Origin of the sequence: Corynebacterium halotolerans, from assembly GCF_050107895.1 — a bacterium.
GTDB lineage: Bacteria > Actinomycetota > Actinomycetes > Mycobacteriales > Mycobacteriaceae > Corynebacterium > Corynebacterium halotolerans_B.
Window position 1 is genome coordinate 171,392 of sequence record NZ_JBNILW010000001.1, and the last position, 230,686, is coordinate 402,077.

The window sequence follows — 230,686 nt, forward strand, 5'->3', positions numbered from 1 at the left end:
CGTCCCCAGCCTGCGCGGCAAGGAGGTGGACCGCCGGCCGGGCGACATCCTCGCCGAGGTCCAGGCACTGGTGGAGCAGGGGGTTACCGAGGTCACCCTACTGGGGCAGAATGTCAACGCCTACGGGGTGAACTTCGCGGACCCGGACCTGGAGCGCGACCGTTCCGCCTTCTCCAGGCTGCTGCGCGCCTGTGGCGACATCGAGGGGCTGGAGCGCGTGCGCTTCACCAGCCCCCACCCGGCGGAGTTCACCTCCGACGTCATCGATGCGATGGCTGAGACCCCGAATGTCTGCCCGCAGCTGCACATGCCCCTGCAGTCCGGTTCCGACAAGGTCCTCAAGGACATGCGCCGGTCCTACCGGTCGAAGAAGTTCCTGGGCATTCTCGATGAGGTCCGGGCCAAGATTCCCCACGCCTCGATCACCACGGACATCATCGTCGGCTTCCCCGGCGAGACGGAGGAGGACTTCCAGGCCACCCTCGATGTCGTGGAGAAGGCTCGGTTCACCAGCGCGTTCACCTTCCAGTACAGCCCCCGGCCGGGTACCCCGGCGGCGGAGTACGAGAATCAGGTACCCAAGGAGGTCGTGCAGGAACGCTATGAGCGGCTCATAGCTCTCCAGGACCGGGTCTGCGCGGAGGAGAACCGGAAACTGGTGGGGCAGGAAGTTGAACTTCTGGTCCAGGCCGACGGGGGCCGCAAGAACCACCGCACGCATCGGCTCAGCGGACGTGCCCGCGACGGCCGGTTGGTCCACTTCACCCCGGCCGGGGTGACCCCGGGCGTCATCGACGGTACGGTCCGGCCCGGAGACGTGGTCACCGTGACCGTCACGGATTCCGCCCCGTACTTCCTGATCGCCGACGGCGGAGTGCTCACGCACCGGCGGACCAGGGCCGGCGACATGTCGGAGGCGGGGCGCGTGCCGACGACCGCGCCGATCGGCGTCGGTCTCGGCCTCCCGGGCATCGGGGCGCCTGCGCAGGAGACCCCCGAGGCCACCGGCGACGCCTGCGGCTGCCACTGACCCCGGGAGTGGGGGACTAGGATGGATCCAGCGGATCCGATACTTCCTCGCGGATCCGAGCCCGGTAAAAGGAGAGACTGCAACAGTGACCAAGACCCCCGGTGAGAAACCGGACCCGAGCAATTCCGCCCCGGACGGCAGCAACCCGGAGGAGCTGGCCCGGGTGGAGAAGAAGGCGGCCCGGCGGATCAGCCTCGGCAACCACGCCGGTCTGCTCATCGGCGCTCTGGCGCTCTGGCTGGTGTCCCTGGCCCTGCCGGTGACCTCGGAGGCCCGCGGCTTCGAGGTTCTCGTACTGACGCTGCCCGGCGAAACCGGTGCGACGCTGGCGGAGTTCATCCACTCAGTCCTGGTGTTTCTGGGGGTGGGCCTGTTCAACCTCCTGCTGCTGATCACCCGTCGCACGATCTTTTCCTGGTTGGCCTGGTTGTTCACCGGCATCGGACTGTTCTACTCGCTTTTCGCGCTGTGGATGCGGCAGACGCAGTCCAACGAGAACATGGTGGGCATCGGCCTCTACGTCAGTATCCTCGCGGTGCTCCTGGCCACCTACGCGTTGAGCAGTGTCATCCTGCGGCGGGATCCGGATCAGGTGTCTATCGCTGAGGAACGCGCTAGCAGTGACAATCTCGATGCGGTGGGCCGTGCCCAGCGTGCGGCGACCTCCGCCCGGGCGGAGGCCGATGAGGTAAACCCGCTGCTGGTCGATGACCGACGTTCCCGGGCCGCCGAACGCTACCGCAACCGCCGACCGGGACCGGACGACGAGCAGAGCTAGGCGGGTGTTCCGCACCTGTGCAGACCCCGCGAAATCAGCGGGGGTCTACACCGTCGGAAGGATCCGCTGCCAGGCGGTAGCGTGACTGACCGGGCGCATCCCCAGGCCCCGGTTGACGGCAAGCATGCCGGTGTTGCCCAGGGCATTCGAGGTGAACACCCGCTCCACCGAGGGCCACCGCCCTGCGGTCTCCCGCAGGGCCTGGATCTTGACGGCGCGTCCCAGCCCGGTGCCGCGCCGCCGCGGGTGGACAATGGTCACACCCTGCTCGGCGGTGCCCGGCTCGGAGGCCGGATGACGGTGCAGTTCGCAGAGTGCGACCGGACCCGCCGCGTCGACCAGCAGGACCGACACCACCTCCAGCCCGGTATCCAGGCGCCTGGCCTCAGCCTCTGCCAGCCGCTGCGGGCTCCACTCCTGGGGCTCGGACCGCAGCTCGCCGTGTGGCACGTCCACCGAGGCCAGATGCAGCAGCTCCAACAGGCCGGGCAGCAGCGCCGGGACAGGGTTCCGGTCATGCAGTACCGCCACCGACACGTCGTCTGGCAGCTCTGGCCCGGTCTCCGCTGCCGCAGCCACCTCGATCACGCCCTGGATCTCCGCCAGTCCGGGACGGAATCCCGCCGTCCGCAGCTGTGCCAGGAAGGGAAATTCTGCTTCCGGCCGGTGGGTCTCCCACAGCTGCAGCACGTGGCGGCCCAGTTGCCGGGCAACCGGTGAGACCTCCGCGAGCAGGAGCTGGTAGACCTGTCGGGCGGTGTCCCCGGGGCTCTGTCCGGGAACCGGTTGATGTGCGGCATCGAGCACGATCTCCAGCTCAACCGCATCCAGATCCTCGTGCTGGGGAATGCTGAGGTGGACGAAGCCGTGAAATTCCAGCTCCGGTTGCTCCCCGTCGGCGCCCGCTTCCGTCGTCGAGGACAACAACGGATACCCGAGTTCAGAGCGGGGGAGGTCCGGCAGCTGCCCCAGGGGTTCAGCCAGCACGAGCATCAATGAGTCGGACTCAGTGGAACCTGCCAGGCGCTGCACGGCCCGGGCGACGGAGACCGAAGTCCCGGTCTCCCCGCTGACCTCCTGGGCCGCGAGATTGGCCAGGAACACGAAGTTGCGGACCACGTCGGTGGGTTGACCACCGTGGTCCAGCCGGTGGGCGGGCCGGTCGACCTGAAAGAAACAGAGTTTGTCCACTGCGGTGCTGTCAGCGGTCCTCGACGGCGTTGGCCGCCGTGTCGGCCCACTCACGCCACTGCTCCGCCTGAGCGCGCAGTTTCTCCGCCTGCCCGGTCCGGCCCTTCGCCTCGGCGGCCTCCGCCTGGGCGGTGAACTCCTCGACGCGGGCGCTGAACTGTGCGGCACGCGCCTGTGCGGCCGGGTCAGTACGGCGCCACTGGGCGTCGGCGGCATCCACCACGCGCTGCTCGAGATCGCCGATCTTGTTCTCGTACTCGCTGATGCGGGCACGGGGCACGAAACCGATCTCCTCCCACTTCTCCTGCAGTTCCGCCAGCTTGGCCCGGGACTTGTCCAGATCCTTGGCAGGGTCGATCTGCGGATCGTATTCGGCGATCAGCGCGTCCTTGGCCGCAGCATTGTCGGCGAATTCCTTGTCGCGTTCCTCGTTGACCGCGTTGCGGGCGGCGAAGAAATGGTCCTGGGCGGCCCGGAACCTCGCCCACAGCTTGTCGTTGACCTCGCGGGGCGCCCGACCGACGGCCTTCCACTCCTGCATCAGGTCCCGGTAGGCGCGGGCAGTGTCATTCCAGTCGGTGGAGTCCTGCAGCGCCTCGGCCTTGTCCACCAGCTCCTCCTTGGTGCGCCGCGCGACCGCCCGGTTCCGGTCCAGCTCGGCGAAGTGGGCACCGCGTCGACGATTGAAGGCGTCCCGGGCCCGGGAGTAGCGCTTCCACAGCGAATCATCGGTGCGCCGGTCGATGCCGCGGATGGACTTCCACTCCTCCAGGATCGCGGCCAGCCGGTCACCCGCGTTCTTCCAGTGGGTGGCGTTCTCTGCGAGATCCTCCGCCTCCGCGGCCAACTCCTCCTTGCGGGCGACGGACTGCTCCCGGCGGCGGGCCTTCTCCTCCTTGACCTGCTCGTTGGCGACCTCGGAGTGGTTGATGATGTCTCCCAGACGCTTTTCGAGGGTGCCGAGGTCACCGATCACGGCAGCGGTGGGTAGCTCCTCCCGCAGAGACTTGGCGGTGTCCTTGATGCCCGGGGCCTCGCCGGGGTTGGCGCGTAAGCGGGACTCCAGCAACTCCACCTGGGTGGCCAGATCATCAAAGCGGGCGCCGTAGTGCGCCAGTCCCTCCGCCGTGGTGCCGGCCTGCCAGGAGCCGATCTCCCGTTCCCCTTCGGCAGTACGGACGAACACGGTGCCGTCTTCCGCGACCCGGCCCCACTTCGCCGGATCATTGGCCGGCCGCTGGGGGAGGGGGGCCGGGGTCCGCCGAGTGGTGGCCACCTGGGCCGGGTTCGGGACGGCGCCGGGGCGCGGACCTGGCTTGGGACCGGGTTTCGGGCCAGGCTTCGGGCCGGGCCGGGCCGCGCCGGCCGCGCCCGGCTTGGGCACCGGGGTCGTCTTCGCCGGGGTGGTCTCTCCGGGACTCCCGGACCCGGGCCGCGGAGTGGGGTTCGGAGTCGACGACTGGGAGGTGCTCATGTTCGTTGGTCCTTCTATCGGGGAGTTTCGCCGCGCTACACGGCTGCCGGAGGATCCACCATCTATCGGGCGGACCACTGATCGTCCATTGCTCACCTGCACGCCAGAGCCCGGGGCAGGGCGACAGTCGTCGCCATGTCCGGTCCTGCCCGTACGGGAGACGCACCTTAACTTACCCCGCGACAATTCCCCCTGTCACCAGTACCGGGCGACAGCTGCCGACATACCCGCCAGTACTACCGGAACGGGGGTACTGGCTAGGGTGGAAAGAGTGAATATGAATCTGGTGGTGATGCCGGGCAGCCCGGCGCTGGTGCGCGAACTGGCACCCGGTGACCAGGCGGGTGCCCGGCTTCTCACGGCCCTGCGCGAGGTGTTCGCCGAGATCCTGGCGAAACCGCGGCGGATCGAGCTGGTGGGTTCCCGGAACCGGCGCTGGCACACGGGGCTCGCGGGCAGCTTCCGTGCCTGGGGTGCCCCGCAGGTCACCGTCGGTGCCGGTCATCATCTCCCGGAACTGGTGCAGCGGTATGCGCTGGGGGACCAGGCCCGGGCGGTAACCACTACGCGGGACGACCTGGGGCAGCCGGATCCCGACGTGCTGACCATTGTCGCCGTCGACGGCTCAGCCGGCCTGGACGCCCGCGCCCCCCTGGCGGAACTGCCGGGGGCTGCGGCCACGGACCGGTGGTGCCGGGCCATGCTGGCCGGGACACCCGGACGCGGTGAATGCACCATCGAGCAGCTCACGGCCGCCGGGGTCCTGGAACCAGAACTCTGGGCCCAGCTGGCTGCCCTGACCCCGGTCACTGCTGAGCTGGTCGACGCGGACACCACCCTCGGGATCGGCCGCTATGTCGCCGGGTGGGAGATCTAGATGGGAAGCAGTGCGCTCCAGCCGAACACCACCTCCGCGCGTCGAACCCCGATCGCGGTGGTCGGCCCCACCGCCTCCGGAAAGTCCGCGCTGGGTCTGGCCCTGGCCCACGAGCTGGACGGCGAGGTGGTCAACGTCGACTCCATGCAGCTCTACCGCGGGATGGACATCGGCACCGCGAAACTCTCCGTCGCGGAACGGGAGGGGATCCCGCACCACCAACTCGACGTCCTCGAGGTGACGGAGACCGCCTCGGTCGCCCGCTACCAGGAGGAGGCGGTGGCTGACGTCGAGGACATCATGAACCGGGGCAAGACCCCGATCCTGGTCGGTGGATCGATGCTTTATGTGCAGTCCCTGATCGATGACTGGCGTTTTCCACCCACTGACCCACAGGTCCGCGCCCGCTGGGAGCAGCGCCTGGCAGAGATCGGCATCGACCGTCTGCACGCCGAGCTTGGCGAGCGGGACCCGGCCGCCGCGGCGAAGATCGAGGACAAGGATCCGCGTCGGACTGTCCGGGCCCTCGAGGTCATCGAATTGACGGGACAGCCCTTCCAGGCCAGCCAGCCGCCGATCAACGGGCCGGCCCGCTGGGGAACCCGGATTCTCGGTCTGCGTACCGTGGCCGACTGGCTCAACCCCCGCATTGAGCTCCGCACGCGGCTGATGTTCGAGCAGGGCCTGGTGGCTGAGGTGGAGGAGCTGATCGGTCGGGGGCTGACCGCCGATTCCACAGCCGGCCGGGCGATCGGCTATGCCCAGGTGCTGGCGATGATGGCCGGCGAACTCACCGAGACGGAAGCCCTGGAGCGCACGATCAGCGGTACCCGGCGATATGTGCGCCGGCAGCGCAGCTGGTTCAACCGGGATCCGCGCATCCACTGGTTGGACGCGTCCCGGGAGACCCGTACGCAGGCGCTCGCACACCTGGATTGAGAACTGCCACCGGAGCGGTGGTGGGACAACTGCGGACGGCGTGCCGTCAGTGGCCCGGGCCCAGCCGCTTGGCCGAGCGACGGGCCAGAAACCAGGACTCCTTGAGCTCGGTCGCCCGCTGATCGGTGATGCTGAGCAGCTGTTCCAGCTCCGCCACGCTCAGCTCCCCCGCCAGGCGGGCCTGGAGCCGGTGGAGGAAGCGGCGGTTGGTCTGGCACTGGAAGTGGAACCGTTCAATGTCCGGGTCCGCGCAGTCCGCATCCAGCAGGGCAGGACGGTGCAGCGTGCGGTCGGCGATGGCGTCGGTGTCCGGGGAGGAGACGAAGTGGTCGTAGTCCGCGATGACATCGCTGATGTCCTCGGCGGACAACTCGATCGAGGAGCGCAGGGCCGTGGTTTCCGGGGCGTCGTGCCGGTTGCGCACCAGGAGCAGGGTCATGAAGATGATCGGGGCGGCCAGCAGCAGACCGTAGAATTTCAGCCAGACCACCAGAATCAGGCACAGCAGGGCGATGGCCGTCAACCACAGATTGCGGTTACCGGACCCGGAGTCGGTGCTTCGAGACATCGCAGGCTTAGGCCTCCGGCAGACTGGGAGCTGGGTGGGATGGGAGGGATCGACCTAATGGCCGCCACAGGCGCAGTTGCTGCCGCAACCCCCGCACCCACCGAAATCGGCGGCCAGCACATTGCCGGACAGGACCGCAGTGCCGGCGACGACACTGTTCCGCGCCGGCAGTTCCGGGCTATCCGCCAGACAGACATCGAAGGGGAAGGTGCCGTCCACGGTGGCGTGGATGAAACGTTGGCCGGTCAGCTGGTTGTGGCGGTACTCCGCCTCAAGGACCCGGGCAGAGAACTCTGCGGCGGCATCAGGTACCGCGGCCCCGGAGCCGGACGCGAGGATCTGGGCACCCTCGGACATCAGCATGCCGACGACGCCGCCGGTGGCCGCGGTGTAGGCCTCGGCGCTGTCGTAGATGCTGTGCTCGAGAACCAGGGCGGTGACGCCGAGCTGCTGCCACTGCTGGACCGGCTGGTCCACCAGGAGCGGGCCCTGCGAGAGGTTCAGGGTCACGGAACTGAGCACGTTGCCGAAGGTGTCGATGATCTCACAGAAAGCGAGGACGTCATTGACCATGGAGATGTGGGCGAAGGTCTGGGTGATCGAGTCGAACCCGGCATAGGTGGCGAAGGGTTCGACGGCGAGGATGTTGATCTGGGCGCCGGACTTGTCCGTGAACTGGACGAGCTGGCCGCCCCGGATCTCACCGATAACCTCAAGCTGGTTCGTGGCGATAGCCGCCTCGACGGCCTCCTGCCAGCGTTCAAAGCCCAGGCCGATGCTCTTGAGATCAGTAGTCATGTCGGACAGTCTAATCCGTCGCCCAGTTAATAGAAACCACGCATTCAGCTCTTGTCCGGCCCCGGGGAACGGACGGTGGTGGGGTCAGCTGGTGGCACCGCCCCGGCCGCCCGGGCACGGCATCTCGAACATTGCTTCGGGAAGGAACTTCCCTTGGAGGCCCTGAAGTGCAAGAATAGGGGGTAATGACCCAATCGAACAATGATGATCTGTTGGCCCGGGCCTTCCGGGACCACCACCCCACGACCCAGCCGGAACCGGACACCGGTGAGGATCAGTCTGGCCTGCTGCGCAGCGGGGCACAAGAAGAAACCGGTGGAACCACTCCCACCACCGGTGACCTGGATCTGGAGGAGCGCAACTCCCTGCGCCGCCTGCCCCGCGGCACCGAGGTCCGCAGTGATGACGTCGAGACGATCACCGAGGTGGAGTACCGCAAGGTCCGCCTCGAGCAGGTGATCCTGGTGGGCATGTGGACCGAGGGCACGCTCGCCGAGATCGAGGCCTCCATGGCGGAGCTTTCTGCCCTGGCGGAAACCGCCGGAGCGGAAGTCGTCGACATGCTCTACCAGAAGCGGGACAAGCCCGATCCCGGCACCTACATCGGCTCGGGCAAGGTGCTCGAGCTGCGTGACACCGTCGCCGCGACCGGAGCCGATACCGTGGTCTGCGACGGCGAACTGAGCCCCGGCCAGCTGGTGGCGCTGGAAAACGCGTTGAACACCAAGGTCATCGACCGCACCATGCTGATCCTGGACATCTTCGCCCAGCACGCGAAGTCACGGGAGGGCAAGGCCCAGGTCTCGTTGGCACAGATGGAGTATCTCATCACCCGTGTGCGCGGTTGGGGCGGCAACCTCTCGCGGCAGGGGGGCGGACGGGCCGGTTCCAACGGTGGCGTGGGCCTGCGTGGCCCCGGTGAGACCAAGATCGAGGCGGACCGTCGCCGACTGCGTCAGGAGATGGCCAAGCTGCGCCGTGAACTGGCCGGGATGAAGACCTCCCGTGAGGTCAAGCGCTCGCGCCGACGGGCGTCGACGATCCCGCAGATCGCCATCGCCGGCTACACCAACGCCGGCAAGTCCTCGCTCATCAACGCCATGACGGGTGCCGGCGTGCTGGTGGAGGACGCCTTGTTCGCCACCCTTGACCCGACCACCCGGCGGGCGAGCCTGGCCGACGGCCGCTCCGTGGTGTTCACGGACACCGTCGGGTTCGTCCGGCACCTTCCCACCCAGCTGGTGGAGGCCTTCAAGTCCACTCTCGAGGAGGTGCTGCAGGCCGACCTGATCCTGCACGTGGTGGACGGCTCCGATGCCTTCCCGCTGAAGCAGATCGAGGCGGTCAACGCCGTGATCCTCGACATCCTCCGGGAAACCGGGGAGGAGGTGCCGCCGGAGATCATCGTGGTCAACAAGACTGATGCCGCTGACCCCCTGACCCTGGTGGAGCTGCGCCACGTGCTCGACGACGTGGTGTTCGTCTCCGCGAAGACGGGGGAGGGGATCCCGGAACTGGAGGCCCGGGTCGAGCTCTTCCTCAACACCCTGGATGCCCACATTACCGTGCTCATCCCGTTCACCCGCGGCGATCTGGTCTCCCGGATCCACGAGTACGGCACCGTGCGCAGCGAGGACTACACGGCCGAGGGCACATTGATTGATGTCCGTCTGCCCCGCTCATTGGCCGGTGAACTCGAGGAGTTCATTGTCGATGAGGATCCGGAGGACAGTGCCGGGGCCGAAACTGAGTAGACCCTCGGATTTCCCATAGCCGTTCCGGCGGCGGATAATTCAGGGTCGTGAAGACTTCCTTTGGCTGGACCGTCCACGGCGACGGCAAGAAAATCCTCCCTGGCGCCGTCGTGGCGCCAGAAGAACGGCTGAGCTGGCCACGCACCATCGGCATCGGTATGCAACACGTGGTGGCCATGTTCGGCGCCACCCTGCTGGTGCCCACGCTCACCGGGTTCCCCGTCAACACCACGCTGTTGTTCTCGGGGTTGGGCACCATCATCTTCCTCCTGCTCACCCGCAATCGCCTGCCCTCCTACCTGGGCAGCTCCTTCGCCTTCATCGCTCCCCTGAGCGCCAGTCAGTCCCAGGGCATCGGTGCCCAGATCGGTGGAGTCCTGGTCACCGGACTGGTCCTGATGGTGGTGGGCTTCGTGGTGCGGGCGCTGGGGCGCCGGGTGATCGACGCGGTGATGCCGCCAGCGGTCACCGGTGCCATCGTCGCGCTGATCGGCCTGAATCTGGCACCGACGGCCACCGCGAACTTCGTGACGCAGCCGTTGGTGGCGGCGGTGACTCTTATGGTGATCCTCGTGCTCACCGTCGCCGGCCGAGGCATGGTCTCCCGCCTGGCGATTCTGATCGGCGTGGTCGTCGGCTGGGTGTTCGCCGCGCTGACGGGCAACCTCGCTGAAGGAACCGCGGAAGCCATCCGGGAGGCGGCGTGGATCGGGTTACCGCAATTCCACCGCCCGGAGTTTCAACTCTCCGCCATCCTGGTGACCCTGCCGGTGTTGGTCGTCCTGATCGCGGAGAACGTCGGTCATGTCAAGGCAGTCAGCGCCATGACCGGCCGTAACCTGGATGACCTGGCCGGTAACGCACTCATCGGCGACGGCCTGGCGACCACTCTGGCCGGTGGCTTCGGCGGTTCCGGTACCACCACCTACGCGGAGAACATCGGGGTGATGGCCGCGACCAAGGTGTACTCGACCGCCGCCTACTGGGTGGCGGCGGTGACCGCGATCGCCCTGGCGTTCATCCCGAAGTTCGGGGCCCTGATCTTCACGATTCCCACGGGCGTGCTGGGCGGGGCGACCCTGGTGCTCTACGGGCTGATCGGCATGCTCGGCGTGCGCATCTGGCTGGACAACAAGGTCAACTTCAACAATCCCGTCAACCTCACGGCGGCCGCGGTGGCTCTGATCGCGGGCATCGGCAACCTGACGTTGAGCCTCGGCGGGGTGACCCTGGAGGGTATCGCCTGGGGTTCGATCGGGGTGATCATCGGGTACCCGATCCTCAAGTGGCTCTACATCAACGTCGGGGAGGGGCGGAGTGCCAGCTTCTGACGAGGGCGCGCCGCGGAGGGGAGTGCCTACGCGTCGAGGTCGGCGGCGATCAGCGCGGCGATCTCCGCCACGGCCGTGGCGTTGGCCGAGCTGATCCGGACCCGGTCCCCGTGGGCGGCACCCAGCGCCATGATCATCAGGGAAGAATCCGCCTGGCTCGGCTCCGGCCCCGGGGCATCAGCCAGTTCGAGCAGGATCTCATCCTCGTACTGCGCGGCCGCCTGGGAGATCCGGGCGGCCGGCCGCGCGTGCAGACCGACGCTGGAGCCGACGGGAACAATCGTTGAGGCCACTGTGGGACTCCCTTTCTGACGCGGAGACCACCCCGGCGCGGGGCGTGGCGGGGCGAGATGTCTCCTCTGAGCTGACTCACATCCTAGGGCGGCGATAGCGGGTGCCGCCAGCGGTTCCACACCGGACGGGGCCGGCCCGTCCTTGCCCCGGGGAATTCAGGCCGTGGCGAAGCCCTGATGGGGCAGCCGCGGTGCCGAGGGCAGCGGGGGCCGGCGCCAGACCGCCTTGATCGTCAGGACGGCCGCCACGGCGGTCAGGGTGCCGGCTGCGACCGCCAGCAGGAGGCCCCACCAGGGGTCGATCGCGAAGACCACCAGCAGACCGCCGTGCGGCGCTGGAGAGGCCACCTGCAGCCCCATGGCCACCGCGCCGGCCGTGGCCCCGCCCGTCATGACGGCGGGGATCACGCGCAGCGGATCGGCCGCGGCGAACGGGATCGCCCCCTCCGTGACAAAGGTCAGCCCCAGTAGCCAGGCGGATTTGCCGTTCTCCCGCTCGGCCCAGGTGAACCCACCAGGACGCAGCAGCGTGGCCAGCGACATGGCCAGGGGAGGAACCATGCCGGCCGCCATCACGGCCGCCATCACCTGCAGGGACGCCGCGTCCCCCGTGGACAGACCCGCCGTGGCGAAGAGATAGGCCGTCTTGTTCAACGGCCCGCCCAGATCAAGACACATCATCATCCCGAGCACCGCCCCCAACAACATGGCGGAGGTTCCCGACATGGTCGCCAGCCAGGCCGTCAGTGCGGACATCAGGTTCCCCAGTGGCCGACCCAGCAGCCAGAACATCGCCAGGCCCACGACCAATGTGCTGAGCAGCGGGATCAGTACCACCGGCAGCAGGGAGCGCAGGACACGTGGGGCCTGCCACCGGCCCACCCACTGGGCGATCAACCCGCCCAGGACACCGGTGACCAGGGCACCGATGAAGCCCGCCCCGAGAAACAGCGATACCGCGCCACCGATGAAACCGGGAGCAATCCCCGGTCGACCGGCCAGACCGAAGGCGATGAAGCCGGACAACGCGGGCACGATCAGGTTCATGGCCAGCTGGCCGGTGCCGTAGAGCGCGGCCCCGAGATAGACCAGCCACCCGGAACGCTCCGCCAGGAGGACGGCGTGCGCGCTCTCCCCGCCCTGCCCGGGGAGCTGGGCCAGTGAGTATCCGGTGATGATCTCGGACCAGACCGCCGCGATGTTCGGCCCGCCGGCCAGCAGCCCCAGTGCGGTCAGGAGGCCGCCGGCGGCGACGAAGGGGATCATGTAGCCCACGCCGGTCATCACCGCCTGGCGGAACTTCAGCAGCCAGTGGCCCCACTCCCGGGGAGCGGGGGCGGGGCCGCCCGGGGTTTCGGTGGCGTCACCGTCCGCCTGTCCGGCCCGCCGGACCGCTAGGTCCAGCAGGGCCGCGGGGTGTTCGAGGGCGCGGCGCACCCCTGTCTCGACGACGCGTTTCCCCGCGAAGCGCTCACGGCCGATGACCTCGATGTCGGCGGCCAGGATGATGACGTCGGCGGCCTCGATCAGGGCCGGATCCACCCGCGTGCGGGAGGCGGAACCCTGGGTCTCCACGATCAACCGGATGTCGCCGCGCTTGGCGGCCGTCTGCTGCAGGGCGTCGGCGGCCATGTAGGTGTGCGCGATGCCCGTCGGGCAGGCGGTGACCGCGACGATGCGGGTGGTACCGGGATCACCGCCCTCGCTCGCGACGCTCTCCGCCGCCCGTTCCCGGCGTCGCTGGTCGATGTCCGCTCCCGTCGCCGTTGGCCCCAGCACCTCCGCGACGGCGGCGATGACCTCGGTGGGGGAGGTGGCGCTGCGCAGCGTGGTGAGGAAGTCCGCCTTCAGCAGGCCGCGGGCCAACCGGGAGAGGATCTGCAGGTGGGCCTGGTCGGCGTCGGTGGGGGCGACGATGAGAAAGATCAGGTCCGCGGGTCCGTCGGGGGCGCCGAAGTGGACCGGCCGGGTCAGTCTGGCGAAGACCAGGGTGGGTTCCCGGATCACCGCGGAACGGCAGTGGGGGATCGCGACACCCCCGGGCACTCCCGTGGGCGAGGTTGCCTCGCGGTCCTTGACCGCCCGGGCGAGGAGCTCGTCGGAACCGGCCCGGCCGACGGCGGCCACCAGACCGGTGAGCGCATCGATCACGGCGTCGGTGTGCTCACCCAGGTCGACATCCAGGGCCACCAGCGATGGCGTGAGCAGGTTCCGTGACATGACGATCCCTCCTTTGGCCGCTCATTTCCCGGAATCAGTAAAGCACCCCGGCGGGAAATTCCGGGTGGAAGTGGAGATCAGGGGGATCCCGGGGGTGATTTCGGCGAGAGGAACGGGGGTTAAGCTAGGCCGTCGACGGTGACCGCGGCGAGATCGATCCGACTGCGGTCCGGCATGGTGGTGCCCGGTAGGGTGACGGCCGCTCGACCGTAGGCGACCGCGGAACGCAGGCAGTCGGGAGCGGTGCCACCGGCGACCCGGGCCAGGAGGTAACCGGCCATGGTGGCGTCGCCCGCCCCCACGGTGGAGACCGCGGCGACCGGCGCGCCATTGGCCCGCCAGGCCCCGTGTTGGGTCACCAGCAGGGCACCGGCGGATCCGAGTGTGACGAGCACCTCCGCGACCCCGGCGGTATTGAGGATCCGGGCGGCGTCGAGCACCTGGGTGTAGCACCCGGCCGCCAAGTCGCCGTCCATCTCCGCCACTGACATCGTGGACAGCTGGCTCAGCTCCAGGGCATTGGGGGTGAGCAGATCGGGAGCGACGGTCGGGAAGTGATCCACCAGTGAGCGCATGGCGGCGTCGGAGGTGTCGCAGGCGACCCGGGTGCCCGGCGCGACGTCCCGGATCTCGCGCAGCAGGGTCCGGTACCAGTCGTCGGGGACCCCGGGTGGCAGGGAGCCGGCCAGAACGACCCAGGAGGACTGCGGGGCATAGTGCCGTAGCTGCCTGATCAGTTCCTCCTGTGCCCCTTCTCCCAGTGGGGCACCGGGGCCGTTGAGCTTGGTCGTGGTGCCATCTGGTTCTGTCACGGTTGTGTTGGTGCGCACCGAACCGGGAATGGCCACGCGGGTGTGCGGCACGCCAGTGTCCACCAGCAGCGTCACGAACGGATCGAGGTCACCGGCGGGGAGAATCGCCCTGGTGTCGTATCCGCCCAGGTGCAGGGTGCGTGAGACGTTCACGCCTTTACCACCGGCCACCCGGTCCGCGCTCCGGAGCCGGTGCACGCCGCCGCGTTCCAGCAGTTCCGCCAGCGCCAGGGAGTTGTCGATGCTGGGATTCGCGGTGAACGTCAGAATCATGCCGGCCTCCCCCGAGCAGGCCGGGCGCCACCGGGCGGCAGTACCGGCACGTCAGGCACAGGGCAGTGGTTGCTCATCCTCAACTCCCTGCTCCTTTCCGTTGCCCAGGGGTCAACGCTGGTGCACCTCGGGTCCCCGGGACGGATCCAGAGGGCCTGTGGCAGCCACCGTGAGGCACTAGGATTCTGGAGGTATGGAATCCCATTCCGCCAGTGATGCGAGCGACCGTCACGAGGGCATCACGCTTCAGGGTACTCCCATTGTGGCTGGCATCGCTTTCGGCCCCGCAGTATGGATGCAACCACGTCCCGACCTGCCCGGCCCGGGGCCCGTTGTGCCAGAGGGTGAGCGACAGGGGGAGTTCGACCGGTTCCTCCGCGCCGGGGAAGCCGTCTCGGCCAGACTCATCGCGCGGGCTGACGGAGTGGAGGGGGTGGCTGCCGATCTGCTGCGCACCAGCGCGGTGCTGGTGATGGACCCTGCGTGGCACCGGGCGGTACGCCGCCACATCCACGAGGGGCACGCAGCAGGGTATGCGCTGGTGCAGGCCACCGAGGAACTGGCCGCGCTGCTCGTGGCGGCCGGTGGGGTCATGGGCGAACGGGCGGCTGACTTGACGGATCTGCGCGACCGGGTGTTGGCCGAATTGGCTGGACTGCCGGAACCCGGGCTGCCTGTTCCTGCGGAGCCCGTGGTGCTGCTGGCGGAGGATCTCGCCCCCGCCGATGCCGCGGAGCTGGATCCGGATCGGGTGCTGGCACTGGTCACCTCCCGTGGCGGCCGGACCGGACACACCGCGATCATCGCCCGGCAGTTGAACTTGACCTGCGTGATCGGCACAGGGGACGGGCTCAGTCAGGTCCCCGAGGGCGCTCTGGTGCTGGTGGACGGCGGGACCGGGACGGTGCGCACCGCGGTTTCCCCGGAGACCGGCGATAGGCTGGCGGCGGGGCAGCGGAAGGCCCCCGCCGGACACTGGCAGGGGCCTGGGCGGACCAGGGACGGCGAACCGGTGCGGCTCCTGGCGAGCGTGACCGGTGTGACGACCGCGCAGCTGGCCGCCCGGGGGCCCGCCGAGGGGATTGGTCTGTACCGCACGGAGCTGAGTTTCCTACGGGCCGGCAGCGAGCCCCCGGTCGCGGTCCAGGCCCAGGTGTACGCCCAGGTTCTGGCGGCATTTCCTGCAAAACCAGTGGTGATCCGGACCTTCGACGCGGGGGCCGACAAGCCGCTGGCCTTCGCCGCCCGGTCCGGAGAGGAGAACCCGGCGTTGGGGATGCGTGGCTTGCGGGCCGCCCGCGACCGCGAAGGGCTGCTGTTGCGGCAGCTCGACGCCGTGGCCGAGGCGGCACGGCAACTGCGGGATCGCGGCGTGGCCACTGAACCGAAGGTGATGGCACCGATGGTGTCCACGGTGGCCGAGGCGGAGTGGTTCTCGGCCCGCTGCAGGGAGCGGGGGCTGGTGCCCGGGGCGATGATCGAGGTGCCGGCTGCCGCACTGATGGCCGAGCTGTTGCTGCCGGTCCTGGGCTTCGTGTCGATCGGCACCAATGATCTGACGCAGTACACGATGGCGGCCGACCGTCTGTCCCCGGATCTGGTCGATCTCACCGATCCCTGGCAGCCGGCCGTGCTGCGCCTGGTGGCGCACGTGTGCCGGGTGGGACAGGAGACGGGCACCAGCGTCGGGGTCTGTGGGGAATCCGCCGCTGACCCGCTGCTGGCGGCCGTTTTGGTGGGGCTGGGGGCCCGGTCACTGTCGCCGGCCGCGACAGCGCTGCCGGCGGTCGGTCAGGCGCTCTCCCGGGTGGACCTGGAAACGTGCCGGCGGGCGGCCGAAGCGGCCGTGGCGGCGACGGATCCGGTGACGGGACGGAACCTGGCCCGCCGGATCCTCGCCGACGGGTAGGCGGTCAGAATCGCGGTGCGGATCAGTCGGCGATGACGACGTCGACTTCGCGCTCGCGGAGGGATTCCACGAAGGATTCCGGTGCTCCGTCATCGGTGATGACCACGTCGATGTCAGTGATCCCGGCGAAGCTGACCAGGTAGTCGTTACCGAGCTTGGTGGAATCGCACAGGACGACCACCTTGCGGGCGTTGGTGACCATCGCCGACTTGATCGCCGCTTCCTGGGGGTCGGCGGTGGACAGACCGTGATCCAGCGTCAGGGCATTGGTGCCGATGAACGCGACGTCAGCGCGCAGTAGCGCGAGGCTGCGCAGTGCTGTGTCGCCGACCACGGCCTGGGTGATGGCGCGCACGCTGCCACCGAGCAGCTGCACCTCGGCCAGCCCGGAATTTGCCAGGTTGAGGGCGGTCACCAGGCTGTTGGTCACGATCGACCAATCCCGCGCCCGAGGTTGTTCGACAATGAGGTTGGCCAGGGCGGTCACCGAGGTACCGGCGTCCAGGAACATGCTGCCCCGGGGCTCCGGCAGGTAGGCCAGGGCCGCCTTCGCAATGTCCGACTTGGCGACCGAGGCCGACCGGAAACGGGTGTCCAGGCTGAACTCCGTGGTCTGGAAGGTCTGACTGGCCACGGCCCCGCCGTGCACCCGGTGCACGATGCCCTCCCGGTCCAGCACCGCGAGGTCACGGCGGATGGTCTCCGCAGTGACATCGAAACGATCGGCGAGTTCGGTGACGTTGACGCGCCCCTCAACAGCGGTCAGCGAAGCTATTTGACGGCGTCGTTCTTCGGCGTACATCCAACTCCCTCAGCTCGGCGGTGGTGGCGGTTAACGGGGTGGCCAGTCAGCTCTGGACAGAAGAGGCAGTACGGACAGGGCATTTCCCATCCTGCCAGTGTGGCTTCCTCTGCCTAAAGAGTAGGGCATTTTCGCCCAGCGGCACGCGAACCGGGTGGGGCCGGGGGAGGGAAGTCAGAGCTTGCGCATTACCGAGACAACCTTGCCCATGATCTGGGCGTTATCGCCCGGAATGGGGGAGAAGGCATCGTTGTGCGGCAGCAGCCACACACCAGAGGAGTCCTTGTGGAACTCCTTGACGGTAGCTTCGCCCTCGATCATCGCGGCGACGAATTCGCCCTGCTCCGCCACCGGCTGGGAGCGGACGACGACCCAGTCACCGTCGAGGATGCCGGCGTCCCGCATGGACTCACCGACGACCTGGAGCATGTACAGCTCGCCGTCACCGACGATCTCCGCGGGCAGCGGGAAGTGGTCGGAGACATTCTGTTCGGCAAGGATCGGCGAGCCGGCGGCGATGGAACCGACGACCGGGATGTAGTTGGGGGCACTGGCCTCGGACGGTACCTCGGCAGCGGTTACGGCGGCGACGGGTTGGCCGGACGCCGGTTCCGGGGTCCCATCGGCCCCCGGGAGGTGCCGTACGTCCACGGCCCGGGGTTTGTTGGGATCGCGGCGCAGGAAACCCTTCTTCTCCAGTTCCTTGAGCTGGTAGGCCACCGAGGAGGTGGACTGGAGCCCGGTGGCGTCACCGATCTCCCGGATGCTCGGCGGGTACCCGCGCAGCACCACCGCATCTCGGATCACCTCCAGGATCCGGCGCTGCCGGTCGGAGAGGTCCGACAGCTGCAGCTTGCCGGCCGACTCCTTCTTGATCGCGGTACTTGCTTTGGTTTTGGGGCGGGCCATGTCGGTGACTCCTTCGGGTCGTGACCTGGGCGGGTTCTTGGAACAGGTGGTTCGGCCGGTGACAGGTGCCGTACCGGATGGCGGAACGGGGAGGGTTGTTCGAACGGCGGCGCGTGCAATGCGTTCAACCTTACCTAATCACCTTCGAACGTAACACGGATGTTCGACAAATGGGAGCTTTATCTGGACAGGTGTTCGATGGCGTGTTATAAATCGAACACAGCAACGTATTCGAACATATGGGCGGATGGCTGTTCGATGGGTTCCGGTCGGGGCCTAACCTGGTCCGCAGACGAAAGGAAACTTCGATGACTCTTTCCCTCCACCGCCGCCAACCAGCTGTTTACCCGCCGCGCTGCAATCCGCGTGTCGTCCCTGCCGCGGCTGTCTGGGATTCCGCAGGCGAGCCTGCGGGACCTGGCCGGAGCGTGGAAATTCGGCGCCTTGCCCCGGAAATTCGAACAGATAAACGATCAATCAGGCCGGAGCTGGACGCAGGGGTGCGTTCCGCTGGTGGAGGTGGGCACCGGTTCTTCGGGGAGACGGCCCAGGCCTATCTGGTCGGCGGGATCTTCGGTCTGAGTCTGGTCGTCGGTGCCGTGTTGGCCGGAGCAGACGAGGAGCCGGGGGCGGTTCCGCCTACCCCGGCGGAGCAGTCGGTGGAATCGCTGCGCTGACCATCGGGGCAGGTAACCTATGAGTCGCATGGATGTTGTGGGCCTGCCCCGCATCCCGTTCGAAAAGGAAGGTGTCCGTCCCGCGTGTACTGTCCATTTTGTCATCATGACCACTCCCGGGTGATTGACTCCCGCATCGTCGAGGCCGGGACCTCCATCCGCCGCCGCCGGGAGTGCACCAACTGCCACGGCCGATTCACCACGATCGAAAAGGCCGTGCTGCTCGTGGTCAAACGAAATGGCGTGACGGAGCCCTTCAGCCGGGAGAAGGTGATCACGGGAGTGCGTCGCGCGTGCCAGGGACGGGACGTCACCGATGACGCCCTCAAGCGCCTGGCTCAGGAGGTCGAGGAGACGGTTCGCGGTCACGGCAGCTCCCAGGTCAACGCCAATGAGATCGGGCTGGCCATTCTTGATCCGCTCCGGGAACTCGACGAAGTCGCGTACCTGCGTTTCGCATCGGTGTACAAGTCCTTTGAATCGGCGGAGGATTTCGAGTCGGAGATCCGGCTGATGCGGCGCCGGGCACGATCAGGGGAATAGGTCTCGGAGCCACCGGAGCCCCGGGCCGGACCGGGGACGGGCAAGGCGCGGCGGAGCTGCTCCGCATCGCGGAGGACACCCTCCAGGTGGCACCCGGCAGCCTCTGCCACCTGTCGGGAGACGACGTTGTCGGTCCGGCTCCTCACCGCGGGGCCCGGCTCATCAATGAGACGTGCCTCGATAGTGCCGCAGTAGCGCTCCCCGAACTCCGCCCACTGCAACGCGAATACAGTGTGTCCGTGCTGCCCACTGTGAAGTCCCGGGCCATCTCCCGGGAGTAGTCGACCGGTACCGTGGTGTAGCGTTTCATCCGCTCATCGATGGAGCAGAGATAGACATCCTCGGCGTCCTCCGCCCGCATCGTCCTTAAGACGAGTCGACCGTCGGAGAGTTCAGCGGCGGGCAAGGGCCAGGTGAAGATCTCGGTCACCGTGCCGATGGTAGTGGGTGGGGGCCTGCGCGACGGCGCGCCGGCAATGGGAGGGCCCGCAACCCTCTGGCGGGGTGGCGGAACCGGGACGGAGCCTGCCTCAGCGCAGCTTGTCCACGGCTTTTTCAATCCGGCGTTCGGAGACGGACCCGGCGGTACCGAGGCGCTGGGCAAATAGACTCACCCGCAGTTCCTCGATCATCCAGTAGACGTCCTTGACCTCGCGGGTCTTCTCCTTGCCCTTCGGCAATTTCTTCAGCTTCTGGTTCAGGTAGTCATGGACGTGGTCGATGATGTCCTGACGGTCGGCGTCCTTGTCCGGGTCCCGGGACATCTCCTCGAGCCGGATCCGCATCGCCTGCAGATAACGGGGGAGATGCCGCAGGTGGCTCATCCCGTGGACGCTGATGGCGTGCGGTGGCAGGAGGAACTCCAACTGGGACTTCATGTCATCGATGGTGTCGCCGGTCCATCCCTTGAGTTCGGCCGCCACGTTGGCGTATTCCACCAGTGCCGGTGCCAGTGCCACGACGGTGCGGCGAACCTCCCCCGGGATCTCGGGGGCCACGGCCGCCTTGAGCTCCTGGAACTTCTCGGGGTCCCGCACCGGGCCACCGTGGCGGAGCATGGCGTCCCGGATGGCGGCGATGCGGGCGTCGGCGACCAGACCCTCCGGCCCACCGTGGGGATAGTTGTCCACCGCCACCCGCTGCTGGAGCGGGAGGCCCTTGACCATGTGCGCGGGGTTGACGGTGATCTCCCGCATGAGCAGTGTCAGCGTGGCCGTCATGAGAGAGGCGTCCGCCTGCGCCTTGGTCGGCAGCACCTTCACGGCCACCCCGTCCGCGGTCGCCACCAGCGTGGGGTAGGCGGTGACGTTGTGCCCGTCCACCTTCGTCACGACCTCCTCCGACAGCGTGCCCAGCGAGTCCGGGGTCCACTCCGTGGCGGTTGCAGTCTCCGACTGCCGCCCGGCCCGGGACACCGAGGACCTGATCTGGCCGGCCCGGCGTTCCCGTAACGCAGCGAGGCTTTTGTCTGTGTCCGTGATCTTGCCCCGCTTGTCGACGGCCGCGTAGGTCATCCGCAGGTGCGGGGGCAGGACGCCCGGACGGAAGTCATCGGCGTTGATGCCGCTGCCGCCCAGGGCGCGCAGGGCCTCCGCCAGCTGCTCGGTGACCGGACTGAGGTAGGGGGTGATCTTCGTCAGCGCCCGCGCGGCGAAATCCGGGGCGGGCACGACGGTGCGCCGCAACGCCTTGGGGAGGGTGCGGATCAGTTCGGTCAGCAATTCCTCGCGCAGACCGGGCACGAGCCAGTCGAAACCTTCGGTGTCCACACCGGCGAGCATGGGAAGCGGGATCTTGACGGTCACGCCATCCTGCCGGTGACCTGGCTCAAACCGGTACTCCAGCTCATAGTCGATGTCCCCCTTACGCCAGGTGTCGGGGAAGGCTTCTTCAGTGGCGCCTGCGGCGGCTTCGTTGAGCAGTGCCTCGGGATCGAAGTCGAGCAGGTGGGGATTCTCGCGGGACTCCTTCTTCCACCAGTTGTCGAAGTTGCGTCCCGTGGTCGCCTCCGCCGGCAGCTTGGCATCGTAGAAGTCGAAGAGGGTGTCCTCGTCGGCGACGATGCCTCGGCGACGCAGGCGTTCCTCCACCTCGGCGGCCTCGTGCAGCTTCGCCACGTTCTCGTGGAAGAACTTGTGATGGGTGTTCCAGTCACCTTCGATCAGGGCGTGCCGGATGAACATGTCCCGGGCGGCCTCGGGATCGATCCGGTGATAGGACACCACGCGGTCCGCGATGATCGTGACGCCGTAGAGGGTGGACTTCTGGTGTGCCATGGCCGCCTGCCGCTTACTGGACCAGAACGGTTCGGAGTACTGGTGCCGCAGCAGATCGCCGGCGAGCTTCTCCACCCAGGCCGGTTCGATCCGCGCCACGTCCCGTGCCCAGAGCCGGGAGGTCTCCACCAGCTCTGCAGCCATGAGGAACTGCGGGGGCTTCTTGGCCAGGGAGGAACCGGGAAACACCTTGAAGCGAGTGCCACGGGCGCCCTGGAATTCCTTGGAGTCGCCGTCGCGGGCTCCGATACGGGAGAGCAGACCGGACAGCAGAGCGCGGTGGATGGCATCCGCGTCACGGTCACCGAGCACCTTGTCCTTCGTGGACCAGCCCAGCTGCTTCGCTACATCACGCAACTGACGGACCAGGTCCCGCCACTCACGGATCCGCATGTAGTGGAGGAACTCCTTTTTCATCCGCCGGCGGAAGGCGTTGCCGGTCAGATCATCGCGGGTCTCGTGGAGATAGTCCCAGAGCTTGAGGTAGCTGAGGAAGTCACTGTCGGTGTCCTTGAAGCGGGCGTGGGCCTGGTCCGCCTGCGCCTGGTGCTCCAGCGGGCGTTCCCGCACGTCCTGGATGGTCATCGCTGCGACGATCACCAGGACGTCGTGCAGCGATCCCATCCGGTTGCCTTCCACCAGCATCCGGGCCATCCGCGGATCAACCGGGATGCGGGCCAGGTCACGGCCGACGGGAGTCAGCACCGGCTGGCCGTCGTGTTCGCGTTGTTCGATCGCGCCGAGCTCATGGAGCAGCAACAACCCGTCACGGATGGCACGCTGGTCCGGAGCCTCGACGAAGGGAAACTCGTTGATGTCGCCGAGCTTCAGCGAGGCCATCTGGAGGATCACGCTGGCCAGGTTCGTGCGCAGGATTTCCGGATCGGTGAACTCGGGCCGGGAGTTGAAGTCCTCTTCCGAGTACAGCCGGATGGCGATGCCGTCGGCGACACGCCCCGAACGCCCCGAGCGTTGGTTGGCACTGGCCTGGGAGATCGGTTCGATGGGCAGGCGCTGCACCTTGGTGCGCACCGAATACCTGGAGATGCGAGCCGTGCCGGTGTCCACCACATAATGGATGCCCGGCACGGTCAGCGAGGTCTCCGCGATGTTCGTGGCCAACACGATGCGCCGCCCGGAGTGCGGGGAGAACACCCGGTGCTGCTCCTGGTTGGACAGTCGGCCGAAGAGGGGGGTGACCTCCACCCTCCGCCACTTCCGGCCCTCGATCGCCTCCATGGCGTCACGGATATCCCGCTCGCCGGGGAAGAAGCAGAGGATGTCCCCCTTGCCCTCGGCCATGAGCTCCTCGATCGCGTCGCACAGCCCATCCAGCGGATCCTGGTCCACCAGCTTGCCGCCGGCCTCGAACTGCAGCGGCCGGTAGCGGATCTCCACCGGGTAGGTACGCCCGGACACCTCGACGATGGGAGCGGGATTGCCCTCGGCATCCGCGAAATGCTCTGCGAAGCGCTCGGGGTCGATCGTCGCGGAGGTGATGATCACCTTCAGATCGGGCCGCCTGGGCAGCAGTCGACGGAGGTAGCCCAGCAAAAAGTCGATGTTCAGGGAACGCTCGTGGGCCTCATCGATGATGATCGTGTCATAGGCGTTGAGGAAGCGGTCCCGTTGCATCTCCGCGAGGAGGATACCGTCGGTCATCAGCTTGACGGCCGTGGTCTGGGAGACGCGGTCGTCGAAGCGGATGGCGTAACCCACCGAGTCACCGATCTCCTGGCCCAGCTCCGAGGCGATGCGCTCGGCGACGGTCCGCGCCGCCAGGCGGCGCGGTTGGGTGTGGCCGATGAAGCCACGTCGGCCGCGGCCGAGTTCCAGGCAGATCTTCGGGATCTGGGTGGTCTTTCCGGAGCCGGTCTCACCGGCGATCACCACCACCTGGTTGTCACGGATCGCCTCGGCCAGGTCATCGCGCCGGGCACTGACCGGGAGGGATTCCGGGTAGGTGATCTCCGGGATGGCGGCGTCGCGGCGCTCCACCTTGAGTCGGGCCTGATCGATCTCGGCGCCGATGTCCTGCAGCGCCTTCGGGGCGCGGGCCTTTTTCAGTCGCCGGGAGAAGTTGCGGGCGTCGGCGAGCGTGACGCCGTCAAGCAGATCGTACAGCTCGTTCTTGGACCGGGGTTCGGACGAAGTAGTCATGTCAAGTTCCAGAGTCTAGCTTCTGGGCTCCGTCGAGCTGGTACGCCGGTCGGGTGGGTAGGCAGCGGCGTCGGGGGCCGCCGGGTAGTTTTGATAGGGAAGGACATGCCCGCCCAACGACTAGTGGATGGTTTCACATTTATGACCCAACCTCCGAACAATCAGAATCCCTACGGCTCCCCGGGGCCCAATGACGGGGAGGAACCTGCCGACGACAACCGCCACAACGACGGCCAGGGTGGTGGACGGCAGGAGAACGGGCCCGGGCCATCCTTCCCGTCCTATCCCTCCTACCCGTCGACCCCGCACCCGGAGGACAACCCCGGTGGTTTCGGTCCGCAGCCGGGTTATGGCAGCGGCGGCGCAGGTTACGGCGGTTACGGCTACGGCCAACCGGGGCAGGGGTACGGCTACCAGGGCTACGGGGACCAGGGGTACGGACAGACCGCCGGCGGACCACCGATGACCAGCGGTAACGGCCGTGTGGATGTGATGATGGCCGTGCGCTACGCCTTCAAGGCGGTGTTCTCCAACGCCCTGATCTGGATTCTGGGCACCTTCCTTCTGTTCGTCATCATCTTTGGAATTTCCTTCATCGTGGCCTTCGCCAGCATGCCGGCCTCGGGGGAGGTCCCTGCCACCACCAGCCTGTCCCTCATCCCGAACATCATCATCGGGCTGCTGTCCCTGCTGTTTTCGGTGCTGGTCTACACCGGTGCCCTGGCACAGCTGGACCGGGCGAAGATCGGGCTGGGGGATTTCGTCCGCGACATCCGCTTCTGGCCGACCTTCGCGGTGCTGTTGATCACCAACGTGGCGACCTCCCTCGTGTTCGCCCTGGTCAACCTGCTCTTCCTGCCGGACATCCCGACTTCTCCGACAGCGACGGTGGATGGTGCCACGGTGGCCGGGATCCTGTTCGGTTCCCTGGGGCTGGCTCTGCTCATGGTGTTGCTCTCGCCGCTCTACTCCTTCATGCCCTGGTACGCAGCCGACGGCCGGGAGGGCATCGGGGGCGCCATCTCCCACGGTTTCCGGGATGGCGCACGGAACTACCTGCGGCTGCTGGCGTATTTCATTGTGGGCGGCATCCTGCTGGGACTCGCAGCGATGATCACGCTGGGCCTGGCGCTGATCGTTCTGGCGCCGGCCTGGATGCTCAGCTTCGGGCATCTCTACCGCCAGATGGCCCGGGAGCCCTATCCCACCGCCTAAGCGGTGCTGTCCACAAAACGGGGCACCCTCCCCACTGCCACGAGGCGGTGGGGAGGGTGCCCCGTTTCCGTGGGGTCAGGAAGGTCAGGAGGCCGCGGCGGCCGTGACGGCGCCATCCGCGACATTGACGACGCCGCCGGCGATGTCGGTGCCCGCAGCTGTCGCGGACTTGTAGGCGCTCTTGATCAGCTCACCCAGCGCCTTGAAGTCCTCCGCCCGGGAGCTGGAGCTCCGGAAGACCAGACCGATCTCCCGTTCGGCGGTGACCCCGTGGTTGAAGGTGGCGGTGCCCAGGCCGGCGCGGCGGCACTCGCTGTCGACGGCGCTGCGGGGTACCAGGGTGGAACCCAGGCCGCCGATCACCAGCTGCATGACGGTGGTGAGACTGGCCGCCCGGGTGACCGCGGTGGCTGCCTCAGACGGGTTCACGTTCGCCCGGCGGCACAGGTCCATGATCTGATCGTGGAGACAGTGGCCGTCATCCAGGAGCAGCAGGTCCAGGTTGTCGAGGACATCCAGTCCCAGATCGGTCCGACCGGCCAGCTCATGCCCCTCAGGCACCACGACGATGAATTCCTCGTTGTAGAGGGGGAGATCCACCATGCCGTTGGCCTCGGACGGCAGCGCCATCAGAGCGGTGTCGAGTTGTCCGTCCCGGAGCATCTGGATCAGGTGCCTGGTCTGGTCCTCCACGATGCGGGGTTCCAGGTCCGGGTATTGTATCTGGATGTTTTTCAGCAGGTCCGGCAACACATAGGGCGCTACCGTGGGGATGATGCCGATCGTCAGGGGGCCGGCCAGCGTCCCGTTGGCGCCCCGGGAATGGGCCAGAAACGCATCTGCAGCCTCGAGGGTCTTCTTGGCGTAGGGGAGCAGCTCCTCGCCCGCACTGGTGACGATGACCTTCCGGGTGGAGCGTTCAATCAGCTGGACGCCGAGCCCGGTCTCCAGCGCCACGAGGGCCTGGGACAGCGAAGGCTGGGAAATACTCAATTTGCCAGCTGCGGTGCCGAAATGCTTGTTCTCCGCGATGGTTACGAAGGTGCGCAATTGGGAGAGGGTCGGACGGTACTCCTTATTGTTCATGCCTATCACTATATACACAACTAAGTTGTGATTGCTATTGACGTAGGTGAAATTTTTGGGCATAATGGGTGCCGGCGCCGAGAGGCAGGGCAGTCCCTCATCACTGATCCTGAATCTGCCCTTCGGCATGCCCTGTATGCCCCGGGGAACGCTGTTATTCCTGGCGTTCACTTTCAATCGACTTTTAGGAGATGCACTATGGCGATTTTGACTGTTGGAGAAAAGTTCCCTGAGTTTAAACTCACGGCTCTGAAGGGCGGCGACCTGCACCAGGCCAACGCCCAGCAGCCGGAGGACTACTTCGAGGAAGTTTCCCTGGACAAGTACGAGGGCAAGTGGAAGATCGTCTTCTTCTACCCGAAGGACTTCACCTTCGTCTGCCCGACCGAGATCGCCGCATTCGGCAAGATCAACGAGGAGTTCGAGGACCGCGACACCCAGGTGCTCGGCGGCTCCGGCGACAACGAGTTCGCCCACTTCAACTGGCGTGCCACCCACCCCGAGCTGAAGGAAGTTCCCTTCCCGATGTTCGCTGACGTCCGCCACGACCTGATGCGTGCCCTCGGTGTCGAGAACGCTGATGGTGTCGCTGACCGCGCCACCTTCATCATCGACCCGGACAACGTCATCCAGTTCGTCTCCGTCACCCCGGATGCCGTCGGCCGCAGCGTCGACGAGGTGCTGCGTGTCCTCGACGCGCTGCAGTCCGAAGAGGTCTGCGCCTGCGACTGGCAGGCCAATGACCCGACCAAGAACATCGACAAGATGGATGTCGTCCAGGGGGCGCTCAAGTAATGTCGATCGAGAACCTCCGTTCCGGCCTGCCGGAGTACGCCAAGGACCAGAAGCTCAACCTCGGTACGCTGACCCGCTCCACCGAGCTTTCGGAGCAGCAGCTGTGGGGCACTCTCCTGGCTTCGGCGGCCGCCACCCGCAATGACACCGTATTCTCCGAAATCTCCGAGGAGGCCAAGGAGCACCTGTCGGACGAGGCTTTCGAGGCAGCACTTGGTGCCGCCACCGTGATGGCGATGAACAACGTCGCCTACCGCGCGAAGGGCTGGCTCGGGGATGACTACGCACAGGTCAAGTTTGGCCTGCGCATGAACATCATCTCCAAGCCCGGTGTCGAGAAGGCCGACTTCGAGCTGTGGCAGATGGCAGTGTCCACCATGAACGGTTGCGAACACTGCACCATCGCCCACGAGAAGGTCCTGCGCGAAGCTGACCTGACCAAGGAGCAGGTCTGGGAGGCGATCAAGGCCGCCGCCGTCGTTCAGGCTATCGCCCAGGTCGTTCAGATCGAGGCTGCCCGCTAGGGTTACTCGCCTGCAGCCGTCACCGGCTCTGCAAGGCGCACCGCCACCGGAAAATTCCGGTGGCGGTGTTTTTTGCGTCTGAGGGGACAACTAGAGTCCCGAACAGGGTGTGAACGCCCGCTCTGCCCGGCTGGGGAGGTGTGCTGAGTGATGCCAGCCACGGAGTCCACGGAACGTTCATGTCGCCCTCCGTCCGCGCGGAGAAAGCTCCAGTTCCGGGAATTCGGAAGCTTTTCGTCCTCAGCTCGACGCCATACGGTGATAGAGTTCACCTTTGTAGGCGTTTCGTGACCCAGGCTTTATTGTTCGCCCGGCTCTCGGGATGGTCGACACCCGAATACTTGCCAGGCTCGACCGGGGAAGGCCGAGCCACCGACGACACCCGGCCCGCGGGGGCCGCGAAGGGGGATACCACGTGGATCTCTTTGAGTACCAGGCACGCGACCTATTCGAGGCCCATGATGTTCCGGTCCTGCCGGGGCTGGTGGCCAACACTCCGGAGGAGGCCCGCGACGCCGCGGCCCGCATCGGCGGGACCACGGTGATCAAGGCGCAGGTCAAGATCGGCGGCCGGGGCAAACTCGGCGGCATCAAGATCGTCGACACCCCGGCCGAGGCCTTCGCGGCCGCCACCGGGATGCTGGGCATGGATATCAAGGGATATCCGGTGGACAGGGTCATGGTCGTCCAGGCCGCAAAGGTTGATCGGGAGTACTACTTCTCCGTGCTGCTGGACCGTGCCAACCGCTCTTATCTGGCGATGTGCTCTGTGGAGGGCGGCATGGAGATCGAGCAGCTCGCCGAGGAGAAGCCGGAGGCCCTGGCGAAGGTGGCGGTGGATCCGCTCACCGGGATCGATGAGGCCAAAGCCCGGGAGATCGTGACCGCTGCCGGCTTTGACTCGGAGATCGGGGACAAGGTCGTTCCGGTCCTGCAGCGCCTGTACGGGGTCTACCGGGACGAGGACGCCACGCTCGTGGAGGTCAACCCGCTGGTGCTCACGGAGTCCGGAGAGGTCCTCGCCCTGGACGGGAAGATCACGCTCGATGACAACGCGGACTTCCGCCACGACAACCGCGAGGACCTGGCGGTCTCCGCCCATGATCTGGATCCCCTGGAACTCAAGGCGAAGAAGAACGGCCTCAACTACGTCAAGCTCGACGGTTCCGTGGGCATCATCGGCAACGGCGCCGGTCTGGTCATGTCCACGATTGACGTGGTGGCCAATGCCGGCAGGCGTCACGGCGGGCAGAAACCCGCTAACTTCCTGGATATCGGGGGCGGCGCCTCGGCGGAGGTAATGGCTGCAGGACTGGACGTCATCCTGGGAGATGGTCAGGTCAAGAGCGTGTTCGTCAACGTCTTCGGCGGGATCACGGCCTGTGACGCCGTGGCGCGCGGCATTGTGGGGGCCCTGGACTCCCTGGGCGACGCCGCCACGAAGCCGATCGTCGTGCGTCTGGATGGCAACAATGTAGACGCGGGGCGCCGCATTCTCGCAGAGCACGGCCACCCGCTGGTCACCGTCGTCCCCAGCATGGATGAGGCCGCGGACAAGGCCACCGAACTGGCCGCCCGGTCCGAGCTGGCCGCGCTGGGCAACTGACCCCTCGCCACCATTCCCACACCGAGAGAACACGCAGGAGACACACATGTCGATCTTTCTCGACGAGAACTCGAAGATCATCGTCCAGGGCATCACGGGCTCCGAGGGACGTGAACACGCCACCCGCATGCTGGCGGCAGGCGCGAACGTCGTCGGTGGCACCAACCCCCGCAAGGCCGGGCAGACCATCACGCTGCATGGCACCGAGCTGCCCGTCTTCGGGACCGTGGCTGATGCGATGGCGGAAACCGGAGCCAACGTCTCGGTCATCTTCGTGCCTCCGGCCTTCGCCAAAGCGGCGATCATCGAGGCCGTGGACGCCCGCCTGCCCCTGGCGGTGGTGATCACCGAGGGTATCCCCGTCAAGGACACCTCCGAGGCCTGGGCCCACGCCCGCCAGGTCGGTGGAACCCGGATCATCGGCCCGAACTGTCCCGGCATCATCACCCCCGAGGTGTCGCTCGCGGGCATCATCCCAGCGAATATCTCAGGCTCCGGCCCCATCGGGCTGATCTCCAAGTCCGGCACGCTGACCTACCAGATGATGTACGAGCTCTCGGACATCGGTTTCTCCACCGCGCTCGGTATCGGCGGGGACCCGGTCATCGGCACCACCTACATCGATGCGCTCGAGGCGTTCGAGGCGGACCTGGATACCGCTGCGATCGTGATGATCGGTGAGATCGGCGGCGACGCCGAGGAGCGCGCCGCCGAGTACATCCGGGAACACGTGTCCAAACCGGTCGTCGGCTACGTGGCCGGCTTCAACGCGCCGGAGGGCAAGACCATGGGGCACGCCGGTGCGATCGTCACCGGTTCGGAGGGAACCGCCCAGGCCAAGAAGGAGGCCCTCGAGGCCGCCGGCGTGCGGGTGGGCACCACCCCGACAGAGACCGCCAATCTGATGCGGAAGCTGGTCGCGGCGCGCTAGCTCCTGATGCATGACGACGCCGCGGGTTCCGCGGCCAGCTGCTCCCTCGGCGCGGTGGGGCGCCTCGCCCTCCCCGAGAGTGTGGTGCCGATACTGGCGCTGATCACCAGGGCGATGGCCGCCAGCTGCCAGGCGTTCAGATCCTGGCTGAGCAGCAACCAACCGAAGAGGGCCGCGAACACCGGCTCGAGGCTGAGCAGGATCCCGAACACCCCGGGCGGTAGCCGACGCAGGGCCATCAGTTCCAGCGAGTAGGGAACCAGGGAGCCAAGGAGGGCTGTGCCCAGTGCCAGGAGCAGGAGGTGGGGATCACCGACGATGACGAGTGCGCCCTGGAAGCCTGCGGGCACCGCCGCGAGGCCGCCGATGAGGAAGACGACCGCCAGCCCGCCCTGGCCGGGGATCACCTCACCCACCTTGGCACTGGCCAGGATGTAGCAGACCCAGAACACCCCCGCGATCAGGGCCAGGGCGATGCCGATCGGGGCGAGCTGGGACTCACCGCCGAGCGCGTCCCAGCCGAGCAGGCCGAGCCCGATGGCGGCTGCCAGCACGCAGGCCAGGTCGACCGGCCGTCGCGAGAGCACCGCGGCAAGCAACAGGGGCCCGAGGAACTCGATGGTCACCGCCACTCCCAGGGGGATGTGGGCGATCGAGGCGTAGAAGAAGCTGTTCATCAACCCCAGTGAGAGTCCGAAGACGATCACCCGGCGCCACTGCATGGCGTTCCATTGCCGGATGCGGGGGCGGGTGAACAGGCACAGGATCAGGCCTGCGATCAACAGCCTTAAAGCGCTGACGCCCCAGGCGCCGGCGTGCGGGAAGATCTGCACCGCGAGAGAAGCGGCGAACTGGAGGGACATGCAGGAACCGATGACCAGGAAGACCGCGGAATCCATACCGCGATTGGAGGGGACGTTGTTCATGCCTCTCAGTCTCGGCTGGATTCACCTGACGGTCTAGCGGTTGTTTCCGTAGAGTACTTGTCGGAAACACCGACAGAATGGGGGAGGGGCGATGTATAACCTGCACCGGCTTCGGATGCTGCATGAGCTGCGTCGCCTGGGAACGGTCACGGCCGTGGCCCAGAGCCTGCACTTCACCCACTCCTCTGTCTCCGAGCAGCTGCGCCAGCTGGAGGTCGAGGTCGGTTACCCCCTGTTGGAGAAGGTCGGCCGCAGGCTGCAGCTGACGGAGCAGGGCGAGATCATCGCGGACTACGCCGCCCGCATGCTGGGGTTGGCGGACCAGGCACTCACCGACGTCGCCGCCGCCACCGGGGAAGTCACTGACACTGCTGGCCGAAAGGCATCCCGGGCTGAAGGTACGCATCATCCACCAGGATGTGCACGGTTCACTCAAGGCGCTGCACGCCCGGGATGTGGATCTGGTGATCGGGGAACGTTACCCGGATTCCAGCCTGGCGGAGCTGGGCCAGGGAATCGACCTGGAGGTGATGTTCGAGGATCCCATGGTCCTGCTGTTGCCTGCGGAGAGACCGATGTCGATTGAGCCGGCTGATCTCTCCGGGCTGGCCGAGAGTCCCTGGGTGATGGATCCGCCCGGTGTGATGGCCGGACGATGGCAGCGCGCCTACTGCCGCAGCCACGGTTTCGATCCGATCGTCCTGGTGGAGACCCCGGATCCGTTTCTCCAGTCGCACCTGGTGGGCGCCGGCCACGCAGTAGGTCTGCTCTACTCGTTGCTGGCCACGCCGTTACTGGGGAAAGTCAAGGTACTGCCCTTGCCGGGGCGGCCCCACCGCACGTTGTTCACTGCGGTGCACAAGGCCCGGCGCAACCATCCGGCGCTGCGCGCGGTCCGCCAGGCACTTGCTGACGCCGCCCACGACGAGGCGCCGCTGTCCTGAGCCACCGGGGGCCGGGGAGTTCCCTCGGCGGGAAAGAGCTTGCCCGTTCCGGGAACCGGGGCTATCCGCGCTAGGCTGCATCCATGACGTTGAATGAAGAACCGGACGTGCCCGGGGCGGCCACCGGTGCCGACGGGGCCGGGGCACGATCACCTGGGGCGGAGAAGAAGGAAGAGCCGGAACTGCCGAAGTTCCTCGCCGAGCCGGAACGCATGGACATCGTCCTGTTCGTGGCGTTGCTGGCCATGGGGTTGTTCTCCCTGGCGATGATCCCGCTGCGCGCCTGGCTGCTGACCGAGCCGCTGGCCTACACGTTGCTGGTGGGCGGCTACACCAGTGCCGTGGTCTCCGGGGCAAACGCCTCGGTGGGCAACGGCGTCTTCGTGGTGTACCTGCTGTGCACCGTCGTCGGCGCGGTGAAGTTCATGCCCGTCTACTGGCTGATGGGCAGGCGCTGGGGCACGGAGTTCATCGACATGTCATTGCAGTACATGCCCCGGGCGCACCGGATCTTCCGCCGGGCCGTGGACTCGGGATCCCCGCGGACCAAGGCGTGGACGTTGTTCTTCGTGCCGCTGGGCTATATGCCCGGGCCTGTCCCGGGCACCGTGGTCAACGCGGTGGGCGGCCTGCTCAAGATGCGCTTCCTGCTGATGCTCGCGGTCAACGTGGTGAGCATCCTCGTGATCAACGGCCTGATGATGTGGCTGGGCTACCGCTTCGGCGAACCCGTCCTGGACGTGGTCGACGTGATCAACCGGTACATGCTCTGGATCACGCTGGGGCTGCTGGCCCTGATGTTCTTCCAGGCGTGGCGGCGGTCGAAGAATAAGTAGCCAGGCAATCAGTCAAGGTCCGGCTACTGACAATTGGAAACTGTCCAGCTGCCCGATGGTCAGCACTTAGCCCACGCCCAACTCGCCCACCAACGTCCGCACCCGGGCGTCGATGTCGTCGCGGACCAGGCTCATCCGTTCCGGGCCTTCGATGCCGCGTTCGGCGGGCTCATCGGCCGCCCAGCGTTCCAGCGTGGCGCGGGCCCCTCAGGTAGCTCCAGCTGGGCGTGGGCCCGAGGATGATCGCGCGGTCCACCTCACGCAGCAGCTGCGGATCCACCCCCTCGGCACGGCCCGTGGGGCATGTCGGCCAGGGCAGTAGCCATCTGTGCCTTGCCGCCGGTGCCGACGCAGACGAACAGGATTTTCGGCGCAGTGGTCATGATGCGATGGACTCCCTGGTGCTGGAGTCGGTGACGCGGGAGGCAGGCAGGGTGGGGTCCGCGGGGAAAAGTTTCGGGCCCAGCCACAGCATGACGTAGACCAGGCCGACGAGCACAGGCACCTCGATCAGCGGGCCGATGGTGCCGGCGAGGGCCTGTCCGGAGGTGGCGCCGAAGGTCCCGATCGCCACGGCGATGGCCAGCTCAAAGTTGTTGCCGGCGGCCGTGAACGACACCGAGGCGGACTGGGCGTAATTCATTCCGGAAGCCTTCGAGGCGAGTAGGGCAATGGCGAACATGCCGACGAAGTAGATCAGCAGCGGCGCGGCCAGGCGGGCAACGGCCCAGGGGTTGGTGGTGATTTGCTCGCCCTGCAGGGAAAACAGCAGCACGATGGTGTAGAGCAGACCGATCAGGGCCAGCGGGGAGATCCTCGGCAGGAAGGTGTTCTCGTACCAGCCGCGCCCCTTGGTCTTCTCACCGATGATCCGGGAGAGCACTCCGGCCAGCAACGGGATGCCGAGGAAGATGAGGACGGAGGTGACGATCGCCCAGAAGGAGAACACGGCGGACGTGGCTTCCAGCCCCAGCCAGGAGGGTAGGATCTGCAGGTAGAACCAGCCGAGCGCGCCGAACATGATTACCTGGAACACCGAGTTGATGGCCACCAGCACGGCGGTGGCCTCCCTGTCGCCGCAAGAGAGATCGGACCACACCAGGACCATGGCGATGCAGCGGGCCAGGCCCACGATGATCAGGCCGGTGCGCAGCTCCGGCTGGTCGGGCAGGAAGATCCAGGCCAGGGTGAACATGAGTGCCGGACCGACCAACCAGTTGAGAACCACGGAGACCGTCAGCAGTCGTTTATCGGCGGCGATCTCGCCGGCCTTGTCGTAGCGGACCTTGGCCAGCGGCGGGTACATCATCACCAACAGGCCAACAGCGATCGGGATGGAGATCCCGCCGACCTCCAGGGAACCGAGACCCCCACTGAGCCCGGGGATGGCCCGGCCGAGCAGCAGGCCTGCCGCCATGGCCAGAATGATCCACACCGGCAGGTAGCGGTCCAGGAAGGACATGCGGGCCGGGTGCGGGGCAGAGGAAGCGGGCCGATCAACTGCGGGCATGTGGCAACTTTCGTGAGGCATTGATGTCCATCGATATCAAAAGTAGAACTGATATAGATGCCTGTCAATATAGAATGGTGGCCATGATGACGCCCGAGATCCTTCCCCTGACCGACCTGTCGGCCTGCTGCTCCCTCGGGGCCGGCCCCCTGAACACTAGTGAGGCGACGCGTTACGCCACCCTGTTCAAGGTGCTGGCTGATCCCACGCGCCTGCGTCTGCTGTCCCAGCTGGCCGCCGACGGCTGCGGTCCGGTCAGCGTCAATGAGCTCACCGAGACGTCGGGACTGAGTCAACCCACGGTGTCCCACCACCTGAAGAAGCTCACCGAATCGGGGCTGCTGGAAAAGACCAGGGTGGGCCGGAGCGTGACTCATCAGGTGCGTCCCGAGCTCTTTGCCGAGCTACGCACGGTGCTGCAGATGGACTGACCGTTCCGGGGCAGCACCGCCGGGTCCGGGGACGGGGAACCGGCCCGCCGCGGCATTGTTAAGCGGGCCGCGAAAGCAGCTACACCTGCTTCATCTCCAGGTGGGACAGGCGCACCTCGCCGACCTCGTCGGAGGCGTCCAGGTCCACCACACCGTGCAGCTGGAAGGCGTTGTCTCCCTCGGGGTCCTTGATGATCTGGCGGACCTGCCAGGAGCGGCCGTTCTCGGTGACCTGGAAGTACTCGTGCCCGCGGGCGGCGGAGCCGGTGTCCAGGTCCGCGTAATTGTCGAAGTAGTCGTCCATCGCCGTGCTCCAGTCCGGCTTGTCGGCACGGTCCAGATACTCGAGCAGCTCGGCCAGGCGGTCCTCCTTCTCGAAGGCGAAGAGCTCCACCATACGGAAGAAGAAGTTGCGCACCATGATCTTGAAGGCCCGGTGGTTGGCCGTGAGCGCAGTGGGGTCCTCGACACCGAAGGCCAACTCGCGTTCCAGGTCCGCCTTGGAGATCGGGGTGTCCTCATCGCCCATCTGGGCCCACTCGTCGATCAGGGAGGAGTCGACCTGGCGGATCAGCTCACCCAGCCAGGTGACCACATCCGCCAGCTCCTCATTCATCGCGGATTCCGGAACCGACTGCTTCAGGGTGCGCCAGGCGTCGGTGAGGTAGCGCAGTACCACGCCCTCGGAGCGGGCCAGTCCGTACGTGGCCACCAGATCCGAGAAGGTCATGGCGTGCTCGATCATGTCGCGGACCACGGACTTGGGCGAGAGCTCGAATTCCTTGGCCCAGGGGGCACCCTGGACGAAGGTCTCGTAGGCGTCCTCGAGCTCCTCCTCCAGGGGCTTGGGCCAGGTGACGTCCTCAATGATCGCCATACGCTCGGTATAGTCCACGCCCTCGGCCTTCAGCGCCGCGATCTCCTCGCCACGGGCCTGCTTCTGCTGGGCCTGCAACACCTGGCGGGGATCGTCGAGGATCGCCTCGAAGGTGGAGATCACGTCCACGGTGTAGGTCTCGGACTCCTGGTCCAGCAGGGTCAGTGCCGCCAAGGCGAAGGGGGAGAGCGGCTGGTTGAGGGCGAAGTCGCGCTGCAGCTCCTGCGTCAGATGGTAAGGGCGTCCCTCGGAGTCCTTTCCGCCCTCGGACTTGACCACGATCTCGGCGTTGAGCAGACCGCGGAACAGCTCCAGCGCGGTCAGGATGTCCTTGTTCTGCTGCGCCCGGGTGTCGTGGTTGTCGCGCAGCAGGTGTTTCATGTGCTCGTAGGTGTCCCCCGGCCGGGCGATGACATTGAGCAGCATGGAGTTGGTGACCCGGAACTGGGAGGTCAACTGCTCCGGTTCCGCGGTGGTCAGCCGCTCATAGGTCTTCTCGGACCAGGTGACCTCGCCCTCCCGGGCGTGCTTGAGACGCAGCTTCTTCAACTTCTTCGGGTCAGTTCCGGCGCGCTGGCGCAGTCGCCAGTTCTCGATTTCGTGCTCCGGTGCCTCGACGACGACGGTGCCCTCGGTGTCATAGCCGGCACGGCCCGCCCGACCGGCGATCTGGTGGAACTCCCGGGACTTCAGGATTCGCTGGCGGGTGCCGTCGAACTTCGCGAGACCGGTCAGCAGCACGGTACGGATCGGCACGTTGATGCCCACGCCCAGGGTGTCGGTGCCACAGATGACCTTGAGCAGGCCGGTCTGGGAGAGCTTCTCCACGAGCCGACGGTACTTGGGCAGCATGCCCGCGTGGTGCACGCCGATGCCGCGGCGCAGCAGCTTGGACAGTTGTTTGCCGTAGGTGGTGGTGAAGCGGAAAGCACCGATCTCCGCGACGATCTTCTCCTTCGTCTCCTCGTCGATGATCTTCAGGCTCGTCAGCGCCTGGGCCCGCTCGGTGGCCTCACGCTGGGAGAAGTGCACCACATAGATCGGGGCCTTGCCGCCTTCCAGCAGTTCCTCGATCGTCTCGTGGACCGGGGTGTACACATAGGAAAAATTCAGCGGCACCGGACGGGAGGAACCGGCCACCAGGTCGGTGTCCCGGCCCGTACGTCGGGTCAGATCGTCCTGCAGCCACTGCGTGTCGCCCAGGGTGGCGGACATCAGCAGGAACTGGGCCTTGGGCAGTTCCAGCAGCGGCACCTGCCACGCCCAACCGCGGTCCGGCTCGGAATAGTAGTGGAACTCGTCCATGACCACCTGGTCGATGGCGGCGCCCGCGCCGTCGCGCAGCGCGATATTGGCCACAATCTCCGCGGTGGCCGCGATGATGGGGGCATTGCCGTTGACGGTGGCGTCACCGGTCATCATACCGACGTTCTCGGGACCGAAGATCTCGCACAACGCGAAGAACTTCTCACTGACCAGGGCCTTGATCGGCGCGGTGTAGAAGGAGCGCTGTCCGCGCGCCATGGCGATGAAGTGTGCGGCGTTGGCCACCATGGACTTGCCGGACCCGGTGGGGGTGGCGAGGATGACGTTGTCACCGGCGAGGATGCCCAGGGAAGCCTCTTCCTGGGCGGGATAGAGGGTGATGCCGCGTTGTCGGGTCCACGAGAGGAAGGACTCGAAGATCGACTCATCCAGGAGTGATTCCGGGACTTCCGTCAGGTCAGGCAGCATCTGGGAGAGATTCACATCTACCAACGTAGTCGGTGGGTGGGACACCGGGTGGAAAACCCCCGCTGGAGTGGCGGAGTAGATGGCAGGGAAACGACAACGGCCGGAGCACCTGCCTGGGGTGCTCCGGCCGGAGTCAGCATCGGGGGAGAGAACCGGGCCGGATGCTACTCGTCATCGTCTGGGGAATCAGGGTCCTGGGGGTCATCGGACGATGAGCCGGTTTCCGGCCCCGCTGCCCCGGGGCCGGTCCCATCCTGGGGATCCTCCTCAGGATGGGCAGTTCCGGTGCCGTCGGCGCCTTCCGAGGGGGCGTCGTCCGCGGAGGTCCCGGGAGTTGTGGACTCCTGATCCCAGATCTGCGCGGTGCCGGACTTGTCCCCGCCCTGATCGTCGAGGTGGGCCAGGAACTCCTCGAACTTCTCGCCCAATTCGTCACCGCTCGGCAGATCCTGCTCACCGGGAAGTGCCGTCTGGGGATGGCTCTTCCGGTACCGCTCGACCTCTTCGTCGTACTGCACCTCCAGGGCTCGGACGACCTGCTGGATCTCGCCGCTCTCCTCCACCTGCTCCACCAGTTGGTGGGACACCCGGCGGGCGTCGTTTTCCAGTGCGAGCAGCGGCAACTCCAGACCTGCGGCGTCGGCGACGGCCTCCAGCAGACGCAGGGTGGCCTCCGGGTAGGGCGAAGCGGACAGGTAGTGGGGCACATGCGCGGTATAGCCCGCGACATTGCGGCCCCGCCGGTGCATCTCGCGTTCAATGTGCAGTGAGGCAGAACCGGGCACGACCAGGCGGGAATCGAAGTTGAAGAGCTTGCCCACCAGGTCCTTGTCGTTGCCGTGCGCGGACACCACCATCGGGCGGGTATGGGGCACGGTCATCGGGGCAGCGTAGAGGCAGATGGTCTGCTCCACACTGAATTTATCCGCGAGATCTGCGACGGCGCGGGTGAACGCCTCCCAGCGCAGATCCGGCTCGGGGCCGGACAACAGCAGGAACGCCTTACCCGCGGAATCGCGCAGGACGCTCATGTTCAGATTCAGGTGCTCGGCCGCGGAGATGTGATCGCGGTCGATCGTCACCGAGGGGCGGCGGGAACGGTAGTCGATCAGCTCATCGTTGTTGAACGACGCGATGGGACGGTTATCCAAGGCGGCGAGCAGGTGCTTGGCACCGGCCTCCACCGCGTGGCCGGCATCGGCGTAACCCTGCAGGGCGATCACCAGGGTAGGACCGGACTGGCCCTGACTGGTCACCTCTGGAGACGGATACTCCAGCTCATACATGCGGCGCGTGTTCTCCGACATGATCTCCTCCTCATTCTGCGGTGCTTCTCGAGCGGGGCAGGGTACCGGTTGGTCACCGGGCTGGCGCCGGATTCCCCTCCGGCTGACCCCGGAAACAAGTTGAGCCCCCTGTTATCAAGAACAACGAACATACGGTGAAGAATATTTCCGCTTTCTTCACCCGGCTCCTGTGGCGGCACCGCCTGCTGTCACGTTCCCCACATTCTAGCCGAACCAGTACAGCGCTTTAGCCGGTTGCCCGCATGTCGACCTGTCGGTCGCCTGTGAATAACTCGAGTAGTCCACAGGTTCCGCAGTCACCGCGGCCGACCACGGGACAAACCCGCCCCCGGGGACCATGCTCGCAATCATGACTACTCCAAGCACCTGCACTCCCGCGGAACTACTCGCCAACCTGCCCGGAATCCTCGGTTTCTACCCGCGGGAATCCGTCGTCTTCGCCGCCTTCGAGGCCACCGCCACCCCGCACCGCTTCCTCCTCGGCCCCGTCCTCCGGATCGACGTGGACGACATGTCCCTCCTGCCGGAGGTCGCCGGCTCCCTGGGACACATCGGCCATGACCTGCTGCTCGCGTTCCTCATCACCGACGGGCCAAAAACCGCCACCGAGTCTGTGGTGGATCAGCTGTTCAGCGCTGCCGAGGAAGGCATCATCGACATCGACGCCTGCTGGCTGACCCGGGAGATCCTGACCGGCGAGCCCTTCCGGCTGGCGTTCGGGCCCGCCCCGGCGGAACTGACGCACCTCAAGGCCACCTCCGGCGCCTGGGAACACGGGCACATCGCCTCCATCACGGATTCCGCGGCCATCAAGCCGCTGCTGCGTACCGGCAACCTGCCGGAACTCCACCGCTCCGAGGCCTTCGACCACTACAACCGGTTCAACCCGCACTTCGACAACCGGGAGATCACCGCCCTGGAGGACTTCGCCGCCCGTCATGCCGCGGACCTGGTCCGGCGCATCAACCGGGAAGCGGCGCAGGGCAGCGGGGAAACCATGAGTACCGTCATCACGGACTTCCATCATCTCCTCTCGGAGATCCGCGATACCGCCGGCACCGTGGCCGAGGTGATGAATGACGAGGGGGTGCTGGTGACCACCGCGGTGTACCTCTCTGACAGCCTGCTGCGGGACGCAGTAATGGGAGCGGCTCCCGATCACCACCAGGCCGCCATGGACCTGTCCCTGGCGGTGGCCCGGACCTTCAGCGGCACCATCCGGGCCAACGCCCTGTGCGTCCACGCGATTGCCGCGGTGGCCGCCGACCTGTCCATGCGGGTGATCCCGGCCCTCAGTGCGGCCCGGCGGGCGGTCCCCGCCCACACTCTCAGCTCCCTGCTCCTCGATGGGGCCCGGCACGGCGTATTCCAGCCGATGCTCGAGGCTACCGTCCGCGGCAGCGAGATCGTCGCGGAGAAATACCATGCGCTCGCCCCGGGAAGCGTTCTCGGAGGACCAGGGGGACTGCCCGCCGCGGAGGCGGCCTGACCCCTGCCTGGGAATGACCTCGGAGTGGCCGCAGCGGTTCCGGCTGGCACCGGCGGAGGTCCTCAGCCGCGCCGGGCCGAGTGGGCGCGATCACCGAGCCCGCGGCTGAAGTTCCACGCGTCGGTGACCACGGTGCGGAGCTCGGTCCGCGTCGGATTCCATCCGAGCTCGTCCTTGATCTTGGCCGAGGAGGCGATGAGGACGGCGGGGTCACCGGCGCGGCGGGGCGCCACCTCCGCCGGGATCGGATGGCCGGTCACTTCCCGGCACGTGTCGATGACCTCGCGGACGCTGTAGCCGTCACCGGAGCCGAGGTTGTAGATCCGGTGGGCGCCGGGCTGGTTGGTTTCCAGGGCCTTTACGTGGGCGTCCGCGAGATCCCGGATATGGATGTAATCGCGGACCGGCGTGCCGTCGGGGGTCGGCCAGTCCTGGCCGAAGATGAAGATCTTGTCGCGGTGGCCGAGGGCGACCTGGAGCACCAGCGGAATCAGGTGGGTCTCGATCTCCCGGTTCTCACCGATCCCACCGTAGGCCCCGGCGACGTTGAAGTAGCGCAGGCTGGTCGCTCCGATCCGGTGCGCGTGGGCGTAGGAGGTGATCGCGTGGTCGATCGCCAGCTTGGTCGCCCCGTAGGGATTGGTCGGGGCGGTGGGGAAGTCCTCGGTGATCGGTACCGTCTCCGGCTCGCCGTAGGTGGCGGCGGTCGAGGAGAACACCAGGTTCTCCACCCCGTGGGTGCGCATGGCGTCCAGCAGGGTCAGGGTGCCCACGACGTTGTCTTGCCAGTAGATCTCGGGCTTCTCCACGGACTCGCCCACCAGAGAACGGGCGGCGAAGTGGACCACCCCGTCAAAATCCCCCTCGGCGAGGACCGGCTCGGCCTTCTCCCGCAGTTCTCCCTCGACGAACGTGGCGGCGGCAGGGACGGCCTCCCGGTTGCCGGTGCTCAGGTTGTCGATGATGGTGACGTCATGGCCGTGTTCCACCAGCACGTGCGCGCAGACGCTGCCCACATAGCCGGCGCCGCCGGTGACCAGAAGTTTCATTGTCGGGTGTCTCCTCCATCGTCGTGCCCTCAAAAGAAGCAGACGACGGCTGCCCCGGCTCAAGCGGCCGGGGCAGCCGTCGTGGTTCTCGGTCGACCTTAGAGTCTAGAGGACTTCGACGCGTACTGCGTGGCACAGGTCGTCGATCAGCTCGACCTCGTGGCCGTCCCTGCTCAGTCGCACCCGACCGTGATCGTTGATGATCTCGACGGTGGCGCCGATGGTGATGCCGGCGGCCCGCAGGGCCTCGAACTGTTCGGTGTCCACCTGCAGGATTTCGTTGAGCTGGACGATCTTGGCCTCGAGCTTTTCGCCGTTGGGCAGATCTACCGCACGAACCCCGGAATCAGGGGTGTCCTTGACCTCCAGGCCCAGGTGTCCCAGGCCCGGAATCGGGTTGCCGAAGGGGGAGCGGGTGGAGTCGCTGAGTACCGCCACCATCCGTTTTTCCACCTCGTCGCTCATGACATGCTCCCACCGGCACGCCTCGTCGTGCACGTGGCGGATGTCCAGGCCGAGAATGTCCGTGAGCAGGCGCTCGGCCAGACGGTGCTTGCGCATGACGGCGGTCGCCAGTTCTCGTCCCTCCTCGGTCATCTCCAGGCTGCGGTCCGGGCGGACGACGACCAGCCCGTCCCGCTCCATGCGCGCGACGGTCTGGCTCACGGTGGGGCCGGACTGCTCCAGGCGTTCCGCGATGCGTGCGCGCAGCGGGACAATGCCCTCCTCTTCTAGCTCGTAGATGGTGCGCAGGTACATCTCGGTGGTATCGACCAAGTCCTTCACGTCGCGAGAACCTTTCTTCAGAATTCCGGGGACGGCCGTCAGTGGCACGTCAAGTGTAGATGAGATCCGGTTCATCGGGCCTGATCGCGGGAGGCCGGGGCAGCGCCCGGACCAGCGTAGTTAAGCCCCATGGGTTATGAATCAATAATACCTGATAAATACAACCAATCAGTAGTCGGGGATATTCCCCGTGGGGACAATGAAAGCCCCGCAGCTTCCGTACCCGCGTGTTTCTCCGCGACTCGTCACATGATCCCACACGGCGATAGGTGGCCGCACATGGATTCGTTGCGGCATGAGAACGCCCCGGCCTGCTTGGCCGGGGCGGGGGAGCCGATCGTGCTTGCCGCGTCCGGGATCTCCCGGGCACGGGGTGAGGAGGTGGCTACAGGGCGTAGTCGCGGAGCCGGTTCGCGCGGTCACCGTCGCGGAGCTTGCTCATGACTTCCCGTTCGATCTGCCGGACCCGCTCACGGGACAGTCCGAAGCGTCGCCCGATCTGGTCGAGGGTGCGGGGCACGCCGTCGTTGAGTCCGTAGCGCAGCTGGATCACGTCCTGCTCCCGTTCCTCCAGGGTGGACAGGACATAACGGATGTCAGAGTGTCGCAGGGAAGCGACGACGGCGGTCTCCGCGTCGGTGGCCTCGGCGTCCTCGATGAAGTCACCCAGCGGGGCTTCCTCGTCCGCACCCACCGGCATGTCCAGGCTCACGGGGTCCCGGGACTGGCGCAGCAGCATCTCGATCTTGGATTCATCGATGCCCGACTCCTCCGCCAGTTCCTCGTTGGTGGCCTCGCGGCCGAGGTGCTGGTAAAGCTCCCGCTTGATGCGTGAGAGCTTGTTGACCTGCTCCACCAGGTGGACTGGCAGGCGGATGGTGCGGGACTGGTCGGCCATGCCCCGGGTGATCGCCTGGCGGATCCACCAGGTGGCGTAGGTGGAGAACTTGAAACCCTTGGCGTAGTCGAACTTCTCCATTGCGCGGATCAGTCCGAGGTTGCCCTCCTGGATCAGGTCGAGCAGCGGCATGCCACGGCCGGTGTAGCGCTTGGCCAGGGACACCACCAGGCGCAGGTTGGCCTCGAGAATATGGGACCGGGCCTTGCGGCCTTCCTTCGCCAGCACCTTCAGATCCCGCTTCATGGCGCGGGTGTGTTTGCGCTCGGGGTCATCGAGCAGGTGCTTGGCATAGAGGCCGACCTCGATCTGCTGGGCGAGTTCCACCTCGTCCTCGGCGGAGAGCAGGGCGGTCTTGCCGATTCCGTTCAGATACACACGGACCAGGTCCGCCGAAGGGTTGTCATTCGTCTGACCGCGACGGCTGCCGCGGTCCTGTTCCTCAACATCGATGTCCGCTCTGGACGACTGTGTCATACGGGCCTCCTCGGTATCGCCGGTTCTAAGTGACCAACGGCGGCACGGTCGCAAAAGTTCCCGCTCCGGCCTCGGGCGCGCCCCGTGCCGGAAACAACGTTGGTGTGACCTGGGATAACCTGGCGCCCCGCCGCCGCGTCCATCACCCCCTATAAGTACCCCCGCGTTGCCCGTTCGGTCACCGCTTCCGCCTGCTCGACACGCCGACGAAACGGACCCGGATCCGAACCGTCCGACACTCCCGGTGTCGTTCAGGCATCCACCAGCACGGTGAAGGGACCGTCGTTGACGGACGCCACCTGCATCATCGCCCCGAACCTGCCCTGCTCCACGGAGATCCCGCGTTCGCGCAGCGCCGCGGCGATCTGTTCGATCACGGGCTCCGCCTGCGCACCCGGCGCGGCGTCCGACCAGGAGGGACGGCGTCCCTTCGCGGTCCTGCCGTGGAGCGTGAATTGGCTGACCAGCAGAACCGGGGCGCCCACGTCGGTGACCGAGCGTTCACCGTCCAGGATCCGCAGTTCCGCGATCTTGCGCACCATCGTCTCCCAGGCGTCCGGGGCGTCGTCCCGCCCGACGCCGACCAGGGCGAGCAGCCCACCGGTCTCGGGGCAGTCGATGGCCCCGACCACCTCGCCGTCCACCGTCACCGACGCGGAACTGACGCGGGTCAACACTGCCTTCATGTATTTGTCTCCCTGTAACTCTTGATGGATGCGGCCGACACCCTGGAACGCCCGAAAACACGGCCGCCGGGCACCCCACGGCACCCCGCGCTGTCACCCGGCCAGTCAGGCCACCAGCTCGGCCGGCAGCACCAGACCGTGTCGGATCAGGTCGGTCACCGCCGCTATGGCCTCCGCCAGCAGTTCATCGGTGTCCAGGTCCCGGGACATGCTGTACAGGCCGATAGTCTCACCCAGACTGAGGCCGTGGGGGTGCAGGCCCGCGACGATGGCGGCCAGGTGTTCGTCCACCTCATGGCTCCACCGCGGTCCGTCCGTGCGGGTCAGGCGCAGCGCCGCCGGGACGAAGCCGACCCCGGCCTCGGTGTCGGGCACGCTGACCTCCTCCCGGGCCACGCCCGGACGCACCATGAGCCGGGCGTCGGCGATCTCCTGCACCGACTTGTCGCGCAGCCAGGCCATCCGGGTGAAGTACTCCTCAATTTCCGGGGCAAGCGGGTCGCTGAAGGCTTGCGGCATGTCCTCGGCCAGGAGCTCACTGGGATGGTCCCCGATGTCGCGCAGGGCGATGAAGCCGAAGCCGACGCCGGTGACCCCGGCGGCGTCGAAGTGCTCCAACCAGGCGGCGGTGCGCGCGTCGGACTCCGCGGAACGGGGGTCCAGCGACTCATCACGCAGCCAGGTCCCCACGTAATGCGGTGGGTCGGCGACGTCGCGCTGGATCACCCACGCGGCCACGCCCCGGTCCGGCAGCCAGGACGCCACCCGCTGCTCCCAGCTGGAGTCGGTGGTGTGCACCCAGGCGCCCAGCAGATAGGCGCTGCCGTCCTCGGCCAGGTGCCGCGGAGCCTGCTCGACGACGAGCCGGGTCGCCCCGTCCAGGTCCATGCCGGAGTCCCGGTAGATGTGACCCACCTCCGGAAGCCCCACCACGAACGGCGGGTTCGCGATGATCCGGTCGAAGTGCCGGCCCGCCACCGGTTCGAACCACGGTCCCTCCAACAGCTCTACGGAAGCGGGAGTCGCGGCCACGTCCGCGGCCCGGGCTGCCGTGAGGGTCGCCTCGGCCAGGTCCAGGGCACGGGGGTGTAGGTCGGTGGCGGTGATTGCCCCGGCGCAGTCGAGCTGACCGAGGGCCTGCACACCGGATCCGGTGCCCAGGTCCAGGACGGAACCCGTCGGGGTGGCCGGAGTGGCCTGCAACAGGGACAGGCTGGCGGCGCCGACACCGAGCACGTGTTCCGGGCCCGGGATGTGGGCGGTCATGGCGGCGTCGGCGTCGGAGAGCACCAGTCGGTCCCGGCCCATGATGACGTGGGGGCGGACATCGAGGACCGCACGCACCTGCCCGTGGCTCCCGGTGGGGGAGAACACCGCGGCGTCGACCAGCGCGGTGGCCAGCGCCGGGGTGAGCAGCTCGGCCAGCTCCGCCGGGGTGAGCGGATCGCGCAGGATGAACGTCCGGATCAGCCGGTCCAGCTCACCGCCGCCCCGGGTGGCGTGGCGCACCGCGGCGGGTTCCCCGCGGTGCAGCGCCTCGGTGATCTGCGGCCCGAGGTGGGCGGCGATGCCGTCGGCGGTGAAACCGGCCCGGGTCAGTCGGGGTTCCAGCTCAAGGGCCAGGTCGGTCAGGGGGCTGCGCATCAGTTCGGCTCCATCGGCAGGTCAGTCATCGGGCATCGGGGCGGGGATCCCTCCGGTCATCGGGGTCCTCCTCGGCGTCAATGGTCTCAGGTTCGCCTTCCGGTTCGTCCTTCGCCCGGCCACTGGCCTGTTCGAGTTGCGCCTGCCGGGCGTTGTCCAGCTCTTCCTGGGCCGCCAGTTCCCGCAGCAGGGCCGGCTTGTACACGTTCGCGGTGCGTTTGTCGCGTTTCTCGCCCTTCTCGTTGGCGAGGATGACCGCGACCGCCGGCAGGGGGATGGAGACGGCGAACAGGAGCACTGCGACGGGCCAGTTCTGCCACCAGAACAGGGCCAGTCCGGACAGGACCAGCAGGGGGACACGCGCGATCTGGATGGCGAAGTAGACCTTTTCGCGGTGCCTGCGGTTTTCCGCCGGGCTCCGGCGGGCGCTGGTGATCAGCAGCGCCCGCCGCCGCAGCGGCCACAGTCGACGCCGACGCCGGTGCACCTCTGCGGTGTCCTCCGGCTCGTCGTCGTAGATGCCCTCAGTCATGGCCTTCACGATAGACCCGTTGTTCCCGAAATCGGGGAAGTGGGGCATGATGGGAGCCGTGAGAACGACAACGAAGACCATCGAACGTCCCGATGTGCGGGATCAGGAAAGCACCGACGACGACACCCCCAAGTTCTTCCACTACGTGAAGAAGGACAAGATCGTCCAGTCCGCGGTGCAGGGCAGCATGGTCGTCGCCCTCTGCGGTGAGACCTTCCCGGTGACCAAGCAGGCCAAGCCGGGGTCCCCGGTCTGTCCCGACTGCGAACGGATTTACAAGGGTCTGCGCAAGAAGTGAGCAAGGGACAACTCCGTGTATGGCAGCGCCAGGCACTGACGAAGTTCCTGGCGACGAAACCGAAGGACTTCCTGGCCGTCGCTACCCCGGGTGCCGGTAAGACCACCTTCGCCCTGCGCGTGGCCACCGAACTGGTGGAGGACCGCACGGTGGACCGCATCATCGTCGTGGTGCCCACCGAGCACCTGAAGATGCAGTGGTCCCAGGCGGCCGCCCGGGTCGGCCTGTCGCTGGATCCGAACTTCACCAACTCCGACGCGGTCAACCCCGCGTTCCACGGGGTGGTGGTCACCTACGCCCAGGTGTCGATGCACCCGTTCAAGCACCACGCGATCTCCTCGGCCCGACGCACCCTGGTGGTCCTCGATGAGATCCACCACGGCGGTGACGCCAAGAGCTGGGGCGACGGTATCCGCGAGGCCTACAACGACGTCGAGCACCGGCTGTCGCTGACCGGTACGCCGTTTCGTTCCGACGACTCGGCGATCCCCTTCGTCCGGTATGAGGAGGACGGGGAGGGGCACCTGGTCAGCAGCGCCGACCACACCTACGGGTACTCGGACGCGCTCGCCGACGGGGTGGTCCGGCCGGTGGTCTTCCTCGCCTACTCGGGCGAGGCCCGGTGGCGCACTAGCGCGGGCGAGGAGTACGCCGCCCGGCTCGGCGAACCGCTCAACGCCGAGCAGACCGCGCGGGCCTGGAAGACCGCCCTGGACCCGAAGGGCGACTGGATCCCGGCCGTGCTGCAGGGGGCGCACACCCGTCTGTTGCAGCTGCGCCGCAACATGCCGGACGCCGGTGGCCTGGTCATCGCCACCGACACGACCACCGCGCGCGCCTACGCCAGGATCCTGGAGAAGCTGTCCACCACTCCGGTGTCGGTGATCCTCTCCGACGAGCCCGGTTCCTCCGAGCGCATCCAGGAGTTCTCCGAGTCCACGGACGAGTGGATGGTCGCGGTCCGCATGGTCTCCGAGGGCGTGGACGTGCCGCGGCTGGCCGTGGGGGTGTACGCCACCTCCGCCTCGACGCCGCTGTTCTTCGCCCAGGCGATCGGACGTTTCGTGCGTTCCCGGATGCCGGGTGAGACTGCCTCGGTCTTCCTGCCCTCGGTACCGGTCCTGCTGGACCTGGCCGCGAAGTTGGAGACCTCCCGTGACCATGTCCTGGGCAAACCTGACCGGCCCTCGGATGGTCTGGATGATGAGCTGCTCGCCCAGGCCAACCGGGAGGAGAACGAACCAGATGAGCTGGACCGTGGCTATGAGTCACTGGGCGCGGACGCCGAACTGGACTCGCTGATCTACGACGGCTCCACTTACGGCACCGCGACGATCGCCGGGTCCCAGGAGGAGCAGGACTATCTGGGTCTGCCGGGTCTGCTCGACGCCGAGCAGATGCGTGCGCTGCTGCGCAAACGCCAGGCCGAGCAACTCGACGCCCGGGAAGAAGAGGAGAAGGCCCGCAGAGAGGCCGAGGCGAAGGCCCGCAAGGAAGCCGAGAACCGGGGTAACCGGGCGGCGGCCGACCGGGTGGCCAGCGAGGAGATCCCGAAGCTGCGCAAGGAGCTCAACGCGATCGTCTCCATCACTGCCGGACGGACCAAACGCCCGCACGGCGCGATCCACACCGAGGCGCGCAAGGCCTGCGGGGGGCCGCCGACGGCGATGTGCACCGCCGAGCAGCTCCGCGACCGGATCGCCTACCTGCGGCGCTGGTAGAAACCGGCGCCACGGTCGGAGGGTGTGCCACCGGCGGTCGGGTCGGGGTCGTGGTCCGGCCGGGGGTGTTCCTTCGTACCGCAGTCCGGCATGACGGGGCCGCAGTCTCTAAACTCGAAAGACATCACCTATCGAGTACGTGTCACGGCGTTACGCCGTGGTCGAGAGATTGAGAGGCCCGCATGACCAATCCCCAGGACCCCTACAACACCGGTGACGGCGCCTCCGGGCAGGGCTACCCGGGTTATCCCGGGGGACACCAGAATGACGGGACGGGGCAGCCGGGGTACCCCGGCTATCCGGGGCAGGGCGGCTACCAGTCCTACCCGGGCGGGGCGGGACAGGAGCCTTATGCGGGCCAGCCCGGCTACGGCGGCTACCAGGGCGACGCCTGGGGCCAGCCGCTGGCGAAGAACGGGGTCGCTCCCTGGGCGCTGGGTGTCTCGATCCTGGCCCTGGTGCTCGCCATCTCCATCTTCCTGTCCTTCTTCGCCCCGCTGGTCGGCCTGGTGGGGCTGATCCTCGGCATCGTGGGCGTGGTCAAGGCCCGGAAGCTGCAGGGGGCGGGTCGCCGGATGGGCATGAGCATCGTCTCGATCGTGCTCTCCGTGATCGCGGTCATCGTGCCGCTGGTCATCATGGGACTCGGCCTCGCACTCTTCGCGGACAGTGAGATGGCGGATTGTCTCCAGCTGCCTGCTGACCAGCAGGAGGCCTGCGTGAATTCCGTGGTGGAGGACATGACCACCAATTAGTCCCCGGTCCGGCCGGCGGCACCCCACCAGGTGACGCCGGCCGCTTGCGTGCCGCCGTCCGCTGAGAGAGGAACCACTCCGATGACCCGGAGTTCAACAACCGTCACCCGCACCGCCGCCCGTCACCGCATCATCGCCCCGGATCTCGCCCGGGGACTGACCCTCCTGGGTATCGCCCTCGCCAATGTGGGCACCGCCTGGGTGGGCAATGACGCCGCAGACCTCGCCGCCGGGTACGGCGGGGTCTATGACAACAGCGTGCTGGACAAGATCAGCGTGGTACTGGGCACCATGTTCGTCCACGTGCGGGGGCTGCCGATGTTCGCCACCCTGGTCGGACTCGGCGTCGGAATGATCACGATGAGCCTGTGGCGCCGCGGCTACCCGCCGGGCAGCGCGCGTGGCGTCCTGGCCCGCCGCTACGGCTTCCTGGCACTGTTCGGTCTGATCCACATGGTGTTCATCTTCTTCGGCGACATCATGGTCTTCTACGGTCTGGCCGGCATCGTGCTGGGACTGCTGATCAGCCTCCGCGACAAGATCCTGCTCTGGATCGCCGGGGTCCTCCTGGCCCTGCAGGCGGTGGTTTTCACTGCGCTGGGAGTGTTCACCGCGCTCAACCCCGATATCTCCAACGCCTTCAGTGGCAGCGCCGGATTCGGAACACCAAACACCTACGGGGAGAATCTCCTGCTGGGGCTGCTGGCGGTGATGAACAACACGATAGGTTTCCCGCTGCAGGCGTTGATCTACATGCCACTGCTCCTGCTGGGTTTCGTCGCTGCCAGGAGGGGAGTGTTCACCGATGTCGCCTCCCACCGCCGACTGCTGTTGACCTGGACCGGGGTGGGAGCGGCTGTGGTCGTGCTCATCGGATTGCCCTGGGGACTGGCGGAGATCGGGGTGCTGCCGGTGACTCTGGCACCGCTGTTCCAGATGATGAACCTCGGGTTCGGACAGCTGACCGGACCGGCGATCATTGCGGCGGTCGCCCTGCTGTCCAGGCCGTTGCAGGAACGAGTCGACCGCGCGCGTGCGGCAGGGGATCCGGTGGTTCTCCCGCTGCCGGTCTGGGCGTTGCTTGCCCTGGGAAAGCGCTCGATGACCGGTTATGTGCTGCAGTCGGTGTTCTTCCTGATCGCGGTCAAACCCTTCGCTCTGGGCCTCGGTGAGGGACAGGGCGCCTTCGAGCTCTCCCTGATCGCCTTCGTGGTCTGGCTGCTGACCCTGCTGATCGCGCTGGGGTTGGAGTATGCCGGAAAGCCCGGACCGCTGGAGCACCTCCACCGGCTGCTGTCCTACGGGCGCAACGGCCTGCAGCAGCGGTGGATGCCCCGGGAACACCGGTTGGCCAATGCCGTCCCGGCGGGACCGGCCGGCGGGCAGACGGTTCCCGCTGACGGATTGTCGGGAGCCGAGCGGGCGGATGCCGCCGGCGCCGAGACGGAACATCTGCCCGGAGCCGGCCGACCTCCGGTGCCGCATAATACCGGCCCCGCGGCGCACCGGTACGCCCAGGCCAACCGGGGCAGTACCGAAGAACGCCGGGACTGACCCGGGGCGGACACCGCTGCGGTGTCCGGAGCGATCCGTCCTCCCGGCGTGCCTCTCCCGGGTGCTAAACCGAAGAGCCGGGCCCCGCCAGTTGTGGCGGCGCCCGGCTCTTCGGTTCATCGGATAGTTGCTGCCGAGGACTAATCCAGGTAGTCGCGCAGCACCTGTGAACGAGAGGGGTGACGCAGCTTGGACATCGTCTTCGACTCGATCTGACGGATCCGCTCGCGCGTGACGCCGTAGACCTGGCCGATCTCATCCAGGGTGCGTGGCATACCGTCGGTCAGACCGAAACGCAGCCGGACCACGCCGGCCTCACGCTCGGACAGGGTCTGCAGGACGTCCTGCAGCTGATCCTGCAGGAGCGTGAAGGACACGGCGTCGACAGCCACGACGGCCTCGGAGTCCTCGATGAAGTCACCCAGCTGGCTGTCGCCTTCATCGCCGATGGTCTGGTCCAGGGAAATCGGCTCGCGGGCGTACTGCTGGATCTCGAGGACCTTCTCCTCGGTGATGTCCATTTCCTTGGCCAGCTCCTGCGGAGTGGGTTCGCGGCCCAGATCCTGCAGCAGCTCGCGCTGGATGCGGCCCAGCTTGTTGATGACCTCCACCATGTGCACCGGAATGCGGATGGTGCGTGCCTGGTCTGCCATGGCGCGGGTGATCGCCTGACGGATCCACCAGGTGGCGTAGGTGGAGAACTTGTAGCCCTTGGTGTAGTCGAACTTCTCCACCGCGCGGATCAGGCCGAGGTTACCTTCCTGGATCAGGTCCAGGAAGGCCATGCCACGACCGGTGTAGCGCTTGGCCAGGGAGACGACCAGGCGGAGGTTGGCCTCCAACAGGTGGTTCTTGGCCTTGCGGCCGTCGCGGGCGATGGCCCGCAGATCCCGCTTCACGGCGGGGGTCAGCTTGGCCTCCTTGTCTCCTTCCGCGAAAGCCTTCTCCATCTCGTCCATGCGGTGCTGGGAGTAGAGGCCGGCCTCGATGCGCTTGGCCAGGGAGACTTCCTGTTCAGCGTTGAGCAGGGCGACCTTGCCGATCTGTTTGAGATAGGCGCGGACCGAGTCGGCCGAAGCGGTCAGCTCGGCGTCCTTGCGGGCCTGCCGCAGCGCGGCAGACTCATCCTCGTCCCAGACGGAGGAGCCGTCGGCTTCCTCTTCCTCAGCTTCCTCCTCTTCGTCGTCCTCGAGGGGCTCGGCTTCGTCGAACTCCTCGTCGGCCTCCTCGAGGGTGGGATCGAAGTCCGGATCCTCATCGTCCTCGAGTTCGTCGTCCTTGAGCTCCTCCACGTCCTCGGCCACCGCTGGCTTGGTCTGCTTCTGGGCGGTCTTGGTCGCGGTCTTCTTGGCGGCGGTCTTCTTCGCCGGAGCCTTCTTGGCCGTCTGCTTCGTGGTTTTCTTGGCGGTCTTCTTCGCCGTCTTCTTGGCGGCCTTCTTCGCTGGAGCCGCGGCCGGGGTTTCCTCTGCGTCACCGTCGGTGGCTGGGATAGCCGGGGTGGCGGAGGCCGGGGTTGCGGTCCGCGTCGCCGGGGTGGCCGGCTCGGCGGGGGGCGTCGAGGCGGCAGCCCGCGGGGCGGCCTTTCGTGCGGTTTTCTTGGCGGTCTTCTTCGCCGCGCTCTTACGCGCGACCGAACCGACGGCGGGATCCGCAGTATTGTCCTCGCCGTGTGCGAGTGCCTTGTCTGAGGAATCAGTGGCTGCCACGTACGCCCTTTCGCCTTGCTTGAATATCCGGTGTCAGTCGGGGAAACCCGAAGGGGAACGTCCCCCGAGGTTGCGGTACTGCACACAATAGTGTTTTCGCCGGGACATCGGCACCGCCCCCGCCGGATGAACACTCATGAAATGTTCAGGAAGGGGGAGAAATGGTGCAGAAGGCCCGGCCCGTCATGATCAGCACCCCAGTATAGATGATGTGTCGACCACATGCTGCAGCGCCTTCGGTCTGGCCACCCTACCTGCTGCGGTGCAAACGTGCCGGAGGTCAGGGGGCGACGCGCTGGGTGACCGCCATGGCGGCACCCACGATGCCGGCACGGTTGCGCAGCTGTGCAGGAATGACCGTCACATCATTGGTCAACAGCGGCACCCACCTCTCGTATTCCCGCGAGATGCCCCCGCCGACCAGGAACACCTGGGGGCTGAACAGCCGTTCATACTCGAGCAGGACCTTCGACACGCGCTTCGCCCACTTCTTGTAGCTGAGCTCCTCGCGTTCCTTGACCGCGGAGGAGGCCCGGTGCTCAGCCTCCTTCCCGTCCACCTCCAGGTGGCCCAGCTCGGTGTTGGGGAAGAGCTCGCCGTTGATGAGGAAGGCGGAGCCGATGCCGGTGCCGAAGGTCAGGAAGATCACGGCGCCCTGCCGGGCCCGTGGGTCGCCGAAGGCGGCCTCGGCCAGACCGGCGGCATCGGCGTCGTTGAGCACGCTGATCTCCCGGCCACCCAGGTGGTTGTGGAACAGCTCATCGACGTTGGTGCCGATCCAGGACTTGTCGATGTTGGCCGCCGACAGCGCGACCTGGTCCTTGACCACCGAGGGCAGCGTGATGCCCACGTCACCGTCCCATTCCGCCTGGCGGAGGATCTCCGCCACCGTTTCCGCCACCGCGTCAGGCGTGGCGGGGGACGGCGTGGCGATCTTGAGCCGGTCACCGATGAACTCACCGGTGTCCAGGTCCACTCTGGCGCCCTTGATGCCGGACCCGCCGATGTCAATTCCGAAAGCAGTGTTCGTCATGGATCTGAGTCTACAAATCTCCGCACCCGCGCGAGACCTGAATCTCCACGGCACAATGGATTCCATGACTGACTTGGACAACACCCCCCGAACCGGCGCAACCGGCCAGCAGGGCAATGATCCGCTGCTGCTGCGCGATACCGCCGTGGACACCGCCGTGCTGGCGGCCCGCCGCATCACCGACAAACGGGTGGAGCTGGGGGACATCCGCCAGTTCGCCACCACCAAATCCTCGGCGGTGGACCCGGTGACCGTCGTGGACACCATGGCGGAGGACTTCATCGCCGACCGGCTGGAGACGCAGCGTCCCGGCGACGGTCTGATCGGTGAGGAGGGCACGGCCCGGGAGTCGGTGACCGGCGTGTCCTGGATCATTGACCCGATCGACGGCACCGTGAACTTCCTCTACGGGCTACCCCAGTACGCGGTGTCCATCGGCGCGGCCATCGACGGCGAGGTGGTCGCCGGGGCCGTGGTCAACGTGGCGTCGGGGGCCGTGTACGCCGCCGCCCGGGGAGCGGGGGCCACCCGGACGCTGGCGGGGGAGACCGTCTCCCTGCAGGTCAATCGGCTCAGCGACGTCTCCCAGGCGCTGTTGGCCACCGGCTTCGCCTACTCGGGGACCCGCCGTCGGGCCCAGGCGGCGGCGCTTGGCCGGGTCCTGCCGATAGTGCGCGACATCCGCCGGATGGGCAGTGCCGCACTCGACCTGTGCGCCCTGGCGGAAGGCTCCGTGGATGCCTACTACGAACACGGCATCAACTGCTGGGACTATGCCGCCGGAGCACTCATTGCCGCGGAAGCCGGGGCCGTGGTCAAGGCCCCTACGTTGTCCACGCCCGGCGTGGCGGGGGAGATCACCCTGGCGGCGGCCGGCGACGTGTACCCGGCGTTGCGACAGCTGCTCGAGGAGCAGGGGATCATGGCGGCCCTGCCGCGGTGAACCGGCACCGGTGATACACCCGATTCCACCGTGCTGACCTGCGGGTATGACAAGCGGCCAATTGTCATTTAATATGCGCCACGACAGAGCAGAATTTCAGCAGAAACTGTCTGGAATGATGGACCACCCGAGTTGAAGGAATCAACGTTATGGCCACCGATTACGATGCGCCCCGCCGCCGCGTCGACGACGAACTGGAAACCGACTCCTTGGAAGGCCTGAAGGCCGCAGAGAACACCGGCTCGCCGATGGACGACGACGGCGAGATCGTCGAACCTTTCGAGCCGCCGACCCCGGACCTCTCCGGTGAGGAGCTCAACGTCACGGTTGTCCCGCGCCAGTCCAACGAGTTCACCTGCGCCAGCTGCTTCCTGGTTCAGCGCAACAACCGCATCTCCCACACCGAGGAAGATGGTTCGGTCATCTGCCTCGACTGTGCCTGATCTCCGGTGGTTCCGCACCGCCGGGCAGTGAGCGGCGGTCGGGCCACCACCTGATCGCCGGCACCGTCCTGTGCCACAACGGACCGGAACAGCCCTTCCGGTCCGTTTCCGTATGGGTGGACACACTGCGGGACGCAGGGAACTGACCGGCCGAGGAAACCACCGCGGGCCCCAGAGACGTCTGGTCTCTGGGGCCCGCGGTGCGGTGTAACCGGGAAGCCGGGAATCTAGCCCTTCAGGTTGGCTAGCGCACCCGGGGCCTGGTCCGGTACAAAGGCCGTGAGCAGAGCCTCCGGATTCTTCGTGCCGATCAGCCAATAAGGGGTCGGATCCTCGGGGTCGTCGAGCACGAGCATCACCATCTCGTGCACCCAACCGTGCGACACCACGAAGGCGGCCGGGTCGAGCTGCCGGCCCATGGCGTTGCGCTTGGCCGTGGCCGGAACCGCGAGGGATCGGGAGACCACGTCATCGGGCAGCACGGCCTTTTCAGCCAGCAGCCAGCGGGTGCCGTCCGCGTCCTCTTCGACACTCAGGACAGTCTTGGACAGGGAAACCAGGATCCAACCGGCAATCACGGACAACACCACGGCGGGCACGATGAGCCAGAAGACGTTGCGGTTGAGCGAGAGCTGCGCGGACGTCAACGCCACCAGCAGCCCGGCGAGCACCCACCAGTAAGCCGGCACCCATTGCCTTTCGCGGTAGATGGTCTTCGGGGCCCCAGATCCTGAATCAGTCACAAACGCTGATTGTACTTGACCCCCGTAAGCGCCCGAAGTACCCCGACAGTACCGGGGCACACGACCCCGACCCCGTGTGTTGCGCACCTCGGCCCCGACGGTTCCCGGCAGGTCGACCTCCGGTGGTGATGTCTTCGCCTTCCCCGGGTTCCCCTGCCGTAGGGTGGGAAGCCGTGACTACGCCCCAGAACCCAGAAGCACAGCCCGTTTCCCCGGCCCCGGCCGGGGACCTCGGGCCGATCCGCATTCGGCGGCTCGACCAGGATCTGCCCCTGCCCCGTCGGGCGCATCCCGGGGACGCCGGAGCCGATCTCTACGCCGCCGAGAACCTCATCCTGTCCCCGGGGGAACGCGGCCTGGTGGGCACCGGCATCGCCCTGGCGCTGCCGGTGGGGACCGTCGGACTGGTCCACCCGCGTTCCGGGCTGGCGGCCCGGCAGGGTCTGTCGATCGTCAACGCCCCGGGCACCATCGATGCCGGGTACCGCGGCGAAGTCAAGGTCTGCCTGATCAACCTCGATCCGACCACTCCGATCGAGATCACCCGCGGCATGCGGATCGCTCAGCTGCTGATCCAGCGTGTGGAACTGGTGGAGTTCGCCGAGGTGGCGGACCTGGAGGAAACCGCCCGCGGCGTCGGAGGTCATGGCTCCACCGGCGTCCACTGACACATTCCACCCCGCCAGTACAGTGGGGCGGGGACTGGCAAGGGACCGGGTTGTGCCCCGGCCCGCCACTTCGAGACAGAGCGGCCGCGCCGGCTGCCAAGGCCTGAGAAAGGACGTGTGGACCCATGGCACTGTGGCCATTCGGAAAGAAGAAGGACAACCAGCGAAATGAGGTGTCCGACAACGCCCCGGTCACCGAGGCGCCGGAGGTGACGCCGACCGAGACTACCGAGGAACCCACCGCCACACCGGTGACGGAGCCGGCCGACGCGGCGCCCGCCGCAGCGGAGCTGCAGGTGCCGGCCCACGATGCCGTCAACGGCGGCACCGGACCCTTCGACGGCGACGCGGTGGACATCGAGGACTTCGACTTCTCCGATTTCTCCACCGGCACCTTGAACCTCGGCAGCATGAAGATCGCCCTGCCCAAGGACTCCCAGGTGCAGGTCGAGATGGGGGAGCAGGGCCCGAAGATGTTGCACGTGGTGACCACCGCGGGACGCATCACCCCGGTCGCCTTCGCCGCACCCCGCTCCGGCTCCCAATGGCAGGAGGCAGCCAAGGAGATCTCCGCCGGCATGCGCAAGGAAGGCCTCGACGTTGCCGTCGAAACCGGCCCGTGGGGCCCGGAGATCGTGGGAAAGAGCCCCAACGGCGTGATCCGGGTCATCGGTGTCGACGGCCCGCGCTGGATGCTCCGGATGACGCTCGCCGCACCGGCGGACAAGGCCGAGGAACTGGCGGAACTCGGCCGCGAGGTCACCGCCCGCACCTTCGTCTACCGCGGTGATGAGCCCGTGCTGGCCGGCAGTTCCCTGCCGGTGGCGCTGCCCGCGCAGCTGGCGCAGCAGGTCCAGCAGGCACTTGCGAAGCGGGGCCAACAGCAGACGCAGGCGCAGGGCCAGGAACGGCAGGCACCGCAGCCCGCCCAGGCGGACCAGCCGGGTTCCGCCCCGCTGTCCGCCGAGGAGGAGCAGCAGCTCCAGGCGGCCCGGGAAGCCCTGCACGGTCAGGGTGACGACACCACAGGCCGCTCCTGACCCGGCCCACCTGATCCACCGGGAGATCACTCCCCACCGCCGGGTCACCCCGGCAGCCCCTCACCCCTCGACCATGAACAGGGAAACGACACACCATGACCACACCCACCACCGGTGAACAGCACGAGCTGGAGATCACGCGCATGGCGCACGGCGGGGAGGGGATCGCGACCCTGGACGGCCGCGTCGTCTTCGTCCGGGGCGCCTATCCCGGCGACCGCATCCGGGCCACCGTCACCGAGGTCAAGAAGAACTTCGCCCGCGCCGGGTTCGACGCGGTGCTCCAGGCGTCGCCACTGCGGGTGGAACAGCGCTGTCCGGCGGCCGCACAAGGTGCCGGATGCTGTGATTTCGGGGACCTGGCCCCCGAGCGGGAACTGGAGCTGAAACACGAGATCCTGCAGAGCCAGCTGCAGCGCATCGCCAAACTCACGGAACTCCCGCCGACGGACCTGGTCAACCTGGCCCCGCGCACCGGCTGGCGCACCCGGATGCGGCTCGGCGTCGATGCGGACGGCCGGGCTGGATTGCGGGCGGCCCGCTCCAATGACCTGATCACCTCCGTGGGCTGCAGCCAGGCGGTGCCCGGCCTCCTGGACGGCGTCATCGGGGAGGGGGCGCGCACGTTCACCCCCGGCGCCGAAGTCATCGTGGTCCTGGACAGCGAGGGCAACCGGCACGTCGTCGAAAGCCGCCGGGCGGCGCGCGGCCGCCGCACCGAGCAGATCGTCTCCGTGGTGGAGGGCAACGGGGACGTCGTGCAGGAGGCGGACGGCCACCGGTTCACCTTCCCGGCCACCGCCTTCTGGCAGGCACACGTCGACGCCCCCGACGCCTACACCACGCTGGTGCGAAACTGGCTGGGCGACCTGTCACTGGACACCGGCGGACAGCCGGTCGCCTGGGACCTCTACGGCGGCGTCGGGTTGTTCGTGCCGGCGTTGGCGGATTCGCTGGGTGCCGACGCCGCGGTCCACTCGGTGGAGCTCTCACCCGCGGCTGCGCGGGCGGGGCAGGAGACGCTGGCGGACTACGACGTGACCTTCCACAATGCCCGCGTGGAGCAGCAGGTCACGCAGCTGCCGCAACCGGCGGTGGTGTTGCTCGACCCGCCGCGCACCGGTGCCGGCGCTAAGGTGATCGAGACTCTGGTCGCCGCTAGGCCGCAGGCTGTCGTCCACATCGGCTGTGATCCGGCGACGTTCTCCCGGGATGTGGCCGCGTGGGCCGCCGGCGGATACGCGCTGGAGAAGATGACAGTGTTCAATGCTTTTCCGGGCACTCACCACTTCGAAGTGATCGGCTTGCTGCGCCCGGCGGAGTGAGCGGCAGCGGGGGCCAGCGGCGGTAAGAGGAGCCGGAATCGGTGAACCACCACGCGTCCGAGTAGACTGGGCACTCAACCAGCGGCGCGGGGGACCTGTTCGGGTTCCGCGGGCCCACCAGGTCACCCTTCCAGCCCAGCCCGCACCGGAACGGCTCAGTGTGGCCCGCAGCCCGGACATCCTCCGGGGTACCTCCACAATTCAGGTAAAGGAGTCAGACTCACCTCCATGGGAATCCTGCACCGCATCTCATCACCCGAGGACCTCAACGGCCTCAGCGAAGCTCAGCTGAGCGGCCTGGCAGGCGAGATCCGTGACTTCCTGGTCGCCAAGGTATCCGCCACCGGCGGTCACCTCGGTCCGAACCTGGGCGTCGTGGAGCTGACGCTGGCGTTGCACCGGGTGTTCCGGTCCCCGGCGGACCCGATCCTCTTCGACACCAGCCACCAGTCCTATGTGCACAAGATCCTGACCGGGCGCTCCGGCGACTTCGACAGCCTGCGGCAGAAGGACGGACTGTCCGGTTACACCTCCCGAGCGGAGAGCGAGCACGACTGGACCGAATCCTCGCACGCCTCGGCGGCCCTGTCCTACGCGGACGGCCTGTCCAAGGCGATGTCGCTGACGGGCCGCGGGGACCACAGTGTCGTCGCGGTAGTCGGCGACGGCGCCCTGACCGGCGGTATGTGCTGGGAGGCGCTGAACAACCTCGCGGCCGGCAAGGACCGTAGCGTGGTCATCGTGGTCAACGACAACGGCCGCAGCTACTCGCCGACGATCGGCGGCTTCGCCGAGAACCTCGCCGAACTGCGGATGCAGCCCTTCTATGACCGGGTGATGGAGCGCGGCAAGGAATCACTGAAGTCCATGGGCTGGGTCGGGGAGCGCACCTTCGAGGCCCTGCACGCCTTCAAGGAGGGTGTGAAGTCCTCGGTGATCCCCACCGAGATGTTCCCGGAGCTGGGCATGAAGTACGTCGGCCCCGTCGACGGGCACGACCAACAGGCCCTGGAGAACGCGCTGAGCTACGCCCGTGACTACGGCGGGCCGATCATCGTCCACGTGGTCACCGAGAAGGGCCGCGGCTTCGCGCCGGCGGAGAACGACACCGCCGAGCTCATGCACTCCACGGGCATCATCGATCCGGTCACCGGCGCCCCGAAGTCCGCCGTGAAGCCCGGTTGGACCGGGGTCTTCTCCGAGGAGCTGGTCAAGGCGGGCGAGCAGCGCCCCGACATCGTGGCGATCACCGCGGCGATGGCCGGCCCCACCGGATTGGTTGCCTTCGGGGAGCGCTTCCCCGAGCGCTTCTTTGATGTCGGCATCGCCGAGCAGCACGCCCTGACCTCCGCCGCGGGACTCGCCCTCGGCGGCCTGCATCCGGTGGTGGCGCTCTACTCGACCTTCCTCAACCGGGCGATCGACCAGCTGATCATGGATGTCGGGCTGTTGCAGCAGCCGGTCACCCTCGTGCTGGACCGGTCCGGGGTGACCGGTTCGGACGGTGCCAGCCACAATGGCGTCTGGGACCTGTCGCTGGCGTCGATCGTGCCGGGCATCCGGATCGCCGCCCCGCGTGACGCGCAGCAGCTGCGCGAACTGTTCCATGAGGCCATAGAGACCGACGACGGTCCGACGGTGGTCCGTTTCCCGAAGGGTTCCCTGCCACCCGAGATCGCGGCCGTGGACATGCTCGAGGACGGGCTGGAGATCCTGCGCTACAGCGATGCCGCGGATGACGCCGACACCGTCAGCGTCCTGCTGGTCACCGTGGGGGAGCTGGCAGCTGAGACGATGACCGCCGCTGAGCGTCTGACGGAACTGGGTGTCTCTGTCACCGTGGTCGATCCCCGCTGGGTCGTCCCCGTCGCCCCCTCCCTGATCGCCCTGGCAGACAGCCATGACCTGGTGGTCACCGTCGAGGACGGCATGCTCCGAGGCGGGGTGGGATCCATGCTCGGTGAGGCGCTCAACGCCGCCGGGGTGGACGTCCCACTGCGTCAGCTCGGCTTCCCCGGGATCTATCCGCAGCATGCCTCCCGTGGCGAGCTGCTGGCTGAGATCGGGCTCGATGAGGCCGGTGTCACCGCTTCCGTGGTGGGATGGACCGATGAACTGTTCGGCGGGACGGAAGAGCAGGACGCTGCTGCAGGGGATGATGCTGAGCCGGTGCAGGCCGCCCAGGTCGCCGGGCAGATCGTCTCGTCGCCCTCAGACCGCGTGAAGTAGCGGGCCTCGGCCGGGCGGGCTGAGCCGCGGAGTTTCCCCGGCCGCGGTCATTCCGCCGGCCGGGCGGCCTCGAGCTGGTCCGCAACCACCGCCCGGAGCAGAAGAACCGCTCATCTTCCGAAGAGCTCACCACAGATCAGCGGAGAGATGAGTTCGATCTGCCAGTCGCGGGACTCGTGGTGGCGCATCGCGGCGACGACATCGTCGGGGGAATGCAGCTGACTGCCCGCAGTGGCATCCCAGACCACCTGACGCAGCACAGCCGGACGCAGGAGATTCTCCGGCGGAATGCCCAGGTCCCTGCCGAGCCCGTCGACGTCCTCCCGCACCCGACTGAAGGAGGCGAAGGATTCCGGGTGGTCACTGGCCCAGATTTTGCGGGCCGGGATGCCGCGTGGGGAGCGGATCCGGACGGGCCAGGTTTTCCGGGGGGACTTCCGGGCGCGCCGGATCACCTCGAACCACCACTTGGTGGCACCGGGCCGGCGGGCGGGGAACCCGCGGATCGCAGACAACTCCCGCATGGTGCGGGGAACGGTGCGGGCGATCTCCACCAGCACGCGGTTGGGCAGTAGCCGACTGACCGCCAGGTCTTCAGCTGCCGCGATGCTGTCCCGCTCCAGCCACAGTTCGCGGGCCACCACCAGTTGTTCCGGGGTGGTGAGGGTGCCCACGCCCTTCGTGTCGCGCCACTGCGGTTCCAGTGGGGCCGCGATGTCGGCGTGGGTCGCGCGGATGTACTCGAATTCCTCCTCCGCCCACGCCAATTTTCCCTGACCGTCGAGTACTTCGGTGACTGCCTCGGCCAGCTCCAGCAGCAGCTCCACGTCCAGGGCGGCGTAATTCAGCCAGTCCGCGGGCAGGGGACGGGTTGACCAGTCCTCGGCCCCGTGCCCTTTCGCCAGGGAGCGGTCGAGGAATTCCTCGATCATGCTCGCCAGGTTGACGTGGTCCAGGCCCGCCAGCCGCCCTGCCAGCTCGGTGTCGAAGAGACGGCCCGGATACAGTCCCAGCCACGCCAGGGAGGGCAGATCGGAGGGGGCGGCGTGCAGCACCCAGTCCCGTTCGTTCAGGGCGGGGGCGAGAATTTCCCCGATGAGTTCGCGGTGGGGTTCCGGATCGATCAGGAGGGTGCCGGTCCCGCGGCGGCGGATCTGGAGGAGGAAGGCCCGGTCGTCATAGCGGAAGCCCGAGGCCCGTTCGGTGTCGAGGGCGACGGGGCCGCGGCCGGCGGCGATGCGTCGCGCGGCGTCGGCAAGTTCTTCGGGAGTGGCCGCCAGTTCCGGCAGGCCGTCAGCGGGGTGTGTGAGGGGAGTGGACATCGCAGACCAGCTTAGTCAGCTAGCCACGGCCCAGTTCGGTCACACCCTCCGGTGGCAGTCCGGCCACGTTGGCGAGCACCTTCGCGAAGGCGGCGACGTGCGGGGCGAGATTATCGTCCGTGGCGGTCCACGAGGCCCGCAGCTCCAGCTGGTAGGCGTGGGGCGGGCCGCCGATGTCCCCGAAACGCACGGAGGAGGTTGAGGTGACGGTGCCGCCGAGGTTGGTGAAGTCCGCCCCGCCGTCCGCCAGCCCTTCATTCAGCCACTGCCAGGCGACCTCCGGGAGCAGCGGGTCGGAGGCGACGGCGTGATCCATGTCGGCCTGGATATAGGCCACCAGACGCATCGAACCGTCCCAGGCGTCATCGGCCTGCGGATCGTGCAGCAGGATCAGCCGGCCGAAGGCATCGCCCTCAGTGTCCGTGCTCACCTCGGCGTATTCGTCGTGGACGACCTCCAGACCGATGGCGTGGCTGAAGGGTGCCAGACGCTGCGGCGGGCGGATGGTCCCGAGCGTGATCTCCGGGCGCAGTTCGGCCGAGTGCATCGACTCGACGGCAGCGGAAAACGCCTTCGGGGTGCCCTCGTCTTCGGCCGTCGGATCTGCGGCTCGCGAGGTCGATTGCAGCTTCGAGGTGGCATCGGGATTGATCACAAAGGCCAAACTAGTGGCGCGGCTAACTATGACGGTGGAGGCGCGCCGTGCCACACGCCGCGGCTGCCACGGTAGTTCTGGCCAGGGGTGACACACCCCTGCGCCCGGTATCCAACTTATGATGGACTAAGCAGAGACGGCCAGTTGCCGTTCATGTCCGAAAATATCGCGGTCGGCGGGCGCCGGCCGCAGTGGAAAGGATGTCTCCGACGTGGGCAAGATCAATTTCGAGGAACTCAACAAGGTCCAGCGCTACACCCAGTGGGCGACCTTCCGGATCATCCCCGGGGCACTGGGCGGGGAGCGCGGTGGAATCATCGATGAAGCCAGGAAGTTCTTCGCCGACCTGGAGGAGCAAGGGGACGTCACCGTCCGCGGCGTCTACGACATCTCCGGGCTGCGCGCCGAGGCCGATGTCATGATCTGGTGGCATGCGGAGGAATTCAATGAGATCCAGGCGGCCTACAACGCCTTCCGTCGTGAGACCGTGTTCGGCCAGGCGCTCGAGCCGTTCTGGATCGGCAACGCGCTGCACCGGCCGGCGGAGTTCAACAAGTCCCACCTGCCGTCTTTCATCATGGGAGAAGAGCCGCAGGAGTGGATCACGGTCTACCCCTTCGTCCGCTCCTATGACTGGTACCTGATGGAGCCGACCGACCGCCGCCGCATCCTCGCGGAGCACGGCAAGGCGGCCCGGGACTACGTGGAGGTCCGGGCGAACACCGTCCCCGCCTTCGCCCTGGGGGACTATGAGTGGCTGCTGGCCTTCGAGGGGCCGGAGCTGGACCGCATCGTGGACCTGATGTACAAGATGCGTTACACGGAGGCCCGTCTGCATGTGCGTGAGGAAACCCCCTTCTTCACCGGCCGCCGCGTCAGCGACGTCGCCGAGCTGATCGAGATCCTCCCCTAGACAGCGGGAGACGGCGGCACCGTCGCCGGACGAGGAAAAGGTCCCCGGCCACCACCTGCTGCGGTGGCCGGGGACCTTTTGCGTGCGTTCGGCGAGAGGACGGTCAGGACTCGGTGGAGACCGGCTTTTCCTCGAGCTTCAGGCCGATGGAGTTGATGCAGTAACGCAGGTCCGTCGGGGTGTCGTAGCCCTCGCCCTCGAAGACGTGGCCCATGTGGGAGCCACAGTTGGCGCACAGCACCTCCACCCGGCGCATGCCGAGGCTGTTGTCCTCGCGCTCGATGATCTTGTCCCCGGCGAGCGGGGAGAAGAAGGAGGGCCACCCGCAGTGCGAGGCGAACTTCTCGCTGGAGCGGAACAGCTCCTCACCGCAGGCCTTGCAGGAGTAGACGCCCTCCGTGGTGGTGTTGGTGTACTCACCGACGTGCGGCGGCTCGGTCCCAGCCTCACGCAGCACGTGGAACTCCTCGGGGCTGAGTCGCTCGCGCCACTGATCGTCGGAGATCAGCTTGAAATCAGTCATGGGGTTAAGACCTCCCGGAGTCTAAGTTGATGCGGTGTCTGGAATTCTAGTTCCTGCCCGGTGCAACAGCATCGGCACCGGAATTCTTCCCGGCCACCGCTTGCCGACGCCCCGGGCCCGGCCCGTCGGCCCCGCCGCGACGCTGCGCGAGGAACCAGGAGACCGCCACCACCGCGGCGACCAGGACCAGCAGGGCCCAGCCGACGGTGGGGTTGAAGAAACTGGCCCACCGGCCGTAATCCACCCAGCGCTGCGAGAACCACTCGTCGGGGGAGAGGAAGAGATACACCGCCACCCAGGCGGGCCAGGCGTGGAAGACGCTGCGGCGCAGCAGGACCGTGAACAACCAGGGGAAGAGCATCATCGAGTAGTACATCTGTCCCAGCGACGACAGCAGGAACACGCCGGTCAGCAGCAGACCGGCGGTGGAGGTCGCCCACAATAGGGGATCGGTGTAGCGCCACCGCAACAACGTCAGCCCCCCGACCACCCCGAAGGCGACGAAGACCAGGAACCAGAAGGTCTCCAGCGCCGCCGGCATCCCGAAGTAGACGGCCATGCCCGCCAGCGAACTGTTGGCGTAGTCGCGGACCTCGCCGAGATAGGGGACGAGGCGGGTCAGGTAATCATTCGCTCCGGGCACGAGAGGCCAGGCCACCACGTTGAAGATGACGGGCACCGCCAGGCCTCCGAGCACGGCCCGCCACTGCAGCTTGACCAGGGGGAGAAACAGCAGCGGCAGAAACATCGGCTTGACCAGGATGGCCAAGCCGAGGACCAGTCCGGCCGCCCAGAGCCGGTCCCGTAACAGCAGCCAGAGGAAGCCGACCAGGGCGAGCAGCAGGACGCCGTTGATATTCGAGAAGACCAGGGTGTTGCGGACCGACTCCGTCAAGAAAGCCAGGGTGATCGCCGCGGGCCAGACCAGACTGCGGAGGGAGAAGGAGAACAGCCGTGTCAGCAGGGCCAGCGCGGCGATGATGGCGGCGCCATTGACCAGCACGAACCCCATCCGGGCCAGTTCGAATCCGGGAACCATCCCCAGCGGTGCCAGGAGCAGTGTGGCCCCCGGAGTGTACAGGTAGTGCGGATCCACGTGGTGGTAGATCTCGTTGTACACGGGCACACCGTCGAGGAAGCGCCGCACGGCGGCGTGCACGGTCGAGAAATCGTCCGTGGTGTCACCGTTGACGGCCAGGATGAAGATCCGGTGGAACACCAGCAGCACGGCCAGCGGCCACAGGATCGCGTTTCCCACCCGGTCGAAGCTGAGCCGCCGGGGTGCCGTGACCGCGGGGGCGGTGGTCAGCGGTGCGGGGGCGACCCAGATCCTCTCGAGCCTGTCGGCTGCTGCTTTAATCACGATCCAACAGTATCGAAGCAGTCTCGGGCGGTGTGGAGCAACACCCTTCCCACCCGGTCAGCGCTCCCGCCGGTACCGCAGAAAGAGGGTGCCGTCATCGGTGGCCACGGCGTGCTCCAGAGACAGATCGCGGTGGAAGTCCACCTCACCGTCGGCGTCCGAGAGGAGTGGTATGCGGACTGGCATGGTCACTGTGGGATCCACGGTCAGGTGGAGGACGTCAACGAGGTCGGCCGCGAAGAGTTTCGCGAAGATCTGGGGCCCGCCTTCCGCTGCGATGCGGGCGAATCCCATGCTGTGCAGAACCCGGACGCATTCGGCCAGGGTGCCGTCGCCGGTGGAGACCAGTACACCACCGGCGGCCTCGAGATCGCGGCGTCGCTGCGCCAGAACAGGATCACGGTGGGAGCGCTCCGGCGACAGGATGAGCGGGGCGACGGAGGTGTCGGTGAAGAACTGGGCAGTCGGTGACAGGTTGAAACGTTCCGTCAGCACCGCGATGGGCGGGACCTTCTGCTGGCCGTGTTCAGTTCTCCGCCGATCCAGCTCCGGTGAAGTCCGCACGCCGAAATAGTTTTCGCTGCGGACCGTGGCGGCACCGACGAGCACGACATCGGACCACTGCCGGACCCGGTTGAACAGCTCCTGGTCCAGGTGGTTGCCGAGTTCACGGGAGGAACCGTCAATCGTCGTGGCCCCGGAGAGCGTCACCGCAGCAATGGCTCGCAGTTCCTCGGCTCCCGGCGGGCGCAGCGTTCCCAGGAGAGTGTCCACGTTCCAGTTTTCGGCCCTTCCCAGCATGTGGCCGAGCCTACCCCGGGGCGGGCTACTCCGGGATTCGGCGACGGACACCGCAGCAGGCACGGGCCGGGGCCGGGAAGTGCCCGGCTGTTGGTGCCGGGGAGAGCGCAGCTAGACCGGTAGGCTGGCGGGATGACCGGCAGAAACGAGGAAGGTTCGGCAGTGGGTGCGATGACGGCGGTAGGCTGCGAATATGTGGCGGATGAACGCGATCTGTCCGTTCCCGGCGTCTACGACGTGACCGATGAGGACATCGGTGTGGCCCTCATCCTGGAGTATCTGCGGGAGAGACTGCGTGCCGTGTTCGACGCCTGGCAGCGTCCGCCGATTCTGATGCTCTCAGGCGGCATCGATTCCATCCTCATCGCCGCAGTAGCGGCTTCGCTGCGTGAGGATGCGGTGGCCTTTACCTTTCAGCAGGCGAACCTGGCGGATTCCGTCGAGGAGAGCGACATTGCCGCCCGGGTGGCGGAGGAGCTCGGCCTCGAACACCGGGTCGTGGACCCGGGGTTACCGGATTTCCGGCGGCTGGTGCTCGACGTCCTCAAGCAGTTGGACACCAGTGAGCCGTGGGAGGTGCTCGCCGGCACCGTGTTGCTGGCCATCGACCGGGCGGCGCGGGACCGGGGACTCGAGGGGCCGATCATTTCGGGTGGCGGTGCCGATGCGCTGTTCCTGGGTGGGGAGCAGTTGATCTCCGGCGGGGATGAGGCCGCAGTGCTCGGGGAGTGGGACCAGCGGATCCGGAGCAAGGTGCGGCGGAACTTCATCCGGGAACGGTTCATCCCGGACTTCTATGAGCGTCTGATCGGCGACGCGAACCGGCACATCCAGGTCTGGCAGACTCACGCGGCCACGGACCTGGCGCTCTCACTCCACCCGAAGGTGGTGCGGGGTGGGGACCTCGGCCGGGACAAGGGCATCCTTCGTCGGGCGGCGCGCCAGCTGGGCCTCCCGGAGCAGGTGGTGAGTCTGAAGAAGAACCCGATGCAGGTGTCCGCCGGAGGTGTCGATTCCATCGTCGCCATTGCCCGGCAGGAGCTGCTGGAGGCCTACGGGGAGCAGACCTACAGCAGTCCCGGGACCGAACCATTGGAGTTCGTGGTCGCGAGAATGTGGTTGCGCTCCCAGGCGGGGTAGTTGCCCGGTACCGGTCTTCCAGACGATCACCCCGGATGAAACTCCGGGGCTCCGGCTCGGGGATCTGCTGGGCTGGCTTAGCCCGCGCAAGCCTTTTAGCTTGTGCAGCGGGCGAGGGAACGCGAAAAGACCCGTTTCCCCTGCCGGAGAACGGATCTGAAATGTGGTGGTCCTAGCTGGGTTCGAACCAGCGACCTTTCCGGTGTGAACGGAACGCTCTTCCACTGAGCCATAGGACCGCGGGGGCTGCCATTGACCGCCCCTGTTGCGATAGAAAATCTAACACGGGGGCTGCTGCGAGACCTAATCCGCTGGTAGTGCGCGGTTCCGGGCGGCCGCTACCGAATGCATCCGGCAATGGACCGGCGGGAGCGCGGCCCGGGATGCTTGGGGGAGACGTCGTCGAGTCAGTGAAGACCGAGGGGTGTCGCACACGGGCCCGGAAACCATTGATGCCCAGCACCGGGCGATCGTCAGGTGGCCACGCACCTCTCCCAGGCGGCACTGGCGTTCTGCGACCCTTCGGGATGCCGTCGCCGGAAAGCAATGGTCCCGACGTTGTTGCGCCGCGCCCGGTCTCCCCACCCCTATCCCTCTTTTGTCTTCCTCAACGCCCCTGGACAGCAATGGGGAACGCCATGGGGTGTTGTCGGTAGCAGGGCCCGGCAACGAGGCACACTTTTCACTGTCGTCCCGCCCTTCCCCTTTTGGAGATCCCGGGCGCATCGTGCCGTCCACTACGGCGGGCAGGATCGGGAAGCGCCGCGAATTACATCGCTGTAGTTCAAAACTCTGCCACTTAGGGGGCAGGTGCTTCCCGGGAACCGCCTGCGAACTGGGAATTTGTATTCGACGGACACTTCAGGATAAAGTTTGTTCTCGCAGCACACAGCAGGTCACACCGACAAGCTGGTTCACATGTGGTGCATGCGGATGTAGCGCAGTTGGTAGCGCATAACCTTGCCAAGGTTAGGGTCGCGAGTTCGAGTCTCGTCATCCGCTCTGGTATCTTTCAGGTACCTGAGGCGGGATCAACCGCCACGGTGGAATGGCCGAGTGGTGAGGCAACGGTCTGCAAAACCGTGTACACGGGTTCGATTCCCGTTTCCACCTCGCAGTTCAAGCGCGTTTAGCTCAGCGGGAGAGCGCTTCCCTGACACGGAAGAGGTCACTGGTTCAATCCCAGTATCGCGCACCAAGAGGATGAATCCCCTCTCTAAACCGGGTTCGATGCGGATGTAGCGCAGTTGGTAGCGCATAACCTTGCCAAGGTTAGGGTCGCGAGTTCGAGTCTCGTCATCCGCTCTCCAATAACCGGTCAGCCTTCTGGGGCTGGCCGGTATTTTCGTTGCCGGATCTCGATGGGCGGCTCCCGCGCGCCCGCACTGCAGGCGCTGTGCCCCCAGTCATAACCCCGGCATCTTCACGGCGAGTAGCATAATCGACCGACTCGGATCCACTGGCGAATCTGCGGTGAATTCCCGATGACGGGAACTTATCCGGTTCGGTGTCCGACTATCTCTCATAGCGCGGCGGGATCGCCGTGCTCCACCGTCAACGAGGAGGAAACATCTCCGTGAGCCACACCCGCGTTCGTCCCACTAGCCGAGCCCCCATCGCAGCGATCGCGGCCGCCGGTGTGGCCCTGGCCGCCGGGGCCCTCGGCTTCGGCCTGCCCCAGGCGCAGGCGCATGACTCAGTCATCGGGGGCACCCCGGAACCGGGCAGCGTTGTCGAGGAGTTCCCTGAGGAGATCGTCCTCGAGTTCTCCGGCATCCCCCAGGACACCTTCAACACCATGGCCGTGAGCGACACGGACAGTGGGGAGGTGCTGTTCTCCGGCGAACCGGAGCTCGATGAGCGTCTGGTCTCCCTCGATGTGCCCGATGACGTCGAGGCCGGTGCCGGCAACTACACCGTCGGTTTCCAGATCACCTCCTCAGACGGGCACGCCACCCGCGGTTCCATCAACTTCGAGGTGGCTGGCGGGTCTGCCGCCGGGACCGACGCAACCGCGGAGACTCCCGCCGACGACGGTGCGCAACAGGGCGCCGACACCTCCGATCCGGAGGACCAGCTGCTGGCTGGGCCGCTGGGATGGGTATTCGGCGGTGTCGGTGTCATCGTCATTCTCGGTGTCCTCGTGATGATGATCGCGAAGAACCGGAACAACAGTGAGGAATAGTCTTGATGTCTCGTACCCGAATTCTCGGTGTCTCCCTGCTCGCCTCCGCTGCACTGGTGCTGGCCGGCTGCTCCAACGGTGGTGACTCCACCGATCCCACCCAGGCTGGGACGGAAGAGCAGACCGCCCAGGACACGGCGGCGGATGAGACCGCCGCGGAGGCCACGGCCGATCTCACCCTGTCGGACGGCGTGGTCCGCGCCACCGTCGAGGACAATCCGATGACCTCGGTCTTCGGCACCCTGCAGAACAGCTCCGACGAGGAGCTCACCATCGTCGGTCTCACCGCGAGCGTGGACGCCGAAAGCTATGAGATCCACGAGGTCGTCGACGGAGTCATGCAGGAGAAGGAGGGCGGCATCACGATTCCCGCCGGTGAGTCGCATGAGCTGGGCCCGGGCGGCGATCACTTCATGTTCATGGAGTTGAGTGAGCCGATCGAGGCCGGCGATGCCGTGAGTATGACTCTGGAGCTCGCTGACGGTTCAACGGTCGAGCTGGCGGATGTCCCGGTGCGCACCATGGGTGCCGGCGACGAGGACTACGGCGACCTCGGCGGCATGGATCACGGTGGTATGGAAGACGGATCGGAGCATGAGCACTAACAACCTGAATGGGCGGTGGCCGCGGCTCACCCGGCGTGGCTTCCTGTCCGGCCTGTCGGTCACGGCCGGCGGCGCCGCCCTCGCGGCGTGCGGTACCGGTGCCGGCGGGGCGTCGTCAAGCAGCAGTGAGGGCAACGCCGGCGGCGCGGGTGTGACGGAACTGGGGGCCCAGACCGTCACGTTTGACGGCCTCCATCAGGCGGGCATCGCCACCCCGGAGCAGTCCAACCTCAACCTCGTCGCCTTCAACCTGCGCGACGGCGCCGACAAGGGGGCGGTGCGCCGGCTGATGCGCGTGTGGACCGATGACGCCCGGCGGCTGACACAGGGGGGGACCCCGCTGGGCAGTCTCGAGCCGGAGCTCGCGGACACTCCCGCGAACCTGACCATCACCTGTGGTTTCGGGCCGCGTCTCTTCGAGCTGATCGGTGCCCCGGAGCAGCGTCCGGAGTGGCTCGCGCCGCTGCCGGAGTTCAGCCGGGACCGCCTGGATGAGAGGTGGGGACAGTCGGATCTGGTTCTGCAGATCTGCGCTGATGACCCGCTGACGGTCGCCCACGCCACCCGCCACATGATCCGCGCGGGCGTCGACTACGCCGCCACCGATTGGATCCAGCAGGGCTTTCTCGATGCCCGTGGGGTACAGACCAAGGGGGAGACCCCGCGGAACCTCTTCGGGCAGAAGGACGGGACCGAGAACCTCTCCTCGGGGGCGGAGCTGGAGGATCATGTGTGGATCACCGAAGGGCCGGAGTGGCTGCGCGGCGGGTCCGCGATGGTGGTGCGCCGGATCTTCATGAACGTGGACACCTGGGAGATCCTCGACCGCGCCTCACGGGAGGTCTCCACTGGCCGAGACCTGGCGGAAGGCGCACCCCTGTCCGGTTCGGAGGAGTTCGAGGAACCGGACTTCGAGGCGGTGGATCACACCGGTCTGCCGATGATCGACCCCGCCAGCCACATCGCCCGTGCCCGTGCTCCCGAAGGCCATCCCGAACAGGTGATCCGGCGGCGGCCCTACAACTATGACCTGCCGCCGGACCCGCAGGTGTCCCTCGAGATGGAGAGCGAAGGGGTGCCGGTGCTGTCGAATTCCGGGCAGATCTTCATCTGCTTCCAGCGGGACCCCACCCGGCAGTTCGTCCCCATCCAGGCCCGCCTGGACGAGGCGGACCGACTGAACCAGTGGATCACCCACATCGGTTCCGCCGTCTACGCGCTGCCGCCGGGGGTATCCGCCGAGGGCGGCTCCGGAGACAGCTATTGGGGTGCCGCGCTCCTGGCGGAGTAGGTGCTGCGGGTAGGATGATCGGCGAACAGTTGCGTCCCCCGGACCACTCGGACCGGGGGACGGCGGCTGTACCAGATCCCAGTGGGAGGCGGCCAGGTATGCCGCCGCCCACGTGAGCGTGAAAAGGAACGCAACCTATGGTCAACGCCACCGAGTCCGCCCAGGTGACCCTCGCCCCCTTCCCGGTTCCCGCCGGAACCGCCGTCGGGGCGGCGATGCGTGAGCTTGAGCTCCCGAACAAGGGCCCTGACGCCATCGTCTGCGTCAAGGACACCGAGGGGAACCTGAAGGATCTGTCCCACACCCCGGAAACCGACGCTGAGTTCACTCCGGTTCCCGCCAACAGCGAGGATGGCCGCTCCGTCATCCGCCACTCCTGCGCCCACGTGCTGGCCCAAGCCGTGCAGGCCGAGTTCCCGGGCACCAAGCTCGGCATCGGTCCGGCCATCGAGAACGGCTTCTACTACGATTTCGACGTCGCCGAGCCGTTCACCCCGGAGGATCTCAAGCGCATCGAGAAGCGCATGAAGAAGATCATCAAGTCGGGACAGCGTTTCGAACGCCGCGTCTACGCCTCCGCTGAGGCGGCCGCGGAAGAGCTCAAGGACGAGCCCTACAAGCTGGAGCTGGTCCAGGACAAGGGCAACGTGGACCCCGACTCAGACGAGGCCACCGAGGTGGGCGCCGGTGATCTGACCGCCTACGACAACGTGAACCCGCGCACCAATGACGTCGAGTGGTCCGACCTGTGCCGCGGCCCGCACATCCCGACCACCCGCTACATCCCGGCGTTCGCGCTGACCCGTTCCTCGGCCGCGTACTGGCGCGGTGACCAGGACAACGCCGATCTGCAGCGCATCTACGGCACCGCGTGGGAGGACAAGGAGTCGCTGGAGGCCTACCAGCACATGCTGGCCGAGGCCGAAAAGCGCGACCACCGCCGCCTGGGCAATGAACTGGACATGTTCTCCTTCCCGGACGAAATCGGCTCCGGCCTACCGGTGTTCCATCCGAACGGCGCGACCGTCCGCATGGAGATGGAGGAGCACTCCCGCCGACGCCATGTCGCGGCCGGCTACTCCTTCGTCACCACGCCGCACGTGACCAAGTCGGACCTCTTCGAGAAGTCGGGCCACCTCGGCTTCTACAAGGACGGCATGTTCCCGCCGCTGCAACTGGACGCGGAATACGACGCCGAGGGCAACGAGACCAAGCCGGGTCAGGACTACTACCTGAAGCCGATGAACTGCCCGATGCACAACCTGATCTTCGATTCCCGTGGTCGTTCCTACCGCGAACTCCCGTTGCGCCTGTTCGAGTTCGGCACGGTCTACCGCTACGAGAAGTCCGGGGTGGTGCACGGCCTGACGCGCGCCCGCGGTTTCACCCAGGACGACGCCCACATCTACTGCACCGACGAGCAGCTTGAGGAAGAGCTGACCAGCGTGCTCGACTTCATCATCTCCCTGCTGAAGGACTACGGGCTGGATGACTTCTACCTGGAGCTGTCCACCAAGGACCCGAAGAAATACGTCGGCGACGACGAGGTCTGGGAGCGCTCCACCGAGATTCTGCGCCGGGTGGCCACCGAGTCCGGTCTGGAACTGGTGCCGGACCCGGAGGGTGCCGCCTTCTACGGCCCGAAGATCTCCGTGCAGGCCCGCGACGCCATCGGACGCACCTGGCAGATGTCCACCGTGCAGCTGGACTTCAACATGCCGGAGCGCTTCAACCTGGAGTACACCTCCTCGGACGGTTCCAAGAAGCAGCCGATCATGATCCACCGTGCCCTGTTCGGTTCCATCGAACGCTTCTTCGCGGTGCTGCTGGAGCACTACGCCGGCGCCTTCCCTGCCTGGCTGGCACCGCACCAGGTCATGGGCATCCCGGTGGCGGATGAGTTCATTCCGCACCTGGAACAGATCACCGCGCAGCTGCGGGAGAAGGGGATCCGCGCCACCGTGGACACCTCAGATGACCGGATGCAGAAGAAGATCCGCAACCACACCACCGGCAAGGTTCCGTTCATGCTGTTGGCGGGGGCCCGCGACGTCGAGGCCGGAGCCGTCAGCTTCCGCTTCCTGGACGGTAGCCAGGTCAACGGCGTACCCGTCGATGAGGCCGTGAACCTGATCAGCACCTGGATCACTGAGCGCAACAACACGCAACCGAGCGAGGAAGTCATTGCCGCACGACGCTGAGCAGGCAGGGGGAGAAAGAGTCTGGGTAGACCGCGGGGTAGGCGAGCCGGACCGGCTGACCCGCCTCTGGGCTCCCTACCGGATGTCCTACATCAACCGGGGCGTCGGCTCTGGTGACCCCGAGGCACCCGCCGCCCGGAAAGCCGACCCCTTCGTGGAGGCCCCCAAGCAGTCGGACGAGGAGAGCCTGATCGTCGCGCGTGGTGAACACGTCTACGCGATCCTGAACCTCTACCCGTACAACAGCGGTCACCTGATGGTGATCCCGTACCGCAAGGTCGCGGAGCTGGAGGCGCTGACGGATCAGGAGTCGACGGAGATGATGCGCTTCGCCCAGCTGGCGATCCGCACCATCAAGGCGGTCTCCCAGCCGGAGGGCGTCAACGTGGGTTTCAACCTGGGCAAGGCCTCGGGCGGCTCGGTCCGCGAGCACCTGCACATGCACGTGGTGCCGCGCTGGGCTGGGGACGCGAACTTCATGACGGTACTGTCCGGGACGAAGGTGCTGCCCCAGCTGCTGCGGGACACCCGCGAACTGCTCGCGGAGGAATGGGCGCGCATTGTCGCCGGGGACGCCCGTGCGGCGGGAAGGGACGCCGATGCTTAGCACCCGCGGCCGTCGGCCGGCGGCGATCTTCGTGGAGCCCGTCGCGAAGTTCTTCAACCGGGCCGGGATCTCGCCCAACGCAGTGACGCTCCTCGGCGCGGTGATCACCATCCTGATTGCGGTCGTGCTCATCCCGGCCGGCTACCTGGCCTGGGCGGCGGTGCTCTCCGGGATCTTCGCGGCCTTCGACATGGTCGACGGCACCATGGCCCGGCTGCGCGGCGGGGGCACTAAATTCGGTGCCACCCTGGACGCCACCTGCGACCGGATCACCGACGGCGCCCTGTTCGGCGCCGTGACATGGTGGCTGGTCTACAGCTATGACGCCCACCCGAGCCTGGTCGCCGCCTCCCTGGTGGTCCTGGTGGCCTCCCAGGTGATCTCCTATGTCAAGGCCCGGGGTGAAGCCAGCGGCTTCCGCATGGTCGGCGGCCTCGTCGAACGGCCCGAGCGGCTCATCGTCGGTCTCGTCGGCGTCGGTCTCCAGGGCTTCGGCGTGCCTTATGCCGTCGACGTCGCCATCTGGGCGCTCGCCGTAGGCTCGGTGTACACCGTGGTCCAGCGGCTGGTCATGGCGCACAATGCGCCGCAGGCCGAGGAACCGGCGGAAGCCCCGGCCGGAACGAAGGAAGCTACCGCATGAGTGTCCTCCGCGCGCTGTGGCAGGACCGGGACCCGGTTGCCGCCGGCTATCTGCTCGGTTGGAAGGTGGTGGGCCAGCTGCCGGAGGCGCTGGCCCGCTCGCTCTTCAATCTCGGCGCGGACCTGACCAGTGACCGGGGCCGGGGAATGGAGCAGCTGCGCCGCAACCTCGCGCGCATCGTCGGCGAGGAAAATGTCACGCGGGACCTCGTCCGGGCGTCGGTGCGCTCCTACGCCCGCTACTGGCGTGAGGCCTTCCGTCTGCCGCGGTTGTCCGGGGACCCGGCCCTCGGCGCCACGTTGCGCGACGCCGTAGTGGGCAAACAGCTGGTGGCCGAATCCGTGGCCTCCGGACGCGGCGTCATTCTCACCCTGCCGCATTCCGGGAACTGGGACATGGCCGGACTCTACCTCGTGCAGCAGTACGGGCAGTTCAGCACAGTGGCGGAGCGGCTGCAGCCGGAGGTGCTCTATGAGGCCTTCGTGGAATACCGCGAGTCATTGGGTTTCCAGGTACTGCCGTTGACAGGTGGTACCCCGTCCTATCCGAAGCTGAAGCAGGTGCTCGAGGAAGGTGGGATCGTCTGCCTGATGGGCGAGCGGGATCTGAAGCAGCGTGGCGTGGCCTGCGAGATGTTCGGTGAAGCCACTTCGCTGCCCGCCGGGCCCGCGCAACTGGCACTGGAGACCGGAGCGGCCCTGCACGTGGTCCATTGCTGGTACCCGGCTGAAGGAGAGTGGGGCTTCAGTGTCTCCGATGAGGTGGAGGTCAGCGACCTTCCGGAAACCGTGCAGCGCATCGCCGATCTGTTCGCGGCGAATATCGCGGCACACCCGGAGGACTGGCACATGCTCCAGCCCCAGTGGACCGCCGACATCGAGGCCCGGAACCGGAGACGGCAGCAGGCCGCGGCGGGGGAGGGCAGCGTATGAGGATCGGCATCGTCTGTCCCTATAGCTTCGACGAACCCGGCGGAGTTCAAGCTCATATCCTTGATCTCGCTCGGGTTCTGATCGCCGCCGGACATACTGTCCGGGTCCTGGGGCCCTGCTCCCCCAACACCGAGGTCCCTGATTTCGTGGTCAAGGGCGGGCGCTCGATCCCGATCCGCTACAACGGCTCGGTCGCCCGTCTGGCCATCGGTCCGCAGGTCCTGCGGCGGGTCCGGAAGTTCCTCCGGGAGGGGGAATTCGACGTGCTCCACCTCCACGAGCCGAACTCACCGAGCTACTCCATGGCCGCCCTATGGGCCGCGGAGGGGCCGATCGTGGCCACCTACCATGCCTCCAGCTCCGGATCGACCGTGCTGAAGACCTTCCAGGCGGTGCTCCGTCCCTACCTGGAGAAGATCCGGGGCGGCATCGCGGTTTCCGAGATGGCGCGGCGTTGGCAGGTCGAACAGCTCGGCGGGGATCCGGTGCTCATCCCCAACGGTGTGGACACCGGCATCTACCGCGCCGCATACCAGCGACACCTGGCACAGGTGGCGGGGCAGGAGCCGCCGGCACCGGTGGAGATCGTCTTCCTGGGCCGGCTGGATGAATCCCGGAAGGGGCTGGACATCCTCCTGCGGGCGCTCAGCCGCATCGAGCGCGACATCCGGGTGACCGTGATGGGCGGGGGTCGGCCGCGCGCCATGGAAGGCGTCGACTTCGTCGGCCGGGTCACCGATGAAGAGAAGGCGGCGATCCTCGGCCGGGCCGACATCTACGTGGCACCGAACACCGGGGGCGAAAGCTTCGGCATCGTCCTGGTGGAGGCGATGGCCGCCGGCTGCGCGGTCGTCGCCAGTGATCTCGAGGCGTTTTCTCTGGTGTGCGACGCCGGATCCCCGGAACCCGCCGGCGTTCTGTTCCGCACCGGCTCAGACCGGGAGCTCGCACAGGCCCTCTGCACGCTCATCGACGACCGGGCGGCCCGGGACCGGCTGGTCCGCGCCGGCCAAGAGCGGGCCAGACTCTATGACTGGTCCAGTGTGGGCCGGGACGTTCTGGCGGTCTATGAGACGGTCACCGACGGCACGACGGTGGGAGTGCGCTGATGATCTGGTGGGTTCTGCTCGCGGTGATCGTCACCGCAGTCCTGCTGTGGGCCTATTTCACCGCGCAGCGCCTGAACCGGCTGCACATCCGTACCGATTCCGCGCTGCAGAACCTCCAGGCGGCGCTGGACCTGCGGGCCTCACTGGTGGAGGCGCTGATACCGGAATTGACCGCGGCGGCCCGCTCTGCAGCGGCACTTCCCCTGGTCCACAATGGTTTCGATCAGCGGGCCGCCCGGGAACGTCACCTCGTCGAGGCCCTGACGCATCGCGTGGGAACCGCCTCGGCCCTGCCCCCGCAGTTGATCGACGCCACCGCCCGGGTGGAGTTGGCCCACCGGTTCTACAACGACGCCGTGACCACCACCCGGGCTCTCCGGACCCGCCCTCTGGTGCGGTTTTTCCGCCTGGGTGGCACGGCGCCGCTGCCGGACTATTTTGAGCTGTCACAGGTGGAGATGAGCGAATAGTGAACTCCCGGTAGCGCCGGTACCGCCCAGTTTCGGGGCGGCACACCACGGCCGGGTCGCAGGAACTGGGGCAGTCTCCTGTCATGGACGCTCACCAGCTCCACCTGCCGGCATTCATCTCGGCGACGGCGACGGTCGTGGTGGTGCCCACGCTGAGAGACGCCGCGCTGATCTGGCGGGTCAAGGCTTCGGTGGAGGCGGCCCCGCAGCCGTATTCGCCGCCAGGTGCGCCCGCAGTCCCGTCGTGGGAACATTTTCCTCGGCCTTGGGCACAGCCGCCAGCTTCGGCACCGCTATGGCCGCTGCATGAGCCACTTCCGTCACCAGTCAGGAGGGCACCGGGCTGTTCTTTTCCATGTTCGGCTGGACGTTGGGGCAGGAAGTGCTGTTCTCCTTTATCTTGGCGTTTCGCCTCTGGTGGGCGAAGCGGTCGGCGGCACAATAGAAGCCACCCCGTGCCACTCCGGCATTCCTCGTTGCTGCTCCCGGTATTTTTCCGGCTGAATGGAAACCACCCCAACGAGCGCGCCCGGTTCACATCCTGCGGATAGTGCGGACTATCATGAAAACTGATAACTCGAAGTTCTCAAACGCAGGAGGCGTGACCTACACGTGAGCAGCAACACTTCTTCCACCGGTACCGGAACCGGCCGAGTCAAGCGCGGTCTCGCCGAGATGCTCAAGGGCGGTGTCATCATGGACGTGGTGACCCCGGAGCAGGCGAAGATCGCCGAGGACGCCGGAGCCACCGCGGTGATGGCCCTGGAGCGCGTTCCGGCCGATATCCGGGCGCAGGGTGGCGTCTCCCGCATGTCGGATCCGGACATGATTGACGGCATCATCGAAGCCGTGTCCATTCCGGTGATGGCGAAGGCCCGCATCGGCCACTTCGTGGAGGCGCAGGTCCTGCAGGCCCTCGGCGTCGATTTCATCGACGAGTCCGAGGTGCTCACCCCGGCCGATTACACCAACCACATCGACAAGTTCGACTTCAAGGTTCCGTTCGTCTGTGGTGCGACCAACCTGGGTGAGGCGCTGCGGCGTATCAACGAGGGTGCCGCGATGATCCGCTCCAAGGGCGAGGCCGGTACCGGTGACGTCTCCAACGCCGTGACCCACATGCGCACCATCCGCGCCGAGATCAACCGCCTGAAGTCCATGGCTGAGGACGAGCTCTACGTCGCGGCCAAGGAACTGCAGGCCCCCTATGAACTGGTCCGCGAGGTCGCCGAGAAGGGCGAACTCCCGGTCGTGCTGTTCACCGCCGGTGGTATCGCCACTCCGGCCGACGCCGCGATGATGATGCAGCTGGGTGCCGACGGCGTGTTCGTCGGTTCCGGCATCTTCAAGTCCGGCAACCCCGAGCAGCGTGCCCGGGCCATCGTCCAGGCCACCCAGAACTACGACGACCCGACGACGGTGGCCGACGTCTCCCGCGGCCTGGGTGACGCCATGGTCGGCATCAATGTCGACGACATCCCGGTGCCGCACCGTCTGGCCGAGCGCGGCTGGTAGCTCCTGCCCACCGCTTCCGCGTGCGGAGCGTGGCTGACACTGACGCCCACCTCCGGGGATGTCCCGGGAAGGTGGGCGTCTGCTCGTGGTCGGGACCGGTCAGTTGACGGAGTCCACGATGGCGTCCGGATCGTAGGGCTGACCCATGTTCAGCAGCAGGGTGAAGATGACAGCGATGATCACCAGCACGATGAGGATGGTGCGGACCGGGTGGCGCACCATCTGGGCCAGTCCCCAGTCCGCCGCGTTTGCAGGCTTATCGTCGGTGCCCAGGTAGCGCCAGCCCTCGTCCAGATAACCTTTGCGGTCCGCCCACATCATGAACGGCAGCGCCGCCCAGGGGATCACGGACACCACCAGGCCAACAATGCCCAGCCAGAACGGCCAACGGTTGTTGACCCAGATCAAGATGGTCATGGCGGCAAAACAAAGGAAGCCGAAGCCGTGGATGGGACCGGCAATCGGGACCAGGGCGTCGGTGACGCCGGTGTATTTGAGGATCATGCCGAGGATGAGCAGCGTCCAGGTGACCATCTCCAGGCCCGCGGCGGTCCGGTGCAGTAAACGGGGTGTCATAACCGTCAGGCTAACTCACCGCGATCCACTGGAATTAACTCGTGTCCGCAGGCGGTAGACTGTGTGAGGTACTTCACCGAGGGTGCTGGTGGGGGGACAGACCCGGACCACCGGCGCACCGACGACCCACATGAGGAGCAGGACAGCATTGAGCGGTATCGCACACATTCTGGGCATTGAACAGATCGACCGGGACATCTACCGGGGACCGGTGGTGGCGTCGGAGCTGCCACGCACCTTCGGCGGTCAGGTGGCCGCACAGACACTCGTCGCCGCCACGAGGACGGTCCCGGAAGGCTATGATGTGCACTCCTTGCACGGCTACTTCCTCGCCGGGGGTGATGCCGCGGCGCCGACCATCTTCCTGGTTGACCGCATGCGTGACGGCCGGAGCTTCCAGGTGCGGCAGGTCAAGGCGGTGCAGGATGGCCAGACCATCTTCTCCATGCAGGCCAGCTTCCACCGCCGGGGAGACTCTGGACCGGAGCATGCGGACCGGATGCGGGACGTCCCGGGACCCGAGGAGTTCGCGGTCGACGGCAAGGCGATCGCACACTCCCGTGCTCACCTGGAGGAATGGGCGGACTGGGACATCCGCGTGGTGCCCGGCGACCTCTACGAGAAGAACCCCCACACCGCCACGGAACAGGTGGTCTGGTTCCGGTCGAAGGAGAAACTGCCGGATGACCACACCTTCCACGTGTGCACGCTGGCGTACATGTCCGACATGACGCTGCTGCACTCTGCCACGGTGCCGCATCCCAACCACAAACTGCAGATGGCCTCCCTGGACCACGCCATGTGGTTTCTGCGTCCCTTCCGGGCTGATGAGTGGCTGCTCTATGACCAGCGTTCGCCCTCGGCAGCCAATGGCAGGGCCCTGACCCACGGCCGGATCTTCAACGAGGCGGGGGACCTGGTGGCGATCGTCAACCAGGAGGGGCTGACCCGCACCCACCGTGACCAGACCGGACAGTGACCAGACACCAGCAACAGAAAAGAGCACAGACCATGACGGAACCACGTATCGGCATTCTGGCGGTGCAGGGCGGTGTCCGCGAGCACGAGCGCACCCTGGATCAGCTGGGGGTGGCCCATCGGCAGGTCCGGCGCCTCGAGCACCTGAAGGGCATCGACGGCCTGATCCTTCCAGGGGGCGAGTCCACCACGATGTCCCGCCTGCTGGAGCTGGGCGGTCTGCTGGAGCCACTGCGCGAGGTGATCGCCGGGAACCTGCCCGTCTACGGCACCTGTGCCGGAATGATCCTGCTGGCCAACCAGGTACTCGACACCCGGCCGGACGCTCATCAGCTCAACGGGCTGGACATCACCGTGCGGCGCAACGCCTTCGGCCGCCAGGTCGACTCCTTCGAGGCAGAGCTCGACGTCACCGGGATCGAGGAACCCGTTCCGGCGGTCTTCATCCGGGCTCCGTGGGTGGAACGGGTGGGGCCGGACGTGCAGCAGCTCGCGACCGTACCGGACGGTCCCGCCGCCGGCGCCGTGGTCGCTGTGCAGCAGGGCAATGTCCTGGCCACCAGTTTTCACCCCGAGGTCACCGGTGACACCCGCATTCACCGCTACTTCCTCTCGCTTGTCGCGCGCAACACCCCGCGCCTGTAGCTGTCCGACGGCAGATTTTCCCGGCAGTCACTACCGGCCGGTTTGTCCCGCTGCGTATAATCGACGAAGCAACATTGAATCACCGGTGAGGCGCTCCCCGCAGGCCGCAGAGCCTGACGGGTGGAGCGACACCGGTACCGCCGAAGGAAAGGACTGGTATGGCCGGCCACTCAAAGTGGGCAACCACCAAACACAAGAAGGCGGCGAACGATGCCAAGCGTGGCAAGGAGTTCGCGAAGCTGGTCAAGAACATCGAGGTTGCGGCGCGTACCGGTGGCGGCGATCCCTCGGCGAACCCGACGCTCGATGACATGATCAAGAAGGCCAAGAAGTCCTCCGTTCCCAACGACAACATCGAGCGCGCCCGCAAGCGCGGTTCCGGCGAGGAAGCCGGCGGTGCCGACTGGGAATCGATCATGTACGAGGGTTACGGCCCCAACGGTGTGGCCATGCTCATCGAATGTCTGACGGATAACCGCAACCGCGCCGCCACCGAGGTGCGGACCGCCATGACCAAGAATGGCGGCAACCTCGGTGAATCCGGCTCCGTGGCGTACATGTTCACCCGCCAGGGAGTCGTCCTGGTGGAAAAGGGCGAGTTGACCGAGGATGACATCCTCATGGCCGTGCTCGAGGCCGGCGCAGAAGAGGTCAATGCCATCGGGGAGCGGTTCGAGATTCTCTGCGCCCCGACCGATATCCCGGCCGTCAAGGAGGCCCTGACGGAGTCCGAGATCGTGATCGACGACTCCGAGCAGGACTTCCGGGCGTCGGTCGAGGTTCCGCTGGGTGCGGATGACGCGCGGAAGATCTTCCGGCTCATCGACGCCCTCGAGGAATCCGATGACGTCCAGAACGTGTGGACCAACATGGACCTGTCTGAAGAGGTGCTCGCCGCACTCGCCGAGTGATCCGGCATTCCCGACGCCCCGATCTCCACCCGGTCCTGCCGGTGGCGGAGGTCGGGGCGCTGATCTTCGCAAGAGTGTGCTAATAATCAAGGTGGCGGAAACGTCGGCAGGCAGCCGCGCGTCCGTGGCAGAGCGGCCGGGAAGTCGAAAGGCGGTTGACAGGCGTGAACCTTGAGGGGCTTCGGGTCATGGGCATTGATCCCGGGCTGACCCGGTGCGGGCTATCCGTGGTCCAGGCGGGCCGGGGGAGGGCGGTGCTGCCCGTCTCCGTCGGCGTAGTGCGCACGCCCTCCGACTCCGAGCTCACCGAACGGCTACTCCGGATCTCGCGCGCGGTGGGCGAGTGGATGGATGAGTACCAGCCGGATGTGGTGGCCATTGAGCGGCTGTTCGAACGCGGTAACGTCTCCACCGTCATCCACACCGCGCACGCGGTCGGAGTTCTCATGCTGGCGGCGGCGGAACGTCACGTCCCGGTCCACATGTACACGCCCAGCGAGGTCAAGAAGGCCATCTCCGGAAACGGTCGCGCCGACAAGAAGCAGATGACCGTCATGATCACTCGCATCCTGGGGCTGGCGGAGCCGCCCAAGCCCGCCGACGCCGCCGACGCCCTCGCTCTGGCGGTCTGTCACTGCTGGCGCGCCCCGCTGCTCGAGCGGGAGAAACAGGCGCTGCAGCGCCGTGACGCCGAACTCGCCGCCCGGCACTCCAATCATCCGGTTGCCTCCGGCCGCAACCCTGTCCCAGGAGCCAGATCATGATCGCGTCACTGCGCGGCACTGTCACCACCATCGGTCTCGACCACGCCGTCATCGAATGTTCGGGCGTCGGCTACCTGTTTACCGCCACCCCCCGCACGCTAGCTGAGCTGCGCCGCGGGGAGGAGAGCAGTGTGTTGACCACCCTGGTGGTCCGGGAAGATTCGATGCAGCTCTACGGATTCACCGACAGTGAGAGCCGGGAGATGTTCCACCTGCTGCAGACGGTCAGTGGACTCGGCCCTCGTCTGGCGGTGGCTTCCCAGTCTGTCCTCGACCCGGGTGAGATTGCGCGGGCGGTACGTGACTCCGACTCCAAGACTCTCCAGCGGATTCCCGGGGTGGGGAAGCGGGTCGCTGAGCGGATGATCCTGGAGCTGAAGGAGAAGGTGTCCCACTTCGCGGAGCCGGTCCCCGAGGGGCCCGTTCCCGCCGCGCAACTACCGGTCGGTGCGGACCATGTGGCCGATGAGGTCACCCAGGCCCTGTTGGGGCTGGGATTCGCAGAAAAGGAAATCAGCAAGGTGGTCGCCGAAGTCCTCGCTCAGCAGCCGGAACTGGATACCGCAGTGGCCTTGCGGGCATCGTTGACCGCCCTGGGTAAGAAGTAGGCGGGCGGCAGCACTCATGTCAGACGTGGAGAAGACCGAATTCCAGTTGCCGCCCCAGTCCGATGGCCCGGGTCGGGATCCGGACACCCCGCTCGATCCGTATTCCCAGCCGCAGGAGCAGGACGGGGAACGTACGCTCCGGCCCCGTAGCCTGGAGGAGTTCATTGGGCAGCCGAAGGTCCGTGGTCAGCTCGACCTTGTGCTGACGGGGGCGAAGAACCGTGGGGTCACCCCGGACCACGTGCTGCTGTCCGGGCCGCCCGGGCTGGGGAAGACGACGATGGCGATGATCATCGCCCAGGAGCTCGGCACCAGTCTCCGGATGACATCCGGGCCCGCTCTGGAACGGGCCGGGGATCTGGCGGCGATGCTGTCGAACCTGATGGAGGGGGATGTCCTGTTCATCGACGAGATCCACCGCATCGCCCGCCCGGCGGAGGAGATGCTCTACATGGCGATGGAGGATTTCCGCATCGACGTCATCGTGGGCAAGGGCCCGGGCGCCACGTCCATTCCCCTGGAACTGCCGCCCTTCACCCTGGTGGGGGCAACCACCCGCGCGGGCATGCTCACCGGTCCGCTGCGTGATCGCTTCGGATTCACCGCCCAGATGGAGTTCTACGATGCCACGGACCTCACCAAGGTGGTGACCCGCGCCGCCCGCATCCTCGACGTCGGCATCGACGCTGATGCAGCCGTCGAGATCGCGTCGCGTTCGCGGGGTACCCCGCGTATCGCCAACCGCCTGCTGCGGCGCGTGCGTGACTACGCCGAGGTCCATGGCGACGGGCATGTGGATCTCCCGGCCGCCCGGGAGGCGCTGCAGATCTTCGATGTTGACGGCCAGGGCCTCGACCGGCTCGATCGGCAGGTGCTCAACGCCCTGGTGCGCGGGCATGGCGGCGGTCCCGTCGGCGTGAACACTCTGGCGGTCGCGGTGGGCGAGGAATCTAGCACTGTGGAAGAGGTGTGCGAGCCCTACCTCGTCCGCGCCGGCCTGGTGGCGCGGACCGGCCGGGGGCGCGTGGCCACCGCCGCGGCGTGGGCGCATCTGGGGCTGACGCCGCCGGAGGGAACGATCGGGGCGTGGTCCGAGGACTGACCCTCCCGGCACTGTCGCCGGGGACGCCTTGCACCAAGCTTGATGATATCTGTGGATTTCCTGTGTTTGTCAGCGCTGGATCGTGAAAAAGCTGCTGGTTCTGGCAGACTGGGGCTATTATGGAAATTCTTCTGCTAGTAATTCTGCTCCTGGTCTTCCTGTTGCCCTCCTTCCTGATGATGCGCAAGCAGAAGCGCAACCAGGCGGAGATCCAGACCTTCCAGAACTCGTTGCGGCCGGGGGACAAGGTGGTCACCGTGTCCGGCCTGCACGGCACCGTCACCGCCATCGCCGAAACCAGCGTGGTCCTCGAGGTCGCCCCCGGGATCGACATCACCATGGAGAAGATGTCGGTCGTCCGCTACCAGCACACCGGCATGGTGGGCACCGCGGACTCGGCCGGCGCGGTGGGTTACACCCACCCGGAGGACACCCCGGAGGCCCCTCTCGACGACCAGCGTGGCCAGAGCCCCTCAGAACCGCCCTTCCAGGCCGGCGGAGACACCGGATCCGTGGACAACGCCCCCGAGGACCCGGAGAACCGGGACACCGACGGTGATCACCCGGAGAACCGGCCTTAAACCACCACCACCGCACCCTGAAACCCAGGGGCGGTGGTTTTGTTGTGGTGGACGATTCGACCCGTGGAGCATGCGGGTTGGGTCGCGTACTGGCCGGGGTCATAACGTACGATGATCCGTTGTGCCCACGGGCGCGGGTTTCCGCATCCGTGCCAGTAGATACATCTTGTCCGTGAATTTTTGAGTCACGCCCGCCTCCGTCGGAGTTCCCGGCGGTCAGGACCGCCGAGTTCCCCATGGTGGCAACCGTTCCAGGCGGGGCGTCGGCCACTTCGTCCCAGAGGGGAGACGTCCTTGTCCGCAGCATCCCGTCGAGGTAGAGCCGGGGGCCGGTCCGGCTCCGGAACTGCCCGACGCTCCTGGCCCAGCCGGGCGATCGCGCTATTCGTGCTCATCGTCCTGGCAGTGTTCGCTCTGATCTTCTTCACCGGTGACCGCTCCGCGACCCCGAAGCTCGGCATCGACCTGCAGGGCGGCACCCGGGTGACCCTGGTCCCGCAGGGCCAGGAACCCACTCCGGATCAGCTGGCGCAGGCCCGCCAGATCCTGCAGAACCGCGTCAACGGCATGGGCGTGTCCGACGCCTCTGTGGTCGCTGACGGCAACACGCTGGTAATCACCGTCCCCGGCGAGGACACCTCGCAAGCCCGCGCGGTCGGCCAGACCTCCCAGCTGTACTTCCGCCCCGTCACCCAGGGCGGCATGCCTGACCCGCTCCAGGTTCCCGAGCTGACCGGCGAGATGGCCAATGAATGGGTCGCAGCCGGGGTCCTCACCCCGGAGGAGGCCGAGGAATCGGTGTCCACCATCATCGGCGCGATCAACGACGCCAATGAGCAGCAGGCCCAGGCGGCCGGGGAAGAAGGCACCGACATCGAGGTGGAGCCGGTGGCGGAGCCGGAGATCACGGCTACCCCGGCACCCGAACCGGAGAACTCGATCGAGGCCGGTGAGCGTCGCGCCGAGGTCACGGACATGCTCCGCGAGCACCGCCAGTCCACCGACCCATCGGTCCAGTTCGTCACCCAGGCACTGATGCAGTGCGGCCCGGAGGAGGAGACGGACCCGCTGCAGGGCACCGACGACCCGACGCTGCCGCTGTTGGCCTGCGAGCCGTCAACCGGTCAGATCATGCTGCTCGGCCCGGTGCCACTGCTCTCCGGGGAGACGGATGAGGAGAACGGTGAACGGCTGACCGGAAACCAGATCGACACGGATCGCCCGATCAACGGCGGATTCAACCAGCAGACCGGACAGATGGAGGTCTCCTTCTCCTTCGAGTCCGACGGCGGTGAGCGGGGCGCCCAGACCTGGTCGGAGCTGACCACCGAGTACCTGCAGCAGCAGGTCGCGATCACCCTGGACTCCCAGGTGATCTCGGCTCCGGTGATCCAGTCGCCCACGCCGGTGGGGTCGGCGACCTCCATCACGGGCCAGTTCACCCAGGAGGAGGCACAGAACCTGGCGAACAACCTCCGCTACGGCGCTCTGCCGTTGTCCTTCGCCGGTGAGAACGGCGAGTCCGGCGGCACCGCGGAAACCGTGCCCCCGTCGCTGGGTGCCGCTGCCATGCAGGCCGCGCTCATCGCCGGGCTGGTGGGACTGGTCCTGGTGGCGCTGTTCGTCTTCTTCTACTACCGGATGTTCGGGTTCGTCTCGCTGCTCACCCTGGCCGCCGCCGGCGTCCTGCTCTACGGCACCCTCGTGCTGCTCGGGCGGTGGATCGGCTACTCCCTGGATCTGTCCGGCATGGCCGGCATCATCATCGGTATCGGCACCACGGCCGACTCCTTCGTCGTTCTCTACGAACGCATCAAGGACGAGGTACGGGAGGGTAGAACCTTCCGCTCGGCGGTTCCCCGTGGTTGGGAGCGTGCGCGGCAGACCATCGTCACCGGCAACATCGTGACGCTGCTGGCTTCCGTCATCATCTACGTCCTGGCCGTGGGCGAGGTCAAGGGCTTCGCCTTCACCCTGGGACTGACCACCGTCTTCGACCTGCTGGTCACCTTCATGATCACCGCGCCGCTGATGCTGTTGGCCGCCCGCCGCCCCTTCTTCGCCAAGCCCTCGGTCAACGGCATGGGTGCGGCCTTCGCCTTCGCCGAGAATGTCCGTGCCGAGGCGACGGCAGCCGCCGAGCAGCGCGAGGCCAGGGCGGAACCGCTGGTATCCGCCACCGGTGGTGCCACCGCCGTGGCTGACAGCAGCGAGGCATCCCCGTCAGCTGAACACCCCGGGAACCGGGACGAGGAGAAGTAGCATGAGCACCCTTTCCACCAAGAAGCGTCCCAGGGCCGGTCTGTACTCGGCATCCGGTGGCATCGACTTCATCGGCCGCTCCAAACTCTGGTACTGGATCACCGCGGCCCTGCTGGTGATCTCCCTGCTGGCGATCGTGATCCGCGGCTTCTCCCTGAGCATCGATTTCGAGGGCGGCACCAAGATCTCGCTGCCGGCCGCCGACCACCAGATCGAACAGGTCGAGGAGACATTCGTCGAGGCGACAGGCGTGGAACCCGAGCTGACCCAGGTGGTCGGCGCGGGTGACTCCCGGACCCTGGAAATCACCGCCGAACGGCTCAGCGAGGACCAGATCATGGACGCCCGCATGGCCCTCTATGAGGAGCACCAGCCGCTGGACTCCTCCGGCGAGCCCTCTCCGGACGCGGTGGGCGACTCGACCGTCTCCGAGTCCTGGGGTTCGACGATCACCCAGCGGATGTTGATCTCCCTGGTCGTCTTCCTCCTGGCGGCCTTCGCGTACATCGCGTTTCGCCTGCAGCGGGAGATGGCGGCCGCCGCGATGATCGCCCTGGCCGTCGACGCCGTCGTGATCGCCGGTATCTACGCCGTCTTCGGCTTCGAGGTTTCCCCGGCCACCGTCATCGGTCTGCTGACCGTCCTGTCATTTTCCATCTATGACACCGTGATCGTGTTCGACAAGGTCCGGGAGAACACCGTCGGCCTGTACGACTCCACCAGAAGTACCTATGGGGAACAGGCGAACCTGGCGGTCAACCAGACCGTGGTGCGCTCCATCTCCACCTCGGTGATCTCCGCCCTGCCGATCATTGCCCTGATGGTCGTGGCCGTCTGGATGATGGGTGTGGGAACCCTGCGTGACCTGGCCCTGATCCAGCTGATCGGCGTCATCGAGGGTGTGTTCTCCTCGTTGTTCCTGGCTACGCCACTGTTGGTGACCCTCCAGAACCGCCGCAAGCAGACCCGGGAGCACAATGCCCAGGTCAAGGCCGCCCGGGAGGGCACGGGCACCGGTGCCGCGCTGCCGACCACCGGGGAGGCCGGCGAGATCGGCGACCTGACGGAGACCGCCGGGGAGGCCGGAGCCGGTGGATTGGAGACCGCGCCGAACGGCCGCCGCACCATCGTCTCGCCGAACCAGCAGGAGCCCGGTGACGGCGGCGTCGGAGCCTCCTGGCGCCCCGGCCGCTGACCCGTCGGCGGCCGCGGAAGCGCGGCGTCGTCACGCGGCTGAGCCCCGTCCCGGGCAGGAAAGCGATCTGTCACGATCGCGGTGCGGGGCGGGGTTTCCCCGTTGCGGGGAGCACGTATAATTCAACCCGGTATCTGGGCGCGGATCATCCGCGCGGCAGTTGTGGGAAGGACTGGGTGAACCCGAAAGTGAAGCTTGAGGCGGCGACGCGACAGCGGCCGCGGACGCTGTTGGCGGCGCTGGGGCTGGGAGCGGCCCTGACGCTCGGTGCCTGCGCCCCACCGCCGGAGGAACCGTCGGAATCCACCAGCCTGGACAGCTTCGGCTACGCCGTGCCATCGGTGCTGGAGACCAGCAACACCGGCACTCTGGAGGGGGCCTCGAATGGTGCCCTCCTCCTGTCCACCCGGCTGTACCCGGGGGTCTACATCCCGGGGCCCTCAGGGCAGATGATCCCGAACTCGGATCTGATGCAGCACCAGGTCTTGCCCGGCGCCAACCGCCAGGTGATCTACACCATCGCAGATGACGCCACCTACTCCGACGGCACTCCGGTCACCTGCACGGACTACCTCCTCAGCTACAAGGCCGGGGTGCTCGAAGCCCTGTTCGGCTCCCATCTGCCGCTGACCCAGCAGGTCGAGCGGATGGACTGCAACCCCGGCTCCAAACGCTTCACGGTGGTGTTCCAGGAGGGCAAGGGAGACCGCTGGCGCCAGCTCTTCGGCCCAGGATCCGTCCTGCCGGCGCATGCCATCGCCGGGAAGGCGGGCATGAGCACCGGGGAACTCCACACCGCCCTGATGGACGAGAACTGGGAGGCACTGGCCGAACCGGCCCGCATCTGGCGGGAAGGCTTCCGGTTGAGTGAGTTCGATCCGGAGCTGCAGGTCTCCTCCGGACCGTTCAAGATCGAATCCGTGGGGGAGCGCGGGGAAGTCACCCTGGTGGCCAACGACACCTTCTACGGCGATCCACCCGCGCTGGACCGCCTGGTGGTCTGGCCCGAGGACGTGGCCAAGACCGAGCTGGTGGAGCAGGGGGCCCTGCGGGTGGCTGAGGCGGACACCTATGACTGGGTGGACCGGGACGACCCGATGAACCCCTATGAGATCGAGCAGAGCGTCGGGCAGCTGACCGAGACCCTCACGTTGGGCAACGCCGGGGTGTTCTACAGCTGGGACGCCCGGCAGGCCTTCGCCGCGTGCGTGGACCAGCGGGCGGTGGCCGCCGCCTCCTCGGCGGTCTCCGGTATCGAGGTGCCGCCGGTGGCGACCCACGTGGTCAGCCACGATGATCCCGTCGCCCGGCAGCTGACGGAGGTGACTGAGCCGCACCTGGAGACCAACCCGACAGTGGCCGCACCCTACGCGGGCATGACGGTGCGGATCGGCTACCAGGGGCCCGACGAACGGAAGGCCGCCATGGTCGAGGCGATCCGGGACTCCTGCGAGCCCATGGGGATCACCGTTCTCGACGCCGCCGCTGAAGGCTCGACGCTGGCCGACCTCAACCGCACCCTGACGGGACAGTGGGGTGAGGAAATCCACCGGGAGGGTGCCATCGACGCTGTGCTGCGTGAGGTCGACCCGCAGATGGAATACGCCGAGGTCGCCCCTGACGTCGGGGACGTCCCGGGGCTGCGGGAGGCCGAGGAGCAGCTGTGGGAGCAGGTCCCGGCCATTCCGCTGGCGGCCCAACCCCGAACATTCGTCATTGATGGTGATGTGGGTAACGTGGTGGTGTACACAGGTCTTTCCGGGATCGGCTGGAACATGGACCGGTGGCGCTACGACGGCCCCGAGCGACAGGAAGAAGAATAAGTGTCCGAGAACAGATACCGTGACGCCGGGGAGGCGCTCGCGGACAAGATTCGGCTGGTGGAGGATTTTCCCACGAACGGGGTGCTCTTCGAGGATCTCACCCCCGTGCTGGCCGATGCGGACGCGTTCCAGATCGTCGTCGACGAGCTCGCCGCCGCCTGTCAACGGCAGGGCGCGGACCTGATCGGTGGGTTGGACGCCCGCGGTTTCCTGCTCGGCTCGGCGGTCGCCTACAAGCTGGGGCTGGGCATCCTGGCGATCCGGAAGAAGGGCAAGCTGCCGCCGCCGGTGCACTCTCAGGAGTACGCCCTGGAGTACGGCACCGCGGCCCTGGAGATCCCGGCCGACGGGACCGAACTCGCGGGCAAACAGGTGGTGCTGGTCGACGACGTGCTGGCCACCGGTGGCACGCTCGTGGCGGCCCGGAACCTGATTGAAAAGTGTGGCGGCGAGGTGGCCGGCAATGTCGTGGTGCTCGAGGTCGATGGCCTCGGGGGCCGGGAGCGGCTGGCCGGTTCGCCGCTGGTAGTCATCAACGAACCTGCTGCGCAGGAGTAAGCGAGGGCCAGGGTCATGAGCTCGGACCGGAATAAACAGCGCACCTCGGTGGGCGTGCGGAGCATGTCTGCCCGCCTCGCACGCAGCCTGACCGGTGCCCGGATCAAGACCAATCCCGTACTCGATCCGCTGCTGTCGATCCACCGGCAGTTCCACTCCAAGGCGGACGCCGAGCTGCTGGAACGCGCCTATGCCACGGCGGAGCGCCTGCACACCGGGGTGTTCCGCAAGTCGGGCGACCCCTACATCACGCACCCGCTGGCCGTGGCCACCATCGCCGCGGAGATCGGCATGGACACCACCACCCTGGTGGCGGCGCTGCTGCACGATACGGTGGAGGACACCGACTACTCGCTGGAGGATCTGACCGCCGACTTCGGTGAGGAGGTCGCCCGCCTGGTGGACGGGGTGACCAAGCTGGACAAGGTGGCCCTGGGCGCCGCCGCGGAAGCGGAGACCATCCGCAAGATGATCGTGGCGATGAGCCAGGATCCGCGGGTGCTGGTCATCAAGGTAGCCGACCGGCTGCACAACATGCGCACCATGCGCTTCCTCCCGCCGGAGAAACAGGCCAAGAAAGCCCGGCAGACCCTGGAGGTCATCGCCCCGCTGGCACACCGGCTGGGGATGGCCAGCATCAAGTGGGAGTTGGAGGACCTCTCCTTCGCGATCCTGTACCCGAAGAAGTACGAGGAGATCGTGCGGCTGGTGGCGGACCGGGCCCCGTCCCGGGACCGCTACCTCAAGGACATCATCGACCAGGTGCAGGGCGCGCTGAAGGAGAACGCGATCACCGCCGAGGTGATGGGCCGGCCCAAGCACTACTGGTCGATCTACCAGAAGATGATCGTCCGGGGCCGCGACTTCGACGAGATCTTCGATCTGGTGGGCATCCGCATCCTGGTGGAGAACATCAACAACTGTTACGCCGCGATCGGCGTGGTGCACGCGCTGTTCTCGGCCATGCCCGGCCGTTTCAAGGACTACATCTCCGCGCCCCGCTTCGGTGTCTACCAGTCCCTGCACACCACGGTGATGATCCCCGGCGGCAAACCGCTGGAGGTGCAGGTGCGCACCCAGGAGATGCACTACAACGCCGAGTTCGGCATCGCCGCGCACTGGCGCTACAAGGAGACCAAGGGCTCGCACTCCGGTGACAAGGCCGAGGTGGACCAGATGTCCTGGATGCGCCAGCTGCTGGACTGGCAGAAGGAGGCCGCGGACCCCAACGAGTTCCTGGACAGCCTCCGTTATGACCTGACCGCCAAGCAGATCTTCGTGTTCACCCCGAAGGGGGACGTGGTCAACCTCCCGGTGGACTCCACGCCGGTGGACTTCGCCTACGCGGTGCACACTGAAGTGGGCCACCGTTGCATCGGCGCGAAGATCAACGGCAAGCTCGTCGCCCTGGAGACCAAGCTGAAGTCCGGCGACCGGGTGGAGATCTTCACCTCCAAGGACGCCAATGCCGGTCCCAGCCGGGACTGGCAGGACTTCGTGGTCTCCCCGCGCGCCAAGGCCAAGATCCGGCAGTGGTTCGCTAAGGAACGCCGCGAGGAGCACCTGGAGGCCGGCCGCGACGCCCTGGCCGCAGAGGTCCAGCGCGGGGGACTGCCGATGCACCGGCTCTTCACCGCCCAGTCCATGAAGACCGTGGCCAGCGAGCTGCACTACCCGGACGTCGACGCCCTGTACACGGCGATCGGCTCCGGTTCCGTGGCGGCAGGCCACGTGGCCCACCGGCTGATGGCCGCCTTCGGTGACCAGGATGACGCCGAGGACGCCCTGGTGGACCGCACCCCGTTCTCGGAGATCGTCAGCTCCCGGTCCAAGACCGTGGACGGTTCCGCCGGGGTGCTGGTCGAGGGCAGTCCGGACGTCATGGCGAAGTTGGCCAGGTGCTGCCAGCCGGTGCCCGGGGACGAGATCTTCGGCTTCGTCACCCGCGGCGGCGGGGTCTCGGTGCACCGTACCGACTGCACCAATGCCGAGAAGCTCCGCCAGGAGCCGGCGCGGCTGATCGACGTCTCATGGGAGTCCGAGAGCTCGCGGTCCACGGCTTTCGCCGCGACCGTGCAGGTCGAGGCCCTGGACCGCGCGGGGCTGCTCGCGGAACTGACCCGACTCATCAGTGAGCTGAAGCTCTCCGTGATGGCGATGAACTCGAAGGCCTCCGATGACCGGATCGCCGTCATCCGCTTCACCTTCTCGGTGTCCGACACCAAGCAGTTGGGCACCCTCATGACGGCCCTGCGCAACACCGAAGGGGTCTTCGACGTCTACCGGGTGACCAACTGAGCCCTCTGGCCGACCCGGCGGACCGGGGCGCGGGACGTTCCGCGCCCCGGTCCGCGGTGTCATAGACTGAGGACCCATGCGTCAGTCATATGGATCGGCCCTCGCCCCCGACGGATCCGCCATCGCCTATATCGTCCGTGACGGTGGCTACCCCTACGCGGTCCGGGCCCGGCTGACGGAGGACGGCATCGGGGAGGAGGAGACCGTTCCGTTGCCGATCGAGGGTCGCGGAGCGGTCACCCGGGTACTCTACTCACCCGACGGACGCTGGATCGCGTGCGAGGCCTCACCCAAGGGCAGTGAACGGCTGGTCACCTGGATCGTCCCCGCCGAGGGCTCCGGCGGTAAACGCCACGACGACGAGGCGATCATCCTGCACACCCAGGAGGACGTGCTGACCACCCTCGTCGAATGGGACGGCGACCGACTGGCCATGAACGCCCTGACGAGCAATGGGGTGACCGAGGCCCGCCTGGTCGATCCGGAGTCCAACACCTTCGAGGTACTGGACCGGCGCACCGACAGCCTCCTGGTGGCGGCGGAACAGGGCCATGCCCTGATGCGCGTCGGCCCCCGCGGCGGCCGGGAGCTGCTCCTGGTCACCCCGGACGGCACCTGGCTGCCGTTGTTACCGCCGGATCCCGGCTCGACCACGGAGACCGGCGGTTTCCTGCCGGACGCCGGGGAGGATGAGCTGGCCGTCATCATCTGCACCGACCACGCCGGCGAGCGGCGCCGGGTGGTCCGACTGGGCGTCACCGGCGGCCTGGTCACCGAAACCGGACTCATCACCAACGGGGACGCGGAGGTCGACGAGTTCGTGATCAGCGAGGACCAGACCACGGCCGCGGTGCTCTGGAACGTCGCGGGCATCTCCTCGCTCGAGCTGCTGGCCCTGGGCCAGACGCAGACGATCACCATGCGCCGCACCGTGGAGCTGGACGGCATGGTGGCCACCGGCATGTCCCTCACCGACGACGGTTCCCTGCTCTCGCTGACGGTGGAGGGCCCGAATCTGGCGCCCACCGTCGAGGTGATCGCCACGGATCTGGGGCAGCAGGAACACTTCCGCCCGGCAGTGGACAGGCAGGCGGCCCGGGCCGGGCGCGAGGAACTCGTACCCGAACTGGTCCACTACATCGCCCGTGACGGACTGGAATTGTCCGGCTGGCTCTACCAGTCCTCGCCGGCCACTGCCGCAGGGGAGGAACAGGGCACGCCCCAGCCCACCTATATCCACCTCCACGGCGGGCCGGAGGGACAGTCCCGCCCGATCAACCACGACGTCCTGACCGCGCTGACCGATTCCGGGGTCACCGTGTTCACGCCCAATATCCGCGGCTCCAAGGGCTCAGGAAGGTTCTTCCAGCACGCCGATGACCGTTACGGCCGCTTCGCCGCCATCACTGACGTGGCCGACACCGCCCACTTTCTGATCGACGCCGGGGTGGCGAACCCGTCGCTCCTGGCTCTGGGAGGTCGCAGCTACGGCGGTTATCTCTCACTCATGGCGGCCGCCCACCACCCCGAACTGTTCACCGCGATCGTCGACGCCTGCGGCATGACCAGCTTCCGCACCTACTTCCGCAGCACGGAACCCTGGCTGGCGAGCGCGGCGTACCCCAAGTACGGCTATCCCATGCATGACGCCGAACTACTGGTGGAGATCTCACCGCTCCACAAGGCCGGGCAGGTCCGGTCCCCGGTGCTTTTTCTGCACGGCGAATGGGACAGTAATGTACCGCCGGAGGAGTCCGAGCAGATGCGGGCGGCCCTGGCGCGCCAGGGCGTCGACACCCGTCTGGTGGTGGTTCCGGGGGAGGGGCACCAGTTCGTCAAGCCCCGCAGTCGACGTCTGATCGCGGAGACCATGCTGGATTTTCTGGCCGTCCACGGCATGGTGCGCGTGCCGGACCTCTCGCGTTTCGACGCCCCGGGCGTCCCGGCGGACCGCGGGCCGTCCGGAGCTGAGACCCCTGCGGGTTCGGAGAGGGACGCGGGAAGTCGGGTGGTGATCCGCCGGGGCCGGGGCTTCCAGTGGTTGGAGAGCCGCTGAGGCGGCAGGTTAAACGGGCGTCGCCCGGGCCCTACCCGGAGATGAAACCTTGATGGCCGGAGGGTGAACCTGCAGGACATTCTCAGGGTGATCTCACCCTCGCCCTGCGGAATGAGGAAAACTTCATTAGAAACTTACCGGTAGACAAGATTTTCCATCCCGGTATTTTCAGGAGTTTCACGTGTCCCACTCACGCCGCCGCGGTCAGTTCCGCAGCGCCCTCACCGCCGCAGCCACCGCCAGTGCCCTGGTGGTCTGCCTGGCCCCCAGCGCGGCAGCGCAGGACCACAGCACCGACACCACCGTCAATTTCTCGGTGTCCAATATCACTGACTTCCACGGCCACATCGAGCAGGTCGTCGACACCGGAGATGATGGGGTGCCGGGCACCGCGGATGACACGGTGACCGAGGCCGGCGCCGCCACCATCGCGGGCATGGTTGACCGGCTCCGCGCCGCCGAGGGCATTGACGGACACATCCACACCACCTCCGGTGACAATGTCGGCGGCTCGGCCTTTACCTCCGCGCTGCTCGATGATGAGCCGACCCTCGAGGTACTCAATGAGATGGGCGTCGATGTCTCCGCGGTGGGCAACCACGAGTTCGACCAGGGATACGAGGACCTGATCGGCCGCATCTCGGAGAACTCCGACTACCCGATTCTGGGCGCCAATGTCACCGTTGAGGACGGCCGTGAGGAACTGGATGCCTACGATATCCAGACCATCACCGACGAGGCCGGTAACTCCGTGGATGTCGCCTTCATCGGCACCGTCACGCAGAGCACCGCCGACAAGGTCTCCCCGTCGGCGGTGGAGGGCATCACCTTCGCAAACCCCTGGGAGGTGACCAACCGCATCGCGGCTGAGCTCTCCGATGACGATGAGGGCAACGGCGAAGCTGACGTGGTCATCGCGTTGCTGCATGAGGGCACCGAGCCGGGCCAGTTCACCGAGGATGTGGACGTCGTGTTCGCCGGTGACACCCACGTGCAGGACTCCGAGTGGGAGGGGGAGCAGCCCATCGTGCTGCAGAACCTCGAGTACGGCAAGCTGATGTCCAACGTCAGGTTCAGCTTCGACACCGAAACCGAAGAGGTGTCCATGGAACCGGCTGTCTACACCGCTGATGAGATGGCCACCCTGGCCGAGCCGCATGCTGAGGTCCAGGCCACCGTCGATGCGGCTGTGGTGAAGGCAGAGTCGGCCGGTGCCGAGGTGGTCGCCGAGCTCGAGCACTCCTTCACCCGCGGGGCACGGGGAGAGGAGGGCCCCGGTTCCAACCGGGGGGTCGAGTCCACGCTGAACAACCTCATCGCCGAGGCTCAGCGTTCCTACCTGGAAGACTTCACCGGGGTGGAAATGGACCTGGGACTGATGAACGCCGGTGGCGTCCGCGCCGACCTGGCAGCGGGTGACGTCACCTACAAGGAGGCGTTCGATGTCCAGCCCTTCGGCAATGACCTGATGTACGGCACGTTGACCGGGGCGGATATCCTCACGGCACTGGAGCAGCAGTGGCAGGACCCGGCGGCCGGGCGCCCACGTCTGGCACTCGGGGTGTCCGACAACTTCTCCTACAGCTATGACCCTACCGCCCCCGACGGGGAGCGCGTCATCCAGGCCACCATCGACGGTGTGCCGCTCGACCCGAATGCGGACTACCAGGTTGCGGCCTCCACCTTCCTCTTTGAGAGCGGCGACGGCTTCACCGCCCTGCAGAACGCCAGGAACTCCCAGAATGTGGGTGTCGTCGACGTGACCGCCTTCATTGACTACCTCAGTTCCACTGAGAACGTCGAGCCGCGCTGGGGACAGAGCGATGTGGGTGTTTCGATCGACGGCGACGTCGTCGCCGGAGAAACCGTCACCGTGGACCTGGAGTCCCTGATCTACACCATCGATCCAACGGCTACTCAGGTCACCGTCAGAATTGGCGACGCGGAAGCTTCCGCCCCGATCGATGTCACGGTTCTCGATGACGAATACGGAACATCGGGCAGAGCCAGCGTCGACATCACCGTCCCGGAAGACTTCTCCGGAGCCGGCGAGATGACGGTCACCACTGACGCCGGCACCGAGGTCGGCGTGCCGCTCGTCGAGTCTGAAGCCCCGTCCGACAACTCCGGCAGCACCCCGGGTTCCTCTGCAGAAGCTGGCCCGATCGGCGCTGTCGTTGCCGCTATCGCTGCGCTGGCCGGCGCTCTCGGATTGGCCAACGTCTTCTCCGGAGGGCAGCTGCTGGCTGATTTCCAGGACACCGTCCAGCGCGAGATCAACCGGTTGCTGAGCTGAGGAGACGGCAGAAAAAACTGACGGTCCGATCGTCCTGACGCATAGCCGGCCACGCCGGTGACACTGGTCCCCATGGCTTTTCCCGGTCATGGGGACCAGTCATGCACGATGCGGGCAGGACGTCAGATCAGCTCCCGGGAAGAGCACCGCAACAATGCCATGAGCTGACGATCACCGATCCGAGGAGTTCCCTCTCCGGTCCTGGCCCGGCAGCTGTCCGAAAGGCCATGACCAGACGCGCGTGACCCGCCAGTGGGAGGTTCAACAAGGGCATCACCGCACGAAAGCGACGACGACAACAGCCGCCTTCCCTCGTAGATCGAGGGAAGGCGGCTGTATTAGTGCTTCAGAGCAGTCCGTGCATCTCCCGCAGGGTGCAGCTCATGCGTGAAGACTTAGTTGAAGTTGCGCTCCATGAAGACGAAGACAGTGGACAGAGCACCGATGATGGCGGTGAACACAGCGACCCAGTCGCGGATTTGGCCCGGATCGACTTTGCCATCATCGTCAGAGGAACCGCCAAAGAATCCCTCGGAGGAGCCTTCCTCCGGCTCCGGGGTGTTGTCGTCACTATCGTCGTTGGTTTCACCGTCAGTGTCGTCACCATCGCCGACGTTTTCGCCACCGGTGTTGTCCTCACCTTCACCGGTGTTGCTTTCCTCGTTGGAGCTATCGTCCTCAGTGGCCTCCTGGGTGGCATTCACGTCAGCCTGGGAGGGGGTCTGGGTTTCAGCGTTTGCCGGGGCAACCAGGACGCCGGAGACGAGGGCAGCGGAGGTGACGGCAGCGACGAGGCTCTTGCGGGAGAACAGCTTCATGGAAATCTTTCCTTTTCGACAGATCAACGGAGACGAGACAAACGTTAATCTTTATAGAAGTGTTGCGCAACCCATTCAAGGGATATTCTTAAGTACAACTTTGGGCATTCACCAGCAGAAATCCGAAAAACTCCCCGAGTGGGAAAGTCACCCTAAGGTCACATTGCCCCAACAGTCACTCCAGGCACACTTCGGCGAAATTCAGGGAGACTCAGGTGGGGCGGGAGCCGCAATAAGAAACCCCGCTCTCACCAACCCGTTCGGGGGCGAGAGCGGGGTAAGGGGGAGTGGTGGGGCGACCTGAAACCGGCTGCTCCACTCACAACTAGGCGATATCCGCGCTTTCGATGCGGACCTCTTCGGCAGGGGCGCCATCAGCGGCGCCACCTTCCACGCCCGCCTCGGCGACGCCGTCGAGCGTGGCCAGACCCTCCTCTGTGATCTGTCCGAAGTAGGTGTACTGCGGAGGCAGGGGAGAGTCTTCGTAGTTGAGGAAGAACTGGGAACCGTTGGTGTCCGCGCCGGCGTTGGCCATGGCGATCGAGCCACGGGGGTAGATGACCGGGGTGTCGGCGTCCTCGGCCTCATCGGTCGGGTATTCGTTGGCGAACTGGAAGCCCGGGCCACCGGAACCGGTGCCGGTCGGGTCGCCGCACTGCAGGACGAAGATGCCGGAGGTGGTCAGGCGGTGGCACACGGTGTCGTCGTAATAGTCGGTCTCCACCAGGTGCTCGATGGCGTTGACGGTGCACGGCGCGGTTGAGCGGTCCAGTTCCATGCCGATGGGACCCTGGTTGGTGTTCAGGTCCACGTTGAGCGTGCCGGTCGCGGGTACGTCCTCGGTCTGCTCGGGCGGGGTGGCGTCGTTCGCGGCCTCACCGGCGGCCTCGTAGGTGCAGGAGACGGTATCGGGCAGCGGCTCGGTGCGCTCCATCGCCAGCAGCTCGTAGTCCGGGGTCTCGGGGGTGGACGGGGCGGTGCTGGATTCCTCGGCGGTGACCTGCTCGTCCTCACCGGTCTGCGTCGTGGCGAACCAGATGCCGCCGACAACCACCACGATCGCCGCTGCGGCAGCGACCACAGTCTTCAACGGGCCGGTCTTTTCCTTCCGGTCCCGGCTGCGCAGTTCCTTCTCCAGCTTGCCGAGCGCCTGCTCACCGCGCTCCTTGTTTGTGCTCAACGTGTCATTCCCTTGTCTGCCGTGGGCGGTGGACTGTGTCACGATCCCCCGTGGCGTAGTCGGTACGGGTATCGGCTCCGCCACATTGTACCGGTCAAGCATCCGGAACCCGGAGGTGGCGGCCGTCCCTGGCGATCGGGCTCCGTTTCACCCCCGACTCCTGCTTGTGGCGGGGTCACAGAAACACACATATTCTCGGGGCATGGCAACAACCAATTTCCAGCAAGACCCTGTCCAGACCTCCGGCGAGCTACCCGCAGTGGGAGACACCCTCCCGGACTTCACCCTCGTGGGTACCGATCTCGCGGAATTTTCCGCCGCTGACTTCTCGGGCCAGCGCATTGTGCTGAACGTGTTCCCGTCGGTGGACACCGGCGTCTGTGCGGCTTCCGTGCGTCGCTTCAACGAGCTGGCCGCGGGCCTGGAGAACACCGCCGTCATCTGCGCCTCCCACGATCTGCCGATGGCACTGGGCCGTTTCTGCGGTGCCGAGGGCCTCGAGAACGTCATCTCCGGCTCCGGCTTCCGCACCTCCTTCGGGGAGGATTACGGCCTGGTTCTCAAGGGCAGTCCGCTCAAGGGGCTGCTGGCCCGGGCCGTGATCGTGGTTGACGAGGCCGGCAAGGTCGCCCACGTCGAGCTCGTCGACGAGATCACCACCGAGCCGGATTACGACGCCGCGCTCGCCGCCCTGCAGTAACCCTCACCGTCTCCGGGTGCCGCACGGGCCGTCGCCAAGCGGGCCCCCAGTCCCCGGTTAGACTGTGCGCATGCAGATTTCGGGTTTCGCCGCAGGTCCCTACAAGACGAACTGTTACCTTCTGGCCCATGAGGGCCGGGCGGTGGTCATTGACCCCGGCATGCACACCCACGACCGGGTCGTCGATTTTCTCGCCCAGGATTCACTGAGCCTGGACAAGATCGTGCTCACTCACGGCCACATCGACCACACCCGTGACGCCGGGCAACTTGCCCGGCGTTTCAACGTTCCCGTCCACCTGCACGCGGCGGATCATTTCATGCTGGAAAGCGGCGGCGTCTCTGAGAAGGCCGCCGTGCTCTTCGACATGGCCGGCATGACCCCGATCCCGGATCTGCGCGAGCTTGTGCCCGGGGAGAACCTTGACCTGGTGGGAGAGAGCTTCGCCGTGTCCCACGCGCCGGGGCATTCCCCGGGTTCCGTGCTGCTGCACACCGATCAGCTGTGCTTCTCCGGGGATGTCCTGTTCCAGGGCGCCATCGGGCGCACCGATCTCATGGGGTCCGATCCGGACGCGATGATCACCAGCCTGCGCACCCGGGTCCTCACCCTGGCAGATCAGGTGCGCGTGCTCCCCGGGCACGGTGGGCTGACGACGATGCGGGCCGAACGCGCCGAGAACCCCTTCCTGAAGGGACTGACTCCGGCATGACCGGCTGGTCACGCTAAAGTTGTCCAGGTGAGCAAAGAACAGAAGTTCAAGGCCCTGTCCGCCCCCAAGGGAGTACCGGACTATGTTCCGCCGGTCTCGCCGAAATTCCTCGCCGTCCGTGAGGAATTCATCAACCAGGCGCACCTGGCGGGCTACCAGCACATCGAGCTGCCGATCTTCGAGGACACTGCGCTGTTCGCCCGGGGAGTCGGTGAGTCCACGGATGTGGTCAGCAAGGAGATGTACACCTTTGCCGACCGTGGTGACCGCTCCGTCACCCTCCGCCCCGAAGGCACCGCCGGTGTCGTGCGGTCCGTGATCGAGCACAGCCTGGATCGCGGCCAGCTGCCCGTCAAGCTCAACTACGCCGGCCCCTTCTTCCGCTATGAGCGGCCCCAGGCCGGTCGTTACCGGCAGCTGCAGCAGGTCGGGGTGGAGGCGATCGGCATCGACGACCCGGCCCTCGACGCCGAGGTCATCGCCCTGGCCGACCGCAGCTACCGCAGCCTGGGGCTGCGGCAGTTCCGCCTGGAGCTGACCAGCCTCGGCGACCACAACTGCCGCCCCGGCTACCGGGACAAGCTCCAGGAGTTCCTCTTCGCCCTGGCGTTGGACGAGGACACCCGCCGCCGCGCGGCGATCAACCCGCTGCGGGTGCTCGACGACAAGCGCCCGGAGGTCCGCGAGCTGACCGCTGACGCCCCGCTCATGCTCGACCACCTCTGCGACGAATGCCGCGAACACTTTGAAACGGTCACCGGACTGCTCCAGGATCTCGGTGTCCCGTACGAGATCAACCCGCGGATGGTGCGCGGCCTGGACTACTACACCAAGACCACCTTCGAGTTCGTCCACGACGGGCTGGGCGCTCAGTCCGGTATCGGCGGCGGCGGCCGTTACGACGGACTGATGGCGGTGCTGGGTGGCCAGGATCTGTCCGGCATCGGCTACGGGCTCGGCGTGGACCGTACTCTGCTGGCCCTGGAGGCGGAAGGCGTGGATCTGTCCGAGCGCGGCGTGGACCGCCGGGTCGACGTCTTCGGCGTGGCTCTGGGCGGGGATGCGAAGAAGGCCATGGCCAAGCTGGTCAATGATCTGCGCGTGGCCGGGGTCTCCACCGACATGTCCTACGGCGACCGCGGCCTGAAGGGTGCCATGAAGGGGGCCGACCGCGCTCACGCCCGCTTCGCACTCGTACTCGGCGACCAGGAGCTCGCCGGTGGCACCGTGGCCGTCAAGAACCTGGGGGAGCACACCCAGGAAGAGGTCGCGTTGAACGAGGTCCTCAGGTACCTCACGGCCGCGCTCGGCTGACCCCGCTACCACCGCTTCGCGGCACACCCCGTAAAACCTCGGCATCGCCCGGTGCCCCGAGGGGCGGAGAAGCGGACGGTGAGCCAGAACCACCCCATTCCCGCGGACAGCGGGTGGGGTGGTTCTGGTGTGTGGGGAGACTTGCGGCCCAGCGGTGGCCAGTAGCGCCGCCGACGCAAAACTTGACACCACATCGTCAGCCGCACCCGGTTGTCTCCTTCGCCATAGGCCAGATGGAGAGCAGGTCACCGGAGAGGCTCAGCTAACCGAGTCGATGGCTTTCTTCGCGGTGAGCAGATTCGCACCAGTACGTTCACGGTAGGCTTTGATGGCCTTGATCGGTTGCCCTTCGGTAACGAGTGCGCGTTCCTGATCCGCCACGCCGTATTCATTGATATCGGCAGCGTCATCCCCCAGTCGTTCTTTAAGCTGGGTGATGAGTGTTTGTTGGCGCTGGACTTCCTGCTGGAGACGTTCGATTTCTCTGGCTTGATTAAACCACTTTCCCATTGCGGTCTCCTCAGATTGCGGTCTCATCAATACGTAAACGTAGATGTCAGCCTACCTCTGCCAGGCGTGGCGGTCAGGGGGCGCCGCCGTGCGGTGGACGCCCCAGGAGAATCCTATTTGCAACAGCATCGTTAGCGGGTCGGTAGTCGCCCTCGCGTATTTAGTCATCAGGAGCTGGCTGAACAAACGCCTTCTGACATCGAGAGTGTCGCACGGGGGGTATACGTAGGGTTTCAATCATCGGCCTCCGTTTTAGTAATCGGCGGATTTGGCATCAACGAACAGGAATTTATGTGAATAAGCGCCCTCGGTGGATCACCCGGACAGAAAGGCCGACTGATGTTACGGCCATCCGCGATGTCAACACTGCAGCTTTCGAGACTTCCGACGAAGCTGATCTTGTAGATACCCTGCGGCAAGACCCTGCATGGATTGACGGATTGTCCATGGTCACTACAAGCGAGGCTGGGACAGTGGTGGGACATGCTCTGCTCACACGCTGTTATATCGGTGACATCGCTGCCCTATGCCTGGCCCCCTGTGCGGTCCTCCCGGAGTATCAGCGAACCGGCGCTGGATCGGCAGTTATCCGGGCGGTGATACAAGCGGCTAGGGATTGCGGTGAGGATTTCATCGTGGTGCTGGGACATCCCGAGTATTACCCACGGTTCGGTTTCGAGCGAGCTTCGATCCACGGCATCGAGTTGACCATTGACGTTCCTGATGACGCACTGCTTGCATTGTCGCTAAACAAGGAAAAGCGTCTTCCGGCTGGTGTTGTCCGATATGCGGCACCATTCGGCATTTAGCTTGAGATCTTGGATGGATCATAGTGTCACTCCGGGACATGCCCTACTACGCTCTCGAAGTGCCGGAGTCACTTTCCTTAACGCTCAATCCTGCAAGTACTGAGCTACCCTCATCGGAATGAGACCCGACCGGTACCACCTGATTCCGGACCTCCTACTGATCCTGGTGGGTCTGGTGGGATGGTTCCTCTTTGCCTACTTCTCGGCGGAGAACCTTTTTTCGCGGATGGAACAGATACTGCCTCCCTGGGCGGATAATTTTCTCGTCCTGTTCATGATGGGCGGAGTTTTTATCGGGATGGCGGCCCTGATCCTCTCGGCACTGTTTGACGCCGGGAAATGGTGGGTCCAGGCCCTGCTGATCGCCACAGGAGTCGGCTTCTATGGAGTGGCGTGGTGGTGGTTCTGGCTGGATCGGGGCAAGCCGATCTTCTTCCATCCCGGATATCTTCTGATCATCCTGGCGGCGGGGGCCGTATTCTCCGGGCTGGTTTCGCTGGTCCCGGGCAACGGTTCCGGTTCTTCGGGACGTGGTTGCGCCGGTTCTGGCCCTTGCTGGCGATCCTGGCCCTGGTGATGGCGATTTGGGTGGGGGTGTCCAACTGGTGGGAGTCGCGTTCGGATCCGCTGCTGCGCAGCATCAGCGGACGAGACTCGGCGGCCACCGATCTCTCCTCCCTCTACGAAGGACAGTGGAACACCTGGGAGATAGCGTGTCCCAGCGAGTACCCGCAGTTCTCCCCGGAGGAGATGGGGATCCTGCTCGTCGGCCCCGGTGATCTGCATACGCTCCACCTCTACCCTCGGGAGCGCCTGGATGGCTGCACCCAGGATGTCGATCCCGGTCCCCACCCCATAAACCAGCCCCTGCTCACCGAGGGCACACAACCGGCGGTCATCGTGAATGAGCTGCCCGCCCGCCCCTAGCCTCGAATCACGTTGGTGGATCCAGGCTTAAGGACCGCGGCGTGGCCCGAGTGGGTGATAGTGTGACTTGAAGCACTTCGGCGAGCAGGGCCAACCAATGCCTGGGTCAACCGCTCCAGGCACCGTGGTCCACCTGACATCACGAGGGAGCGAGCGCATGAAAAACAGCACCGCCACGGAGGCCCGGATCACCAGTCTGCGGCGCCCCCGGGACACCGGACCGGCGCAGTTCGGTGATCGCGCGCTCGGGCCTCCGGTGCACGGCCACTATGACGTGGTGGTCATCGGCGGGGGCATCTCCGGGGTGCAGGTCGCCCGGCACGCCATCGGCCGGGGCCTGCGGACCGTCCTCTTTGAGGCGGGGGACTACTCCTGCGGGACCTCGGCCGCGACGTCGAAAATGATTCACGGCGGCCTGCGGTACCTGGAACAGCACGATTTCCTGCAGGTGCAGGAGGCCGTGAATGAGCGCCGCTATCTGGGGATCGCGGCACCGCACCTGGTGGTACCGCGCAGTTTCCTGCTCGCCGCCTATGACTGGTCCGAGCCGAAGGCCCCGACCCTGGGTGCCGGGGTGGCGTTGTACGAGGCCATGGCCCTCAAACGCAATGCTGGACTGCCGCGGGACAACCGCTCCCCGCGCCTGCGGTGGGTGGGGAAGCGGAACCTGCTCAAGCAGGTCCCCTGGTTGAACCCGGAGGGTCTCCGGGGCGCCTGGCGCCACGATGACGCCCTCAACCTGCACGCGGAACGGCTGTTGCTCGGGATACTGAAGTCTGTCGTCGCAGATGGGGGCACGGCCGTCAATCATGCGAAAGTCACCAGGATTCTCCGGGACCCCGCGCGGGCGCGGGTCACCGGCGTGGCGGTCACCGATCAGCTGACGGGGCACGTGGTGGAGGTGGCTGCATCGGTGGTCATCAATGCGGCGGGACCGTGGGCGCAGGAGGCACTGGGAGATGTTGCCGGCCAGGCGCAGATGCGCGTCCGGCAGTCCAAGGGGGTGCATCTGGTCACCGACGACCTGGGTGCCACGGCCGGAGTCTTCGTCCGGGGCAGGAACGGACACCACATCATCGTCAACCCGTGGGAGGGTCGGACCATTATCGGACCCACCGATACCCCGGTCTACGGTCCCCCGGAGCGGGCGCAGGCCACCGGGGAAGACGTCGGCCAGCTGCTCGAGACGTTTGACTCGGTCCGAGCCACCCCGCTCGACCGGGGACAGATCCGCACCACGCTGGTCGGTGTGCGGCCACTGGTGGATGACGGCAGCACCACGTACACCGCCTCGCGGCGTTTCAGCGTCAGCACTCACGCCGCGCAGGGACTGTGCGGGTTGTATTCCGTGACCGGCGGCAAGTGGACCACCGCCCGGCTGATGGGGCAGAAGGTGATGGATCAGGTAATCCGCGAACAGCGTGAACTGCTGCCGCCGGTGCGCTCCTTTGATTCCCGCTTCCTGTCCTTGAGCACGTCCTTCGGGGACTACGGCACGGTGGCTGATGCGCTCCGGGCCGCCCTGCACCGCGGCCCGGACACCGGATTGCCGGAGGCCACGCGGGTTCATCTCGCCAGGCTCTACGGGACCGAGCACGTCTCCGTGCTGGAGCTGGTTCTCGGTCAGCCGGACTTGGCGGAGCCCCTTGACCCGACCGGGCAGAGCCGGGACATCGCCGCGCAGGCGGTGTATGCGGTGACCGGTGAGGCGGCACGCACGCTTGCCGACGTCCTGGACCGCCGCCTGGTGCTCGGCACGCTCGGGGTGGTGCCGTCGCGGCGGTGCGACGCACCGCCGCGACGGTCGGCCCCCTGCTCGGCTGGGACGGGGAACGGGCCGGGGCAGAGGTGGCCGCCTACCTCACACACCAGCAGCGTGTGCAGGATGTGCTGGATGACTACCGGGGTACACCCGACCGGGTTGGCTGACGGTGGGGCACCGCGGTGCGGCGGATTCGTCGGGGCCCGGTCGTAGCCCCGCCGGCCCGGGAGGGGCGGGACCTACCGTGCCGCCCTCGCGCCGCTGGTGACGGTGCCGCGCACGACCTCGCGTGCCTCGTCGTGTTCCGGCATGGACAGGTAGCGCTCCATGCTGTCGTCGAGCTCGTTGATCCACTCGGTGTGGTGGGTCGCGGCCAACGTACCGGTCATGACCGAGTGGTACACGGCATTGCGGTAGCCCATGATGTCGTTCTTCTTGTCCTGGACCCAGCCCTTCTGGATCCTGGCCACCTCGTCCAGGTCGAACATGGGGTAGTCGGTCTGCTCGATCAGGTCCCGGACGTAGTCCACCTGGAAGTCGATCTCCTCCTCCGTGGTGGCCAGGTCGTGGAAGCGCTCACGCCATTCGCCGATGTGTTCGCGCTGCTCCTCGGGCGAGGGCAGGACAAAGCGGCCGAGGATGATGTCCCGGACAAACCAGGCCTGCGCGTCGAACATGTTGAAGGTCAGCCACTGGTCCTGGGCACCGATGTAGAACAGCCGGTTGTTCGCCTCGGCGACCACACCCCGGTAGAGGTGGTCCGGGTAGACGTTGTTCGGGGAATCCAGCGCCAGGTCGGTGGGCAGGAACGGGTAGTGGTGGAGGTAGCCGGTGCACAACACGATGGCGTCGAAGTGTTTGTTCACCCCGTTGCTGAAATAGACGGTGGAGCCGTCGATCCGGTCGATCACGGGCTGCTCTTCCATGCCCTCGGGCCAGTCATAGCCCATCGGCCTGGAGCGGTAGCTCATGGTCACCGAGCGGGCCCCCATCTTGTAGGCCTGGGAGCCGATGTCCTCGGCGGAGTAACTGCCGCCGACCATCAGGACGTCCTTGTTGGCGAAGTGTTCCGCGCCCCGGAAGCTGTGGGCGTGGACGATTTCACCGGGGAAGGACTCGATTCCCGCGAAGGTGGGGAAGTTCGGGAAGGTGAAGTGTCCCGAGCCGACCACCAGGTAGTCGAACTTATTGGTTTCGGTCCGGTTTTCCCGGAGGTCGTGGACGGTGACCGAGAAGGTCCGGGTGACATCGTCATACTCGACCCAGCGCACGGCTGTGGCGAAGCGGACCTTGTCCTTGACGTCTGAGTTTTTCAGGCGGCCGTCGATGTAGTCCCACAGGACCTCGCGCGGCGGATAGGAGGAGATCGGCTTGCCGAAGTGTTCGTCGAAGGTGTAGTCCGCGAACTCCAGGATCTCCTTGGGCCCGTTGGACCACAGGTTGCGGTACATGGAGGAGTGCACCGGCTCGCCGTAGCGGTCGGTGCCGGTGCGCCAGCTGTAGTTCCACTGGCCGCCCCAGTCGTCCTGCTTCTCATAGCAGACGATCTCCGGGATCTCGGCTCCCGCCTTCTCCGCGGACTCGAAGGCGCGCAGTAGCGCCATTCCGCTCGGTCCTGCTCCGATGATTGCGATGCGGTCAGTCAAAAATGCCTCTCCGGCCACCGTGGGCCTCATTCCTCAAGCCGCAGGATGTCCCCGAGAGTGCGAATAGAGACTTCACGCACCTTCCCGGACACCGTGCGACTGTCTCCAGTGGCCCACACCGCGGGCCACGTTCCAACTTCACTCATAACTCATGGCCCACGAAGAACCGGGGGCCTACGTGCGCGGATCAACGTTTCCTCCGGCGGCGACGGCCTTTCAGTGCGTCTGCGTCTACCGGGGTGCATCGGAACTGACTCCCCCTGGCCCGGAAGCGCCCGAAACTGGGAAAAATATGAGTATGGGCGACGACGGTCAGGCGGGGAGACAGAGGATCAGCGCGGGGGTCGGAGTCTCCGAAACCCGCCGCTGGCTCGGCCGATGGTTATCCGCAACAAATATGTACTATATCATACACATAACAGGTTGGCACAGGTGAGAGGCGGGAATGTCCGGAGAATCGTCTCTCAATCTGAGCACAGGATCGGGGGCAGCTGCTCTCGGGCAGGCCGGGGAACCCGCGGCAGGGCCTGCTGCGGTGTGAGCGACACCGTCGGCGGTCAACCGACGGTAGTGGGCCCGGCCCGGACTGTCGCGGAAACTCCTGGGTGGCGGTCAGCATTCAGTGAAGCTGACCGGGAGACCGATGTTGACGGCCAGCCCGCCGGTGGAGGTCTCCTTGTACTTGGTCAGCATGTCCCGGCCGGTTTCTGCCATGGTGCGGATGACGTCGTCGAGGGTGACGCGGTTGGTACCGTCGCCCAGGCAGGCGAGGCGAGCGGCGTTGATCGACTTGACCGCACCGATGGCGTTTCGCTCGATGCACGGGATCTGGACCAGGCCACCGACGGGGTCGCAGGTCAGGCCGAGGTTGTGCTCGAGGGCGATCTCGGCGGCGTTTTCCACCTGAGCGGGTGTCCCTCCGAGCAGCTCACACAGGCCGGCGGCTGCCATCGCCGAGGCAGATCCCACCTCACCCTGGCAGCCCACCTCGGCACCGGAGATGGAGGCGTTCTGCTTGATGATGATGCCCACGGCACCGGCGGCGAGGAGGAAGGTCCGGGCCTTGTCCTCGGTGAAGTCGAGGGTGAAGTCCCGGGCGTAGTGCAGGACGGCGGGAATGATGCCCGCCGCCCCATTGGTGGGGGCGGTGACCACGCGACCGCCTGCGGCATTTTCCTCGTTGACGGCCAGGGCGTAGAGGTTGACCCACTCCATGGCGTCCAGGCCCTCACCACGGATCGGCTGGTTGGAGGCCTGCTCCATCAGCTGGTCAAAGAGCAGCGGGGCCCGACGGGTCACGTTCAACCCGCCCGGCAGGGTGCCGGAGGCGGCGATGCCGGCGGTGACGCAGGAGCGCATGGCCCGCCAGACCTCGTCCAGGTGCTCGAGCACCGGCGTCTCACCATCATCCTGCCCCTGCATGGCCTGCTCATTGCGCAGGACGATCCCGGAAAAGCTCAGTCCGGTCCGCTCACAGTGCGCCAGGAGCTCGGCGGCGTTGTCGAAGGGGAAGGGGATGGTGTCATCGCGTTCGGCTGCGGCCGCCCCGGTCTTCATGCCACGTTCCGCCAGCTGGGTGGCCAACTCCTCACCGGAGAGGATGAATCCGCCGCCGACGGAGAAGTACTCCACCGGCTCACCCAGCCGCCCGCCGGCCGCGTTGTAGGCGGTGAAGACCAGACCGTTGGGGTGCTGGGGCAGCGCCTCGTTGTTGAACTCGATGCGGTAGTCGAGGGTCCCGCCCGGACCGCTGATGGATCCGCTGGCCGGGATGTCCGCGCCCGCCGCCGGTTCCACCTCAGCCGGCAGGGTGGCCGGATCATATCCCGCGAGCCCGAGGATCACCGCCCGGTCCGTGCCGTGGCCGCGACCGGTGGCGGAGAGGGAGCCGTGGAGGATGCCATCCACCCGCGCGGGGAACTCGCCGAGTCCGGAGACGAACGCGAGTGCCGCCCGCATGGGGCCGACGGTGTGGGATGAAGAAGGGCCGATTCCCACGCTGTAGAGGTCGGACACACTGATCATCATGCTGAGGTCCTCCTGCTGGTCCGGGAAACCCTTCCGGCTTCCGTACCCCACTGATTCTAGCGTTTAGGACTCTCCGTCGTAGCCCGCCAGCAGTTGGGAGAACGGGGTGAAGTTCTCCGTCGGGTCGGTGCCGGTCTTCCGGGGACGATGCTCCTGGTCGAGCGGTCCCGCCAACCCGTCGACTCCGGTGGTGTCCGCGACGATCAACGCGGCCAACTCGGCCGCCGCCCGGTTGCTGCGCGTCACCAGGCCGGCGCCTTCCTCGCTGCCGAAGTCATCGGTCGCGGCGAAGATGCCGGTCGGCACCACCACGGCGCGCATGTAGGTCAAAAGGGGGCGCAGGGCATAGTCCAGCACCAGCGAGTGGCGGGCCGTCCCGGCGGTGGCCGCGATGATGGTCGGCATGCCGTTCAGGGCATCCGTGTCCAGGACGTCGAAGAACAGCTTCAGTAGGCCGGTGTAGCTGGCCTTGAATACCGGGGTGACCACGATCAGGCCGTCGGCCTGGCTGACCTGACGCTTGGCCTCGTCCAGTGCCTCGGAGGAGAGACCCCCGTTGGTCATGGCGTGGGCGAGGTCAACGGCCAGGTTCTTGACCTCGATGACCTCGATCTGCAGGGTCTCGCCCCGCGCGGTCACCGCGGTGGATACCGCGTCGGCGAGCTGGTCCGCGATCGAGCGGGTGGTGGATGGGGTGGACAGGCCCGCGGAGATGACGGTCAACCTGCGCATGTGCTGCCTCCTTGAAGGTCGGGGTGGTGGGTGATGGCTCAGGCCTCGGCGTCCTCGCCGGGCCGGACCTTGAAGTGCGGGTGTTCCCGGTTGTCCTTCAGGGACTGGAAGGTCGGCGGGTCGGAGGGCACGTGCGCGGGTCGGCGGGCCTCCATCCGGCGACGCACCTCGGGCACGACCTGCGTGCCCAGGATCTCGATCTGGTTGAACACCACCTCCAACGGCAGGCCGGCATGGTCCATGAGGAAGAGCTGTCGCTGGTAGTCGCCCACCCAGTCGGCGAACTCCATGGTGCGCTCGATGACCTGCTCCACGGTACCCACGGTCAGCGGGGTCAGGGAGGTGAACTCCTCCAGCGAGGGGCCGTGGCCGTAGACGGGCGCGTTGTCGAAGTAGGGGCGGAACTCCTTCTTGGCCGCCTCCTCGGACTCGCCGATGTACACCTGGCCGCCCAGCCCCACGATCGCCTGGTCCGCCTGACCGTGACCGTACTTCTCGAAGCGGCGGCGGTAGATGTCGACCATCTTCGCGGTGTGCTCCTTGTTCCAGAAGATGTTGTTGTGGAAGAAGCCGTCACCGTAGAAGGCGGCCTGTTCGGCGATCTGGACCGAGCGGATGGAGCCGTGCCAGACGAAGGGCGGGACGTCCTCGAGCGGGAACGGCGTGGTGGTGAAGCCCTGCAGCGGGGTGCGGAACTGGCCCTGCCAGTTGACGGACTTCTCGCGCCACAGGCGGCGCAGCAGGTGGTAGTTCTCGATGGCCAGCGGGATGCCCTGCCGGATGTCCTTGCCGAACCAGGGGTAGACCGGGCCGGTGTTGCCGCGGCCCATCATCAGGTCGACCCGGCCACCGGACAGGTGCTGCAGGAAGGAGTAGTCCTCGGCGATGCGCACCGGATCAGTGGTGGTGATCAGGGTTGTGGCGGTGGACAGCTGGAGGTGTTTGGTCTGGGCCGCGATATAGGCCAGGTGGGTGGTCGGTGCCGAGGGGACGAACGGTGGGTTGTGGTGCTCGCCGGTGGCGAAGACGTCCAGGCCCACCTCCTCAGCCTTGAGCGCGATCTGGGTCATCGCGTTGATGCGCTCGTGTTCTGTGGGGGTCTGCCCCGTGATGGGGTCCTGGGTGACGTCACCGATGGTGAAGATGCCGAACTGCATGGTGCGGGCTCCTGATTCTCGTGGGGAGGTTCGTGGAAGAACTGCCTTTGTTGTTATGTCAACAACATTAGCGTCCTTCTATTCCCCGGGCCAGTCACCGCCCCGGCGGGGATGCTGCGACGAGAGGTCGGAACATGGCCCCGTAGCAGCTCACACGGCGTCCAGAGCCTCCAGGAGGGCGGCCATATCCGATCCGCCGACCACGCGCAGCGGCTGCTGGTCCATCCGCCCGTGCTCGGTCAGCAGCGCCGCGCGCGGCAGGGAGCCGTCCCGGGCCGGCATGGTCAGTTCGTCCACCACCTCCTGGACGGTGGCAGTGCGGGGCAGGAAGACCGCAAAGTCGTTGTCCTCGGCGAACTCGAGCACCTCCCGGACCGTGCGGCCGTCCAGGTGGTCATTGTCGTCCAGGTCGGCCGCCACCCACCGGGCGATCGTGTTCGTGGTCAGCAGCGCCCGGAACACGCCCGACTCATACACCGGAAACTGCGAGATCCGGGTGGTCCGGATGATCTGCAATGCCTCCCGGACGTCATCGTCCGGGGCGAAGGAGCGCACGCGGTGCGGGCCGAGCACGCTGAGCGCCAGCGGGGGATCCAGCAGCAGGTCCCGGATCCGGGTGATCTCCCCGACGGTCTCCGGCAGTGGCTCAGCGATGGGCCGGTGGTTCCGGTAGGTGCCGTGACTGATGGCGTTGCGCAGGTCAGCGAAAACCTGGAGGGCTTCGGCATGGCCGTCCCGGACCAGATGCTTGCGCTGGGCCAGTCGCACCATCCACGAGAAGCCGTCCGACTTCTTCGCGTCCAGTTCCTGCCGGAGGAACTGCTCAATCTCATTGAAGGCCGCCAGAAAGGGGATGGCCCGGTTTACGGCGGGATCGGCGGGAGACTGGTGGTCCGGGAGGTTCTGGCTCACCAGCCCGAGGGTAGCCGCCCGCCCGGGGCCATGCTGGGCAGACTACTCCGGGTCTCCCGGCGTGCCCGGTCCATGGCGCAGGCCGGACAGGTACAACTGCACCAGGGCCTCGGTCAGGTCCGGGGCGAGTTCCGCCACCGCCGAGACCTGCGGCCGCGAGACCGTGATCAGGCCGATGATGAAGGTGCTCGGCATGACCGTGGGGTGGACCAGTCCCGCATCCTGGGCGGCCGTGACAATCTCATGCCCGCGCTGCTCCACCGCCTCGCGCCGGGACTGCAGGTCCGCCGGCAGATCGGCGAGCCGGGCCGGTGCCAGGAGTGGGACCACCGCGCCCAGTCCCAGGCCCACCAGGCCCCGGACATAGCGCCCCCACGTGTCCGCCGGGGCACCGGGAAACTCCCGCAGTGTCTCATCCTGGAGTGCGATCACCTGGTCGAAGAGGTGGGTGGCGCAGGCGTGCAGCAGCTCCCGCCGGTCGGCGAAATTTCGGTACAAGGTGGCGATGCCGACCCCGGCGGCGCCGGCCACCTCCTCCAGCGTCAGGCTGGCCTCGTGCCTGCTGCGTAGCAGGTCACAAGCGGCGACGATGATGCGGTGGCGTCGTTCCCGGGCGTCGGCACGCATGGCACGGTCCTTTCAGGTGCAGAGAGTTGACGGGTGCTATTTGACAGGCAACCTCAGTGGGGAGCACCATACATGAGCATAACTGATAGTTCTTCCTCCGGTTAGCCGAGGTGTTGGCCAGGGGGAGCAATCCACGAGGTAACGCATGACTTCCGCTTCCCCCCACGGCCACCGGCTGGTGGCCCAGCACCTGGAGCTCGGGGACGACCAACCCTTCGACCTGTCCCTTCCGGCGACCGGCCTGACCCTGGTGCAGACCCGACGCGAATCCCGGTCCACCACGCTCGCACTGACCCTGGCTGGGCGGATGCGCGTCAAGGGCGGCACCGTCACGCTTCACGACGCCGCCGGGACCACGGTGGCGGACACGCCCCGGCGCCGCGCCCGCCGTGTGGCCCTGGCGGGCGTGCCGGAGATCGACGGCCTGGAACGTCTGGTTCCGGTCCGCACGGTGGTCCGCGAACAGCTGGCGTGGACCGGTTCCTGGTTCGCCCGTACTCCCCGGGACATGGGGGACACGGACTTCTCGGCCTGGGCCGGGCTGCTGGGACTGACGGTGGAACCGGGGGACAAGGTCGGGGACCTGCCGCCTGCCCAACGGTTGCGGCTGCGCATCGTGCTGGCCCTGCTCGCCCGGCCGCGGGCGGGCCTGCTACTCATCGATGACATCGACCAGCTCCGCAGCCTGGCGGACCGCCGGGACCTGCTGCGTGATCTTCGGCAGGTGGCCCAGCGCCTACCGGTGACGGTGTTCAGCTCCAATCCGGACCTGGACGGACTGGCGGACACCGTCGTGGATCTCACCGGCCCAACGCCGGAACAGCCCGGCCGGGAAACCGGCGCCCACCACGCTCATGTCAAGGAAGGGGAGTAGACCATGAACCTCACCCACCTGGGATCCGAGCTGCGCCGCTTCGGCCACGGCACGCTCCCGCCGCTCGGACTGGCTGTCATCGTCTTGTTGCCCCTGATCTTCGGTGGCCTGTTCGTCTGGTCCTACTTCGACCCGATCGGTGGGATGAGCCGGCTACCGGTCGCTCTGGTCAACTCCGATCAAGGCGCGGAACTGGACGGCGAGGAGTTCTCCGCCGGCGAGCAGGTGACCGGACAACTCCTGGACAACGAGCAGGTTCACTTCGTCGAAGTCACGGCGGACCAGGCCCGGCAGGGTGTGGCGGACGGCACCTACTACTTCGCTCTGGAACTGCCCCGTGACTTCAGTGAGGCGGCCGTCAGCGCGGGCACCGGACAGCCGCACCCGGCCACGATCAACGCCACCTACAACAACACCAACGGTTTCATCGGCACCACGCTGGGCAACCAGGTGACCACCCAGGTGGTGCGCACGGTGGATGCCGCCCTCGGGGAAAAGGTCACCGACACCCTGCTGGTCGGCTTCAACACCATCGGCGCCGGCCTGGACGAGGCGTCTTCCGGGGCCGCGACCCTTGCCGAGGGAACCGGATCCGCCCGGGAGGGCGCCGGCGAGCTCGCGGACGGCGCCAGCGCATTGGACGACGGGGCGCGGGAACTCAATGACGGCGCGGTACAGCTGCGCGATGGCGCCACCGAGCTGGATACCGGCCTGGGCACCGCCGCGCAGGGGGCGGATCAGCTCTCCGGCGGGCTGGATGAACTGGCTGCCGCCACTGACTCCCTCGGCGAGGGGGCCGGCGCCATCGCCGGTGGCGTGGACCAGATCGCCGGGTTGGGGGAGCAGGCGGGTGGCGCCCAGGACCAGCTCGCCGCGCAATTGACCGGCATTTCCGCCCAGTTGCGCTCAACCGGGCTGCCCGGCGCGGCAGAACTGTCCGATCGGATCGACGCGGCCGTCGCGGAACTCAACGCCAGTGGGCTGGGGGTAGACAGCCCGGCCCGCGGCCAACTGGCCGAGCTCCAGGAGGGTGCGGCAGAGCTGCAACGACAACTCAGCGATTCAGACGCACCCTATCGCAGTGGTATGGACAGTGCCGTCCGGGCGGCTGCGGAACTGGCCACTGGTCTCCACATGCTCTCCGACGGCTCGGCCCAGCTCGTGGTGGGCACCAACCGGTTGGCGGACGGCACCAGCGAACTGGTCGGCGGCACCCAGCAGCTGACGGTCGGGGCCGCTCAGCTGCGCGACGGCCTGGTGGACCTGGACGAGGGGGCGGGGCAACTCAGTCTCCGTCTCAATGAGGGGGCGGGCCAGGTGCCGCGCTACCCCGACGGCAACCGGGCCGATACCGCGGCGACGGTGGCCACCCCGGTGACGGAGAAACTGACCGGGGACCAGCTGACCCGGTTCGGCGTGGGATTGGCGCCGTTCTTCATCTCCCTGGGTCTGTTCATGGGCGGGACCGTGATGTTCATGGTGCTGCGCGCGCTGCAGCGTCGCGCGATCGACTCCGGGATGCCGGCGTTCCGGGCCGTGCTGGCCACGTTCCTCCCGGCGGTCCTGGTCGGCTGGGCCCAGGCCACGATGATGTGGGCGGTGCTGGTGGGGCTGATCGGCCTGGCACCGGCGCATCCACTGGGACTGTTGCTGGCGATGGGCGGGATCTCCACCTGCTTTGTGGCCATCACCCAGGCCATCAACGCCTTCTTCGGCTCCGCGGTGGGCCGGGTGCTGTGTCTGATCATCATGGCCCTGTCCCTGGTCTCCTCCGGTGGGCTGTACCCACCGGAGACCCAACCGGCGTTCCAGCGGGCGGTCCACGTGGTGGATCCGATCACCTACTCGGTGAACCTGCTGCGCCAGGCCATCATCGGCACCAGTGAGCTGGATCCCCGGCTGTGGCAGTCCGTGGCGGTGCTGGGGGTCTTCCTCGTGGGGTTCCTGGCGGTCTCCACCTTCGCGGCCTGGCGGGGGCGGATCCTGCGGCAGAAGGATCTGCACCCGGAGCTGGCGTTGTAGCTGACGAGGGGAGCGGCCCTCGGGAGCTGCCCTCGGGAGCTGCCTGGGCAAGGCAGACGTAAGTTAAGCGGGGTTTTCGGCGGAATCCGCGCCTTTCGGGCCTCAACTTACGTATGCCTTGGGGTGCAGGACAGGGGGCCTGCCGGGGGAGTCAAAAGAGTTCCTCTCCCAAAGATATTCTCATTCAGCGCCCCTCGTCACCTAGCTTCTATTAAGCTCCTGCTCATGAAAAACTTCTTGCGTGGCGCGATCAGCGCCGTCATCGTGGCGGCCGGCCTGATGGCCGTCCCCCAGGCAGCCGCCCTGACGCCTGAGGAACAGGATCAGTTCCGTACCGACCCCGTGGGTGCGGTCGCCTGGCAGGGCATCAAGGGTTCCATGGACCTTCTCACCACCGATCAGGGCGCGTACATGGCCGTGTCCATCTACGCGCATGGGGATCCGCGCATGACGTATCCAGGCCCCTACGGCGAGATGGACCGCTGCGCGAAGTCATTGACCTCGTCCAGCCCCACCGGAGCTCTCCGTTTCCTCGGGGCGGCGGCCTGCCTACTGACGAACCCGCCACTCAAGAGCGCGATCAGCGCGCAAGTGATGCCCTGACATGGGGCAGTGGGGCACACGCTCTCCTTGAGGTTCGCTGCCCCGCGTAACGCCCCGTCTCTCCCTCCCCGGCATCCGGGGGAGATGTCCCCGGTCTCTGGCACAATCATCGGACGTGAGCACAGTGGACAAGACGGAACTGGCAGGCCTGCTGGCCGAGGCGGACCGGGCCAGCCAGATCGCCGCGGACGCCCGACAGATGATGGGCGACCTCGCCGCTCCCGAAGCCCGGGCGGCGGGACAGGTGCTGGCCGGCACCCGCCTGCATGACCCGGAATTCACCGCCGACATCATCACCCACGGCGGCCTTCGGTGGCCGACCGCTTTTTACGTCCTCCACGAGCTGGAGCACATCCAGAGCGGCGCGGACATTCTGAGCCGGACGGTAGACAGCTGCCGGGAGATTCCGGCACTGCGGGAGACCGCCCGGCACGCCGACGCCGGTTTCCTCGGCCGGCTCTTCCGCGGTGACCGGGTCCGCCGTGGGGAGGAGGCTGCGGGACAGCTGCGCCGCATGCTGGCCGACCCGCAGCGGCAGAGCCTGCTGGGTGACACCACCTCGATCCTGGCCAGAATCCGGCACGCCGCCCAGTTGCAGCAGGGCGGAGTCCGGCTCTTCCCCGGCGCCCACGGCACCCCCCAACACCTGATCGACGCCGCCCGCAGTGCCCTGGCGACCGGCCTCGGCCACGATCACCCCAGCTTCACCCAACTGGAGCAGAAGGACGTACAGCCCGTGCTCCGCGCGGTCCGGAAACTGACGGCGGATCCGAACAGTGAACCGCGGCTGCGGCAGCAGGCCCAGACCCAGCTGGACGCCCTCCACCACGAACGCGCGGAGATCCTGCTGCGCCAACTACCCGTGGAGGCTCTGAAGACGGCCACCGATGAACGACTGCGGTTCAGTGGCCTGGAGCAGATCGACATCTCCACCGTCGCCGATGTCCTGCGCGCGGACCTCGGGCTGCTCACCCGGGTCAACGGCATCGGGGAGGTCACCGCCCGGCGGATGAAGGCCGCCGCGCAGACCCTGCAGCGTGAGGCCCTGGACGGCACGGCCACCGCCATCGGGGACACCCCCACGGCGGCGGCCCTGGCCCTGCTCGGCGTCCTGCGCCGGTTCGACGCCGTCAACACACTCGACGAGGTGGAACGCGAACGCCGCAACCGGCTGCTCGACGACCTCCAGCACCTCCCGGTCACCGACTCCCTCGAACCCTGGACCGTCGTACTCAGCGATCCACCGCACCGGCACCGGCTGTGGCAGCGCTTCCTGGACGACCTGGCGTGGGCCCGTGCCCACCCGGAATCCCTGCGCCCGGCCGGGGACCTCGGCCCGGAAGCCCCCGGCGGTTCGGTCTGGGAGGACTACCTGGGCCGCCCGGCCCACTACCAGGGTCTGCTGGTCACCCTCCTGCGGCTGGAGGTCGAAGGGTCCGGCGACCTGGCCGGCGACACCGTCGAGCAGATCCGCGCCCTCAAACTCGACCGGACCCACCTCAAGGACCTGCACCTGCGCGGCTACCAGTCCTTCGGCGCCCGGTTCACCCTGGTCCAGCGCAAGGTCGTCCTAGGCGATGACATGGGCCTGGGCAAGACCGTCCAGGCGCTGGCGGCCGCCGCCCACGTGGCCGCACACCGAGACAACGCCCGGATCCTGGTGGTCTGCCCGGCATCGGTGCTCAGCAACTGGGTCCGGGAGACCGGACGCTTCACCGATCTTGCCGTGTACCGTGCCCACGGCACCGCCAAGGCGGATGCGGTGCGCTCCTGGCGCAGCAGCGGCGGAGTCTGCGTCTGCACCTACGACGGCGCCCGCTCCCTGGAGCTGGGGGAGCCGGACATGGTCGTCGTCGATGAGGCCCACATGATCAAGAACCCGCAGACCCAACGCTCCCAGGCGCTGGCCCGCCTGATCGACGCCGCCGACTACGCCCTCCTGATGACCGGCACCCCGCTGGAAAACAAGGTCGCCGAATTCAGCAACCTCATCGCCTACGTCCAACCAGAGCTGGTCACCGAGGCCATGTCCACCATGGCGGCCGTCGATTTCCGCCGCCACATCGCGCCGGGCTATCTGCGCCGCAACCAGGCCGAGGTACTGGACGAGCTGCCGGAGAAACTCGACCAGATCGACTGGGTGGAGCTCACCGACACCGATCAGCGGCACTATGCCCGCACCGTGGCAGAAGGTGACTGGATGGGCATCCGCCGGGCGGCACTGACCACGCCGGACACTGAGCCGGCGAAACTCACCCGCATCCGCGAGATTCTCGCCGACGCCCGGGAAACCGGTCGGCGGGCGGTCATCTTCACCTACTTCCGCGACGTCCTCAGCCGGCTGGAACACGAGCTGGGCGCCGCCGTCACCGGCACCATCTCCGGCTCGGTGCCGCCGGCCCGGCGCCAGGAACTCGTGGACGCCCTGACCACCGCCCCCGGCGGCTCCGTTCTGCTCATCCAGATCACCGCCGGCGGAGTGGGACTGAACATCCAGGCCGCCAGTGTGGCCATCATCGCCGAACCCCAGGTCAAACCAAGCATCGAGGCCCAGGCCATCGCCCGGGTCCACCGCATGGGGCAGGTCTCCACCGTCCAGGTCCACCGGTTGATCGCCGATGACACCGCCGAGGAACGGATGCTCGAGATGCTGGCGGACAAGCGTCAGCTCTTCGACACCTTTGCGCGGCCCAGTGAATCCGCCCGGGTCCACGACGCCGTCGACGTCAGCGAAACCGCCCTGGCGGCGGACATCATCGCACAGGAACGCCGCCGCCTGGGATACTCCACCGAAGCCGCGACCGCCCTGAGCGGACCAGCCCACTGATCACAACGGCCAGAGCGAGCGGGCCATCAGGGACACAACAGCACCTTCCCGCGGGAGGAGTGCTCCACCGCAAGCCAGAGGCCCGCCCGGAACTCCGCCAGGGGCAACCGCTCCTGCACCCTGGTGCGCACAACTCCGGTCCGCACCAGCTCGAAGACACCGTCGAAGGCGGCGAGCAGCTCCGCCCGTCCCACCGTGTGCACCCAGCCCCGCAGCCGGAACAGGTCAATGACCAGGTCCGGACGATGGTGCCACAGGGAGGGCGGGAGCGGGCGCCCGGACAGTAGGCCGTAGTGCACCAACGTCCCACCGTGCCGCAGCAATCCGGCCAGGGCGGCACCCTCGGCGCCACCGACGCAGTCGAACGCCAGATCCACCGGCCCCAGCCGGGCAAGCCGCGCCTCCCAGCCGCCTCCGGCGGTGGGGATCAGGGCGTCGAAAAGCGAGGCATCCGCCACCGAGCCCGGCTGCCGGCACAGCCCAATGGTGCGGATACCCCGGCCGCGCAACAGTCGCACCAGCACCTGGGCGATGGCAGAGCCGCCCGCATTGACCACGGCAGTGCGGACATGTGGGGCGACGGCATGGATCTCGACCATCCGGAGCGCGGTCAGGGGATTGATGTAGGCGGTCGCCGCCTGTTCCTCGCTCACCTCCTCCGGCACGGGGATGCACCAGTCCACGGGACACTCTTTCACGGTTTGCCAGCCGCCCGCCGACCCCACCGGCAGTACCCGCCGCCCGATCAGAGTGGCGTCCTCACCCGGATGGACCGCAGAGATGACCCCGACCCCCTCGAACCCCGGGACAACGGGCAGGGCTGTCCGTGACCGGTAGGCCCCGGTGACCGGGATCAGATCAGAAGGGTTGATCGGGGAGGCGAGCATCCGCACGGCCACGTGACCGGCGGCGGGCACGCTCGGGGCGACGGTCTCCAGATTCAGGACCTCCAGCGGTGGGCCGAATTCCCGGGCGAGGACCGCCCGGCGGGAATGGGACATCTATTTCCGGTACCCGCCGCGGTCCAGGGTGTCGCAGGCCGACATGGCGCCCGACTCATAGCCCGCCAGGAACGCCTGCTGCCGCTGCTCGGACGAACCGTGCGTCCAGGTCTCCGGGGTGACCTCGCCGCCGGAGCGGTTCTGGATGTTGTCGTCACCGACCGCCCCGGCCGTCGCGATGGCGTCAGCGACCTGGTCGGGGGTGATCGTCTCCAGCAGTGCGTCCGCCCCGTCATCGGCGTAATGCGCCCACACCCCGCCGTAGCAGTCCGCCTGCACCTCGATCTTGACGGCGTTGGAGTCCGCGCCGGGGTTGTTGTAGTCGCTCATCCCCAGGGTGCCCTCCAGGTGCTGGAGGTGGTGGCCGAACTCGTGGGCCACGATGTATTCCTGCGCCAGGGGAGCGTTTTCCCCGCCGAGCTGTTCGAGCTGCTCGAAGAAGGAGACGTCGAAATAGGCGGTCTGGTCGGTGGGGCAGTAGAACGGCCCCGTCGCCGCGGAGGCGGCACCGCACCCGGAGGACGTGGACTGCTCGAAGATCATCAGGCCCGGCTCGGTGTACTCCAGTCCCGCCTGGGCAGGCAGCTGCTCGCCCCAGACCTGGTCGAGGGAGAGCGCGGTGGCCGCCACCCGGCAGTCCGCGTAGGTGTTGGCGTCCTCGGCGGTCTGGCAGTGCTCCAGGCCACCGGTGCCGGCCCCGGGATCGAGTTGCTGCTGGTCCCCGCCGCCGAGCAGGTTTCCGACGTCGCCGGGACTACCGCCGAGCAGCAGGAACAACCCCACCAGGACCAGGGTGCCGACGCCGCCGCCACCGACGATCAGCCCGCCACGGCGGCCCCCGGTGCGGGCCCGGCCACTGGATCTACTCACATCACCACGGAAGGTCATGGGAAAATCATGCCACGGAAGCCGGTGGGTAGGCCGCGGCGCGTCCGGGAGTTCGACCGGTTGCCGGCGGACGGCGGCGGTGAGCCAGGGCCGATCCCTGAGGGTGTCCGGCCAAGAAGGTAAAGTGATCGGCTGACAGAACCTGACGTTGTTACTGGAAGGACGTAGACGCCTTGCTGCGTACTCATCTCGCGGGGGAGCTCCGCAAAGAATCCGCTGGACAGACCGTAACCCTGACCGGTTGGGTGTCCCGTCGTCGCGACCACGGTGGCGTGATCTTCATCGATCTGCGCGACCGGTCCGGCCTCGCGCAGGTGGTGTTCCGTGAGTCCCAGGTCGCCGAGCGGGCACATGACCTGCGGAGCGAGTACGTGCTGCAGGTCACCGGCGTGGTCGAGGCCCGGCCCGAGGGGTCGGAGAACCCGAACCTGCCCTCCGGTGACATCGAGGTCAACGTCACCGAGCTCACCGTCCTCAATGAGTCGGCGGCCCTGCCCTTCCAGCTGGACGACGTCTCCTCGGCCGGTGAGGTCGGCGAGGAAACCCGTCTGAAGTACCGCTACCTCGATCTGCGTCGCCCGGTCCAGGGTGATGCCCTGCGGCTGCGGTCCAAGGCGAACCAGGCCGCCCGCCGGGTGCTCGACACCCACGACTTCACCGAGATCGAGACCCCGACGCTCACCCGCTCCACCCCGGAGGGCGCCCGGGACTTTCTGGTGCCGGCACGGCTGAAGCCGGGTTCCTTCTACGCTCTGCCGCAGTCGCCGCAGCTGTTCAAGCAGCTGCTGATGGTCGCCGGCATGGAGCGCTACTACCAGATCGCCCGCTGCTACCGTGACGAGGACTTCCGCGCCGACCGGCAGCCGGAGTTCACCCAGCTCGATGTCGAGCTCAGCTTCGTCGACCAGGATGACGTCATCGCCCTGGCCGAGGAGATCCTCGTCGCACTCTGGAAGCTGATCGGGTACGAGGTGCAGACCCCGATCCCGCGCATCACCTATGCCGAGGCCATGCGCCGCTACGGCTCCGACAAGCCGGACCTGCGTTTCGACATCGAGATCACCGAATGCACCGAGTTCTTCGCCGACACCACCTTCCGGGTGTTCAAGAACGAGTACGTCGGGGCCGTCGTCATGAAGGGCGGCGCCTCCCAGCCGCGCCGCCAGCTCGACGCCTGGCAGGAGTGGGCCAAGCAGCGCGGGGCCAAGGGACTGGCCTACATCCTCGTCAACGAGGACGGCGAACTGTCCGGGCCGGTGGCCAAGAACATCACCGACACCGAGCGGGCCGGCATCGCCGCCCACGTCAGCGCGGAGCCGGGGGACTGCATCTTCTTCGCCGCCGGCGACACCAAGTCCTCCCGCGCGCTACTGGGCGCCGCCCGCGGGGCGATCGCCGAGAAGCTCGGCCTGATCAAGGACGGCGACTGGGCCTTCACCTGGGTCGTCGACGCCCCGATGTTCGAACCCGCTGCGGACGCGGTCGCCTCCGGTGACGTCGCCGTGGGCAACTCGAAGTGGACCGCCGTCCATCACGCCTTCACCTCCCCGAAGCCGGAGTTCTTGGACACCTTCGACCAGAACCCCGGCGAGGCCACCGCCTACGCCTACGACATCGTCTGCAACGGCAACGAGATCGGCGGCGGTTCGATCCGTATCCACCAGCGCGACGTCCAGGAGCGCGTCTTCGAGGTCATGGGCATCACCCAGGAGGAGGCCCGGGAGAAGTTCGGCTTCCTGCTCGACGCCTTCGCCTTCGGTGCCCCGCCCCACGGCGGCATCGCCTTCGGTTGGGACCGCATCGTCTCCCTGCTCGGCGGCTTCGACTCCATCCGTGACGTCATCGCCTTCCCGAAGTCGGGCGGCGGCGTGGATCCGCTCACCGACGCCCCGGCGCCGATCACCCCGCAGCAGCGGAAGGAATCCGGCATCGACGCCAAGCCGAAGAAGTCCGCGGACGACAAGGCCGCAAAGGCTGAGGCGGCCGCGGACAAGGCCGAACCGATCAAGAAGTAGCCTGAGAGGTTCGCCCTCGTTTCCACCCCCGGATATGCCGCCTGAGACCAGGAGCCGCATGTTCGGGGGTGCTTCATGGGCGGGCAGGCATAATTGCAGATAAACGCATTCTTGTGTCCACAGTCCCAATTCACTGGTGAAATGGACACAGATCACAGGTACGTTAAAGGAGAACCCGGTGCTGACACAGGAAGAGATTGTCGAGATCGCCGAGGACCTGCTGTCCAACCGCTTCGGCGGACAGCAGGAGATCACGGAAACTGATCGCCTCAGCGGCTCAGGCAGCGCAACCGTCCTGCGGGCACGCGTGGCGCCCTCCCACTTCCTGCAACAGCGCAGCGTCATCCTGAAGTACATCCCGGACACCGGTGACCCCCTCGATCACGCGGCCCTGGTCCGGGAGGTGGTGGCCTACCAGTTCACCACCTCGCTCCCGGAGGACGTCCGGCCCGGCCCCGTCCTGCTGGCCCACGACATCTCCCGGCGCATCCTGGTCATCACGGACTCCGGCGACGGAGACACCTTCGCAGACCTGTTGACCACCACCGGTGGGGAACAGCGGATCCAGATCCTGCGCAACCTCGGTCAGGCACTCGGCCGGATGCACGCCGGTACCAGCGACCGGGAGGAGGACTTCGACATCCTCATGGCGCGGATGCTGCGCTCCCACCCGGAGTCCTCGGACATCAACCGGCTCCGGGACCGGGCGCTGGTGTTCTCGATCCAGGCCGGCATGGAGCTGCTCAGCCGCGCAGGATTCGAGATCCCCCAGCTCGTCCACGACCTGGCCAAGGACGCCGAGCGGCGGATGCTGACCGGCCGCCACCGGGCCTTCACCCCCTTCGATCTGTCCCCGGACAACATCATCGTCGCCGAACGCACCCACTTCCTGGATTATGAGTGGGCCGGATTCCGGGACGTCTCCTTCGACATCGCCAGCGTCGTCGCCGGCTTCCCGCAGTTCCTCTTCGCCCGCCCCGTCTCGGACGATGAAGCCGACGTGTTCATCGACTCCTGGATGCGGGAGGTCGGCGACCGCTGGCCCAACGCCAAGATCGAGGAGGAGACGCACCTGCGGGTCACGGCCGCGCTGATCGGCTGGCTCCTGGAGTCGATCTCACTGATGCACTTCGGCTCGTTGACCAATACCGTGGTCGCGCTCCGGGACCTGGAGAACGCCCCCGAACTCCCCAAGAGCCTCGGCATTCCCGATACTCCCGTCATCTCCGACATGGACAGCCTCGGAGAGATCCTGCGGCCGCGTTCAGAGGGGCCGTTCACCGAGGATGAACTCCTGGTCCGCCAGGATCTCTACGAGACGGCCGAGGCCCTCTCCCGCTTCGCCTCCCGCAACAAGGACCCCCGGCTCGGCAGCGTGGGCTCCTTCGCCAGCGAGATCGCCGACCGTGTCGCCGAGGATCAGGGGTAGACTGCCCGGCAATGAGTCAGGATTCGCTCTTCGGCACCGCAGACCCCCTTTCCGGCGATCACTCCGATCCGTCCGGGAACGCCGGGGAATTCTTCAAGGTCACCCCCGGCGCCCCGCTGGCCGCCCGGATGCGCCCCCGCACCCTGGATGAGGTGGTCGGTCAGCAGCATCTGCTCGGCGCGGGGCGCCCGTTGCGGCGGCTGGTGGAGGGATCCGGAGAAGCCTCCGTGATCCTCTACGGACCGCCGGGTACCGGCAAGACCACCATCGCCTCGTTGATCTCGGCGACCACCGGCCAGCGCTTCGTGGGACTGTCGGCCCTGAACTCCGGGGTCAAGCAGGTCCGGGAGGTCATTGACCGGGCCCGTCGGGATCTCATCGACGGCCACCGCACCGTCCTGTTCATCGATGAGGTGCACCGCTTCTCCAAGACCCAGCAGGACGCCCTGCTGGCCGCCGTGGAAAACCGCACCGTGCTGCTGGTGGCCGCCACCACCGAAAACCCCTCCTTCTCCGTCGTCGCGCCCCTGCTGTCCCGCTCGCTGCTGCTGCAGCTGGAGTCCCTGGACGACGACGACATCCGTAACCTGCTGGGACGCGCCCTGCATGACGAGCGTGGGCTGGCCGAGCGCGTCACGATCGACGAGGAGGCCCTTGATCAGCTGGTGCTGCTGGCGGGCGGGGACGCCCGGCGGGCGTTGACCTACCTGGAGGCCGCCGCCGAGGCCGTCGAGGACGGCGCGGAGATCAGCATCGAGACGGTGCGCGAGAACATCAACCGCGCGGTTCTACGCTACGACCGCGACGGAGATCAGCATTATGACGTGACCAGCGCCTTCATCAAGTCGATCCGGGGCTCGGACGTGGATGCCGCCCTGCACTACCTGGCGCGCATGATCGAGGCGGGGGAGGACCCGCGCTTCATCGCCCGCCGCCTGGTCGTCCACGCCAGCGAGGACATCGGCATGGCGGACCCTACCGCGTTGCAGACCGCGGTCGCCGCGGCCCACGCCGTCCAGTTCATCGGGATGCCGGAGGGACGGCTGGCGTTGAGCCAGGCCACCATCCATCTGGCCACCGCCCCGAAGTCGCCGGCCGTGATCAACGCCATCGGGGCGGCCACGGCGGACGTCCAGGCGGGCAAGGCAGGGCCGGTGCCCGCGCACCTGCGTGACGGCCACTACGAGGGGGCGAAGAAGATGGGCAATGCCGTCGGCTATAAATTCCCGCACGACGACCCACGGGGTGTGGTCACGCAGCGCTATATTCCGGAGGGCCTGGATGACGCCGTGTACTACCGGCCCACCGAGCATGGCGGGGAGAAGCGCATCGCCTCCTACCTGGGTCGGCTGCGCCGCATCGTCCGTGGGCGGGGCTGACACCCCGGAATCCGGTACCGGCGGGTAAAGTAGGGCGTCGTTCAACTTTAGATGTTCAACTCAACTGAGCAGCTTCAGAGAAGCAGTCGAACAGCCTTAACACCTACCGGAACAAGGAGCACGTCGTGCAGACCCATGAGATCAGGGAGCGGTTCACCGCTCACTTCGCCAACGCCGGCCACACCGAGGTCCCGAGTGCGTCGCTGATCCTCGACGACCCCAACCTGCTGTTCGTCAACGCCGGTATGGTGCCGTTCAAGCCCTACTTCCTGGGACAGCAGACTCCGCCCTTCGAGAACCGCACCGCCACCTCCATCCAGAAGTGCGTGCGCACCCTGGACATCGACGAGGTCGGTATCACCACCCGCCACAACACCTTCTTCCAGATGGCGGGCAATTTCTCCTTCGGGGCGTACTTCAAGGAAGGGGCCATCACCCAGGCCTGGAACCTGCTGACCAGTCCCGTGGCGGACGGTGGCTACGGGATCGACCCGGAACGGCTGTGGGTCACCGTCTACCTCGACGATGACGAGGCTGCCGAGATCTGGGAGAAGAAGGTCGGCGTTCCGGCCGAGCGGATCCAGCGACTGGGCATGGCCGACAACTACTGGCACATGGGCGTGCCCGGCCCCTGCGGCCCCTGCTCCGAGATCTACTACGACCGTGGTTCCGCCTACGGCAGCGAAGGCGGCCCGGCTGTCGACGACAGCCGTTACCTGGAGATCTGGAACCTGGTCTTCATGGAGTTCGAGCGCGGCGAGGGCGTCGGCGATGACTTCGAGATCGTCGGCGAACTACCGAACAAGAACATCGACACCGGCATGGGCGTGGAGCGTGTGGCCCTGCTCCTGCAGGACGTGGAGAATGTCTACGAGACCGACCTGCTGCGCCCGGTCATCGACATCGCCGAGCAGGTCACCGGCACCAGGTACGGCGTCTCCTACGAGGCCGACGTGCGGTTCCGGGTCGTCGCCGACCACTCCCGCACCGGCATGATGCTCATCCTGGACGGAGTCACCCCGGGCAACGAGGGGCGGGGCTACATCCTGCGCCGCCTGCTGCGCCGCATCATCCGCTCCGCCCGGCTGCTGGGCGCGGAGGGGGAGACCATGGAGCAGTTCATGAACACCGTCATGGACACGATGACGCCGTCCTACCCGGAGATCGCGGACAACCGCGAACGCATCCTGAACGTGGCGACCAACGAGGAAAAGGCCTTCCTGCGCACCCTGGAGTCCGGCACGCAGCTCTTCGAGCAGGCCGCCACCAGCGTCAAGCAGTCCGGTTCCACGACCGTCCAGGGTGCCCAGGCCTTCGCCCTGCACGACACCTACGGCTTCCCGATCGACCTGACCCTGGAGATGGCCGCCGAGGCCGGGCTGGAGGTGGACACCGAGGGTTTCGAGGCGCTCATGGCCGAGCAGAAGGCCCGCGCCAAGGCCGACAGCCAGGCCAAGAAGCACGGCCACACCGACCTGTCCGTGTACCGGGAATGGGTCGACGAGCACCCCACCGAATTCACCGGCTATGACCAGCTCACCGCGGAGTCGAAGGTGCTCGGCCTGGTCTCCGGTGGCCGGTCGATCACCCAGGCCCTCGAAGGCCAGGAGGTCGAGGTCATCCTCGACCACACCCCGATGTACGCCGAAGCCGGCGGCCAGCTGGGTGACCGGGGCCAGCTCATCGCGGGCGACACCCTGCTCGAAGTCAACGACGTCCAGAAGATCGGCAAGACCCTCTGGATCCACAAGGCCACCGTCGCCTCCGGTGGGCTCGACCTGGGCAGCGCTGTGACCGTCAAGGTGGACGAGGCCTGGCGCCACGGCGCCCGCCAGGCGCACACCGCCACCCACCTGATCCACGCCGCCCTGCGGCAGGTGCTCGGGCCCACGGCCGTGCAGGCCGGGTCCCTGAACCGTCCGGGCTACCTGCGCTTCGACTTCAACTACACGGAGGGTCTGACCCCCGAGCAGATGGAGCAGATCGAACTCATCACCAACCAGGCCGTGGACACCGACTGGGCCGTCAACACCATCGAGACCTCCCTGGAGGAGGCCCGGAAGATGGGGGCCATGGCGCTGTTCAGCGAGAACTACGGTGACGAGGTGCGGGTCGTGGAGATCGGTGGTCCGTTCTCCATCGAGCTGTGCGGCGGTACCCACGTGAACCACTCCTCCCAGATCGGCCCGGTCTCCGTGCTCGGTGAATCCTCCGTCGGTTCCGGCGTGCGCCGCATCGAGGCCTACTCCGGCCTGGATTCCTTCCGCTACCTGTCCAGGGAGGCCGCCCTGGCCAGCGGCGTGGCGGCGTCGCTGAAGGCGCCGTCCGAGGAACTGCCGGACCGGATCCAGCAGCTGACGGACAAACTCAAGGCAGCCGAGAAGGAGATCGCGAACCTCCACAAGGCGCAGCTGGCGGCCAACACCGGCAAGCTCCTGGACCAGGCCACCGAGGTCAACGGTTTCACTGTCCTCGCCGTCCAGCTGCCGAAGGGCACCGCTGCCGGGGACCTGCGTACCGTGGCCGCCGATCTGCGGGGCCGGCTCGGGGAACGCGACGGCGTCGTCGTCCTCGGTGCCGAGGACGACAAGGGCAAGGCCCCCTTCATCGTCGGGGCCACCAAGTCGGCCGTGGCCCGGGGTGTCAAGTCCGGTGACCTGGTCAAGCTGCTGGGCGGTTATGTCGACGGCCGCGGCGGCGGCAAGCCCGACATGGCGCAGGGCTCGGGAGCCGATCCGGCGGGCTTCACCGCCGGTTTCGAAGCTGTGAAGGACGAGCTGGCCACCCTCTAGCTGAAGAGGTGGTCAACGACCCGCCGGTCACCCCCGTCCGACGGTGGTGACCGAGGGGAGCAGTCTCTCAACAGCGGTTTGATGACACGCACCCGGAAATCTGGCACCAAACGTTGCTTAACCGTTACCTTAGAGACAGCCTGTGACGTGACCGGTTTCACCGGTGTTCCGCTGTTGCGCGCTCCCGTACCCGAAAACCTGAAAGGTGACGAGAAGGCAGATGAAGGTCAGTCCCGACACTCCCGGTGTCGACGATCCCGGCCCCGGTCGGCGCATCGGCATCGATGTCGGCACCGTGCGCATCGGTGTCGCCTCCTCCAACCGCGACGCGACACTGGCCACCCCGGTCGAAACCGTCCCCCGTGTGACAGGTTTCAAGAGCCGGGACGGCGCGGACATTGACCGGCTGCTGGAGATCATCGCGGAGTATCAGGCGGTGGAGGTCGTGGTCGGTCTGCCGCGCGATCTCCAGGGCAACGGCTCCCGGAGCGTGAAACACGCGAAGGAGATAGCCTTCCGGATCCGGCGCCGATTGCGGGGTTCCGGCAGCGCCGTTCCGGTCCGGCTCGGCGATGAACGGTTGACCACCGTGGCAGCCACTCAGGCGTTGCGTGCGTCCGGGGTCAGCGAGAAGGCGGGCCGACGGGTCATCGACCAGGCCGCGGCCGTGGAGATCCTGCAGACCTGGCTGGACGCCCGCACCAACCACCGGAACGCGGTGCCGGAATCCCCCGAGAACGAGAACGGAATTCTATGACCAAGAGATCTTCCCGGGCAGCGAACGGGATGCGCATGGAGCCCAAGTACGTGAAACGACGACAGCGGGGGCTGGCCGTGATGATCGCCGCCCTGGTCCTGATCATCGGAGGGGTGATCTACATCGGAGTCAGCGTATCCAATGGTGACCGGAAGGCCGGGGCACAGGATTACGAGGGCACCGGTAACGGGGAGACCGTCCTGGTCGAGATCCCGGAGGGGTCCTCCGTGTCGCAGTTGGGCCCGGAGCTGGTGGACAAGGGCGTCGTCAAGACCGACTCCGCCTTCCAGGCCGCGGCGGCCGCCAACCCGGACGCCGCTGCCGTGCAGCCCGGATTCTACCGGCTGGAGGAGGAGATGAGCGCCACCGAGGCGGTTAAGGCGCTGCTCAATCCCGAGAACCGGACTGACCTGCTGGACATCCACGGTGGTGCGACACTGATGGACGTGAATGTCCTGGGTGGGGAAACCCGCCCCGGCATCTACACTCAGATATCGGAGCTGACCTGCGGGGACAACGGCGAGGACTGCGTGCCCGCCGAGGAACTGCAGCACGTGGCGGCGACCACGGCACCGGAACAGCTCGGTGTGCCGGAGTGGGCGCTCGAACCGGTTAAGGGACGCGGCGACGACCCCAAACGACTGGAGGGCCTGATCGTGCCCGGCCAGTACGTGATCAACCCGGACCTGACGGCCACAGAGATCCTGACGGACCTGATCACTCGCTCGGCGGACCAGTACAACGCCACCGGGATCGTGGAGCGGGCGGAGGCCCTGGGTCTGGCCCCCTATGAGCTGCTCACCGCGGCGTCCCTGGTGGAGCGCGAGGCACCGGCCGGCGAATTCGACAAGGTCGCCCGCGTGATCCTCAACCGCCTTGCGGAGCCGATGCGGCTGGAGTTCGACTCCACGGTCAACTACGGCCTCAACGAGGTGGAGCTGGCCACCACCGACGAGGACCGTGCCGCGGAAACCCCGTGGAACACCTACGCCAAGGACGGCCTGCCCGAAACCCCGATCGCCTCCGCGTCGATCGAGGCGATCGAGGCGATGGAGCACCCGGCTGAAGGAAACTGGCTGTTCTTCGTCACGATCGATGAAGAGGGCACGACGGTGTTCAACGACACCTTCGAACAGCACCAGGAGGACGTGCAACGCGCCCTGGACTCCGGCATCCTGGACCACCAGCGATGAGCCCCGTCACTCACCGCGCGGCGGTGCTGGGCCAGCCCATCGAACACTCCCTGTCCCCGGTTCTCCACAATGCGGGTTACCGGGCGCTGGGCCTGGACGACTGGGGGTACGGCCGTTTCGACTGCTCCGCCGAACAGCTCCCGGGCCTGGTGAGCGGGGCAGATGAGAACTACGCCGGCTTCTCGGTGACCATGCCCGGCAAGTTCGCGGCCCTGGAATTTGCCACGGAATCCACCGAACGGGCCCGCGACATCGGCTCGGCCAACACCCTGGTCCGGATCCCCGGCGGTTGGCGGGCGGACAACACCGATTGTGACGGCATTGCCGGGGCCCTGACGGAATTGGTCGGCGGCGATCTCGACGGCATCGGCCACGTGCTGCTCATCGGCGGTGGCGGCACCGCTCGACCGGCGCTGTGGACCCTGGCCGCGGCCGGCGTCGGTGAGGTGACCGTGCTCAACCGCTCCGACCGCACCGAGGAGCTCCGACCCCTGGCGACGCGGCGGGGTGCGCAGTTCCGGATGGTCGATTTCAGTGCTGACCTGGCGGCCATTGCCGCTGAGGTGGATCTGATCGTCTCCACCGTGCCAGCCGCGAGCGTCGCCGGCCATGAACGCGACCTCGCCCACGCGCCGGTGTTCGACGTCATCTACGACCCCTGGCCCACACCGTTGACGGTGCAGGCGGCCGCGAACGGCTACCGGACCGTCGGGGGACACGTCATGCTCGCACACCAGGCTTACGGGCAATTCGAGCAGTTCACCGGGCGGGCCGCGCCGCGGGAAGCGATGTGGCAGGCCCTGCAGACGGCGCTGCAGGAGTAGCCGGGCCGCCCGTTCCGGGTTAATCTGCCCGTTGTGACCGGGGTGTCCGCGGGGGCGGGCGAAATTGGATGGGCCGTGGTGATCGCCGGATGGGCGGTGGCCCTGTGCGTCAGCGATCTCCGACGGCGCCGGCTACCGGATCTGCTGACTCTGCCCGCCATCCCCATCGTCTGGGGCGCGGCCGCGGGGCAGGCACCCATGGCGCTGCTCGGGGGAGTCGCGTGGGCGCTGCTCTATCTGATGCTGGCCGTGGGGGTCGGCGGCGTGGGCGGGGGAGACATCAAGCTGGCCGCCAGCCTCGGGGTGCTGGTTGTCTGGGGCGGGGGAGTTGTCGGTTGGCTGCTGGCTCTGTCCGGTGCCTCCCTGCTGTCGTTGACTACCGCCGTGCTCAGCCGTCGGTCGGCGGTCCCGCATGGGCCGGCGATGTTCGCGGGCAGTCTCTTCGGCGCAGTGCTCGGCGGACTGCCGTGACCCTGTGACACGGTGACCGTCGCTGGTGATCCCAGTCATGCCCGTCCCTGCCGCGGGGTTAGCGACTCCTGAGGATAAACGCAGGTAACGCACCATATCGGGTGTACTGCTCTCCGGTGTCCACCCCGCATGAGACAATGACTTCCATGCTTCGATGGACAACTGCAGGGGAATCTCACGGGCAGGCGCTGATCGCCATGCTCGAACACATGCCGGCCGGGGTGCCGGTCTCCCGGGAGGAGATCTCGGATCAGCTGGCCCGCCGCCGGCTGGGGTACGGCCGTGGCGCCCGCATGAAGTTCGAGGCCGATGAGCTCACGTTGCTGACCGGCATCCGTCATGGCAGGACACTCGGCAGCCCGATCTCGATCATGATCGGCAACACCGAGTGGCCGAAGTGGACCACCATCATGTCTCCGGAGGCCGTGGACCTGGCGGACGAGCAGGTGGCCAAGGAGATGAGTTCCGGTCGGGGCGCGAAGCTGACGCGGCCGCGGCCGGGCCACGCTGACTTCGCCGGCATGCTCAAGTATGACTTCGACGAGGCCCGCCCGGTCCTGGAACGTTCCTCGGCGCGGGAAACCGCGGCCCGCGTGGCCGCTGCCACGGTCGCCCGGTCCTTCCTGCGGGAGGTCCTGGGCGTGGAGGTCATCTCCCACGTGGTGTCCATCGGTCGCTCCGAGCCCTACTCCGGCCCGGCCCCGACCTTCGCGGACCAGGCCGGCATCGACGAATCCCCGGTCCGTGCCTTCGACCGGAACGCGGAGGAGTCAATGGTCGCGGAGATCGACGCCGCCAAGAAGTCCGGGGACACCCTCGGCGGCATCGTCGAGGTCGTGGTGGCGGGTCTGCCCATCGGCCTGGGTTCCCACATCTCGGGCCAGGACCGGTTGGACGGCCAGCTGGCCGCCGCCCTGATGAGCATTCAGTCCGTCAAGGGCGTGGAGGTCGGCGACGGTTTCGAGGAAGCCCGCCGCCGCGGCTCGGAGGCCCATGACGAGATGGTGCGTACCGAGGACGGGGTGACCCGAACCAGTAACCGGGCCGGTGGTCTGGAGGGCGGCATGACCAACGGGCAGATCCTGCGGGTGCGGGCCGGTTTCAAGCCGATCTCGACCGTGCCACGAGCGCTGAAGACCGTGGACATGGCGGACGGTACCGCCGCCACCGGTATCCACCAGCGCTCCGACGTGTGTGCGGTACCGGCTGGCGGTGTCGTCGCGGAGGCCATGGTCGCCCTGGTGCTCGCCCGGGCGGTGCTGGAGAAGTTCGGCGGCGATTCGCTGGCGGAGACCCGCCGGAACGTCAGCGGATACCTGGAACGAGTTGCGCAACGATTGGATTTCCATGACAACGTCGGCCCTGACGCCTGACCCGGAGGGAAGCACCCTGCCGCGGCCCCGGGTCGTTCTGGTGGGCCCTCCGGGAGCGGGGAAGACCACCATCGCCCGTCGCCTGGCGCGGGCATTGAACACCACCGTCGTGGACTCCGACGTCCTGATAGAGGACGCCACCGGGCGCACCTGCGGGGAGACCTTCGCGGAACTCGGGGAGACTACTTTCCGGGAGCTGGAGGCCGAACACGTCGCGGCGGCACTGCGCAACGGCGGTGTGGTCAGTCTCGGCGGGGGAGCCGTACTCACCGAATCCACCCGCCACCTGTTGGCGGACCACGTCGTCGTGTGGATCGACGTCTCCGTGGAGGAGGGGTACCGCCGCACCTCCGGGGACACCAGCCGCCCGATACTGGCGGCCGCGGATCCCCGGGCGCACTACCGCACCCTGCTGGAGACCCGCGCACCGCTGTACCAGGAGGTGGCGGATTTCCGGGTCCGCACCGACCGGCGTTCTCCCCAACAGGTGGTCGCCGAAGTCCTGGGACACCTGGACACCCTCACCTGAGCCGACCCTCATCCATATTGCTTTCCTGTCCCAGCCACATCAAACCAGGAGGAACCTGCCGCCATGACCATCATTGACGTCGCCGGTCCGAGCCCGTACCGGGTGCAGATCGACCACGATCTCAACCAGGCGATCGCCGATCGCGCCCTGACCACGGGAGCGAGCCAGGTGGCGGTCATCCATCAGCCCACGCTCGCCGCACCGGTGCGGGAGTTGACGGCGGTGCTGCAGGAGCGCGGGCTGAGGGTGGTCCTGATCGACGTCCCCGATGCCGAGGACGGCAAGTCCCTGGAGGTCGCCGGGCAGTGCTGGGACGCCCTGGGGCAGGTGGCCTTCGGACGCCGTGACGTCGTCATCGGTTTCGGCGGCGGCGCCGTCACCGACCTCGCTGGTTTCGTCGCCGCCGCCTGGATGCGGGGAGTGCAGATCATCCAGGTGCCCACCACTTTGTTGGCGATGGTGGACGCCGCCGTGGGCGGCAAGACCGGGATCAACACCGCGGCCGGCAAGAACCTGGTGGGCGCCTTCCACGAGCCGGACTCGGTGTTCATCGACCTCGACCGGCTGGCCACCTTGCCGGAGGATGAGATCATCGCGGGTTCCACGGAGATCATCAAGACCGGGTTCATCGCCGATCCCGTGATCCTGGAACGGTACGAGGACGACCCCGCAGCCTGCCTCCGGGCCGACGGGCACCTGCCCGAACTGATCGCCCGCTCGGTTCAGGTCAAGGCGGATGTGGTGGGGCAGGACCTCAAGGAGTCCGGACTGCGGGAGATCCTCAACTACGGTCACACCTTCGGTCATGCGGTGGAGCTGCGGGAGAACTACCGGTGGCGGCACGGCCGGGCAGTGGCGGTCGGCCTGATGTTCGTTGCCGAGCTCGCGGAGATCGCCGGGCTCATCGACCGGGAGCTGGTGGACCGCCACCGCCGCATCCTCAGCTCAGTGGGGCTGCCCACCACCTACGAGGCCGGGGTCTTCGAGGAACTGTTCGCGGGCATGACCCGGGACAAGAAGAACCGTGACGGCCGGATCAGGTTCGTGGTCCTCACGGGGGTGGGGGAGACGACCCGTCTCGAAGCCCCGGAACTGCACCAGTTGCAGACCGCCTACCAGCACATCAGCGAAGGAGAATAAGCACCGATGAAAGTACTCGTCATCAACGGACCCAACCTCAATCGCCTGGGCAAACGGCAGCCCGAGGTCTATGGATCGACCTCGCTGGCAGATGTCACCGGCATGATCGAGGACCACGCCACCCGGGTCGGCCTGACGGTGGAGTGCCGGCAGTCCAACGCGGAAGCCGATCTGCTCGACTGGGCCCACGAGGCCGCCGACGAAGACTGGGCCGTCATCGTCAACCCGGGCGGCTTCACCCACACCTCTGTGGCGTTGCGGGACGCCCTGGCGGAGGTGGCCGAGAAGCGCGGTTTCGTGGAGGTCCACATCTCCAACGTCCACGCCCGTGAGGAGTTCCGGCAGCACAGCTATCTCTCACCGCTCGCGAAGGGCGTGGTCGCCGGGCTCGGTATCCAGGGCTATATCGCCGCTCTGGACTACTTCGCGGCCAGCTGAGCATTCCGGAAGGTGGGGGTCAGAAGCCGCCACATTCAGCCGCAGCCACATCTAAGCTGGGGCTATCAATGGACACCGATATTCTCCGGACCTTGCGACGTGACGCTACTTCGAGTGGAACGCCGGCCGGATATTGAACCAAGTGGAGGATCATTCCGATGGCTCTCGCGGACACCCGTTTCGCTACCCGACGCCGTGCCCTGGCGGCCAAGCTTGCTGGTCAGCGCATCGACATGATGCTCGTGACGCAGCTGATCCACGTGCGGTACCTCTCCGGGTTCTCCGGTTCCAACGGTGCGCTGCTGCTCTCCAAGGATCTGAGCGCACGCATCTCCACCGACGGCCGGTACACCACCCAGATCGCGGAGGAGGTGCCGGACATTGAGGCGTTGATCGCCCGGCCCTGCCCGGAAGCTCTGCTGGGCAAGGTCGAGGGGCCGCGGCGCGTCGGCTTCGAGGCTGACTACGTCAGCGTCGCCCAACTCGCGGCCCTGGAGGAAGCCTGCGGTGACGATGTGCAGCTCATCCCCGTCTCCGGTGTCATCGAGGAGATCCGTCTGACCAAGGACAACATTGAGAAGGAACGCCTGCGTCAGGCCGCCGACGTCGCGGTGCAGGCCTTCGAAGGTCTGCTCGCCGCCGGCGAGCTCGCGGTGGGACGCACCGAACGCGACGTCGCCGCCGACCTGGAGTACCGGATGCGGCTCGGCGGAGCGGAACGCCCCTCCTTCGACACCATCGTGGCCTCGGGCCCGAACTCGGCAAAGCCACACCACGGCGCCGGCGACCGCGTCCTGGAAAGGGGGGACCTGGTCACCATCGACTTCGGCGCGCACTATCTCGGCTTCAACTCCGACATGACGCGGACGCTGGTGCTGGGACAGGCCGATGAGTTCGCGCGGGAGATCTATGATCTGGTCCTGCGTGCCCAGCTCGCGGGAGTGGCGGCCGCCACTCCCGGCACCGCACTGGTGGACGTGGACCGCGCCTGCCGGGACATCATCGAGGAAGCCGGCTACGGCGAGTACTTCGTGCACTCCACGGGGCATGGCGTGGGACTGGAGGTTCATGAGAAACCCGCCGCCTCCCGGTCCGGATCGGGCGAACTCGCCGAGGACATGACCCTGACCATTGAGCCGGGTATCTACGTCCCCGGTAAGGGCGGGGTGCGCATCGAGGACACCCTGATCATCACCCGCGGCGCACCCGAGATCATCACCGGTATCAGCAAGGACCTCCGCGTGTTGTAAGATAGCTAGGCTATTCGCACCAGGTCTTCGACCGCGTCAACAATCAAGCTTCAAGGGAGACTCTCAGTGGCTACCACCGCCGACTTCAAGAACGGTCTTGTCCTCAAGATCGATGGCAAGCTGCAGCAGATCGTCGAGTTCCAGCACGTCAAGCCGGGCAAGGGTCCTGCGTTCGTCCGCACCAAGCTCAAGGACGTCCTCACCGGCAAGTCCCTCGACAAGACGTGGAACGCCGGCGTCAAGGTCGAGACCGCGACCGTCGACCGCCGCGACATGACCTACCTGTACCACGACGGCTCCGCCTACGTGGTCATGGACGACAAGAACTACGAGCAGGTCGAGCTGGGCCCGGAGAAGTTCGGCGATTCCGCCGCTTTCCTGCTCGAGAACATGCCCGTCCAGGTGTCCTTCCACGAGGGTGAGCCGCTGTTCGCCGAGCTGCCGGTGTCCGTCGACCTCAAGATCGAGCACACCGACCCGGGCCTGCAGGGTGACCGCTCCACCGGTGGCAGCAAGCCCGCTCAGCTGGAGACCGGGGCAGAGATCCAGGTTCCCCTGTTCATCGAGACCGGCAACGTGGTGAAGGTGGACACCCGCAGCGGTGAGTACCTTTCACGGGTCAGCAACTAGATCCGGCGGTAGAGTATTTCCGTGAGTGATCAACCCAAGAACTGGCGCCGGCACGGCAAGCGTTACCGCGCCCGCCGCCGCGCCGTGGACATTCTCTTCGAGGCGGAGGCCCGGGACATCGACCCGGTCTCCATCGTCGAGGATCGCGTTGAACTGTCCTCCCGCCCGGAGCCGCAGGTAGCCCCGATCGCCGACTACACCCGCGATCTTGTCACCGGTGCCGCCACCGAGCTGGACCGCATCGACGAGACCATCGAGCGTTACCTCTCCGAGGACTGGGAACTGGACCGGCTGCCGGCAGTCGACCGCGCGATCCTGCGCATGTCCACCTGGGAACTGCTCTACAACCCGGGCGTGCCCAAGGGCACCGCCGTGGTGGAGGGGGTGGAGCTGGCCAGCGAGTACTCCAACGATGTTGCCTCGCCGTATATTCATGCGGTCCTGGACGACGTCGCAGAGGTCGTCGAGCAGCTGCGCGAGGAGATCGCGGGCGAGACTGCGCCCGTGGACACCGATGAGGCCCAGGATCCCGAGTCCAGCGACACCGACGTCCCGGTCGCGGATCCGGCGGAGGACGAAAAACCGGTGCCGGAAGACACGGCCGACGCCGTGGCCACTGGCCAGCCGGAGACCGGCGACGAGACTCCGGAGCACCGCGAAGACTGATCCCCACCGGATCACGAGACTTCGTCCGGTACCCGCCCGAGTGCTGCATCCGCAGCCGGGGCGGGTTCTTCCGTGGGGTGCCCCGGGCCGAAGTACAGTCCCGTCGTTGCCGGAAGAGCCATGGATGTCCGGGCCGGGGTGGCTGGGAGCAGTCGGGATCAGCTGACGGTCTTCTTCCGTCGGAACCACCACCGGCGCGGTTTGTTCTCTGTCAGGTGCTTACCCAGCACCTGCTCACCGCGGCGGAACGTAAACGTCATCACCGCTCCTTCCCGGGAGGGGTCGGCCACGAGCTCGTGCCCGGCTGCAGTGGCGTCGTCGGGCACGTTCCGGTACGCCTGCGGGCAGTCTGTCTGCACCTTCAGGAGTTCCCCCGGCTGCAGGCCGTGCAGTGCCTCCAGGGTGTGGATGACCGGATATGGGCAGGATTCCCCGCGCAGGTCCAGGGCGTAGTAGTCAGGGGTGCTCATCTGACAAGCTCCATTCTCGTGCTCTCGTGCACACGGTCTTTCCGGCTCCGGCGAAGTGGCGTGGCCGCCAGCCACCATACTCCGAGGAGAGCCAGGGAGAAGAGCAGAGCCGGCCAGGGTCCCCACGCTTCGAAGAAGTTGAAGGTCGGCGAAGCGGCCACCAGCGTGTCATGGATGCTCCAGTGATCCCAGCCGTACGCCAGTACCGTCGCGCCGACGATGTTGCCGATGAACGCGACGACGGCGACGATCTGTCCTTCCATCGCCCGGTACATCATGCCGGTTTCACACGCACCGGCCATAATGATCCCGATACCGAACATCAGCCCGCCGATGACGGTGCCGATGCCCGCCGGTTTGGAGATCGGCGGCATGCCGCCGATCTGGAGGACCAGCCACGTGGTGATCACGGCTGCCGCCAGTCCGATGATCAGGGCATCGTTCAACTTGGTTTTGCGCGTCACCCACAGGTCGCGGAATGCCGCGGTGAAACAGATCTGCCCGCGCTGGATCAAGATCCCGAAGACGGTGCCGAACAGGATCGCGGTGGAGAGCATCCCATGTCCGGTGGACAGGTACATGATCACTGCCACCAGTAGAGTTGCAACGACGATGGCGGCGATCGTGCGGTGCGTCATCTTCTTCTTACCCGCATCAGCCGGGGCGGCGGACTTTCCCGGGGTCACCGGCACCGGGCGGGTGGGGCCACGCCACCACCGTTGCCGGATGACCTTCACTCCCACGAGTGTGCCCAGCGCAGTGGCGGCAGTGAAGATCCACGCGTGCAGGGAGAACTGCGGTACGCCGGTGAACAGGGCTGCCAGGTTGCAGCCGTACGCGAGACGGGCACCGAACCCGGCGATGATTCCTCCTGCCAGGGCTTGGGCGAAGCGACGCTTCAGCGGTGGCATCCGGAACCGGAAGTCACCCGAGTACAGGGCCGCGATCAGCGAGCCCGTGAGCATCGCGATCACGATCCAACCATCCGTGCGGTCGAGGGGAGAGCCGTCCAGCGTGGTGACTTCCCGGTAATACTGCCAGCTCTGGGCATCTGCCCCGAACCACTGCACGACGTGCCCGCCGAGACGGGTGAACTCGCCGGTCACCGCCCACACAGTACCGGTAATGGCGAAGTAGATGGCGGACAGGATACCCAGGACAGCGAAAACCGGGCCCGGGGCAAGTCCGACGCGGGCGCGGTACATCGCGTCATGAGACTGAAAGTGTGACACGTATTCTGACGGTAGCAGTGAGCGGTGGCACCCGGCTTTCGGCCCGGGTCCGTTCCCGTAGGTGCGGATGCCGCCGGACCCAGGATCTGCGGCGCCAGTCATTCACCCGGGACCGGAAACGCACGGTACAGTCGTCGCCCAGCTTGTCGTGGTGGATGGTTGTAGTGGCGTCACCCGATACCGGGCGCTGCACCCGGATCCGAATAGCTTTCTCTGTCCCAGCTCCGTCGGGTCGGCCCGCAATCCTGCACCCTGAAATCCTTTAGACTCTCGGCATGGTGGATTTCAGCATTGCAGACGCACAAGGAAACCTCGTCGGCCCGAACTTCCGGTTAGCCGGGGTGCACCCCGGCACCACACCGGGCTTCTCCGGCGATGACGAGGATCTCGAGGAGGCCTTCACCGCACCTGACGAAGAGCTGCTGGATCTGCAGAAGAAGCTGCACGCCAACGCCACCGTCGGTGTGGAGGACACCGGATCGCTGCTGGTGATCCTGCAGGGGACCGACACCTCAGGCAAGGGTGGGGTGGTCCGGCACGTGTTCGGTCTGTTCCCGCCGGTGGGACTCGACCTGGCGAATTTCGGCCGACCCACCGACGAAGAACTTGAGCATGACTTTCTGTGGCGGATCCGACCGCACGCCCCGGAGCCGGGCCGCATCGCGGTCTGGGACCGCTCGCATTATGAGGACGTGCTGGTGCAACGGGTCCACGAGATGGTCTCCGCCGAGGAGATCGAGCGCCGCTACGGCGCGATCACGGAGTTTGAGTGGGAGCTGGCGCAACGCGGCACCCGGATCATCAAGGTGATGCTGCACATCTCCAAGGAGTTCCAGGAGGAGAACCTCCGGGAACGGCTGGAGAAGAAGAGCAAGCGCTGGAAATACGATCCCAATGACGTGACGGACAGGGCGTACTGGGATGAGTACCAGGAGGCCTTCGAGCTCGCGCTGCGTCGGACCTCCACGGCTTATGCGCCGTGGTACTGCGTCCCCAGCGATGACAAGGACTATGCCCGCATGGTGGTCAAGTACCTGGTGCTTGACGCCCTGCGGGAGATGAAGCTGGAGTGGCCGGAGGTCGAATTCGACCCGGAAACGGAACTGGAACGCCTGCGGGACTCCTGAATTCCCCCGGCCCTGCAGCAGGGCCGGCACCAGCCTGGTGCGCAGCCCGGGGGTTACTGTCCCTCGGTTTGGTTCCGGATGACTTCAGCGGCCTCCGTCACGGCCCCTTGGCCGGCCAACACGGTGTCCACGGCTTCCTGCACCGCCGTGCGGAGCTGCCGGTCGGTCATCCCGGCAGCCACTAGAATCTCGCGTTCGGTCCGGATGATCAGGGTGTCCGTTCGGTCCACCACCGTGGACTTGCAGGCGAAACTGTAGCTGTTGACGTGATTGCAGGCCAGGTGGAGCATCGGGTTGCCTTCGGCGGTGGCCTGCTCAGTGGGCACATCCGCGCGGACAATCAGCACCGAGTTCAGCAGGGCGAAGGTGACCTGCGTGCCGTTGAGGTTGGCGCTGGCCACGTTGCCCTGCTCGGCGGGGAAGAGTTCGATCCCGAAGTCCGTCATCACCTGGGTGAGGCGTTCGAAGGACACCGCGGTCAGGGGCTGATCGTTGTAGTCGATGGCGGTCTCGCCGGCCGTGTCGGGGTTGTCAGTGCTCATGGTGTGGCTCCTCCCACGTGACCAGTTCAGGGAATTCGCTTTCCACCCACTGGAAACAGCTGTTGACGGCGTCCAGCGTGGACATGACGAAAGCGCCGATCTGATTGCGACTCATGCCGTAGGTGGTGTTGATCTGCCGCTGCGCGGACAGGGCCAGTTTCCCCGTGGTGGCTTCGAAGAAACGCAGCGTCGGGGTGAACTGCGACAGATTCCACTCATTCACGGCGGCCAGCAGCTTCGGAGCCTGCTCTGCGACGGGGGTGCCACGCCACATCGAGTCGAAGGTGAGGTGCTCCTCGTCCACGGCGAAGGAGATGGCCACGTTGACGAACCCGGTGCGGACCATCACCTGGGACTGCCGACCATCGGGTGCAGGGACATCCTCCAGGCGGTACTGGAGGTTTTCGGACTCAAGGATCTCGGCCACCCGTTCAGGTGTCACGGCCGCGATCGGCGTATCAGGCTCTCTCGCCGGTTCGGTGTCAGTCACGCCGGGTTCGTTTCCTTTGGGCGTCGGGGACGGGGGTACCGGGCCAAGTCTAGCCATCGGTCCCGGCCCCGGTCCCGGCGGCTTCATCTCTGCCGTCCGGCCCGGGATCCTCCCCGGCTCCGGCGTCTTCCGACGCATTCGTCTGATTCATCTGGTCCCCGGTGCCCCACAGTTCCTCATAACCGAGCTCGTGGGCTAAGGCGGGGGAGACGGTGGGGTAGCGGAAATGGTGCTGCAGCTGCTGCAGCAGCTTGGGCTGCACGTGCTGGTTGGCCATGGCCAGTTCAGCGGCGCCCTCCCTGCCCAGTAGCATCTTCGGCCCCAGGGCGGGAATCTGGATGAAGGCGGGGCGGTGCAGCTCCCGGGACAGGGCGGTGACCATGTCCCGGTTGATCACGGCGTTCGGGGCCACCGCGTTGACGGGCCCGGTCAGGGCGTCGTCCAGGATGGCGCGGACGTAGATGTCGGTGAGATCGTCCAGGGCGATCCAGGACATCCAGAAGTTGCCGTCGCCGAAATTTCCGCCCAGTCCGGCGGAGAACAGGGTGCGCAGCGGTGGCAGGAGACCTCCCCGGCCGCTGAGAACCAGGCCGGTGCGTAGCTGGGCCACCCGGGCACCCGATTCGGCGGCTGCCCCGGTGGCGCTCTCCCAGTCCCGGACGGTGTCGGCCAGAAATCCCTCGCCGGGTTCGGAATCTTCGGACAGGAGTTCCTCACCTCGGTCGGCGCCGTAATAGCCGATCGCTGAAGCGGAGACCATCCGCCGGCAGGTGGGGGAGTCGGCCACCAGTTGCGCGAGGCGCCGGGTGGGCTCGATCCGACTGTCCCGGATGGCGGCCTTGTGGGCCTCGTTGAAACGTCCGGAAATAGGCTCGCCCGCGAGGTGGACCAGCACGTCCACCCCCGTCAGGAGGTCCCGATCCGGGTAGTGCGGGTCCCAGTGGCGCTGCCCGGGTTTGGGTTCCCTGCGCACCAGTTGGATGACCTGGTGGCCCATCGTGGTCAGTTGCGCGGTCAGGGCCCGGCCGACCAGTCCGCGGGAGCCGGTCATCGCCACCACCAGTGGACGCTGGCGTGCGGGGTCCGTCTCATCGGCCGCGTAGCCGCGGCTGCGGTGGATTGCCCGGATGTCCTCGATCAACTGGTGCTGCCGGAAGGCGAACATGGCGTTGAGGGTGCCCGCGGGCAACCGGGTGGTGACGTTGTCGGTGATCAGGGTGCCGTCCGGGTGGTCCGCGAACTCGTGGCTGTGCCGCCAGTTCGCCACCGCTTTGAACGGGGCGCTGGTGCACACGTCGGTGAACCGGTGTCCCCGGTGATAGGCGGAGAGATCGTGCTGGGAGACCCATTTCAGCCCGGCGGGCAGGGAGAAGACGGTCTTGCCGTCGGCCAGCCGTTCCGCCTGCCTGATCGGCACCATGGGGATGAACGGTGGCGCCAACCTGGCGAGGGCGCCGGGGCGGGTGTGCCACTCCCACACGAACTCGCGGTCGGCCGGGACTACGTGGCTGGCGGTCAGGCTCATCGGCTGGCCCTCCCTCTGGTGGCATTACGGGGGTGTACTGGCATGACGGCATGCTAGGATGTGGACTGTCTTCAAGCATAGACAAAGTCTTTCGACCCATTTTCGACATCCTTTAACGGACCGCCCAGAGAGGCGGGGAAGGAGGTCACGATGAGCGAATCCGACGACACAGCGAACACCGTCGAGCTACTCAGCTCCGACGAGGTCCGTCGTACCGTCGCGCGCATCGCGCACCAGATCATTGAACAGACGGCATTGGACTCCGAGGACGCCCCCAGGGTCATCCTGCTGGGCATACCCTCCGGCGGAGTGCCGCTCGCCAGGCGGCTGGCGGCCAAGATCGGGGAGTTCACGGGGGTGACGGTGCCCACCGGTGCCCTCGATATCACCCTCTACCGCGACGACCTGCGCACCAAGCCCCACCGCGCCCTGCGCCCCACCAGCATTCCCGCCGGCGGCATCGATGACGCGGTGGTCATCCTCGTCGACGATGTGCTCTACACCGGCCGCACGGTCCGGGCGGCCTTCGACGCGCTCGGTGACCTCGGTTCCTACCGGGCGATCCAGCTGGCGGTTCTGATCGACCGGGGCCACCGGCAGCTGCCGATCCGGGCGAACTACGTGGGCAAGAACATCCCCACCGCCCGCAGCGAGGACGTCGATGTGCTCCTGTCGGAGATCGACGAGCGCGACGCCGTGCTGCTGACGCGGCCGGTCGAGGATACCCGGGAGGTGCGCCCGTGAAGCACCTGCTGTCCATCGCGGATCTGAACAAGGATGAACTGACCGGACTGCTGGATGAGGCCGACCGCTTCCGGGAGGCCCTGGCGGGCCGGGAGATCAAGAAGCTGCCGACCCTGCGGGGCCGGACGATCTTCACGATGTTCTACGAGAACTCCACCCGTACCCGCGCCTCCTTCGAGACCGCCGGCAAGTGGATGAGCGCGGACGTCATCAACATCTCCGCCTCCTCGTCCTCGGTGAAGAAGGGCGAGTCCCTGAAGGACACCGGCGCAACGCTGGCGGCCATCGGGGCGGACGCGATCATCGTGCGCCACCCCGCCTCGGGGGCGGCGCAGCAGCTGGCCGGCTGGCTGGCCCCCGAGGGCGTGGGCCCCAGCATCATCAACGCCGGTGACGGCTCCCACCAGCACCCCACGCAGGCGTTGCTCGACGCCGCGACGATCCGGCAGCGCCTCGGCGGCGTCGACGGACGTAAGGTCGTCATCGTCGGGGACAGCCTGCACTCCCGGGTGGTCCGCTCCAACGTCGACCTGCTGAGCACCCTCGGCGCGGAGGTCGTGCTGGTCGCCCCGCCGACCCTGTTGCCCTTCGGCGTCGAGAACTGGCCGGTGCGCACCACCTTCGACCTCGACGCGGAGATCCCCGACGCCGACGTCGTGATGATGCTGCGGGTGCAGGCCGAGCGCATGCACGGCGGGTTCTTCCCGTCTCACCGCGAGTACGCCACATTGTTCGGGCTGTCCAGACAGCGTTCGGCAGCCATGAAGGAGGGGGCGATCGTCATGCACCCGGGACCGATGCTGCGCGGCATGGAAATCAACCACGATGTCGCCGACGCCCCGCACACCGCGGTGCTGCAGCAGGTCGCCAATGGCGTGCACGTTCGTATGGCGGTGCTGTTCACCCTGCTCGTGGGTGCCGGCGCCTCCGGGTTCTAGTCCGGTCACCGGAAAGAAAGACGAGAGACAATCATGACTGACACCACCACCGACCGCGCCTACCCGGCCACCGGCGCGCTCGCCACCGCGGAAAACGCGACCCTGCTGCTCACCAACGTCCGCCCCTACGGCGAAGGCGAGCCGGTCAACGTACTCATCCGCGACGGGCGGATCGCCGATCTCGACGCCGCCGACGACACGCCCGCCGACGACACCGTCGACGGCCACGGCGGAGTGCTCCTGCCGGGCCTGGTGGACATGCACGTCCACCTGCGGGAACCCGGCCGCGAGGACACCGAGACCATCGCCACCGGCTCAGCCGCGGCAGCCAAGGGCGGGTTCACCGCCGTGTTCACCATGGCCAACACCTCACCGGTGATGGACCAGCCCGTCATCGCCGAGGGCGTCTGGCACAAGGGCCAGCACACCAACCTCTGTGACGTACACCCGGTCGGCTCCATCACCAAGGGACTCGCCGGTGAGGAACTGACCGAGTTCGGCATGATGGCCGCCTCCGACGCCAAGGTGCGGATGTTCTCCGACGACGGCAAGTGCGTCGCGGACCCGTTGCTGATGCGCCGGGCCATCGAGTACGCCAAGGGACTCGACGTCCTGCTGGCGCAGCACTGTGAGGAACCCCGGCTCACCGAGGGCGCCGTGGCCCACGAGGGGGAAACCGCGGCCCGTCTCGGGCTGCGCGGCTGGCCCCGGGTGGCCGAGGAGTCCATCGTGGCCCGCGACGCTTTGCTGGCCCGGGACTACGGCAACCGTGTGCACATCTGCCACGCCTCCACCGAGGGCACCGTCGAACTGCTCAAGTGGGCCAAGGCCCAGGACATCCCGTTGTCCGCCGAGGTGACGCCGCACCACCTGATCCTCACCGATGAGCGCCTGCACACCTACGACGGCGTCAACCGCGTCAACCCGCCGCTGCGCGAGGAGCGCGACACCTTAGCCCTGCGCCAGGCACTGCTGGACGGGACCATCGACTGCGTGGCCACCGACCACGCCCCGCACGGTTCCGAGGACAAGTGCGTGGAATTCGAGCACGCCAAACCGGGGATGCTCGGCCTGGAGACCTCGTTGGCGATCATCGCGGAGACCTTCGTACGATCCGGTCTGGCCGACTGGCGCTGGGTGGCCAAGGTGATGAGTGAGCGCCCCGCGGAACTGACCCGCCTGCCCGGCCACGGTCGCCCCATCGCGGTCGGGGAGCCGGCCAACCTCTGCGTGGTGGATCCGGACGCCGCCTGGACCGCCCACGGCGCCGACATGGCCTCCAAGGCGGAAAACACCCCGTATGAGGGGATGGGCTTCGGCGCGCGCGTGCGAACCACCGTCCTGCGCGGCCGTGTCACCTGCCGCGACGGTGAGCCGGCGGCCCCCGCCCCCGATCTCGCATAAAATACAAAGCAGTGAATCCTATACAATTCGTGGAGCAACACCCCCAGTCGAAAGGTGACGCCTTGACGTCTACTACTGACCATGCCCTGCTGGTTCTCGCCGACGGCCGCGTCTTCCGCGGTCGCGGTTTCGGAGCTACCGGCACCACCCTCGGAGAGGCCGTCTTCACCACCGGCATGTCCGGATACCAGGAGACCATGACGGACCCCTCCTTCCACCGTCAGCTGGTCACGCTGACCGCCCCCCAGATCGGTAACACCGGCTGGAATGACGAGGACAGCGAATCCCGGGACGGCTGCATCTGGGCCGCGGGCCTCATCATCCGTGACCTCGCGGTCCGGGTGTCGAATTTCCGTGCCACCCGCAGTCTCGAGGACGAGATGAAGGCCCAGGGGATCATCGGTATCCGGGGCATCGACACCCGCGCGCTGACCCGCCACCTGCGTGACCACGGTTCCATCGCCGCCGGCATCTTCTCCGGTGAGGCCGCCGCCCGCGACGTCGACGAGCTGCTCGCCGAGGTCAAGGCCCAGCCGCCGATGTCCGGCGCCGACCTGGCGGCCGAGGTCACCACCGACGCGCTCTACACCCTCGAGCCCGAGGGGGAGGCGAAGTACACCGTGGTCGCCTATGACATGGGCATCAAGACCGCGACCCCGCGCAGCCTCGTGCAGCGCGGCGTGCGCACCGTCGTCGTGCCGGCCGACACCCCCTTCGCCGAGATCCAGCAGCACAAGCCGGACGGCGTGTTCATCTCCAACGGCCCCGGCGACCCCGCCACCGCCGACACCATGGTCGGCATCGTCCGCGAGATCCTGGCGGCGGACCTGCCACTGTTCGGCATCTGCTTCGGCAACCAGATCCTCGGTCGCGCCTTCGGCATGGACACCTACAAGCTGAAGTTCGGGCACCGCGGCATCAACGTGCCGGTGATCAACCACCAGACCGGCCGGATCGACATCACCTCGCAGAACCACGGCTTCGCCCTGCAGGGCAAGCCCGGCGAGACCTTCGACACCGATTTCGGTCCCGCCCAGGTCACCCACACCTGCCTCAACGACGACTGCGTCGAGGGGGTGGCCCTGGAAAGCGGCCGCGCCTTCGCCGTGCAGTACCACCCGGAGTCCGCGGCCGGCCCGCACGACGCCAACCCACTGTTCGACCAGTTCCTCGAGCTCATGTCCGCCCAGCAGAAGACCACCCAGGAGGGTTAAGAACACATGCCCAAGCGCAACGACATCAACCACGTCCTGGTCATCGGATCGGGCCCGATCGTCATCGGTCAGGCCTGCGAGTTCGACTACTCCGGCACCCAGGCGTGCCGGGTGCTGAAGGAGGAGGGCCTGCGGGTCACCCTCATCAACTCCAACCCGGCCACCATCATGACCGACCCGGAGTTCGCCGACCACACCTACGTCGAGCCCATCGAGCCCGACTACATCGACAAGATCTTCGCCAAGGAGGCCGAGCAGGGTCACCCGATCGACGCCGTCCTGGCCACCCTGGGCGGGCAGACCGCCCTGAACGCCGCCATCCAGCTGGACCGCCTGGGCATCCTCGACAAGCACGGCGTGGAGCTGATCGGCGCGGACATCGACGCCATCGAGCGCGGCGAGGACCGGCAGAAGTTCAAGGACATCGTCGCTTCCATCGGCGGTGCGTCCGCCCGCTCCCGGGTCTGCCACAACATGGACGAGGTCCATGAGACCGTCGCCGAGCTCGGTCTGCCCGTCGTGGTCCGCCCCTCCTTCACCATGGGCGGACTCGGTTCCGGCCTGGCCTACAACAACGAGGACCTGGACCGCATCGCCGGCGGTGGCCTGGCCGCCTCGCCCGAGGCCAACGTCCTGATCGAGGAGTCCATCCTCGGCTGGAAGGAGTTCGAGCTGGAGCTCATGCGCGACGCCGACGACAACGTCGTGGTCATCTGCTCCATCGAGAATGTCGACGCCATGGGCGTGCACACCGGTGACTCCGTGACCGTGGCGCCGTCCATGACCCTGACCGACCGCGAGTTCCAGACCATGCGGGACCAGGGCATCGCGATCATCCGCGAGGTCGGCGTGGACACCGGCGGCTGCAACATCCAGTTCGCCATCAACCCCGCCGACGGCCGCCTGGTCACCATCGAGATGAACCCGCGTGTGTCGCGCTCCTCGGCCCTGGCGTCGAAGGCCACCGGTTTCCCGATCGCCAAGATCGCCGCGAAGCTGGCCATCGGCTACACCCTGGACGAGATCACCAACGACATCACCGGCTCCACCCCGGCCGCCTTCGAACCGACCCTGGACTACGTGATCGTCAAGGCCCCGCGCTTCGCCTTCGAGAAGTTCCCCGGCGCCGACGACACCCTGACCACCACCATGAAATCCGTGGGGGAGGCCATGGGCATCGGCCGCAACTACGTCTCCGCGCTGAACAAGACCATGCGTTCGCTGGAGACCAAGGCCACCGGCTTCTGGACCGTCTCCGACGAGGCCGTCGCCGGTGAGCGCGCCACCGACGTGGCCGCCGTGCTCGAGGACCTCCAGCGCCCCACCGAGGGACGCATGTACGACGTCGAGCTGGCCCTGCGGCTCGGCGCCACCATCGAGCAGGTCCACGAGGCCTCCGGCATCGACCCCTGGTTCCTGGCCGAGCTGCAGACCGTCGTCGACTTCCGCCGCACGCTGATCGACGCCCCGGTCCTCGACGCGGACCTGCTGCGCGAGGCCAAGTATCACGGCCTGTCCGACGCCCAGATCGCGGCCCTGCGCCCCGAGTTCGCCGGTGAGGACGGCGTGCGCAGCCTGCGCTGGTCCCTGGGCATCCGCCCGGTGTTCAAGACGGTGGACACCTGCGCCGCCGAGTTCGAGGCCCGGACCCCGTACCACTACTCGGCCTACGAGCTCGATCCGGGCGCCGAGTCCGAGGTCGAGCCCCAGACCGAGAAGGACAAGGTCATCATCCTGGGCTCCGGTCCGAACCGCATCGGCCAGGGCATCGAGTTCGACTACTCCTGCGTCCACGCCGCCCTGGAACTGTCCCGCGTCGGGTACGAGACCGTCATGGTCAACTGCAACCCGGAGACCGTCTCCACCGACTACGACACGGCCGACCGCCTCTACTTCGAGCCGCTGACCTTCGAGGACGTCATGGAGGTCTACCACGCGGAGTCCCAGTCCGGCACCGTCGCCGGCGTGATCGTCCAGCTCGGCGGACAGACCCCGCTGGGCCTGGCCCAGCGCCTGCAGGACGCCGGGGTGCCCGTGGTGGGCACTTCCCCGGAGGCCATCAACCTGGCAGAGGACCGCGGCGAGTTCGGTGAGGTCCTGCACCGCGCCAGCCTGCCCGCGCCCGCCTTCGGCACCGCCACCTCCTTCCCGGAGGCGAAGGCCGTGGCCGGCGAGATCGGTTACCCCGTCCTGGTGCGCCCCTCCTACGTGCTGGGCGGCCGCGGCATGGAGATCGTCTACGACGAGACCTCGCTCGAGGACTACATCAACCGGGCGACGGAACTCAACACCGATCACCCGGTGCTGGTCGACCGCTTCCTGGACTCGGCCATCGAGATCGACGTCGACGCCCTCTGCGACGGCGAGAACGTCTACCTGGCCGGCGTCATGGAGCACATCGAGGAGGCCGGCGTACACTCCGGTGACTCCGCCTGCGCCCTGCCGCCGATGACCCTGGGCGCCGAGGACATCGAGAAGGTCCGTCGGTCCACCGCCGCGCTGGCCCACGGCATCGGCGTCAAGGGCCTGATGAACGTCCAGTTCGCCCTGAAGGACGACATCCTCTACGTCATCGAGGCCAACCCGCGTGCCTCGCGCACCGTGCCGTTCGTGTCCAAGGCCACCGGCGTGCACCTGGCCAAGGCCGCCTCCCGCATCATGCTGGGCGCCACCCTGCCGGAGCTGCAGGCCGAGGGCATGATCCCGACCTCCTACGACGGTGGCTCGCTGCCGCTGGACGCCCCGATCGCCGTCAAGGAGGCCGTGCTGCCGTTCAACCGCTTCCGCCGCGAGGACGGCACCATGCTGGACACCCTGCTGAGCCCGGAGATGAAGTCCACCGGTGAGGTCATGGGGCTGGCCGGCAACTTCGGCGCCGCCTACGCCAAGGCCGAGGCCGGTGCCTTCGGCGCGCTGCCGACGGAGGGCACGGTGTTCGTCTCCGTGGCCAACCGCGACAAGCGCACCGTGATCCTGCCGATCCAGCAGCTGGCCGCCCGCGGTTTCCACATCCTGGCCACCGCCGGCACCGCCGCGATGCTGCAGCGCAACGGTATCGAGTGCGAGACCGTGCTCAAGCAGAACGAGGTCAAGGCAGGGGCCCAGGGCCAGTCCATCGTCGATCTCATCAAGGACGGTCGGGTGGACCTGATCCTGAACACCCCGGCCGGTTCCGCCGGGGCCCGCCACGACGGCTACGACATCCGCGGTGCCGCCGTGTCCCAGGGCGTGCCGCTGGTGACCACCGTCCAGGGCATCACCGCCGCCGTCCAGGGCATCGAGGCGCTGCGCAACAGCGAGCTGAGTGTGCGCGCCCTGCAGGAGCTCGAGCACACCGTGGTGGGGCAGCAGTAGTGGCCGGTGACCAGGTGGTGACCTTCGGCGAGCGGCTGCGCGACCTGGCCGCCGAACGAGGCCGGCTGTGCGTGGGTATCGACCCGCACCCGGAGCTACTGGAGTCCTGGGGACTGCGTGACGACGCCGCGGGGCTGGCGGAGTTCAGCCGGATCTGCGTGGCCGCGTTCGGCGGCACCGCCGCGCTGGTCAAGCCCCAGGTGGCGTTCTACGAGCGCTTCGGCTCGGCCGGCTTCGCCGTGCTGGAGGAGACGATCGCCGCACTGCGCACGGCAGGCTGCCTGGTGGTGGCCGACGCCAAGCGCGGTGACATCGGTTCCACCATGGCCGGCTATGCCCGGGCGTGGCTCGCCGACGGCTCCCCGCTGCTCTCCGACGCCGTGACCGTCTCGCCGTACCTGGGGGTGGGCGCACTGCGTCCGGTCCTGGAGCTGGCGGAGGAGACCGGTCGGGGAGTGTTCGTCCTGGCCGCGACCTCCAATCCGGAGGCGGTGGAACTGCAGTCGATCACCGGCGCGGACGGCCGCACGCTGGCCCAGCGGGTGGTCGACGAGCTCGCCGGATACAACGCCGCGCACGGTAGCCAGGGCCGGGCCGGCAACCTGGGCGTCGTCGTCGGGGCGACCCTGGGGGCGCCGCCGAGCCTGGCGGAGCTCAACGGCCCGGTGCTGCTGCCCGGCGTGGGCGCCCAGGGTGCCACCGCCGTGGACGTCGACCGGGTTGCCGCCGGCGTGGCGGGTCTGGCGTTCCCGAACATCTCCCGGGCGATCCTCACGGCCGGGCCGGAGGTTGCTGACCTGCGGAAAGCCGTGGCCGACGCGGCCGTGGATTTCCCTGGTTTGCCCAGGTGAGTGCCTCAGGTGCACGACCTGCTAGTTTGTGAAATGCAACGCGTTGACGTGCTCAAACACGCACGAAATGCGGGTTGTAATTCGCTCTAGTGCTAGACTGATCGAAACTCGGCGGGGACGGTTACTCGTGTCCCAGCGGTTCCGTCCCGTCGATGTCTGGTACACCATGTACTGGTAGAACATCCCATTAATCTGAATCGGAGGAACCCGTGGCCCTTCCCAAGTTGACCGATGAGCAGCGCAAGGAAGCCCTCGCAAAGGCTGCTGAGGCCCGCAAGGCTCGTGCGGAGCTGAAGGAGAACCTCAAGCGAGGCGACACCAACCTCAAGGCCGTGCTGGACAAGGCACAGACCGACGAGATCATCGGCAAGACCAAGGTTTCCGCCCTGCTCGAGGCCCTGCCGAAGGTGGGCAAGGTGAAGGCCAAGGAGATCATGGAGGAGCTGGAGATCGCCCAGACCCGTCGTCTGCGCGGCCTCGGTGAGCGCCAGCGTCGTGCCCTGCTGGAGCGCTTCGGATTCTCCGAGGACTAGGAGCATGATCGGCGATAACCCCCAGGCTCAGCTGGTCGTTCTGGCCGGCCCCTCGGCCGTGGGTAAATCCACGGTGGTTAATCGCCTTCGCAGTGATGTCGCGAACCTGTACTTCAGCGTCTCCATGACCACCCGGGCACCGCGTCCCGGGGAGGTTGAGGGGCGCGATTACTACTACGTCAGCCCCGAGGTGTTCCAGGCGACGATCGACTGTGGTGACATGCTCGAGTGGGCGGAGATCCACGGTGGGCTGCAGCGGTCCGGCACCCCGGCGGCACCGGTCAAGAAGGCCCTCGCTGAGGGGCGCCCGGTGCTGGTCGAGGTGGACCTCGAGGGCGCGCGAAACGTCGCCCAGATGCTGCCGGCGGCCCGGACCGTGTTTCTGGCCCCGCCGAACTGGGAGACCCTCGTGGAACGGTTGACCGGCCGGGGAACGGAACCGGAGGACGTGATCGCACGCCGTCTGGAGACCGCCCGCGCTGAGCTGGCCGCACAGGATGAGTTCGATTACGTGGTGGTCAACGACAACGTCGATGACGCTGTTTCGGCCATCAGTGATATCCTGCAGGGCAGATGACCTTAGCACCTGTCAAGGTGGGTGTGCCCGGCGCCGGGTGGCGGCGGGTGAGAAGAAGTGTTTTCAAGTGAAAAGGTGTACGTGACCAACGTGAGCAACGAGATCCCGAAGGCCGAGGCCGTGTACGACACGCCGATTGGCATCACCGCCCCGCCGATCGACGAACTGCTGGAGAAGGTCTCCTCCAAGTACGCTCTGGCGATCTTCGCGGCGAAGCGCGCGCGTCAGATCAACAGCTACTACCAGCAGGCGGACGAGGGAGTCTTCGAGTTCGTCGGTCCGCTGGTGACCCCGGAGCCGGGGGAGAAGCCGCTGTCGATCGCCCTGCGCGAGATCGACGCTGACCTCCTCGACCACGAGGAAGGCCAGTAGGCCCACCGCGTCGCCCGGCGATGCGGCCCGACCGCTCGCTGACGGCCCCGGTACCGTGCTTCCTGCAAAAAAGGGAGTGCGGTACCGGGGCCGTCGTCGTATTCTGGGTAGGCTCGAGGCGGACAGAATTTCCTCCCGGCAGCAGTCGGCAACCCAGGTGAGGTGCGAGAGCAAGTGAGTCAGCCCAGCGGCCAGCAGGCAAGGAAAATCGTGGTGGGGGTCGCCGGTGGCATCGCCGCCTACAAGGCCTGCCATGTGGTGCGCGACCTCAAGGAACACGGCGACGACGTCCGGGTGGTGCCCACCGAGTCCGCCTTGAACTTCGTCGGTGCCGCCACCTTCGAGGCCCTCTCGGGCCATCCCGTGGCCACCACGGTCTTCGATGCCGTCGACCAGGTCCAGCACGTCCGCGTGGGGCAGGAGGCGGACGCCATCGTCATCGCCCCGGCCACCGCGGATCTGATCGCCCGGCTGGCGATCGGACGCGCGGATGACCTGCTCACGGCCACCGTGCTCGTGGCCACCTGCCCGGTGATCGTGGTCCCGGCCATGCACACCGAGATGTGGTACAACGCCGCCACCCGGGAGAACGTGTCCACCCTGCGTAGACGGGGGATCACCGTGATGGAGCCCGCCCACGGGCGGCTGACGGGCAGGGACACCGGGCCCGGCCGGCTGCCGGACCCGGAGCAGATCGCGGAACTGACACGGACGGTGCTGGATGACCAGCCGATTCCGCACGACTGGGCAGGCAGGAAGGTGCTGATCAGCGCCGGGGGCACGCAGGAGAACATCGATCCGGTGCGCTACATCGGAAACCGTTCCTCCGGGCGGCAGGGGTATGCGCTGGCGGAGATCGCCGCGCAGCGCGGGGCCCAGGTCACCCTGGTCGTCGGCAACGTGGTCGAGCTGCCCACCCCGGCCGGCGCCGAGATCGTCCGGGTGGTCAGCACCGCCGAAATGGCGGAGGAGATGGCCCGCCGGGCCCCGGAGATGGATGTGGTCATCATGGCCGCGGCCGTGGCCGACTTCCGCCCGGACCAGGTTGCGGGCGCGAAGATGAAGAAGGGCAGCCGGGACGAGACCGGTCTGCAGACCCTCCACCTGGTGGAGAATCCGGACATCCTGCGCACCCTGGTCGAGGCCCGTGCTGCAGGGGAGGTGCCGGCGGACACGGTGATCGTCGGTTTCGCCGCGGAGACCGGCGATGACACGCATTCCGCCCTCGACTACGCCACCGCGAAGCTGGCGCGCAAGGGCTGTGACCTGTTGATGTGCAACGAGGTCGGGGTGGGCAAGGTATTCGGGGAAAAGCGCAACCGCGGCTGGTTGCTCGCCCGTACCGCGGACGAGGACAGTCCCGGGGTGACCGAGGTCGTCGACGGGTCGAAGGCGGTGGTGGCCGCCCAGATCCTGCGCGGCGTCGCCGATCTCCTGACCGGCGACGGCCGCTGAGTCCGTCGGGCCCGGCCCGGTCCGAGCCGTATGCACATCCGTTGCGAAGCTTAGACCGCTTAGTCTAACCTGGTCGGGTACCGAAAATTTGTGTTGATTGAAGTCAAGTAAGGAAAGCATCCGTGGCAAATTCCGCCGTGCGCCTGTTCACCAGTGAATCCGTGACCGAGGGCCACCCCGACAAGATCTGCGACGCGATCTCCGACACCATCCTGGACGCCCTGCTGGACAGGGATCCGCATTCCCGCGTGGCCGTCGAGACCCTGGTGACCACCGGGCAGGTCCACGTGGTGGGCGAGGTCCGCACCGAGGCCTACGTCGAGATCCCGAACCTGGTCCGCCAGAAGCTCAAGGAGATCGGCTTCACCAGCTCCGAGGTCGGCTTCGACGGCAGCACCTGTGGCGTCAACATCGCCATCGGGGAGCAGTCCCCGGAGATCGGGCACGGCGTAGACAACTCCCACGAGGTGCGCTCCGGCGACGAGTACGAGGACGATGACCGTGCCGGCGCCGGTGACCAGGGTCTGATGTTCGGCTACGCCAGCAACGAGACCGAGGAGTTCATGCCCCTGCCGATCGCGCTGGCGCATCGTCTGGCCCGGCGCCTGACCCAGGTCCGCAAGGAGGGCATCGTGCCCAACCTGCGCCCCGACGGCAAGACCCAGGTCACCTTCGCCTACGACGGTGACACCCCCTCCCACCTGGACACCGTGGTCATCTCCACCCAGCATGACCCGAATGTCTCCCAGGAGTGGCTGACCACGCAGCTGCGCGAACACGTGCTGAACTGGGTGCTCGAGGACGCCGGCCTGGCGCACTTCGCCACCGATCAGCTGAATCTGCTGATCAACCCCTCCGGCTCCTTCATCCTGGGTGGCCCGATGGGGGATGCCGGTCTGACCGGCCGCAAGATCATCGTGGACACCTACGGCGGCATGGCCCGCCACGGTGGCGGCGCCTTCTCCGGCAAGGATCCGAGCAAGGTGGACCGCTCCGCCGCCTACGCCATGCGCTGGGTGGCCAAGAACATCGTCGCCGCCGGCCTGGCCGACCGCGCCGAGGTCCAGGTGGCCTACGCCATCGGCCGCGCCAAGCCCGTTGGCCTGTACGTGGAGACCTTCGGCACCGCCAAGGGGGGCCTGAACGACGAGGCCATCCAGGCCGCCGTGGAGGCCGTCTTCGACCTGCGCCCGGCGGCCCTGACCCGCGAGCTGGACCTGCTGCGCCCGATCTACGCGCAGACCGCCGCCTACGGTCATTTCGGCCGCACCGACATCGAGCTGCCCTGGGAGAACACCGACCGCGCCGCTCAGCTGCGCGAGGCCGCGGGCCTGTAGAATAAACCCTCATGGCTTCACCCCGCGTCCCCGCTTCCACGAAGTCGGTGGCGCGGGTTCTTCCCCTTCTGGGCCTGGCCCACCTCGACCGGCTCTTTGACTACCGCATCGACTCCGAACAGGACCCGCAGGTCCAGGCCGGCGTGCGCGTGCGCATCCGCTTCGCCGGACGCCTGGTGGACGCCCTGGTCATCGAGCGCACCACCGAGACGGGACACCGCGGCAACCTGAGCTGGCTGGAACGGGTCATCTCCCCGGTGGTGGTCTTCCCGGAGCAGACCCGCACGCTGGTGGAGGCGCTGGCTGAGCGCTACGGCGGCGTGCGCTCCGATATCATCCGCTCCGCCATCCCCAGCCGGCACGCCCAGGCGGAAAACTCCGACACCGCCACCCCCTGGGAGGAGCTGGGCACCACCCAGGAGCCGGACCTGTCCGCGTGGGCGGTGTACCGACACGGGCAGTCCTTCGTCGACGCCGTGCTCGCGGGCACCACCGCCCGGGCCGCCTGGCAGATCGCCCCCGGCGGCGACTGGGCCTCGGCGGTGGCGGCCCTGGCGGCCAAGGTGGTCATCGACGGCGGTGGGGCCCTAGTGGTGGTGCCCGACCAGCGCGACCTCGACCAGCTGGAGGAGGCGCTGCGGGAGATCGTGGCGGCTAAGCAGATCACCGTGCTCAACGCCGGGTTGGGGCCGCAGGGCCGCTACCGCCGCTACCTGTCGGTGCTCAGCGGCCAGGGACGACTGGTGATCGGTACCCGCAGCGCGGCCTTCGCCCCGGTTCATGATTTGCGGCTGGCGGTTCTGCTGCACGACGGCGACGACAACCTGGTGGATCCGCGCGCGCCCTACCCGCACGCCCGGGAGGTGCTGACCACCCGCTCGGTGCAGGAGGGCTGTTCCCTGATCCTGGCCGGGCATTCCCGGACCGCGGAGACCCAGCTGCTGGTGGAGTCGGGCTGGGCCCACGATCTGGTGGCCCCGCGGGACACGCTGCGCAACCGGATGCCGTGGATCCGGGCCGTGGGGGAGACGGACTTTGAACTGGCTCGGGATCCGATGGCGCGCTCGGCCCGGTTGCCGAGGATCGCGTTCGACGCGGTGCGCAAGTCCCTGGAGCACAAGGACCCGGTGCTGGTCCAGGTGCCCCGCAAGGGCTACGTGCCCACCCTGGCGTGCGGGAATTGCCGGGCCCCAGCCCGCTGCCGGAACTGCAACGGACCGCTCGGTCTTCCAGCGGGACAACCCGGAGACGCCGGTGTACCGACCTGTCGGTGGTGCGGTCGGCCCGACCCGCGCCACCGCTGCGGCGAGTGCGGCTCGCCGAAGCTGCGCGCCGTGGTGCTGGGCACCCAACGCACCGCTGAGGAACTGGGGCGGGCCTTTCCCGGGGTGCCGGTGAGCACCTCGGGCGGCAACCGGGTCATCGACACCCTGGAACACGGACCCCGGCTGGTGATCGCCACTCCCGGGGCCGAACCCCGGATCACCGGCGGGGTGTACGGCGCCGCTCTGCTGCTGGACACCTGGGCGCTGCTGGGTCGGCAGGATCTGCGGGCCACCGAGGAGACCCTGGCGAAGTGGTCGGCGGTGGCCACCCGCGTCAAGGCCCGCAACTTCGGTGGGGAAGTGGTGGTGGTCGCCGACTCCACCCTGCCCGTGGTGCAGGCACTGGTCCGCTGGGACATGGTCGGCGCCGCCGCCACCGAGCTGGCCCAGCGCCGCGAGGTCGGCTTCCCACCGGCGGTCCACATGGCGGCCGTCGACGGGGCGAGTGCCTCCCTGGAGCATTTCATGGAGATCATCGAGCTGCCCGCCGGAACCCAGGTGCTGGGACCCGTGGACCTGCCACCGGGGGTGAGCCTGCCGGGGGAGTACGACGAGCGGAAGTATGGCCCGCCGCAGCGGTTGATGCTGCGCACCCCGCTGGGGCCCCGGTCCGAACTCGGCCAGGCGCTGCGGAGCGCGATGGTGGCCCGGGCCGCCCGCAAGGATGACCTGCCGCTGCGGATTCAGGTGGATCCGGTGCACGTGGGGTAGGTGTCCGCGGTCACAATTTCTCTCTAACATGGGGCCATGGCTGAGACCATCTTCCCCCTGGGCAACTCTCGCCCATTCCCGGGTCATGTCCGCAACGACGAATCCGCCGGGGACATGCTCCCCACGCCCTTTCATCTGGGCCACCAGCTCTCCGGCCCGTTCCGGGTGGAGGGCGCAAAACCTGGGGACCTGCTCGTGGTCGACATCAGCGACGCCTGTGCGGCCCTGTACCTGCCCACCGCCATCTCCGACATCCGGCCCAGCACCTCTCGTCTCCATCAGGTGTCCTCCGGCCTGCAGCCGCTACGGGTCGGTGGTGAGCAGTTGTCCGGCGACGACATTCTCCGGACGGTGCCCAAAGACAAGACCGCTCTGCTACCCGCCACCCGTCGGCTCGGTGAGCAGGTGGCCCAGCCGGCCGGCTCCGTCTTCGGCAAACTCCGGGAATTGCTGGGGAGGTGTTGACCATGAGCATGAGAGCAGTCCGCAGGATGTCCACCGGCCGGAAAGTCCTGACCTTTGTGGCGGGAGCCACCGCGGTGGGCGGCTTCCTGGCGGACTGGAACCGGACCCATCTGTTCAACCCTTCCTGGCCGCCCCACGCACGGTTTCACGACGCCCAGACCATTTCCCTGGGCGCGCTGCTGGGCACGGCCGGGCTGGTGGCGTTGCACCTGCGGCAGGAGAGTAAGCCGAGCGGAACTGCGGCCGGTGCGCTGCTGCCGGCCTTCTTCTGGGGATCGATGGGCACCGCCTTCCTCTTTCCCGGCGCGCAAGGCCTGCAGTCGGAGTTTCCGGAACGGATTCCGCCTATCGGCGGGGTATGGATCGACGAGCGTTTCGCCGCTGGCGGCATGCTTGGGCTCGTGGCGCTCGGTTATCTGTTGGAGGTACGTGGCGTTCATTCGCGTGGGCGATCCGGATAAGGCTGCGGTGAAACGTGGTCTGATGTCGGGTGCGGAGGAGAGCGCAACCCGTGGTGGTGACGTAGACCTTAAAGGCTGAGAGGTATTCGCTGTCATCGGCAAGACCGGCGGGAAAGTCGGCAGCTCTGGCCGTTTGACCAGGTACACTGCCTCATGTGTTACCTGACCCAGGTGCGGTGAACGTTAGCCTGATGCTCGAGACGGGCTGGGCATCTGGGCCGTGGAAGATGGCCAGCCAGTTAGAGATCGCGTCTCATCGACTCTTCACTCCACTTTGCAGCAGCACCCGCTCGAGCGCATCGTGAATCGAACGGCCTACCGGCCACCACCTAGGGACAGTGAGATGTTCCGTGCGGCAACGCGGCTGCATTCCGGGATGTGCCGCATCGCTCGCCATGCTGTGGTCACGGAGGTGACGTCCGGAAGCAGAAGTGCTAACGCCCAAACCGCCTTCCCGGTTTGTATGTTTGCGCTCAGTGCCGCGAGGCGGCGGAACTTGAGGTAACTATCCGGACTGCGGCAGGGCCTTAGTCGCGGCAATCGCGCAAACTGCGCCAATAGGCAAGAGAAGAAAGGCAAGATTGATTATCGGGAGTGCTGAACCCGCTTGGTATTCCTCAAACCAACCAGCGACGCTTGTGCCCCAAGCGGCAATAAGGCAGAGGGAACCAATCACGAATAAAAATGGGTTTCCTCTTTCTTCGCTATGTCCGACCGAGCGGCGGGCACGCCAAAAAGCAATCAAACAACCCACTGATGAGATCACCGCCAAACATCCGATTATCACGCTCGACAGCACGGAGGCCTTAAACGATACGGCGGATAAGGCCAATGCAAATGCAATCCATGCGATAATGAATGCGATGGAAAGACCCGCATGGGCTCGGATAATACGTAATCTAGACATTCCGCCGATAATAACCCAGGGTCAACAATCATCCTTGGCTGCTTCCATCGGCTAGTAAAACGGTCCGCGCCAGGACCGTACAATCCGTGCGTGTTTCATCAGGGTATTACTGCCAAAAGAGTGCAGAATTTCCGGCCTTTTCAGTAGATAAGCCGGCGATTTGAGCTCGTCAAGAAAGCAGCGATCGTTTGGCTGAATGATTGTTCCGGACGATGTGCTCGTGGCAGTCGGATAGCTCGCTTCACTGGTCCTGTGGAGCTGCCCAGGCAGGACTGATTGGCATGGTGAGCGGCTCTATCGCTCTTCTGGCAACTAGGGCACCCACCCTTGTGAGCACGGGGCTCAGGGAGACCGTCTTCCCGATCCCGCGTGTGTTGGAATGGGAAATCCATCGCGCTCTTTTGGTCGGGAATCCGATGAGTATTGGCTTTATCGCCGTGCTCAACTGGCAGGGAGAAAAATGCCGCAACACACCGTGGCTGAAGCACTGCAAATGCGGCGGAAGGAGACGCAAATAAGGAGCCTGCGGTTGTCGACGCCACAGTGGCTAACTATAGCCAGCGTCCGCGAGCTCGTCGACGGTGCTCCGAGCGCGTCACGATTCAGGGGACGCCCCGATTGCATCTCTAGCAGCATGCTTTGGATACTTAGAGGACTCCGCGGAGATCTCCGGGCGCAACTGGCCGGCGACGTATAGAACTCTGGGTAAGCTTTCACCGGCACAACAGGCTGAGAATCGCGGTCACAGGAAAAGGAACTTCTGGCGACCAGACCTACCCCGTAGGAAACGGTTTCAAGTACCGACCTTAGAGAGAAGATGAACTCAACTTTATCACCAACTAAGGAGCCCACCCCATGGATCTCAATCTCATCCCGTCGGATATCTACTCCGCCCTAGTAGAAGGGATCGCAAGTTTATCCGCTGTGCCGATCGGTCTTTCTCTTATCACCATGCTGATTGGCGGAATGGGCAACAATGCGTTGACTGGCCCCGCGCAGCTGAGTTCCGACATATTCACTCCGCTCATGCCCTTTATCGATCACTATCTTCAGATCAACGGTGGCCAGTAACACTGCGCTCCACTGTGAGAACCAACGCCTCGACGCCGTCGGTATTGACGTGTCGGGCAGCTCGATCAGCTCCCGAGTGCAGACCCTGTTGGTACTGAGAACGCATCCTCCAATCGCAGCAGTAAAACCCTGCCCCCATCCCGTTTGTCTGGGCCTGAAAGCGCACCTCATCTGTGTAAACAGCCCTCAATAATTAAGCGGATAAGCCATGGCAGAACGCCTTCTCGCGAATCCGGCATGCTGGCCAAGCGGCGGTGCACACAGGCGACACCATGCAGTCAGTCATGTCGGGAGCAACCGGTCTGGTCGGAGAACACGAGGTCAGGCGAGCCTGTGTAGGCGCCTTCTGACATCTATGCAAAGGTCTTCTGACCCTGACAACAAACCGCCAAACGAAGCTGCGCGCCACAGTCATTTAACCCGTCACTTACTCTCTGTATCGAAAGAGGTAGCGGCACACTGTCGGGTACGGCATCGCGGATACGTACCTCCTCGCCCAGCACTGAGCGTGCCGGCCAGAAATTGAGCGAGCATGGCGGAACGCAACAACGCCGACCCATCTCACCATCAGAAAAGCCCATCGGAAACAGAATTCGGCGATCCCATCACAGCGCCGAATACCACCACTATCCCGGCGCGGCAGCTGCCCGCCCACCGACGCTGTCAGCCAACAGTGCTAACCCACACCCTCCTCGTCTCAGCCTCCTGCACTATAGGCTCGTCACCATCCATGCCATCGTGACGCAGGAGGCCATCGACCAGGCAGTGGAGCAGGTTCCTCTCACCCTGCCGGAGGGGAAGCAGCTGTACGGCTGGATCGTGAATCAGGACCTGGCCACCAGGATCGGGGACTTCGGTCCGCTGCGTGATGGGATCCACTCAATGGCGGCCCGCGCCATCGCTGATCTGACTGAGGCGATGATCGATAGCCCGCTGCGGGGCAGCCAGAGCCCCCGGATCCTGCTGCTGGTTGGGCAGGGTGGCAATGGTGCGGACGGTTTGCGCGCCGGGGTACTGCTGGCGCAGCGCGGGCGGCCGGTGGACGTGATGATTCTGGGCTCCCCGCATGCTGCCTACGCACAGGAGTATCCGGAAGACCACCCGAACCGGCAGCTGCTTACCGAGCTACTCGCTGCGGGTGGGACGGTGATCACTGGAGCCCACGTGATCGAGGAAGACATCGGCCACAGCCACGGAATCATCCTTGAGGCGATTGTCGGCAGCGGCTTCCGGGGCACCTTGACGGGTCTATTGGCCAGCTGGGCGGAGGCCAGTGGACGGTTTCCCTCGATCGCCGTGGATGTTCCAGCGGGAGTGGTCGCGGACACCGGGGCTGTACCGCCGTTGCGTTCGAACTTCCCGGACAGCGAACTACGCCAGCCGCCCACCCTGACCCTCGCGCTGGGCGGGCTGCGCCGGGCCCACACCGGCGAGCACTGCGGGATGGTGTTCCTGGCCAGCTGTGGTCTCGAGCTCGGGCGCGAGTGGCCGGAGAGCTTCGGCCGCCTGATCTCTCCGGCCGCGGGATTCGAAGTGCCGTGCAGCGTGGACGCGATGACCCCGGCTTATGCACGACCGCCCGAGGAGGAATGGCGGGAGGTCCGCCCCGCCGCGGTGAACGTGGTGGTGGGGGAGTCGGACTGCCTCGGTTTCGGGCTGCTTGTCCTACAGACGCTCCGCGGCGCCGGCACCTGGCACCGACTGGGTCTGCTGGCGGAGCAGAGCAGTCTCACACCGGTCATCACCCGGCACCCGGACGTCGATGTCCACCTCGACCTCGATTCCGCTGCCGCCCAGCCACCGGACTCCTGGATCGTCGAAACCCGCGATGCTGCTCTGCTCCGGGAAGTACTGCTCCAGGAGCAGACCATCATCCTCGGACCCCGGGCCGCGGACACGGTGGCCGGAACGGATCTGGTGGACCTGCTGCAGCACCGGGAGGCCAAAACCATCCTGATCACGCGGGACGCCGGGCACGACGCCCTCTCCTCAGCGGCCGACGTCATCCGGTTGGGGGAGCGGAACATCCACACCAGCTCACCGCACCGGATTTTTCGGGGGAGGGCCCGTCGCCGACATGAGGACCCTGTGGTGCCGCTGACCCGCGTGCAGGGGATCGAGGCAGTGGTTGCCGGCCTGCGCGCCGTGGCGTACTCCTATACCCTGATCTTCCTGGCGGATCGGATGCAGCGGCTGGCACCGCACTGGCCGGTCTCCGCCGTCCAACTCGCTGCTGCCTCGAAACGGGGATGAGCCGCCGCGCGTAGTCATTCCGCCCACCTCCCCGCGCTCCCTTTCCTCGCACCGGGCAACGCGTGTCAGGTCCGCCTCCGGCCCGGCAGTAGACTACGTGCAGCGAGAACAAGAAAGCACGAAGGAGCCCCGCCAACCAATGACCATCCGCGACGTCCGCATCTTCGGCGACCCGGTACTGACCACCCCGGCCGAGAAAGTCACCGAATTCGACGAGAGTCTGGCCATCCTGGTCCAGGACATGCTCCACACCATGGACGCCCATGACGGCGTGGGCCTGGCCGCGAACCAGGTGGGCGTGACGCGCCGGGTGTTCGTCTACGACTGCTCCCACGTCGAGGGCGGCCAGCGCGGCCACATCATCAACCCTGTCTGGACACCGGTGGGTGAGCAGACCCAGACCGGCAAGGAGGGTTGCTTGTCCATCCCGGACGTCTCCGTGCCCGCCACCCGCTACAACACGGTGCAGCTCAGTGGCCGGGATCTGAACGGTAACCCGGTTTCCCTGCTCGCCTCCGGGCTGATGGCCCGCTGTATCCAGCACGAAACCGACCACCTGGACGGCGTGCTCTTCCTCAAGCGGCTCGACCCGGAGACCCGCAAGTCCGCCATGCGCGAGATCCGCAACTCCACCTGGTTCAACTCCTAAGACAGGACACAGCACAACTATGCGACTCATCTTCGCCGGCACCCCCGAACCCGCCGTCGTGGCCCTGCAGCGGCTACTGGACTCCGAGCACGAGATCCTGGCCGTCATCACCCGCCCCGACGCGCGCCGGGGCCGCGGCCGCACCCTGCACCCCTCACCGGTGTCCGCCCTCGCCCGGGAACACGGCATCGAGGTGCTCACCCCGACCACCCTCAAGCCGGACACCGAGGACGGCGACGCCCTGCGCGCCCGCCTGCGAGAGCTGGCCCCGGACTGCCTGCCGGTGGTGGCCTACGGCAACCTCATCACTGAGGACCTGCTGGACATCGCCCCGCACGGCTGGGTGAACCTGCACTTTTCCCTGCTGCCGGCCTGGCGGGGTGCGGCCCCGGTGCAGGCCGCCATCGGCGCCGGCGATGACATCACCGGCGCCTCCACCTTCCGCATCGAAAAGGGCCTGGACACCGGTCCGGTGTTGGGCACCGTCACCGAAACCATCCGCGATACCGACACCGCGGACGACCTGCTGACCCGCCTGGCCCACTCCGGGGCGGACCTGCTGGCGGCCACCATGGACGGCCTGGCCAGCGGGGAGATCGTCCCGCAGCCGCAGCAGGGCGAGGCCAGCTACGCCGCCAAGATCACCACCGAGGACGCCCGGATCGACTGGTCCGCCCCGGCCTTCGCGGTGGACCGGCACATCCGGGCCCACACCCCGGGCCCCGGTGCCTGGAGCCTGCTGGGGCAGGACCGGGTCAAGGTCGGGCCCGTGACTCCGGTGGAGACGACGGCGCTGAGCCCCGAGGTCACCAACCTCGCACCCGGCCAGCTGCACATCGCCAAGGACGCGATCCACGTGGGCACGGGGACCACCCCGGTGCGGCTGGACCGGATCCAACCGCCGGGGAAGAAGATGATGAACGCACTCGACTGGTCGCGTGGTCTGCAGGAGACCACCGGATTGGAGTTGGCATGAGCCCGAACAACAACGGCGGGGGATTCCGCGCCCGGACGAAGAAGGCCGCCGAGAAGCCCGCCCGGCAGAAGACCCACCAGGGCCAGCGCCCCGCCGGCAAGAGCGGCGGGAAGCCCACAGGCGGCAGGAAGGGCGTCGACAAGCAGCGCAACGCCCCGCGGGCCCGCAGCCTCGGGGTGGACGCGGCCCGCACCGCGGCCTTCGAGGTGCTCGGTCGGGTACGCGCCGACGAGGCCTACGCCAACCTGCTGCTGCCCAAGCTCCTGCGTCAGCGCAAGATCAGCGGGCGCGACGCCGCCTTCGCCACCGAACTCACCTACGGCACCCTGCGCACCCTGGGTGTGTTGGACGCGGTGATCGCCGACTGCTCCAGCCGGCAGCTCCCCCAGATCCACCCGGAGGTGCTCGACGCCCTGCGGCTGGGCGCCTACCAGCTGCTTTACACCCGGGTGGAGGCGCACGCCGCCGTGGACACCACCGTGCGCATCGTCGAGGGTGTCGGTCAGGTCAAGGCCAAGGGCTTTGCCAACGGTATCCTGCGCACCATCTCCCGCAGCACGCCGCAGCAGTGGCTGGACAAGCTCGCCCCGAAAGACGAGATCGCGGGACTGGCCTTCCGGCACGCGCACCCGACCTGGATCGCCGAATCCTTCGCCCGTGTCCTCGGCAGCGAGGAGCTTCCGGATGCCCTCGCGGCGGACTCGGAGCGGCCCACCGTGCACCTGGTCGCCCGCCCCGGCGAAATCAGCGCCGAGGAACTGGCGCTGTCCATCGGCGCGGAGGAGGGGAAGTACTCGCCCTATGCCGTCTACCTGGACGCCGGTGATCCCGGGGAGCTGGAACCGGTGCGCTCCGGGCTGGCCGCCGTCCAGGACGAGGGCAGCCAGCTGATCGCCCGGGCCGTGGCGGAGGCGGAGATTGACGGCCCTGATCAAGGCCGGTGGCTGGACCTCTGCGCGGGACCGGGCGGCAAGGCCGCACTGCTCGGCGCCCTGGCGCGGATCGACGCCGCGAAGGTCGACGCCGTCGAGATCTCCGAGCACCGCGCGGAACTGATCCGCAAGACTGTGGGGGATCTGCCCGTCACGGTCCGCGTCGGCGACGGCCGCGATCCCGGCCTGGAGCCCGGCTATGACCGCGTGCTCCTCGACGCCCCCTGCTCCGGTCTGGGCGCGCTGCGGCGCCGCCCCGAGGCCCGCTGGCGCAAGGCGGACGAGGACATCGCAGAACTCAACGTCCTCCAGGCCGAGCTGCTGGCCTCAGCCGTCGACCTGGTCCGGCCGGGCGGAGTCATCGTGTACTCCACCTGTTCCCCGGACCTCAGGGAGACGCGCGGTGTCGTGGACAAGATCCTCGCGGATGGTCAAGTGGAGGAACTGGACGCGCACGGGCTGGTGCCCGGCATGACCGGGACCGGGGGACGGAAGTCGGTCCAGATGTGGCCGCACCGGCACGGCACGGACGCGATGTTCTTCGCGGTGCTCCGCAAACCCGGAAAGTAGCCGCCGAGCCATCCGGATGCAGTGACCTGGGGCGGTGGCGGGGACGGGTATGATCAGCGCCATGGCTAACCCGATCATCGCGCCCTCGATTCTCGCCGCTGACTTCACCCGGCTCGACCGGGAGATCGCGGCTGTCCCCGACGCGGACTGGATCCACGTTGACGTCATGGACGGCCACTTCGTGCCCAACCTCTCCTTCGGGGCCGGCATCACGGCCGCCGTCAACCGGGTCACGGACAAGCCCCTGGACGTCCATCTGATGATCGAGAACCCGGAGAAGTGGGTCGATGACCACATCTCCGCGGGCGCCGACTGCATCATCTTCCACGTCGAGGCCGTCGACGGCGTGGCCGGTGCGGTGGCACTGGCGGATTCGCTGCGGGAGAAGGGGGTGCGCTCGGGATTCTCCCTGCGCCCCGGCACCCCGATCGAGCCCTACCTGCCCGAGCTGCGGCACTTCGACGAGGTGCTGGTGATGAGCGTGGAGCCCGGCTTCGGCGGTCAGTCCTTCATGCCCGACCAGCTGGACAAGGTCCGCTCGCTGCGCCGGGAGATCGACGCGCAGGGCCTGGACACCCTGATCGAGATCGACGGCGGCATCTCGGCGGAAACCATCGAGCAGGCGGCGGCTGCGGGCTGTGACGCCTACGTCGCCGGTTCCGCGGTCTACGGTGCCGCGGACCCCAACACGGCCGTGACTGAGCTGCGCCGTCTGGCCGCGGGGGCCCGTTGAGCCATGGCCGCAGACTTCTCCGCCATGGCCGGTGACCCCGCACTGACCGCTGCGCTGACCGCCGCCTTCGACGCCGCTGAGCAGGTGCGCGGGACCACCAGCCCGAACCCCCCGGTGGGCGCGGCGATCCTGAATGCCGCCGGGGAACTCGTCGGCGTAGGTGCCACGCAACCGCCCGGCGGGCCCCACGCTGAGGTGATGGCCCTGCGGGAGGCCGGGGAGGCCGCCCGCGGGGGCACCGCCGTGGTGACCCTGGAGCCCTGCAACCACACCGGCCGCACGGGGCCCTGCAGCCACGCCCTGGCGGACGCCGGGGTGGCACGGGTGTACTACGTCCACGGGGACCCGGACGCGAACGCCCGCGGCGGGGCCGCCCATCTGCGGGACCGCGGCGTCGAGGTGACCCAGCTCAGCATCGAGGCACCGACTCTGCGTCCCTGGCTGACCGCCACCCGGTTCGGCCGGCCCCATGTGACGCTCAAGTTCGCGCAGACCCTCGACGGATTCACCGCCGCCAGGGACGGCAGCAGCCAGTGGATCACCGGCCCCGTGGCCCGCCGGCACGTCCACGAGGACCGGCGACGCCGGGACGCCATCATCATCGGCACCGGCACGGCCCTCGTGGACAACCCAGCGCTGACCGCCCGCCGGATCGACGGCTCTCTGCAGGACCACCAGCCCCGCCGGGTGGTCATCGGCCACCGGGAAATCACCGCGGAGGCGGCCCCGAAACTGCACGAACTCGGCTTCGAGCAGTACCCGGAAATTTCCGCCGCGCTGCGGGAGTTGTTCCAGGCAGGAGCCCGCGACGTGCTGGTCGAGGGTGGCGCTACCCTGGCGGCGGGATTCCTCGCCGCCGGGCTGGTCGACGCCATCCAGGCCTATGTGGCCCCGACCTTGCTGGGGCAGGGCCATGCGGTGCTGGCACAGGCGGTGTCGGAGACCCTGAGCGGGGCCGCCCGCTTCGACCTGGACCGGGTCACCCGCCTGGACCAGGATGTCCTGCTGGAAATGACGAGAAAGGCATAGGTAGCCCAGGAACATGTTCACTGGAATCGTGGAGGAGATCGGCACCGTCCGCTCTGTGACGGACCTTGGAGACTCGGTCCGGATGACCATCGCGGCCCCCCGCGTGCTCGAGGACGCCCGACTGGGTGATTCGATCGCGGTCAACGGTGTGTGTCTGACCGTGGCGGAACGAACGGCGGACACCTTCGACGCCGACCTGATGAAGATCACCCTCGACAACAGCAACCTCGGGGCCCTGAACACCGGCTCCCGGGTCAACCTGGAACGGGCCCTGGCCGCCGGCGAACGCCTCGGCGGCCACATCATGCAGGGTCATGTCGACGGCACCGCGGGGCTGCGCAGCCGCACCCCGTCGGAACACTGGGATGTGCTGCGTTTCGATCTGCCCGCGGATCTGTCCCCCTACCTGGTCACCCGGGGCTCCATCGCCCTCAACGGCACCTCGCTGACCATCGCGGGGCTGGGGGAGGACTGGTTCGAGGTCTCCCTGATCCCCACCACCCTGGCGGAGACCACCCACGGTGATCTCGAGGTGGGTGAGACCGTCAACCTGGAGGTGGATGTGCTGGGCAAATACGTCGAGCGCATGCTCCGGCACGGGGTCGCCCCAGGCGTGGCGGACGGCGCCGGTGGAGGCGCTGTGGCGACCGGTGGGCCGGTGCCCGGAACAGCCGGAACGGCGGGCTAAGGTGAAGAACGTGACTGAGGAAGATACGAGCAGAGTTCGACTGGACACCGTCGACCAGGCCATCGCCGACATCGCCGCCGGAAAGGCGGTCGTCGTCGTCGACGATGAAGACCGCGAAAATGAGGGTGACCTGATCTTCGCGGCGGAACTAGCCACCCCGGAGCTGGTGGCCTTCATGGTCCGCTACAGCTCGGGTTATATCTGTACTGCTCTGACCGAGGCCGACGCCGACCGGCTCAACCTTCCCCCGATGGTCGCCCGCAACCAGGACACCCGGCAGACCGCCTACACCGTCACCGTGGACGCCAACACCGGCACCACCGGCATTTCGGCGAGCTCCCGGGCGGAAACCATCCAACGGCTGGCCGACCCGGGCACCGTGCCGGGCGACCTGACCCGGCCGGGACACGTGGTGCCGCTGCGCGCCCGCGACGGCGGGGTGCTGGCCCGCGACGGCCACACCGAGGCCTCGGTGGATCTCGCGGTGGCCGCCGGTCTGCGGCCGGCCGGCGTGCTCTGTGAGGTGGTCAGCGAAGAGGACCCCACGGACATGGCCCGCGGTCCCGAGCTGCGCCGCTTCGCCGACCACCACGGCCTGAAGATGATCTCCATCGAGCAGCTGATCGAGTGGCGCCGCCACCATGAAACCCAGGTCGAGCGGGTCGTGGAAACCGTGCTGCCCACCGAATTCGGGCCCTTCCGGGCCTTCGGTTACCGCAACCGGATCACCGACGTGGAGCACATCGCCCTGGTCGCCGGCGAGCCGGAGGCCGACGGGGGAGAAGACGTGCTGGTCCGCGTCCACTCCGAATGCCTCACCGGGGACGTGTTCCACTCCCGCCGCTGTGACTGCGGACCGCAGCTGAACGAGTCCATGCGCCTGATCCAGGAGGCCGGGCGCGGCATCGTGGTCTACATGCGCGGCCACGAGGGCCGCGGCATCGGGCTGCTCGCGAAGCTGCAGGCCTACCACCTGCAGGACCGGGGGATCGACACCGTCGACGCCAACCTGCGGCTCGGCCTGCCCGCCGACGCCCGCGAGTACTCCACCGCCGCGCAGATCATCCGGGATCTGGGTGTGAAGTCCCTGAGCCTGCTGAGCAACAACCCCTACAAGGCTGCGGCGCTGACCGACCACGGCATCAAGATCGGGCCGCGCACCGCCGTGCCCGTCCATCCCAACGCCGACAACATCCGTTATCTGCGCACCAAGCGCGACCGCATGGGCCATGACCTGCCCTCCGTCGCCGCCTGGGACGCCATCCACCCCGAGGAGGAGTAGAGCGTGAGCAAGGAAGGCCTACCTGAGATCGACCACGGCGACGCCACCGGCGTGAAGGTCGCCGTGGTGACCGCCACCTGGAACGCCGACATCTGCGACCAGCTGCACTCCCGCGCCGTCGAGACCGCGCGGGAGTGGGGCGCGGAGGTCAGCGAATACCGCGTCGTCGGCGCGCTGGAACTGCCGGTGGTGGTCCAGGCCGCCGCGGAGCACCACGACGCCGTCGTGGCGCTGGGGTGCGTGGTCAAGGGCGGTACCCCGCACTTCGACTACGTCTGCGACTCCGTCACTCAGGGGCTGACCCGCATCGCCCTGGACACCGGCAAGCCGATCGGCAACGGGGTGCTGACCACGAACACGAGGGAACAGGCCGTCGAACGCTCGGGACTGCCCGGTTCCGTCGAGGACAAGGGCGCCGAGGCGATGGCCGCGGCCCTGGACACCGCCCGGGTGCTTTCGGAGATTCACCAGCGGGGTGACTCGACTCGTGCTCGAGACAAACTGAGTTATACAGGGAAGAATGGGAAGCTACACGGTGGACGCACACAAGGACTCCGGCGCGGAGGGCAACGGCGATGCGGCTGAGAAGAAGCTGGCGAACCGGCAGATCCACGCCTACACCGCCGCCGACACCTCGGCGCTGACCACCGGCAAGCCCTGGGAACTGACGGTCACGTCGAAGCGTCTGCGCCAGTTCGCCTGGCTGGTGGTCGTGGTCGTGATGGCGGTGCACATCTTCATGGGCGTCACCGTGGGAATCGGCTACACCGGCGCAGCCATCACCCCCATCGACCAGTTCGCCTTCATCGGTGTGGGCATCGTGCTCTCGATCGTCGGGTACATCGCCTTCACCCGCCCCCGGGTACAGGTCAACGAGGACGGTGTCGAGGTACGCAATCTCATCGGCACCCGGTTCTACCCGTGGACGGTGGTCTACGGCCTGAGCTTCCCGAAGAACGCCCGCATCGCCCGCCTGGAACTGCCGGAGTTCGAGTACGTTCCCATGTGGGCCTTCCAGGCCGCCGACGGGGAGCGCGTGGTCCAGGCCGTCACCAAGTTCCGGGCCCTCGAGGGCCGCTACATGCCGGAGGACTAGGCTCCGCTGATAATCCATGGCTGATCCAACCACCTACCGCCCGGCCCCGGGGAGCATCCCCACCCAGCCGGGCGTGTACAAGTTCCGGGACGACACCGGGCGCGTCATCTACGTCGGCAAGGCGAAGAACCTGCGTTCGCGGCTGTCCAATTACTTTCAGGACCCCACACAGCTGCACCCGCGCACCCGCCAGATGGTGTTCAACGCGGCCTCGGTGGAGTGGACCGTGGTGGCCACCGAGGTGGAGTCGCTCCAGCTCGAGTACACCTGGATCAAGAAATTCGATCCGCGCTACAACGTCAAGTACCGCGACGACAAAACCTATCCCATGCTCGCTGTGTCCACCGGGGAGCAGATCCCGCGCGCCTTCTTCTACCGCGGTCCGCGGCGGAAGGGGGTCCGTTACTTCGGGCCCTACTCGCACGCCTGGGCGGTGCGCGAGACCCTGGACCTGCTGCTGCGGGTCTTTCCGGTGCGCACCTGCTCCAAGGGCGTCTACAACCGCCATGAGCGGCTGGGGCGGCCCTGCCTGCTCGGCTACATCGACAAGTGCTCCGCGCCCTGCGTGGGCCGGGTGAGTGCGGAGGAGCACCGTGAGATAGTGGACGGTTTCTGCTCCTTCCTGGGCGGCAACACCGACAAGGTGACCCGGCAGCTGGAATCCGAGATGACCACGGCCGCCGAGGAACTCAACTTCGAACGGGCCGCCCGGTTGCGCGATGACCTGGCCGCCGTGCACAAGGTCATGGAGAAGCAGTCCGTGGTGCTCGGCGACGGCACCGACGCCGACCTGATCGGGGTGGTCTCCGATGAACTGGAGGCCGCGGTCCAGCTCTTCCACGTCCGGGGTGGACGCATCCGCGGCCAGCGGGGCTGGGTCGTGGAGACTGCCGGGGATCAGGCCACCGACCGGCCGGCGGAGGCGGCGGACGCGGGGGAGGACCCGGCGGCGGCCGCCCTGCCCTTCCTGCTGCAGAACTTCCTCATCCAGTTCTACGGCGACGCCGTGGAACGTGCCCGCCAGGAGGACGCGGAGGACGCCGAGCAGATCGAACGGCGCGGCGTCGACCAGTTCTCCCATGCCCAGCCGCGCAAACAGCACGTGGTGCCCAAGGAGATCCTGGTGCCGGTGCTGCCGAATGAACCTGCGGAGACCGAGACGTTCCTGAGCGCCCTGCGCGGCTCCCGCGTGGAGATCCGGGTGCCGCAGCGCGGTGACAAGCGCGCGTTGGCGGAGACCGTGGAGCGCAACGCCAAGGATGCCCTACGCCAGCACAAGCTCAAGCGCATCGGGGATCTGACCGCGCGTTCGGCCGCCCTGCAGGAGCTGCAGGAAGCCCTCGACATGGATGAGGCGCCGCTGCGCATCGAGTGCACCGACATCTCCCACATCCAGGGCACCGACGTCGTGGCGTCGCTGGTCGTCTTCGAGGACGGCCTGCCGCGCAAGGCCGACTACCGGCGCTACCGGATCAAGGAGGCCGCCGGTGAGGGGCGCTCCGACGACGTCGGCTCCATCGCCGAGGTGACCCGGCGGCGGTTCCTGCGCCACAACCAGGACAAGCTCACCGTGCCCGAGGCCGAGGAGTTCGACGGCTCCACCTTCTCCGATGAGAAGGACGCGAAGGTCGAGGAGATGAGCACGGACAACCGGCGGTTCGCCTACCCACCGCAGTTGTTCATCGTGGACGGCGGCGCGCCCCAGGTGGCGGCTGCGCAGGCGGTCTTCGACGAACTCGGCATCGTCGACGTCACCCTGGTCGGCCTGGCCAAGCGACTGGAGGAGGTCTGGGTGCCCGGCGAGGAGGACCCGGTGATTCTCCCGCGCAACTCGCAGGCGCTGTTCCTGCTGCAGCAGATCCGGGACGAGGCACACCGCTTCGCCATCACCTACCACCGGCAGCAGCGCAGCAGGCGGATGCGCAACTCCGAGCTGGACTCCATTCCCGGGCTCGGTCAGGTGCGCCGCACGGACCTGGTCAAGCACTTCGGTTCGGTGAAGAAGCTCAAGGCGGCCACCGCCGAGGAGATCGCGGCGGTCAGGGGCTTCGGCCCGAAGCTGGCGGAGACGGTCCACCGGGCGCTGCATCCGGACGATGGGGCAGCCGAGTCCGGCCCCTGACCGGGTTCCCCCGCTGTCACCCGTGCGGGAACCTGCTGCACAGGGCCCCGCAGAGGGGGACGTGCTGCGGGTGGATCCCCCGTGGTCGGGCAGGCAAATCTTGTTATGATGGCGGTCATGATCTTCACGTCCTCGGCGCACAAGCCGCAGCGGTTCACCACTCCTCCCGTCCTCATCACCGGCATGTCCGGGGCAGGACTCAGCAGTGCCGCGAAGGTGTTCGAGGACAAGGGCTGGTACGTCGCCCAGAACCTGCCGCCGGAGCTCATCATTGATCTGCTGGAGCTGTGCTCGGAACCGGATTCCCCGGTGGACCGGGTCGCGGTGGTCTGTGACGTGCGTGCCCGGATGTTCCGCGGCAGTCTGCAGCAGACGCTGGCGGAGCTCCATGACCGCGGGATGGCCCCGACCATCGTGTTCATGGAGGCCCGCGACGAGGTGCTGATCAGCCGCTTCGACAATGTCCGCCGCACGCACCCGCTGCAGGGGGAGGACACGCTGCAGCACGGCATCACCCGCGAGCGGCGGGCCCTCCTGCCGATCAAGGAGGAGGCCGACGTGGTCATCCACACCTCCGATCTCTCCGTGCACGATCTGCGCCGGGCCATCGAGGCCAGCTTCGACACCGCCGGCAACCCCCGCCAGCACGTGACCATCCAGTCCTTCGGTTTCAAGCACGGTGCGCCGAAGGACTCCGACATCGCCCTGGACGTGCGCTTTTTGCCGAACCCCTTCTGGGTTCCGGAGCTGCGGCCGTACCGGGGGACGGATGTGCCGGTCTCGGACTATGTCCTGGGGCAGGAGGGGGCGGCACCCTTCATCGACAACTTCGTGCAAATGTTCTCCTCGATGCTGGCGGGGTATCGTCATGAAGGCAAGAACTTCATCACGGTCTCGATCGGCTGCACGGGAGGCCACCATCGTTCGGTGGCGGTCTCCGAGGAGATTGGCCGCCGGCTCCGCGACTTCGACGGACTGGACGTCAACGTGCTGCACCGGGACCTCGACCGATAGGAAGGTCCACCCACCTGTGACCAGCGATTCCACCGCATCGGGGCAGACAGCCGGGGCGACGTCGCCCGATTCCCCCCGGTCCATCGTCAGTCTGGGCGGCGGCCACGGCCTCTACCAGACCCTGCTCGCGGACCGCGCCTGCGGGCCCGAGGAGATCCACGCCGTGGTCACCGTCGCCGATGACGGTGGCTCCTCCGGCCGGATCCGCCGGGAGCTGGGGATCATCCCGCCCGGCGATCTGCGCATGGCGTTGGCCGCCCTGGCCAGCGAGGACGAACACGGCCGGATGTGGGGCAAGACCCTGCAGCACCGCTTCGGCGGCACGGGGGCCCTCGCGGGGCACGCGGTGGGCAATCTGCTCATCGCCGGACTCACGGAAGTCCTGGGCAGCGAGCTGCAGGCCCTGGACGCGGTGGCCGCCCTCACCAGGTCCCACGGCCGCGTGCTCCCCGTGTGCAGCCAACCCCTGGAAATTGAAGCGGACGTCTCGGGTCTGGACGATGATCCCCGGGTCATGCTGCCCGTCCGGGGTCAGGTGGCGGTGGCCACCACGCCCGGTTCCGTCCGCCGCGTCCGCATCATTCCGGGGGACCCGATGGCCAACCCGGCAGCCATCAGCGCGATCCGCCAGGCGGACATGATCACCCTCGGACCCGGCTCCTGGTTCAGCAGCGTGATCCCGCACCTGCTGGTGCCCGCGGTGGTCGAGGCGATCACCACCTCCGACGCCTTCCGCGTGGTGGTGCTCAACCTCAACGCCGAAGTGGGGGAGACCAGCGGCTTCTCCCTGGAACGCCACATCCACATGCTCTGCCAGCACGCCCCGGCCCTCAAGGTGGATCTCATCCTGGTGGACGGCGCGCACAACCCGACCACCAGCGACAGGCGCCACATGACCCGGGCCGCCGATGCGTTGGGGGCCAAGGTGGTGTTCCACGACCTGCGGGAAGTCGGTCCCGGCGGGCAGCGCACCGACCGGCATGATCCCGCGAAACTGGCGGCGGCGATGCTGCACAATTACCGGGATCGCTAGAATCAACAGGTGACCCGCCCGCCCCCTGACCGCGGTTGACCGGGGTTCCCGTGAGAACGTGCCCCGGGGTCCGCCGTCCCATCACGGGCTGATCGGACGAGCGCGCGATGACGGCGGGCCCGAAAATCCAGAAAGGCAGCTGCACTGTGGCGTTGACGCCGAAAGTCAAGGAAGAACTCGTGCGGGTGAAGGTGACCCGCCAGTCGGCCCGCGCGGCCGAGGTAGCGGCTCTGCTGCGGTTCTCGGGTGGTCTCCACATCGTCGCCGGCCGCATCGTCGTCGAGGCGGAGCTGGACTCCCAACCGGTCGCCGAGCGACTGGCCACCGCGCTGGGGGAGCTCTACGGCGTCGATGTCCACCTGCACACGATCTCGCCGGGCGGGGTGCGCAAGAGCCCGCGGTTTGTCCTGCGCGTGACCGAAGGTGCCGACGACCTGGTCCGCCGTTCCGGCCTGGTGACCCGCTCGGGGCATCCCGTGCGGGGGTTGCCGCCCCAGGTGATCTCCGGAACCGTGGCCGACAACGAGGCGGCCTGGCGTGGGGCCTTCCTCGCGCACGGCTCCCTGACTGAGCCCGGGCGTTCCTCCACGCTGGAGGTGACCTGCCCCTGCCAGGAGGCGGCGCTCGCCCTGGTCGGTTGCGCCCGGCGGCTCGGGATCACCGCGAAGACGAAGGAGACCCGTGGCACTGATCGGGTGGTGGTCCGGGACGGGGACGCCATCGGCGCTCTGCTGACCCGCATGGGGGCCCAGCGCGTCCGCCTGGAATGGGAGGAGAAGCGCCTGCACCGCGAGGTCCGTGCCACCGCCAACCGGCTGGCCAACTTCGACGACGCGAACCTCCGGCGTTCCGCCCGCGCTGCGGTGGCGGCCGCAGCGCGGGTGGAACGGGCCATGGCCATCCTCGGCGACGACGTCCCGGAACACCTGGCAGAGGCCGGCCAGCTCCGCGTCCAGCACCGCCAGGCCTCCCTGGAGGAGCTCGGTCGGCTCGCTGACCCGCAGATGACCAAGGACGCGGTGGCCGGACGGATCCGCCGGCTGCTCTCGATGGCCGACAAACGGGCGGAGGAACTGGACATCCCCGACACCAACGCGGCCGTCACCGACGATCTGCTCGAAGAGTCCTGACCGCAGGTCGGGACCGCAGCTACGACAGGCCACCGGGTGAGCGGCGGGAACAGATCCCCGCTCCCGCCCGGTGGTCTTCCCCATGTCCGCCCGGAGCCGGAGGCAGTCGGTCCCGCTGGACGGGTGTGAAACTGACCACATGGCGGGTCGTCCCTGTCTTCCACTGTGTCAGCGGACCGGGGCCGGGGGAGGAGCCGCCCCGGCGATTCTGACCTCCGTTCGGGGGCGAAGTGCGTTTCGGAGACGAAGCGCAGCGGGAAATTTCACCGACTTCCTTCCCGCCGCCCGCCGCGATGTGCTATCGCGGTAGTGCTGGAAGAGCCGTCATGTGATGGCCGTGGTGTCCGAAATACTGACTGCGCGAGGGACACACCGCCGCTAGACTCGGCGGCGAGGGCGAGTGAAGGGGAGATCCACTACAGGTTCCCGGTCACTGGCGGACACACATCCAACCAAAAGGAGCTTTTCGTGACCATTCGCGTAGGCATCAACGGCTTCGGCCGCATCGGTCGTAACTTCTTCCGCGCCGCGCTGGAGCGCAGCGAAGATCTGCAGGTCGTGGCAGTCAATGACCTGACCGACAACAAGACGCTGTCGACCCTGCTGAAGTACGATTCCATCATGGGCAAGCTGGGCCAGGACGTCGAATTCGACGAGGACTCCATCACCGTCGGCGGAAACCGTCTGGCTGTCTCCGCCGAGCGGGACCCGAAGAACCTGGACTGGGCCGCCCACGACGTGGACATCGTGATCGAGTCCACCGGTTTCTTCACCGACGCCGAGGCAGCCAAGGCCCACATCGAGGCCGGTGCCAAGAAGGTCATCATCTCCGCTCCGGCGAAGAACGAGGACGCCACCTTCGTCTACGGCGTCAACCACGACCAGTACGACCCGGCCAACCACAACGTCATCTCGGCGGCGTCCTGCACCACCAACTGCCTCGCCCCGGTGGCCAAGGTGCTCAACGACAAGTTCGGCATCACCAACGGCCTGATGACCACCGTCCACGCATACACCGGTGACCAGCGTCTCCACGACGCCCCGCACAAGGACCTGCGACGCGCCCGCGCCGCGGCCGTCAACATCGTGCCCACCTCCACCGGTGCCGCGAAGGCCGTCGCCCTGGTCCTGCCCGAGCTCAAGGGCAAGCTGGACGGCTACGCCCTGCGTGTCCCGGTCATCACCGGTTCCGCCACGGACCTGACCTTCAACACCGAGTCCGAGGTCAGCGTGGAATCGGTCAACGCCGCCATCAAGGAGGCCGCCACCGGTGAGTTCGGCGAGACCCTGGCCTACAGCGAGGAACCGCTGGTCTCCACCGACATCATCAGCGATTCCCACGGCTCGATCTTCGACGCCGGCCTGACCAAGGTCTCCGGCAAGACCGTGAAGGTCGTGTCCTGGTACGACAACGAGTGGGGTTACACCTGCCAGCTGCTGCGCCTGACCGAGCTGGTCGGCGACAAGCTCTAGTTCCCCGCCGCGTCGTCCGGATGTCTCGCGTGCGGTAGGCGCGGCACCGGGCCCCATGCGCCGCCCGGGGTGTTCCCAGACACACCCCGGGCGCTTTGCGGTGTCAGTACCATACACATTGTCTGCATAACCGAGTTAGAAACCAGCTAGGAGAACCGATGTCCCTGAAGACCCTCCAGGACCTGCTCGACGAAGGCGTCGACGGCCGCCACGTACTCGTCCGTTCCGATTTCAACGTGCCGCTGAACGACGCCGGTGAAATCACGGACCCCGGCCGCATCACCGCCTCGCTGCCGACCATCCAGGCCCTGGTCGACGGTGGCGCGAAGGTCATCCTGAGCGCTCACCTGGGACGTCCGAAGGGGGAGGCGAACCCGAAGTACTCCCTGGCCCCGGTCGCCGAGGCCCTGTCCGACGCCCTGGGGCAGTGGGTCGCCCTGGCCGGCGACGTCACCGGCGAGGACGCCCATGAACGCGCCAACGGGTTGACCGAGGGCGATGTCATGCTGGTGGAAAACGTCCGCTTCGATCCGCGGGAGACCGCCAAGGATGAGGCCGAACGGGGGGCCTTCGCCGATGAGCTCGCGGCCCTGGCCGCCGATGACGGCGCCTTCGTCTCCGACGGCTTCGGCGTGGTCCACCGCGAGCAGGCCTCCGTCTACGACGTGGCGAAGCGCCTGCCGGCCTACGCGGGCAAGCTCGTGGAGAAGGAGGTCACCGTCCTGGAGAAGACCGCCACCGATCCGGAGCACCCCTACGTGGTCGTCCTCGGCGGCTCCAAGGTCTCCGACAAACTGGGGGTGATCGAGGCACTGGCTGGCAAGGCCGACAAGCTCATCATCGGTGGCGGCATGTGCTACACCTTCCTGGCCGCGCAGGGCTACAACACCCAGAAGTCGCTGCTGCAGGAGGAGATGATCGACACCTGCAAGGATCTGCTGGACCGCTTCGGCGACAAGTTGGTGCTGCCGGTCGACCTGCTCGCCGCCGCGGAGTTCTCCGCCGACGCGGAGAACCGGGTCGTCGCCCTCGCCGGCATTCCGGAGGGCTGGCTGTCGCCGGACATCGGCCCGGAATCCGTCCGTGAGTTCGCCGAGGTGCTCAGCACCGCCAAGACCATCTTCTGGAACGGCCCGATGGGCGTGTTCGAGATGGCGCCCTTCGCCAAGGGCACCGAGGGTGTTGCCCAGGCGATCATCGACGCCACCGCGGACAACGGCGCCTTCTCCGTAGTCGGCGGAGGAGACTCCGCGGCGTCGGTACGCGCGCTCGGCCTGGACGAGGACGGCTTCTCCCACATCTCCACCGGCGGTGGCGCGTCGCTGGAGTTCCTCGAGGGCAAGGAGCTGCCCGGCGTCGCCGTGCTGAACCAGTAGTCCCACCCGGCTGGATCTGCAGCACCAGGCGGGTCCGGCCACTCAACACCCGCCGGAAGCATCCCTGCGCAATGAAAGGAAGGCCACCATGGCCCGCAAGCCCCTGATCGCCGGTAACTGGAAGATGAACCTCAACCACCTCGAGGCCATCAACAACGTCCAGAAGCTGGCGTTTTCCCTGCCCAAGGAGTACTATGAGAAGGTCGATGTGGCGCTGACCGTGCCGTACACCGACATCCGTGGCGTGCAGACCCTGATCGAGGCGGACAAGCTCCCGATCACCTACGGCGCGCAGGACGTCTCCGAGCACGAGAACGGCGCCTACACCGGCGACATCTCCGCGGACATGCTCGCGAAGCTCGGCTGCACCTGGGTCGTTGTCGGCCACTCCGAACGCCGCGAGTACCACCACGAGACCGATGAGCAGGTGGCCGCCAAGGCCCGGGCCACCGTGGCCGCGGGCATGAAGCCGATCGTGTGTGTCGGCGAACCGCTGGAGATCCGGGAGGCCGGAACCCACGTCGAGCACGTGGTGCGCCAGACCCGGCAGTCCCTCGCGGGGCTGTCCGCAGCGGATCTGGCCAACACCGTCATCGCCTATGAGCCGGTGTGGGCCATCGGCACCGGCAAGGTGGCCTCCGCCGCCGACGCCCAGGAGGTCTGCGCCGCCATCCGTGAACTGGTCCGTGCGCTGGCCGGCGACGAAGTCTCCGCCGGCATGCGGATCCTCTACGGCGGTTCCGTCAAGACCGAGACCGTGGGGGAGATCGTCTCCCAGCCGGACGTCGACGGTGGCCTCGTCGGCGGTGCCTCCCTCAAGGGCGAGGAATTCGCCAAGCTGGCGGCCTCCGCAGCCACCGCGGTCTAACGGCCCGAAGACCAAGGAGACAAGCCCCGTGGACGCCCCCGATCATCTCCAGGAAGACATCCGCTATCTGGGCCGCGTGCTCGGCCACGTCATTGCCGAGCAGGAGGGCCAGGAGGTTTTCGACCTGGTCGAGGGCGCGCGCCAAACGGCCTTCGAGATCGCCCGCGGAGAGGCGGGCATGGACTCCCTGATCTCGATGTTCCGCAACATCGACCCGAAGCGGGCGACCCCGGTGATCCGGGCGTTCTCCCATTTCGCCCTGATGTCCAACCTCGCGGAGGACCTCCACGACGAAGCCACCCGCGAACACGCGCTGGACCGCGGGGCGCCGGCCTGGGACTCCACGCTGGCGGCCACCTGGCGTAAACTCGCCGCCGCCGATGTCGGGGCCGCGGAGATCGCCGCGGTCCTGGAGCAGGCCCAGGTTTCCCCGGTGCTGACCGCGCACCCGACGGAGACCCGGCGGCGCACTGTCTTTGACGCCCAGCGCGACATCTCCGAGCTGATGACCCGACGCCGCGAGCTCCTCGGGGCGGTGGAGACGGCACGGACCCGCAGCCGGTTGGCCGAGCTGGACACCGCGATCCACCGCCGGATGACCATCCTCTGGCAGACCGCACTGATCCGGGTCTCGCGCCCCCGCATCGAAGATGAGATCGAGCTGGGGCTGCGCTATTACCACCTCAGTCTGCTGGACGAGATCCCCGCCCTCAATCAGTTGGTGATGAAGCAGCTGCGGGAGGTCTACGGCCCCGACCTGCCGGATACGGCGGTGCTGCGCCCGGGATCCTGGATCGGCGGCGACCACGACGGCAACCCCTACGTCACCGACCAGACCTTGACCTACGCCGCCACCCGGGCCGCAGCCACAGCCCTGCGCTACTACGCCGGACAGCTGCATCAGCTGGAGCACGAACTCAGTCTCTCGGACCGGCTCTCCGGAGTTACGGTGGAACTGGTCGCGCTGGCGGCCCGCGGCCGCAATGACGTCCCCAGCCGGGTCGACGAACCTTACCGCCGCGCCTGCCACGGTATGCGCGGGAGAATGCTGGCGACCATCGCGACCCTGATCGGCCCCGACGAGGTGGAGGGCACCTGGTACCGGGAGCATGAACCCTATGCCGGCCCCGCGGCGTTCAGCGCGGACCTCGACGTGCTGGACGCCTCGCTGCGGTTCTCACACGACGGCATCATCGCCGATGACCGGCTGGCCACCATCCGTGCGGCGGTGGACAGCTTCGGCTTCCACCTCTATTCCCTGGATCTGCGGCAGAACTCCGAGAGCTTCGAACAGGTCCTCACCGAGGTGTTCCGCGTGGCCCGAGTGCACCATGACTACCGCGATCTCGACGAAGCCGCCCGGATCGAACTGCTGACCCGGGAACTGCAGACGCCGCGACCGCTCGTGCCGCGCGGCCACCATAGTTTCAGTGAGGCAGTCCAGCGGGAGCTGGACATCTTCACCGCCGCGGCTGCGGCCACCGAGAAATTCGGGGCTGAAATGATCCCGCACTGCATCGTCTCCATGGCGGAATCCGTCAGCGACATCCTGGAGCCGATGATCCTGCTCAAGGAGGTCGGTCTGATCCGCGCGTCCGACGACCAGCCGCGGGGAAGCGTGGATGTCATCCCGCTGTTCGAGACGATCGATGATCTGGCCGCGGGAGCCGGCATTCTGGACCAGCTCTGGCAGCTGCCGCTGTACCGTTCCTATCTCCGCCAGCGCGGAGACATCCAGGAGGTCATGCTCGGCTACTCCGACTCCAACAAGGACGGCGGCTACTTCGCGGCCAACTGGGCGCTGTACGACGCCGAGGTGGCCCTGGTGGAGGTGGGCCGGGAGCACCAGGTGAAACTCCGGCTCTTCCACGGCCGCGGCGGGACCGTGGGCAGGGGAGGAGGGCCTTCCTATGAGGCGATCCTCGCCCAGCCGAAGGGCGCGGTGGACGGCGCCCTGCGGATCACCGAACAGGGTGAGATCATCTCCGCCAAATACGGTTCCCGGGACACCGCCCGCCGCAACCTGGAGGCTCTGGTCTCCGCGACGCTGGAGGCCAGCCTGCTGGAGGTGGACGGCCTGGAGCATCCGGAACGCGCCTTTGACGTGATGCGGGAACTAGCTGCCCTGAGCCGGGAGACCTACGCCAGCCTGGTCCACGAGGACCCGGGCTTCATCCCGTTCTTCACCCAGTCCACGCCACTGCAGGAGATCGGTGAGCTGAACATCGGTTCCCGGCCCACCTCCCGGAAGCAGACGGAGACGGTGGAGGATCTGCGGGCGATCCCCTGGGTGCTGTCCTGGTCACAGTCCCGGGTGATGCTGCCCGGCTGGTTCGGCGTGGGCACAGCTCTGCGCACCTGGATCGGCGATGGACCAGACGCCGGCCAGCGGCGCGCGGAACTGCGCAAGCTCTACGAGGTCTGGCCGTTCTTCAATTCGGTGCTGTCCAATATGGCACAGGTGATGAGTAAGGCGGAAATGCGGCTGGCGGAGCTGTACTCCCATCTGGTCACCGATGAGACGGATGCCCGGAGAATCCACGGGTTGATCACCGCCGAGTTCGAGTTGACCACCCAGATGTTCCACGGGGTCACCGGCACCGATCATCTCCTGGCGGACAACCCCACGCTGGCGAGGTCAGTCCGCAGCAGGTTTCCCTACCTGCTGCCACTGAATGTCATCCAGGTGGAACTGCTGCGCCGCTACCGGGCCGGGGATGAGCGGGTACCGGTTTCCCGCGGGATCCAGTTGACCATGAACGGGCTGGCCACCGCCCTGCGTAACTCCGGGTAGCCGGCGGGCGGGGTGGCCCCGCCCCCTGCGAACGTATGCCCGCGCTGATGTATACTGTCCTGAGTTGCCTGGGAGGCAGTCACAGCCCAGGAGATCTCCGCCGGACCACGGCGGGCCCCGTGACTCCACGACGTCGGCCGAAGGAAGTTGAATGACCCTCGCACTCCAGATCATCCTCGTACTGTCGAGCATTCTGTTGACGGTGTTCGTGCTGCTCCACAAGGGTAAGGGCGGCGGCCTGTCCAGTCTCTTCGGCGGTGGGGTGCAGTCGAACCTCTCCGGTTCCACGGTGGTGGAGAAGAACCTGGACCGCTACACCATCCTGACTGCGGTGATCTGGATCGTGTGCATCGTGGCGCTCAACCTGGTTCAGGCGTTCGGCGCCTAGCTGTTTCGACGAGGTTCAACTTTTGCGGCCACCCTCCTTGCTCGGAGGGTGGCCGCATTGTGTTCAGTGGTTGGATGGCAGTGGGGGACTGCGCGTGCTCATCCGGTACGTGCGCAGGGGAGCTTCAGCTTCGGGTGGGCTTCTTCTATAGCTGTCAAACCGCGGGTCGCAACCGCCGTTTAGGTAGCTTTGTCTCCTTCTGAAAACCTTTGTTTGTCAGTCTGCGTCCGTGACTACCGTTGAGATGGAGACTCTTCGGGACCGGTAGCACCTGATGCAGTGGCGGAGTGTTTCCCCGATCCCCGAAAATACGGTCTGGCAGGCGGAGAAGAGGCTGCGAGTTGTACCTATGGCAGCGCCTGGGATTGTTCACTGCGGACTTCGATGGTGGAGCCAGGTGGTAGTGCCTCGAGCATCCGGATCTTCGCCAGCACAGGGTTCTGCTCCAGCACCTTAGCGCTTGCCAGGCGGGCCCGGGTGGTCTTGACCTCATTGCGGGCGCGTTCCAGATCGGTTTCGGATCTCACCTTGGTCACCAACGCCTCCTGGAGGGCAGCGGAATACTCCGCAGGCAGACTAACGTCCTTGAGCAGGGCTGTGGACACCTCCACTCCGACGGCCGCGGCAGCCGTCTGCGCTGCCGCCAGTACGGGGCCGAGGTCGATGCGGGCGCCGATGAAGTTCTCCAGCGGGAGCCCTGCGACAAGTTCGCGCAGCGCGATCTGGGCGGCCAGGTAGATTTCCTCGTCCGGGCCCTGCGAATCAGAGACGAAGGAGACCGGGTCAACGGTGTGTGCCGACAGTGTCAGCGTGATGGTCACGGTCATGGCATCGGCAGTGGGAATCTGCTGCGGGTGCATCTGGATCAGGCGTCGGCGCAGATCGACCTGCAGAAAGCGGTCGCCCGGCCGGGAGAACTCGCGGGCGCGCAGGGGGGTGAGCTCGCCATCGCGCTGGCGCAGTACGGCGTGCCCGGGCCGCGGGGCAGGAGAGCGTAAGGCTGCCTGCTGCCACCCTGCGCCGTGGGACAACGGCGTGTACATGGTCCAGCCGGAGTCGGCGGAACGCGGGCGGAAGATACCCATGTGATCACCCAGAAAAGTTGCGGGGGTTGCCGCCGGCCGGGGCCGACAGTAGCGGGGCATCGGTGCGTCCCCTGTACCGACGGGCACAGGATCGGGCCGGGCCACTGGCTACCGCCGGAGAAGTTCCGGGCGACGGCAACCCATCTTTAGGAGGGAGGGGATTTGAACCCCGTTGGTCTTGTTCAGACCGTGCCGTAGCGGTCCGCATCAGTTCAATCGGGAACACCCACGGCAAGACCGGAAGCACCCAGCAACCACGATGCGGTGCTCAGGCTAGCGTAACGCACTTCGCCGGACTGCGTTGTTCGTCCAGGATTTCGGTCATCTGCCCACGGGTTAAAACTCCGATTTCAGTCTGGGGTCTATCTACTGTCTTCCCGTGGCAGCTTTTACTGGGCCCTGAAATTTCCGCTGCAGGTTTTCCCAACTTTGGAATGGAATAGAACATCGCCCGATCAACCGGACACCCCTGCCGCCCGAAGTAATGTCCGGGCGGCAGGGGTAGGCGTCCGAGCAGAACCGTCAGTCGACCTGTCCGGCCGCGTCCTGCGCCAGGTAGAGCACGGTCTCCCGGGCACCGCGTGCCCCGGCGGCGGGCCAGTCCACGGCCTCGGCGCCGCGCACCACATGTCCGGCGGCCTCGGCCTTCTCAGCGCCGGACACCAGCAGCCACACCTGGTCGGCGGCGTTCACGGCCGGAAGGGTCAGGGTGACCCGTTCCGCCGGCGGTTTCGGGGAATCGGTCACCGCCACCACGAGCTTCCCGGTCTCCCGGACGGCCGCGGTGTGGGGGAATAGTGAGTTGATGTGTCCCTCGCCGCCCATACCCAGCAGGTGCAGATCGAAGCCCTGGGGGGCATGCTGCTGGACCGTCTCCTCGTAGGTTGCGGCTGCAGTTGCCATCTCGGCGGTACCCAGGCCGTAACCGTGGATATTCCCCGCCGGGATGTCCACGTGATCGAGCAGCGCCGCCCTGGCCTGCCCCTCATTGGACTCCGGATCGGTGACCGGCACATTGCGTTCATCACCGAAGAACACGTGCACCCGGTTCCAGTCCACCCGCAGGGTGGGGAAGGTTTCGGATTGGGCGGTGGCCGCGGCGTCGAGACGCGCCAGCTCCTTGAGCAGGCCTGTGCCGGCCCCGCCGCCGGTGAGCACGACGCGGGCCAGGCCGTCGCCGTGCTTTCCGCCGCCGGCCTGCACCTGGTGGATCACCTCCACGAAGTCTCGGGCGGCGTTGGCGATCAGTTCATCTAGGTCAGCAACCGGCTTGACGGTAACCATTGGGTGGGTCCTTTCGGTGGGAGAGCGGAGTCAGCGGCGGGTCAACTGACCCAGTCCACGGAGCGCGTGGGCATAGGCGATATCGGGGTCAAGGTGGCGTAGTTCCTCGGCCAGGCATTCCGCGATGCTGCGACGTGACAGGGCCACCAGGGAATCGGGGAGACCGGGCACACTGACGCGGATGGTCCGGGAATCGACGACCGAGATCTCGACGGTGCCGTCCTGCTGTTCGAGTTCGAGGCTGCTGATCATGAACATCCCCTGTTCGAGCTCGTGGGTGGAACCACCGGTGCTCCGGACGATCTCCACCCCCAGCCGATCAGCCAGCCAACCTGCGGCGATGTCCACGCTGGGATGGTCGATCGGCCCGTGGACGCGGGCAGCGGTGATCTGCTTCCCCGGACACTGCTCCAGGGAGGAGGCCACGATGCCGCGCCACTGGGTGATACGCGACCACATCAGGTCAGAGTCCCCGGGGGTGTAGTTCTCCCGCCGTGCGGAGAGCACGAACGAGCGGGTGTCATAGAGGGCATCGGTGATCCGGCGCTGGGAGAGTCTGCCGATGGGGTGCTCGGAGGGATCGGCCGGCGCGGCGTAGGGCCACCACGCGACGATCGGGGTATCAGGCAGCAGCAGGGGGGTGACCACGGACTCCAGGTGCTGGGACAGCTCACCGCTGATGCGCATGAGCACCATTTCCGCGGCGCCGGCTTCACCGGCTACCCGGATCTGGGCATCGAGTAGGGCCGGTCCCTCCTTCGGGCCGGCGAGCATCACCAGGACACGGGCCGGGTGCTCGTGGGCGGCACCTTCGGTGGCTGCGATGATGGCGTCGACGTCGTCATCCTGGGAGGCGACGACGATCAGGGTGAGTACCCGCCCGGTGGCCTGGGAGAAGGCCTCCTTGCTCTCCAGCAGCGCCGCCGAGATCTTCCGGGTGGTGGTGTCGGGCAGATCGATGATCATGAGGGCCTTTCAGAATCTAGCTAGCGGAATATCAGGGGCAAAGATGCTGCCCTAGGGGCGGCGCCAGGTTCGGCCGGCACGGTTGAGCATCTGGTCAGCGGAATCCGGCCCCCAGGTGCCCGCGGCATATTCGTCGGGAAGACCGTGCTCCTCCCAGTAGTCCAGGATGGGGTCCAGGATCTCCCAGCTCAATTCCACCTCTTCATTGGTGGGGAACAGGCTCGACTCATCCAGCAGGGCGTCCAGGATCAGACGTTCATAAGCCTCCGGCGATTCCTCCGTGAAGGCCTCGGAGTAGGAGAAGTCCATGTTGACGTCGCGGACCTCCATGGTGGAGCCGGGCACCTTCGATCCGAAGCGCATCAGCACCCCCTCATCCGGTTGCACCCGGATGACCACGGCATTGTTGCCCAGCGCCGAGGTCATTCGCTCGCCGAAGGGTTGGTGCGGGGCCTCCTTGAACACCAACGCGATCTCGGTGACCCGGCGACCGAGCCGTTTACCGGTGCGCAGGTAGAACGGGACACCGGCCCACCGTCGGGAACTGATCTCCAGGGTGCAGGCGGCAAAGGTCTCCGTGGTCGACTTCGGGTCGAAGCCCTCCTCCTCACGCAGGCCCTTGACGAAGGTGGAGCCCTGCCAGCCGGCGGTGTACTGGCCTCGGGCGGTCGTCTTGGACAGCGGGTACACCGGACGGGTGGCGCGCAACACCTTGATCTTCTCGGTCTGCAGCTCCGTGGGGGAGAAGGCGATGGGTTCTTCCATCGCAACCAGAGCCAGCAACTGAATCAGGTGGTTCTGGATGACGTCCCGGGCCGCCCCGATTCCGTCGTAGTAGCCGGCCCGGCCCCCCAGGCCGATGTCCTCAGCCATGGTGATCTGCACGTGGTCGACATAGTGGGCGTTCCACAGCGGATCGAAGATCTGGTTGGCGAAGCGCAACGCCATGATGTTCTGCACCGTTTCCTTGCCCAGGTAGTGGTCGATGCGGAACACCGCCTCCTCGGGAAACACGGAGTTGACGATCTCATTGAGCCGACGGGCCGACTTCTGGTCATTGCCGAAGGGTTTTTCGATGATGACACGACGCCAGGATCCCCCCGCAGCCTCCGCCATTCCGGAGCGCTCCAGCTGGTGGCAGACATCGGAGAAGTAGTCCGGCGGCACCGACAGATAGTAGGCCCAGTTGCCGCCGGTACCGCGTTCCCGGTCCATCTCCGAGAGAGTGGCGGCGAGGTTGTCGAAGGCAGCGTCATCGTCGAAGTTGCCCGTGACGAAGTGCATGCCCTCCGCCAGTCGTTCCCAGACGTTCTCCCGGAACTTGGTGCGGGCCCCGAGCTGAACGGCCTCGAGGACGTAATTCTCGAACTCCGCCTTCGACCACTCCCGGCGGCCGTAGCCGATGAGGGTGAACCCAGCGGGCAGCAGACCCCGGTTGGCCAGATCGTAGATGGCCGGCAGCAGCTTACGGCGCGCGAGGTCGCCGGTGACGCCGAAGATCACCATGCCGGAAGGACCGGCGATCCGGGGGAGTCGCTTGTCGTGGGGGTCGCGCAGGGGGTTGACCCATGCGGCGTCGGAAGAACCGGTATCGGAGTGCAGTTCAGACAATGCGGTGTCCTTTTGAAAAATCCGTCGGGAACGAAAGGGGAAAACGGTACGGCACCTCCCCGGCGGGGCCGGGGAGGTGGACAACAGGGGGGGGCGCGGGTCTAGGACAGCCGGGACCGCATGGACTCCAGGAGTTCCTCCCAGGAGGCCACGAACTTGTCGACGCCCTCGCGCTCCAGCGCAATGAACACATCCTCCAGGTCCACCCCGACCTCGCTGAGGTCGCGCAGCACCTGTTCGGACTCGTCGCCGGTCCCGGTCAGGGTGTCGCCGTGTAGGTTGCCCTCGGCGAGCACAGCGTCGATGGTCTTCTCCGGCATGGTGTTCACCGTGTTCGGGCCGGCCAACTCGGAGACGTAGAGCGTGGCGGGGTAGTCGGGGTTCTTCACTCCCGTCGACGCCCACAGCGGACGCTGGAGGTTGGCGCCCTCCGGCAGATCCGCGTTCTCGAAGAGCTGCTGGAAGACCGAGTAGGCGCGGCGGGCGTTGGCCACTCCGGCCTTGCCGCGGAGGGCCAGAGCCTCATCCGTGCCGATGGCTTCCAGTCGCTTGTCCACCTCAGTGTCCATGCGGGAGACGAAGAAGGAGGCCACGGAATGGATCCGGGAGACGTCGTGGCCGGCCTCGGCGGCGCGGTTGATGCCGTCGATGTAGGTGCCGATGACCTCGCGGTAGCGGGAAACGGAGAAGATCAGCGTGACGTTGACGTTGATTCCCTCCGCCAGTGCATCCGCGATCGCCGGCAGGGATTCGCCGGTGGCCGGGATCTTGATCATCACGTTGGGACGGTCGACCTTGGCCCAGAGGGAGCGGGCCTGCTCCAGGGTGGCCTCCCGGTCCGCCGAGATCCGCGGGTCGACCTCGATGGAGACCCTGCCGTCCAGGCCGCCGGTGCGCTCGTGCACGTCGGCCAGGATGTCGCAGGCGTCGCGGACGTCGTCGATGGACATCGCGTAGACGGCCTCGTCCACCGCCGCACCGGCTTCCTTGAGCTCGGCGATCTGGTCATCATAAGCGGTGCCCTGGCTCATCGCGGCCGCGAAAATCGAGGGGTTGGTGGTGACCCCGACGATGGACTTGGATTCGAGGATCTCCTTGAGGTTGCCGCTGGTGATGCGGACACGGGAGAGGTCATCCAACCAGGTTGAGGTGCCGAGCTTGAAGAGTTCGTCAATGTGGGTCATGGTGATCGTTCCTTTCGGCGGGTGCGGGCACCCGCCCGGTGCTGAAGCTCAGGATGGCGGGCGGGTTCGAGGCGTTCTTAGGCGTTCAGGGAATCGTGGGCGGCGGCCACCACAGCCTCGGCGGTGATGCCGAACTCCTGGTAGAGCCGCTCGTAGTTGGCGGAGGCGCCGAAGTGCTCCAGGGAAACCGCGCGACCACGGTTACCGAGCCAGCGGTGCCAGGACATGGCCAGGCCGGCTTCCACGGAGACGCGGGCGGTGACAGCAGTCGGCAGGACCGACTCGATGTAGTCCTGGTCCTGCTCCGCGAACCAGTCCATGCACGGCACGGAGACGACGCGGGCCGCGACACCCTCACTCTCGAGCTGTTTGGCGGCCTCGACCGCCAGCTGGACCTCGGAGCCGGAGCCCATCAGGATGACGTCCGGCGTCTGCTTGGAACCTTCGACCAGGACGTAGGCGCCTCGGCGGACACCTTCGTCGGCCAGTTCCCGCGTGCCCTCAAGCACCGGGACGTTCTGGCGGGTCAGGGCCAGGCCCTTCGGGCCCGCCTTGTAGAGCAGCGCGTGCTTCCAGGCCGCGGAGGTCTCGTTGGCGTCGGCCGGGCGCAGCATGGACATCCCCGGGATGGCGCGCAGGGTGGACAGCTGCTCCACCGGCTGGTGGGTCGGGCCGTCCTCGCCGAGGCCGATGGAGTCGTGGGTCCAGACGTAGTAGGCGTCGGTGCCCTGGAGGGCGGCGAGACGCACGGCCGGACGCATGTAGTCCGAGAAGATCAGGAAGGTGCCGGCGTAGGGCCGGGTGCCGCCGTGGAGCGCGATGCCGTTCATGATCGCGCCCATCGCGTGCTCGCGAACACCGAAATGCAGGTTCCGGCCGTAAGGGGTGGCCGTGAACATGTCCGTGGTGATCTCCTTCGGGCCGAAGGAGGGGGAATCCTTGATGATGGTGTTGTTGGAGCCGGCGAGGTCGGCGGAGCCGCCCCACAGCTCCGGCAGGGTGGCACCGAGCGCCTGGAGCACGGCCTGGGAGGCCTTGCGGGTGGCCACCCCCTTGGCGTCCGGCTCCCAGGTCGGCAGCTCTGCGGCGAAGTCGGCCGGCAGCTCGCGGGTGATCAGCCGGTCGTGCAGCTGCTTGGCCTCGGGGTTGGCCTTCGCCCACTCGTCATAGTGCCGCTGCCACTCCGCGTGCTTGGTGGCGCCGCGTTCGGCGAGCTGGCGGGTATGCGCCAGCACCTCGGGCTCGACCGCGAAGTGGGCCTCCGGATCAAAGTCCAGCTCGCGCTTGGTGGCGGCCACCTCCTCCTCGCCCAGCGCGGCGCCATGGGCGGCACCGGTGTTCATGGCGTTGGGGGCGGGGTAGGCGATGACGGTGCGCACCCGGACGAAGGTGGGGCGGGTGGGATCGGCCTTCGCGTCCGTGACTGCCTGCTCGATCGCCGCGACGTCCTCGCCGCCGTTGACCTCGATGACCTGCCAACCGTAGGCGCGGTAACGGGCGGAGACGTCCTCGGTGAAGGCGATCTGGGTGTCATCCTCGATGGAGATCCGGTTATCGTCCCAGAAGACGATCAGGTTACCCAGCTGCTGCGTACCGGCGAGGGAGGAGGCTTCAGCGGTCACGCCCTCCTGGAGGTCGCCGTCGGAGGCGATGACGTAGATGTAGTGGTCGAAGGGTGACTCCCCCGGAGCGGCGTCCGGATCCAGCAGGCCGCGCTCCCGACGGGCGGCCATCGCCATGCCCACAGAGGAAGCCAGGCCCTGGCCCAGCGGACCGGTGGTGATCTCCACGCCGTTGGTGTGACCGTACTCCGGGTGTCCCGGAGTCAGGGAACCCCAGGTGCGCAGGGCCTTGAGGTCCTCGAGCTCCAAACCGAAGCCACCGAGGTAGAGCTGAATGTACTGGGTCAGCGAGGTGTGGCCGGCAGACAGGACGAAACGGTCCCGCCCGGCCCAGTTCGTCGCGGCCGGGTCGTGGTTCATCACGCGCTGGTAGAGGGTGTAGGCCAGCGGTGCCAGACTCATCGCGGTGCCCGGGTGCCCCGACCCACACTTTTGCACCGCGTCGGCGGCGAGCACCCGGACAGTGTCCACGGCACGGGTGTCGGTGTCAGTCCAGTCAGCCGGGTAGTTGCGGACGGTCAGAGCCTTCAGGTCGGGCGACAGGGTCACGATCGTGATACCTCACTTCAGTTGGGGGATACGGTTGACTCACGACGCCCGCCCTACCCCGGCCGTTGCCGCGCCACGGCGGTGGCGGCGATCTGTTCCGGAGGTGGGGGACTGCCCGCGAATCTGCGTCGTCTCCCACCATAGTTCCTTTTGGGCCGGGCTTGTGGCATCGATCCCTGCCTATCGGAACGTGTGCGAACCACCACGCGCCCTCCGGTGATTCTCCCTGTGACAGGATTGTGGATTGGGCAGGTAGAGCAGCTAGCATAGGGCAGCTACCTTTCACAGCCCCGTCAACGCCGGTGCCGCCGGGTAGAGGGTTTCCGGGAGCGGGAACTTTCCGGGGGAGCCGTCCGACTACTGGGGCAGGCGCGCTCCGGCCCGTGGCCGGATAGGACGCGCGAACCTGAACCACCCGGCCCGGCAGTCGGCCCGGGGGTGGCATGACGAAGAAACACCGGAAAGCTGGAGGAACTCACCCTTGGACACCATCAAGGCCTATATTGCGCTGACGAAACCAAGGGTGATTGAGCTACTTCTGGTGGCCACCATCCCCGCCATGCTGCAGGCCGAGCGGGGAGCCAACAACATCCTGCTGATCCTGTTGACGGTCATCGGCGGCTGGATGGGCGCAGCGGCGGCGAACACCTTCAACATGGTCGCCGATTCCGATATCGACCAGAAGATGGGGCGCACGCGGGCCCGACCGCTGGTCCGGCACACCGTGTCCAACCGGGACGCCACCATCTTCGCGTGGGCGCTGACCGTCGCCAGCTTCCTGTGGCTGTGGTTGCTGTGCGGCTCGCTCACCGCTGCGGTGTTCGTGATGATCACGATCCTCTTCTACATCTTCGTCTACACGAAGTTCCTGAAGCGGCGAACCCACATGAACATCGTCTGGGGCGGTGCCGCAGGTTGCATGCCCGTGTTGGTCGGCTGGGCCGTGATCACCGATAATCTGCCGGAGGGCGTGCCCTCCCAGTGGTGGCAGGCCATCGTGATGTTCCTGATCGTGTTCTTCTGGACCCCGCCCCACACCTGGGCTCTGGCCATGAAGTACAAGGAGGACTACAAGGCCGCCGGCGTGCCCATGCTCCCGGTTGTCCGCGAACCGGTCGAAGTGACCCGGCAGATCGTCTACTATACCTGGGCCACCGTCCTGATCTCCCTGCTTCTGCTGCCCGCCACCTCGTGGATCTACCTGGCAGGTTCAGTCATCGGCGGCATCTGGTTCCTGGTCAGCGCGACCAAGCTGCACCTCGGGGTGAAGAACGGCGCTGAGGTCAAGCCCCTCAAGCTGTTCATTCTGTCGAACAACTACCTGGCGCTGGTGTTCGTCGCACTGTCCGTGGACGCCATCTTCGGGTGGGACACCCTCGGCATGATGCTGGGCTGGGACACCACGTTCTTCTGACCTGCCCAGCTATTCAGATACAGGGCCCCTCGCCGGAGAATTTCCGGTGAGGGGCCCTGTTCGTATTGGCCGGGGACGGGGAGCGGGTCAGTGGTAGGTGAAGAACTGTCCGATGTAGACGTCGCCGCCGGAGGCACCCCACGTGGCGACGGCCGCACGCTTCGCGTTACTGACACGGGTTGGATGCTGGGTCATGTACCAGTGGCAGGTCGAGGAGGCGTGTTCCGCCTTGACCCGGGAGACGATCCCTTCTCCGTCGGCGAAGTAGACCGCGCGGGAGACGCCCTGGCCATTGAGGGCGAGATCGCCCTCATAGCCGCGCTGGGCGAGATCGAGCGCACGGTCGTACGGAGTGCCCGCGTGGACCACGGTATAGCCCTGGTTGACGAGAAAACGCCCGACACAGCCGTCGAGCCCACGGGCGTTGTCGGGGGCAGGCGACCCGACGACCGAGGACAGTGTGCGGAGTTCGGGAACCACCGGGCGGAGGGTGTCGATGAGGAATTCAAGTTCCTGGCTGCCGTGGACCACTGTCGGTGGGGAGACCTGGGCGGCAGCGGAGGGCCCCGTTGTTGCAGACACAAGGACGGCACTGGCCCCCAGGACGGCCGCTAAGGTTCTTCTCATTGATTTCACACGTCGTACCATATGCGGCACTTCACAACCGCACCATCCGTCACAGGACACCACCCCTGAAGGTGGGCGCCCGCGCGATCGTAACTCCGGGCAGACTGCGCGGTTTTAGCTGACCTGCAGCACGACCGAGCCGGTGGTCTTACGTTCCTGGAGATCCCGATGGGCCTGCGCGGCTTCCGCCAACGGATAGACCCCGCCGATCCGGAACTTGAGGGTGCCTTCGACGATGCCCTGGGTGACCGCCTGAGCCCGCATGGCGAACTCGCCCTCGCCGGCGGTGTAGGCACCCGTGGAGGGGCGGGTGAGGAAGATCGAACCGTGAGTGTTCAGGAGCTGCGGATCGAGGGGCTCCACGGGTCCGGACGCGGCACCGAAGAGACAGACGATGCCGCGGGGACGGACCACCTCCAGGGACTCGCTGAAGGTGGCCTGTCCCACCCCGTCGTAAACCACGTCCACGCCGACGCCGCCGTTGTGGCGGCGGACCTGCTCTGCCAGCTCATCGGAGTAGTAGAACACCGCACTGGCGCCGGCCTCCCGTGCCAATTCGGCCTTCTCCTCGGTGGAGACGACAGAATAGACCCGGGCGCCCTTGGCCGCCGCCATCTGTGTGGCCAGCAGTCCGACACCGCCGGCTCCGGCGGTGATGAGACAGGATTCTCCCTCCTGCAGGTCGTGCACCCCATAGATCAGATAATGGGCGGTGATTCCCTGGAGGAGCATGGTCCCGGCGGTGTGCGGATCAATGCCCTCCGGCACGGCCACGAGCCGGTCACGGGGAACACACACCTGCTCGGCATAGGAGCCGAAGGCGTCCATCCAGGCCACCAGTGTTCCCTCGGCGATTTCTCCCCGGGGGTCATGCAGCACCCGGCCGGTACCCTCCTGACCGGGAGTGAACGGCGTCGCCGCGTGGTAGATGCCCTCTCGGTAGTAGGTGTCGATGTAGTTGACCCCGGCCACGTCCACGGCGACGAGCACCTGGTCATCGGAGGGGGACGGGGCCTCTACATCGTCGCGGAACTGGAGGGTTTCCGGTCCGCCGGTCTGGGAGATCTGAATCGCCTTCATGTCTGCCAGGCTAGTGAAGTTTCTTCGCCGACGGTCTGAGTTGCGCCAAATCGGGTGGGTGAAGGTTTCCGCCCCGGGGACCGGTTCACGACGGGAATCGGTACGGGGAAGGCGGCAACGCGACACCCCCACCTCAGGGAGAATGAGGTGGGGGTGTCAGAGAGACTCAGGGTGAGTACCGGCGTCTCGTCCTGCCTGCGAACTATGCGGAGGCACCCGCCCGTTGGGCCACGAACTTGTCGCCGGCCGGGGACCCGGTGGCGGTGTTTTCGGTGCCGCCGGTACGCACCCGGCCGTGGGCGTAGAGCCAGGCGGAGAAGGCGACCACCACGGAGGACATGGCAATGTGCAGCGGCACACTCCAGCGCGGGACACCCAGGTTGTACTGCGCGATGCCGATAGCGGCCTGAATCAGGATCATGGCGATCAGCGCCCAACCGGTCTGCTTCGCAGGCCGGGGCGCCTTCTTCCAGTAGAGCAGGGCCACGATGATGACGGTGAACGCGAGGTACACGTACATGTTGTAACCGTGGACGTGGGCCATCCAGTCAATGTCGACCTGGAGACGTCCCTCCATCCCCACAGTCTCATCGCCGGAATGGGGCCCGGCTCCGGTGACCATTGTGCCGGTGATGAGGACGACGGCCAGGCAAATCGCGGAAATCACCGTCATCACCCGGATGAGGGCGGGGAAGGTGCGCGTCGGGGTGCCGTCATCGGGCTCGGCGGTACGGGTGTAGAGCATCGCGGCCACCCACACCAGCACCATAGACGGCAGGAAGTGGATGGCCACCCACCACCAGTGCAGGTCCATGTGGACGGAAATACCGCCGAGCACCGCCTGCAGGACCACTCCCAGACCGGAAATCACCGAATAGACGATGAGCTCCGCGCGGCGGCGGGCCTTGAGCAGCAGCACGAACACGAAGATGGCGGCTGCTGCGACCACGAAGGCGAGCAGCCGGTTACCGAATTCGATGGCCTGGTGCAGCCAGGGTGCGGCACCGGCCTGCGGTACCAGGGAGCCCTCGTGGCACATCGGCCAGGTGTCACAGCCGAGGCCCGAGCCGGTCACCCGGACGATGGAGCCGGTGACGGTGATGCCGCCCTGCGTCAACAGGAGCAGAAAGGCGGCGATCCGTTGCAGCCGGAGACTGGGGATCCAGGGTGTCTTCTTCGGTGAACCATCGGCGGAAGCTGGGGACATCGTAGTACTCACGAGGCCTAGTCTAGCCCCGCTGCCAGCCCGGATGATAATTCCGGCGGGAGAATCCCGGTGGGGCGAAACACCCTGTGATCTAGGACGCGAAGCGGAACCATTTGACTGCCGCAACCGACGCAATGACCAGCCACACCACCAGGATCAGCAACTGCACCCAGGGCAGTGTCCCCTCGAAGGCCAGGGTGAGCCCCGAGGCGAGCGCCACAGAGGGAATCAGGTTGGCGAAGCCGGCGTCGGCGAGGCCCTGGGACACCAGGACCCACCCCACCAGCCCGGACAGCACCACCCAGATCAGGTTGGCCAGGGCGAGCACCACCTCAGAGCTCAGCGTCCCTCCCATCAACAGACCGAGGGAGGAAAACGCCGCCACCCCGATGGCCAGGGTGATGACGGCGGCGAGCGTGCCGAGGGCGTCCGGACGCCACCCGAGAATGAGTGCGGTGGCGCCCAGGACCACGACCTGGATCAGCACCATGGTGATCACCGCAATCGCCTTGCCGACGATGATGGTCCCGGCGGAGACCCCGCTGGCACCGGTGCGTTTGAGGGCGCCGTAGCGGCGGTCGAAGGCCAGCGCGATCGCCTGACCGGTGAAGCCCGAGCTCATCGCGGCGATGGCGAAGATCACCGGCACCGCCTCCCGGAGCGGCTCAGGACCGTCCAGGATGGGCACCTTGGCCAAGACGATGAGCATCGCGAACGGGATGATGAGACTGAGCAGCTGCTGCTCACCGTGGCGCAGGAAGAGCTTGGACTCGATCCGGCCTTGGGCGGACACCATCTTCCAGGTCCCGGCACGCCGGGGAGACGGAGTGAAGGTCCCCTCCGGGAAAGTGGTGTCAGGTGATGTGGTCACGTCTGCTTCAGCTCCTCAGGTTCTTTCCGGTCAACTCGAGAAAGACCTGCTCGAGATTGCGGTGATCGGCATCCAGCCGACGGATCAGGACATTCTGCTCCGCCACGGCCGCAGCCAGTGTGGACAACAGTTCGGGGGTCGCTTCCGCCGGCAGGTTGTAGTGCAACGGGCGGGAGGCGGAGAGTGGCGGGGCAGAGTAACCGCGCCGCTGGAGGGCGGCGTCGATGAGCCCGGTGTCCAGTGCGGCATCAGTCACCAGACTGATCGACTGGACTCCGGCGGCCGTGCCGGCGGTGAGTTCGGCGGGTGTTCCCTCCGCCACGCACCGGCCGTGGTCGATGATCATGATGCGGTCTGCCAGCGCCTCCGCTTCATCCATGAGGTGGGTGGTCAGGATGACCGTGACACCGTCCCGGCACAAGGTGGCGATCAGGTCCCAGACCAGCAACCGGGACTGGGCGTCCATGCCGGCGGTGGGCTCATCCAGGAAAACCAGTTCGGGTCGGCCGATGAGCGCCAGGGCCAGAGACAGGCGCTGCTGCTGACCACCGGAGAGACGGCGGTACGTGGTGCGGCGTTGTCCCTTCAGGCCGACGACTTCCAGCAGCCACTCCGGATCGTGGGGATGAGCGTTATAGGAAGCCGCCAGTTGCAGCATTTCACCGACGCGGATACCGGAGTAGGAGCCACCGCCCTGGAGCATGATGCCGATACGGCTGCGGACCGCGTCCGGGTTGCGGGTGGGGTCCAGGCCCAGCACCCGGATCTGCCCGCCGCTCGGGGACTGAAACCCCTCACACATTTCGATCGTCGTGGTCTTGCCTGCCCCGTTGGGGCCGAGGAGGGCGAACACCTCGCCGCGCCGGACCTGAAGATCGAGCCCGGCAACGGCGGCCTTCTGACCGAAGTACTTGGTCACGCCACGCAGCTCGAGCGCGGGGGTAACCGCGGGGTCATCCGTAAGTTGGCGCACGGGCTCGCCCTGAACATCCGATTGAGCAGTCACGGATCCTCAGTCTAGGTCAAGCAACCCCCGATGCCTCAATAACCACCAACCGAGGGAGACGATGATGACGAAACTCACCGCCGCGCCGACATAAATAACCAGAACGGTATCGGCCGGCAACGCCAGCCCCCGAGGCAGGACGAAGAAGCTGAAGGCGGCGGAGTAGACGACCACGCACACGCGGAAGAACAACCGGTTGGCCCAGGCTGCCAGCGGCAGGATGGCCCACAGCATGTACCAGGGGTGAACCACCGGGAAGAGGATGACCAGAATGAAGGTGGAGACGCCGAGACCGCCCACCGGGTGGATGGTGCCACGGAAGGTGGCGAAGAGCATGCGCACAATGAACACGACCGCCACCAGGATGCCGGCCGCACGCGTGATCGTCAGGATCGCCTCGGTGTGGTCTCCCAGGCCGAGCAGCATGCCGAGCCAGCCGGCGATCACCCCGGAATCCGTGGTCACCGACATCCAGCTGCGGATCGACGCCGCCCCTCCCTGACCGCTCACCCATCCCAGGCCGATGCCGCTGATCAGGGTCACCACCGCGATCGTCGCCACCAGCAACACCAGCTGGACGACCACCGCCAGCGCGATGGAGAGCACCTGCCCGCGACCGAGTTCCCGTAGTCGGCGGGCCAGGGCCATGCCGACGAAACCGAGGGCCAGAAAGCCGGTGACCTTGACCATGCCCGCGCAACTGATCAACGCGCCCGAGGCGACGAGGTAGGCGACCGCACTTCGCGAGCGCGCCGTCCCGAGTCGATGGACACCGCGCAGCCCGAGCTCCAGCCCGGCCAGCGCGAATCCCAGCAGAACGGATTCATTGTGGATGCCGCCGATCAGATGGAGAACCGTCAGCGGATTCAGAATGCCCAGCCACACCGCGGCCGGGGCACTGACCCGGCACCGACGGGCGAGCTTGACCACGGCCCAACCGGCGACCGCCACCCCGGCCAGGGACAGCAGCCGGTGCGCGAGGACCCCCAGCACGATTGAGTCATTGGTCAATGCACTGATGAGGGCGGCGAAGCCCAGGGCGACCGGCCCGTAGGGGGAGGGGGAATGCGACCAGATGAAGGGGACGGAACGAGCGAGATGGTTCTCCGTCCCGAGCAGTTCGACGGGACCCGCCGAATACGGGTCCATCCCCTGTAGCACGATGGAACCGTTGGCCAGATAGGAGTAGATGTCCTGGGTGAACAGCGGAGCGGTGAAGATGATCGGCAGTACCCAGCAGGCGAAGGTGCGCCGCAACTGGGGAAGGGATGCCCGACCACGGATCTGCTCGCGGTGCCGGATCGCCGCTCCGGTATAAGGCGCCATCAGCACCCAGGCGAGCACCAGCAGCCCGACGCCGACCATCACCACCATGGAGGAGGTCTGCAGCATCCGGAACATCGGGGAGCCACCGGGGAAATGCTGGTACGGGTTGTCCACGACCGGAAGAGCCCCGGCCCCCAGCGCCCCCAGCGCCAGCATCAGCGAGCCGATCGTGCCGATGATCCGGAGCAGGGTGAACCGGCGCAGTTCCCGGTCGTTTAATCCCCGGTCGTTCCGGGGGCGGAGCACGGTTCCGGGATCTTCAACTGGCCCGGGACCTTCTTCCGGGGGCACCGGGGCTGTCGTGGCTTGGGTGGTGGCCGTCGCTGTCTCCGCGTCCGAGGTGTCCCGGCTGTGGAGCTCAGCTGAACGGGATCCGGCGGAACCGAGCCGGGGGAGATCCCGGGTCAACGACTGCAGGACCTTCCGCATCAGCTTCGAGTGGGGTAGCACAATGCCACATCCTACGGCTCGCGGAACACCGTAGCGGCCACCACCGCCCCGGGGAGCGTCACCCGGGTGCCATCCGCTCCGCCCTGCCACCGAATCACGGATGAAAGGTGGGCCGAGCCAGGGTGATTTCCCGCCTTGCACCCCACGTTTGTGACTTCCCTCTCAGCATTCTCCAGGGCGTCATCTCTCCGCAGGTAGGTGCGGGCGCACCTGAAAAGCCCGAGGTTGGACAGGGGGAATGAATTAGGGAACACTAGTGTTGTCAAATGATGAGGGCCGAATCATCGAGGTCCCGGAACCGATTGCCTCAGGAGGTGAGGGCCATGAGTGAAACCGGACACCGCACGGCGACCGAGACGAGGTCGACCGACGGTGACACCAGACGGGAGATCATGCTGACCCTGCTGAAGCACGGTCCCGTGACCGCCTCGAAGATCGGTGATCATCTCGGCATCTCAGCCGCAGGTGTCCGCAGGCACCTGGACATTCTGGTGGACGAAGGGCTCGCGGAGGCGAAGGCACACCGCCGCCGCCCGAGCTCCGGAGCGGCGCCTTCCCGAGGGAGGCCCGCAAAGGAGTTCCGTCTCACCGACTCCGGCCGTGGTCAGTTCGGTCACGGTTATGACAATCTCGCGAATCTCGCGCTCGCCGCACTCCGCGATACCGGTGGAGATGAAGCGGTGCGGGAATTCGCGAAGCGACGGATCGCTGACATCGTGCGCGGGATCAGCCCCGCAGATGTCAGTGATAAATCCGTGGAGGCCACAGCCCGGGCCCTTGCGGAAGCTTTCGGTGACCACGGCTACGCCGCCACCGTCACTCACGCCGCAGGTGGGGTTCAGATCTGCCAGCACCACTGTCCGATCTCGAACGTCGCCTCCGAGTTCCCGGAGATCTGTGAGGCGGAGCACGAGGCCATCTCGGATCTCGTGGGAGTCCACGTCCAACAGTTGGCTTCGATCGCTGAGGGACACGGCATCTGCACCACAAATATCCCATTGACCCCCATTAATCATTCTCCTGACGAGAGGAGCGGATCATGACCCAGACACAGAATCCTGGTGTGAACACTCCGACGACCGATGACGAGATCATTGAGTCGATCGGCCCCTACAACTTCGGTTGGCACGACTCCGACGAGGCCGGAGCCTCGGCCCGCCGCGGTCTGAGCGAGGAAGTCGTCCGCGACATCTCCCAGCTCAAGAACGAGCCGGAGTGGATGCTCCAGCAGCGTCTGAAGGCACTCGACATCTTCAACAAGAAGCCGGTGCCGACCTGGGGCGCAGACCTTTCGGGCATTGACTTCGACAACATCAAGTACTTCGTCCGCTCCACCGAGGAGCAGGCCACCTCCTGGGAGGATCTGCCCGAGGACATCAAGAACACCTATGACAAGCTCGGCATCCCGGAGGCTGAGAAGCAGCGCCTGGTCGCCGGTGTCGCCGCGCAGTACGAGTCCGAGGTGGTCTACCACCAGATCCGGGAGGACCTGGAGGAAAAGGGTGTCATCTTCGTCGACACCGACACCGCCCTCAAGGAGCACGAGGAGCTGTTCAAGGAGTACTTCGGCACGGTCATCCCGGCCGGTGACAACAAGTTCTCCGCACTGAACACCGCCACCTGGTCCGGTGGTTCCTTCATCTACGTCCCGCCGGGAGTCCACGTGGACATCCCGCTCCAGGCCTACTTCCGCATCAACACGGAGAACATGGGCCAGTTCGAGCGCACCCTCATCATCGTGGACGAGGACGCCTACGTCCACTACGTCGAGGGCTGTACCGCACCGATCTACAAATCCGACTCCCTGCACTCCGCGGTCGTGGAGATCATCGTGAAGAAGGGCGGCCGCTGCCGCTACACCACGATCCAGAACTGGTCGAACAACGTCTACAACCTGGTGACCAAGCGCACCAAGGTCGAAGAGGGCGCGACCATGGAGTGGGTCGACGGCAACATCGGCTCCAAGGTCACCATGAAGTACCCGGCCGTGTGGATGACCGGTCCGCACTCCAAGGGCGAGGTGCTCTCCGTCGCCTTCGCCGGCGAGGGCCAGTTCCAGGACACCGGTGCCAAGATGACCCACATGGCGCCCTACACCTCCTCGAACGTCGTCTCCAAGTCCGTGGCCCGCGGCGGCGGACGCACCGCCTACCGTGGTCTGGTCCAGGTCAACCAGAACGCCCACCACTCAACCGCCCAGGTGGAGTGTGACGCGCTGCTGGTCGACAACATCTCCCGGTCGGACACCTACCCCTACAACGACATCCGCAACGACCACGTCGTGCTCGGCCATGAGGCGACCGTCTCGCAGGTCTCTGAGGAGCAGCTGTTCTACCTCATGAGCCGCGGTATCGAGGAAGACGAGGCCATGGCCATGATCGTCCGTGGCTTCGTCGAGCCCATCGCCAAGGAGCTGCCGATGGAGTACGCGCTCGAGCTCAACCGCCTGATCGAACTGCAGATGGAAGGATCCGTGGGTTAAGGAATGACCGACACAACCGTTAAAGCTGGCACGCCCCACAACACCAAGGGCGACATCTTCTCCTCCTACGACGTGGCGGACTTCGATGTCCCGCGTGGCCGTGATGAAGTCTGGCGCTTCATCTCCCTGCGTCGGATGCGCGGTCTCCACAACGACAAGTTCGCCGAGGCCGTGGAGCAGGATGTCACCGTAGAGGTGCCCGAGGGAGCGACCGGTGTCAGCGCCGAGACCCTGGCAAAGGACGACCAGCGACTCGGTCGCGCAGGTGCCCCGGTGGACCGGGTCGCCGCACAGGCATGGACCTCCATGCCCTCCGCGCAGTTCGTGAAGTTCGACCGGGACACCGTCAACAAGGAGCCGGTGCTGGTCACCATCACCGGCCGTGGCGAGGACGTCACCTCTTTCGGTGCCACCGTCGTCGAGGTTGAGCAGGGAGCGGAGGCCACCGTGGTCATCCGCTACCGCGGCTCCGGCACCCACGCCGACAACCTGGAGTTCGTCATCGGGGACAACGCCCGTCTGAACGTCGTGGTCGACATCGACTGGGCCGACGACGCGGTGCACCTGTCCGGCCACCACGCGCTGGTCGGCCGCGACGCCGTGCTGCGCCACAACCTGGCCACCTTCGGCGGCGAGGTCGTGCGCGTGGTGCCGCGTGTGAAGTTCACCGCCCCGGGGGGGGACGCCGAGCTGCTCGGTGTCTACTTCGCCGACGACGGACAGTACTTCGAGCAGCGTCTGCTGGTCGACCACGCTTTCCCGAACTGCCGCTCCAACGTCATGTACAAGGGTGCGCTGCAGGCCGATCCGGACAGCGATAAGCCGGAGGCCCGCACTGCGTGGGTCGGTGACGTGCTCATCCGCGCCGATGCCCAGGGGACCGACACCTACGAGGTCAACCGCAACCTGGTGCTCACCGAAGGCGCGCGCGCCGATGCCGTGCCGAACCTGGAGATCGAGACCGGTGAGATCACCGGAGCGGGCCACGCCGCCACCGTCGGACGTTTCGACGATGAGCACCTGTTCTACCTGATGTCCCGCGGCATCCACGAGGAGGAGGCGCGCCGCCTGATCGTCCGTGGCTTCTTCTCCGAGGTCATCAACCGCGTCCCGGTCGAGTCGGTCCGGGAGGAGTTCGAGCAGCGCATCACCGCCGAGCTCGAGGCCATCACCGCCTAGGATCCCCGGTCGGGGATCCCCACGGCCTGCATTTCCTCGACCCCAAGCCTTATCTCAGTCAAGACTTTTAGACCCGAAAAGAGCATTATGAGCACCCTTGAAATCAAGAACCTCACCGCCCAGGTCCTGCCGAACGACGACAACGCCGAGCCGAAGCAGATCCTGAAGGGCGTCAACCTCACGATCAACTCCGGCGAGGTCCACGCCATCATGGGCCCGAACGGCTCCGGCAAGTCCACCCTGGCCTACGCCCTGGGCGGCCACCCCCGCTACGAGATCACCGGTGGCGAGGTGCTGCTGGACGGCGAGAACCTCCTCGACCTGGAGGTCGACGAGCGGGCCCGCGCCGGTCTCTTCCTGGCCATGCAGTACCCGACCGAGATCCCGGGCGTGTCCATGTCGAACTTCCTGCGCTCCGCGGCCACGGCGGTGCGGGGTGAGTCGCCGAAGCTGCGCGACTGGGTCAAGGAGGTCCGCCAGGCCCGTGAAGACCTCGCCATCGACCCCTCCTTCGGTGAGCGTTCGGTCAACGAGGGTTTCTCCGGCGGTGAGAAGAAGCGCCACGAGGTGCTCCAGCTCGACATCCTCAAGCCGAAGTTCGCCGTGATGGATGAGACCGACTCCGGTCTGGATGTCGACGCCCTGAAGATCGTCTCCGACGGGATCAACAGCTACCAGAAGGAGACCAACGGTGGCATCCTGTTGATCACCCACTACAAGCGGATCCTCAACTACGTCAAGCCGGACGTCGTCCACGTCTTCGCCGACGGACGCGTGGTCACCTCCGGTGGCCCCGAGCTCGCCGACAAGCTGGAGGCAGACGGCTACGAACAGTTCCTGTGAGGTGAACATGACAACGTCCACTGCACCAGCCGCCCCGAGCGGTTCCTTCACCAACTCCGATGGCACCTTAGACGTCGCTGCCATCCGGGCCGAGTTCCCGATCTTCTCACGCACGGTGCGCGAGGATAAGCCCCTGGTCTATCTCGACTCCGGGGCCACGTCCCAGCGGCCGGAACGGGTGTGGCGCACTGAGGAACACTTCGTGCTGCACACCAACGCTCCGGTCCACCGCGGTGCCTACCAGCTCGCGGAGGAGGCGACCGACGCCTACGAAACCGCCCGCGAGAATATCGCGGCCTTCGTGGGGGCAGATTCCGAGGAGATCGCGTTCACCAAGAACGCCACCGAGGGACTCAACCTGGTCGCCTACGTGCTCGGTGACGATCGCGCGGGTGATCTGCAGGTCGCCGCGGGCGACACCGTTGTGGTCACGGAACTTGAACACCATGCGAATCTGGTGCCCTGGCAGGAGCTCTGCCGTCGCACGGGTGCCACCCTCAAGTGGTATTCGCTGACCGCGGATGGCCGGATTGACCTGGAGTCGCTGGAACTCGACGATAGCGTCAAGGTCGTGGCGTTTACCCACCAGTCCAATGTCACCGGTGCCATCAGTGACGTTCCCGAGCTGGTCCGTCGGGCCCGGGCGGTCGGGGCGCTGACCGTGCTGGATGCCTGCCAGTCCGTTCCGCATATGCCGGTCGACTTCCACGAGCTCGACGTGGACTTCGCCGCATTCTCCGGGCACAAGATGCTCGGCCCCTCGGGAGTGGGTGCGGTGTACGGCAAGGCTGAGCACTTGAACGCGTTGCCGCCCTTCTTGACCGGCGGATCCATGATCGAGGTTGTGACCATGGAAGGGAGCACCTTCGCCGCTCCGCCGCAGCGTTTCGAGGCCGGCACCCAGATGACCAGCCAGGTCGTCGGCCTTGGTGCCGCCGTCGATTTCCTGCGGGACGCCGGCATGGACCGGATCCACGCTCACGAGCAGGACCTCGTGGCTTATGCGCTGCCTAAGCTGGCGGCCATCGAAGGACTGCGGATTCTCGGCCCGACCGACACCGCCAGCCGCGGCGGCGCAATCAGCTTCGTCGTGGACGGCATTCACCCGCACGATCTCGGACAGGTGCTGGACGACAACGGAGTGTCCATCCGTGTCGGCCACCATTGCGCGTGGCCGCTGCACCGGTGCATGGACGCCCAGTCCACCGCCCGGGCATCCTTCTACCTGTACAACACGCACGAGGAGATCGACGTCCTGGTGGACGCGATCCAGACCGCCAAGGAATTTTTTGGGGTGGGTAAGTGAACCTGGAATCGATGTACCAGGAAGTGATCCTGGACCACTACAAACACCCGATGCACTCCGGGCTTCGGGAGCCGTACCAGGCTGAAGTTCACCACGTGAACCCCTCCTGCGGTGATGAGCTCACCCTGCGGGTGCGGCTCTCGGCCGACGGCAAGACCGTGGAGGACGTCTCCTATGACGCCTCCGGCTGTTCGATCAGCCAGGCCTCGACCTCCGTGATGGCCGAGGAGATCATCGGCCTGCCGGTCGAGGAGGCGATGGCCAAGCTCGGCTCCTTCGAGGAAATGGTCACCTCCCGCGGTAAAAAGGAAGGTGACGCCGACGTGATCGGCGATGGAATCGCCTTCGCCGGAGTGTCCAAATACCCCGCCCGCGTCAAATGCGCCCTGTTGGGGTGGAAGGCGTTCCAGGCGGCCACATCCGATGCATTGGAGAAGTTATGAGCGAGTCAGACACCACTCAGGGCACCGGCCCGACCGACGCTGAGAACCAGAGCAGCGCGACCTTCGAGAAGCAGCAGTCCAAACCGCCGCAGACCGAAGAGCAGATCGCCATGGCCGCGGACATCGAGGAGTACATGCACGATGTCATCGACCCGGAACTGGGCATCAACGTGGTCGACCTCGGTCTGGTCTACGATATCTGGATCGAAGGCGAACGGGAGGGCAAGATGGACATGACCCTGACCTCCCCGGCCTGCCCGTTGACGGACGTCATCGAGGACCAGGCCCAGTCGGCGGCCGTCGGCAACGGCATCGTCGACACCCTCACGATCAACTGGGTGTGGGTCCCCGCCTGGGGTCCGCACATGATCACCGAGGAAGGCCGCGAGCAGCTCCGTGCCCTCGGCTTCGCGGTTTAAGCGCGACGCATCCCGCACCCGGCGAACCTTCTGGTTCGCCGGGTGTTCGGCGTTGTGGCGCGTGACCCCGAACCTGTCCGGGGCGGGGGTCAGCCCGCGCTGAGGCAACCGAGCAGATAGGCCGTATTCGGTGGGGTGACGGGGAAGCTGGTGGGGTCATCGGAGACCAGCTGCTGGAAGAAGCCCTGCTCCGCCGGGGCGAGCAGCCCGATCGAATCGGTGCAGTAACCCGCGCGGTCATCACCGGAGTAGTAGGAACCTGTCCACCTGCCGTGGTCGAAGGCCCCGACGTTGAGCAGACTCAACACCAGGAACACCCCGACGACAATGCCCAGCAGCCGTCCGACACCTTTCCCGGAGGTGCCGGAGCCGATGGTGGGGCTTGCCCCCGGGCCCCGCGGGGATGAGGTTTCCGGCGTGGACCGGCCGGGGGAGCGCTGGACCGGCGGCCTCTGGGGCGCCGCCCGCGGCGCCGACCTGTCGGTGAGCGCGGGAACCGGTGATGCGTCGATCTCCTCGATACTGGCCGGCGCCACTCCGTAGTCGGCGATCGCGTCGATCAGATCCCGGCGCCCGGGCGGGGTGGGGAAGCGGAGAACCATGGTGCCGTTCTGGTAGGCCGACGTGGCATAACGCACCACGTAGTCCCGCCCCAGCTGCTCGCCGTCACTGCCGACGGTGAGTCCGCCCGGCCGGTTCCGCCGGCGTCGGCCCCGCCACGGGGAAGTGCCGCTGGAAGTGGGCTGCGTCATGATCCGAAGTGTAGGCTGCGTCAGCTGTTCACGCAGCCGCCCGGGCCGCAGTGGGGGTGCCACCGGTCCCGTTTAGTTTCAGGCCGATGGATTGATAGACTGGGCGGTTGTGATTGTCACCAATGACCTTGAAGTACGCGTCGGCGCCCGAACCCTGCTCACCGCACCCGGGCAGCATCTTCGTGTCCAGGCCGGTGACCGGATCGGACTGGTCGGCCGCAACGGCGCCGGCAAGACCACCACGATGCGAATCCTGGCGGGGGAGACCCAGCCCTACGGTGGCACCGTGACCTCGTCGGGGGAACTCGGTTACCTCCCGCAGGACTCCCGCGAGGGCAATATCGAACAGACCGCGCGTGACCGGGTGCTCTCCGCCCGTGGCCTGGACGAGCTCCGCAGCGCAATGGAACGGCAGCAGGAGGTCATGGAGACAACGCTCGATGAGCGCAAGCGGGACGCCGCCATCCGGAAGTACTCCCGCTTCGAGGAGCAGTACGCCTCCCTCGGCGGTTATGAGGCCGACGCGGAAGCCGCCCAGATCTGTGACAACCTCGGCCTGCCGGCCCGGATCCTGGATCAGAAGCTGGCCACCCTCTCCGGTGGCCAGCGCCGCCGCGTGGAACTGGCCCAGATTCTCTTCGCCGCCACCAGTGGCTCCGGAAAGTCCGCGACCACGCTGTTGCTGGATGAGCCCACCAACCACTTGGACGCGGACTCCATCAACTGGCTGCGCGGCTTCCTCGCCAAGCACGAGGGCGGTCTCATCATGATCTCCCACGACGTCGAACTGCTCGACGACGTGTGCAACAAGATCTGGTACCTCGACGCCGTACGCGCCGAGGCGGACGTCTACAACATGGGCTTCACCAAGTACAAGGACGCCCGGGCCACCGATGAAGCCCGCCGCCGCCGCGAACGCGCCAACGCCGAGAAGAAGGCCGACGCCCTGCGCACCCAGGCGGCGAAACTCGGGGCCAAGGCCACGAAGGCACGGGCGGCCAAGCAGATGGCCGCGCGGGCGGACCGCATGCTCGACTCCCTCGACGAGGTGCGGGTGGCCGACAGATTCGCCCACATCTCCTTCCCGGAGCCCGCCGCCTGCGGCAAGACCCCGATGAACGCCAAGGGCCTGACCAAGATGTACGGCTCCCTGGAGGTCTTCGCCGGCGTGGACCTGGCGATCGACAAGGGTTCCCGCGTCGTGGTGCTGGGCTTCAACGGCGCCGGCAAGACCACGCTGCTGAAGTTGCTCGCCGGGGTGGAGCGCACCGACGGCGAGGGCGGCATCGTCTCCGGCTACGGTCTCAAGGTGGGCTACTTCGCCCAGGAGCACGACACCATCGACCCGGACAAGTCCGTCTGGCAGAACACCATCGAGGCCTGCCCGGACGCTCACGAGCAGGAACTGCGCGGGGTGCTCGGCGCCTTCATGTTCTCCGGGGATCAGCTGGAACAGCCGGCGGGTACGCTCTCCGGCGGTGAGAAGACCCGCCTGGCCCTGGCGGCGCTCGTCTCCTCCCGCGCCAACGTCCTGCTGCTGGACGAGCCCACGAACAACCTGGACCCCGTGTCCCGAGAGCAGGTGCTCGACGCCATCCGCACCTACACCGGCGCCGTCGTCCTGGTCACCCACGACCCGGGTGCCGTCAAGGCTCTGGAGCCGGAGCGCGTCATCGTGCTGCCCGACGGCACCGAGGACCTGTGGAACGACGAGTACATGGAGATCGTCGAGCTCGCCTAGCCAGTCCCGAGTTAAATGCAAGGTCACGCCTTTTTCCGTCCATTCTCGTCCGGCGCTGGTCCCGCACCTGCCTGTGACCGTCTGCGAGCCGGCATCAATCTCGGTAACCTAGTTGTGTACAGCAATTCACCTATCGAGAGGAGAACCACCATGGGACTCGGCGACAAGATCAAGAATGCTGGAGAGAAGGCTTCCGGCAAGGCCAAGGAAGCGGCCGGTAACGTAACCGACAACGAGAAGCTCAAGGGCGAGGGCAAGGCCGACCAGGTCAAGGGCGACGCCAAGCAGAAGGCCGAAGAGGCCAAGGACAAGCTCACCGACAATTAGGACGGCCGGCAACGCCGCACCCCCTCTCACCTCCGGGTGAGAGGGGGTGTCCTCATGTCCACCTGCTACCGCAGACATAGCCCCCGCCTCGCCGAGGAAAAATCACCGTGCCAATCGGCCCGCAATATCTCGCAGAGATCCCGCAGGGCAGTCCCGGACCGATAGCAACGGAAGATATGCCAGACCGAATAGAATCGCTGTTACCGGCACAGAGGAGAAGGCCCTGGAAGACATCGGAAGTGGCCGAGCACATGGAGATCGTCGAGCCCACCTGAGTATGCCCGCGCACGAGGAACTGACCTATCCCACGGGACTGCGGGGTGCGAGTCTGCGGCTGGCCACCGACCGTCCCGCTCCCTCGCTGGGCCTGGACGGCTGGCAGATCACGGACCGTAGTCTTGTGCTGGGGCAGGGAAGGGACTGCTACGCCGCGGCTTCCCGACGGCTGCTGACCTGGCAGGCACACGCCCACGCCTGTATCCGGGTGAACCGGGCAGGGGACGAGGTCTCACTTCGTATCGGCCCAGTGACCTCGCGGTGCCGGATTCTCCGGGAGCGCCGGACCGGACGCCGTACGGAGCTGGTCTACGGCACCCTGCCTGGGCATGTCGAGTCCGGGGAGGAGGCGTTCCTGATTGAGCTCGGCGCCGACGGAACCGTGCGCGGCCGCTGCGTCGCCTTCTCCCGGCCCGCCCGGTGGTGGGCCCGGGTAGGTGCCCCCGTCACCCGTGCGGCCCAGCTGCTCATCACGGACGCCTACCTGCGTGGCATGCGCCCCTGAGAACTCCTATACTGCCTAGCCATGTCAGCGGAAGAAGAGCGGTTCATCGTCCACACCCCACGGGGACCGTTGCGCCTGTCGGCCACACTCAGCGGCCCGGTCACCGGCCCGCCGGTGGTCCAGCTCCACGGCCTGGGCTCCAGTAGGGCCCGCGAGGACGCCACCGGTTCCAGTGCCACCGCCGGTGCGGGGCAGCTGCGGGTGCTGCGTATCGACGCCCCGGGGCACGGGAAATCCACCGGCAGCACGGACCCCGCCGACCACACCTGGGCCGCCCACGCGGACCTGGTCGCCCAGGTGGTCGGGCAGGCGTTCCCGGGCCGGCCCGTGCACGGGGTGGGGGCCTCGATGGGGGCCGGCACCCTGCTCCACGCGGCCGTGGCCGGGCTATTCCCCCTCGCTTCACTCAGCCTGCTGATCCCGCCGACCGCCTGGGGGACACGGGCCGCGCAGGCTGCGGGCTACGAGGAGGCCGTGGATTTCCTGCACCGCCACGGGTTCGCAACCTTCGTCAACCTCCTGGCACAACAGGCGCCGACCCCGACGATCGGGGCGGATCAGCCGTTTTCCGCCCCTGACCTCGCTCCGGGGACGGCGCCGGCGGTCTACCTCGGTGCTGCGCGCTCGGACCTGCCGGACGCGGCGTCATTACGCAGGCTGCAGCTGCCGGTCCAGGTGCTGGCCCGGGCGGATGACCCCGCGCACCCGGTGAGTACCGCGGAACAGCTGCAGGAGTTGCTGCGCCCGGCGGATTTTGCCGTGGCGCAGACGGAGACGGAGATCCTGGGCTGGCCCCGGCGGGTTGCCGGGTTCATTGCTTCAATGTCTTAATCTGTTTGTTACCGTGAAACAGCTAAGAGGCCGCCCTGGCTGCGTAAGGCGTGTTGCTGTTGTGGCTGAAGTGGTTATTATTGGCTACTGAATATTAGCGTGTTCAGTTCGTTTTGGCGGGCAAAGTTGCGGTAACCTGCACAGGGTAACGACTCGGCCACGTTGACCGAAGTAACGCCTGAAGGTGGTATTGACTATGAAAATTCGTTCCCTGGCCGCGGTAGCCGCAACGGTGCTGACCGCTCTCGGCCTGTCGACTGTTCCGCAGGCCGCTGCGAGTCCGAACGCCCTGGTGGCCTTCGGTGACTCCGTGATGTCCAACCCGTCCATCCCGGCGTGGGCGGACAGCCGCATCGGCGTCTCCTCCAGCAGCGAGGCCCGGAACTGCCCGACCGACCCCAACGGCTTCGCCAAGCACGCGGCCCGGCAGCAGGGGCTGACCGCGCACGACTACTCCTGCACCGGCGCCTCGGTGTTCAGCGGTGGGACCACGAACCTGTCCACGCAGGTGGACTATGCCCTGGCCGACGGCCACCTCTCGCCGGGCACCCAGGAAGTCCTGATCAACTTCGGGTTCAACGACACCTATGGTCCGCTGCTGAACGGGGCCACCGAGAACTGGATCCGGGACACCTACATCAACGTCGCCGCCGGCCAGGTCGACCGCATCCGGGCGGCTGCCCCGAATGCCCAGATCAAGGTCGTCGGTTACCCCTCGATCACCAACGGCCACGCCGTCTGCCTCCTGCAGCTGGGCAACAACATCCACACCTATGAGCCGCTGCCGATCATCGCCCAGTCGGAGAACCTGATCCACTCGATGCAGCAGGGCCTGGCGGAGCGGACCGGCACCCAGTTCGTGGACGTGCGTGCCGCCTCCCGGGGACATGACATGTGCTCACCGGACAGCCAGCGCTGGTTCGGCGCCCTGGTCGATTTCGGGCAGTCCCGGAACCTGCCGTTCCACATGACCGACCTGGGTAACCGTGAGGTCGGCGGTATCATCGCCCGCGCCTGACCGCCCACCCCCTCACCCCTGTTCCCGTCCCTGTGCCACACGGGGTGCGGGGCACTATCTTGTAGAAAGCTCATACTCCATGGCAGAACAGCAGATTCTCGGCTCGACCCTCGACGTGGAGATCCCGCGCACCGCTCTGGCCCGCCAATTCGTGGAAGCCGTGCCGCCACTCGCCAGCGCCGGCGCCCTCCACTTCCGCGGGGCCGGCGGCCTGATGGATCTGGGAAAGGCCTTCGCCCGCTACGGCATGTCCTTCGCCTTCCTGCTGGAGACAGCCGCCAGCCACTCACCGAACCGGGTCGCCGTCGTCGACGACATGGGGCAGCTGAGCTACCGGCAGCTGCGGGACGGCGCCCGGGGACTCGCCCGGGCCCTGCAGGCCCGCGGAGTCCGGGCCGGCAGCAAGGTGGGCGTGCTCGCCCGTAACAGCCGCGTCAGCCCGCTGTCCCTGGTGGCCTGTGCCTACCTGGGGGCCAGCCCACTGATCATCAACCCCTATTCCTCCGGCCATCAGGTCAAGGGCATCCTGTCGGAATACGGGGGAGTGGTGCTGATCGCCGACGCCGAGTACGTGGCCGACGTCGGAGAGGTCCCGGGCACCCACATCATCCTCGGCTACAACCCGGAACCTGGCTCCCTGCCCGCCGCCGTGGCGGCACTTCCGCAGCTCGACGACGTCATCGCGGCCGCCGACCCGACCGCCCCGCTGCCCATGCGTCCGAAGCAGCACCCGACGATCATCATGTCCTCGGGAACCACGGGCACGCCCAAGGGCGTGGTACGCGGGGTGCCGAAGACCCCGCAGGTGCTCAACGCCGTGCTACCGAAGGTGCCGTGGCGGTTGGGGGGAACCATCCAGCTCTCCGCCTCCCTCTTCCACGCGTGGGGCTGGCTGAACCTGAACATCTCCCTGCTGACCAAGTCCACGATGGTGCTGCGCCGGACCTTCGATCCGGTGCAGGCGGTGACCGACGTCGCGGACTACGGCGTGACCGGGGTGGTCTCGGCGGCGGTGTTCCTCCGGGACTTCGTCGCCGAGCTGGAAAAATCCGAGACGGTCGACCCCGGGCTGCGCCACAGGATCCGCCCCGTGGAGTTCATCGTCTCCTCCGGAAACGCCATCCCGCCGTCACTGGTCCGCACGCTCAACGACCGTTTCGGCCCCGTCGTCTGCAACTTCTACGGCTCCACGGAGCACGGTCCCGTCGCGGTGGCCAGCGGCGCGGAGCTGGCCGCTGACCCGGATCGCGCGGGAACGGTGGCCACGGGAGTGGTCACCGTCATCCTCCGGGAGGACGGCACCGAGGCGGGGCAGGGCGAGGTCGGCGAGATCTACAGCGCCAACTCCGAGACCATGGAGGGCTACCTGTCGGCCAAGGATGAGATCCGCTCCTACCGCGGGCTGCTGGCCACGGGGGATCTCGGCTATTTCGCCGAGGACGGCTTCCTGCATGTCCGCGGCCGCTCCGACGACATGGTGATCAAGGGCGGGGAGAACGTCTACCCGCGGGAGCTCGAGGAGTTCCTGGTCAAGCAGAATGGCATCGCCGACGCCTACGTCAAGGGCGTGCAGAACGACATCATCGCGGACCTGAACTGCTACCTCGTCCGGACCGACGACGAGATCGGCCGAGCATTGGACGACGACGCCGTGCGCCGACTCGCCGCCGACAACCTGGCGCACCACAACATCCCCGACAACATCGTCTGGTGTGAGGAGCTGCCCCGCAACGACGCCGGCAAGGTCGTCCCGCGGCTGCTGCCCGACGTCGGGTAGGGAAGCTACCGGTCCGCCGGTACAATCACCACGGCGCGGCGCCCCCTTCCCGGGGACACCGCGCCGTCGCGGGTACGGGACCGGTCAGTTCCGGAAACCGTGGACCGGGGAGGGGATGAAGCCGCCGCGGTTGATGAAGGCCGAGTTGCCCACCTGGTTGACGGGGATGACCGGCGCGTAACCGAGCAGACCACCGAAGTTGACTTCGTCCCCGGGCGCTGTGCCCGGCACCGGGATCACGCGGACCGCCGTGGTCTTATGGTTCATCACGCCGATGGCGGACTCGTCGGCGATCATCCCGGCGATGGTCTCCGCCGAGGTGTCGCCGGGAATCGCGATCATGTCGAGGCCGACCGAGCAGATCGCCGTCATGGCCTCCAGCTTGTCCACCGAGATGGCGCCGGAACGTACCGCGTCGATCATTCCCTTGTCCTCGGAGACCGGGATGAAGGAACCCGAGAGGCCGCCGACGCGGGAGCAGGCCATCATGCCGCCCTTCTTCACGGCGTCGTTGAGCAGTGCGAGTGCGGCGGTGGTGCCGTGGGTGCCCACCTGATCCAGTCCCATCGTCTCCAGGATGTTGGCCACCGAGTCGCCGATCTCGGCCGTGGGGGCCAGCGAGAGATCGACGATGCCGAAGGGGACGCCGAGCCGCTCGGCGGCGAGGTTGCCCACCAGCTGGCCCGCACGCGTGATCTTGAAGGCCGCCTTCTTGATCTCCTCGGCCACCTCGTTGAGGGAGGCGCCGTGCATGTCACCGAGCGCCCGGGCGACAACGCCGGGGCCGGAGACCCCGACGCTGACCACGCAGTCCGGTTCCTCGATGCCGTGGAATGCACCGGCCATGAACGGGTTGTCTCCGACCGAGTTGGCGAAGACCACGAGCTTGGCGCAGGCGATGGCGCTGCGGTCGGCGGTGAGGGCGGCCGCCTCCTTGATGACCCGGCCCATTTCTGCGGCGGCGTTCATGTTGATGCCGGCCCGCGAGGAGGCGATGTTGACCGAGGAGCAGACGACGTCGGTCTCGCTCAAGGCCTCCGGGATGGAACGGATCAGCTGCTTCTCGGCGGTGGTGCCGCCTTTTTCCACCAGCGCGGAGTAGCCGCCGATGAAGTTGACGCCGACATCCTTGGCGGCACGGTCCAGGGCCCGGGCGATGTCCACCGGATTGCCGGCGAGTCCGGCGCTGATCAGGGCCACCGGGGTGACGGAGATCCGTTTGTTCACGATCGGGATGCCGAGTTCGCGCTCGATGCCCTCGCAGGTCTCCACCAGTTGGCGCGCCTGGCGGGAGACCCGGTCGTAGACCGCTTCACAGGTCTCGGCCATGGTGGACCGGGTGCAGTCCAGCAGACTGATGCCCATCGTCACCGTGCGGATGTCCAGACGGTATTTCTCGATCATCTCGATCGTGTCGAGGATCTGGGTGCCTTTTTCGTCGAAAGCCATGTGTATCGGCCCCTAAATCTCGTTGACTGCGGTGAAGAAGTCCTCTGACTGGAGGCGGATGACCAGGCTCTCCTGCTGCTCCACCTCGGTCATACGCTCCTGCACGGTGGCGATGTCTGTGCTCTCCGGGAGGGAGACGTGCAGAATCATGGTGAAGAAGTTGTCCATGATCGTCTGGGAGACATTGTGGATGTTGATGTTCTGCTCGGCGAGGGCCGTGGACACGGCCGCGATGATTCCGGTGTGGTCCAACCCGGTGACAGTCATGATGGCGTACATGCGTGTCCATGTTACCGGTGGTCTCCCGCACGTCCTGCTTCGACCCGGCGCACCGGGGAGGCTCCCGTGTGGAATGCCCCTCGCGGTGGGCCGGTGTCGATTAGAATCAGCGACCATGGAGATCAATTTCATCCCGTCGCGCGAGTCCATCGAACAGCAGCGCCGCGAACTGCGCGAGAAGATCGGCCCCAAGGGCGAGGTGGTGCTCGCGGCCGCGGTGGCGCTCGAGGTGGCGGGGAAGGTGGCCACCTGGATCTCGCTGGCCCGCCGTGGCAGGGACGAGGTCCGGGGCCCCAAATGGTTGTGGCGGCTGGCCACGGGAGTCAATTTCTTCGGCCCGGCGGCTTATTGGCTGTTCGGGAGGAAGAAGCCACGGCGGTGACTCCGCCGAACCCGCTGCACAACCACCACTTCCCGCCTAGGATCAGGGCATGTGCGCAAACGGGAGAAACGCCCTGCTGGTGGGCGGCAGCGGCAGAGTTGCCCGACTGACCACGCCACTGCTCCAGGCGGCGGGTTTCGCGATCACCTCGGTGATCCGGGATAAAGACCGGGTGCCGGATATCGAGGAACTGGGGGCGGCCCCGTTGATCCAGGACGTGACACGCGCCAACCGGAAAACCTGGGAGGCCCTGTTGGATGGGATGGACGTGGTTGTCTGGACAGCCGGCGTCGGGGGACCGGAGGGCACCGGCTGCTGCCCGGCCGTGGACCGCGATGCGGTGATCACCCTGATCGATGCCCTGGACGGGATCGCCTATCCGGCGCGTTTCCTCACGGTCGGCTACGCGGGCCCCGTGACCGCACCGGCGGCGTCGTTCAGCGCCGCAAAACGGGCCGTCGGAAAGCGGTTGCAGCTCTCCTCCCTCGAGGACGCGGCGGTCCTGGGGCCCACCACACTGTCCGATGATCCCGCCCGCGGCATCATGCTGCTGGACGTCGAGAACCCGTCGTTGCCCCGCAACTGCTCGCCGACCACGTCGCGGGAGCTGTTGGCCCGGGTGATCGCGGAGCTGGCCGGTCGTCCGCAGACACTCGGTCGGACACGCCTGCATTTCTCTGACGGGGACGGCCAGATCGCCGCCCTGTGAGACCGCGGCAGCTCACCGTAGGGGCTGCCCGGGCACAGTCCCACCGACGTTCTTCGACGGAAGTCTGGCGGGCGCGTGTTCCGTGCTGAGGAGCCGGGCAGGATCCTCCATCAGGGAGGAGATCGCCACGCCGCCACCGATAAGCCGTCGGGCAGCAACTCCCGCCCGGCGGGTCTCACCTGAGATGCCCCGCCCCGGGACTGACCTCGGATCCTGGTGTGACATGGTGTTCAGTCGGGGCCCCGGTGAGAATTGGGTCGCTGCGAAGGACGGTGCGCTTCACTAAGGTGGGGACATGGTTGACACGAAGAGCAAGAAGGTACTGATCATCGGCGGACACGGTCGCACCGCTCTCATCGCCACTCCCAAGCTGATCAAAGCGGGGCATGATGTGACGTCGGTGATCCGCAATCCCAATCACGTCTCCGATATCGAAGCCATCGGCGCAACCCCGCTGATCCGTGACATCGTCGGATTGGAGGTGGAGACCTGGGAGAAGCGGCTCAAGGATTTTGACGTGGTCATCTGGGCGGCCACCGCGGGAGACGTCGCGGGGGCGGGGGAGACCTATGCTCTGGACCGGGATTCTGCCCTGACATCCCTGCAGGCCATGCAGAACCTGAAGGACCGGGGCGAGCACGTCCCGAGATACCTGATGCTCAGTTTCCTCGGCTCGCTGACCCATGAGACTGATCCGGAGGACTCCTTCTACCCCTATGCGGAGTCCAAGAAGGAGGTGGACCGGGAGCTGCTGGCGACTTCGGATCTGGAGGTGCTGATCCTCGCCCCGGGGGCACTGACGATGGAGGAGAACACATCCGGTGGACGAGTGATCGATGGCGACACCGGGCAGCTGTGGGACAGCTACACCTCCCGTTACCTCGTGGCTGACCTCATCACCGAGATGACGGGACGTGACAGTCTCCCCGAGCAGAAGCTGCTTTCATTCACCGACGGTCAGGCACCTGTCAGCGAGCTCTGAGAGCGGCGGCACCCCGGTCATCCGATCGGCACCACGGGCGGGGACAGGATGCTGTCCGTGGTGCGCCCGCCCCGGAGCTCGCCGGTGGCACAGCGGAGCACGAAGGTCCGTAGCAACTGGTTGGACCACGTGGTGTCCACACTGGGGAGATGCGCCACGATGCCGTCATAATCCTCCGGGGAGAAGTAGCCGTAGTCGAAGTAGAAGTCCATGCGGGCCTTCATCGCCGCCGCATCCATATCAGCGTGGAACTGGCAGGCCCAGGTGGAGCCGTTGAAGCGCACCATCTGAACCGGACAGGTCGGTCCGGTGGCCAACACGACGGCACCGGGACCGACGGCCGTCACGTTTTCCGTGTGCCCGGTCAGCGACGTAAATCGTTCCGGCAGGCCCCGGGTGAGCGGATCGACCCGGCCCGCCGCCGTCAATTCGACCACCGTGGGCCCACTGGCCTCCGGATGACTGTGCCCCACCTCGCCGCCGGTGGCATGGGCGAGGAACGTGGTGCCGTAGCAGACCGCCAGGGTGGGGATCTGCTGGCGTGCCAACCAGGATAATTCGGCGTGGACCTGTAACTGCCAGGCATCGTAGCGGGCGTTGGTGACGTTGAGCGCGCTGCCGCCGACGATGACGCCGTCGAAGCCGGCGAGATCACCGATCCGGCTTTCCGGACCGTCGAGCATTCGCTGGGTCAGTTCCTCCGTACTCAGACCGGTGGCCCGGATGACGTCGCGGTATTCGGCGGCAGCGACCGCTGCATCCTGACGGGGCGAGACAAGGAGAACTGAAACCATACCGAGCAGTATAGACAAAGCGGTTCATTTGATCCAGTCGGCGGGGAGCCCGGTGGCAGGGGAGCCCGCAGGGCCACCGCATAAACGTCCCCGTCGTCTCCGGCGGCGGTGCCGGAGACAACGGGGACGGGGAGACGGCGGTCGGGAGGGTCTCAACCCCGGATGCGGACGGAGTCCTCAACCAGATCCAGCACCTGCGACAGTCCTTCGGTAGGTCTGCCTGATGCCAACCGGGTCAGGAACCCATCCATCACCGTCTCCAGGTAGACGTGCAGCACCCGGGGAGGGACATCGGTGCGCATCCGCCCCTGTTCGGCGTTCTGCCGCAGCCTCTCCTGCACGGCTTCGTCCAGAACCTGTTGATGCTCCTGCCAACGGGCCTTGAAGCCAGCGTCGGTGCGCAGCATCCGGGTGATCTCCAGTCGGGTGGCCAACCAGTCATGGCGTTCGGGATGGTCGAGCAATTCCCGCATCACCTCAACAAGACCCTCCTCGGCGACCACCGCTGCCATCCGGGAGGCGTCCTCCCGCGCGAGCGCCAGGAAAAGATTCTCCTTGTCACCGAAGTGATGGAAGATCGCGCCCCGGGACTTTCCGGTGGCCTCTTCCAGACGACGCACCGTGGCACCTTCGAAACCGTGCTCGGCGAAACAGCGACGTGCCCCCTCAAGAATTTCCTGACGGCGTTTCGTCAGCTCGATATTACTGACAACGGGCAACTTCGGCCTCCTTGGTGTGAATGGGCCCGGGGACCCGAAAAGGGCCGCACCACCGACGTCCGGGCGTGGCCCTGGCGCCGGGGTACAGCCCCTTTCGTGGTGCGGGATGACCTAGGAGTTGATCATCTGGCGCAGCACATACTGCAGGATGCCGTCGTTGCGGTAGTAGTCAGCCTCACCGGGGGTGTCGATGCGGACCACTGCGTCGAACTCGACCTTCTCACCGTTTTCCTTGGTGGCGGTGACGTGGACGGTCTCCGGGATGGTGTCACCGTCGTTGAGGGCGGTGATGCCGGAGATGTCGTAGGTCTCGGTGCCGTCGAGCCCCAGGGAGGACCAGGACTCGCCCTCCGGGAACTGCGCCGGGATGACACCCATGCCGATCAGGTTCGAGCGGTGGATACGCTCGAAGGATTCGGCGATGACTGCCTTGACACCCAGCAGGCGGGTGCCCTTGGCCGCCCAGTCACGGGAGGAACCGGTGCCGTACTCCTTGCCGCCGAGAACGACCAGGGGAGTGCCCTGCTCCTTGTAGTTCTGTGCGGCGTCGTAGATGAAGGACTGCGGTGCGTCCTCCTGGGTGAAGTCGCGGGTGTAACCACCGGAGACGTCGTCCAGCAGCTGGTTCTTCAGCCGGATGTTGGCGAAGGTACCGCGGACCATGACCTCGTGGTTGCCACGGCGGGAGCCGAAGGAGTTGTAGTCCTTGCGCTCGACACCGTTGGCGTCCAGGTACTGGGCGGCCGGGGTGCCCGGCTTGATGGTGGAGGCCGGGGAGATGTGGTCGGTGGTCACGGAGTCACCGAGCAGCGCCAGGACGCGGGCGCCCTTGACGTCCTCGACCGGGGCCGGCTCGACCTCCATGTCATCGAAGTAGGGGGCCTTACGGATGTAGGTCGAGTTCTCGTCCCACTCGTAGACCTTGCCCTCCGGGACGTCCAGGGACTGCCAGCGGTGGTCGCCGGTGAAGACGTCCTTGTAGTCCTCGACGTACATGTCACGGGAGATGGAGGACTCGATGACCTCGTCGATCTCCTCCTGGGACGGCCAGATGTCCTTCAGGAAGACGTCATTGCCCTCCTGGTCCTTGCCCAGCGGCTCGTTCTCGAAGTCGAAGTCCATGGTGCCGGCGATGGCGTAGGCGATGACCAGCATCGGAGATGCCAGGTAGTTCATCTTCACGTCGGGGGAGATGCGTCCCTCGAAGTTACGGTTGCCCGACAGCACGGCGGTGGCGGCGATGTCGTTGTCGTTGATCGCGTCCGAGATGGGTGTCGGCAGCGGGCCGGAGTTACCGATGCAGGTGGTGCAGCCGTAACCGACGAGGTAGAAGCCCAGGGCCTCCAGGTCCTCCCACAGGCCCGAGCGGTCGTAGTAGCCGGTGACGACCTGCGAACCCGGTGCCATGGAGGTCTTGACCCACGGCTTGGCCTTCAGACCCAGCTTGTTGGCGTTGCGGGCGACGAGACCGGCACCCAGCATGACTGACGGGTTCGAGGTGTTGGTGCAGGAGGTGATGGAGGCGATGGCGACCATGCCGTGGTCGACGACCATTTCCTGACCGGCGTAATCGACCTTGGCCGGGTTGCTGGCGCGTCCGTCGGCGCTGCGGGCCAGGTTCGGGGAACCGGCGGCCACCGCGGCGAGGTCGCGGCCGACACCACGATCACCGGTGCTGCCGCCCTCGGCGACGAAGTCCTGCACGGAGGACACGCCCGAGCCGTTGGTGTAGTTGCCCAGGTCCTTGCGGAACTGCTCCTTGGCCTCGGCCAGGATGATGCGGTCCTGCGGACGCTTCGGGCCGGAGATGGAGGGCACGACGTCGCCCAGATCCAGCTCCAGGTACTCGGAGAACTCGGGCTCCGGGGCGTTGTCCTTGTCCAGCCACATGCCCTGGGCCTTGGCGTAGGCCTCAACGCGGGCGACGTCGTCCTCGTCACGGCCGGTCAGACGCAGGTAGTCGGTGGTGACATCGTCGATCGGGAACATGGCGGCGGTGGAGCCGAACTCCGGGGACATGTTGCCGATGGTGGCGCGGTTGGCCAGCGGCAGCTCGGCCACGCCGGCACCGTAGAACTCGACGATCTTGCCGACGACGCCGTGCTCACGCAGCATCTCGGTGATGGTCAGCACCACGTCGGTGGCGGTCACGCCACCCGGGATCTCACCGGAGATCTTGAAGCCCACGATGCGCGGGATCAGCATGGAGACCGGCTGGCCGAGCATGGCGGCCTCGGCCTCGATACCGCCGACGCCCCAGCCCAGGATGCCCAGACCGTTCTGCATGGTGGTGTGGGAGTCGGTGCCGACGCAGGTGTCCGGGTAGGCGACGCCCTCGTTATCGAAGACCACGCGGGCCAGGTACTCGATGTTGACCTGGTGGACGATACCGGTTCCCGGGGGGACCACGCGGAAGTTCGAGAAGGCGCCGGTGCCCCAACGCAGGAACTGGTAGCGCTCCTCGTTGCGCTGGTACTCGATGTTGACGTTTTCCTCGAGCGCGTCGGCGGAACCGAAGCTCTCGATGATGACGGAGTGGTCGATGACCATCTCGGCCGGGTTCAACGGGTTGACTCCGTCCGGGTCACCGCCGAGCGTCTGGACGGCCTCACGCATGGTCGCCAGGTCGACGACACAGGGGACACCGGTGAAGTCCTGCATGAGGACACGGGCCGGAGTGAACTGAATCTCGGTGTCCGGATCTGCCGCCGGATCCCAGTTGGCGATAGCCTTGATGTGGTCTTCGGTGACGTTCTTGCCGTCTTCGTGACGCAGCAGGTTCTCGCCGAGAACCTTCAGGGAGTAGGGCAGCTTCTCCATACCGGGCACAGCGTCGAGGGCGAAGTAGTCATAGGACTTGTCGCCAACTTCAAGCTTGCGCTTGGCATTGAAGGAGTTCTTGCTTTCAGTCACAGTGAGCTCCAATACTTCGGATTAATGGGTAGTTCCGTCGACGGCACCGACATCGGCTGGAAGTGGAAACCGTCTGGACGCGACGAGTCGCACCACCAAGTCTAGGGCGGTGTGCCGCCGGTTGCCCATAGCTTAACAGTACGAGCGTTCTGTTCAGTGCACAACCCTCCCCGGCGCGCCGCAGCCGGTAACGTCACACCTCTGCCACTAGCCTTGCCCACAGCCCCACACGCTCAACAAACAGCACGCACAAGGACGGTCACCTGCATGATTCCCGCCGATGTCAACATCGACGACCTCGCCCGCCAACTGGCTGAGGACGGGGTGGCCATCGGCGAAACCGGCGACGTTTACCCCTCAATGGAGGGGGAACTGCAGGACGTGCTGCAGCAGGCCGCCGGGTCTGAGTTTGGCCGGGCCGGGATCGCCATCCTCGACGACACCCCCGCCCGATCCGCCGATCAGCGGGATATCGCCCAGGACCTCCTCAACGCCGTGGACCTGGACACGGTGATCGTGCGCAGCCCCGGCTCGGGCGCAATCGTCAGCGACATCCACAGTCGGGCCGATATCGAGACCGCGCAATGGCGCTTCCTCGCCGACAGCGACTACGTCACCGCTACGCGCAACCTGGCGGAGCAGGTCACCGCAACGGATACGAACTGGGTGGCTGTCACCGCCCTGATGCTCGCTGCGGTCGCCGTGGCTGTGGTGGTGACTGCGTTGAGCGTGCGGCGCTCGACCACGGTGCCCACATAAACCACGACCCTCATGTTTGCAGCGTCGTCGAAGCGCTGAAGTCAAGTGAATGCCCTTGATACAGCAGCCCTGGAAAGTCTCGAGGGCGGAGTGCGGGAAATGCCCCTCGGGAGCGGCCCGAACAGCTACGACACTGCCCCGGAGTCGCCACTCAAGGCCGACCGCAGACGCGCCGCCCCGCACCGCCCCTGCCCTCCACGTGGCTGCGGGAGGGGTGCGGGGCACCGGAAAACTAAGATGTGACCATAATCACTAAAGTGATTTCATTCCGTGATCTTGCTGGCCCATTGACACATTCCGGTAACGGTTGGCCCGTTGACCGGAGATGTGCGAGCGGCAGATTTCTGCAGCTGCAGCTCGTGTGACCTATGGTTCTAATGTCGGCTCACGGGTCGATAGTTATAACCGAGATGACGTCACTTCGCTCGCCCATAGTCAAGACTAAAGGCTTGACGATGGTGAGTGAAAGCCATTGACCCGGGCACGTGGGGAAGCTTGCCGAAGGGGACACGGTGACAGCGGAGTCTCGATTGTGACTTGCCCGTGACCAATGGATCTATCGGTTGATCCGGGTGAACGCGCTCTGTGAACTCCACTCGGATCCTGGAGTAGGAGTATCTGTGGCTTCACCACACCCCACTCGCGCACATCGGCTGCGCACGCTCGTGCGCAGCAGCGTCGTGATCGCGGTCTGCGCCGCTGCCATCAATCCGTTGACTCCGGCACTCGCCGAGCCCGTCAACCCTGATGACGCCCTCGCAGAGGCGCAGTCCCGCGTCGAGTCCGGAGCTTCGGCTGTATCCGGGCTCGCGGGCGATATCTCCCGGTCCGAGACCAAGATCAACGAGCTGGAACTGAATATCGGGGCACTGCGGGAAAGCGTCAACAAGGCGCTCGTGGACCTCCATGACGCCCAGGCGAATGCGGAACAGGCACGCCAGGCCGTGACCGCCGCACGGGAGCGGCTCGACGACACGCAGACTGAGATCGACGCCGCCCAGGACGTGCTCAATGAAATCTCCCGGTCCGCCTACCGCAATGGTGCGAAGAACGGAGCGGTGACTGAGGCCGCCGGCGCCGACAGTGCCGAAGACGCTCTCGACCGCCGCACCTTCCTCCGGGTCAACGCCGAGGAGCAGCGCACGGCGATCGAGGAGCTGGACCAACTGCGCACCCGGCAGGCAAACGAGGAGTCCCAGCTGCGGGAGGCCCGCAATCTGGCAGAACAGCGGGAAGCTGCGGCAGAGCAGGCCCGCACTGACACCGAAGCGCAGATCGCCACCACCAATGCGGAACTGGCAGAGATCTCCGCAGAGCGGGACAGTCTACTCGCGGACCGCGACGCGGCCCAGGCCGAGCTGAACCGCTCACGTCAGTCCGCTGAGGAACTGCACTCCCAACGCCAGGAGTACGAGGATTACCTCGCTGCGGAGGAGCAGCGGAAGGCGGCGGAGGAAGAAGCTGCTGCCGCCGCCACGGAACGTCGCGAGGCGGAGGAAGCAGCCGAGCGTGCCACCCAGCGGGCCGCGGAGACAACCGGGAAAACCACTGCTGCGGAGGGCGCGACCCGCTCGCCTGCCGAAGGGCGGGAGACCGGAGATCACACGGAGACGACGGGCTCCGGGGTAACGACTGCCCCCACCACAGCTGCAGAACCCGTTACCGATGAGGCGGATGCAGCGGCGGAGGCTGAACGCGCCCTCCTTGAGGCGGAGCAGGCGGTCGAGCGGGAGGAAACCGTCCGCCAACTGCGGGACACCGCGGTCACGGCCGCCTCCGTGGCCACGGCCGCGCTGGTCGCTGAGCAGACCGCGGAGCACAACACCCTCGACAACCCGTATCCGGATGACGAGGGCAGCACCGACGTCCCGATCGCGGCAGTCCAGAGCCCGCTGGCGGCTGAAGCTGCCCCGGCGGCCACCGGGGGACCGGAGACTGCCACGTCGGAGACCAGCTCCACCGACGGTTCCAGTGGTTCTGTGGGTTCTGCCACGGAGGATTCCACCGGCACAGTGGATCCGGCCGCGCCGGAGGTGCCCCTGGACCCACTCAACACCTTCGAGACCGTCTCGGAGCAGGCCCGGGAGTCGGTCACCGGCACCCGGGAGGAGCAGATCGAGATGGTGATCGCTCGGACCAAGAGTCAGATCGGCCAGCCTTATGCCTGGGGCGGCGGTGACGCCAACGGGCCAACCCGGGGCATCCGCGACGGCGGCGTGGCCGACACCTTCGGCGACTACAACAAGGTCGGCTTCGACTGCTCGGGACTGATGGTCTACGCCTTCGCCGGTGTCGGTCTCGCGCTGCCGCACTATACTGGCTACCAGTACCACCACGGCACCAAGGTCGATCCCAGCAATATGGAGCGCGGCGACCTCATCTTCTACGGTCCGGACGCCGAGCACCACGTGGCCATCTATCTCGGTGGCGGGAAGATGCTCGAAGCGCCCCAGTCCGGCTCTTCCGTGCAGATCAGCGACGTCCGGTGGTCGGGGATGAGCCCCTCCGCGGTGCGTCTCATCTAGGTTCCAGTCCTATAGGTTGGTATGATTTGGACATGCCTGAATCATCCACTCAGCCTTTCGACGCCCTCCTCGTCCTCTCCTTCGGTGGCCCGGAAGGAGAGGACGAGGTGCTTCCGTTTCTGGAGAATGTCACCCGTGGCCGCGGCATCCCCCGGGACCGTCTCCGGGAGGTGGGCGAGCACTACTACAATTTCGGTGGTATCAGCCCGATCAACCGGTTGAACCGGGAGATCATCGACCACGTCCGCACCGAACTCAGTGACCGGGGAATGAACCTGCCGGTCTACTTCGGCAACCGCAACTGGCACCCGCTGGCGGAGGACACCGCTGCCCAGATGTCACGCAACGGCGTGCGAAGGGCCCTGGTTTTCGCCACCTCCGCGTGGGCCGGTTACTCCGCCTGCCTCCAGTACCATGAGGACATCCAGCGGGTCCGGCAGCACCTGGAGCGGGAGGGGCTGGAGCTGATCGACTTCACCAAACTGCGCCAGTTCTACGATCATCCGTTGTTCATCGAGACGATGGCCCAGCATGTCCGGGATTCCTATGAGTCTCTCCCGGTGGGCAGTCGCGATCACGCCAAGCTGGTGTTCACCGCGCACTCTGTCCCGACGGCCGCCGACGCCGCCGCCGGTGGCCCCGAGGATCCACACCTGTATTCCCGGCAGGTGGCGGAGGCGTCCCGTCTGGTGGCCGAGGCCGCCGGCGTCAAGGACTGGGATCTGGCGTGGCAGTCCCGTTCCGGTAACCCCGCCACCCCGTGGCTGGAGCCGGACATCGTGGATCACGTCACTGAGCTCCACCTCGAGCAGGCCGTCGACACGGTGGTCTGCTGTCCGATCGGGTTCATCTCCGATCACATGGAGGTGATCTGGGACCTCGACACGGAGCTGCAGGAGGCCGCGGACGAGCTCGGGGTCCGCCTTGAGCGGGTGGCCACGGCGGGGCACCGTCCCGAGTTCGCCCGCATGGTCGTCGATCTCATCGAGGAACTGCTGGCCGGGGAGGAGCCCGCCCGGCTCGGCGGACTGACGCTGTCCGGCTGCACCAGCAATGGGCGCCCGTGCGCCCCGGGCTGCTGTCAGGTCAGCCGGCCGAACTCCCGGACCGCGTAACTGACCCCGGCCATCCGGGCCTGCCGGATGTGCCGGGTCAGGGAGAGCAGGTGGTGATCCAGGGAATGGTCGCCCACCCGCTCCTTGACCGTCTCGATGATCGCCGCCACCCGATCGGCCCGGGCGAACAATTTGGCCGCCCGGGGCGGCACCGAGCCGGGGAGTCCCGGGGCGTCGTAGAAGTCCGCGAGCGTCCCCACCGTCAGCCGCGGATTGCGCAATGGGCTACTGCGGTAACCGGCGGCCTCGATGAGGCTCGCCGCCTGCCTCGTGGCCTCGGCGAGCAGCCGATCGGCGTCACCGGGGGACAGGTACGCCGGTGCGGGCAGGGCGGCGGTTTCCACGAACCACTCCCATTCGGTGCCTGCTTCCCCCTCGGATGGGACGAGCACATGGGAGGTCAGGGGGTCGAGGTCACGCACGACAATCGCCCCGCGGCCATTCATTGCCGCCGCCTGCGCCGCTTCGCTGCCCGCCCGCAGCGAGGGCGGATCACCGGGACCCGAGAGAACCAGGCGCAGCACGGGTTCCCCGTCGCCCGCCGCAGTGGTGGCGTGCTCGGCGACGTCGCGGAGCGAACGCAGCAGATCGGGTATGCCCCGTCCATCCACCAGACTGTGTCGGCCACCCAGGGAGTGGAGCGCGTCGACCAGTCCATCGGTGGATTCCTGCCCGTGGAGCCAGGCGGCAAACCATACAGCGGTGTTCTGCAGCGGGGAGTAGACATTGGCGCGGATATCCATGACGGGAAGATTGTAGCCGATATGGTTGATTCCCATGAGCCTCAATGATCCTTATTCCGGAGACATCCTGAAGGGGCACGCGCGGAACGTGCGCCCGACCTACCCCCAGCTCCCCGCCGAACCCGGTCTCGTCGTGGAGGTGAAGGCGAACGGTTACGTCGGGGCGGTGGTCGGTTTTGAGCGAACCTACGACGGAGATTTCGTGCGCCTCGAGGACCGGCGGGGAACCGAACGGCTGTTCAAGTTACGCGAGGGAGCGTTCCTCCATGAGGGCAGGCCGGTGACGCTGACGCGCCATGTGCCGAAACAGGTGGCCCGGCGTTCCAACTCCGGCTCACGGCGGGTGGACAACGTGCAGGCGAAGGTCGCCGCCCCCTCGCGGATCTGGGTGGAGGGCATTCACGACGCCGCGATCGTCGAGAAGGTCTGGGGGCACGATCTACGGGTGGAAGGCGTCGTGGTCGAGTACCTCGAAGGCCTGGACAACCTCCCCGAAAGGCTGGCCGAGTTCCAGCCCGAGCCCGGTCGCCGCGTCGGTGTCCTGGCGGACCACCTGGTCCAGGGCTCGAAGGAGACCCGGATGACGGAGACGGTCGGGGACCACGTCCTGGTCACCGGACACCCCTATATCGACATCTGGGCGGCGGTGAAACCGGAACGGCTGGGTATCCGGGCCTGGCCGGAGGTTCCCCGCGGAGAGGACTGGAAGACCGGCATCTGCCGACGGCTCGGCTGGTCCGACCCGAAGGAGGGGTGGCACCGCGTCTACAACGCCGTGGGATCCTTCCGGGACCTGGATTCCACGCTCATCGGGGCGGTGGAGCGGCTCGTTGATTTTGTGACCACCCCCGAGCTCGCAAAGTCTGACCTCATGTAGTCACACTTTGCGGTAGTTTGTGACGCGTGGGAGCAATTATCTGGTTCATCGTGGCACTCGTGCTCGGCGGCCTCGAGCTGCTGGTCGGCGAGTTCACGCTGCTGATGCTCGCCGGCGGGGCCCTCGCGGGGGCGGGGGTGGCGCTGACCGGGGCACCGTTGTGGGCGTCCACCGTGGCGTTCGCGTTGGTGTCCGTCGGACTCCTGGTATTCCTCCGTCCCGCGCTGAAAAAGCGGCTGCATAAACCGATGCTGCTGGACACGTCGCCGAAGGCGTTGATCGGGAACCAGGCGGAAGTCATTGAACCGGTGGACGGCGGTACCGGGCAGGTCCGGCTCGACGGCTCCATCTGGTCCGCCCGGAGCATGGATCCCTCCCACACGTTCACCGTCGGTGAACGTGTCACCGTAGTCAGCATTGACGGTTCCACGGCCGTCGTATGGAAGGAACCCTAAATGGTGGGAATAATTCTCCTGCTGGTGGTGCTCATATTTGTCGCCATCGTCGTCATCAAGTCCATCGCCCTGATCCCGCAGGGCGAGGCCGCCGTCATCGAAAGACTCGGCCGTTATACCCGCACCGTCTCCGGCGGCCTGACCCTGCTTGTCCCGTTCATCGACCGGGTCCGGGCAAAGGTGGACACCCGTGAGCGGGTCGTCTCCTTTCCGCCGCAGGCCGTGATCACCCAGGACAACCTGACCGTGGCCATCGACATCGTGGTCACCTTCCAGGTCAACGAGCCGGAACGTGCCATCTACGGCGTGGACAACTACATCGTCGGCGTCGAGCAGATTTCCGTGGCCACCCTCCGTGATGTCGTCGGCGGCATGACGCTGGAGGAGACGTTGACTTCGCGTGACGTGATCAACCGGCGGTTGCGTGGTGAGCTGGATGCCGCCACCACCAAGTGGGGGCTGCGCATTTCCCGCGTGGAACTGAAGGCCATCGATCCGCCGGCTTCCATCCAGCAGTCGATGGAGATGCAGATGAAGGCGGACCGGGAGAAGCGCGCCACCATCCTGACGGCCGAGGGCCAGCGGGAGTCTGACATCAAGACAGCCGAGGGCCAGAAGCAGGCCCGGATCCTCAGTGCCGAAGGCGAGAAGCACGCCACGATCCTACGAGCCGAGGCTGACCGGCACGCGGCGATCCTCAGCGCTGAGGGTGAACGGGCCGCCAAGTACCTGCGTGCCCAGGGAGAGGCCCGCGCCATCCAGAAGGTCAACGCCGCTATCAAGGCTTCGGAGTTGACCCCGGAAGTGTTGGCTTACCAGTATCTGGACAAGTTGCCGAAGATGGCGGAGGGGGAAGCCTCCACCATGTGGATGATTCCGAGCCAGTTCGGGGATTCCCTGGAGAACTTCGCCAAGTCCTTCGCCAAGAAGGACGATGAGGGTGTGTTCCGCTATGAACCACACACCGTCTCCGAGGAGACCCGGGAGTGGGCGGAGTCCGACAACCCGGAGGAATGGTTCTCCACGAAGTCTGACCCGGCCATCGCCGCCGCCGTGGCAGCCGCGAACGCGGTGGCTCAGAAGCCGGTCGACCCTGAGCCCGACGAGCTGCTCAACCAGCAGAAGAACAAGGGGTCCGGCAGATCCGGCCAATACGCCGCGGAGGAGGCGCCGGGCGGGGGCTCCGCCACCACGGCACCGCAGTTGGACAACGCCGCACCAGACAGCGGGAATCCGCAATTGCCGGGGTCCTCGTCGGCGTCGAGGGCCGGGCAACCGGTCACCGGTGACTGGCAGGGCGAGGACAATCCCGAGCGGAGCTAGTCCGCTCCACGGGCAGCAGACACGGACCAGAAGTGAGGGCCGCGGCACACGGTGCCGGGGCCCTTTCCGCATGCTGGTCGGGAAGGGCCGTGCAGCGGCGGAGAAACCCGGCGGTCAGCCCCGGACTTCCGGACGGTTCGCCCAGTTGATCAGGTTCACCGCGAGCTGCCAGCCGGCGTTCTCGGCCTGCCAGCCCGCCGCCTGCAGACGCTGCGAGATCGCCTGCTTCGAGATACCGAGTTCCTCCGCCGCCTCGTTCTGGGTCAGGCCCCGGCGCACCAGCGACGTTGCCTGCCGCCCTTCGATCGAGCGTTTCGCCAGTACCTGGCCGAGCAGCGCGAACGTGGCCGAGATGTCCGAGGCCGCCGTATTACCGCTCGCCTTCAGGGCGGGTGTGGGGGCCACCGCCACCTTCACAACGCCCGCCCGGGTGGCCCGGCCGGGTTTGCCGAGCGCTTTGGTCCCTAGTGAGCGGACCGCGGCCTCGGAGTCCGGGTCCTCCGGGTCGAGGGCGGAGTCGATGCCCACCCCGATGGCCCATTCGCCATCGGAGAGCAGTGCCATCACAACATCACATACGGCAGGTCCGGTCTCGACGACGGCGCAGATGTCCTCCACCCCGAGGACCTCGAAATCGCCCACCCCTTCCAACGTGGCCAGAGCTTCGGCGGAACGTCGGACCAGATCCGCGCGGCGCAGCGCCTTTCCGCGGTAACGGGCATGTACGGCCAGCACGGATCCTCCTCAGTGAG

The 230,686-nt window shown here is 66.8% G+C and carries 204 protein-coding genes, 5 tRNA genes and 4 pseudogenes (1 of these 213 only partly in view); 143 read left to right on the forward strand and 70 right to left on the reverse strand.

Annotated features, from left to right (window positions below; genetic code table 11):
* A protein-coding gene (gene miaB, locus ACQCVD_RS00785; protein ID WP_426821783.1) for a tRNA (N6-isopentenyl adenosine(37)-C2)-methylthiotransferase MiaB crosses the window boundary here: on the forward strand, positions 1-1,030 show its 3' portion. Its footprint begins 554 nt before the window's first position; the window shows 1,030 of its 1,584 coding nt (coding positions 555-1,584); its start codon lies off the left edge, out of view; the stop codon is at positions 1,028-1,030.
* A gap of 85 nt (positions 1,031-1,115) precedes the next feature.
* A complete protein-coding gene (locus ACQCVD_RS00790) occupies positions 1,116-1,808 on the forward strand; it encodes a hypothetical protein (protein WP_426821785.1) in 693 nt (230 codons plus the stop codon).
* A gap of 45 nt (positions 1,809-1,853) precedes the next feature.
* Here the strand turns inward: ACQCVD_RS00790 and ACQCVD_RS00795 are convergent, their stop codons facing one another.
* Together ACQCVD_RS00795 and ACQCVD_RS00800 are read right to left on the reverse strand one after the other, a co-directional pair.
* Entirely contained in the window at positions 1,854-3,053 is a 1,200-nt protein-coding gene (locus ACQCVD_RS00795; RefSeq protein WP_426821786.1) for a GNAT family N-acetyltransferase, read from the reverse strand.
* Positions 3,010-4,473 (reverse strand): DUF349 domain-containing protein, encoded by a 1,464-nt coding sequence (locus ACQCVD_RS00800; protein ID WP_426821787.1) that lies wholly within the window; start codon positions 4,471-4,473, stop codon positions 3,010-3,012. The genes ACQCVD_RS00795 and ACQCVD_RS00800 overlap by 44 nt, the downstream gene beginning before the upstream one ends.
* 277 nt (positions 4,474-4,750) lie before the next feature.
* Here ACQCVD_RS00800 and ACQCVD_RS00805 point away from each other — a divergent pair, with 277 nt between their 5' ends.
* Together ACQCVD_RS00805 and miaA are read left to right on the forward strand one after the other, a co-directional pair.
* Positions 4,751-5,350 carry a hypothetical protein gene (locus ACQCVD_RS00805; RefSeq protein ID WP_426822074.1) on the forward strand — a complete coding sequence of 200 codons (600 nt, stop codon included), beginning with the start codon at positions 4,751-4,753 and terminating at the stop codon, positions 5,348-5,350.
* Positions 5,351-6,289, forward strand: coding sequence for a tRNA (adenosine(37)-N6)-dimethylallyltransferase MiaA (miaA, locus tag ACQCVD_RS00810; protein WP_426821788.1), 939 nt, complete (start codon positions 5,351-5,353; stop codon positions 6,287-6,289).
* A gap of 46 nt (positions 6,290-6,335) precedes the next feature.
* Here the strand turns inward: miaA and ACQCVD_RS00815 are convergent, their stop codons facing one another.
* Positions 6,336-6,857, reverse strand: a complete 522-nt coding sequence (locus tag ACQCVD_RS00815) for a hypothetical protein (RefSeq protein ID WP_426821789.1) — start codon at positions 6,855-6,857, stop codon at positions 6,336-6,338.
* Positions 6,858-6,911: 54 nt separating this feature from the next.
* Positions 6,912-7,655: a hypothetical protein gene (locus ACQCVD_RS00820; protein ID WP_426821790.1), complete on the reverse strand. Its 744-nt coding sequence runs from the start codon at positions 7,653-7,655 to the stop codon at positions 6,912-6,914.
* 185 nt (positions 7,656-7,840) lie between these two features.
* Here ACQCVD_RS00820 and hflX point away from each other — a divergent pair, with 185 nt between their 5' ends.
* Both hflX and ACQCVD_RS00830 read left to right on the forward strand, forming a co-directional pair.
* Positions 7,841-9,409, forward strand: coding sequence for a GTPase HflX (gene hflX / locus ACQCVD_RS00825; protein WP_426821791.1), 1,569 nt, complete (start codon positions 7,841-7,843; stop codon positions 9,407-9,409).
* A 47-nt stretch (positions 9,410-9,456) separates the two neighbouring features.
* Complete coding sequence (locus ACQCVD_RS00830; RefSeq protein ID WP_426821792.1) at positions 9,457-10,740, forward strand: uracil-xanthine permease family protein; 1,284 nt, start codon at positions 9,457-9,459, stop codon at positions 10,738-10,740.
* A 26-nt stretch (positions 10,741-10,766) separates the two neighbouring features.
* Here ACQCVD_RS00830 and ACQCVD_RS00835 read toward each other — a convergent pair whose 3' ends face one another.
* From ACQCVD_RS00835 to ACQCVD_RS00845, 3 genes are all read right to left on the reverse strand, one after another.
* Positions 10,767-11,033, reverse strand: coding sequence for an HPr family phosphocarrier protein (locus ACQCVD_RS00835; RefSeq protein WP_426821793.1), 267 nt, complete (start codon positions 11,031-11,033; stop codon positions 10,767-10,769).
* Positions 11,034-11,189: 156 nt separating this feature from the next.
* Positions 11,190-13,253: a PTS fructose transporter subunit IIABC gene (locus tag ACQCVD_RS00840; RefSeq protein WP_426821794.1), complete on the reverse strand. Its 2,064-nt coding sequence runs from the start codon at positions 13,251-13,253 to the stop codon at positions 11,190-11,192.
* 119 nt (positions 13,254-13,372) lie between these two features.
* On the reverse strand, positions 13,373-14,338 hold the full coding sequence (locus ACQCVD_RS00845; RefSeq protein ID WP_426821795.1) for a 1-phosphofructokinase family hexose kinase: 966 nt from the start codon (positions 14,336-14,338) through the stop codon (positions 13,373-13,375).
* A 193-nt stretch (positions 14,339-14,531) separates the two neighbouring features.
* Between ACQCVD_RS00845 and ACQCVD_RS00850 the strand changes: the two genes are divergently transcribed.
* On the forward strand, positions 14,532-16,247 hold the full coding sequence (locus ACQCVD_RS00850) for a putative PEP-binding protein (RefSeq protein ID WP_426821796.1): 1,716 nt from the start codon (positions 14,532-14,534) through the stop codon (positions 16,245-16,247).
* A gap of 22 nt (positions 16,248-16,269) precedes the next feature.
* Here ACQCVD_RS00850 and ACQCVD_RS00855 read toward each other — a convergent pair whose 3' ends face one another.
* Both ACQCVD_RS00855 and lexA read right to left on the reverse strand, forming a co-directional pair.
* The gene (locus ACQCVD_RS00855; RefSeq protein ID WP_426821797.1) at positions 16,270-17,049 is read right to left on the reverse strand and encodes a DeoR/GlpR family DNA-binding transcription regulator; all 780 of its coding nucleotides are present in this window, start codon (positions 17,047-17,049) and stop codon (positions 16,270-16,272) included.
* Positions 17,050-17,223: 174 nt separating this feature from the next.
* On the reverse strand, positions 17,224-17,958 hold the full coding sequence (lexA, locus tag ACQCVD_RS00860) for a transcriptional repressor LexA (protein WP_426821798.1): 735 nt from the start codon (positions 17,956-17,958) through the stop codon (positions 17,224-17,226).
* Between the two features lie 500 nt (positions 17,959-18,458).
* Here lexA and ACQCVD_RS00865 point away from each other — a divergent pair, with 500 nt between their 5' ends.
* Both ACQCVD_RS00865 and nrdR read left to right on the forward strand, forming a co-directional pair.
* A complete protein-coding gene (locus tag ACQCVD_RS00865; RefSeq protein WP_426821799.1) occupies positions 18,459-18,635 on the forward strand; it encodes a hypothetical protein in 177 nt (58 codons plus the stop codon).
* Between the two features lie 84 nt (positions 18,636-18,719).
* Positions 18,720-19,178: a transcriptional regulator NrdR gene (nrdR, locus tag ACQCVD_RS00870; RefSeq protein ID WP_426821800.1), complete on the forward strand. Its 459-nt coding sequence runs from the start codon at positions 18,720-18,722 to the stop codon at positions 19,176-19,178.
* 142 nt (positions 19,179-19,320) lie between these two features.
* On the opposite strand, the gene ACQCVD_RS00875 is transcribed toward nrdR, so the two are convergent.
* Both ACQCVD_RS00875 and hrpA read right to left on the reverse strand, forming a co-directional pair.
* Positions 19,321-19,608 carry a hypothetical protein gene (locus ACQCVD_RS00875; protein ID WP_426821801.1) on the reverse strand — a complete coding sequence of 96 codons (288 nt, stop codon included), beginning with the start codon at positions 19,606-19,608 and terminating at the stop codon, positions 19,321-19,323.
* Between the two features lie 100 nt (positions 19,609-19,708).
* Positions 19,709-23,614: an ATP-dependent RNA helicase HrpA gene (hrpA, locus tag ACQCVD_RS00880; protein ID WP_426821802.1), complete on the reverse strand. Its 3,906-nt coding sequence runs from the start codon at positions 23,612-23,614 to the stop codon at positions 19,709-19,711.
* A gap of 141 nt (positions 23,615-23,755) precedes the next feature.
* Between hrpA and ACQCVD_RS00885 the strand changes: the two genes are divergently transcribed.
* Positions 23,756-24,829 carry a hypothetical protein gene (locus ACQCVD_RS00885; protein ID WP_426821803.1) on the forward strand — a complete coding sequence of 358 codons (1,074 nt, stop codon included), beginning with the start codon at positions 23,756-23,758 and terminating at the stop codon, positions 24,827-24,829.
* 84 nt (positions 24,830-24,913) lie between these two features.
* Here the strand turns inward: ACQCVD_RS00885 and ACQCVD_RS00890 are convergent, their stop codons facing one another.
* On the reverse strand, positions 24,914-25,915 hold the full coding sequence (locus ACQCVD_RS00890) for a hydrogen peroxide-inducible genes activator (RefSeq protein WP_426821804.1): 1,002 nt from the start codon (positions 25,913-25,915) through the stop codon (positions 24,914-24,916).
* A 198-nt stretch (positions 25,916-26,113) separates the two neighbouring features.
* Between ACQCVD_RS00890 and ACQCVD_RS00895 the strand changes: the two genes are divergently transcribed.
* The 4 genes from ACQCVD_RS00895 (at position 26,114) to sucD (ending at position 29,771) form a co-directional block, all read left to right on the forward strand.
* The gene (locus ACQCVD_RS00895; protein WP_426821805.1) at positions 26,114-26,710 is read left to right on the forward strand and encodes a peroxiredoxin; all 597 of its coding nucleotides are present in this window, start codon (positions 26,114-26,116) and stop codon (positions 26,708-26,710) included.
* Positions 26,710-27,234, forward strand: coding sequence for a carboxymuconolactone decarboxylase family protein (locus ACQCVD_RS00900; protein ID WP_426821806.1), 525 nt, complete (start codon positions 26,710-26,712; stop codon positions 27,232-27,234). The genes ACQCVD_RS00895 and ACQCVD_RS00900 overlap by 1 nt, the downstream gene beginning before the upstream one ends.
* Positions 27,235-27,649: 415 nt before the next feature.
* A complete protein-coding gene (gene sucC, locus ACQCVD_RS00905) occupies positions 27,650-28,840 on the forward strand; it encodes an ADP-forming succinate--CoA ligase subunit beta (protein ID WP_426821807.1) in 1,191 nt (396 codons plus the stop codon).
* A 46-nt stretch (positions 28,841-28,886) separates the two neighbouring features.
* A complete protein-coding gene (sucD, locus tag ACQCVD_RS00910; RefSeq protein WP_426821808.1) occupies positions 28,887-29,771 on the forward strand; it encodes a succinate--CoA ligase subunit alpha in 885 nt (294 codons plus the stop codon).
* On the opposite strand, the gene ACQCVD_RS00915 is transcribed toward sucD, so the two are convergent.
* Positions 29,768-30,697, reverse strand: a complete 930-nt coding sequence (locus ACQCVD_RS00915) for an EamA family transporter (protein ID WP_426821809.1) — start codon at positions 30,695-30,697, stop codon at positions 29,768-29,770. The two genes, sucD and ACQCVD_RS00915, sit on opposite strands and share 4 nt — an antisense overlap.
* A gap of 115 nt (positions 30,698-30,812) precedes the next feature.
* On the opposite strand from ACQCVD_RS00915, the pseudogene ACQCVD_RS00920 reads away from it, so the two are divergent.
* The 3 genes and pseudogenes from ACQCVD_RS00920 to ACQCVD_RS00930 all read left to right on the forward strand — a co-directional run.
* Positions 30,813-30,917: pseudogene (locus tag ACQCVD_RS00920) on the forward strand (helix-turn-helix domain-containing protein); the annotation flags it as partial.
* A gap of 199 nt (positions 30,918-31,116) precedes the next feature.
* Positions 31,117-31,641, forward strand: coding sequence for a LysR substrate-binding domain-containing protein (locus ACQCVD_RS00925; protein ID WP_426821810.1), 525 nt, complete (start codon positions 31,117-31,119; stop codon positions 31,639-31,641).
* Positions 31,642-31,853: 212 nt separating this feature from the next.
* Positions 31,854-32,477: a DedA family protein gene (locus ACQCVD_RS00930; RefSeq protein ID WP_426822075.1), complete on the forward strand. Its 624-nt coding sequence runs from the start codon at positions 31,854-31,856 to the stop codon at positions 32,475-32,477.
* A gap of 66 nt (positions 32,478-32,543) precedes the next feature.
* On the opposite strand, the pseudogene ACQCVD_RS00935 reads toward ACQCVD_RS00930, so the two are convergent.
* Together ACQCVD_RS00935 and arsB are read right to left on the reverse strand one after the other, a co-directional pair.
* Positions 32,544-32,860, reverse strand: a pseudogene (locus ACQCVD_RS00935) (low molecular weight phosphatase family protein).
* Positions 32,857-33,987, reverse strand: a complete 1,131-nt coding sequence (gene arsB, locus ACQCVD_RS00940) for an ACR3 family arsenite efflux transporter (protein WP_426821811.1) — start codon at positions 33,985-33,987, stop codon at positions 32,857-32,859. Before arsB ends, ACQCVD_RS00935 begins: the two are co-directional and overlap by 4 nt.
* Positions 33,988-34,070: 83 nt before the next feature.
* Between arsB and ACQCVD_RS00945 the strand changes: the two genes are divergently transcribed.
* Complete coding sequence (locus ACQCVD_RS00945; RefSeq protein WP_426821812.1) at positions 34,071-34,418, forward strand: ArsR/SmtB family transcription factor; 348 nt, start codon at positions 34,071-34,073, stop codon at positions 34,416-34,418.
* A gap of 79 nt (positions 34,419-34,497) precedes the next feature.
* Here the strand turns inward: ACQCVD_RS00945 and ACQCVD_RS00950 are convergent, their stop codons facing one another.
* Both ACQCVD_RS00950 and ACQCVD_RS00955 read right to left on the reverse strand, forming a co-directional pair.
* Positions 34,498-37,029 (reverse strand): DEAD/DEAH box helicase, encoded by a 2,532-nt coding sequence (locus ACQCVD_RS00950; RefSeq protein ID WP_426822076.1) that lies wholly within the window; start codon positions 37,027-37,029, stop codon positions 34,498-34,500.
* A 164-nt stretch (positions 37,030-37,193) separates the two neighbouring features.
* On the reverse strand, positions 37,194-38,336 hold the full coding sequence (locus tag ACQCVD_RS00955; RefSeq protein WP_426821813.1) for a PAC2 family protein: 1,143 nt from the start codon (positions 38,334-38,336) through the stop codon (positions 37,194-37,196).
* A gap of 349 nt (positions 38,337-38,685) precedes the next feature.
* Here ACQCVD_RS00955 and ACQCVD_RS00960 point away from each other — a divergent pair, with 349 nt between their 5' ends.
* Positions 38,686-39,825 (forward strand): DUF4192 domain-containing protein, encoded by a 1,140-nt coding sequence (locus ACQCVD_RS00960; RefSeq protein WP_426821814.1) that lies wholly within the window; start codon positions 38,686-38,688, stop codon positions 39,823-39,825.
* 62 nt (positions 39,826-39,887) lie between these two features.
* On the opposite strand, the gene galE is transcribed toward ACQCVD_RS00960, so the two are convergent.
* From galE to ACQCVD_RS00990, 6 genes are all read right to left on the reverse strand, one after another.
* Entirely contained in the window at positions 39,888-40,874 is a 987-nt protein-coding gene (gene galE, locus ACQCVD_RS00965; protein ID WP_426821815.1) for a UDP-glucose 4-epimerase GalE, read from the reverse strand.
* A gap of 105 nt (positions 40,875-40,979) precedes the next feature.
* Positions 40,980-41,660: an iron dependent repressor, metal binding and dimerization domain protein gene (locus ACQCVD_RS00970; RefSeq protein WP_426821816.1), complete on the reverse strand. Its 681-nt coding sequence runs from the start codon at positions 41,658-41,660 to the stop codon at positions 40,980-40,982.
* Between the two features lie 385 nt (positions 41,661-42,045).
* Positions 42,046-43,035: a sigma-70 family RNA polymerase sigma factor gene (locus tag ACQCVD_RS00975; protein ID WP_426821817.1), complete on the reverse strand. Its 990-nt coding sequence runs from the start codon at positions 43,033-43,035 to the stop codon at positions 42,046-42,048.
* Between the two features lie 251 nt (positions 43,036-43,286).
* Positions 43,287-43,721, reverse strand: a complete 435-nt coding sequence (dtd, locus tag ACQCVD_RS00980) for a D-aminoacyl-tRNA deacylase (RefSeq protein WP_426821818.1) — start codon at positions 43,719-43,721, stop codon at positions 43,287-43,289.
* Between the two features lie 105 nt (positions 43,722-43,826).
* Positions 43,827-45,365 (reverse strand): DUF7059 domain-containing protein, encoded by a 1,539-nt coding sequence (locus ACQCVD_RS00985; protein ID WP_426821819.1) that lies wholly within the window; start codon positions 45,363-45,365, stop codon positions 43,827-43,829.
* 25 nt (positions 45,366-45,390) lie between these two features.
* Entirely contained in the window at positions 45,391-45,897 is a 507-nt protein-coding gene (locus ACQCVD_RS00990) for a DUF3099 domain-containing protein (protein WP_426821820.1), read from the reverse strand.
* A gap of 58 nt (positions 45,898-45,955) precedes the next feature.
* On the opposite strand from ACQCVD_RS00990, the gene ACQCVD_RS00995 reads away from it, so the two are divergent.
* From ACQCVD_RS00995 to ACQCVD_RS01010, 4 genes are all read left to right on the forward strand, one after another.
* Positions 45,956-46,195 carry a DUF3039 domain-containing protein gene (locus ACQCVD_RS00995; RefSeq protein WP_426821821.1) on the forward strand — a complete coding sequence of 80 codons (240 nt, stop codon included), beginning with the start codon at positions 45,956-45,958 and terminating at the stop codon, positions 46,193-46,195.
* Positions 46,192-47,916 carry a DEAD/DEAH box helicase gene (locus ACQCVD_RS01000; RefSeq protein ID WP_426821822.1) on the forward strand — a complete coding sequence of 575 codons (1,725 nt, stop codon included), beginning with the start codon at positions 46,192-46,194 and terminating at the stop codon, positions 47,914-47,916. The genes ACQCVD_RS00995 and ACQCVD_RS01000 overlap by 4 nt, the downstream gene beginning before the upstream one ends.
* Positions 47,917-48,098: 182 nt before the next feature.
* A complete protein-coding gene (locus tag ACQCVD_RS01005; protein ID WP_426821823.1) occupies positions 48,099-48,671 on the forward strand; it encodes a DUF4190 domain-containing protein in 573 nt (190 codons plus the stop codon).
* A gap of 81 nt (positions 48,672-48,752) precedes the next feature.
* Positions 48,753-50,225: a DUF418 domain-containing protein gene (locus tag ACQCVD_RS01010; protein ID WP_426821824.1), complete on the forward strand. Its 1,473-nt coding sequence runs from the start codon at positions 48,753-48,755 to the stop codon at positions 50,223-50,225.
* A 140-nt stretch (positions 50,226-50,365) separates the two neighbouring features.
* On the opposite strand, the gene ACQCVD_RS01015 is transcribed toward ACQCVD_RS01010, so the two are convergent.
* A complete protein-coding gene (locus ACQCVD_RS01015) occupies positions 50,366-51,931 on the reverse strand; it encodes an RNA polymerase sigma factor (RefSeq protein ID WP_426821825.1) in 1,566 nt (521 codons plus the stop codon).
* Between the two features lie 280 nt (positions 51,932-52,211).
* Entirely contained in the window at positions 52,212-52,964 is a 753-nt protein-coding gene (gene ppgK / locus ACQCVD_RS01020; RefSeq protein WP_426821826.1) for a polyphosphate--glucose phosphotransferase, read from the reverse strand.
* 64 nt (positions 52,965-53,028) lie between these two features.
* Between ppgK and ACQCVD_RS01025 the strand changes: the two genes are divergently transcribed.
* Together ACQCVD_RS01025 and ACQCVD_RS01030 are read left to right on the forward strand one after the other, a co-directional pair.
* A complete protein-coding gene (locus ACQCVD_RS01025; RefSeq protein WP_426821827.1) occupies positions 53,029-53,907 on the forward strand; it encodes an inositol monophosphatase family protein in 879 nt (292 codons plus the stop codon).
* A gap of 149 nt (positions 53,908-54,056) precedes the next feature.
* The gene (locus ACQCVD_RS01030) at positions 54,057-54,350 is read left to right on the forward strand and encodes a DUF4193 domain-containing protein (RefSeq protein WP_426821828.1); all 294 of its coding nucleotides are present in this window, start codon (positions 54,057-54,059) and stop codon (positions 54,348-54,350) included.
* Between the two features lie 227 nt (positions 54,351-54,577).
* On the opposite strand, the gene ACQCVD_RS01035 is transcribed toward ACQCVD_RS01030, so the two are convergent.
* Positions 54,578-55,093, reverse strand: coding sequence for a DUF3093 domain-containing protein (locus ACQCVD_RS01035; protein WP_426821829.1), 516 nt, complete (start codon positions 55,091-55,093; stop codon positions 54,578-54,580).
* Positions 55,094-55,266: 173 nt separating this feature from the next.
* On the opposite strand from ACQCVD_RS01035, the gene dut reads away from it, so the two are divergent.
* The 4 genes from dut to dxs all read left to right on the forward strand — a co-directional run bounded on the left by dut (position 55,267) and on the right by dxs (position 60,355).
* Positions 55,267-55,761, forward strand: coding sequence for a dUTP diphosphatase (dut, locus tag ACQCVD_RS01040; protein WP_426821831.1), 495 nt, complete (start codon positions 55,267-55,269; stop codon positions 55,759-55,761).
* A gap of 125 nt (positions 55,762-55,886) precedes the next feature.
* A complete protein-coding gene (locus ACQCVD_RS01045) occupies positions 55,887-56,801 on the forward strand; it encodes a DUF3710 domain-containing protein (protein WP_426821833.1) in 915 nt (304 codons plus the stop codon).
* Between the two features lie 95 nt (positions 56,802-56,896).
* On the forward strand, positions 56,897-58,126 hold the full coding sequence (locus tag ACQCVD_RS01050) for a class I SAM-dependent RNA methyltransferase (protein ID WP_426821834.1): 1,230 nt from the start codon (positions 56,897-56,899) through the stop codon (positions 58,124-58,126).
* Positions 58,127-58,354: 228 nt separating this feature from the next.
* Positions 58,355-60,355 carry a 1-deoxy-D-xylulose-5-phosphate synthase gene (gene dxs, locus ACQCVD_RS01055; RefSeq protein ID WP_426821835.1) on the forward strand — a complete coding sequence of 667 codons (2,001 nt, stop codon included), beginning with the start codon at positions 58,355-58,357 and terminating at the stop codon, positions 60,353-60,355.
* Positions 60,356-60,465: 110 nt separating this feature from the next.
* Here the strand turns inward: dxs and ACQCVD_RS01060 are convergent, their stop codons facing one another.
* Entirely contained in the window at positions 60,466-61,677 is a 1,212-nt protein-coding gene (locus ACQCVD_RS01060) for an HRDC domain-containing protein (RefSeq protein ID WP_426821836.1), read from the reverse strand.
* 19 nt (positions 61,678-61,696) lie between these two features.
* Entirely contained in the window at positions 61,697-62,305 is a 609-nt protein-coding gene (locus ACQCVD_RS01065; RefSeq protein WP_426822077.1) for a DUF3000 domain-containing protein, read from the reverse strand.
* A gap of 238 nt (positions 62,306-62,543) precedes the next feature.
* On the opposite strand from ACQCVD_RS01065, the gene hemQ reads away from it, so the two are divergent.
* Positions 62,544-63,245, forward strand: a complete 702-nt coding sequence (gene hemQ, locus ACQCVD_RS01070) for a hydrogen peroxide-dependent heme synthase (protein ID WP_426821837.1) — start codon at positions 62,544-62,546, stop codon at positions 63,243-63,245.
* A 103-nt stretch (positions 63,246-63,348) separates the two neighbouring features.
* Here hemQ and msrB read toward each other — a convergent pair whose 3' ends face one another.
* The 3 genes from msrB to ACQCVD_RS01085 are packed head-to-tail and all read right to left on the reverse strand — an operon-like array spanning position 63,349 to position 65,932.
* Complete coding sequence (msrB, locus tag ACQCVD_RS01075; protein WP_426821838.1) at positions 63,349-63,768, reverse strand: peptide-methionine (R)-S-oxide reductase MsrB; 420 nt, start codon at positions 63,766-63,768, stop codon at positions 63,349-63,351.
* 46 nt (positions 63,769-63,814) lie between these two features.
* Positions 63,815-65,128 carry a glycosyltransferase family 87 protein gene (locus tag ACQCVD_RS01080; protein ID WP_426822078.1) on the reverse strand — a complete coding sequence of 438 codons (1,314 nt, stop codon included), beginning with the start codon at positions 65,126-65,128 and terminating at the stop codon, positions 63,815-63,817.
* Between the two features lie 60 nt (positions 65,129-65,188).
* Positions 65,189-65,932: a pyrimidine reductase family protein gene (locus ACQCVD_RS01085; protein WP_426821839.1), complete on the reverse strand. Its 744-nt coding sequence runs from the start codon at positions 65,930-65,932 to the stop codon at positions 65,189-65,191.
* A 132-nt stretch (positions 65,933-66,064) separates the two neighbouring features.
* On the opposite strand from ACQCVD_RS01085, the gene ACQCVD_RS01090 reads away from it, so the two are divergent.
* Positions 66,065-67,072 (forward strand): asparagine synthase C-terminal domain-containing protein, encoded by a 1,008-nt coding sequence (locus tag ACQCVD_RS01090; RefSeq protein ID WP_426821840.1) that lies wholly within the window; start codon positions 66,065-66,067, stop codon positions 67,070-67,072.
* 164 nt (positions 67,073-67,236) lie between these two features.
* Here the strand turns inward: ACQCVD_RS01090 and ACQCVD_RS01095 are convergent.
* Positions 67,237-67,311 (reverse strand) — tRNA-Val (locus tag ACQCVD_RS01095).
* A gap of 690 nt (positions 67,312-68,001) precedes the next feature.
* Between ACQCVD_RS01095 and ACQCVD_RS01100 the strand changes: the two genes are divergently transcribed.
* The 14 genes from ACQCVD_RS01100 to pdxS all read left to right on the forward strand — a co-directional run bounded on the left by ACQCVD_RS01100 (position 68,002) and on the right by pdxS (position 78,630).
* Positions 68,002-68,074: transfer RNA gene (locus tag ACQCVD_RS01100), tRNA-Gly, on the forward strand.
* 40 nt (positions 68,075-68,114) lie between these two features.
* Positions 68,115-68,185: transfer RNA gene (locus ACQCVD_RS01105), tRNA-Cys, on the forward strand.
* 10 nt (positions 68,186-68,195) lie between these two features.
* Positions 68,196-68,270: transfer RNA gene (locus ACQCVD_RS01110), tRNA-Val, on the forward strand.
* A 34-nt stretch (positions 68,271-68,304) separates the two neighbouring features.
* Positions 68,305-68,377: transfer RNA gene (locus tag ACQCVD_RS01115), tRNA-Gly, on the forward strand.
* Positions 68,378-68,648: 271 nt separating this feature from the next.
* Positions 68,649-69,257: a copper resistance CopC family protein gene (locus ACQCVD_RS01120; protein ID WP_426821841.1), complete on the forward strand. Its 609-nt coding sequence runs from the start codon at positions 68,649-68,651 to the stop codon at positions 69,255-69,257.
* Positions 69,258-69,262: 5 nt separating this feature from the next.
* Positions 69,263-69,862, forward strand: coding sequence for a copper chaperone PCu(A)C (locus ACQCVD_RS01125; RefSeq protein ID WP_426821842.1), 600 nt, complete (start codon positions 69,263-69,265; stop codon positions 69,860-69,862).
* Positions 69,852-71,153 (forward strand): Dyp-type peroxidase, encoded by a 1,302-nt coding sequence (locus ACQCVD_RS01130; protein ID WP_426821843.1) that lies wholly within the window; start codon positions 69,852-69,854, stop codon positions 71,151-71,153. Before ACQCVD_RS01125 ends, ACQCVD_RS01130 begins: the two co-directional genes overlap by 11 nt.
* Before the next feature lie 137 nt (positions 71,154-71,290).
* Positions 71,291-73,354, forward strand: a complete 2,064-nt coding sequence (gene thrS / locus ACQCVD_RS01135) for a threonine--tRNA ligase (protein WP_426821844.1) — start codon at positions 71,291-71,293, stop codon at positions 73,352-73,354.
* Positions 73,338-73,961, forward strand: a complete 624-nt coding sequence (locus tag ACQCVD_RS01140) for an HIT family protein (RefSeq protein ID WP_426821845.1) — start codon at positions 73,338-73,340, stop codon at positions 73,959-73,961. The genes thrS and ACQCVD_RS01140 overlap by 17 nt, the downstream gene beginning before the upstream one ends.
* Positions 73,954-74,604, forward strand: coding sequence for a phosphatidylinositol phosphate synthase (gene pgsA / locus ACQCVD_RS01145; protein ID WP_426821846.1), 651 nt, complete (start codon positions 73,954-73,956; stop codon positions 74,602-74,604). The genes ACQCVD_RS01140 and pgsA overlap by 8 nt, the downstream gene beginning before the upstream one ends.
* Complete coding sequence (locus tag ACQCVD_RS01150; protein WP_426821847.1) at positions 74,601-75,536, forward strand: phosphatidylinositol mannoside acyltransferase; 936 nt, start codon at positions 74,601-74,603, stop codon at positions 75,534-75,536. Before pgsA ends, ACQCVD_RS01150 begins: the two co-directional genes overlap by 4 nt.
* On the forward strand, positions 75,533-76,645 hold the full coding sequence (locus ACQCVD_RS01155) for a glycosyltransferase family 4 protein (protein ID WP_426821848.1): 1,113 nt from the start codon (positions 75,533-75,535) through the stop codon (positions 76,643-76,645). The genes ACQCVD_RS01150 and ACQCVD_RS01155 overlap by 4 nt, the downstream gene beginning before the upstream one ends.
* The gene (locus ACQCVD_RS01160) at positions 76,645-77,115 is read left to right on the forward strand and encodes a hypothetical protein (protein ID WP_426821849.1); all 471 of its coding nucleotides are present in this window, start codon (positions 76,645-76,647) and stop codon (positions 77,113-77,115) included. The genes ACQCVD_RS01155 and ACQCVD_RS01160 overlap by 1 nt, the downstream gene beginning before the upstream one ends.
* A 612-nt stretch (positions 77,116-77,727) precedes the next feature.
* On the forward strand, positions 77,728-78,630 hold the full coding sequence (gene pdxS, locus ACQCVD_RS01165; protein WP_426821850.1) for a pyridoxal 5'-phosphate synthase lyase subunit PdxS: 903 nt from the start codon (positions 77,728-77,730) through the stop codon (positions 78,628-78,630).
* A gap of 99 nt (positions 78,631-78,729) precedes the next feature.
* Here the strand turns inward: pdxS and ACQCVD_RS01170 are convergent, their stop codons facing one another.
* Entirely contained in the window at positions 78,730-79,206 is a 477-nt protein-coding gene (locus ACQCVD_RS01170; RefSeq protein ID WP_426821851.1) for a DUF3817 domain-containing protein, read from the reverse strand.
* Positions 79,207-79,336: 130 nt separating this feature from the next.
* Here ACQCVD_RS01170 and ACQCVD_RS01175 point away from each other — a divergent pair, with 130 nt between their 5' ends.
* From ACQCVD_RS01175 to ACQCVD_RS01240, 14 genes are all read left to right on the forward strand, one after another.
* Positions 79,337-80,185 (forward strand): acyl-CoA thioesterase, encoded by an 849-nt coding sequence (locus tag ACQCVD_RS01175; protein ID WP_426821852.1) that lies wholly within the window; start codon positions 79,337-79,339, stop codon positions 80,183-80,185.
* 32 nt (positions 80,186-80,217) lie between these two features.
* Positions 80,218-80,829, forward strand: a complete 612-nt coding sequence (gene pdxT, locus ACQCVD_RS01180; RefSeq protein ID WP_426821853.1) for a pyridoxal 5'-phosphate synthase glutaminase subunit PdxT — start codon at positions 80,218-80,220, stop codon at positions 80,827-80,829.
* Between the two features lie 158 nt (positions 80,830-80,987).
* The gene (locus ACQCVD_RS01185) at positions 80,988-81,740 is read left to right on the forward strand and encodes a YebC/PmpR family DNA-binding transcriptional regulator (protein ID WP_426821854.1); all 753 of its coding nucleotides are present in this window, start codon (positions 80,988-80,990) and stop codon (positions 81,738-81,740) included.
* 164 nt (positions 81,741-81,904) lie between these two features.
* On the forward strand, positions 81,905-82,504 hold the full coding sequence (gene ruvC, locus ACQCVD_RS01190; protein WP_426821855.1) for a crossover junction endodeoxyribonuclease RuvC: 600 nt from the start codon (positions 81,905-81,907) through the stop codon (positions 82,502-82,504).
* Positions 82,501-83,112, forward strand: a complete 612-nt coding sequence (gene ruvA / locus ACQCVD_RS01195) for a Holliday junction branch migration protein RuvA (RefSeq protein WP_426821856.1) — start codon at positions 82,501-82,503, stop codon at positions 83,110-83,112. The genes ruvC and ruvA overlap by 4 nt, the downstream gene beginning before the upstream one ends.
* A 16-nt stretch (positions 83,113-83,128) precedes the next feature.
* The gene (ruvB, locus tag ACQCVD_RS01200) at positions 83,129-84,214 is read left to right on the forward strand and encodes a Holliday junction branch migration DNA helicase RuvB (RefSeq protein ID WP_426821857.1); all 1,086 of its coding nucleotides are present in this window, start codon (positions 83,129-83,131) and stop codon (positions 84,212-84,214) included.
* A gap of 119 nt (positions 84,215-84,333) precedes the next feature.
* The gene (gene yajC, locus ACQCVD_RS01205) at positions 84,334-84,795 is read left to right on the forward strand and encodes a preprotein translocase subunit YajC (protein ID WP_426821858.1); all 462 of its coding nucleotides are present in this window, start codon (positions 84,334-84,336) and stop codon (positions 84,793-84,795) included.
* Between the two features lie 294 nt (positions 84,796-85,089).
* Positions 85,090-87,057: a protein translocase subunit SecD gene (gene secD / locus ACQCVD_RS01210; protein WP_426821859.1), complete on the forward strand. Its 1,968-nt coding sequence runs from the start codon at positions 85,090-85,092 to the stop codon at positions 87,055-87,057.
* A 1-nt stretch (position 87,058) separates the two neighbouring features.
* Positions 87,059-88,252 carry a protein translocase subunit SecF gene (gene secF / locus ACQCVD_RS01215; protein WP_426821860.1) on the forward strand — a complete coding sequence of 398 codons (1,194 nt, stop codon included), beginning with the start codon at positions 87,059-87,061 and terminating at the stop codon, positions 88,250-88,252.
* A 176-nt stretch (positions 88,253-88,428) separates the two neighbouring features.
* Positions 88,429-90,075 (forward strand): ABC transporter substrate-binding protein, encoded by a 1,647-nt coding sequence (locus ACQCVD_RS01220; protein WP_426821861.1) that lies wholly within the window; start codon positions 88,429-88,431, stop codon positions 90,073-90,075.
* Entirely contained in the window at positions 90,076-90,633 is a 558-nt protein-coding gene (locus ACQCVD_RS01225; RefSeq protein WP_426821862.1) for an adenine phosphoribosyltransferase, read from the forward strand.
* 15 nt (positions 90,634-90,648) lie between these two features.
* Entirely contained in the window at positions 90,649-92,931 is a 2,283-nt protein-coding gene (locus ACQCVD_RS01230; RefSeq protein WP_426821863.1) for a RelA/SpoT family protein, read from the forward strand.
* Positions 92,932-93,007: 76 nt separating this feature from the next.
* Positions 93,008-94,987, forward strand: a complete 1,980-nt coding sequence (locus ACQCVD_RS01235; RefSeq protein WP_426821864.1) for a prolyl oligopeptidase family serine peptidase — start codon at positions 93,008-93,010, stop codon at positions 94,985-94,987.
* Between the two features lie 181 nt (positions 94,988-95,168).
* Positions 95,169-97,283, forward strand: coding sequence for a bifunctional metallophosphatase/5'-nucleotidase (locus ACQCVD_RS01240; protein ID WP_426821865.1), 2,115 nt, complete (start codon positions 95,169-95,171; stop codon positions 97,281-97,283).
* Positions 97,284-97,678: 395 nt separating this feature from the next.
* Here the strand turns inward: ACQCVD_RS01240 and ACQCVD_RS01245 are convergent, their stop codons facing one another.
* Together ACQCVD_RS01245 and ACQCVD_RS01250 are read right to left on the reverse strand one after the other, a co-directional pair.
* Positions 97,679-98,101: a hypothetical protein gene (locus tag ACQCVD_RS01245; RefSeq protein ID WP_426821866.1), complete on the reverse strand. Its 423-nt coding sequence runs from the start codon at positions 98,099-98,101 to the stop codon at positions 97,679-97,681.
* Between the two features lie 325 nt (positions 98,102-98,426).
* The gene (locus tag ACQCVD_RS01250) at positions 98,427-99,281 is read right to left on the reverse strand and encodes a peptidylprolyl isomerase (RefSeq protein WP_426821867.1); all 855 of its coding nucleotides are present in this window, start codon (positions 99,279-99,281) and stop codon (positions 98,427-98,429) included.
* 202 nt (positions 99,282-99,483) lie between these two features.
* Between ACQCVD_RS01250 and tpx the strand changes: the two genes are divergently transcribed.
* From tpx to hisS, 3 genes are all read left to right on the forward strand, one after another.
* Entirely contained in the window at positions 99,484-99,981 is a 498-nt protein-coding gene (gene tpx / locus ACQCVD_RS01255; RefSeq protein WP_426821868.1) for a thiol peroxidase, read from the forward strand.
* 70 nt (positions 99,982-100,051) lie between these two features.
* Positions 100,052-100,693, forward strand: a complete 642-nt coding sequence (locus tag ACQCVD_RS01260; protein ID WP_426821869.1) for an MBL fold metallo-hydrolase — start codon at positions 100,052-100,054, stop codon at positions 100,691-100,693.
* Positions 100,694-100,720: 27 nt separating this feature from the next.
* Positions 100,721-102,007 carry a histidine--tRNA ligase gene (gene hisS / locus ACQCVD_RS01265; RefSeq protein ID WP_426821870.1) on the forward strand — a complete coding sequence of 429 codons (1,287 nt, stop codon included), beginning with the start codon at positions 100,721-100,723 and terminating at the stop codon, positions 102,005-102,007.
* Positions 102,008-102,265: 258 nt separating this feature from the next.
* Here hisS and ACQCVD_RS01270 read toward each other — a convergent pair whose 3' ends face one another.
* Positions 102,266-102,517 carry a hypothetical protein gene (locus ACQCVD_RS01270; RefSeq protein ID WP_426821871.1) on the reverse strand — a complete coding sequence of 84 codons (252 nt, stop codon included), beginning with the start codon at positions 102,515-102,517 and terminating at the stop codon, positions 102,266-102,268.
* A 293-nt stretch (positions 102,518-102,810) separates the two neighbouring features.
* Between ACQCVD_RS01270 and ACQCVD_RS01275 the strand changes: the two genes are divergently transcribed.
* The 4 genes from ACQCVD_RS01275 to ACQCVD_RS01290 all read left to right on the forward strand — a co-directional run bounded on the left by ACQCVD_RS01275 (position 102,811) and on the right by ACQCVD_RS01290 (position 106,228).
* Positions 102,811-103,326, forward strand: coding sequence for a GNAT family N-acetyltransferase (locus ACQCVD_RS01275; RefSeq protein ID WP_426821872.1), 516 nt, complete (start codon positions 102,811-102,813; stop codon positions 103,324-103,326).
* Between the two features lie 118 nt (positions 103,327-103,444).
* Complete coding sequence (locus ACQCVD_RS01280; RefSeq protein WP_426821873.1) at positions 103,445-103,903, forward strand: hypothetical protein; 459 nt, start codon at positions 103,445-103,447, stop codon at positions 103,901-103,903.
* A complete protein-coding gene (locus ACQCVD_RS01285) occupies positions 103,900-104,253 on the forward strand; it encodes a hypothetical protein (RefSeq protein ID WP_426821874.1) in 354 nt (117 codons plus the stop codon). Before ACQCVD_RS01280 ends, ACQCVD_RS01285 begins: the two co-directional genes overlap by 4 nt.
* A 157-nt stretch (positions 104,254-104,410) precedes the next feature.
* The gene (locus ACQCVD_RS01290; RefSeq protein WP_426821875.1) at positions 104,411-106,228 is read left to right on the forward strand and encodes a glycerol-3-phosphate dehydrogenase/oxidase; all 1,818 of its coding nucleotides are present in this window, start codon (positions 104,411-104,413) and stop codon (positions 106,226-106,228) included.
* Positions 106,229-106,254: 26 nt separating this feature from the next.
* On the opposite strand, the gene ACQCVD_RS01295 is transcribed toward ACQCVD_RS01290, so the two are convergent.
* The 6 genes from ACQCVD_RS01295 to ACQCVD_RS01320 all read right to left on the reverse strand — a co-directional run bounded on the left by ACQCVD_RS01295 (position 106,255) and on the right by ACQCVD_RS01320 (position 113,117).
* Entirely contained in the window at positions 106,255-107,691 is a 1,437-nt protein-coding gene (locus ACQCVD_RS01295) for an NAD(P)-binding domain-containing protein (RefSeq protein WP_426821876.1), read from the reverse strand.
* Positions 107,692-108,273: 582 nt separating this feature from the next.
* Positions 108,274-109,689 carry an L-serine ammonia-lyase gene (locus tag ACQCVD_RS01300; RefSeq protein WP_426821877.1) on the reverse strand — a complete coding sequence of 472 codons (1,416 nt, stop codon included), beginning with the start codon at positions 109,687-109,689 and terminating at the stop codon, positions 108,274-108,276.
* 63 nt (positions 109,690-109,752) lie between these two features.
* Complete coding sequence (locus ACQCVD_RS01305) at positions 109,753-110,421, reverse strand: FMN reductase (protein ID WP_426821878.1); 669 nt, start codon at positions 110,419-110,421, stop codon at positions 109,753-109,755.
* A 38-nt stretch (positions 110,422-110,459) separates the two neighbouring features.
* Positions 110,460-111,578 (reverse strand): CE1758 family FMN-dependent luciferase-like monooxygenase, encoded by a 1,119-nt coding sequence (locus ACQCVD_RS01310; RefSeq protein WP_426821879.1) that lies wholly within the window; start codon positions 111,576-111,578, stop codon positions 110,460-110,462.
* A 150-nt stretch (positions 111,579-111,728) separates the two neighbouring features.
* Positions 111,729-112,490, reverse strand: a complete 762-nt coding sequence (locus ACQCVD_RS01315) for a CBS domain-containing protein (RefSeq protein ID WP_426821880.1) — start codon at positions 112,488-112,490, stop codon at positions 111,729-111,731.
* Between the two features lie 42 nt (positions 112,491-112,532).
* Positions 112,533-113,117: a TetR/AcrR family transcriptional regulator gene (locus tag ACQCVD_RS01320; RefSeq protein ID WP_426821881.1), complete on the reverse strand. Its 585-nt coding sequence runs from the start codon at positions 113,115-113,117 to the stop codon at positions 112,533-112,535.
* Between the two features lie 145 nt (positions 113,118-113,262).
* Here ACQCVD_RS01320 and ACQCVD_RS01325 point away from each other — a divergent pair, with 145 nt between their 5' ends.
* From ACQCVD_RS01325 to ACQCVD_RS01340, 4 genes are all read left to right on the forward strand, one after another.
* On the forward strand, positions 113,263-113,991 hold the full coding sequence (locus ACQCVD_RS01325; RefSeq protein ID WP_426821882.1) for a hypothetical protein: 729 nt from the start codon (positions 113,263-113,265) through the stop codon (positions 113,989-113,991).
* 3 nt (positions 113,992-113,994) lie between these two features.
* Positions 113,995-116,013, forward strand: coding sequence for a YhgE/Pip family protein (locus ACQCVD_RS01330; protein WP_426821883.1), 2,019 nt, complete (start codon positions 113,995-113,997; stop codon positions 116,011-116,013).
* A gap of 225 nt (positions 116,014-116,238) precedes the next feature.
* Positions 116,239-116,616, forward strand: a complete 378-nt coding sequence (locus ACQCVD_RS01335) for a hypothetical protein (RefSeq protein WP_426821884.1) — start codon at positions 116,239-116,241, stop codon at positions 116,614-116,616.
* Between the two features lie 115 nt (positions 116,617-116,731).
* Positions 116,732-119,443, forward strand: a complete 2,712-nt coding sequence (locus tag ACQCVD_RS01340; RefSeq protein ID WP_426821885.1) for a DEAD/DEAH box helicase — start codon at positions 116,732-116,734, stop codon at positions 119,441-119,443.
* Between the two features lie 26 nt (positions 119,444-119,469).
* On the opposite strand, the gene ACQCVD_RS01345 is transcribed toward ACQCVD_RS01340, so the two are convergent.
* Positions 119,470-120,444: a zinc-dependent alcohol dehydrogenase family protein gene (locus ACQCVD_RS01345; RefSeq protein ID WP_426821886.1), complete on the reverse strand. Its 975-nt coding sequence runs from the start codon at positions 120,442-120,444 to the stop codon at positions 119,470-119,472.
* Positions 120,445-121,332 carry a KPN_02809 family neutral zinc metallopeptidase gene (gene ypfJ / locus ACQCVD_RS01350; protein ID WP_426821887.1) on the reverse strand — a complete coding sequence of 296 codons (888 nt, stop codon included), beginning with the start codon at positions 121,330-121,332 and terminating at the stop codon, positions 120,445-120,447. It lies immediately after the preceding gene.
* A gap of 173 nt (positions 121,333-121,505) precedes the next feature.
* Here ypfJ and aspS point away from each other — a divergent pair, with 173 nt between their 5' ends.
* The 15 genes from aspS (at position 121,506) to nusB (ending at position 138,218) form a co-directional block, all read left to right on the forward strand.
* Positions 121,506-123,347 (forward strand): aspartate--tRNA ligase, encoded by a 1,842-nt coding sequence (aspS, locus tag ACQCVD_RS01355; RefSeq protein WP_426821888.1) that lies wholly within the window; start codon positions 121,506-121,508, stop codon positions 123,345-123,347.
* A gap of 178 nt (positions 123,348-123,525) precedes the next feature.
* A complete protein-coding gene (locus tag ACQCVD_RS01360) occupies positions 123,526-124,776 on the forward strand; it encodes a phosphotransferase family protein (RefSeq protein WP_426821889.1) in 1,251 nt (416 codons plus the stop codon).
* 11 nt (positions 124,777-124,787) lie between these two features.
* Positions 124,788-126,155, forward strand: a complete 1,368-nt coding sequence (locus ACQCVD_RS01365) for a replication-associated recombination protein A (RefSeq protein WP_426821890.1) — start codon at positions 124,788-124,790, stop codon at positions 126,153-126,155.
* Between the two features lie 125 nt (positions 126,156-126,280).
* Positions 126,281-128,947, forward strand: coding sequence for an alanine--tRNA ligase (gene alaS, locus ACQCVD_RS01370; protein ID WP_426821891.1), 2,667 nt, complete (start codon positions 126,281-126,283; stop codon positions 128,945-128,947).
* Between the two features lie 220 nt (positions 128,948-129,167).
* Complete coding sequence (gene ruvX / locus ACQCVD_RS01375) at positions 129,168-129,704, forward strand: Holliday junction resolvase RuvX (RefSeq protein ID WP_426821892.1); 537 nt, start codon at positions 129,168-129,170, stop codon at positions 129,702-129,704.
* Positions 129,701-130,897 (forward strand): endolytic transglycosylase MltG, encoded by a 1,197-nt coding sequence (mltG, locus tag ACQCVD_RS01380; RefSeq protein ID WP_426821893.1) that lies wholly within the window; start codon positions 129,701-129,703, stop codon positions 130,895-130,897. Before ruvX ends, mltG begins: the two co-directional genes overlap by 4 nt.
* Complete coding sequence (locus tag ACQCVD_RS01385) at positions 130,894-131,721, forward strand: shikimate dehydrogenase (protein ID WP_426821894.1); 828 nt, start codon at positions 130,894-130,896, stop codon at positions 131,719-131,721. The genes mltG and ACQCVD_RS01385 overlap by 4 nt, the downstream gene beginning before the upstream one ends.
* Positions 131,722-131,754: 33 nt before the next feature.
* Positions 131,755-132,192, forward strand: coding sequence for a prepilin peptidase (locus ACQCVD_RS01390; RefSeq protein ID WP_426821895.1), 438 nt, complete (start codon positions 131,755-131,757; stop codon positions 132,190-132,192).
* Positions 132,193-132,329: 137 nt separating this feature from the next.
* A complete protein-coding gene (gene aroC / locus ACQCVD_RS01395) occupies positions 132,330-133,565 on the forward strand; it encodes a chorismate synthase (protein WP_426821896.1) in 1,236 nt (411 codons plus the stop codon).
* On the forward strand, positions 133,540-134,094 hold the full coding sequence (locus ACQCVD_RS01400) for a shikimate kinase (protein ID WP_426821897.1): 555 nt from the start codon (positions 133,540-133,542) through the stop codon (positions 134,092-134,094). The genes aroC and ACQCVD_RS01400 overlap by 26 nt, the downstream gene beginning before the upstream one ends.
* Before the next feature lie 63 nt (positions 134,095-134,157).
* Positions 134,158-135,234, forward strand: coding sequence for a 3-dehydroquinate synthase (gene aroB / locus ACQCVD_RS01405; protein WP_426821898.1), 1,077 nt, complete (start codon positions 134,158-134,160; stop codon positions 135,232-135,234).
* Between the two features lie 6 nt (positions 135,235-135,240).
* Positions 135,241-135,672, forward strand: a complete 432-nt coding sequence (aroQ, locus tag ACQCVD_RS01410) for a type II 3-dehydroquinate dehydratase (protein ID WP_426821899.1) — start codon at positions 135,241-135,243, stop codon at positions 135,670-135,672.
* A gap of 158 nt (positions 135,673-135,830) precedes the next feature.
* Positions 135,831-136,922: an aminopeptidase P family protein gene (locus ACQCVD_RS01415; protein ID WP_426821900.1), complete on the forward strand. Its 1,092-nt coding sequence runs from the start codon at positions 135,831-135,833 to the stop codon at positions 136,920-136,922.
* A gap of 66 nt (positions 136,923-136,988) precedes the next feature.
* Positions 136,989-137,552 carry an elongation factor P gene (gene efp, locus ACQCVD_RS01420; RefSeq protein ID WP_426821901.1) on the forward strand — a complete coding sequence of 188 codons (564 nt, stop codon included), beginning with the start codon at positions 136,989-136,991 and terminating at the stop codon, positions 137,550-137,552.
* Between the two features lie 21 nt (positions 137,553-137,573).
* The gene (nusB, locus tag ACQCVD_RS01425; RefSeq protein WP_426821902.1) at positions 137,574-138,218 is read left to right on the forward strand and encodes a transcription antitermination factor NusB; all 645 of its coding nucleotides are present in this window, start codon (positions 137,574-137,576) and stop codon (positions 138,216-138,218) included.
* A 158-nt stretch (positions 138,219-138,376) separates the two neighbouring features.
* Here the strand turns inward: nusB and yedF are convergent, their stop codons facing one another.
* On the reverse strand, positions 138,377-138,688 hold the full coding sequence (yedF, locus tag ACQCVD_RS01430) for a sulfurtransferase-like selenium metabolism protein YedF (protein WP_426821903.1): 312 nt from the start codon (positions 138,686-138,688) through the stop codon (positions 138,377-138,379).
* Positions 138,685-139,920: a selenium metabolism membrane protein YedE/FdhT gene (gene yedE, locus ACQCVD_RS01435; RefSeq protein WP_426821904.1), complete on the reverse strand. Its 1,236-nt coding sequence runs from the start codon at positions 139,918-139,920 to the stop codon at positions 138,685-138,687. Before yedE ends, yedF begins: the two co-directional genes overlap by 4 nt.
* Before the next feature lie 275 nt (positions 139,921-140,195).
* Between yedE and ACQCVD_RS01440 the strand changes: the two genes are divergently transcribed.
* Positions 140,196-141,047 carry a PPK2 family polyphosphate kinase gene (locus ACQCVD_RS01440; protein ID WP_426821905.1) on the forward strand — a complete coding sequence of 284 codons (852 nt, stop codon included), beginning with the start codon at positions 140,196-140,198 and terminating at the stop codon, positions 141,045-141,047.
* Between the two features lie 53 nt (positions 141,048-141,100).
* On the opposite strand, the gene ACQCVD_RS01445 is transcribed toward ACQCVD_RS01440, so the two are convergent.
* The 3 genes from ACQCVD_RS01445 to ACQCVD_RS01455 are packed head-to-tail and all read right to left on the reverse strand — an operon-like array spanning position 141,101 to position 143,604.
* A complete protein-coding gene (locus tag ACQCVD_RS01445) occupies positions 141,101-141,589 on the reverse strand; it encodes a YbjN domain-containing protein (RefSeq protein WP_426821906.1) in 489 nt (162 codons plus the stop codon).
* Positions 141,579-142,079, reverse strand: coding sequence for a YbjN domain-containing protein (locus ACQCVD_RS01450; protein WP_426821907.1), 501 nt, complete (start codon positions 142,077-142,079; stop codon positions 141,579-141,581). The genes ACQCVD_RS01445 and ACQCVD_RS01450 overlap by 11 nt, the downstream gene beginning before the upstream one ends.
* A 49-nt stretch (positions 142,080-142,128) precedes the next feature.
* Positions 142,129-143,604 (reverse strand): TIGR01777 family oxidoreductase, encoded by a 1,476-nt coding sequence (locus ACQCVD_RS01455; protein WP_426821908.1) that lies wholly within the window; start codon positions 143,602-143,604, stop codon positions 142,129-142,131.
* 150 nt (positions 143,605-143,754) lie between these two features.
* On the opposite strand from ACQCVD_RS01455, the gene pyrR reads away from it, so the two are divergent.
* From pyrR to ACQCVD_RS01525, 14 genes and pseudogenes are all read left to right on the forward strand, one after another.
* Complete coding sequence (pyrR, locus tag ACQCVD_RS01460; RefSeq protein ID WP_426821909.1) at positions 143,755-144,348, forward strand: bifunctional pyr operon transcriptional regulator/uracil phosphoribosyltransferase PyrR; 594 nt, start codon at positions 143,755-143,757, stop codon at positions 144,346-144,348.
* Positions 144,345-145,286: an aspartate carbamoyltransferase catalytic subunit gene (locus tag ACQCVD_RS01465; RefSeq protein ID WP_426821910.1), complete on the forward strand. Its 942-nt coding sequence runs from the start codon at positions 144,345-144,347 to the stop codon at positions 145,284-145,286. Before pyrR ends, ACQCVD_RS01465 begins: the two co-directional genes overlap by 4 nt.
* Positions 145,287-145,319: 33 nt before the next feature.
* Positions 145,320-146,690, forward strand: a complete 1,371-nt coding sequence (locus tag ACQCVD_RS01470) for a dihydroorotase (RefSeq protein ID WP_426821911.1) — start codon at positions 145,320-145,322, stop codon at positions 146,688-146,690.
* A 62-nt stretch (positions 146,691-146,752) separates the two neighbouring features.
* Positions 146,753-147,904: a glutamine-hydrolyzing carbamoyl-phosphate synthase small subunit gene (carA, locus tag ACQCVD_RS01475; protein ID WP_426821912.1), complete on the forward strand. Its 1,152-nt coding sequence runs from the start codon at positions 146,753-146,755 to the stop codon at positions 147,902-147,904.
* A 6-nt stretch (positions 147,905-147,910) separates the two neighbouring features.
* Positions 147,911-151,258, forward strand: a complete 3,348-nt coding sequence (gene carB, locus ACQCVD_RS01480) for a carbamoyl-phosphate synthase large subunit (RefSeq protein ID WP_426821913.1) — start codon at positions 147,911-147,913, stop codon at positions 151,256-151,258.
* A 17-nt stretch (positions 151,259-151,275) separates the two neighbouring features.
* Complete coding sequence (pyrF, locus tag ACQCVD_RS01485) at positions 151,276-152,109, forward strand: orotidine-5'-phosphate decarboxylase (protein ID WP_426822079.1); 834 nt, start codon at positions 151,276-151,278, stop codon at positions 152,107-152,109.
* A gap of 209 nt (positions 152,110-152,318) precedes the next feature.
* A complete protein-coding gene (gene mihF, locus ACQCVD_RS01490; protein WP_426821914.1) occupies positions 152,319-152,642 on the forward strand; it encodes an integration host factor, actinobacterial type in 324 nt (107 codons plus the stop codon).
* Between the two features lie 4 nt (positions 152,643-152,646).
* Positions 152,647-153,219, forward strand: coding sequence for a guanylate kinase (gmk, locus tag ACQCVD_RS01495; RefSeq protein WP_426821915.1), 573 nt, complete (start codon positions 152,647-152,649; stop codon positions 153,217-153,219).
* Between the two features lie 81 nt (positions 153,220-153,300).
* A complete protein-coding gene (rpoZ, locus tag ACQCVD_RS01500) occupies positions 153,301-153,591 on the forward strand; it encodes a DNA-directed RNA polymerase subunit omega (RefSeq protein WP_426821916.1) in 291 nt (96 codons plus the stop codon).
* A gap of 174 nt (positions 153,592-153,765) precedes the next feature.
* Complete coding sequence (coaBC, locus tag ACQCVD_RS01505) at positions 153,766-155,046, forward strand: bifunctional phosphopantothenoylcysteine decarboxylase/phosphopantothenate--cysteine ligase CoaBC (RefSeq protein ID WP_426821917.1); 1,281 nt, start codon at positions 153,766-153,768, stop codon at positions 155,044-155,046.
* Positions 155,047-155,168: 122 nt separating this feature from the next.
* Positions 155,169-156,383, forward strand: coding sequence for a methionine adenosyltransferase (metK, locus tag ACQCVD_RS01510; RefSeq protein WP_426821918.1), 1,215 nt, complete (start codon positions 155,169-155,171; stop codon positions 156,381-156,383).
* An 11-nt stretch (positions 156,384-156,394) separates the two neighbouring features.
* The gene (locus tag ACQCVD_RS01515; protein ID WP_426821919.1) at positions 156,395-158,419 is read left to right on the forward strand and encodes a primosomal protein N'; all 2,025 of its coding nucleotides are present in this window, start codon (positions 156,395-156,397) and stop codon (positions 158,417-158,419) included.
* Between the two features lie 75 nt (positions 158,420-158,494).
* Positions 158,495-158,632, forward strand: a pseudogene (locus ACQCVD_RS01520) (acetamidase/formamidase family protein); the annotation flags it as partial.
* Between the two features lie 254 nt (positions 158,633-158,886).
* Complete coding sequence (locus ACQCVD_RS01525; RefSeq protein WP_426821920.1) at positions 158,887-159,345, forward strand: DUF6640 family protein; 459 nt, start codon at positions 158,887-158,889, stop codon at positions 159,343-159,345.
* Between the two features lie 505 nt (positions 159,346-159,850).
* On the opposite strand, the gene ACQCVD_RS01530 is transcribed toward ACQCVD_RS01525, so the two are convergent.
* Positions 159,851-160,252 carry a hypothetical protein gene (locus ACQCVD_RS01530; protein WP_426821921.1) on the reverse strand — a complete coding sequence of 134 codons (402 nt, stop codon included), beginning with the start codon at positions 160,250-160,252 and terminating at the stop codon, positions 159,851-159,853.
* A gap of 855 nt (positions 160,253-161,107) precedes the next feature.
* Between ACQCVD_RS01530 and ACQCVD_RS01535 the strand changes: the two genes are divergently transcribed.
* The 20 genes and pseudogenes from ACQCVD_RS01535 (at position 161,108) to secG (ending at position 183,729) form a co-directional block, all read left to right on the forward strand.
* Entirely contained in the window at positions 161,108-161,323 is a 216-nt protein-coding gene (locus ACQCVD_RS01535) for a hypothetical protein (protein ID WP_426821922.1), read from the forward strand.
* 738 nt (positions 161,324-162,061) lie between these two features.
* Entirely contained in the window at positions 162,062-163,576 is a 1,515-nt protein-coding gene (locus tag ACQCVD_RS01540; RefSeq protein ID WP_426821923.1) for an NAD(P)H-hydrate epimerase, read from the forward strand.
* 139 nt (positions 163,577-163,715) lie between these two features.
* Positions 163,716-164,225 (forward strand): peptide deformylase, encoded by a 510-nt coding sequence (def, locus tag ACQCVD_RS01545; protein ID WP_426821924.1) that lies wholly within the window; start codon positions 163,716-163,718, stop codon positions 164,223-164,225.
* A 19-nt stretch (positions 164,226-164,244) separates the two neighbouring features.
* On the forward strand, positions 164,245-165,201 hold the full coding sequence (gene fmt / locus ACQCVD_RS01550; protein WP_426821925.1) for a methionyl-tRNA formyltransferase: 957 nt from the start codon (positions 164,245-164,247) through the stop codon (positions 165,199-165,201).
* The gene (locus tag ACQCVD_RS01555; protein ID WP_426821926.1) at positions 165,198-166,703 is read left to right on the forward strand and encodes an RsmB/NOP family class I SAM-dependent RNA methyltransferase; all 1,506 of its coding nucleotides are present in this window, start codon (positions 165,198-165,200) and stop codon (positions 166,701-166,703) included. The genes fmt and ACQCVD_RS01555 overlap by 4 nt, the downstream gene beginning before the upstream one ends.
* Before the next feature lie 61 nt (positions 166,704-166,764).
* Positions 166,765-167,436: a ribulose-phosphate 3-epimerase gene (gene rpe, locus ACQCVD_RS01560; protein WP_426821927.1), complete on the forward strand. Its 672-nt coding sequence runs from the start codon at positions 166,765-166,767 to the stop codon at positions 167,434-167,436.
* 3 nt (positions 167,437-167,439) lie between these two features.
* Positions 167,440-168,465, forward strand: a complete 1,026-nt coding sequence (gene ribD / locus ACQCVD_RS01565) for a bifunctional diaminohydroxyphosphoribosylaminopyrimidine deaminase/5-amino-6-(5-phosphoribosylamino)uracil reductase RibD (protein ID WP_426821928.1) — start codon at positions 167,440-167,442, stop codon at positions 168,463-168,465.
* Positions 168,466-168,478: 13 nt separating this feature from the next.
* Positions 168,479-169,153, forward strand: coding sequence for a riboflavin synthase (locus tag ACQCVD_RS01570; protein WP_426821929.1), 675 nt, complete (start codon positions 168,479-168,481; stop codon positions 169,151-169,153).
* 10 nt (positions 169,154-169,163) lie between these two features.
* Entirely contained in the window at positions 169,164-170,435 is a 1,272-nt protein-coding gene (locus ACQCVD_RS01575; RefSeq protein WP_426821930.1) for a bifunctional 3,4-dihydroxy-2-butanone-4-phosphate synthase/GTP cyclohydrolase II, read from the forward strand.
* Between the two features lie 3 nt (positions 170,436-170,438).
* A pseudogene (gene ribH, locus ACQCVD_RS01580) lies at positions 170,439-170,900 on the forward strand (6,7-dimethyl-8-ribityllumazine synthase); the annotation flags it as partial.
* A gap of 55 nt (positions 170,901-170,955) precedes the next feature.
* Positions 170,956-171,531 (forward strand): PH domain-containing protein, encoded by a 576-nt coding sequence (locus ACQCVD_RS01585; RefSeq protein ID WP_426821931.1) that lies wholly within the window; start codon positions 170,956-170,958, stop codon positions 171,529-171,531.
* A gap of 16 nt (positions 171,532-171,547) precedes the next feature.
* Positions 171,548-173,653 (forward strand): excinuclease ABC subunit UvrC, encoded by a 2,106-nt coding sequence (gene uvrC / locus ACQCVD_RS01590; RefSeq protein WP_426821932.1) that lies wholly within the window; start codon positions 171,548-171,550, stop codon positions 173,651-173,653.
* 117 nt (positions 173,654-173,770) lie between these two features.
* Positions 173,771-174,667, forward strand: coding sequence for an RNase adapter RapZ (rapZ, locus tag ACQCVD_RS01595; protein WP_426821933.1), 897 nt, complete (start codon positions 173,771-173,773; stop codon positions 174,665-174,667).
* A gap of 16 nt (positions 174,668-174,683) precedes the next feature.
* Positions 174,684-175,700: a gluconeogenesis factor YvcK family protein gene (locus tag ACQCVD_RS01600; RefSeq protein WP_426821934.1), complete on the forward strand. Its 1,017-nt coding sequence runs from the start codon at positions 174,684-174,686 to the stop codon at positions 175,698-175,700.
* A gap of 152 nt (positions 175,701-175,852) precedes the next feature.
* Complete coding sequence (gene whiA / locus ACQCVD_RS01605; protein ID WP_426821935.1) at positions 175,853-176,830, forward strand: DNA-binding protein WhiA; 978 nt, start codon at positions 175,853-175,855, stop codon at positions 176,828-176,830.
* 468 nt (positions 176,831-177,298) lie between these two features.
* A complete protein-coding gene (gene gap / locus ACQCVD_RS01610; protein WP_426821936.1) occupies positions 177,299-178,303 on the forward strand; it encodes a type I glyceraldehyde-3-phosphate dehydrogenase in 1,005 nt (334 codons plus the stop codon).
* 158 nt (positions 178,304-178,461) lie between these two features.
* Positions 178,462-179,679, forward strand: a complete 1,218-nt coding sequence (pgk, locus tag ACQCVD_RS01615) for a phosphoglycerate kinase (protein WP_426821937.1) — start codon at positions 178,462-178,464, stop codon at positions 179,677-179,679.
* An 88-nt stretch (positions 179,680-179,767) separates the two neighbouring features.
* Positions 179,768-180,547 (forward strand): triose-phosphate isomerase, encoded by a 780-nt coding sequence (gene tpiA, locus ACQCVD_RS01620; protein WP_426821938.1) that lies wholly within the window; start codon positions 179,768-179,770, stop codon positions 180,545-180,547.
* A gap of 28 nt (positions 180,548-180,575) precedes the next feature.
* Positions 180,576-183,341, forward strand: coding sequence for a phosphoenolpyruvate carboxylase (gene ppc / locus ACQCVD_RS01625; RefSeq protein ID WP_426821939.1), 2,766 nt, complete (start codon positions 180,576-180,578; stop codon positions 183,339-183,341).
* A 151-nt stretch (positions 183,342-183,492) separates the two neighbouring features.
* Complete coding sequence (secG, locus tag ACQCVD_RS01630) at positions 183,493-183,729, forward strand: preprotein translocase subunit SecG (RefSeq protein WP_426821940.1); 237 nt, start codon at positions 183,493-183,495, stop codon at positions 183,727-183,729.
* Positions 183,730-184,076: 347 nt separating this feature from the next.
* On the opposite strand, the gene ACQCVD_RS01635 is transcribed toward secG, so the two are convergent.
* The 6 genes from ACQCVD_RS01635 to tkt all read right to left on the reverse strand — a co-directional run bounded on the left by ACQCVD_RS01635 (position 184,077) and on the right by tkt (position 192,030).
* Entirely contained in the window at positions 184,077-184,814 is a 738-nt protein-coding gene (locus ACQCVD_RS01635; protein WP_426821941.1) for a slipin family protein, read from the reverse strand.
* A gap of 522 nt (positions 184,815-185,336) precedes the next feature.
* Positions 185,337-186,098, reverse strand: a complete 762-nt coding sequence (gene pgl / locus ACQCVD_RS01640) for a 6-phosphogluconolactonase (protein ID WP_426821942.1) — start codon at positions 186,096-186,098, stop codon at positions 185,337-185,339.
* 30 nt (positions 186,099-186,128) lie between these two features.
* Positions 186,129-187,064, reverse strand: a complete 936-nt coding sequence (locus ACQCVD_RS01645) for a glucose-6-phosphate dehydrogenase assembly protein OpcA (protein ID WP_426821943.1) — start codon at positions 187,062-187,064, stop codon at positions 186,129-186,131.
* A gap of 51 nt (positions 187,065-187,115) precedes the next feature.
* A complete protein-coding gene (gene zwf, locus ACQCVD_RS01650) occupies positions 187,116-188,675 on the reverse strand; it encodes a glucose-6-phosphate dehydrogenase (protein WP_426821944.1) in 1,560 nt (519 codons plus the stop codon).
* Positions 188,676-188,776: 101 nt separating this feature from the next.
* Entirely contained in the window at positions 188,777-189,859 is a 1,083-nt protein-coding gene (tal, locus tag ACQCVD_RS01655) for a transaldolase (RefSeq protein ID WP_426821945.1), read from the reverse strand.
* Positions 189,860-189,936: 77 nt separating this feature from the next.
* Positions 189,937-192,030 (reverse strand): transketolase, encoded by a 2,094-nt coding sequence (gene tkt / locus ACQCVD_RS01660; protein ID WP_426821946.1) that lies wholly within the window; start codon positions 192,028-192,030, stop codon positions 189,937-189,939.
* Positions 192,031-192,436: 406 nt separating this feature from the next.
* On the opposite strand from tkt, the gene ACQCVD_RS01665 reads away from it, so the two are divergent.
* The gene (locus tag ACQCVD_RS01665) at positions 192,437-193,444 is read left to right on the forward strand and encodes a heme o synthase (RefSeq protein WP_426822080.1); all 1,008 of its coding nucleotides are present in this window, start codon (positions 192,437-192,439) and stop codon (positions 193,442-193,444) included.
* A gap of 87 nt (positions 193,445-193,531) precedes the next feature.
* On the opposite strand, the gene ACQCVD_RS01670 is transcribed toward ACQCVD_RS01665, so the two are convergent.
* From ACQCVD_RS01670 to mptB, 6 genes are all read right to left on the reverse strand, one after another.
* Complete coding sequence (locus ACQCVD_RS01670) at positions 193,532-194,026, reverse strand: hypothetical protein (protein WP_426821947.1); 495 nt, start codon at positions 194,024-194,026, stop codon at positions 193,532-193,534.
* A gap of 159 nt (positions 194,027-194,185) precedes the next feature.
* On the reverse strand, positions 194,186-195,151 hold the full coding sequence (locus ACQCVD_RS01675) for a quinone oxidoreductase family protein (protein WP_426821948.1): 966 nt from the start codon (positions 195,149-195,151) through the stop codon (positions 194,186-194,188).
* Positions 195,152-195,353: 202 nt separating this feature from the next.
* A complete protein-coding gene (locus ACQCVD_RS01680) occupies positions 195,354-196,358 on the reverse strand; it encodes a COX15/CtaA family protein (protein WP_426822081.1) in 1,005 nt (334 codons plus the stop codon).
* A 91-nt stretch (positions 196,359-196,449) separates the two neighbouring features.
* A complete protein-coding gene (locus ACQCVD_RS01685; RefSeq protein ID WP_426822082.1) occupies positions 196,450-197,154 on the reverse strand; it encodes an ABC transporter permease in 705 nt (234 codons plus the stop codon).
* 82 nt (positions 197,155-197,236) lie between these two features.
* On the reverse strand, positions 197,237-198,202 hold the full coding sequence (locus tag ACQCVD_RS01690; protein WP_426822083.1) for an ABC transporter ATP-binding protein: 966 nt from the start codon (positions 198,200-198,202) through the stop codon (positions 197,237-197,239).
* Positions 198,203-198,241: 39 nt separating this feature from the next.
* On the reverse strand, positions 198,242-199,990 hold the full coding sequence (gene mptB / locus ACQCVD_RS01695) for a polyprenol phosphomannose-dependent alpha 1,6 mannosyltransferase MptB (protein ID WP_426821949.1): 1,749 nt from the start codon (positions 199,988-199,990) through the stop codon (positions 198,242-198,244).
* 344 nt (positions 199,991-200,334) lie between these two features.
* On the opposite strand from mptB, the gene ACQCVD_RS01700 reads away from it, so the two are divergent.
* From ACQCVD_RS01700 to ACQCVD_RS01730, 7 genes are all read left to right on the forward strand, one after another.
* On the forward strand, positions 200,335-201,054 hold the full coding sequence (locus ACQCVD_RS01700) for a helix-turn-helix transcriptional regulator (RefSeq protein ID WP_426821950.1): 720 nt from the start codon (positions 200,335-200,337) through the stop codon (positions 201,052-201,054).
* Positions 201,051-202,493 (forward strand): Fe-S cluster assembly protein SufB, encoded by a 1,443-nt coding sequence (sufB, locus tag ACQCVD_RS01705; protein ID WP_426821951.1) that lies wholly within the window; start codon positions 201,051-201,053, stop codon positions 202,491-202,493. The genes ACQCVD_RS01700 and sufB overlap by 4 nt, the downstream gene beginning before the upstream one ends.
* A 3-nt stretch (positions 202,494-202,496) precedes the next feature.
* The gene (gene sufD / locus ACQCVD_RS01710; RefSeq protein WP_426821952.1) at positions 202,497-203,672 is read left to right on the forward strand and encodes a Fe-S cluster assembly protein SufD; all 1,176 of its coding nucleotides are present in this window, start codon (positions 202,497-202,499) and stop codon (positions 203,670-203,672) included.
* An 87-nt stretch (positions 203,673-203,759) separates the two neighbouring features.
* Positions 203,760-204,515, forward strand: coding sequence for a Fe-S cluster assembly ATPase SufC (sufC, locus tag ACQCVD_RS01715; RefSeq protein ID WP_426821953.1), 756 nt, complete (start codon positions 203,760-203,762; stop codon positions 204,513-204,515).
* 7 nt (positions 204,516-204,522) lie between these two features.
* The gene (locus tag ACQCVD_RS01720; RefSeq protein ID WP_426821954.1) at positions 204,523-205,821 is read left to right on the forward strand and encodes a cysteine desulfurase; all 1,299 of its coding nucleotides are present in this window, start codon (positions 204,523-204,525) and stop codon (positions 205,819-205,821) included.
* Positions 205,818-206,264 (forward strand): Fe-S cluster assembly sulfur transfer protein SufU, encoded by a 447-nt coding sequence (gene sufU, locus ACQCVD_RS01725; protein ID WP_426821955.1) that lies wholly within the window; start codon positions 205,818-205,820, stop codon positions 206,262-206,264. The genes ACQCVD_RS01720 and sufU overlap by 4 nt, the downstream gene beginning before the upstream one ends.
* Entirely contained in the window at positions 206,261-206,683 is a 423-nt protein-coding gene (locus ACQCVD_RS01730) for a metal-sulfur cluster assembly factor (protein ID WP_426821956.1), read from the forward strand. The genes sufU and ACQCVD_RS01730 overlap by 4 nt, the downstream gene beginning before the upstream one ends.
* Before the next feature lie 89 nt (positions 206,684-206,772).
* Here the strand turns inward: ACQCVD_RS01730 and ACQCVD_RS01735 are convergent, their stop codons facing one another.
* Positions 206,773-207,435 (reverse strand): hypothetical protein, encoded by a 663-nt coding sequence (locus tag ACQCVD_RS01735; protein WP_426821957.1) that lies wholly within the window; start codon positions 207,433-207,435, stop codon positions 206,773-206,775.
* Between the two features lie 109 nt (positions 207,436-207,544).
* Here ACQCVD_RS01735 and ACQCVD_RS01740 point away from each other — a divergent pair, with 109 nt between their 5' ends.
* From ACQCVD_RS01740 to ACQCVD_RS01765, 6 genes are all read left to right on the forward strand, one after another.
* Positions 207,545-209,176, forward strand: a complete 1,632-nt coding sequence (locus tag ACQCVD_RS01740) for an ABC-F family ATP-binding cassette domain-containing protein (protein ID WP_426821958.1) — start codon at positions 207,545-207,547, stop codon at positions 209,174-209,176.
* A 150-nt stretch (positions 209,177-209,326) separates the two neighbouring features.
* Entirely contained in the window at positions 209,327-209,503 is a 177-nt protein-coding gene (locus ACQCVD_RS01745; protein WP_426821959.1) for a CsbD family protein, read from the forward strand.
* 277 nt (positions 209,504-209,780) lie between these two features.
* The gene (locus tag ACQCVD_RS01750) at positions 209,781-210,284 is read left to right on the forward strand and encodes a DUF1990 domain-containing protein (protein WP_426821960.1); all 504 of its coding nucleotides are present in this window, start codon (positions 209,781-209,783) and stop codon (positions 210,282-210,284) included.
* Positions 210,285-210,305: 21 nt separating this feature from the next.
* Complete coding sequence (locus ACQCVD_RS01755; protein WP_426821961.1) at positions 210,306-211,115, forward strand: alpha/beta fold hydrolase; 810 nt, start codon at positions 210,306-210,308, stop codon at positions 211,113-211,115.
* Positions 211,116-211,311: 196 nt separating this feature from the next.
* A complete protein-coding gene (locus ACQCVD_RS01760) occupies positions 211,312-212,133 on the forward strand; it encodes a GDSL-type esterase/lipase family protein (protein WP_426821962.1) in 822 nt (273 codons plus the stop codon).
* Between the two features lie 79 nt (positions 212,134-212,212).
* Complete coding sequence (locus ACQCVD_RS01765; RefSeq protein ID WP_426821963.1) at positions 212,213-213,910, forward strand: AMP-binding protein; 1,698 nt, start codon at positions 212,213-212,215, stop codon at positions 213,908-213,910.
* Positions 213,911-213,994: 84 nt separating this feature from the next.
* Here ACQCVD_RS01765 and ACQCVD_RS01770 read toward each other — a convergent pair whose 3' ends face one another.
* Together ACQCVD_RS01770 and ACQCVD_RS01775 are read right to left on the reverse strand one after the other, a co-directional pair.
* Positions 213,995-215,359 carry a PFL family protein gene (locus ACQCVD_RS01770; RefSeq protein ID WP_426821964.1) on the reverse strand — a complete coding sequence of 455 codons (1,365 nt, stop codon included), beginning with the start codon at positions 215,357-215,359 and terminating at the stop codon, positions 213,995-213,997.
* A gap of 12 nt (positions 215,360-215,371) precedes the next feature.
* The gene (locus ACQCVD_RS01775) at positions 215,372-215,638 is read right to left on the reverse strand and encodes an ACT domain-containing protein (RefSeq protein ID WP_426821965.1); all 267 of its coding nucleotides are present in this window, start codon (positions 215,636-215,638) and stop codon (positions 215,372-215,374) included.
* A gap of 115 nt (positions 215,639-215,753) precedes the next feature.
* Between ACQCVD_RS01775 and ACQCVD_RS01780 the strand changes: the two genes are divergently transcribed.
* The 3 genes from ACQCVD_RS01780 to ACQCVD_RS01790 all read left to right on the forward strand — a co-directional run bounded on the left by ACQCVD_RS01780 (position 215,754) and on the right by ACQCVD_RS01790 (position 217,711).
* The gene (locus tag ACQCVD_RS01780; protein ID WP_426821966.1) at positions 215,754-216,020 is read left to right on the forward strand and encodes a PLD nuclease N-terminal domain-containing protein; all 267 of its coding nucleotides are present in this window, start codon (positions 215,754-215,756) and stop codon (positions 216,018-216,020) included.
* Positions 216,021-216,069: 49 nt separating this feature from the next.
* The gene (locus ACQCVD_RS01785) at positions 216,070-216,729 is read left to right on the forward strand and encodes an NAD(P)H-binding protein (protein ID WP_426821967.1); all 660 of its coding nucleotides are present in this window, start codon (positions 216,070-216,072) and stop codon (positions 216,727-216,729) included.
* 295 nt (positions 216,730-217,024) lie between these two features.
* Positions 217,025-217,711, forward strand: coding sequence for an NAD(P)-dependent oxidoreductase (locus tag ACQCVD_RS01790; RefSeq protein WP_426821968.1), 687 nt, complete (start codon positions 217,025-217,027; stop codon positions 217,709-217,711).
* Between the two features lie 17 nt (positions 217,712-217,728).
* On the opposite strand, the gene ACQCVD_RS01795 is transcribed toward ACQCVD_RS01790, so the two are convergent.
* From ACQCVD_RS01795 to acnA, 3 genes are all read right to left on the reverse strand, one after another.
* Positions 217,729-218,505, reverse strand: a complete 777-nt coding sequence (locus ACQCVD_RS01795) for a glutamine amidotransferase (protein WP_426821969.1) — start codon at positions 218,503-218,505, stop codon at positions 217,729-217,731.
* A 152-nt stretch (positions 218,506-218,657) separates the two neighbouring features.
* Positions 218,658-219,224 (reverse strand): TetR/AcrR family transcriptional regulator, encoded by a 567-nt coding sequence (locus tag ACQCVD_RS01800; RefSeq protein ID WP_426821970.1) that lies wholly within the window; start codon positions 219,222-219,224, stop codon positions 218,658-218,660.
* A 111-nt stretch (positions 219,225-219,335) separates the two neighbouring features.
* A complete protein-coding gene (gene acnA / locus ACQCVD_RS01805) occupies positions 219,336-222,137 on the reverse strand; it encodes an aconitate hydratase AcnA (RefSeq protein ID WP_426821971.1) in 2,802 nt (933 codons plus the stop codon).
* Positions 222,138-222,404: 267 nt separating this feature from the next.
* Here acnA and ACQCVD_RS01810 point away from each other — a divergent pair, with 267 nt between their 5' ends.
* From ACQCVD_RS01810 to ACQCVD_RS01820, 3 genes are all read left to right on the forward strand, one after another.
* A complete protein-coding gene (locus tag ACQCVD_RS01810; RefSeq protein WP_426821972.1) occupies positions 222,405-222,896 on the forward strand; it encodes a DUF6676 family protein in 492 nt (163 codons plus the stop codon).
* 620 nt (positions 222,897-223,516) lie between these two features.
* Positions 223,517-225,421 (forward strand): DIP1281 family NlpC/P60 protein, encoded by a 1,905-nt coding sequence (locus tag ACQCVD_RS01815; protein WP_426821973.1) that lies wholly within the window; start codon positions 223,517-223,519, stop codon positions 225,419-225,421.
* Positions 225,422-225,453: 32 nt separating this feature from the next.
* Positions 225,454-226,536, forward strand: coding sequence for a ferrochelatase (locus ACQCVD_RS01820; RefSeq protein ID WP_426821974.1), 1,083 nt, complete (start codon positions 225,454-225,456; stop codon positions 226,534-226,536).
* Here ACQCVD_RS01820 and ACQCVD_RS01825 read toward each other — a convergent pair.
* Entirely contained in the window at positions 226,503-227,279 is a 777-nt protein-coding gene (locus tag ACQCVD_RS01825; protein ID WP_426822084.1) for a hypothetical protein, read from the reverse strand. The two genes, ACQCVD_RS01820 and ACQCVD_RS01825, sit on opposite strands and share 34 nt — an antisense overlap.
* A gap of 34 nt (positions 227,280-227,313) precedes the next feature.
* On the opposite strand from ACQCVD_RS01825, the gene ACQCVD_RS01830 reads away from it, so the two are divergent.
* From ACQCVD_RS01830 to ACQCVD_RS01840, 3 genes are read left to right on the forward strand one after another with little or no spacing between them, the layout of a single operon-like run.
* Positions 227,314-228,156, forward strand: a complete 843-nt coding sequence (locus tag ACQCVD_RS01830; protein WP_426821975.1) for a DUF3097 domain-containing protein — start codon at positions 227,314-227,316, stop codon at positions 228,154-228,156.
* A gap of 26 nt (positions 228,157-228,182) precedes the next feature.
* Entirely contained in the window at positions 228,183-228,611 is a 429-nt protein-coding gene (locus tag ACQCVD_RS01835; protein WP_426821976.1) for an NfeD family protein, read from the forward strand.
* Positions 228,612-229,934 (forward strand): SPFH domain-containing protein, encoded by a 1,323-nt coding sequence (locus ACQCVD_RS01840; protein WP_426821977.1) that lies wholly within the window; start codon positions 228,612-228,614, stop codon positions 229,932-229,934.
* A 114-nt stretch (positions 229,935-230,048) separates the two neighbouring features.
* Here ACQCVD_RS01840 and ACQCVD_RS01845 read toward each other — a convergent pair whose 3' ends face one another.
* The gene (locus tag ACQCVD_RS01845; RefSeq protein ID WP_426821978.1) at positions 230,049-230,669 is read right to left on the reverse strand and encodes a MarR family transcriptional regulator; all 621 of its coding nucleotides are present in this window, start codon (positions 230,667-230,669) and stop codon (positions 230,049-230,051) included.
* Between the last annotated feature and the right edge of the window lie 17 nt (positions 230,670-230,686).

Coding starts and splice junctions, on each gene's coding strand:
- ACQCVD_RS00800 (WP_426821787.1), bottom strand. CDS start 4,473: ATGAGCACCTCCCAGTCGTCGACTCCGAACCCCACTCCGCGGCCCGGG.
- ACQCVD_RS00805 (WP_426822074.1), top strand. CDS start 4,751: ATGAATCTGGTGGTGATGCCGGGCAGCCCGGCGCTGGTGCGCGAACTG.
- miaA (WP_426821788.1), top strand. CDS start 5,351: ATGGGAAGCAGTGCGCTCCAGCCGAACACCACCTCCGCGCGTCGAACC.
- ACQCVD_RS00815 (WP_426821789.1), bottom strand. CDS start 6,857: ATGTCTCGAAGCACCGACTCCGGGTCCGGTAACCGCAATCTGTGGTTG.
- ACQCVD_RS00820 (WP_426821790.1), bottom strand. CDS start 7,655: ATGACTACTGATCTCAAGAGCATCGGCCTGGGCTTTGAACGCTGGCAG.
- hflX (WP_426821791.1), top strand. CDS start 7,841: ATGACCCAATCGAACAATGATGATCTGTTGGCCCGGGCCTTCCGGGAC.
- ACQCVD_RS00840 (WP_426821794.1), bottom strand. CDS start 13,253: ATGTCACGGAACCTGCTCACGCCATCGCTGGTGGCCCTGGATGTCGAC.
- ACQCVD_RS00845 (WP_426821795.1), bottom strand. CDS start 14,338: ATGATTCTGACGTTCACCGCGAATCCCAGCATCGACAACTCCCTGGCG.
- ACQCVD_RS00850 (WP_426821796.1), top strand. CDS start 14,532: ATGGAATCCCATTCCGCCAGTGATGCGAGCGACCGTCACGAGGGCATC.
- ACQCVD_RS00855 (WP_426821797.1), bottom strand. CDS start 17,049: ATGTACGCCGAAGAACGACGCCGTCAAATAGCTTCGCTGACCGCTGTT.
- lexA (WP_426821798.1), bottom strand. CDS start 17,958: ATGGCCCGCCCCAAAACCAAAGCAAGTACCGCGATCAAGAAGGAGTCG.
- hrpA (WP_426821802.1), bottom strand. CDS start 23,614: ATGACTACTTCGTCCGAACCCCGGTCCAAGAACGAGCTGTACGATCTG.
- ACQCVD_RS00885 (WP_426821803.1), top strand. CDS start 23,756: ATGACCCAACCTCCGAACAATCAGAATCCCTACGGCTCCCCGGGGCCC.
- ACQCVD_RS00890 (WP_426821804.1), bottom strand. CDS start 25,915: ATGAACAATAAGGAGTACCGTCCGACCCTCTCCCAATTGCGCACCTTC.
- ACQCVD_RS00895 (WP_426821805.1), top strand. CDS start 26,114: ATGGCGATTTTGACTGTTGGAGAAAAGTTCCCTGAGTTTAAACTCACG.
- ACQCVD_RS00900 (WP_426821806.1), top strand. CDS start 26,710: ATGTCGATCGAGAACCTCCGTTCCGGCCTGCCGGAGTACGCCAAGGAC.
- sucD (WP_426821808.1), top strand. CDS start 28,887: ATGTCGATCTTTCTCGACGAGAACTCGAAGATCATCGTCCAGGGCATC.
- ACQCVD_RS00915 (WP_426821809.1), bottom strand. CDS start 30,697: ATGAACAACGTCCCCTCCAATCGCGGTATGGATTCCGCGGTCTTCCTG.
- ACQCVD_RS00930 (WP_426822075.1), top strand. CDS start 31,854: ATGGACATCGTCCTGTTCGTGGCGTTGCTGGCCATGGGGTTGTTCTCC.
- arsB (WP_426821811.1), bottom strand. CDS start 33,987: ATGCCCGCAGTTGATCGGCCCGCTTCCTCTGCCCCGCACCCGGCCCGC.
- ACQCVD_RS00945 (WP_426821812.1), top strand. CDS start 34,071: ATGATGACGCCCGAGATCCTTCCCCTGACCGACCTGTCGGCCTGCTGC.
- ACQCVD_RS00950 (WP_426822076.1), bottom strand. CDS start 37,029: ATGCTGCCTGACCTGACGGAAGTCCCGGAATCACTCCTGGATGAGTCG.
- ACQCVD_RS00955 (WP_426821813.1), bottom strand. CDS start 38,336: ATGTCGGAGAACACGCGCCGCATGTATGAGCTGGAGTATCCGTCTCCA.
- ACQCVD_RS00960 (WP_426821814.1), top strand. CDS start 38,686: ATGACTACTCCAAGCACCTGCACTCCCGCGGAACTACTCGCCAACCTG.
- galE (WP_426821815.1), bottom strand. CDS start 40,874: ATGAAACTTCTGGTCACCGGCGGCGCCGGCTATGTGGGCAGCGTCTGC.
- ACQCVD_RS00975 (WP_426821817.1), bottom strand. CDS start 43,035: ATGACACAGTCGTCCAGAGCGGACATCGATGTTGAGGAACAGGACCGC.
- dtd (WP_426821818.1), bottom strand. CDS start 43,721: ATGAAGGCAGTGTTGACCCGCGTCAGTTCCGCGTCGGTGACGGTGGAC.
- ACQCVD_RS00985 (WP_426821819.1), bottom strand. CDS start 45,365: ATGCGCAGCCCCCTGACCGACCTGGCCCTTGAGCTGGAACCCCGACTG.
- ACQCVD_RS00990 (WP_426821820.1), bottom strand. CDS start 45,897: ATGACTGAGGGCATCTACGACGACGAGCCGGAGGACACCGCAGAGGTG.
- ACQCVD_RS01005 (WP_426821823.1), top strand. CDS start 48,099: ATGACCAATCCCCAGGACCCCTACAACACCGGTGACGGCGCCTCCGGG.
- ACQCVD_RS01010 (WP_426821824.1), top strand. CDS start 48,753: ATGACCCGGAGTTCAACAACCGTCACCCGCACCGCCGCCCGTCACCGC.
- ppgK (WP_426821826.1), bottom strand. CDS start 52,964: ATGACGAACACTGCTTTCGGAATTGACATCGGCGGGTCCGGCATCAAG.
- ACQCVD_RS01025 (WP_426821827.1), top strand. CDS start 53,029: ATGACTGACTTGGACAACACCCCCCGAACCGGCGCAACCGGCCAGCAG.
- ACQCVD_RS01030 (WP_426821828.1), top strand. CDS start 54,057: ATGGCCACCGATTACGATGCGCCCCGCCGCCGCGTCGACGACGAACTG.
- ACQCVD_RS01045 (WP_426821833.1), top strand. CDS start 55,887: ATGGCACTGTGGCCATTCGGAAAGAAGAAGGACAACCAGCGAAATGAG.
- ACQCVD_RS01050 (WP_426821834.1), top strand. CDS start 56,897: ATGACCACACCCACCACCGGTGAACAGCACGAGCTGGAGATCACGCGC.
- dxs (WP_426821835.1), top strand. CDS start 58,355: ATGGGAATCCTGCACCGCATCTCATCACCCGAGGACCTCAACGGCCTC.
- ACQCVD_RS01060 (WP_426821836.1), bottom strand. CDS start 61,677: ATGTCCACTCCCCTCACACACCCCGCTGACGGCCTGCCGGAACTGGCG.
- msrB (WP_426821838.1), bottom strand. CDS start 63,768: ATGACTGATTTCAAGCTGATCTCCGACGATCAGTGGCGCGAGCGACTC.
- ACQCVD_RS01085 (WP_426821839.1), bottom strand. CDS start 65,932: ATGCTGGGAAGGGCCGAAAACTGGAACGTGGACACTCTCCTGGGAACG.
- ACQCVD_RS01090 (WP_426821840.1), top strand. CDS start 66,065: ATGACCGGCAGAAACGAGGAAGGTTCGGCAGTGGGTGCGATGACGGCG.
- ACQCVD_RS01125 (WP_426821842.1), top strand. CDS start 69,263: ATGTCTCGTACCCGAATTCTCGGTGTCTCCCTGCTCGCCTCCGCTGCA.
- ACQCVD_RS01130 (WP_426821843.1), top strand. CDS start 69,852: ATGAGCACTAACAACCTGAATGGGCGGTGGCCGCGGCTCACCCGGCGT.
- thrS (WP_426821844.1), top strand. CDS start 71,291: ATGGTCAACGCCACCGAGTCCGCCCAGGTGACCCTCGCCCCCTTCCCG.
- pgsA (WP_426821846.1), top strand. CDS start 73,954: ATGCTTAGCACCCGCGGCCGTCGGCCGGCGGCGATCTTCGTGGAGCCC.
- ACQCVD_RS01150 (WP_426821847.1), top strand. CDS start 74,601: ATGAGTGTCCTCCGCGCGCTGTGGCAGGACCGGGACCCGGTTGCCGCC.
- ACQCVD_RS01155 (WP_426821848.1), top strand. CDS start 75,533: ATGAGGATCGGCATCGTCTGTCCCTATAGCTTCGACGAACCCGGCGGA.
- ACQCVD_RS01160 (WP_426821849.1), top strand. CDS start 76,645: ATGATCTGGTGGGTTCTGCTCGCGGTGATCGTCACCGCAGTCCTGCTG.
- ACQCVD_RS01170 (WP_426821851.1), bottom strand. CDS start 79,206: ATGACACCCCGTTTACTGCACCGGACCGCCGCGGGCCTGGAGATGGTC.
- ACQCVD_RS01175 (WP_426821852.1), top strand. CDS start 79,337: ATGAGGAGCAGGACAGCATTGAGCGGTATCGCACACATTCTGGGCATT.
- pdxT (WP_426821853.1), top strand. CDS start 80,218: ATGACGGAACCACGTATCGGCATTCTGGCGGTGCAGGGCGGTGTCCGC.
- ACQCVD_RS01185 (WP_426821854.1), top strand. CDS start 80,988: ATGGCCGGCCACTCAAAGTGGGCAACCACCAAACACAAGAAGGCGGCG.
- ruvA (WP_426821856.1), top strand. CDS start 82,501: ATGATCGCGTCACTGCGCGGCACTGTCACCACCATCGGTCTCGACCAC.
- ruvB (WP_426821857.1), top strand. CDS start 83,129: ATGTCAGACGTGGAGAAGACCGAATTCCAGTTGCCGCCCCAGTCCGAT.
- yajC (WP_426821858.1), top strand. CDS start 84,334: ATGGAAATTCTTCTGCTAGTAATTCTGCTCCTGGTCTTCCTGTTGCCC.
- secF (WP_426821860.1), top strand. CDS start 87,059: ATGAGCACCCTTTCCACCAAGAAGCGTCCCAGGGCCGGTCTGTACTCG.
- ACQCVD_RS01230 (WP_426821863.1), top strand. CDS start 90,649: ATGAGCTCGGACCGGAATAAACAGCGCACCTCGGTGGGCGTGCGGAGC.
- ACQCVD_RS01235 (WP_426821864.1), top strand. CDS start 93,008: ATGCGTCAGTCATATGGATCGGCCCTCGCCCCCGACGGATCCGCCATC.
- ACQCVD_RS01245 (WP_426821866.1), bottom strand. CDS start 98,101: ATGAAGCTGTTCTCCCGCAAGAGCCTCGTCGCTGCCGTCACCTCCGCT.
- tpx (WP_426821868.1), top strand. CDS start 99,484: ATGGCAACAACCAATTTCCAGCAAGACCCTGTCCAGACCTCCGGCGAG.
- ACQCVD_RS01260 (WP_426821869.1), top strand. CDS start 100,052: ATGCAGATTTCGGGTTTCGCCGCAGGTCCCTACAAGACGAACTGTTAC.
- ACQCVD_RS01270 (WP_426821871.1), bottom strand. CDS start 102,517: ATGGGAAAGTGGTTTAATCAAGCCAGAGAAATCGAACGTCTCCAGCAG.
- ACQCVD_RS01280 (WP_426821873.1), top strand. CDS start 103,445: ATGAGACCCGACCGGTACCACCTGATTCCGGACCTCCTACTGATCCTG.
- ACQCVD_RS01290 (WP_426821875.1), top strand. CDS start 104,411: ATGAAAAACAGCACCGCCACGGAGGCCCGGATCACCAGTCTGCGGCGC.
- ACQCVD_RS01295 (WP_426821876.1), bottom strand. CDS start 107,691: ATGAGGCCCACGGTGGCCGGAGAGGCATTTTTGACTGACCGCATCGCA.
- ACQCVD_RS01300 (WP_426821877.1), bottom strand. CDS start 109,689: ATGATGATCAGTGTGTCCGACCTCTACAGCGTGGGAATCGGCCCTTCT.
- ACQCVD_RS01305 (WP_426821878.1), bottom strand. CDS start 110,421: ATGCGCAGGTTGACCGTCATCTCCGCGGGCCTGTCCACCCCATCCACC.
- ACQCVD_RS01310 (WP_426821879.1), bottom strand. CDS start 111,578: ATGCAGTTCGGCATCTTCACCATCGGTGACGTCACCCAGGACCCCATC.
- ACQCVD_RS01320 (WP_426821881.1), bottom strand. CDS start 113,117: ATGCGTGCCGACGCCCGGGAACGACGCCACCGCATCATCGTCGCCGCT.
- ACQCVD_RS01325 (WP_426821882.1), top strand. CDS start 113,263: ATGACTTCCGCTTCCCCCCACGGCCACCGGCTGGTGGCCCAGCACCTG.
- ACQCVD_RS01330 (WP_426821883.1), top strand. CDS start 113,995: ATGAACCTCACCCACCTGGGATCCGAGCTGCGCCGCTTCGGCCACGGC.
- ACQCVD_RS01335 (WP_426821884.1), top strand. CDS start 116,239: ATGAAAAACTTCTTGCGTGGCGCGATCAGCGCCGTCATCGTGGCGGCC.
- ACQCVD_RS01345 (WP_426821886.1), bottom strand. CDS start 120,444: ATGTCCCATTCCCGCCGGGCGGTCCTCGCCCGGGAATTCGGCCCACCG.
- ypfJ (WP_426821887.1), bottom strand. CDS start 121,332: ATGACCTTCCGTGGTGATGTGAGTAGATCCAGTGGCCGGGCCCGCACC.
- ACQCVD_RS01365 (WP_426821890.1), top strand. CDS start 124,788: ATGAGTCAGGATTCGCTCTTCGGCACCGCAGACCCCCTTTCCGGCGAT.
- ruvX (WP_426821892.1), top strand. CDS start 129,168: ATGAAGGTCAGTCCCGACACTCCCGGTGTCGACGATCCCGGCCCCGGT.
- mltG (WP_426821893.1), top strand. CDS start 129,701: ATGACCAAGAGATCTTCCCGGGCAGCGAACGGGATGCGCATGGAGCCC.
- ACQCVD_RS01385 (WP_426821894.1), top strand. CDS start 130,894: ATGAGCCCCGTCACTCACCGCGCGGCGGTGCTGGGCCAGCCCATCGAA.
- aroC (WP_426821896.1), top strand. CDS start 132,330: ATGACTTCCATGCTTCGATGGACAACTGCAGGGGAATCTCACGGGCAG.
- ACQCVD_RS01400 (WP_426821897.1), top strand. CDS start 133,540: ATGACAACGTCGGCCCTGACGCCTGACCCGGAGGGAAGCACCCTGCCG.
- aroB (WP_426821898.1), top strand. CDS start 134,158: ATGACCATCATTGACGTCGCCGGTCCGAGCCCGTACCGGGTGCAGATC.
- aroQ (WP_426821899.1), top strand. CDS start 135,241: ATGAAAGTACTCGTCATCAACGGACCCAACCTCAATCGCCTGGGCAAA.
- ACQCVD_RS01415 (WP_426821900.1), top strand. CDS start 135,831: ATGGCTCTCGCGGACACCCGTTTCGCTACCCGACGCCGTGCCCTGGCG.
- yedF (WP_426821903.1), bottom strand. CDS start 138,688: ATGAGCACCCCTGACTACTACGCCCTGGACCTGCGCGGGGAATCCTGC.
- ACQCVD_RS01440 (WP_426821905.1), top strand. CDS start 140,196: ATGGTGGATTTCAGCATTGCAGACGCACAAGGAAACCTCGTCGGCCCG.
- ACQCVD_RS01445 (WP_426821906.1), bottom strand. CDS start 141,589: ATGAGCACTGACAACCCCGACACGGCCGGCGAGACCGCCATCGACTAC.
- ACQCVD_RS01455 (WP_426821908.1), bottom strand. CDS start 143,604: ATGAGCCTGACCGCCAGCCACGTAGTCCCGGCCGACCGCGAGTTCGTG.
- pyrR (WP_426821909.1), top strand. CDS start 143,755: ATGAGCGAATCCGACGACACAGCGAACACCGTCGAGCTACTCAGCTCC.
- ACQCVD_RS01470 (WP_426821911.1), top strand. CDS start 145,320: ATGACTGACACCACCACCGACCGCGCCTACCCGGCCACCGGCGCGCTC.
- carB (WP_426821913.1), top strand. CDS start 147,911: ATGCCCAAGCGCAACGACATCAACCACGTCCTGGTCATCGGATCGGGC.
- gmk (WP_426821915.1), top strand. CDS start 152,647: ATGATCGGCGATAACCCCCAGGCTCAGCTGGTCGTTCTGGCCGGCCCC.
- ACQCVD_RS01515 (WP_426821919.1), top strand. CDS start 156,395: ATGGCTTCACCCCGCGTCCCCGCTTCCACGAAGTCGGTGGCGCGGGTT.
- ACQCVD_RS01525 (WP_426821920.1), top strand. CDS start 158,887: ATGAGCATGAGAGCAGTCCGCAGGATGTCCACCGGCCGGAAAGTCCTG.
- ACQCVD_RS01530 (WP_426821921.1), bottom strand. CDS start 160,252: ATGTCTAGATTACGTATTATCCGAGCCCATGCGGGTCTTTCCATCGCA.
- ACQCVD_RS01535 (WP_426821922.1), top strand. CDS start 161,108: ATGGATCTCAATCTCATCCCGTCGGATATCTACTCCGCCCTAGTAGAA.
- def (WP_426821924.1), top strand. CDS start 163,716: ATGACCATCCGCGACGTCCGCATCTTCGGCGACCCGGTACTGACCACC.
- fmt (WP_426821925.1), top strand. CDS start 164,245: ATGCGACTCATCTTCGCCGGCACCCCCGAACCCGCCGTCGTGGCCCTG.
- ACQCVD_RS01555 (WP_426821926.1), top strand. CDS start 165,198: ATGAGCCCGAACAACAACGGCGGGGGATTCCGCGCCCGGACGAAGAAG.
- rpe (WP_426821927.1), top strand. CDS start 166,765: ATGGCTAACCCGATCATCGCGCCCTCGATTCTCGCCGCTGACTTCACC.
- ribD (WP_426821928.1), top strand. CDS start 167,440: ATGGCCGCAGACTTCTCCGCCATGGCCGGTGACCCCGCACTGACCGCT.
- ACQCVD_RS01570 (WP_426821929.1), top strand. CDS start 168,479: ATGTTCACTGGAATCGTGGAGGAGATCGGCACCGTCCGCTCTGTGACG.
- ACQCVD_RS01585 (WP_426821931.1), top strand. CDS start 170,956: ATGGGAAGCTACACGGTGGACGCACACAAGGACTCCGGCGCGGAGGGC.
- uvrC (WP_426821932.1), top strand. CDS start 171,548: ATGGCTGATCCAACCACCTACCGCCCGGCCCCGGGGAGCATCCCCACC.
- rapZ (WP_426821933.1), top strand. CDS start 173,771: ATGATCTTCACGTCCTCGGCGCACAAGCCGCAGCGGTTCACCACTCCT.
- pgk (WP_426821937.1), top strand. CDS start 178,462: ATGTCCCTGAAGACCCTCCAGGACCTGCTCGACGAAGGCGTCGACGGC.
- tpiA (WP_426821938.1), top strand. CDS start 179,768: ATGGCCCGCAAGCCCCTGATCGCCGGTAACTGGAAGATGAACCTCAAC.
- secG (WP_426821940.1), top strand. CDS start 183,493: ATGACCCTCGCACTCCAGATCATCCTCGTACTGTCGAGCATTCTGTTG.
- ACQCVD_RS01635 (WP_426821941.1), bottom strand. CDS start 184,814: ATGGGTATCTTCCGCCCGCGTTCCGCCGACTCCGGCTGGACCATGTAC.
- pgl (WP_426821942.1), bottom strand. CDS start 186,098: ATGGTTACCGTCAAGCCGGTTGCTGACCTAGATGAACTGATCGCCAAC.
- ACQCVD_RS01645 (WP_426821943.1), bottom strand. CDS start 187,064: ATGATCATCGATCTGCCCGACACCACCACCCGGAAGATCTCGGCGGCG.
- tal (WP_426821945.1), bottom strand. CDS start 189,859: ATGACCCACATTGACGAACTCTTCAAGCTCGGCACCTCAACCTGGTTG.
- ACQCVD_RS01675 (WP_426821948.1), bottom strand. CDS start 195,151: ATGAAGGCGATTCAGATCTCCCAGACCGGCGGACCGGAAACCCTCCAG.
- ACQCVD_RS01680 (WP_426822081.1), bottom strand. CDS start 196,358: ATGTCCCCAGCTTCCGCCGATGGTTCACCGAAGAAGACACCCTGGATC.
- ACQCVD_RS01685 (WP_426822082.1), bottom strand. CDS start 197,154: ATGGTGTCCGCCCAAGGCCGGATCGAGTCCAAGCTCTTCCTGCGCCAC.
- mptB (WP_426821949.1), bottom strand. CDS start 199,990: ATGCGGAAGGTCCTGCAGTCGTTGACCCGGGATCTCCCCCGGCTCGGT.
- ACQCVD_RS01700 (WP_426821950.1), top strand. CDS start 200,335: ATGAGTGAAACCGGACACCGCACGGCGACCGAGACGAGGTCGACCGAC.
- sufB (WP_426821951.1), top strand. CDS start 201,051: ATGACCCAGACACAGAATCCTGGTGTGAACACTCCGACGACCGATGAC.
- sufD (WP_426821952.1), top strand. CDS start 202,497: ATGACCGACACAACCGTTAAAGCTGGCACGCCCCACAACACCAAGGGC.
- sufC (WP_426821953.1), top strand. CDS start 203,760: ATGAGCACCCTTGAAATCAAGAACCTCACCGCCCAGGTCCTGCCGAAC.
- ACQCVD_RS01720 (WP_426821954.1), top strand. CDS start 204,523: ATGACAACGTCCACTGCACCAGCCGCCCCGAGCGGTTCCTTCACCAAC.
- ACQCVD_RS01730 (WP_426821956.1), top strand. CDS start 206,261: ATGAGCGAGTCAGACACCACTCAGGGCACCGGCCCGACCGACGCTGAG.
- ACQCVD_RS01735 (WP_426821957.1), bottom strand. CDS start 207,435: ATGACGCAGCCCACTTCCAGCGGCACTTCCCCGTGGCGGGGCCGACGC.
- ACQCVD_RS01745 (WP_426821959.1), top strand. CDS start 209,327: ATGGGACTCGGCGACAAGATCAAGAATGCTGGAGAGAAGGCTTCCGGC.
- ACQCVD_RS01750 (WP_426821960.1), top strand. CDS start 209,781: ATGCCCGCGCACGAGGAACTGACCTATCCCACGGGACTGCGGGGTGCG.
- ACQCVD_RS01755 (WP_426821961.1), top strand. CDS start 210,306: ATGTCAGCGGAAGAAGAGCGGTTCATCGTCCACACCCCACGGGGACCG.
- ACQCVD_RS01760 (WP_426821962.1), top strand. CDS start 211,312: ATGAAAATTCGTTCCCTGGCCGCGGTAGCCGCAACGGTGCTGACCGCT.
- ACQCVD_RS01765 (WP_426821963.1), top strand. CDS start 212,213: ATGGCAGAACAGCAGATTCTCGGCTCGACCCTCGACGTGGAGATCCCG.
- ACQCVD_RS01770 (WP_426821964.1), bottom strand. CDS start 215,359: ATGGCTTTCGACGAAAAAGGCACCCAGATCCTCGACACGATCGAGATG.
- ACQCVD_RS01775 (WP_426821965.1), bottom strand. CDS start 215,638: ATGTACGCCATCATGACTGTCACCGGGTTGGACCACACCGGAATCATC.
- ACQCVD_RS01780 (WP_426821966.1), top strand. CDS start 215,754: ATGGAGATCAATTTCATCCCGTCGCGCGAGTCCATCGAACAGCAGCGC.
- ACQCVD_RS01785 (WP_426821967.1), top strand. CDS start 216,070: ATGTGCGCAAACGGGAGAAACGCCCTGCTGGTGGGCGGCAGCGGCAGA.
- ACQCVD_RS01790 (WP_426821968.1), top strand. CDS start 217,025: ATGGTTGACACGAAGAGCAAGAAGGTACTGATCATCGGCGGACACGGT.
- ACQCVD_RS01795 (WP_426821969.1), bottom strand. CDS start 218,505: ATGGTTTCAGTTCTCCTTGTCTCGCCCCGTCAGGATGCAGCGGTCGCT.
- ACQCVD_RS01810 (WP_426821972.1), top strand. CDS start 222,405: ATGATTCCCGCCGATGTCAACATCGACGACCTCGCCCGCCAACTGGCT.
- ACQCVD_RS01820 (WP_426821974.1), top strand. CDS start 225,454: ATGCCTGAATCATCCACTCAGCCTTTCGACGCCCTCCTCGTCCTCTCC.
- ACQCVD_RS01825 (WP_426822084.1), bottom strand. CDS start 227,279: ATGGATATCCGCGCCAATGTCTACTCCCCGCTGCAGAACACCGCTGTA.
- ACQCVD_RS01830 (WP_426821975.1), top strand. CDS start 227,314: ATGAGCCTCAATGATCCTTATTCCGGAGACATCCTGAAGGGGCACGCG.
- ACQCVD_RS01840 (WP_426821977.1), top strand. CDS start 228,612: ATGGTGGGAATAATTCTCCTGCTGGTGGTGCTCATATTTGTCGCCATC.